At 33.7% G+C, this 230,686-nt stretch carries 176 protein-coding genes, 4 tRNA genes and 19 pseudogenes (2 of these 199 only partly in view); 106 read left to right on the plus strand and 93 right to left on the minus strand.

Annotation, left to right across the window (positions count from 1 at the left end; all coding sequences use genetic code 11):
- The 5 genes from lon to AAGD65_RS01385 all read right to left on the minus strand — a co-directional run.
- On the minus strand, positions 1-2,306 hold the 5' portion of the coding sequence (gene lon, locus AAGD65_RS01365) for an endopeptidase La (protein WP_264683052.1). It extends 151 nt beyond the left edge of the window; the window shows 2,306 of its 2,457 coding nt (coding positions 1-2,306); its start codon is at positions 2,304-2,306; the stop codon falls past the left edge of the window.
- 15 nt (positions 2,307-2,321) lie between these two features.
- Entirely contained in the window at positions 2,322-3,599 is a 1,278-nt protein-coding gene (clpX, locus tag AAGD65_RS01370; protein ID WP_264683053.1) for an ATP-dependent Clp protease ATP-binding subunit ClpX, read from the minus strand.
- Positions 3,599-4,225 (minus strand): ATP-dependent Clp endopeptidase proteolytic subunit ClpP, encoded by a 627-nt coding sequence (clpP, locus tag AAGD65_RS01375; RefSeq protein ID WP_252153872.1) that lies wholly within the window; start codon positions 4,223-4,225, stop codon positions 3,599-3,601. Before clpP ends, clpX begins: the two co-directional genes overlap by 1 nt.
- 11 nt (positions 4,226-4,236) lie before the next feature.
- The gene (gene tig / locus AAGD65_RS01380; RefSeq protein WP_139686894.1) at positions 4,237-5,580 is read right to left on the minus strand and encodes a trigger factor; all 1,344 of its coding nucleotides are present in this window, start codon (positions 5,578-5,580) and stop codon (positions 4,237-4,239) included.
- A 155-nt stretch (positions 5,581-5,735) separates the two neighbouring features.
- A tRNA-Leu gene (locus AAGD65_RS01385) sits at positions 5,736-5,817 on the minus strand.
- A 256-nt stretch (positions 5,818-6,073) separates the two neighbouring features.
- On the opposite strand from AAGD65_RS01385, the gene AAGD65_RS01390 reads away from it, so the two are divergent.
- Positions 6,074-6,673 carry a BON domain-containing protein gene (locus AAGD65_RS01390; RefSeq protein WP_264683054.1) on the plus strand — a complete coding sequence of 200 codons (600 nt, stop codon included), beginning with the start codon at positions 6,074-6,076 and terminating at the stop codon, positions 6,671-6,673.
- A 211-nt stretch (positions 6,674-6,884) separates the two neighbouring features.
- Here AAGD65_RS01390 and AAGD65_RS06950 read toward each other — a convergent pair.
- Positions 6,885-7,308, minus strand: a pseudogene (locus AAGD65_RS06950) (transposase); the annotation flags it as partial.
- 81 nt (positions 7,309-7,389) lie between these two features.
- Entirely contained in the window at positions 7,390-8,241 is an 852-nt protein-coding gene (prmC, locus tag AAGD65_RS01400; protein ID WP_264374995.1) for a peptide chain release factor N(5)-glutamine methyltransferase, read from the minus strand.
- Between the two features lie 442 nt (positions 8,242-8,683).
- On the opposite strand from prmC, the gene rpsL reads away from it, so the two are divergent.
- The 12 genes from rpsL to AAGD65_RS01460 all read left to right on the plus strand — a co-directional run bounded on the left by rpsL (position 8,684) and on the right by AAGD65_RS01460 (position 24,589).
- The gene (gene rpsL / locus AAGD65_RS01405) at positions 8,684-9,058 is read left to right on the plus strand and encodes a 30S ribosomal protein S12 (RefSeq protein ID WP_010406837.1); all 375 of its coding nucleotides are present in this window, start codon (positions 8,684-8,686) and stop codon (positions 9,056-9,058) included.
- Between the two features lie 5 nt (positions 9,059-9,063).
- Positions 9,064-9,540, plus strand: coding sequence for a 30S ribosomal protein S7 (gene rpsG, locus AAGD65_RS01410; protein WP_211908503.1), 477 nt, complete (start codon positions 9,064-9,066; stop codon positions 9,538-9,540).
- Positions 9,541-9,561: 21 nt separating this feature from the next.
- Positions 9,562-11,637 carry an elongation factor G gene (gene fusA, locus AAGD65_RS01415; RefSeq protein WP_341810960.1) on the plus strand — a complete coding sequence of 692 codons (2,076 nt, stop codon included), beginning with the start codon at positions 9,562-9,564 and terminating at the stop codon, positions 11,635-11,637.
- A gap of 12 nt (positions 11,638-11,649) precedes the next feature.
- Positions 11,650-12,822 carry an elongation factor Tu gene (tuf, locus tag AAGD65_RS01420; protein ID WP_264683056.1) on the plus strand — a complete coding sequence of 391 codons (1,173 nt, stop codon included), beginning with the start codon at positions 11,650-11,652 and terminating at the stop codon, positions 12,820-12,822.
- A 12-nt stretch (positions 12,823-12,834) separates the two neighbouring features.
- Positions 12,835-12,907: transfer RNA gene (locus tag AAGD65_RS01425), tRNA-Trp, on the plus strand.
- A gap of 19 nt (positions 12,908-12,926) precedes the next feature.
- On the plus strand, positions 12,927-13,127 hold the full coding sequence (secE, locus tag AAGD65_RS01430) for a preprotein translocase subunit SecE (RefSeq protein WP_007301991.1): 201 nt from the start codon (positions 12,927-12,929) through the stop codon (positions 13,125-13,127).
- Positions 13,117-13,953, plus strand: a complete 837-nt coding sequence (gene nusG / locus AAGD65_RS01435; RefSeq protein WP_052264680.1) for a transcription termination/antitermination protein NusG — start codon at positions 13,117-13,119, stop codon at positions 13,951-13,953. Before secE ends, nusG begins: the two co-directional genes overlap by 11 nt.
- 2 nt (positions 13,954-13,955) lie before the next feature.
- Positions 13,956-14,396: a 50S ribosomal protein L11 gene (locus AAGD65_RS01440; RefSeq protein WP_341810961.1), complete on the plus strand. Its 441-nt coding sequence runs from the start codon at positions 13,956-13,958 to the stop codon at positions 14,394-14,396.
- Between the two features lie 4 nt (positions 14,397-14,400).
- Positions 14,401-15,054 carry a 50S ribosomal protein L1 gene (rplA, locus tag AAGD65_RS01445; RefSeq protein ID WP_213864005.1) on the plus strand — a complete coding sequence of 218 codons (654 nt, stop codon included), beginning with the start codon at positions 14,401-14,403 and terminating at the stop codon, positions 15,052-15,054.
- A gap of 12 nt (positions 15,055-15,066) precedes the next feature.
- The gene (rplJ, locus tag AAGD65_RS01450) at positions 15,067-15,585 is read left to right on the plus strand and encodes a 50S ribosomal protein L10 (RefSeq protein ID WP_007301987.1); all 519 of its coding nucleotides are present in this window, start codon (positions 15,067-15,069) and stop codon (positions 15,583-15,585) included.
- A gap of 24 nt (positions 15,586-15,609) precedes the next feature.
- On the plus strand, positions 15,610-16,011 hold the full coding sequence (gene rplL / locus AAGD65_RS01455) for a 50S ribosomal protein L7/L12 (protein WP_007301986.1): 402 nt from the start codon (positions 15,610-15,612) through the stop codon (positions 16,009-16,011).
- Between the two features lie 58 nt (positions 16,012-16,069).
- Entirely contained in the window at positions 16,070-24,589 is an 8,520-nt protein-coding gene (locus tag AAGD65_RS01460; RefSeq protein ID WP_341810962.1) for a DNA-directed RNA polymerase subunit beta/beta', read from the plus strand.
- Between the two features lie 34 nt (positions 24,590-24,623).
- On the opposite strand, the gene dusB is transcribed toward AAGD65_RS01460, so the two are convergent.
- Both dusB and AAGD65_RS01470 read right to left on the minus strand, forming a co-directional pair.
- Positions 24,624-25,601 carry a tRNA dihydrouridine synthase DusB gene (gene dusB, locus AAGD65_RS01465; protein ID WP_410530295.1) on the minus strand — a complete coding sequence of 326 codons (978 nt, stop codon included), beginning with the start codon at positions 25,599-25,601 and terminating at the stop codon, positions 24,624-24,626.
- On the minus strand, positions 25,582-26,880 hold the full coding sequence (locus AAGD65_RS01470; protein ID WP_264683063.1) for an OTU domain-containing protein: 1,299 nt from the start codon (positions 26,878-26,880) through the stop codon (positions 25,582-25,584). Before AAGD65_RS01470 ends, dusB begins: the two co-directional genes overlap by 20 nt.
- A gap of 127 nt (positions 26,881-27,007) precedes the next feature.
- Between AAGD65_RS01470 and serS the strand changes: the two genes are divergently transcribed.
- Entirely contained in the window at positions 27,008-28,288 is a 1,281-nt protein-coding gene (gene serS, locus AAGD65_RS01475; protein ID WP_264683065.1) for a serine--tRNA ligase, read from the plus strand.
- A gap of 31 nt (positions 28,289-28,319) precedes the next feature.
- Entirely contained in the window at positions 28,320-29,591 is a 1,272-nt protein-coding gene (purD, locus tag AAGD65_RS01480) for a phosphoribosylamine--glycine ligase (protein ID WP_264683067.1), read from the plus strand.
- 78 nt (positions 29,592-29,669) lie between these two features.
- Here purD and AAGD65_RS01485 read toward each other — a convergent pair whose 3' ends face one another.
- Complete coding sequence (locus tag AAGD65_RS01485; RefSeq protein ID WP_341810963.1) at positions 29,670-30,161, minus strand: RDD family protein; 492 nt, start codon at positions 30,159-30,161, stop codon at positions 29,670-29,672.
- A 137-nt stretch (positions 30,162-30,298) separates the two neighbouring features.
- On the opposite strand from AAGD65_RS01485, the gene icd reads away from it, so the two are divergent.
- The 6 genes and pseudogenes from icd (at position 30,299) to rho (ending at position 36,485) form a co-directional block, all read left to right on the plus strand.
- On the plus strand, positions 30,299-31,726 hold the full coding sequence (gene icd, locus AAGD65_RS01490) for an isocitrate dehydrogenase (RefSeq protein WP_264683071.1): 1,428 nt from the start codon (positions 30,299-30,301) through the stop codon (positions 31,724-31,726).
- Between the two features lie 83 nt (positions 31,727-31,809).
- Entirely contained in the window at positions 31,810-33,111 is a 1,302-nt protein-coding gene (locus tag AAGD65_RS01495; RefSeq protein ID WP_264683072.1) for a molecular chaperone DnaJ, read from the plus strand.
- Positions 33,112-33,128: 17 nt separating this feature from the next.
- Positions 33,129-33,779, plus strand: coding sequence for an endonuclease III (gene nth, locus AAGD65_RS01500; RefSeq protein ID WP_264683073.1), 651 nt, complete (start codon positions 33,129-33,131; stop codon positions 33,777-33,779).
- 270 nt (positions 33,780-34,049) lie between these two features.
- Positions 34,050-34,164: pseudogene (locus AAGD65_RS01505) on the plus strand (IS5/IS1182 family transposase); the annotation flags it as partial.
- A 114-nt stretch (positions 34,165-34,278) separates the two neighbouring features.
- On the plus strand, positions 34,279-34,884 hold the full coding sequence (locus AAGD65_RS01510; protein ID WP_010402270.1) for a cell cycle transcriptional regulator TrcR: 606 nt from the start codon (positions 34,279-34,281) through the stop codon (positions 34,882-34,884).
- Positions 34,885-35,078: 194 nt separating this feature from the next.
- Entirely contained in the window at positions 35,079-36,485 is a 1,407-nt protein-coding gene (gene rho / locus AAGD65_RS01515; protein WP_264682641.1) for a transcription termination factor Rho, read from the plus strand.
- Between the two features lie 265 nt (positions 36,486-36,750).
- Here the strand turns inward: rho and guaB are convergent, their stop codons facing one another.
- Both guaB and rsmA read right to left on the minus strand, forming a co-directional pair.
- Positions 36,751-38,238 carry an IMP dehydrogenase gene (guaB, locus tag AAGD65_RS01520; RefSeq protein WP_264682642.1) on the minus strand — a complete coding sequence of 496 codons (1,488 nt, stop codon included), beginning with the start codon at positions 38,236-38,238 and terminating at the stop codon, positions 36,751-36,753.
- 123 nt (positions 38,239-38,361) lie between these two features.
- Positions 38,362-39,156 (minus strand): 16S rRNA (adenine(1518)-N(6)/adenine(1519)-N(6))-dimethyltransferase RsmA, encoded by a 795-nt coding sequence (gene rsmA, locus AAGD65_RS01525; protein ID WP_264682643.1) that lies wholly within the window; start codon positions 39,154-39,156, stop codon positions 38,362-38,364.
- Between the two features lie 77 nt (positions 39,157-39,233).
- On the opposite strand from rsmA, the gene AAGD65_RS01530 reads away from it, so the two are divergent.
- The 6 genes from AAGD65_RS01530 to AAGD65_RS01555 all read left to right on the plus strand — a co-directional run bounded on the left by AAGD65_RS01530 (position 39,234) and on the right by AAGD65_RS01555 (position 44,389).
- Positions 39,234-39,306: transfer RNA gene (locus AAGD65_RS01530), tRNA-Thr, on the plus strand.
- A gap of 24 nt (positions 39,307-39,330) precedes the next feature.
- Entirely contained in the window at positions 39,331-40,041 is a 711-nt protein-coding gene (locus AAGD65_RS01535; RefSeq protein ID WP_264682644.1) for a triosephosphate isomerase, read from the plus strand.
- Between the two features lie 150 nt (positions 40,042-40,191).
- Positions 40,192-41,547, plus strand: coding sequence for a UDP-N-acetylmuramoyl-L-alanine--D-glutamate ligase (gene murD / locus AAGD65_RS01540; RefSeq protein WP_264683074.1), 1,356 nt, complete (start codon positions 40,192-40,194; stop codon positions 41,545-41,547).
- Positions 41,548-41,565: 18 nt separating this feature from the next.
- On the plus strand, positions 41,566-42,156 hold the full coding sequence (locus AAGD65_RS01545) for a COQ9 family protein (protein ID WP_007301970.1): 591 nt from the start codon (positions 41,566-41,568) through the stop codon (positions 42,154-42,156).
- A gap of 302 nt (positions 42,157-42,458) precedes the next feature.
- A complete protein-coding gene (locus AAGD65_RS01550) occupies positions 42,459-42,938 on the plus strand; it encodes a helix-turn-helix domain-containing protein (protein WP_265042118.1) in 480 nt (159 codons plus the stop codon).
- Positions 42,939-43,048: 110 nt separating this feature from the next.
- Positions 43,049-44,389: an ankyrin repeat domain-containing protein gene (locus AAGD65_RS01555; RefSeq protein ID WP_264683079.1), complete on the plus strand. Its 1,341-nt coding sequence runs from the start codon at positions 43,049-43,051 to the stop codon at positions 44,387-44,389.
- A gap of 914 nt (positions 44,390-45,303) precedes the next feature.
- On the opposite strand, the gene AAGD65_RS01560 is transcribed toward AAGD65_RS01555, so the two are convergent.
- The gene (locus AAGD65_RS01560) at positions 45,304-46,332 is read right to left on the minus strand and encodes a class I SAM-dependent methyltransferase (protein ID WP_264683389.1); all 1,029 of its coding nucleotides are present in this window, start codon (positions 46,330-46,332) and stop codon (positions 45,304-45,306) included.
- Between the two features lie 82 nt (positions 46,333-46,414).
- Between AAGD65_RS01560 and AAGD65_RS01565 the strand changes: the two genes are divergently transcribed.
- Together AAGD65_RS01565 and AAGD65_RS01570 are read left to right on the plus strand one after the other, a co-directional pair.
- Positions 46,415-46,807 (plus strand): hypothetical protein, encoded by a 393-nt coding sequence (locus AAGD65_RS01565; RefSeq protein WP_264374965.1) that lies wholly within the window; start codon positions 46,415-46,417, stop codon positions 46,805-46,807.
- Positions 46,808-47,089, plus strand: coding sequence for a DUF2610 domain-containing protein (locus AAGD65_RS01570; protein WP_007302102.1), 282 nt, complete (start codon positions 46,808-46,810; stop codon positions 47,087-47,089).
- Here the strand turns inward: AAGD65_RS01570 and dapD are convergent, their stop codons facing one another.
- Positions 47,090-47,932, minus strand: coding sequence for a 2,3,4,5-tetrahydropyridine-2,6-dicarboxylate N-succinyltransferase (gene dapD / locus AAGD65_RS01575; RefSeq protein WP_064085332.1), 843 nt, complete (start codon positions 47,930-47,932; stop codon positions 47,090-47,092).
- A 38-nt stretch (positions 47,933-47,970) separates the two neighbouring features.
- Between dapD and AAGD65_RS01580 the strand changes: the two genes are divergently transcribed.
- Positions 47,971-48,381 carry a zinc-ribbon domain-containing protein gene (locus AAGD65_RS01580; RefSeq protein ID WP_007302100.1) on the plus strand — a complete coding sequence of 137 codons (411 nt, stop codon included), beginning with the start codon at positions 47,971-47,973 and terminating at the stop codon, positions 48,379-48,381.
- A 208-nt stretch (positions 48,382-48,589) separates the two neighbouring features.
- On the plus strand, positions 48,590-50,389 hold the full coding sequence (gene sdhA, locus AAGD65_RS01585; RefSeq protein WP_264683083.1) for a succinate dehydrogenase flavoprotein subunit: 1,800 nt from the start codon (positions 48,590-48,592) through the stop codon (positions 50,387-50,389).
- On the opposite strand, the gene AAGD65_RS01590 is transcribed toward sdhA, so the two are convergent.
- The 9 genes from AAGD65_RS01590 to rpmE form a co-directional block, all read right to left on the minus strand.
- On the minus strand, positions 50,361-52,697 hold the full coding sequence (locus AAGD65_RS01590; protein ID WP_264683085.1) for an ankyrin repeat domain-containing protein: 2,337 nt from the start codon (positions 52,695-52,697) through the stop codon (positions 50,361-50,363). The genes sdhA and AAGD65_RS01590 overlap by 29 nt on opposite strands.
- A gap of 243 nt (positions 52,698-52,940) precedes the next feature.
- Positions 52,941-53,549, minus strand: coding sequence for a guanylate kinase (gmk, locus tag AAGD65_RS01595; protein WP_010406904.1), 609 nt, complete (start codon positions 53,547-53,549; stop codon positions 52,941-52,943).
- A 35-nt stretch (positions 53,550-53,584) separates the two neighbouring features.
- Positions 53,585-55,351 (minus strand): pentapeptide repeat-containing protein, encoded by a 1,767-nt coding sequence (locus tag AAGD65_RS01600; RefSeq protein ID WP_264683087.1) that lies wholly within the window; start codon positions 55,349-55,351, stop codon positions 53,585-53,587.
- Entirely contained in the window at positions 55,335-56,306 is a 972-nt protein-coding gene (locus AAGD65_RS01605) for an ankyrin repeat domain-containing protein (protein WP_264683091.1), read from the minus strand. The genes AAGD65_RS01600 and AAGD65_RS01605 overlap by 17 nt, the downstream gene beginning before the upstream one ends.
- Before the next feature lie 660 nt (positions 56,307-56,966).
- Complete coding sequence (locus AAGD65_RS01610; RefSeq protein WP_341810965.1) at positions 56,967-57,854, minus strand: aspartate carbamoyltransferase catalytic subunit; 888 nt, start codon at positions 57,852-57,854, stop codon at positions 56,967-56,969.
- A gap of 80 nt (positions 57,855-57,934) precedes the next feature.
- On the minus strand, positions 57,935-58,951 hold the full coding sequence (locus tag AAGD65_RS01615; protein WP_007302093.1) for a Fe(3+) ABC transporter substrate-binding protein: 1,017 nt from the start codon (positions 58,949-58,951) through the stop codon (positions 57,935-57,937).
- A 98-nt stretch (positions 58,952-59,049) separates the two neighbouring features.
- Entirely contained in the window at positions 59,050-60,489 is a 1,440-nt protein-coding gene (locus tag AAGD65_RS01620; protein WP_264683096.1) for a hypothetical protein, read from the minus strand.
- Positions 60,490-60,572: 83 nt separating this feature from the next.
- Positions 60,573-61,358, minus strand: a complete 786-nt coding sequence (locus tag AAGD65_RS01625) for an NAD kinase (RefSeq protein ID WP_017531835.1) — start codon at positions 61,356-61,358, stop codon at positions 60,573-60,575.
- Between the two features lie 21 nt (positions 61,359-61,379).
- Entirely contained in the window at positions 61,380-61,592 is a 213-nt protein-coding gene (gene rpmE / locus AAGD65_RS01630) for a 50S ribosomal protein L31 (protein WP_006013575.1), read from the minus strand.
- A 125-nt stretch (positions 61,593-61,717) separates the two neighbouring features.
- On the opposite strand from rpmE, the gene fabD reads away from it, so the two are divergent.
- Together fabD and AAGD65_RS01640 are read left to right on the plus strand one after the other, a co-directional pair.
- Positions 61,718-62,683: an ACP S-malonyltransferase gene (gene fabD, locus AAGD65_RS01635; RefSeq protein WP_012481879.1), complete on the plus strand. Its 966-nt coding sequence runs from the start codon at positions 61,718-61,720 to the stop codon at positions 62,681-62,683.
- A 55-nt stretch (positions 62,684-62,738) separates the two neighbouring features.
- The gene (locus AAGD65_RS01640; protein WP_007302088.1) at positions 62,739-63,485 is read left to right on the plus strand and encodes a hypothetical protein; all 747 of its coding nucleotides are present in this window, start codon (positions 62,739-62,741) and stop codon (positions 63,483-63,485) included.
- On the opposite strand, the gene gpmI is transcribed toward AAGD65_RS01640, so the two are convergent.
- A complete protein-coding gene (gpmI, locus tag AAGD65_RS01645; protein WP_007302087.1) occupies positions 63,480-64,988 on the minus strand; it encodes a 2,3-bisphosphoglycerate-independent phosphoglycerate mutase in 1,509 nt (502 codons plus the stop codon). The two genes, AAGD65_RS01640 and gpmI, sit on opposite strands and share 6 nt — an antisense overlap.
- 195 nt (positions 64,989-65,183) lie before the next feature.
- On the opposite strand from gpmI, the gene AAGD65_RS01650 reads away from it, so the two are divergent.
- Positions 65,184-65,921, plus strand: coding sequence for a hypothetical protein (locus AAGD65_RS01650; protein WP_213864013.1), 738 nt, complete (start codon positions 65,184-65,186; stop codon positions 65,919-65,921).
- A gap of 87 nt (positions 65,922-66,008) precedes the next feature.
- On the opposite strand, the gene AAGD65_RS01655 is transcribed toward AAGD65_RS01650, so the two are convergent.
- From AAGD65_RS01655 to AAGD65_RS01695, 8 genes are all read right to left on the minus strand, one after another.
- A tRNA-Asn gene (locus AAGD65_RS01655) sits at positions 66,009-66,080 on the minus strand.
- Between the two features lie 476 nt (positions 66,081-66,556).
- Entirely contained in the window at positions 66,557-68,077 is a 1,521-nt protein-coding gene (gene purH / locus AAGD65_RS01660) for a bifunctional phosphoribosylaminoimidazolecarboxamide formyltransferase/IMP cyclohydrolase (protein ID WP_006013536.1), read from the minus strand.
- Between the two features lie 395 nt (positions 68,078-68,472).
- A complete protein-coding gene (fmt, locus tag AAGD65_RS01670) occupies positions 68,473-69,372 on the minus strand; it encodes a methionyl-tRNA formyltransferase (protein WP_064085375.1) in 900 nt (299 codons plus the stop codon).
- Between the two features lie 12 nt (positions 69,373-69,384).
- A complete protein-coding gene (rplT, locus tag AAGD65_RS01675; protein WP_063630562.1) occupies positions 69,385-69,741 on the minus strand; it encodes a 50S ribosomal protein L20 in 357 nt (118 codons plus the stop codon).
- A gap of 21 nt (positions 69,742-69,762) precedes the next feature.
- Complete coding sequence (gene rpmI, locus AAGD65_RS01680; RefSeq protein ID WP_010402777.1) at positions 69,763-69,969, minus strand: 50S ribosomal protein L35; 207 nt, start codon at positions 69,967-69,969, stop codon at positions 69,763-69,765.
- Positions 69,970-70,067: 98 nt separating this feature from the next.
- Entirely contained in the window at positions 70,068-70,511 is a 444-nt protein-coding gene (locus tag AAGD65_RS01685; RefSeq protein ID WP_341810966.1) for a PAS domain-containing protein, read from the minus strand.
- A 205-nt stretch (positions 70,512-70,716) separates the two neighbouring features.
- Entirely contained in the window at positions 70,717-71,478 is a 762-nt protein-coding gene (locus AAGD65_RS01690; protein WP_010402780.1) for a hypothetical protein, read from the minus strand.
- A 291-nt stretch (positions 71,479-71,769) separates the two neighbouring features.
- Entirely contained in the window at positions 71,770-72,723 is a 954-nt protein-coding gene (locus AAGD65_RS01695; protein WP_264683110.1) for a hypothetical protein, read from the minus strand.
- Between the two features lie 218 nt (positions 72,724-72,941).
- Here AAGD65_RS01695 and alaS point away from each other — a divergent pair, with 218 nt between their 5' ends.
- A complete protein-coding gene (gene alaS, locus AAGD65_RS01700; protein ID WP_264683112.1) occupies positions 72,942-75,524 on the plus strand; it encodes an alanine--tRNA ligase in 2,583 nt (860 codons plus the stop codon).
- 289 nt (positions 75,525-75,813) lie between these two features.
- Here the strand turns inward: alaS and nth (AAGD65_RS01705) are convergent, their stop codons facing one another.
- From nth (AAGD65_RS01705) to AAGD65_RS01715, 3 genes and pseudogenes are all read right to left on the minus strand, one after another.
- Positions 75,814-76,452 carry an endonuclease III gene (gene nth / locus AAGD65_RS01705; RefSeq protein ID WP_264683114.1) on the minus strand — a complete coding sequence of 213 codons (639 nt, stop codon included), beginning with the start codon at positions 76,450-76,452 and terminating at the stop codon, positions 75,814-75,816.
- A gap of 21 nt (positions 76,453-76,473) precedes the next feature.
- The gene (locus AAGD65_RS01710; RefSeq protein WP_264683116.1) at positions 76,474-76,719 is read right to left on the minus strand and encodes a hypothetical protein; all 246 of its coding nucleotides are present in this window, start codon (positions 76,717-76,719) and stop codon (positions 76,474-76,476) included.
- Positions 76,720-76,887: 168 nt separating this feature from the next.
- A pseudogene (locus tag AAGD65_RS01715) lies at positions 76,888-77,630 on the minus strand (IS5 family transposase); the annotation flags it as partial.
- Positions 77,631-77,819: 189 nt separating this feature from the next.
- On the opposite strand from AAGD65_RS01715, the pseudogene AAGD65_RS01720 reads away from it, so the two are divergent.
- The 3 genes and pseudogenes from AAGD65_RS01720 to AAGD65_RS01730 form a co-directional block, all read left to right on the plus strand.
- Positions 77,820-78,488: pseudogene (locus AAGD65_RS01720) on the plus strand (SurA N-terminal domain-containing protein); the annotation flags it as partial.
- 200 nt (positions 78,489-78,688) lie between these two features.
- Complete coding sequence (locus tag AAGD65_RS01725; protein ID WP_264336399.1) at positions 78,689-79,036, plus strand: transposase; 348 nt, start codon at positions 78,689-78,691, stop codon at positions 79,034-79,036.
- A 28-nt stretch (positions 79,037-79,064) separates the two neighbouring features.
- Complete coding sequence (locus AAGD65_RS01730; RefSeq protein ID WP_252154099.1) at positions 79,065-79,547, plus strand: IS630 family transposase; 483 nt, start codon at positions 79,065-79,067, stop codon at positions 79,545-79,547.
- Positions 79,548-79,556: 9 nt separating this feature from the next.
- Here the strand turns inward: AAGD65_RS01730 and AAGD65_RS01735 are convergent.
- A pseudogene (locus AAGD65_RS01735) lies at positions 79,557-80,750 on the minus strand (IS4-like element ISWen1 family transposase); the annotation flags it as partial.
- Positions 80,751-80,840: 90 nt separating this feature from the next.
- Here AAGD65_RS01735 and AAGD65_RS01740 point away from each other — a divergent pair.
- The 5 genes and pseudogenes from AAGD65_RS01740 to trpS form a co-directional block, all read left to right on the plus strand.
- A pseudogene (locus tag AAGD65_RS01740) lies at positions 80,841-81,983 on the plus strand (peptidylprolyl isomerase); the annotation flags it as partial.
- Between the two features lie 134 nt (positions 81,984-82,117).
- Positions 82,118-82,432 carry a 30S ribosomal protein S16 gene (gene rpsP / locus AAGD65_RS01745; protein WP_006015540.1) on the plus strand — a complete coding sequence of 105 codons (315 nt, stop codon included), beginning with the start codon at positions 82,118-82,120 and terminating at the stop codon, positions 82,430-82,432.
- A gap of 10 nt (positions 82,433-82,442) precedes the next feature.
- Positions 82,443-83,429 carry a polyprenyl synthetase family protein gene (locus tag AAGD65_RS01750; RefSeq protein ID WP_264683121.1) on the plus strand — a complete coding sequence of 329 codons (987 nt, stop codon included), beginning with the start codon at positions 82,443-82,445 and terminating at the stop codon, positions 83,427-83,429.
- A 62-nt stretch (positions 83,430-83,491) separates the two neighbouring features.
- The gene (locus AAGD65_RS01755; protein ID WP_264683123.1) at positions 83,492-84,052 is read left to right on the plus strand and encodes a nucleotide exchange factor GrpE; all 561 of its coding nucleotides are present in this window, start codon (positions 83,492-83,494) and stop codon (positions 84,050-84,052) included.
- 15 nt (positions 84,053-84,067) lie between these two features.
- Entirely contained in the window at positions 84,068-85,066 is a 999-nt protein-coding gene (gene trpS, locus AAGD65_RS01760) for a tryptophan--tRNA ligase (protein ID WP_264683125.1), read from the plus strand.
- A gap of 7 nt (positions 85,067-85,073) precedes the next feature.
- On the opposite strand, the gene AAGD65_RS01765 is transcribed toward trpS, so the two are convergent.
- Complete coding sequence (locus tag AAGD65_RS01765) at positions 85,074-86,441, minus strand: hypothetical protein (protein ID WP_264683127.1); 1,368 nt, start codon at positions 86,439-86,441, stop codon at positions 85,074-85,076.
- A 392-nt stretch (positions 86,442-86,833) separates the two neighbouring features.
- Between AAGD65_RS01765 and AAGD65_RS01770 the strand changes: the two genes are divergently transcribed.
- The 3 genes from AAGD65_RS01770 (at position 86,834) to AAGD65_RS01780 (ending at position 91,228) form a co-directional block, all read left to right on the plus strand.
- Positions 86,834-89,503, plus strand: a complete 2,670-nt coding sequence (locus AAGD65_RS01770) for a 2-oxoglutarate dehydrogenase E1 component (protein ID WP_264683129.1) — start codon at positions 86,834-86,836, stop codon at positions 89,501-89,503.
- 152 nt (positions 89,504-89,655) lie between these two features.
- Complete coding sequence (locus tag AAGD65_RS01775; protein ID WP_264375694.1) at positions 89,656-89,949, plus strand: hypothetical protein; 294 nt, start codon at positions 89,656-89,658, stop codon at positions 89,947-89,949.
- A gap of 505 nt (positions 89,950-90,454) precedes the next feature.
- Complete coding sequence (locus AAGD65_RS01780; protein ID WP_264683132.1) at positions 90,455-91,228, plus strand: hypothetical protein; 774 nt, start codon at positions 90,455-90,457, stop codon at positions 91,226-91,228.
- A gap of 73 nt (positions 91,229-91,301) precedes the next feature.
- Here AAGD65_RS01780 and AAGD65_RS01785 read toward each other — a convergent pair whose 3' ends face one another.
- The 3 genes from AAGD65_RS01785 to AAGD65_RS01795 all read right to left on the minus strand — a co-directional run bounded on the left by AAGD65_RS01785 (position 91,302) and on the right by AAGD65_RS01795 (position 94,467).
- Complete coding sequence (locus tag AAGD65_RS01785; RefSeq protein WP_019236629.1) at positions 91,302-91,895, minus strand: TIGR02217 family protein; 594 nt, start codon at positions 91,893-91,895, stop codon at positions 91,302-91,304.
- A 53-nt stretch (positions 91,896-91,948) separates the two neighbouring features.
- A complete protein-coding gene (locus AAGD65_RS01790) occupies positions 91,949-93,535 on the minus strand; it encodes a hypothetical protein (RefSeq protein WP_264683133.1) in 1,587 nt (528 codons plus the stop codon).
- A gap of 191 nt (positions 93,536-93,726) precedes the next feature.
- Positions 93,727-94,467 carry a DsbA family protein gene (locus tag AAGD65_RS01795; protein ID WP_264683134.1) on the minus strand — a complete coding sequence of 247 codons (741 nt, stop codon included), beginning with the start codon at positions 94,465-94,467 and terminating at the stop codon, positions 93,727-93,729.
- A gap of 392 nt (positions 94,468-94,859) precedes the next feature.
- Here AAGD65_RS01795 and AAGD65_RS01800 point away from each other — a divergent pair, with 392 nt between their 5' ends.
- The 4 genes from AAGD65_RS01800 (at position 94,860) to AAGD65_RS01815 (ending at position 99,473) form a co-directional block, all read left to right on the plus strand.
- Positions 94,860-96,743 (plus strand): DUF3857 domain-containing protein, encoded by a 1,884-nt coding sequence (locus tag AAGD65_RS01800; RefSeq protein WP_264683135.1) that lies wholly within the window; start codon positions 94,860-94,862, stop codon positions 96,741-96,743.
- Positions 96,744-96,790: 47 nt separating this feature from the next.
- Positions 96,791-98,278, plus strand: a complete 1,488-nt coding sequence (locus tag AAGD65_RS01805; RefSeq protein WP_052264652.1) for a UbiD family decarboxylase — start codon at positions 96,791-96,793, stop codon at positions 98,276-98,278.
- Positions 98,279-98,318: 40 nt separating this feature from the next.
- The gene (locus tag AAGD65_RS01810; RefSeq protein WP_007301949.1) at positions 98,319-98,846 is read left to right on the plus strand and encodes a phospholipase D family protein; all 528 of its coding nucleotides are present in this window, start codon (positions 98,319-98,321) and stop codon (positions 98,844-98,846) included.
- An 84-nt stretch (positions 98,847-98,930) separates the two neighbouring features.
- Positions 98,931-99,473 carry a hypothetical protein gene (locus tag AAGD65_RS01815; protein WP_264683136.1) on the plus strand — a complete coding sequence of 181 codons (543 nt, stop codon included), beginning with the start codon at positions 98,931-98,933 and terminating at the stop codon, positions 99,471-99,473.
- Positions 99,474-99,687: 214 nt separating this feature from the next.
- Here the strand turns inward: AAGD65_RS01815 and lgt are convergent, their stop codons facing one another.
- The 3 genes from lgt to AAGD65_RS01830 all read right to left on the minus strand — a co-directional run bounded on the left by lgt (position 99,688) and on the right by AAGD65_RS01830 (position 101,935).
- Positions 99,688-100,479 carry a prolipoprotein diacylglyceryl transferase gene (gene lgt / locus AAGD65_RS01820; RefSeq protein ID WP_264683137.1) on the minus strand — a complete coding sequence of 264 codons (792 nt, stop codon included), beginning with the start codon at positions 100,477-100,479 and terminating at the stop codon, positions 99,688-99,690.
- 6 nt (positions 100,480-100,485) lie between these two features.
- Positions 100,486-100,935 carry an SsrA-binding protein SmpB gene (smpB, locus tag AAGD65_RS01825; RefSeq protein ID WP_264683138.1) on the minus strand — a complete coding sequence of 150 codons (450 nt, stop codon included), beginning with the start codon at positions 100,933-100,935 and terminating at the stop codon, positions 100,486-100,488.
- 88 nt (positions 100,936-101,023) lie between these two features.
- Entirely contained in the window at positions 101,024-101,935 is a 912-nt protein-coding gene (locus tag AAGD65_RS01830) for an ankyrin repeat domain-containing protein (protein WP_341810967.1), read from the minus strand.
- A gap of 103 nt (positions 101,936-102,038) precedes the next feature.
- Between AAGD65_RS01830 and AAGD65_RS01835 the strand changes: the two genes are divergently transcribed.
- Positions 102,039-102,560 carry a Na+/H+ antiporter subunit E gene (locus AAGD65_RS01835; RefSeq protein ID WP_264683141.1) on the plus strand — a complete coding sequence of 174 codons (522 nt, stop codon included), beginning with the start codon at positions 102,039-102,041 and terminating at the stop codon, positions 102,558-102,560.
- Here the strand turns inward: AAGD65_RS01835 and AAGD65_RS01840 are convergent.
- Positions 102,553-102,969, minus strand: coding sequence for a hypothetical protein (locus AAGD65_RS01840; RefSeq protein WP_007301944.1), 417 nt, complete (start codon positions 102,967-102,969; stop codon positions 102,553-102,555). The genes AAGD65_RS01835 and AAGD65_RS01840 overlap by 8 nt on opposite strands.
- Before the next feature lie 266 nt (positions 102,970-103,235).
- Here AAGD65_RS01840 and purN point away from each other — a divergent pair, with 266 nt between their 5' ends.
- Entirely contained in the window at positions 103,236-103,802 is a 567-nt protein-coding gene (purN, locus tag AAGD65_RS01845) for a phosphoribosylglycinamide formyltransferase (RefSeq protein ID WP_264683142.1), read from the plus strand.
- Here purN and AAGD65_RS01850 read toward each other — a convergent pair.
- The 4 genes from AAGD65_RS01850 to ribF are packed head-to-tail and all read right to left on the minus strand — an operon-like array spanning position 103,796 to position 107,846.
- Positions 103,796-105,118, minus strand: a complete 1,323-nt coding sequence (locus tag AAGD65_RS01850; RefSeq protein WP_264683391.1) for a M16 family metallopeptidase — start codon at positions 105,116-105,118, stop codon at positions 103,796-103,798. The two genes, purN and AAGD65_RS01850, sit on opposite strands and share 7 nt — an antisense overlap.
- Entirely contained in the window at positions 105,105-106,436 is a 1,332-nt protein-coding gene (locus AAGD65_RS01855; protein ID WP_264375689.1) for a M16 family metallopeptidase, read from the minus strand. The genes AAGD65_RS01850 and AAGD65_RS01855 overlap by 14 nt, the downstream gene beginning before the upstream one ends.
- A gap of 4 nt (positions 106,437-106,440) precedes the next feature.
- Complete coding sequence (gene lspA / locus AAGD65_RS01860) at positions 106,441-106,917, minus strand: signal peptidase II (RefSeq protein ID WP_007301940.1); 477 nt, start codon at positions 106,915-106,917, stop codon at positions 106,441-106,443.
- Complete coding sequence (gene ribF / locus AAGD65_RS01865; RefSeq protein ID WP_019236620.1) at positions 106,914-107,846, minus strand: riboflavin biosynthesis protein RibF; 933 nt, start codon at positions 107,844-107,846, stop codon at positions 106,914-106,916. The genes lspA and ribF overlap by 4 nt, the downstream gene beginning before the upstream one ends.
- Positions 107,847-107,914: 68 nt before the next feature.
- Between ribF and AAGD65_RS01870 the strand changes: the two genes are divergently transcribed.
- Together AAGD65_RS01870 and AAGD65_RS01875 are read left to right on the plus strand one after the other, a co-directional pair.
- Complete coding sequence (locus AAGD65_RS01870) at positions 107,915-108,286, plus strand: glutaredoxin (protein WP_006015443.1); 372 nt, start codon at positions 107,915-107,917, stop codon at positions 108,284-108,286.
- A gap of 95 nt (positions 108,287-108,381) precedes the next feature.
- Positions 108,382-109,254, plus strand: a complete 873-nt coding sequence (locus tag AAGD65_RS01875; protein ID WP_007301937.1) for a hypothetical protein — start codon at positions 108,382-108,384, stop codon at positions 109,252-109,254.
- Positions 109,255-109,493: 239 nt separating this feature from the next.
- Here the strand turns inward: AAGD65_RS01875 and lepA are convergent, their stop codons facing one another.
- From lepA to AAGD65_RS01890, 3 genes are all read right to left on the minus strand, one after another.
- The gene (gene lepA, locus AAGD65_RS01880) at positions 109,494-111,290 is read right to left on the minus strand and encodes a translation elongation factor 4 (RefSeq protein ID WP_264683143.1); all 1,797 of its coding nucleotides are present in this window, start codon (positions 111,288-111,290) and stop codon (positions 109,494-109,496) included.
- Between the two features lie 81 nt (positions 111,291-111,371).
- Entirely contained in the window at positions 111,372-112,193 is an 822-nt protein-coding gene (locus AAGD65_RS01885; RefSeq protein ID WP_264683144.1) for a hypothetical protein, read from the minus strand.
- 277 nt (positions 112,194-112,470) lie between these two features.
- A complete protein-coding gene (locus tag AAGD65_RS01890) occupies positions 112,471-113,847 on the minus strand; it encodes a malonyl-CoA decarboxylase (protein ID WP_064085735.1) in 1,377 nt (458 codons plus the stop codon).
- Positions 113,848-114,129: 282 nt separating this feature from the next.
- Here AAGD65_RS01890 and AAGD65_RS01895 point away from each other — a divergent pair, with 282 nt between their 5' ends.
- Complete coding sequence (locus tag AAGD65_RS01895) at positions 114,130-114,822, plus strand: TerC family protein (RefSeq protein WP_029237607.1); 693 nt, start codon at positions 114,130-114,132, stop codon at positions 114,820-114,822.
- 232 nt (positions 114,823-115,054) lie between these two features.
- On the opposite strand, the gene AAGD65_RS01900 is transcribed toward AAGD65_RS01895, so the two are convergent.
- The 5 genes from AAGD65_RS01900 to ccmC all read right to left on the minus strand — a co-directional run bounded on the left by AAGD65_RS01900 (position 115,055) and on the right by ccmC (position 121,619).
- Positions 115,055-115,870 carry an ankyrin repeat domain-containing protein gene (locus AAGD65_RS01900; protein WP_264683145.1) on the minus strand — a complete coding sequence of 272 codons (816 nt, stop codon included), beginning with the start codon at positions 115,868-115,870 and terminating at the stop codon, positions 115,055-115,057.
- Between the two features lie 272 nt (positions 115,871-116,142).
- Positions 116,143-117,705 (minus strand): glutamine-hydrolyzing GMP synthase, encoded by a 1,563-nt coding sequence (gene guaA / locus AAGD65_RS01905; RefSeq protein ID WP_264375878.1) that lies wholly within the window; start codon positions 117,703-117,705, stop codon positions 116,143-116,145.
- 227 nt (positions 117,706-117,932) lie between these two features.
- Positions 117,933-119,393: a type II secretion system protein GspD gene (locus AAGD65_RS01910; protein ID WP_265017007.1), complete on the minus strand. Its 1,461-nt coding sequence runs from the start codon at positions 119,391-119,393 to the stop codon at positions 117,933-117,935.
- A 579-nt stretch (positions 119,394-119,972) separates the two neighbouring features.
- Positions 119,973-120,569, minus strand: coding sequence for a hypothetical protein (locus AAGD65_RS01915; RefSeq protein WP_264683146.1), 597 nt, complete (start codon positions 120,567-120,569; stop codon positions 119,973-119,975).
- A 339-nt stretch (positions 120,570-120,908) separates the two neighbouring features.
- Positions 120,909-121,619 carry a heme ABC transporter permease CcmC gene (gene ccmC / locus AAGD65_RS01920; RefSeq protein WP_264377995.1) on the minus strand — a complete coding sequence of 237 codons (711 nt, stop codon included), beginning with the start codon at positions 121,617-121,619 and terminating at the stop codon, positions 120,909-120,911.
- 142 nt (positions 121,620-121,761) lie between these two features.
- On the opposite strand from ccmC, the gene AAGD65_RS01925 reads away from it, so the two are divergent.
- Both AAGD65_RS01925 and ykgO read left to right on the plus strand, forming a co-directional pair.
- A complete protein-coding gene (locus AAGD65_RS01925; RefSeq protein WP_264375245.1) occupies positions 121,762-122,580 on the plus strand; it encodes a pyruvate, water dikinase regulatory protein in 819 nt (272 codons plus the stop codon).
- Between the two features lie 69 nt (positions 122,581-122,649).
- Positions 122,650-122,778 (plus strand): type B 50S ribosomal protein L36, encoded by a 129-nt coding sequence (gene ykgO / locus AAGD65_RS01930; protein ID WP_006015378.1) that lies wholly within the window; start codon positions 122,650-122,652, stop codon positions 122,776-122,778.
- 212 nt (positions 122,779-122,990) lie between these two features.
- On the opposite strand, the gene AAGD65_RS01935 is transcribed toward ykgO, so the two are convergent.
- Both AAGD65_RS01935 and recG read right to left on the minus strand, forming a co-directional pair.
- Positions 122,991-123,173, minus strand: coding sequence for a hypothetical protein (locus AAGD65_RS01935; RefSeq protein WP_264683147.1), 183 nt, complete (start codon positions 123,171-123,173; stop codon positions 122,991-122,993).
- A 329-nt stretch (positions 123,174-123,502) separates the two neighbouring features.
- Complete coding sequence (gene recG / locus AAGD65_RS01940) at positions 123,503-125,542, minus strand: ATP-dependent DNA helicase RecG (RefSeq protein ID WP_341810968.1); 2,040 nt, start codon at positions 125,540-125,542, stop codon at positions 123,503-123,505.
- A gap of 144 nt (positions 125,543-125,686) precedes the next feature.
- Between recG and AAGD65_RS01945 the strand changes: the two genes are divergently transcribed.
- Positions 125,687-126,703: a hypothetical protein gene (locus AAGD65_RS01945; protein ID WP_264683149.1), complete on the plus strand. Its 1,017-nt coding sequence runs from the start codon at positions 125,687-125,689 to the stop codon at positions 126,701-126,703.
- Positions 126,704-127,064: 361 nt separating this feature from the next.
- Here AAGD65_RS01945 and AAGD65_RS01950 read toward each other — a convergent pair whose 3' ends face one another.
- Positions 127,065-127,313 (minus strand): hypothetical protein, encoded by a 249-nt coding sequence (locus AAGD65_RS01950; RefSeq protein ID WP_019236609.1) that lies wholly within the window; start codon positions 127,311-127,313, stop codon positions 127,065-127,067.
- Between the two features lie 363 nt (positions 127,314-127,676).
- Here AAGD65_RS01950 and AAGD65_RS01955 point away from each other — a divergent pair, with 363 nt between their 5' ends.
- From AAGD65_RS01955 to AAGD65_RS01965, 3 genes are all read left to right on the plus strand, one after another.
- Entirely contained in the window at positions 127,677-128,231 is a 555-nt protein-coding gene (locus AAGD65_RS01955) for a hypothetical protein (RefSeq protein ID WP_007301922.1), read from the plus strand.
- 219 nt (positions 128,232-128,450) lie between these two features.
- Positions 128,451-129,677 (plus strand): tRNA (N(6)-L-threonylcarbamoyladenosine(37)-C(2))-methylthiotransferase MtaB, encoded by a 1,227-nt coding sequence (mtaB, locus tag AAGD65_RS01960; RefSeq protein WP_264683150.1) that lies wholly within the window; start codon positions 128,451-128,453, stop codon positions 129,675-129,677.
- Between the two features lie 59 nt (positions 129,678-129,736).
- Positions 129,737-130,651, plus strand: a complete 915-nt coding sequence (locus AAGD65_RS01965) for an outer membrane protein (RefSeq protein WP_264683151.1) — start codon at positions 129,737-129,739, stop codon at positions 130,649-130,651.
- 279 nt (positions 130,652-130,930) lie between these two features.
- Here the strand turns inward: AAGD65_RS01965 and secD are convergent, their stop codons facing one another.
- Entirely contained in the window at positions 130,931-132,445 is a 1,515-nt protein-coding gene (secD, locus tag AAGD65_RS01970) for a protein translocase subunit SecD (protein WP_010405309.1), read from the minus strand.
- A 72-nt stretch (positions 132,446-132,517) separates the two neighbouring features.
- On the minus strand, positions 132,518-132,892 hold the full coding sequence (locus AAGD65_RS01975; protein WP_010405308.1) for a hypothetical protein: 375 nt from the start codon (positions 132,890-132,892) through the stop codon (positions 132,518-132,520).
- A 119-nt stretch (positions 132,893-133,011) separates the two neighbouring features.
- Between AAGD65_RS01975 and hemC the strand changes: the two genes are divergently transcribed.
- Both hemC and murB read left to right on the plus strand, forming a co-directional pair.
- Positions 133,012-133,890 carry a hydroxymethylbilane synthase gene (hemC, locus tag AAGD65_RS01980; protein WP_264683152.1) on the plus strand — a complete coding sequence of 293 codons (879 nt, stop codon included), beginning with the start codon at positions 133,012-133,014 and terminating at the stop codon, positions 133,888-133,890.
- Positions 133,881-134,765 (plus strand): UDP-N-acetylmuramate dehydrogenase, encoded by an 885-nt coding sequence (gene murB / locus AAGD65_RS01985; protein WP_264683153.1) that lies wholly within the window; start codon positions 133,881-133,883, stop codon positions 134,763-134,765. The genes hemC and murB overlap by 10 nt, the downstream gene beginning before the upstream one ends.
- Here the strand turns inward: murB and AAGD65_RS01990 are convergent.
- Positions 134,754-135,290: a hypothetical protein gene (locus tag AAGD65_RS01990; protein ID WP_264683154.1), complete on the minus strand. Its 537-nt coding sequence runs from the start codon at positions 135,288-135,290 to the stop codon at positions 134,754-134,756. The two genes, murB and AAGD65_RS01990, sit on opposite strands and share 12 nt — an antisense overlap.
- Positions 135,291-135,404: 114 nt before the next feature.
- On the opposite strand from AAGD65_RS01990, the gene AAGD65_RS01995 reads away from it, so the two are divergent.
- Entirely contained in the window at positions 135,405-136,589 is a 1,185-nt protein-coding gene (locus AAGD65_RS01995) for a dicarboxylate/amino acid:cation symporter (RefSeq protein WP_264683155.1), read from the plus strand.
- Positions 136,586-137,176, plus strand: coding sequence for an orotate phosphoribosyltransferase (gene pyrE / locus AAGD65_RS02000; RefSeq protein WP_264683156.1), 591 nt, complete (start codon positions 136,586-136,588; stop codon positions 137,174-137,176). The genes AAGD65_RS01995 and pyrE overlap by 4 nt, the downstream gene beginning before the upstream one ends.
- Positions 137,177-137,572: 396 nt before the next feature.
- Here the strand turns inward: pyrE and AAGD65_RS02005 are convergent, their stop codons facing one another.
- The 4 genes from AAGD65_RS02005 to AAGD65_RS02020 form a co-directional block, all read right to left on the minus strand.
- Positions 137,573-138,007 (minus strand): transposase, encoded by a 435-nt coding sequence (locus tag AAGD65_RS02005; protein ID WP_341810922.1) that lies wholly within the window; start codon positions 138,005-138,007, stop codon positions 137,573-137,575.
- The gene (locus tag AAGD65_RS02010) at positions 137,964-138,182 is read right to left on the minus strand and encodes a hypothetical protein (protein ID WP_341810969.1); all 219 of its coding nucleotides are present in this window, start codon (positions 138,180-138,182) and stop codon (positions 137,964-137,966) included. The genes AAGD65_RS02005 and AAGD65_RS02010 overlap by 44 nt, the downstream gene beginning before the upstream one ends.
- A 31-nt stretch (positions 138,183-138,213) precedes the next feature.
- A complete protein-coding gene (locus AAGD65_RS02015; protein ID WP_264683157.1) occupies positions 138,214-138,513 on the minus strand; it encodes a transposase in 300 nt (99 codons plus the stop codon).
- A gap of 285 nt (positions 138,514-138,798) precedes the next feature.
- The gene (locus tag AAGD65_RS02020) at positions 138,799-139,527 is read right to left on the minus strand and encodes a hypothetical protein (RefSeq protein WP_264683158.1); all 729 of its coding nucleotides are present in this window, start codon (positions 139,525-139,527) and stop codon (positions 138,799-138,801) included.
- A 154-nt stretch (positions 139,528-139,681) separates the two neighbouring features.
- Here AAGD65_RS02020 and ligA point away from each other — a divergent pair, with 154 nt between their 5' ends.
- Positions 139,682-141,637 (plus strand): NAD-dependent DNA ligase LigA, encoded by a 1,956-nt coding sequence (gene ligA / locus AAGD65_RS02025; RefSeq protein ID WP_264683159.1) that lies wholly within the window; start codon positions 139,682-139,684, stop codon positions 141,635-141,637.
- A 104-nt stretch (positions 141,638-141,741) separates the two neighbouring features.
- Here the strand turns inward: ligA and AAGD65_RS02030 are convergent, their stop codons facing one another.
- Positions 141,742-142,935, minus strand: coding sequence for a hypothetical protein (locus AAGD65_RS02030; protein ID WP_264683160.1), 1,194 nt, complete (start codon positions 142,933-142,935; stop codon positions 141,742-141,744).
- Positions 142,936-143,641: 706 nt separating this feature from the next.
- On the opposite strand from AAGD65_RS02030, the gene AAGD65_RS02035 reads away from it, so the two are divergent.
- The 5 genes and pseudogenes from AAGD65_RS02035 (at position 143,642) to AAGD65_RS02050 (ending at position 148,420) form a co-directional block, all read left to right on the plus strand.
- Positions 143,642-146,410, plus strand: a complete 2,769-nt coding sequence (locus tag AAGD65_RS02035) for an ankyrin repeat domain-containing protein (protein WP_341810970.1) — start codon at positions 143,642-143,644, stop codon at positions 146,408-146,410.
- 48 nt (positions 146,411-146,458) lie between these two features.
- Positions 146,459-146,806 carry a transposase gene (locus AAGD65_RS02040; RefSeq protein ID WP_264336399.1) on the plus strand — a complete coding sequence of 116 codons (348 nt, stop codon included), beginning with the start codon at positions 146,459-146,461 and terminating at the stop codon, positions 146,804-146,806.
- A 28-nt stretch (positions 146,807-146,834) separates the two neighbouring features.
- On the plus strand, positions 146,835-147,317 hold the full coding sequence (locus AAGD65_RS02045; RefSeq protein WP_252154099.1) for an IS630 family transposase: 483 nt from the start codon (positions 146,835-146,837) through the stop codon (positions 147,315-147,317).
- A 23-nt stretch (positions 147,318-147,340) separates the two neighbouring features.
- Positions 147,341-147,592 (plus strand): annotated as a pseudogene (locus AAGD65_RS06955) (ankyrin repeat domain-containing protein); the annotation flags it as partial.
- Positions 147,593-147,601: 9 nt separating this feature from the next.
- On the plus strand, positions 147,602-148,420 hold the full coding sequence (locus AAGD65_RS02050; protein WP_341810971.1) for an ankyrin repeat domain-containing protein: 819 nt from the start codon (positions 147,602-147,604) through the stop codon (positions 148,418-148,420).
- A 133-nt stretch (positions 148,421-148,553) separates the two neighbouring features.
- Here AAGD65_RS02050 and AAGD65_RS02055 read toward each other — a convergent pair whose 3' ends face one another.
- Together AAGD65_RS02055 and AAGD65_RS02060 are read right to left on the minus strand one after the other, a co-directional pair.
- A complete protein-coding gene (locus AAGD65_RS02055; protein WP_264683162.1) occupies positions 148,554-149,312 on the minus strand; it encodes a cell division protein FtsQ/DivIB in 759 nt (252 codons plus the stop codon).
- Positions 149,293-150,246, minus strand: a complete 954-nt coding sequence (locus AAGD65_RS02060; protein WP_039833309.1) for a D-alanine--D-alanine ligase — start codon at positions 150,244-150,246, stop codon at positions 149,293-149,295. Before AAGD65_RS02060 ends, AAGD65_RS02055 begins: the two co-directional genes overlap by 20 nt.
- A 441-nt stretch (positions 150,247-150,687) precedes the next feature.
- Here AAGD65_RS02060 and AAGD65_RS02065 point away from each other — a divergent pair, with 441 nt between their 5' ends.
- Positions 150,688-150,915 (plus strand): hypothetical protein, encoded by a 228-nt coding sequence (locus AAGD65_RS02065; protein ID WP_264683163.1) that lies wholly within the window; start codon positions 150,688-150,690, stop codon positions 150,913-150,915.
- 166 nt (positions 150,916-151,081) lie between these two features.
- Positions 151,082-151,342: a hypothetical protein gene (locus AAGD65_RS02070; RefSeq protein ID WP_264707760.1), complete on the plus strand. Its 261-nt coding sequence runs from the start codon at positions 151,082-151,084 to the stop codon at positions 151,340-151,342.
- A 32-nt stretch (positions 151,343-151,374) separates the two neighbouring features.
- Here AAGD65_RS02070 and AAGD65_RS02075 read toward each other — a convergent pair whose 3' ends face one another.
- Complete coding sequence (locus AAGD65_RS02075) at positions 151,375-151,749, minus strand: ferredoxin family protein (protein WP_010405211.1); 375 nt, start codon at positions 151,747-151,749, stop codon at positions 151,375-151,377.
- A 61-nt stretch (positions 151,750-151,810) separates the two neighbouring features.
- Here AAGD65_RS02075 and dprA point away from each other — a divergent pair, with 61 nt between their 5' ends.
- The 4 genes from dprA (at position 151,811) to AAGD65_RS02090 (ending at position 154,208) form a co-directional block, all read left to right on the plus strand.
- The gene (dprA, locus tag AAGD65_RS02080; protein ID WP_341810974.1) at positions 151,811-152,887 is read left to right on the plus strand and encodes a DNA-processing protein DprA; all 1,077 of its coding nucleotides are present in this window, start codon (positions 151,811-151,813) and stop codon (positions 152,885-152,887) included.
- Between the two features lie 254 nt (positions 152,888-153,141).
- Positions 153,142-153,294 carry a DUF4423 domain-containing protein gene (locus tag AAGD65_RS02085; RefSeq protein WP_264683165.1) on the plus strand — a complete coding sequence of 51 codons (153 nt, stop codon included), beginning with the start codon at positions 153,142-153,144 and terminating at the stop codon, positions 153,292-153,294.
- A 224-nt stretch (positions 153,295-153,518) separates the two neighbouring features.
- Positions 153,519-153,632 (plus strand): hypothetical protein, encoded by a 114-nt coding sequence (locus AAGD65_RS06960; RefSeq protein ID WP_410542122.1) that lies wholly within the window; start codon positions 153,519-153,521, stop codon positions 153,630-153,632.
- 348 nt (positions 153,633-153,980) lie between these two features.
- Complete coding sequence (locus tag AAGD65_RS02090) at positions 153,981-154,208, plus strand: transposase (protein WP_264683167.1); 228 nt, start codon at positions 153,981-153,983, stop codon at positions 154,206-154,208.
- A 130-nt stretch (positions 154,209-154,338) separates the two neighbouring features.
- Here AAGD65_RS02090 and secA read toward each other — a convergent pair whose 3' ends face one another.
- Entirely contained in the window at positions 154,339-156,990 is a 2,652-nt protein-coding gene (gene secA / locus AAGD65_RS02095) for a preprotein translocase subunit SecA (protein ID WP_264683168.1), read from the minus strand.
- A 225-nt stretch (positions 156,991-157,215) separates the two neighbouring features.
- On the opposite strand from secA, the gene AAGD65_RS02100 reads away from it, so the two are divergent.
- From AAGD65_RS02100 to AAGD65_RS02115, 4 genes are all read left to right on the plus strand, one after another.
- Positions 157,216-158,238: a hypothetical protein gene (locus AAGD65_RS02100; protein ID WP_341810975.1), complete on the plus strand. Its 1,023-nt coding sequence runs from the start codon at positions 157,216-157,218 to the stop codon at positions 158,236-158,238.
- A gap of 172 nt (positions 158,239-158,410) precedes the next feature.
- Complete coding sequence (locus AAGD65_RS02105; protein ID WP_264683170.1) at positions 158,411-159,214, plus strand: hypothetical protein; 804 nt, start codon at positions 158,411-158,413, stop codon at positions 159,212-159,214.
- 84 nt (positions 159,215-159,298) lie between these two features.
- The gene (locus AAGD65_RS02110; RefSeq protein WP_264683171.1) at positions 159,299-160,459 is read left to right on the plus strand and encodes a porin; all 1,161 of its coding nucleotides are present in this window, start codon (positions 159,299-159,301) and stop codon (positions 160,457-160,459) included.
- Positions 160,460-160,732: 273 nt separating this feature from the next.
- Positions 160,733-162,073, plus strand: a complete 1,341-nt coding sequence (locus AAGD65_RS02115) for a DNA recombination protein RmuC (RefSeq protein ID WP_264374667.1) — start codon at positions 160,733-160,735, stop codon at positions 162,071-162,073.
- Positions 162,074-162,105: 32 nt separating this feature from the next.
- Here the strand turns inward: AAGD65_RS02115 and AAGD65_RS02120 are convergent, their stop codons facing one another.
- The 6 genes and pseudogenes from AAGD65_RS02120 to AAGD65_RS02145 form a co-directional block, all read right to left on the minus strand.
- Positions 162,106-163,212 carry a D-alanyl-D-alanine carboxypeptidase family protein gene (locus AAGD65_RS02120; protein WP_264683172.1) on the minus strand — a complete coding sequence of 369 codons (1,107 nt, stop codon included), beginning with the start codon at positions 163,210-163,212 and terminating at the stop codon, positions 162,106-162,108.
- 710 nt (positions 163,213-163,922) lie between these two features.
- Positions 163,923-165,200: an IS4 family transposase gene (locus AAGD65_RS02125; protein ID WP_264683173.1), complete on the minus strand. Its 1,278-nt coding sequence runs from the start codon at positions 165,198-165,200 to the stop codon at positions 163,923-163,925.
- A gap of 101 nt (positions 165,201-165,301) precedes the next feature.
- Positions 165,302-165,523: pseudogene (locus AAGD65_RS02130) on the minus strand (DUF2924 domain-containing protein); the annotation flags it as partial.
- A 19-nt stretch (positions 165,524-165,542) separates the two neighbouring features.
- A complete protein-coding gene (locus tag AAGD65_RS02135; RefSeq protein ID WP_306794344.1) occupies positions 165,543-166,043 on the minus strand; it encodes an IS630 family transposase in 501 nt (166 codons plus the stop codon).
- A gap of 10 nt (positions 166,044-166,053) precedes the next feature.
- Positions 166,054-166,401, minus strand: a complete 348-nt coding sequence (locus tag AAGD65_RS02140; protein ID WP_264336399.1) for a transposase — start codon at positions 166,399-166,401, stop codon at positions 166,054-166,056.
- A 48-nt stretch (positions 166,402-166,449) separates the two neighbouring features.
- Positions 166,450-167,307 (minus strand): annotated as a pseudogene (locus tag AAGD65_RS02145) (IS630 family transposase).
- A 47-nt stretch (positions 167,308-167,354) separates the two neighbouring features.
- Between AAGD65_RS02145 and AAGD65_RS02150 the strand changes: the two are divergent.
- Positions 167,355-167,663: pseudogene (locus AAGD65_RS02150) on the plus strand (transposase); the annotation flags it as partial.
- On the opposite strand, the gene AAGD65_RS02155 reads toward AAGD65_RS02150, so the two are convergent.
- From AAGD65_RS02155 to AAGD65_RS02170, 4 genes and pseudogenes are all read right to left on the minus strand, one after another.
- The gene (locus tag AAGD65_RS02155; RefSeq protein WP_341810976.1) at positions 167,645-175,288 is read right to left on the minus strand and encodes a tetratricopeptide repeat protein; all 7,644 of its coding nucleotides are present in this window, start codon (positions 175,286-175,288) and stop codon (positions 167,645-167,647) included. The pseudogene AAGD65_RS02150 and the gene AAGD65_RS02155 overlap by 19 nt on opposite strands.
- Before the next feature lie 585 nt (positions 175,289-175,873).
- Positions 175,874-177,634, minus strand: a complete 1,761-nt coding sequence (locus AAGD65_RS02160; protein WP_264683210.1) for a hypothetical protein — start codon at positions 177,632-177,634, stop codon at positions 175,874-175,876.
- A 20-nt stretch (positions 177,635-177,654) separates the two neighbouring features.
- A pseudogene (locus AAGD65_RS02165) lies at positions 177,655-178,703 on the minus strand (IS481 family transposase).
- A gap of 69 nt (positions 178,704-178,772) precedes the next feature.
- Positions 178,773-179,338 (minus strand): annotated as a pseudogene (locus AAGD65_RS02170) (AAA family ATPase).
- 235 nt (positions 179,339-179,573) lie between these two features.
- Here AAGD65_RS02170 and AAGD65_RS02175 point away from each other — a divergent pair.
- Complete coding sequence (locus AAGD65_RS02175; protein WP_007302673.1) at positions 179,574-180,284, plus strand: class II aldolase/adducin family protein; 711 nt, start codon at positions 179,574-179,576, stop codon at positions 180,282-180,284.
- A gap of 168 nt (positions 180,285-180,452) precedes the next feature.
- Here the strand turns inward: AAGD65_RS02175 and AAGD65_RS02180 are convergent, their stop codons facing one another.
- A complete protein-coding gene (locus AAGD65_RS02180; RefSeq protein WP_264683211.1) occupies positions 180,453-181,100 on the minus strand; it encodes a heme exporter protein CcmB in 648 nt (215 codons plus the stop codon).
- Between the two features lie 108 nt (positions 181,101-181,208).
- Between AAGD65_RS02180 and AAGD65_RS02185 the strand changes: the two genes are divergently transcribed.
- Positions 181,209-181,586: a TraR/DksA family transcriptional regulator gene (locus AAGD65_RS02185; RefSeq protein ID WP_254229723.1), complete on the plus strand. Its 378-nt coding sequence runs from the start codon at positions 181,209-181,211 to the stop codon at positions 181,584-181,586.
- Between the two features lie 38 nt (positions 181,587-181,624).
- On the opposite strand, the gene AAGD65_RS02190 is transcribed toward AAGD65_RS02185, so the two are convergent.
- Positions 181,625-182,953, minus strand: a complete 1,329-nt coding sequence (locus AAGD65_RS02190; protein ID WP_264682442.1) for an IS4 family transposase — start codon at positions 182,951-182,953, stop codon at positions 181,625-181,627.
- A 155-nt stretch (positions 182,954-183,108) separates the two neighbouring features.
- Between AAGD65_RS02190 and AAGD65_RS02195 the strand changes: the two are divergent.
- A pseudogene (locus AAGD65_RS02195) lies at positions 183,109-184,228 on the plus strand (IS256 family transposase).
- Positions 184,229-184,407: 179 nt separating this feature from the next.
- Positions 184,408-184,744: pseudogene (locus tag AAGD65_RS02200) on the plus strand (integrase core domain-containing protein); the annotation flags it as partial.
- A gap of 77 nt (positions 184,745-184,821) precedes the next feature.
- On the opposite strand, the gene AAGD65_RS02205 reads toward AAGD65_RS02200, so the two are convergent.
- From AAGD65_RS02205 to mgtE, 3 genes are all read right to left on the minus strand, one after another.
- Positions 184,822-190,182 (minus strand): ankyrin repeat domain-containing protein, encoded by a 5,361-nt coding sequence (locus AAGD65_RS02205; RefSeq protein WP_341810977.1) that lies wholly within the window; start codon positions 190,180-190,182, stop codon positions 184,822-184,824.
- 629 nt (positions 190,183-190,811) lie between these two features.
- On the minus strand, positions 190,812-194,336 hold the full coding sequence (locus AAGD65_RS02210; protein WP_264683252.1) for an ankyrin repeat domain-containing protein: 3,525 nt from the start codon (positions 194,334-194,336) through the stop codon (positions 190,812-190,814).
- A gap of 477 nt (positions 194,337-194,813) precedes the next feature.
- Positions 194,814-196,184: a magnesium transporter gene (mgtE, locus tag AAGD65_RS02215; RefSeq protein WP_064085731.1), complete on the minus strand. Its 1,371-nt coding sequence runs from the start codon at positions 196,182-196,184 to the stop codon at positions 194,814-194,816.
- Positions 196,185-196,339: 155 nt separating this feature from the next.
- On the opposite strand from mgtE, the gene prfB reads away from it, so the two are divergent.
- Positions 196,340-197,441 (plus strand): peptide chain release factor 2 gene (gene prfB, locus AAGD65_RS02220; protein WP_264683250.1). Its coding sequence is split into 2 segments (ribosomal slippage): positions 196,340-196,405 and positions 196,407-197,441, totalling 1,101 coding nucleotides; the frame shifts between segments, so codons are not numbered across the junction.
- Between the two features lie 174 nt (positions 197,442-197,615).
- On the opposite strand, the gene AAGD65_RS02225 is transcribed toward prfB, so the two are convergent.
- Positions 197,616-198,902, minus strand: a complete 1,287-nt coding sequence (locus AAGD65_RS02225; protein WP_264683249.1) for a Na+/H+ antiporter NhaC family protein — start codon at positions 198,900-198,902, stop codon at positions 197,616-197,618.
- A 173-nt stretch (positions 198,903-199,075) separates the two neighbouring features.
- Between AAGD65_RS02225 and AAGD65_RS02230 the strand changes: the two genes are divergently transcribed.
- Complete coding sequence (locus AAGD65_RS02230) at positions 199,076-201,454, plus strand: ankyrin repeat domain-containing protein (protein WP_341810978.1); 2,379 nt, start codon at positions 199,076-199,078, stop codon at positions 201,452-201,454.
- Between the two features lie 108 nt (positions 201,455-201,562).
- A complete protein-coding gene (locus tag AAGD65_RS02235) occupies positions 201,563-202,486 on the plus strand; it encodes an RluA family pseudouridine synthase (RefSeq protein WP_264683395.1) in 924 nt (307 codons plus the stop codon).
- Between the two features lie 7 nt (positions 202,487-202,493).
- Here the strand turns inward: AAGD65_RS02235 and AAGD65_RS02240 are convergent, their stop codons facing one another.
- Together AAGD65_RS02240 and aspS are read right to left on the minus strand one after the other, a co-directional pair.
- Positions 202,494-203,756: an MFS transporter gene (locus tag AAGD65_RS02240; protein ID WP_264683247.1), complete on the minus strand. Its 1,263-nt coding sequence runs from the start codon at positions 203,754-203,756 to the stop codon at positions 202,494-202,496.
- A gap of 35 nt (positions 203,757-203,791) precedes the next feature.
- On the minus strand, positions 203,792-205,594 hold the full coding sequence (aspS, locus tag AAGD65_RS02245) for an aspartate--tRNA ligase (protein ID WP_264683246.1): 1,803 nt from the start codon (positions 205,592-205,594) through the stop codon (positions 203,792-203,794).
- 133 nt (positions 205,595-205,727) lie between these two features.
- Between aspS and AAGD65_RS02250 the strand changes: the two genes are divergently transcribed.
- Positions 205,728-207,104, plus strand: a complete 1,377-nt coding sequence (locus tag AAGD65_RS02250) for an ankyrin repeat domain-containing protein (protein WP_264683245.1) — start codon at positions 205,728-205,730, stop codon at positions 207,102-207,104.
- A gap of 61 nt (positions 207,105-207,165) precedes the next feature.
- On the opposite strand, the gene mutS is transcribed toward AAGD65_RS02250, so the two are convergent.
- Positions 207,166-209,676, minus strand: a complete 2,511-nt coding sequence (mutS, locus tag AAGD65_RS02255) for a DNA mismatch repair protein MutS (protein WP_264683244.1) — start codon at positions 209,674-209,676, stop codon at positions 207,166-207,168.
- A 113-nt stretch (positions 209,677-209,789) separates the two neighbouring features.
- On the opposite strand from mutS, the gene AAGD65_RS02260 reads away from it, so the two are divergent.
- Positions 209,790-212,321 carry an ankyrin repeat domain-containing protein gene (locus tag AAGD65_RS02260; protein ID WP_264683243.1) on the plus strand — a complete coding sequence of 844 codons (2,532 nt, stop codon included), beginning with the start codon at positions 209,790-209,792 and terminating at the stop codon, positions 212,319-212,321.
- Positions 212,322-212,371: 50 nt separating this feature from the next.
- On the opposite strand, the gene AAGD65_RS02265 is transcribed toward AAGD65_RS02260, so the two are convergent.
- Entirely contained in the window at positions 212,372-214,453 is a 2,082-nt protein-coding gene (locus tag AAGD65_RS02265) for a heme lyase CcmF/NrfE family subunit (RefSeq protein WP_264683242.1), read from the minus strand.
- A gap of 146 nt (positions 214,454-214,599) precedes the next feature.
- On the opposite strand from AAGD65_RS02265, the gene AAGD65_RS02270 reads away from it, so the two are divergent.
- Complete coding sequence (locus AAGD65_RS02270) at positions 214,600-215,832, plus strand: hypothetical protein (RefSeq protein ID WP_341810979.1); 1,233 nt, start codon at positions 214,600-214,602, stop codon at positions 215,830-215,832.
- Between the two features lie 222 nt (positions 215,833-216,054).
- Here AAGD65_RS02270 and radC read toward each other — a convergent pair whose 3' ends face one another.
- Positions 216,055-216,735 carry a RadC family protein gene (radC, locus tag AAGD65_RS02275; protein WP_264683240.1) on the minus strand — a complete coding sequence of 227 codons (681 nt, stop codon included), beginning with the start codon at positions 216,733-216,735 and terminating at the stop codon, positions 216,055-216,057.
- Positions 216,736-216,962: 227 nt separating this feature from the next.
- Here radC and AAGD65_RS02280 point away from each other — a divergent pair.
- Positions 216,963-217,379: pseudogene (locus AAGD65_RS02280) on the plus strand (IS4 family transposase); the annotation flags it as partial.
- Between the two features lie 20 nt (positions 217,380-217,399).
- On the opposite strand, the gene AAGD65_RS02285 reads toward AAGD65_RS02280, so the two are convergent.
- Positions 217,400-218,416 (minus strand): virulence RhuM family protein, encoded by a 1,017-nt coding sequence (locus AAGD65_RS02285; protein ID WP_264683239.1) that lies wholly within the window; start codon positions 218,414-218,416, stop codon positions 217,400-217,402.
- A 631-nt stretch (positions 218,417-219,047) separates the two neighbouring features.
- Here AAGD65_RS02285 and AAGD65_RS02290 point away from each other — a divergent pair.
- The 13 genes and pseudogenes from AAGD65_RS02290 to AAGD65_RS02350 all read left to right on the plus strand — a co-directional run.
- Complete coding sequence (locus AAGD65_RS02290; protein WP_264683238.1) at positions 219,048-219,503, plus strand: crossover junction endodeoxyribonuclease RuvC; 456 nt, start codon at positions 219,048-219,050, stop codon at positions 219,501-219,503.
- Positions 219,504-219,612: 109 nt separating this feature from the next.
- Positions 219,613-220,833: a DNA modification methylase gene (locus AAGD65_RS02295; RefSeq protein WP_264683237.1), complete on the plus strand. Its 1,221-nt coding sequence runs from the start codon at positions 219,613-219,615 to the stop codon at positions 220,831-220,833.
- A 17-nt stretch (positions 220,834-220,850) separates the two neighbouring features.
- Positions 220,851-221,327 (plus strand): hypothetical protein, encoded by a 477-nt coding sequence (locus tag AAGD65_RS02300; RefSeq protein WP_264683236.1) that lies wholly within the window; start codon positions 220,851-220,853, stop codon positions 221,325-221,327.
- A gap of 7 nt (positions 221,328-221,334) precedes the next feature.
- Positions 221,335-222,782 (plus strand): annotated as a pseudogene (locus AAGD65_RS02305) (ankyrin repeat domain-containing protein).
- Positions 222,779-224,602, plus strand: a pseudogene (locus AAGD65_RS02310) (phage terminase large subunit family protein). Before AAGD65_RS02305 ends, AAGD65_RS02310 begins: the two co-directional pseudogenes overlap by 4 nt.
- A 3-nt stretch (positions 224,603-224,605) precedes the next feature.
- Positions 224,606-224,821, plus strand: a complete 216-nt coding sequence (gpW, locus tag AAGD65_RS02315) for a gpW family protein (RefSeq protein WP_264375738.1) — start codon at positions 224,606-224,608, stop codon at positions 224,819-224,821.
- A gap of 26 nt (positions 224,822-224,847) precedes the next feature.
- The gene (locus tag AAGD65_RS02320) at positions 224,848-225,879 is read left to right on the plus strand and encodes a YhcG family protein (protein WP_264375739.1); all 1,032 of its coding nucleotides are present in this window, start codon (positions 224,848-224,850) and stop codon (positions 225,877-225,879) included.
- Positions 225,879-227,275 (plus strand): annotated as a pseudogene (locus tag AAGD65_RS02325) (phage portal protein). The gene AAGD65_RS02320 and the pseudogene AAGD65_RS02325 overlap by 1 nt, the downstream one beginning before the upstream one ends.
- A 14-nt stretch (positions 227,276-227,289) precedes the next feature.
- Positions 227,290-228,351, plus strand: a complete 1,062-nt coding sequence (locus AAGD65_RS02330; protein WP_341810980.1) for a S49 family peptidase — start codon at positions 227,290-227,292, stop codon at positions 228,349-228,351.
- Between the two features lie 76 nt (positions 228,352-228,427).
- Positions 228,428-228,769: pseudogene (locus AAGD65_RS02335) on the plus strand (head decoration protein); the annotation flags it as partial.
- Between the two features lie 56 nt (positions 228,770-228,825).
- Positions 228,826-229,830, plus strand: a complete 1,005-nt coding sequence (locus tag AAGD65_RS02340) for a major capsid protein (RefSeq protein WP_264683235.1) — start codon at positions 228,826-228,828, stop codon at positions 229,828-229,830.
- 83 nt (positions 229,831-229,913) lie between these two features.
- Positions 229,914-230,219 (plus strand): hypothetical protein, encoded by a 306-nt coding sequence (locus tag AAGD65_RS02345; protein WP_052265018.1) that lies wholly within the window; start codon positions 229,914-229,916, stop codon positions 230,217-230,219.
- 1 nt (position 230,220) lies between these two features.
- Positions 230,221-230,686 carry the 5' portion of a phage tail protein gene (locus AAGD65_RS02350; RefSeq protein ID WP_264683234.1) on the plus strand. Its footprint extends 50 nt past the window's final position, so 466 of the gene's 516 nt are visible here — the first part of the coding sequence; it begins with the start codon at positions 230,221-230,223; its stop codon lies beyond the right edge, outside the window.

Raw genomic sequence — 230,686 nt, forward strand, 5'->3', positions numbered from 1 at the left:
TTGATCCCTTCTTTAATATTTGAGGGAATCTCCTGCATATCTTTCTCATTTTCACTTGGTATAATCACAGTTTTGATTGATCCTCTGAGCGCTGCAAGCAATTTTTCTCTCAAGCCCCCAATAGCTAAAACTCTACCACGCAATGTCACTTCGCCTGTCATAGCAACATTTTTGTTAACTGGTATATTTGTCATAAGAGAAACAATAGACGTACATACCGCGCCGCCAGCAGAAGGGCCATCTTTTGGTACAGCACCCTCAGGTACATGCAAATGTATATCATTATTTTGGAATTTTTCGGGCTTTATACCAAAAAATAAACAATTTGATCGAATATAACTATACGCAGCTTTTATAGATTCTTGCATAACCTCTCCAAGCTTTCCTGTGTATTTTATTTCTCCCTTGCCCGGAATTAGGACTGATTCTATCATCAAAATATCACCACCTGTTTCAGTATAGGCAAGCCCAGTTACTATTCCCACCAAACTCTCATTTTCTGCAATGCCAAAGGTATACTTACGTACCCCTAGGTAATCTTGTAAATTACCAACCTCTACGGATATTTTCTTATTTTTATCAGTTAATATTGCTTTAACTGCTTTTCTCATGAGCTTTGCAAGTTCCCTTTCCATGCTTCGCACGCCGCTCTCACGTGTATATAAACGTATCAACTCGTATAATGCTTCATTAGTTATTTTCCACTCCTTCTGATGCAAACCATGCTCTTTTTTTAATTTTGGAATAAGGTGATGCGTAGCAATACTGATCTTCTCATCTTCGCTATATCCAGATAATTGTATAATTTCCATCCTATCACGCAAAGGATGTGGCAAATTTAAGCTGTTTGCCGTAGCTACAAACATTACACTTGAAAGATCAAATTCAACTTCCAAGTAATGATCCGTAAAGTGTTTATTGTGCTCAGTATCCAAAACCTCAAGTAATGCAGATGCAGGATCACCACGCGAATCAGAACCCATCTTATCTATTTCATCAAGCAGAAAAAGCGGGTTGCATGAATTAGCTTTTTTCATGTGTTGAATGATTTTACCAGGCATTGAGCCAATATAAGTTTTTCTGTGTCCTCGTATTTCAGACTCATCACGTATACCACCAAGAGATATGCGAACAAAATCTCTTCCTACTGCTTTTGCCATAGACTTAGCTAAAGAAGTTTTACCAACACCAGGTGGTCCAACTAAGCAAAGTATAGGACCCTTTATCTCTTTTACTCTCTTTAATACTGCTAAAAATTCTATTATTCTATCTTTTACTTTCTCTATGCCATAATGATTTTCATCTAAGATTTTTTTAGCCGCATTTAAGTTAATTTTTGCATCTTTGTACTTTCCCCATGGCAAATCAAGCAACCAATGCAAGTAACTAGATATAACTGTTGCTTCAGGAGAAATGGGATTCATTTTCTTATATCTCTTTAAGTCAGTTATGGCTTTCTCTTTTGCTTCCTCAGAAAGCTTTGTTTCATTTATCTTTTTTTCAAATTCATTGAGTATATTCCCTTCATCTCCATTTTCAAACTCACCTAATTCTTTCTGTATAGCTTTTAATTGCTCATTAAGGTAGTAAACTTTTTGAGTACTTTCAACCTGTGATTTAATTGTCTTATACAAGCGGTTTTGTGCACTCAAAATACTTATTTCTCTCTCAATAAGAGCAAAAACTTTTTTTAAACGCTCTTTTGGGTTATAAACTTCAAGTATGTTTTGCTTATCTGATACCTTTATATTTAAGTGCGAAGCTATCATATCTACAATTTGATTAACCTCTTTAACTTGATCAATGGGGTCAATAATAATCTCGGGTCGACTTTTCTTGCTTAGTTTACACCAATTGTCGAATGCATCTATAACAGAACGCCTTAAAGCTTCTAAATCAATATTATCTTCATTTTCTCCATACTCATAATGACCATCTAACGCTACTCTGGCCTGTAACAAAGTGTGAGAGCTAATATATTCTATAACTCTTCCCCTTCTTACCCCATGAACCATGACTTTTACTGCATTGTCAGGCAGTTTTATTAATGGTTGTATAATGTTTGCTAACACGCCTACTTCATAAAGATTCTCTGGCTCTGGATTATCAATAGAACCATCTTTTTGTGCTATGAGAAAAATCTCGTTTTGGTGACTACTGCTACTTATTGCATACTCTAGTGCATGAACAGATTTTTCTCTACCTACGAATAAAGGCAACATTATATTTGGAAAAATTACTACATCTCTTAGAGGTAATACTGGTAATACAGTAGAATTAAAGTTTACAGCACGTCCAATACTCATAATATATGCCTCAAATTAATCATTAACCGTTATAACACTACCCTTATTATTATGATTAATAGTCGCTTTGCCTAATTCTACCATTTTCTTAGTAACCGTTATAGCGCTACCTTCAAAACCTCCATTGCCAGCTATATACATAACATCAAGCAAAAGTGACTCTAAGATAGCACGTAACATCCTTGCACCTGTTTTATAGCTTATAGCTTTTTTAGCAATAGCTGATATTGCTTCATCTGAAAACTCAAGGTTTACTTTACTAAATGCAAGCAATGCTTTATATTGTTTTACTAGCGCATTTCTTGGCTCTGTCAACACATGTATTAAATCCTCGTGATCCAGCTCATCTAGAACAGCAGTTATTGGAACCCGTCCTACAAATTCGGGTATCAAACCGAATTTGATTAAGTCCTCAGGTTGAACATCATGTAAAGCATTTTTTTTCTTTTGTTCTTTAGACTGACTTATGTCCGCACCAAAGCCAACTGACGTTCCCTTTTTCCTTGCTTCAATAATTTTATCGAGGCCTTCAAAAGCTCCTCCACAAATAAACAGTATGTTACTAGTATCTACTTGTATAAACTCTTGTTGCGGGTGTTTTCGCCCTCCTTGTGGAGGAACATAAGCAACCGTACCTTCCATGATTTTTAGTAGAGCTTGTTGGACCCCTTCACCTGAAACATCACGGGTTATTGAAGCGCTTTCAGATTTTCTTGTAATCTTGTCTATTTCATCGATAAACACTATACCGCACTGTGCTTTTGCAACGTCATAATTTGCAGCTTGTAATAGACGTGACAACACGCTTTCTACATCATCACCTACATAACCTGCCTCAGTCAAAGTTGTCGCATCGGCCATAGCAAATGGCACATCTGAAACTTTAGCAAGTGTTTTGGCTAGCAAAGTCTTACCAGAACCAGTAGGGCCAATAAGCATTATATTTGACTTCTCAATTTCAATATCACTTATAGAATGAAGTTGCACCATGGATTGACAATGGTTATACATAGCCACAGATAAAACGTGTTGCGCATGTTCCTGACCTACAACATGCTTACTAAGAAAAATTTTTATATCTTCAGGTTTCTTTAGTAATAGCTTCATATCAGATATATGATCTGAATTAAAAGCTCTCTCTTTCTTTTGACTTATTGCTTTATGGGATAACTCTATGCATTCATTACAAATAAACACCTTTAAACCATCTGAAGAGTTAGTAATCAATTTATCTACTTCGTTTTGTGCCTTGTTACAAAAAGAACAGTAGTGTAAATCATTATTGTTATCCATTAAACTACCTTTTGTTTAACTTTAATGTTTTCAATCTTAATATCTTTACGCTCAGCTATTACTTTATCAATCAAGCCAAGTTCCATTGCTTCTATAGGATCCAAAAATTTATCTCTTTCCATCATTCCTTCAATCTTCTTGAGTGAATGCCCAGTATGTTTTTCATAAATTTGATTTAGCTTTTTCTTAATTCGCAAAATTTCCTTAGCATGTATTTCTATATCAGTTGCTTGACCTTGATAACCACCAGATGGTTGATGTATCATAATTCTTGAATGAGGTAGAGAGTGGCGCTTACCTTTCGCACCAGCTGCAAGCAACAAAGAACCCATAGATGCAGCTTGACCTATACATAAAGTTGAAACGTCTGGCCTTATGTACTGCATTGTATCGTAGATTGATAAACCAGCAGTTACAACACCGCCTGGTGAATTAATATACATATGAATGTCTTTATCAGGATTTTCCGATTCTAAAAATAAAAGCTGTGCTACTATTACGCTGGCCATGTTGTCTTCAATAGGGCCAGTTACGAAAATTATTCTTTCTTTTACTAGCCTTGAATATATGTCATAAGCCCGCTCACCGCGACTAGTTTGTTCAACTACAATTGGTATAAGAGTCATACCTTTTCCTATCAAATATTATCAAATAATTCCTTTAATTCTTTCACAGAAACAATCTGTTCTTCTTTACTAGCTTTTTCTATCATATAATCTGTCACTTTATACTCAAGCGCTTGCCCTCTAACTAATTCCTGAAATTGTCCGTCTGATTTAAAATGTTTAAATACTCTGTCAAATGATACATCTTTACTGACATATTGATTTACAATAACATTCATAATATCACTTTGAGTTAATGATATTTCATGTTCTTTACTGAACTCCATAAATAGCATTGCAAGCTTTACACGTCTTTCAGCTTCTTTACAAGAATCATCTTTAGCATTCAACTCTCTTTCCACTCTCTGCTGTTCCTGTTTTACTACTTCTATAGGCAAATCAAAACTATAACTAGCATCCAAACAATCAAATAGCTCTTTCTTAATTAAGAGATCTCCCATTTCTTTACACTGATTATCAATTACTTCTTTTACATGATTTATTAGCGAAGAATGATCTTCAAAACCAATTCTCCTAGCTATTTCATTATCACTTTGCAAATCTTCGGCAATCTGAATATCATTAACTCGAACAGAAAAAGCAGCCTCCTGCCCCGCAAGGGAAATTACCTGGTAATCTTCAGGAAATCTCAACTTAAAGCTTTTTGTTTCCCCTTTTTTCATGCCAATTAATTGATCTTCAAAACCATTTATAAATGTTCCAGATCCTAAATTAACAGTAAAATTTTTGCCACTTCCACCTTGAAAGAGCTTATTTCTAATTCGCCCTTCAAAGTCAATTATCAGTTTATCCTCGTTTTTTGCTTGATAAGAAGCATCATCAACAGAGACAAAGTTAGGAAATTTTGTTTTTATAGAATCAATAAATTCTTTTATGTCTCCCTCTTTGATTTTTGCCTTAACTTTCTTCAAATTTATTTTATCAAGATCTATTACTGGCACTTTTGGCATCGATTCAAAAGATAATTTGTACAGAAAGTCGCCTTTTTCATCCTTTTTATCCAGGTTTGGTAATGACATAATATCAACCTTAGGATGGATGTGAGACTTAACTTCGATTTTTTTCATTAAATCACTTGAGCAATAGTCAATCGTATCTTTTATCACATATTCCAAAGCTTCGTTTTTATAATTTGTAACAACAAGATCGTAAGGCATCTTTCCGGATCTAAATCCAGGCAATTTTGCATCCTTCGCTATTTCTTGTAATCTAGAGTTTATCTTTTGTTCTATATAATCACTACTAACTGTGATTTCATACTCATACTTTAGTTTATCTACACTAAGTTCCTTATAGGTATATATATTACTTAATGTATCTGCTTCGACTGCATTTTGAGTTATATTACTAGACATTACAACCTGTTATCAATATTTTATTTATGTTTTAATAAAGCCATTTTACCAGAATTTAAGTTAAATACAATCCTTAAGAACAGGTTCTTATACAAACAAAAGTGTACTTAGTGATTATAAATTTTCTCTTAAAACCTGAGTTACATGACTTTAAGTGCGGATAGAGGGACTTGAACCCCCACGAGCAAGCTCACCAGGACCTAAACCTGGCACGTCTACCAATTTCGCCATATCCGCAAGAACCCTTCATTAACTTATAGATAACCACTTCTGTCATCTTATGCAATTTAAAGATTAGATTTTAGTACCACAGACTGAACTTATAATACTGGTTAACTCCACTATGAATCTAAGCCTGAATTACTTTAACTAACATTATTGAGATAAGTACTGTCTTAGAAATATTCAAGGCTTATTCAATTTATAGTATTTACACAATAAAAAAAGCTTATTAATATTCTTTAATTAAAGCTCTAAACTCTGGAAATTAATAATGAGATTAATAGCAAGCTTCTTACTCGCAATTTTTCTGATTACACAGAGTGGCTGTACGACTCTTGTGAGTGGTATAGTGGTAACAGCAACTGCAGCGGCTACAGCAATAACAATGCAAGATAAATCCTTGGGAAACATTATTGATGATACAACTATAGTAATAAGAATCAATAAGGGACTCTTAAAACATGGACTGTTTTCATCTATAAAAGTTAAAGTGAGTGAAGGAAGAGTATTACTCATTGGAAATGTTGATAATCATGAAAAGCAACTCACAGCAGAGAAAATAGCTTGGCAGCAAAAAGAGATTAAAGAAGTGATAAATGAAATAAGAGTCATACCAATTAAAATGGCTTCTATGCTAGATGTTACTGTAGATGGTATGATAACAGCAGAGATAAGCACGAGGCTTCTGGGAAAAAGAAATATTAAATCAATTAATTATAGCGTTAATACAGTTGATAGAGTCGTTTATTTGATGGGTATAGCTCAAAATAAGGCGGAATTAAAAGCTGTAATAGCAATTGCAAGAAAAGTAAAAGGAGTAAAGCAAGTTGTAAGCTATGTGAGATATAGACATAGCAAATTGCGTCATTGATGAAAATTTACTTGAGTGTTAGTACCATGTAGCTAAGCCATAAAACTCCTTTACAAATTTCGTCAGTTCATTCTTATGGTATGTATAACAATGTTACAAAAAATAATATCATAGAATTCAATAGAATAATTCCTAGAAAATCTCTACATACTAAAAAAAGTAAAATGCTATTTAACACTCCCAAGCTTAAGAATAAATAGCAAACATCTATATCTTGTGCGATATGGCGTTTTATTCCTGAGATTTTTTTACCAGCGTCATAGCCTTTTTCTTCATCAGTGTCTGCGTTCTTTACACTCTGAGTGTCAATTATGCAAAAGCTGATTTTTTCTTTCCAAACATTGTTTTGTCGGACCACACTAACTATTTTTTTTAACATGCACTCCAAAATACTTTTTTTTATTTCCTTTTACTTTTTCACTCCATTTTTGAAATAATCATAACAATTGCACCATTTTGGAAACTCTTTTGGTAGCATCCTCCACTGATAACCACTTTTTAGGGCGTACAACACTCCGCAAAATATATCATACAAATCAAGTTTTCTTGGTTTTGTTTTTTCCACAAGACTCCAGATCTGGTGAAATAATCTCAAACTTCTCTCGACTTATGTCACTTGGGTATACACTCCTCATATATCCTAATTTATACACTCTATTTCTTACTTTATGCCTTTCTTGAGATTATGAACAGGTTCTTAGAAAGCTAGCGTTCTACTAGTCATGTTCTTTATCTTGCTTTACAACAATGCATCTTTTCATTCCAGCCAAGTCGTATACGTATTCCTGAAAAACCAGTCCATATAAGGGTATTATTTTGTCAATATTGCTTTGATCTTCGCCTATTTCCAATATCGCAAACCCATCTTTTTTAAGGCACTTTTTCAATATTGGAAAAATACTCAGGTAACAGCTCAATCCATCGATACCACCATCAAGAGCAATTCTTGGCTCTTTTTGCACTTCAGCTTGCAGATCTTTTAACTTACTTCTTTTAATATATGGAGGATTGCTTATTATGAGATCAAATAAATCTCTGCATTCTGTCCACGAATTTGGAAATATTTTAGCTCTGTTGAGAAGATTATGTTTCTTTGTGTTCTGGCAGGTAATTTTGTATGCTTCCAGGCTTTTTTCAAAACCAACTCCAATAGCATATTCATACTCACTAAGTACGGAGATCAACAAACAGCCTGTGCCTGTGCCAAAATCTGCAATTTTTATTTTTTGCTTCTTATTTTGGTAATATTTTAACACTGTTGAAATTACTGTCTCACTATCTGGTCTTGGATCTAGAACATGTTGGTTAACTATAAAATTTTTACTCCAGAATTCACGATTACCTATTATTTGCGATATTGGATATCTTTCTGCTCTTTTTTTTGTTAATTTCCAGAATAGAAGTTCTTTGTTTCTTGGTACCTGATTGATGTGATTCATGATTGTGAATGATCTTTCTACTCCAAGTACGTACTGCATGATGATTTCACAATCCAAATGTGGTGATTCAATTCTATGTGATGATAGTAGCTTTGACCCTTCTTTAATTAAAGCGCTGATTGTTTTCATTATTCTAAAAACGTGTTCCTTGTATGCAAGAACAGCAAAATTGAGTATAGAATTTTGAACTTAGGGTAGCTGCATTAAATCTAAGTGTCAAGAGTAGGATTGTAAAAATCATCCGGCTTTACTGGTAATTCGGTTAGTTCGGTTGGTATTTTTGCATTAATGTTAGAAGCTCTTGGCTCTATTATAAGCATTATTTTCTGCATATTCTTTGATAGCCATCACAGTATATTACTTGTTCCATATCTATATTAATTCGACCACAGCAAGTGATAATTTCTTAATATTAAAACCAATATGCGCTTTAGCATATAATTATCAGTAGCTTTCAAAGCAATTAGGCTGAGATTATTAGAGTAGTAATGTTTATTTTTATATTGACTATTGAGGTTTATTATTTTATAACTAAGACTTAGTTATTTTTAGAGTTTTAAGTTTACAGTATATGCCTACGATAAATCAATTAATATGTAAAGGTAGATCAGGGTTAACTCGCAAGAAGAAGGTGCCAGCTTTGGGAAAATGCAATCCTCAAAGAAGGGGTGTTTGCACTAAGGTATATACTACAACTCCTAGAAAGCCTAATTCAGCACTACGTAAGGTAGCTAGAGTAAAGATTAGTGGATACGGTGAAGTGACGGCTTATATACCTGGCGAAGGTCATAATTTACAAGAGCATTCCGTTGTTTTAATACGTGGTGGGCGAGTTAAGGATTTGCCGGGTGTACGTTATCACATAATAAGAGGTGCTCTTGATCTACGTGGTGTGCAAAATCGAAAGAAAGCTCGTTCAAAATATGGTGTAAAGAAATCTGGTTAAAATTTATGGCACGTCGTAATAAAGCAAAAAAAAGAACAAGCCCTGACTCTCGTTATGGTAGTGTCTTGCTTATGCGTTTTATTAATATAATTATGAAATGTGGTAAAAAATCTATTGCAGAAAAGATTGCTTATAGTGCTTTGTCCTTAGCTGAAAAGAAAATAGGCAAAGATGCCTTATCAATTTTTGAAACAGCAGTAGAAAATGTTACCCCTTCTATAGAAGTACGCTCTCGGCGTATTGGTGGTGCAACTTATCAAGTCCCTGTTGAAATTCGTCAAGATAGAGCAATTTCTTTGGCATTAAGGTGGATTGCTAGAGCAACTTCTGCTGCTCGAAAAAAGAGCGGTAGAACTACTATTTATTGTTTGCAGTCTGAAATATTAGATGCTTATAATAAATGTGGTGGTGCATTTAAGATGTGTGAAGAAAAGTATAAAATGGCTGAAGCTAATAAGGCATTTTCTCATCTTCGTTTTTAATATTAGCTGATTGATTGTGGTATGGAAGTTTTAATATCTAGGTATAGAAATATAGGAATAATGGCTCATATAGATGCTGGCAAGACCACCACAACAGAGCGTATTTTATTTTATACTGGTAAACAAAATAGGATTGGTGAAGTGCACGATGGTGCAGCTTCTATGGATTGGATGGAGCAAGAGAAGGAGCGTGGCATTACAATTACCTCTGCTGCAACAACATGTTTTTGGAATGATCATAGGATTAATATAATAGATACTCCTGGTCATGTTGATTTCACTATTGAGGTTGAGAGATCTTTGAGGGTTTTGGATGGTGCAGTTGCTGTATTTGATGGAGTTGCTGGAGTTGAGCCTCAGTCTGAGACAGTTTGGCGTCAAGCTGATAAATATACCGTTCCTCGTATCTGCTTTGTTAATAAAATGGATAGAATCGGGGCAAATTTTTATCGATGTGTCGATATGATAAAAACAAAGCTTGGCGCATCACCTTTAGTTATTCAGTTGCCAATAGGAAGTGAGAAAGATTTTAAAGGCATAATCGATCTTATTTCTATGAAAGCTATTATATGGCAAGAAGAAACATTAGGCGCTAAATTTTCTTATGAAGATATTCCTTCTGATTTGCTTGATAAGGCTCAAGAGTATCGAAATCTTTTATTAGATGCTGCAGCTGAAATGGATGATGAGGCGATAAATACTTACTTTGAATCTAACGATCTGCCAATTGATTTATTGAAAAAGTGTGTGAGAAGCGGGACCATTAAAGGAAAATTTGTCCCTGTATTATGTGGGTCAGCTTTTAAAAACAAAGGCGTGCAATCACTTTTAGATGGTATGGTTGATTTTTTACCCTCTCCTATTGATGTTGATGTAATTATTGGAACTGATCCTAAAGATTCAGAAAAGAAAATTGAGATCAAACCTTCAGAAAAAGAGAAATTCGTTGCTCTTGCGTTTAAAGTGATGACGGATAAATTTGTAGGTAGCTTGACGTTTATTCGTATTTATTCCGGTAAGTTAAAATCTAAATCTGCTGTGTTAAATGCTGGAAAGAATGAGACTGAAGGAATTGGTAGAATGTTGCTTATGCATGCAAATAACAGAGAAGATATAAACGAAGCTAAAGTTGGTGATATAGTTGCCTTAGTTGGATTAAAGAAAACAATTACTGGTGATACTTTATGTTCATCTGATTTTCCTATACTATTAGAGCGTATGGAATTTCCTGATCCTGTTATTGAAATTGCTATAGAACCGAAAACCACCTCAGATCAGGAAAAATTAGGTGTTGCTTTGAATAGATTGGTTGCAGAAGATCCTTCTTTAAGGATGTCAGTAAATGCAGAGAGTGGGCAGACTATATTGAAAGGTATGGGTGAGCTGCATCTTGAGATTATTATTGATAGAATGAAGCGCGAGTTTAATGTTGAAGCTAACATTGGTGCGCCTCAAGTTGCATATCGTGAAACTATCACTAAATCTGTTGAAATTGATTACACTCATAAAAAACAATCAGGTGGTGCTGGTCAGTTTGCTAAAGTTAAAATAAAATTCGAACCTCTTGAGCCTGGTTTTGGCTTTCAGTTTGAAAGTAAAATTGTAGGCGGTGCTATTCCAAAAGAGTATATACCTGGAGTGCAAAATGGCTTAGAGTTGATAAAAGAAGGTGGTATAATTTCTGGCTTTCCATTGATTGATTTTAAGGCTACTCTTCTTGATGGTGCTTTTCATGATGTTGATTCTAGTCCTTTGGCTTTTGAACTTGCTGCTAAAGGTGCTTTTAAGGAAATGGCAAATAAAGCTGGTCCAAAAATGCTAGAACCTATAATGAAAGTGGAAATCATTACTCCTGAAGAATATATGGGTGATGTTATGGGTGATATAAATAGTAGAAGAGGCAGTGTTGTTGATATGCTGGATTTAGGTAATAATAGCAAAATAATTACTGCTTCGGTTCCTCTTGCAAATATGTTTGGTTATATAAATGTTTTGCGTTCTATATCTCAGGGAAGAGCTCAGTATAGTATGCATTTTTCTTGTTATGAACAAGTGCCACAATATGTGGTTGATGAGTTAAAGTTAAAGTATAATTAAAGGTTAGTAATTATGACAGCGATAGTAGAAGCATTTGGAAAGCCGCATGTAAACGTGGGAACGATAGGACATGTGGATCATGGGAAGACAACGTTAACAGCGGCGATAACAAAGCATTATGGTAATTTTGTAGCATATGATCAAATAGATAAAGCGCCAGAAGAAAGAAAGAGAGGTATAACAATAGCAACAGCGCATGTTGAATATCAAACAGAAAAGAGACACTATGCACACGTTGATTGCCCTGGACATGCTGATTATGTAAAGAATATGATAGTAGGTGCAGCACAGATGGATGCAGCAATATTGGTAGTGTCAGGGGTTGATGGGCCGATGCCACAAACGAGAGAGCATATATTGCTGGCAAAACAAGTGGGTGTTGGATATATCGTGGTATATATAAACAAAGCTGATGTTGCTGATGCTGATATGATAGATTTGGTGGAAATGGAAGTGAGAGAGTTGCTGAGTAAGTATGGATTTCCAGGTGATGAAGTGCCTATGATAGTTGGGTCTGCGTTAAAAGCATTAGAGGATGATGGTAGTGAGTATGGAAAGAAATCAATAGATAAATTGATGGAGAAGTTAGATGAGTATGTGGCAGTACCTCCAAGGCCTATAGATTTGCCGTTTTTGTTGCCAATAGAAGATGTATTTTCAATATCGGGCCGAGGGACGGTAGTAACAGGAAGAATAGAGAAGGGGGAGATAAAGGCAGGAGATGAGATAGAGATAATAGGTCTGAAAGCGACGCAAAAGACGATATGTACTGGTGTTGAGATGTTTAAGAAGTTGCTAGATAAGGGAAGTGCAGGACTCAATGTAGGAATACTACTAAGAGGAACAAAGAGAGAAGAAGTGGAGAGGGGGCAAGTATTGGCAAAACCAGGGACAATAACCCCGCATAGAAAGTTTAAGGCGGAGGTGTATATATTGAAGAAAGAAGAAGGAGGGAGGCATACACCATTTTTTGGAAATTATCAGCCACAGTTTTATTTAAGGACAACGGATGTAACTGGGAGCATAAAATTGCTAGATGGAAAGGAGATGGTAATGCCAGGGGACAATGTAAGTATAGAAGTGGAGTTGCAAGTACCAATAGCAATGGATAAAGGATTGCGTTTTGCGATAAGAGAAGGTGGTAGAACTGTTGGTTCTGGCGTTGTTTCGGAAATTTTAGAGTAAACTTTGAATTATAGGAGTGTAGCTCAATTGGTAGAGCGCTGGTCTCCAAAACCAGAGGTTGTAGGTTCAATTCCTATCGCTCCTGCATTAATATTATGGTAGAAATGTTAAAAAACCTGTATGTTTTTTTTTGCGATATAAAGCAAGAAATAAGGAGAATTGCTTGGATAAAAAAACAGCAGGTATTGTCATCTTTGTTTATTGTAATAACTGTTATATTATGCTTTTCGATTTTCTTTTGCTTCGTAGATTTTATGTCTCTTTACGTAATTAAGACTTTATTTGGAATTATTTATGGAATATAAGTATAAATGGTATATCATTAAAGTCGATTACGGGTATGAGAAGGATATATGCGAGTTGGCAACCAATACTGTTTACTTTAAGGAGGTGTTTATTCCTTATCAGACAGTATGTGATGTAAAATCTGATATAAAAGAGTTATGTGAAGTATATATATGTATGCATCTGTGTGATGAAAGCAAAAATATTTTGAATCAAATGACTGGGTTTTGTGGTGATGAGTCTGGTCATTTTGAGATGATTTCAGATGATGAAGTAATTTTAAAACGTAAGGAATTTAATAGGTATAAGTGGTACATTTTAAGAGTTGCCTCTAATTATGAAGAGAAAGTGCGCCAATATATATTAGAAAATTCTATGAGATTGAATATTAATAATTATTTTAATAGGGTTTTTATTCCTTGTGAAGAATTAAGTGAGATGGATTTAAAATCTAAAAAAAATGCTAAACGAAGGAAGTCCTTTCCTGGTTATGTCTTTTTATACATGAATTTATGCGATGAGGTATTAAATTTTATTAATAATATACCAAAATCTCTTAAGGTTTATGGATTTTTGAAAAATGGTAATGTTCCAAAGGTGATTGAGGATAATGAGATTCGTTCAATGTGTAGTGCGCTTTACAATGCTCAAGAAACGAAAAAGTTGAGTTATGGTTATGAGAAAGGTGAAAAAGTAAAAATTAATGATGGTCTTTTTCAAAATTTTACTGGTAAGGTAGATATGGTAAATGACGAGAAAAAAATTATTAATGTTGAAGTATCAATCTTAGGTAAGCCAACAATAATAGAGCTTGATTTGGCTCAAGTAGAGAAAATAGAGGATTAATTATGAGTAATATAGTTGCTAAGATTAACTTACTTATGGAAGCTGGGAAAGCAGTTCCAGGACCGAAAATTGCTTCAGTACTTGGCCCGCGTGGTATACCTGTTCCTAAATTTTGTGAAGCTTTTAATAAAGCTACTAGCACTGCTAACGCTAGTTATAAAGTAGGTGATTTAGTAACAGTGAGAATTTCCATAAAGGATGATCGCTCTCATGATTTTACTGTCAGCGGTCCGCCTGTGGCTTATTTGCTTAAGCAGGAAGCTAAATTAAGTAAAGGTTCTGGTAATTCTGGTAAAGAATTAGTGGCTAAATTATCTATGTCTGCTATCATTAAAGTGGCAAAGTGTAAGATGGTTGATATGAAAGTGGATAATGAAGATTCAGCAGTGAAGATGGTTATAGGCACTGCAAAATCTATGGGTATAGAAGTTGTGGAAGGTTAGGTAAATGAGTACATATAATGATAATTCTAAGCAGTGTTTGGAGAAGATTGTTGAGTCTGCTTCAGCAAAATTTAATGAATCAGTTGATATCGCAGTCAATTTAGGTGTAGATTCACGTAAATCTGAAGAGCAGGTGCGTGGTACAGTAGTTTTGCCTAAAGGTATCGGGAAGAATATTAAAGTAGCTGTTTTTGCTCAAGATAAACATTTATTAGAAGCTGAAAAAGCTGGTGCTGATATTACAGGAGGAGAAGATTTAGTTGAAGAGATAAAAAAAGGTAGAAAGTTGAATGTTGATTGGTGCATCACTACTCCTGATTTCATGGCAAAAATCACTCCTATTGCAAAAGTATTGGGTGCTAAAGGGCTGATGCCTAACCCTAAATTTGGTACTGTGACTTCTAACATTGCGGAAGCTACTAAAACCATTAAGTCTGGTCAAATAAAATTCAGGACGGATAAAAATGGGGTTATTCATGGTAAATTAGGAAGTATTAAATTTGATATTGATGATTTGCTGGAAAATTTAAAAGCCTTTCTTAAAGTAATTAGAGACAATAAACCTGCTTCTGTGAAAGGAGTTTACTTTAAAAGCGTTTTTTTAAATTCAACTATGGGTAAAGCTCATAAAATAAACAAAGTAGAAGATATAATTTAAGGGAGCGAAGTTGTGAAGCGTAAAGATAAGGATGAATTTATACAAAACATAATGAATGTGTTTGTAAATAATGATTTCTTAATATTGGTAAATTTCAAGTCTATGAATGTTAGCAATTCATTAATTCTTAGGAATAGTCTAAAATCTGTAATGGGTGGGATGTTAGTAGTTAAAAATACTCTAGCTTGCTTGGCTTTGGAAAGGACTGGTAAATTTTCTTATTTATCAGGTAAATTTTCTGGTTCTGTTGCTATTATATATTCTAGTGCTATAGTAGAAGCTGCAAAGTTAATAGTTGATTTTATTAATGCTAACAAAGAAAAAATGTCTGTGATTTGTGCGGCTCATATAAATGAATTATTAACAGTGGAAGATGTTAACAAATTGGCTAAGCTTCCCTCTCTGGATGAATTGCGTGTTAAAATTATGCGTTTAATATCTTATGATATTCCTGCTCGGTTAGCATTGTCTATTAATTCATCTTCTATGAGGCTTATGAGAGTTTTGGATTACTATAGTTCTAAAAAATAAATTTGTTGTTAAATGGTGGTAAGTATGAATAATGTAACAAGTGATTTGGTTGATAAAATATTATCTTTAAATCTATTAGAAGCTTCTGAACTTGTAAAAGTTCTAGAAGAAAAAATAGGGTTGCCTAGTGGTTCTTTTCTTGGTGGGGCTGTTGGTGCTGGGGTGCCTATTAGTGATAATGCTAATGCTCCTGTTGCTCAAGAAAAAGCTGAATATAAAGTTGTAATCAAAGAGATTGATGCAAGCAAAAAAATAGGAGTGATTAAAGCTATTAGAGAAGTTAATTCTACATTGAATTTAAAAGAAGCGAAAGAATTAGTTGAGTCTTTACCCAAAGATTTGACTGCTAATGTTTCTAAAGACGAAGCAGAAAAAATAAAGCAAAAACTTATTGAAGCAGGAGCAACTAAAGTTGAGCTTGAATAAAATGTTAGTATATTAATTTTATGTTGATATAGCTCTTTTAATTAGTGAAGGTATTTTAATGGTTGATTCTTCTTATATGTGTGCTTCTAGTGCTTTTGTTCCTAGAGTTTCTTATTCCAGGTCGATTGATTTAAAAGATTCTTTGTTGGATTTGGTTAAAGTCCAAAAGGGGTCATATAATTCCTTTACTCCTAATAATGAGAGTAATGAAAGACTTGAAGCTATCTTTCATACAATTTTTCCAATATCTGATCCTTTGCATAGGGCTATCATCGAATTTTTGAATTGTAGGGTAGATGATCTTAAGTATAGTGAATCTGAATGTATAAAACGTGGTATAACTTTTTCTGCTCAGGTTATTGCTTCTATACGTCTTGTTATTATGCAGGATGGTGTTTCTCTTGAAAAATATCAAGAGATTAAAGAAGATGATGATCATTCTAAGCTTGCAACTGTTATAAAATCTGCTGAAGAGCAGGAGGTTCGCTTTTGTGAACTGCCTATGATGACTGATAAAGGTACTTTCATCATCAATGGCGTAGAGAAAGTTATCGTTTCACAAATGCATAGATCTCCTGGAGTGTTTTTTGATAGTGATAAGGGAAAAACTTACAATTCTGGCAAATTGATCTATTCTGCTAGGGTTATTCCTTATAGAGGTTCTTGGCTTGATATTGAGTTTGATGTTAAAGATCATTTGTATTTTCGTATTGATAGAAAGAGAAAGTTGCCAATATCAGTTTTATTAAAGGCTTTGGGCTTATCAAATAATGACATACTTAATAAATTTTATGAAAAAATAGAGTATATAAAACATAAAAGTGGCTGGAGAGTACCTTTTTCCCCTGATAAATTCAAGGGAGTGAGGCTTCCTTTTGATTTAAAGAATGTTGAAGGCAATGTGTTACTTAAAGCTAATGTTCGTATTACTTCAAAATTAGCTAAAAATCTATATGATAACGGATTGAAAGAGTATCTAATTCCTTATGATTCTATATGTGGTTTATTTCTTGCAGAAGATTTAATAGATAGTGCTAGTTCTACAAAAGTCTTATCTGCTGGTGAATCTATAAAATTAGAGGATATAAAAAAGCTTGAATTATTATCTATAGATAAAATATCAGTGTTGAACATAGATAATGTTTCTGTTGGACCTTACATATTAAACACACTTTTCTTAGATGAAAACATGTCTTATGAGAACGCTCTATATGAAATATATAAGGTCTTGCGTCCTGGTGAAGTTCCTGTTTTAAAGATAGTAGAGGAGTTTTTTCGTAATCTTTTCTTCAGTTCGGAATATTATGATTTGTCTAACATTGGTAGATTAAAACTTAACTCTTGCCTTGGGTTAAATTATGAGGAAAATTTAACTACTTTAACACATGAAGACATTATTGAAATTATAAGAAAAATAGTATTGTTACGTGATGGTCAAGGATCTGTAGATGATATTGATCATTTAGCAAATAGAAGAGTCCGTTCAGTTGGAGAGTTTATAGAAAATCAATTTAGAACTGGATTATTAAAATTGGGACGGGCAGTAGTTGATTCTATGTCTACTTCTAGTTTAGATAAAGTCTCTCCATCTGATTTTATAAATCCAAAAGTGTTAACCAATGTCTTAAGAGATTTTTTCAACTCTTCCCAATTATCTCAATTTATGGATCAGACTAATCCATTATCTGAAATAACACATAAAAGAAGGTTGTCAGCGTTAGGTCCTGGTGGTTTAACAAGAGAGAGGGCGGGATTTGAAGTGCGTGATGTTCATCCAACTCATTACGGAAGAATTTGCCCTATTGAAACTCCTGAGGGGCAGAATATAGGCTTAATTAACAGCTTAGCTATATACGCTCGTATTAATAAATATGGGTTTATTGAAAGTCCTTATAGGAAAGTAGTTAATAAGGTTGTTACTGATCAAATTGAGTATCTGTCTGCTATAGATGAAGGTTTATATTATATAGCCGATACCAGCGCAAAGCTTGATGAGAACAACTGCTTTGTTGATAATATGTTATACTGTAGGTATGCTGGTACCTTTGTAATGGTAAATAGTAATCAAGTAAGTTACATTGATTTATCTCCTAAGCAGGTAATATCGGTTGCTGCTTCTTTAATTCCATTTTTAGAAAATGATGATGCTAATAGAGCGTTAATGGGTTCAAATATGCAGCGTCAGGCTGTACCTTTATTGAAGCCTACTGCTCCTTTGGTTGCTACTGGCATGGAATCTTTCGTAGCTTCTGGCTCTGGTGCTGTAGTTTTAGCAAAACGTGGTGGCATAGTTGACAGCTCAGATAGTAACTCTATAGTTATACGTGCTTTTGACAAAGGAGGAATTAACTACTTGGATGTAGATATTTATCATCTAAGAAAATTTCAGCGTTCTAACCATAATACTTGTATTAACCAGAAACCACTGGTGCATGTAGGTGATTGTGTTAAGGAAGGTGATGTGATAGCTGATGGTCCTGCTATTAATAACGGTGAATTGGCACTTGGCCAAAACTTGCTAGTCGCTTTTATGTCTTGGCAAGGTTATAATTTTGAAGACTCAATCATTATTTCTAGTGAAGTTGTTAAAAAAGATCTATTTACTTCTATTCATATAGAAGAATTTGAATGTGTTGTACATGACACTCCTTTAGGGTCGGAAAAAATAACTCGTGCCATACCCGGTGTTAATGAAGAAAATCTTTATCACTTGGATGATAGTGGTATAGTAAAGGTTGGTACAAGAGTTGGTCCAGGTTATATTTTGGTGGGGAAAGTTACACCTAAGCATTCTCTTTCATTGCCTCCTGAGACAAAATTGTTAATGACAATTTTTGGTGAAAAGTCATTTGATTGTGTGGATTCCTCTTTATATACATCTCCAGATATTGAAGGGATAGTGATTGATGTGCAGGTCTTTACACGCAGAGGGGAAGAAGAAAACGAAAGGGCGTTTCTTATTAAACAAAAAGAGGCAAACGACTTTGAGAAAGAACGAGACCATATAATCAATGTTATTAATCAATATTTCTATGATGAATTAAGAAAAATTCTTATTAGTTCTGGCTCTCAAGATCGAGAAAGTATTAATTTTATTGAACGTGAGGGATGGTGGGATATAGGATTGAAAAACCAATCTATTTCTAAGCAAGTTGAGAGCTTAAAAAAAGATTTTGATGAAAAAGTATCACATGCAATAGCAAACTTTAAGCAAAAAATAGAAAAATTGCATGAAGGTTATGATCTGCCTCAAGGTGTGTCGATGTCAGTAAAAGTTTTTATTGCTGTAAAACATAGTTTGCAGCCAGGGGATAAAATGGCTGGTAGACATGGAAATAAAGGTGTGATTTCTCGAGTTGTTCCAGTAGAAGATATGCCTTATTTAGAAGATGGTACTCCTATTGATATTATTCTTAACCCTCTTGGCGTTCCTTCACGAATGAATGTAGGGCAAATATTGGAAACGCATGTAGGTTGGGCTTGTAAAAAATTAGGAGAAAAAGTAGGCAATATTCTTGATGAGATCAATAAAATCAAACGTGCTTTTTGTGAGGCAATTAGATCTCTCAGTGATGATGATTTTGAAAAATTTGCAGCATTATATCTTGATAATAAAAAATTTGAGGATATTAATGATGATGAAATAACGGCTTCTATTTTAGATACGCCTAATAAGGATGAATTAAATAATGAATTGACTACATTAGTAGAGAATTATTTCAACTCTTGTAAAGATGCACACAGTAGTTTACGTCACTTCCTGATTGAGGTTTATAGTTGTGGCAGTAATTTATCTATTTGTAATAACATTCGCGATATTAATGATAATCACCTCATTGAATTTGCGTATAAGTTGCGTGATGGCATTCCTGTTACTGCACCTGTATTTGAAGGTCCAAAAGATGAACAAATAGTAAAGCTATTTGAACTTGCTGGATTGGATAACTCTGGGCAAGTTGTATTATATGATGGTTGCTCGGGTGAGAAGTTTGATCGCAAAGTTACAGTTGGTTACATGTACATGCTTAAGTTGCATCACTTAGTAGATGGTAAAATTCATGCGCGTTCAGTAGGACCTTATAGTTTGGTTACTCAACAACCTCTTGGAGGAAAGTCTCATTTCGGTGGTCAGCGTTTTGGTGAAATGGAATGTTGGGCATTGCAAGCCTACGGTGCTGCTTACACTTTGCAGGAAATGTTAACTGTGAAGTCTGATGACATTAATGGCAGGGTTAAGATTTATGAATCGGTAATAAAAGGTGACAGTAACTTTGAATGTGGAATTCCTGAATCCTTTAATGTCATGATAAAAGAGTTGCGTTCCTTGTGTTTTAATGTGGATTTGAAGCAAAATGACATAGTAATTGAAGATATATCTCACACTAATATCGCACAATCTTTTAATGAGGTTAGCATTTCCATTGCTAGCCCTGAAAGTATTAAACGTATGTCTTATGGAGAGATAACAGATGTTTCAACTGCAAACTACCGTACATTCAAAGTTGAGAAAGGTGGATTATTTTGTCCTAAAATTTTTGGTCCTGTCAATGATGATGAATGTTTATGTGGAAAGTACAAAAAAAGAAGACATAGGGGCCGTATATGCGAAAAATGTGGAGTAGAAGTTACATCTTCTAAAGTAAGAAGAGAAAGAATGGGTCATATAGAGCTTGCATCTCCTGTTGCTCATATATGGTTTTTGAAGTCACTTCCTTCAAGAATTGGAGCATTATTAGATATGTCTCTTAGAGATATCGAAAGTATTTTATATAGTGATAATTATGTTGTAATAGATCCTCTTGTTTCCTCTTTTGAAAAAGGTGAAATTATTAGTGAGAAAGCTTATAATGAAGCTAAAGATAGCTATGGGGTCGATAGCTTTATAGCTATGCAAGGTGTTGAAGCTATAAGAGAATTGCTAATACGCCTTGATTTACATGAAATTAGGAAGAATTTAAGACAGGAGTTAGAGTCTGTTGCTTCTGAAATGAGAAGAAAGAAAATTATAAAGAGATTACGTATTGTTGAAAATTTTATCAAGTCTGGAAACAGACCTGAGTGGATGATACTTACAGCTATACCTATTTTACCACCTGACTTGCGTCCCTTGGTATCGCTTGAAAGTGGTCGACCTGCAGTTTCTGATTTAAATCATCATTATAGAACTATTATTAATAGAAATAATAGATTGAGAAAATTGTTAAGTTTAAATCCTCCTGAGATTATGATTCGTAATGAGAAAAGAATGTTACAAGAGGCAGTTGATTCTCTTTTTGATAATAGTCGTCGTAATGCTCTGGTAAATAAAGCTGGCGCTACTGGATATAAAAAGTCTATTAGCGATATGCTGAAAGGAAAGCAAGGTCGTTTCCGTCAGAATCTTTTAGGAAAAAGGGTAGATTATTCTGGACGTTCTGTAATAGTTGTTGGTCCAACTTTAAAACTAAATCAGTGTGGATTACCGAAAAGAATGGCTCTTGAGTTATTCAAGCCTTTTGTTTACTCAAGGCTTAAAATATATGGAATGGCTCCAACTATTAAATTTGCTAGTAAGTTAATAAGAGCAGAAAAGCCAGAAGTCTGGGATATGCTTGAAGAAGTAATAAAAGAGCATCCTGTTTTGCTAAATAGAGCGCCTACGCTACATAGGCTTGGTATTCAGGCTTTTGAGCCAGTCCTTATTGAAGGTAAAGCAATACAGCTTCATCCACTTGTTTGTACAGCATTTAACGCTGACTTTGATGGTGATCAAATGGCGGTACATGTGCCAATTTCATTGGAAGCTCAACTTGAAGCTAGAGTGTTGATGATGTCAATTAATAACGTTTTAAGTCCTTCTAATGGAAGACCGATTATAGTTCCTAGTAAAGATATAGTGCTTGGTATATACTACCTAACTTTACAGCAACTTAAGGAGGATAATTTACCACTTTTCTGTTCTTTTTGTGAAGTTGAGCATTCCTTAAACAACGGTACTCTACATATTCATTCTCATATAAAGTACAAAATGGAATACATCAATAGCGATGGAAACATTCAGTATAAAACTATTTGTACAACTCCTGGACGTTTAATATTATGGCAGATTTTTCCTAAACATGAGAATCTAAGCTTCGATTTAATAAATCAGGTATTAACAGTTAAGGAAATAACTAGTATTGTTGATTTAGTATATCGTAGCTGCGGTCAAAGTGCTACAGTGGTATTTTCTGATAAATTGATGACACTTGGCTTTGAGTATGCTACATTTTCTGGTACTTCTTTTAGTCGTTGCGATATGGTCATACCTGAAACTAAAGCTACACACGTTGATTATACAAGGGGTGAAATTAAGAAATTTTCTGCACAGTATCAAGACGGACTAATCACTAAAAGTGAGAGGTATAATAAAGTTATAGATGAGTGGTCTAAGTGCACAGATATAATAGCGAATGATATGTTAAAAGCGATATCTGTGTATGATGAAAATAGTAAGTACAATTCAATATATATGATGGTTAGCTCAGGTGCAAGAGGTTCTACTTCCCAGATGAAGCAGTTAGCAGGAATGCGAGGGTTAATGACCAAACCTTCTGGTGAAATTATAGAAACACCTATAATTTCTAATTTTCGCGAAGGATTAAATGTATTTGAATACTTTAATTCTACTCACGGTGCGCGTAAAGGTTTAGCTGATACTGCACTTAAAACTGCAAACTCTGGATACTTAACTCGTCGCTTGGTTGATGTATCTCAAAATTGCATAGTTACAAAACATGACTGTAAAACGAAAAATGGCCTTATTGTAAGAGCTATAGTTGAAGGTAGTACTATAGTTGCATCTCTAGAGAGTGTTGTACTGGGTAGAACAGCTGCAAATGATATATATAACCCAGTAACCAAAGAGTTATTATTAAAAGCAGGGGAATTAATTGATGAAGATAAAGTAAAGCAAATCAACATTGCAGGTCTTGATGCTATAAAAATTAGATCGCCTTTAACTTGTGAAATAAGTCCTGGTGTGTGTTCTTTGTGTTATGGAAGAGACCTTGCAACTGGTAAAATTGTTTCAATAGGTGAAGCAGTTGGTGTTATCGCTGCTCAATCTGTTGGAGAGCCAGGTACTCAGTTAACGATGCGTACTTTCCATATAGGTGGGGTAATGACTAGAGGTATTGAATCCTCAAATATTATAGCTTCTATTAATGCTAGAATAAAACTAAACAATAGTAATATAATTATAGATAAAAACGGAAATAAAATTGTGATAAGCCGTTCCTGTGAAGTCGTTTTAATTGATAGCCTTGGTAGTGAAAAATTGAAGCACAGTGTGCCTTATGGTGCTAAACTTTATGTAAATGAGGGTGAGTTAGTAAAAATTGGTGATAAAGTTGCGGAATGGGATCCGTATACACTACCTATTATTACGGAAAAGAGTGGTACAATATCTTACCAGGATTTAAAAGATGGAATTTCAATCACTGAAGTGATGGATGAATCTACAGGAATATCAAATAGAGTAGTAAAAGATTGGAAATTGCACTCTGGTGTAGCTAATTTACGTCCTCGTATTGCACTGCTTGATGATAATGAAAAAGTAATAACACTTTCAAGTGGTGTGGAAGCATGTTACTTTATACCAGTTGGTGCAGTGCTTAATGTACAGGATGGCCAAAAGGTTCATGCAGGTGATGTTATCACAAGAACGCCGAGAGAGTCAGTTAGAACTCGTGATATTACTGGTGGCTTGCCTAAGGTTATAGAATTATTTGAAGCACGTCGTCCTAAAGAGCATGCTATCGTTAGTGAAATAGATGGCTATGTAACGTTCTCTGAAAAAGACCGTAGAGGAAAACGCAGTGTAGTAATTAAACCTGTAGATGAGCAAGCTTCTCAAGTTGAGTATTTAGTATCAAGAAGTAAGCATGTAATAGTCAATGAAGGTGATTTTGTGCGTAAAGGTGATTTATTGATGGATGGCGATCCTGATCTTCATGATATTCTACGTGTGCTTGGGTTAGAAGCGTTAGCACACTATATGATTTCTGAAATACAGCAAGTTTATAGATTGCAAGGTGTGCGCATAGATAACAAGCATTTAGAAGTGATCTTAAAGCAAATGCTACAAAAAGTAGAAATTACCGATCCTGGTGATACTATGTACTTAATTGGAGAAAATATCGATAGGCTGGAAATTGATAGAGAAAATGATGCTATGAATAACTCTGGAAAACGACCTGCTCATTATCTTCCTATTCTGCAGGGAATTACTAGAGCAAGCCTTGAAACTAATTCCTTTATTTCTGCTGCCTCTTTCCAAGAAACAACAAAAGTACTTACGGAAGCAGCATTTTGCGGAAAGAGTGATCCTTTGAGTGGGTTAAAAGAAAATGTTATAGTAGGAAGGTTAATTCCTGCTGGTACGGGTCTGATTATGAATAAGGTGAAAGCACTTTCGCTTTGTGAAAATATAGATAAATATGAAAAATATTTTGATATTGAGACTTATGACGAAAAATTGCTGAGTGATAATAGTTATCAATTACATTCTGATGAAGAAGAGAGTGTGGTGGCATCGCACTATGATCAGTCAAATTGAATATAGCTAATGAGGTAGTATGTTTAATCTGTTTTTAACTAAAAAAATCAATTATATTTTCTTTCACCTCTGTGCTGTCTATTATGTTATTTACTCTTACACGAAATTCAGATGAGTTTTGAAGCCCGCTACTGTACCATCCTATATGTTTGCGGGCCATCTTTATTCCTGTATCGCTTCCATAGTACTCAAGAATACTGTCATAATGCTTGAGTATTATGCTTAATCTCTCTGAGGCTGTTGGCTCAGAAACTTTATTTCCACTCAAAAAGTTTATTGCTTGATTAATCAGCCAAGGTTTGCCGTAAGCACCACGACCTATCATTACTCCATCTGCCCCAGATTCTTTAAGTGCACTTTGAACATCATTCAAACTCTTAATATCTCCATTTACTATAACTGGAATTTTTACCTGCTCTTTAACATTTCTAACGAATTTCCAATCTGCTTGACCATTATAAAGCTGTGCCCTTGTCCTTCCATGTACAGTAATCATCTTTGCTCCCAAATCTTCTGCAATTTTTGCCAAGCGCGGAGCATTACGATTTTCGTCATTCCATCCAGTACGCATTTTTACTGTAACTGGCACACTCACTGCCTTGACTACAGCTTCTATTATCTCAGCAGCCTTTTTTTCATCACGCATAAGTGCTGATCCTGCGTAACCGTTTACAACTTTTTTAACTGGACAACCAAAATTTATATCTATGATTTTCGCACCCATGTCCTCATTTAACTTTGCAGCTTCCGCCATAATATCAGGCTCACAACCAGCAAGTTGTACAGCGGTTAGTTCATCAACTTTTGCTTTTTGCATGCTCTGGCGAGTTTGCATGATCATAGCCCTGCTTGCAATCATTTCTGAGACTAACAAACCTGCACCAAGTTTTTTTACAATACTCCTAAACGGATAATCAGTTACTCCAGACATTGGCGCTAAAATAACTGGAGAATCAATAGCCAAATTTCCTATTTGGAGGGACACAGGCTTTCTAGTCGCTAGAAAATGCATTTTTGACACCGTTATAAGCTGACATTATAACATCTTGCATAAATGAATTTGCTTTCTCTATAAGAGAAGGCTCCGCCTCTACTACCTTAGCTCTCTCGTAATGACCAGGTTTTAAGTATATTGTTTCTTGTTTTTTATTTCCCCATAGTTCGTTGTTCCGTTGATAACCTTCATTTATCATTTCAGGATTTGGCTTAAATATACCTTGATTATGTGATATATGAGGATGAAGGTGGATTTCGATATTTGCCAACGAAGCTAAGATAGGAATTTCTTCTATGAAAATAAAGTAATTTTGACTACTAATTGCCTCTAGATAAGATCTATAAATGGATTTGCCATTCAGAAAAGAATTTGTCACACTTTCGCTACTATAATTTTTGTCATATCTTCTTGTGCTGATAAGGTTATTAACAGCAAGTTCTCTTAAGTTACTACTCACTTCATTTTCAGGTAATCCTGTACTAAGTAGTTTTTTTATCAATTTTTCAACCTTTTTTTCAACCTTTTTTATTTTCTTTTTTGTGTGCTCAGCTAACTTTTCTATTTCCTTATACTTATCTGTTAGATCTCTTGGCCTGTCTAAAAACATATTAAAAACTGTCCGTAATTCAGCTCTTAAAGCAGGTGGCATTCTTTCATCATCTAAAGAATTGAATTGACTTAAAAATTTATGCCACTCTAATCTCATTTCTTGTGCTTTTTCAGCTCTATATTTACTGGAATCACCTTTCTTCGCTCCAAACACAGCATGGAAAAAGCAGTTACCGTCCCCTACAGTATAACATCGAACAACTTTTGTTTGTTTAGGTTGCTCACTTTTTGTTGAGCTGATACTAATACCACTATCTGTAGATGGAGAATAGGAATTTCTACGTACCCTCTTATCTGAATTATCTGTTTTTCTTGATATAGTATCTAGTCCACTATCCAATGATCTACATCTTGTGAATTTTTGCTCTTTTGGACTCTTTTCTTCCTTTACAGTTCCTTTTTCATCAACATAACCTTTTACCAAGTAAAATAAAGGTTCAATAACCATCTTGTATGTCGCTGCAAGCACTATTCCCATTAAGATCCAAGCTACAGGATGAAAAATTAGCATAGCAAGTGGTAAGGTTAAGAGGAAAGACCCCACTATCAGTCCCAAACAGCCAATGGTAAATGTAGTCGCCAAATATATACAAAAAGCGTAGACAGCAAATCTTCCACTAGCCTTAAGTTTAGTGAAGTGAGTACTCTCTTTAAATTCATCGTATTTTTCTATGATGCCTAACATATTATATTTTACGTTTATTAATTCTAGCAAATTATGAAGTAAAATCAATATTAGCATTTATATGTAAAAATATTGAGCATTAAAAGCTTTTGAAGTACAGTAATAATGGTTAGTAATAGCACAATATATGCATGATATAGAATATATACGTAAGAACTTTGAAGAATTTGAGAAGGCAATGAAAAGCAGGGGAATTAGAGAATTTACTGCGGAAGAGATATTAGAAATTGATCACGAGAAAAGATCATTAACCACTAAACTGCAGGATTTAAATAGGCAGCGCAATGAAATCACAGAGGAAATAAAGAAGCTTAAAATGAGCAAGAGCCCTTGTGAAGAGCAAATAGAGTTGTCAAAAGACATCACGAATGAGATAGAGGCAATTAGCTTAAAGGAACAAGCAGAAAAGGATAAGTTAGTGAATGTTTTATCTAACTTGCCGAATATTCCTGCGCAAGATGTGCCAATAGGCGCAGATGAGAACTCTAATTTAGAGGTGAGAAGATATGGAGGAAAAAGACAGTTTGATTTTGTACCGGAATCTCATTATGAACTCGGAGAAAAATTAGGTTTAATAGACTTCGAACAAGCGGCGAAAATTTCCGGATCAAGATTTGCGATATTAAAAGGACAGTTAGCTAAGCTTGGACGAGCGCTAATAAATTTTATGCTTGAAATGCATGTTAATGAATTTGGCTATACTGAAGTGTACCACCCAGCTTTGGTGAAAAACGAAGCTATGTATAATGTTGGTCAGCTACCGAAATTTTCTGACGATTCGTATTTAACTACCGACGAATTGAGATTAATTCCCACAAGTGAAGTGTTTTTAACGAATTTGGTTGCTGATAAAATAGTAGAGGAAAAAGAACTGCCTATTCGTTTTACTGCATATTCAGAATGTTTTCGTAAAGAAGCTGGCAGTGCAGGACGAGATACAAGAGGTATGATAAGGCAACACCAATTTGGTAAAGTGGAGTTGGTAAGCATCACAACTGAAGACCAGTCAAAAGACGAGCTTGAACATATGACTAGTGTTGCTGAAGAGATATTAAAAAAACTAGAATTACCGTACAGAGTAATGCTACTTTGCAGTGGCGATATGGGTTTTGCTGCACAAAAGACTTATGACATAGAGGTATGGTTACCTGAGCAAAATAAATATAGAGAAATATCAAGCTGCTCAAATTGCGGTACGTTCCAGGCAAGAAGAATGAATACTAAATACTTCTTAGAAACTGACAGAAAAACAAAAAAATACGTTCACACTTTAAACGGCTCAGCTTTAGCCATAGGAAGAACAATTGTTGCCATAATGGAGAATTATCAAAATTCCGATGGGTCAGTTACAATACCAAACGTGTTGCAAAGATACATGAGTAATGATACTGTTATAAGCAAACAATAATTTTGACATATAGAAAAGCGAGGAAATAAAGATGAAGGTTCTGGTTATAGGTTCTGGTGGGCGTGAGCATGCTTTACTTTGGGCTTTAAAGAAGTCTCCTACCTTGACTAAGTTATATGTTACTCCTGGTCGCCCGGCCATGGAAAATTTTGGAGTTCTTGTGAATATAAATATTCAAGATTCAGTGGATGTTACACAATTTTGCAAGAAAGAAAATATAGAGCTAGTGATTATTGGTCCAGAGCAGCCGATAATTAATGGGCTTGCTGATGATTTAACTGCGGAGGGGATAAACGTTTTTGCTCCAAGTCAAGCAGCTGCAAAACTTGAGGCATCAAAGTCTTTTACGAAGGAACTATGTAAACAATATGGTATACCGACCGCCAAATATGAACGTTTTATTGATGAAAGGTTAGCTAAAAATTTTGTCCGTAGTAATAAAATAAAATTGCCGCTTGTAATTAAAGCAAATGGAATTGCAGCAGGGAAAGGTGTCATAATATGCCACACAGAAAATGAGGCTTTTTCAGCAATAGATTCAATGCTAGTGGAGAAAAATCTTGGTGAGTCAGGTGAAGAAATAATCATAGAAGAGTTTTTAATTGGAGAGGAAGTAAGTTTTTTTGCTCTTATTGATGGGTTGAAGGTAGTAACCCTTGGGTGTGCAAAAGATTACAAGAGAGTTGGTGAAAATAACGAGGGACAAAATACTGGAGGCATGGGGTCATACTCATCACCTTCGATTATAAGTAAGGAGATGGAGCAAAAAATTATCCAAAAAATAATATATCCTACAATTCAAGCACTGACTAACATGGGAACATCCTATAAAGGCGTACTCTTTGCTGGTTTAATGATTTGCAAAGATAGTCCAAAGCTTCTTGAGTATAATGTTAGGTTTGGGGATCCGGAAATACAATCTATTTTACCTAGACTTGATCCAAATTGTGATTTGTTAAAGTTGATGTTGTCAGTTGCAGAAGGCAAGTTAAATACAAAAATGGTGGAGTTTAATCACAAAACTACAGTTTGTGTAGTTGTTGCAAGTAAAGGCTATCCTGGTGATTATCAAAAAGGAGAGGTAATTAAAGGATTGGATAAAATTGAAAACATTCCTGGTGTGCTAGTTTTTCATGCTGGTACTAAGTTGGATGAAAGTGGTAATTGGATTTCCGATGGCGGAAGGGTGCTAAATATAGTAGGAGAAGGAAATACTGTGGAAGAAGCTAAAAGTAAAGTGTACTCAGCGTTAAATTTTCTAGAATGGTCAGGTGGGTTCTTCAGGTATGATATTGGTAGTTAATGTTAGCTAGCAGGTAGCTCATATAGGAAAGAAAAAAGTTACTTTGCAGGCAGTAATACAGACAATTAAAGAAAAATATCAACTAGGTTTATAGTCTATTACTACTGTTTTTGCAATTTTGTCGTGAAGAAATTGTTTACGCTGGTCAAGGATTGCAAATAATATGGTTAAGATTGATACAACTATGAATAGACTAGAAATATTGAATAGTGTGTAGCAGATTATAAAATATAATACTCCAAAAACTGCTGTTCTGCTTATTGCTTGTATTAGAGTGATTTTTTCAAGTGTATTTTTGTCTTTTATATGCATACGAAGCAATAATTGTCCCGGAGTTCCGCCGAATTCTATTATCGTAAATGCATAAAATGCTAATGCCAATATTAGCGCTGTTACATTAAGAATTGTTGCGTTGTCTGAAATTATTTTAACCGCATTGGGTGTTAAAGAACCTAAGGTACATCCAACGTTAAATCCAATAAAATACTTTATCGCCGTTAATAAAATATGATCAAACGCAAATGCAAAAATGCGTCTCGTAACTCTTGCATAGCTTATTTTAGTATCCATACAACCCCACCCGCATTACTAACTGACATAAGAACATGTTATTAAATAACTGTAAATATGTCAACTTGTACAGTACTAGCTGCTTGTGCCACTATATTATTTGAATTAACATTAAATCATTTACAGTTAAGGAAGTTATGTCAACATCAGTCACAGTTGCGTATGGTGATGGTATCGGACCAGAAATTATGGAAGCGGTGCTATCGATATTGCGTGAAGCGAAAGCAAAGATTTCAGTAGATATTATTGAAATAGGAGAGTGTGTTTATAGTAAAGAATGGTCTCACGGCATTTCTCCAAGTGGTTGGGAATCTATTGAAAGGACAAAGATATTACTAAAATCTCCGACGACAACTCCTCAAGGCAAAGGGCACAAAAGCCTAAATGTGGCGCTCAGAAAGAACCTAGGGTTATATGCAAATATCAGATCATGCATTTCATATCATCCTGTTATAGAAAATAAATTCGGTAAGTTTGATATCGTAGTAATACGCGAAAATGAAGAAGATGTTTACACCGGAATAGAGCATAGGCTCACTGGTGACTCGTACCAATGCACTAAAATTATTACTAGATCTGGCTCAGAAAAAATATGCAGGTACGCTTTTGAATATGCGAAAAAACACAACAGAAAAAAAGTAACTTGCCTGACTAAAGACAACATAATGAAAATGACTGACGGCGCTTTTCATGCAGCGTTTGATCGTATTGCAAAAGAATATCCGGATATAAAGGCGGAACATTATATAGTTGATATTGGAATGGCACGTGTTGCCACAGAACCCGAGAATTTCGATGTTATAGTAACTGAAAATCTATATGGCGACATATTATCAGATATAGTGGCACAAACCTCAGGTTCTGTAGGGCTTGCAGGAAGTAGCAATATAGGTAATGAATATGCAATGTTTGAAGCAGTGCACGGTTCTGCTCCTGATATTGCAGGAAAAAACATGGCTAATCCTTCAGGGCTTTTAAATGCTGCAGTGCATATGCTAATTTACATGGGTCAAGTAGATACTGCAAAACTAATTTACGATGCGTGGATGAAGACTTTGGAGGATGGAATACACACTGCCGATTTATATAAGAAGAAAAGGAGTAAGCAGAAAGTTGGTACCAAAGAATTTGCAAAAGCTATTATAGATAATCTAGGGAAAAAACCCACAACGTTATCTGAGCTTATAATTAGCAGTGATTCGGATAGTAAAATAAATAAAGTACAAGACAATTACGAACAAGATTACAAAGTTAAAAAGCTAGTGGGTAGTGATATAACGCTTGCCTGGGACAAATCCAACAATTTTGATCAAATAGTAAGATTATTTGAATCGAGTAATCTGAAAATGATAGCAATATACTCAAAAGGACTTGCAATTTGGCCAGGAGGCTCAAAATCTTCAAGTGACCAAATAACCTGCAGGTTTATCGCAAATAATGAAAAGCAAGCTATTACAAATAGTGATGTAAATAACCTGCTAATCAAACTCGAAGAAAATAGCTTTGACGTGGTGAGAATGGATAAGTTGTATTTATATGATGAAAAAGAAGGTTTTTTCTCTTAATGATTGCTTAACATTTTTATGATTACATAAAATATATAAATAAAATATACTAAAGATATAGCTTGTTTATTTGAGATATAGTCATGGGTCAACATTTCAAGTTAACTGGTCAGGAGTTTTGTGATAATGCTGATCTGTTCAACGTATTGGAAATAGAAGCTAAGCAAGTTGTAGACAAGAATTATGAAGAGCTTAGCGCAATTTTGAAGAAGCAGCATAAGAAGTTAATTCTTGTAAATCATCCTGACAAGGGCGGAGATAAAAATAGATTTGATCAAATTTATAAAGCTTATCAAGAGCTAAAAAAGTACATTGAACCTTTGGAGTCAGGAAATCCTTGTGTTAAAGTCAGTGTTGGTGCTGAAAGTAATGGACGTTTAACGGCAAGAGAGTTTCACTATAGGAGAAAGTTGTTTAACGAGCTAAAAATCAGTGAGGAAGAAGCTGTAGGTAAAGATTTTGATGGGTTGATTGCTATACTAAAAAGAAATGATTGTTCGTTTGGAGAAGACCTAAAAAGCTATAATGAACTTCAGGCTCAAATAGGGAGGATTTTGCTAAATCCAAATTTAGATAATTTTCAGAGGAGTGTACAAAATGCAAAGTTAATGCAAGAGTTATATCAATATATAGCAAAGCCAAGCATACAATTATTCAATTATATTACTCCTCTAAAAGAAAAGAGAAGCCTAATTGAAGAAGATAAAAAGACATTAGCATTGAAATTTATAGAGCGCAAAAATGCTCTAATGTTAGTACCAAAAATAAGTTTTCTGCCTTTAGCTCTATTAACTACAGTTACTATAGGTTGCTATTTTTCATGGTGGATCATAGCATTTAATATCATTGGTAATAAAGTCATTGGTTCATTAGTGAATTATTATATGGAAAAGTATAAAAATTCAGAAATTTCCACTGATGAATTCATAAGTAAAATGAACTATATCGCGCTAGGCAGTAAGCTTCTTATCAACTATCCTTTAACTGCTTTTTCTGTTTATTTAGTTACAATAAATTTCATTGCTAATGGATTAACTGTTGGTGGAGCTGTACTTGGTCCACTATTGTTATTGGCAGTATTAATTGAAGCATTAGCTCCTATTTTCTCAAAAAGCTGTGAAATATATGCCGAGAAGCACGCAAAAGATTTATTAGAGGAAGATCCAAGAGATAGAGTGCAAAAGGAGACTGATCTGTTAGGACGGTATGATCCACTAAGGCTATTAATACCGATAATTATGCCTCTTGTTAGAAAATGTTTTGCAGAAGTGGCAAGCGAGTTTGCTGAAAGGAATTTTGATGAGGTAAAAACTGATATGTCTGATGTTAATATTGAAGGACTATCTAATCCTCAAGCAATTGAATTTGCACAGCAAACAGTATAGTATAAGCTTTTAGCTCTATGAATGGACTCAAAAAAAGTAGATTAATATTTGAAAAATTTCAACAGTCAAATCCTGCGCCAAAAATAGAGCTAAATTATACCAATCATTTTACGTTATTAGTTGCAATAGTTCTGTCAGCGCGGACGACCGATATAAGTGTTAATAAAATTACAAAGGAGCTATTTAGTATCGCTGATACGCCAGAAAAAATGTTGAATCTTGGGCAAAGTGAGCTGAGAAAATGCATAAGCAGTATTGGTTTATATAATTCTAAAGCAAAAAATATAATCGGGCTCAGTAAAATATTGATTGAGAGGTACAATAGCAAAGTGCCTACTAATTTCGATGATTTGGTATCTTTACCAGGGGTTGGGAGAAAGAGCGCTAATGTGTTCTTAAATTCAGGGCTTGGTATTCCAACATTGGCAGTTGATACTCACGTTTTTAGAGTGAGCAATAGAGTTGGGCTTGTGAAAGAAAAAGATGTACTTAAAACAGAGCAGTCTCTTTTGAATGTAGTGCCAAAAAAATACCTACTTTATGCTCATCATTGGCTAGTTTTACACGGTAGATATGTTTGTAAAGCGCAAAAACCTTCGTGTGAAACATGCATAATTCATGATTTATGTGAGTTTGAATGCAAGAGGTTAGTATCTCTTCTTTTTTAATTCAAGTAGCTCACAGAGGTGAAAAAGATTACTTTACACATTTTCCTTATCATAAGACTGAAGGTATTTTATTATCTTCAATCTGTGCAGATTAAACGACAAAAGTATTATACAGTTGGCGTCTTATTTTTAATTTTTTGCACTATGTGCACCTTATGTCTTCACAATATTTCTAGGTTTTACCTACATAAGCTGAAACGAGCTTATAAAACGTTTAAGACAGTATAGAACGCCAATTTTCAGGATTAGAGAGTAACAACTAGCTAACGTGAGAGATCTTTTGCCTGGTTGGAAAAATGTAGGCGACTTTGGAAAAATTGCGAGCGTAAACTTAATACTAGCCTACAAATTTGCTTTTACTTCTTTCCTCCTCAAAAGATTATGAACAAGTTCTAAGAGATAAGAAATATAAACCAAAAAGCCATTGGATGACAAAGTTAATGCTTTTTTAGTTTTAATGGTTTATATTTTATTTCTATAACAGTAAAGGAATATTAAAATGGGAGATGTTTTTTCGATGTCAATGGAATCTTCTAAAGACAATAAAGATAGAAATGAACAATTTCTCATGCAAGTAGCTGCTTGGTTGGTTGATAACACTAGCTTAACTTTTGATCAAATAGCACAATGTTGCAAGTTATCCCTTGAAAAAGTACAAGACATAGCTGATGAGGAAATAGAAGTTGAAAAGTATGACCCTATTATTTCTGAAATAATTACTGAAAAAGAAATCGATAATTGCAAAAAAAATCCAAATCGTGTACCAAATTTGATTATAAAAAATATAAAAAAAAGGGCAAAGACGATTAGCTTTCTTGCCTTTGCTTCCACAGCAAGGCGTAGAGATAAACCTAATGCGATTTATTATTTGGTAAAAAAATTTCCTATCTTGAACAATAATGTGATAGCTAAGCTAGTTAGTACAACAAATTACACAGTTGAGCAGGTAAGAGATGGATCTCATCATAACATACTCAATATCAAACCTCAAGATCCTGTACTACTTGGTTTATGTAGCCAGGAAAATTTAGAAGCGGAAGTAGAAAAAGCGAAAGTAGAAGAAGAGAAGAAACAAAGATTAAAAAATATAAATAATAGCTATTGATGATTCTCAAATTCTTGTACTTTGTTAATATTAAATTGACTTGACTTGTTAGTTTTTATCAGTATAATGTAAGTAAAGTATCTAGTTTAATAATAATTAAGTCTAAATACGCACTAAAAACTAGCTCAGCCTAATTTATTGTTTTATATTCACATTTTAGGTTAGTAAGCATCAATTAAAATTTTTGGAGGATTATGACAACAATCAATGAAGATGTCTTAGCAAAAGGAGAGGTTGTAGGTCAACCTGAAAAAAGCGAACAAATTCATAATGCTGACGCAGCAAAACAAATGACCAGTGAAGGTGCTGAAAAAAACAAGAAAACATTGGACCTGAGCGAATTGAAAGAGAAAACAGCAGAAGAATTGTTAGAGCTAGCTGAAGAAAGAAAAATTTCAACTAGTGGTAAAGGCAATGGCAGGATGCTAAAACAGGAAATGATATTCAGTTTAATGAAGAAAATGAGTGAAGAAGGAGGCATAACCACAGGAAGTGGAGTAGTGGAAATATTGCCTGATGGTTTTGGTTTCTTACGTTCATCAAGTGCAAATTATGCTCCAAGTACCGATGATGTTTATATTTCCAATGGCCAAATAAAGAAGTTTAATTTACGTACAGGAGATATGGCATGTGGAGAAATAAGGCCACCTGGTGATAAGGAAAGATATTTTACTTTAACTAAGGTTCACAGTATAAACTCTACTGAAATCAGTGAATTAAGAAAGTACGTACACTTTGATAATTTGCTTCCGCTTTATCCTGAAAAAAGCCTCATCCTTGAAAACAACAGTAGCGGAGATAATAAAAAAGATATAAACATGCGTGCTGTAGATATAGTTACACCTCTTGGAAAAGGACAAAGAGCATTGATAGTTGCTCCACCTCGTACAGGAAAAACGATATTGCTTCAGCAAATGGCTCACTCTATAGCTACAAATCATCCTGAAATAGAACTAATAGTATTACTTATAGATGAAAGACCCGAAGAGGTGACAGATATGATACGCTCTGTAAAGGGTGAAGTGGTAAGCTCTACATTTGATGAACCTGCCTACCGTCATGTCCAACTTGCTGAAATAGTAATAGAAAAAGCTAAAAGAATGGTTGAACACAAAAAAGATGTAGTGATTTTGCTTGATTCTATAACTCGCCTTGCACGTGCTTATAATGCAGTCATTCCTTCGTCTGGAAAGGTTCTAACCGGTGGTGTAGATTCAAATGCGCTGCAAAGACCAAAACGCTTTTTTGGAGCAGCTCGTAATATTGAAAATGGTGGTTCTTTGACAATCATCGCTACAGCCCTTATAGAAACTGGTTCAAAAATGGATGATGTTATTTTTGAAGAGTTTAAAGGCACAGGTAATGCTGAAATTATACTAGATAGAAAACTTGCTGATAAACGTATATTCCCTGCTATTGATATTACAAAATCCGGAACAAGGAAGGAAGAGCTATTAGTTGATAAGGCCATACTAAATAAAATATGGGTATTGCGTAGGATACTTAACCCTATGGGATCTGTTGAAGCAATGGAGTTTTTACGTGACAAATTACTTTTAACAAAGAGCAATGCTGACTTTTTTAACTCCATGAATCACTAAAAGTAAGCCAATTCTGATGGAGCAAAAAAGCAAAGCTCTCTTATAGCTAAAATAATTTGGATTTATCAAAATATATTAAGCTGGCAATCTACCTTAAGTTGCTATTCCAACTTATAGCACTGATTTTGATCAAAAATTTTATGTAGTCAGTTTATTTACAATCGATTTTCCAGTGTCAGCCACTTAGATGACATCTTTTTGACTCTTAATATTAATATCAATTGTGTACCAGTGTTGAAATGACCCACTCAAAAGGGGATTGTATTTACTCTGAATCAGATGATAAATTAGATGCTTGGTAAGCGTAATTTGGAGCTTCCTGTGTAATGATTATATCATGAGCATGACTTTCTCTTAACCCTGATGAAGTAATAGTGACAAATTTGCAGTTTTTTTTCATCTCTTCTATATTACGGTTGCCAGTGTAACCCATTGCAGCTTGCAACCCACCAATTAACTGACAGATCACTCCTGAAGCTGGACCTTTAAAAGGAACTCTTGCTTCTACTCCTTGTGGGACTAAATCAAGTTTTGAATCTTGAAAATAACGGCTAGCTGACCCTCGTTTCATTGCACTAATAGATCCCATTCCTCGATATTCCTTATATGCTCTACCCTTATACATGATAATCTCACCTGGGCTTTCCTCAGTACCAGCAAAGATTGAACCTATCATCACAGTATCAGCACCAGCTGCAATAGCTTTTGCAACATCTCCCGAATATTTTATTCCACCATCAGCAATTAGTCTGACGTTTTTTGCTCTACACACCTCTGCAACATTCTTGATTGCAGAGAATTGCGGCATACCAACACCTGTAACTATTCTGGTAGTACAAATTGATCCGGGCCCTATTCCAACCTTTACTGCATCAACACCAGCATCAATTAACGCTTCAGCAGCCTCCTTTGTTGTAATATTTCCGCCGATTAATTGCGTATTCGGATACATCTTTTTTATTTCCTTAATGGTGCTGATAACGTTCTCGGAATGACCGTGAGCGGTATCTACAATAACCACATCAACTTCTTCTTCGACCAAAGCTTCACATCTTTCTATACCGTCTTTTTTACCAGTACCAATTGCAGCGGCAACTCTGAGTCGACCTTTACTGTCTTTACATGAATTTGGATATCTATTGTATTTTTCGATGTCTTTAACTGTGATTAGACCTATGCAACAAGAATTTTCATCAACAACCAAAAGCTTCTCTATTCTATTTGCATGCAACAATTTCATTGCTGAGGCGCTGTTTACTGCCTGCTCTCGAACTGTTACTAACTTATCTTTTGTCATTACCTCGGAAACTTTTATATTCATGTTCTGGTCTTCAATAAACCTCACATCTCGATTAGTTAAAATTCCCACTAACTTGCGTTGATCAACTACAGGAATGCCGGAATAATTATACTCTCTCATTAATGAAACTGCTTCTGCAACCGTTTTATCTGGGGAAATTGTAATTGGGTTATACACGATCCAGCTTTCATATTTTTTCACCCTTCTTACTTCTACAACTTGTTCATCTATTGATAAATTCTTATGTATGCAACCTATTCCACCATGTTGGGCAATAGCTATTGCAAAGCCTGATTCAGTGACAGTGTCCATTGCAGAGGATATGAGAGGGATATTTAGTTCTATATTATTTGTTAAATAAGTTTTTGTATCTGCATCACGAGGCAATACATCAGAATAGGCCGGCAAGAGAAGTACATCGTCAAACGAATAACAAGCTTCCATTTTTTTCATATGCTTTATTTAAAGCTTATACGCCAATTAATGAAATTGCAATAGAGCTTTTGCAAAATTAGCCTGGCTCCAGCTATTTTTAGATCAAAATAGGATAGAAGAGGGATGTAGCTCCTAATATATTTATCGCAAAATTACATTATTTGCTAGCAAACAGAACTGCTCAATAGTTAAGCTTTCTGGACGTTCGTCTCCACTCAGTTTAGCATTCTCAAGAATAGTTGAGACATCACTAGTTATACTTTGCAAGCTATTTCTCAGCATCTTTCTTCTTTGAGCGAACACAGCACGTGTTAGCTTTGTTAAGGTTTCTAAATTTACTGCAAATCTTGGAGTGGGTAAAGGTTTTACTGTAATTACTGAAGAATATACTTTTGGTCTTGGAAAAAATTCCTTAGGTTCAATATCAAATTCCTTTTTTATGTCGCATAGTAACTGGCTTAGCACTGATAGGGAACCATAATCTTTAGAATTAGGTTCTGCTGTAATACGCTCTGCTACCTCCTTTTGGAACATTAACGTCAAATTCGTAAAAAATTTTATATTATTTAACCACTTTAAAAATAACGCTACTGAGATATTGTAAGGCAAGTTAGCAATGACTTTGACTGGACATTCTACCAGCTCTTTTTCTACAACATTAAGTGCATCTGCTTCTATAATTCTATATTTTCCCTGATGCTCATTTAGCAATTGTTCGTGATGTTTCACTAAACTACTATCTTTTTCTATAGAAAGTAGAAACTTTGGATTATACGCCAATATTTCCCTGGTTAACGCACCATATCCAGGACCAATTTCAATAACATTAAAATCTTTCAGGCTACCAGCTAAGGCAACTATTCTTTTTGTTATCTCATTCGATAAAATAAAATTTTGCCCTAGACTCTTTTTTGGCTTCAGTAAAAATTTTCTCATATCATCTTATTATGCAGTTTTTTAAAAATTAGTTGACGAAAATTCATCAATAATTGTATATTGTCAGTGTATTTAATGCCGGCTTAGCTCAATTGGTAGAGCAACTGACTTGTAATCAGTAGGTTGTCAGTTCAAGTCCGACAGCCGGCACTCTTATCCATACAAGTAAAGTTGATGTCCTTTTTAATAGTAGCAAATTGGAAAATGAATGGAACACGTTCTTCATTTGTTGACTTTATAGGCAAACTTAACAACAAGAGCAACGAAATTACCTCTAAATTAGTAATTTGCCCTCCTTTTACATCATTTCCAAGCAGTATAGAGTTGAACAATAATATTAAAATAGGAGGACAGAATTGCCATCATAAAGAGTTTGGTTCTTACACAGGTGAAATTAGTGCAGGAATGTTGAAGGAACTAGGATGTAGTTACGTAATACTTGGACATTCTGAAAGGGCTCATGAAAAAGATAGTGAAATAAAACTTAAATCGAAAACAGCAATAGAATCAGGATTACACCCAATCATCTGTGTAGGTGAAAACTCAGAAGATTATAAAAATAAAAAAACAAAAGAAGTAATAGAATATCAATGCAAAAACCGTTTGCCAACACAAGGTGAATATACCATAGCATACGAACCGATATGGGCAATAGGAACAGGAAATGTGCCAAATAATGACGCAATTGCTGAGGTGATAGAGATAATAAAATTGTGTACTGGTAAAAAACACATTATATATGGTGGCTCAGTCAGCTCAGAAAATATAGGAAACTTGCTCAGTATTCCAAATCTATTAGGAGTTTTAATTGGTAGTGCAAGCTTAGATTTTGATCACTTTTATCAAATTATACAACAAGTCGAGAAAAAATTTTCTCTTAATTAATTCTAAAGGATAAATACTCTTATTGTAATGGTAAGGGAGTTGGCAAAATGTGTCAAGGAGTTTTCTATTGGCTAAGGTTGTGACAATAAAGTTAAGCACTGCCAAAAACTATGGAAGAAGTCATTATAATTTGTATTATATCTTTATAAAATGGTTCGCATAAGTTATCTAGAAGTGCAACTAAACAAATACAAAAATCAAAGTGTTGCGGTTTTCGGCCTTGGTAAAACTGGTTTGTCCGTTATTAATGCTCTAACAAAAAGCAGTGCAAAAATATATGCATGGGATGATAATAAAGAGCAAATAGCAAATGCAAAAAAGATATATAAAGAGTGTAACTTTACTCATCCCAATGAGTATAATTGGCATGAGATAAGCACACTAATTTTGAGCCCTGGAGTGCCAATACCAACGCATTGGGTAGTAAAACTTGCAAGAAGCTTTGACTGCAAAATAAAATCAGACATTGAGCTATTTCTTGAAACTAAAACTACAAGCCAGAAGGTTGTAGGCATCACTGGAACAAATGGCAAATCAACCACCACGTCACTAATAGGGCACATATTAAAATCCACAGGGAAAAAAGTAGCTATTGGCGGGAATTTAGGTGTGCCTATTTTGGATTTAGAAAGAGATGCAGAAATTTATGTAATTGAATTCTCCTCTTTTCAATTGGAGCTAATAAATAAAATTAATGTAGACATTTCTGTATTGCTCAACATCACACCAGACCACATAGATAGACATGGAAGTATGAATAACTACATAGCAACTAAATTAAAACTGATAAACAGTAGCAAGATTGCCGTGATAGGATGTGATAACAAAATTACCGCTGATGTATTCAATAAATTCACTGGGAACAAAATTCCAATCTCAGCTTCGATGTCACCCTCTTTGTCATCCCAGTGCCTAGGCACTGGGAAACTAGAGAATCATAGCTTATCAGTAAGCGACGTGAAAATAAACCTAGTATCCAATGTAGAAAATATAGTAGCTGCACACGCTGTGTGCAAGTTACTTGGAGTAGATAGCAGCACTATTGTCAATGAAATCAAATCCTTTCCAGGGCTAAGACACAGAAATGAATTTCTTGGCAAAATACATAATGTACTTTTTATCAACGATAGCAAAGCAACCAATGCAGAATCGACCGAAAAGTCAATTTTATCTTATAAAAACATATATTGGATTGTTGGCGGAAAAAGCAAAAAAGGCGGAATAGAATCATTAAGCAAGCATTTCACCAAGATTAGAAAAGCTTTTCTTATTGGAGAATCAACTGAAGTTTTTGCAAACATTATGGAGAACAAAATAGATTATATGAAGTGCTATAATCTAGAAAACGCATTTAAACTGGCTTTTGAAGAGGCCATAAATAGCAAAGAAGAAGTAGCGATATTACTTTCTCCTGCATGTTCTTCTTTTGATCAGTGGAAAAATTTTGAAGAGCGCGGTGAAGCATTTTGCAGAATGTTTGAAAATCTCAGGTATAATTATATGTGATGTTTAGTATAATATTGTATGGAACAAAAGTTAATAGTAGATGAGCTGATTAAGGTTATTCCATTTGAAGGAATAAGTGATGCAACCTTATTGAAAGTGTGCACGAACCTTAACCTAGCCAATAGTTTTTGTAAATTTCAAAATGGAATATATAGTGCTTTGGAGTACATAGCAGAGGACTTAAATAGCTCAATGGAAACTGAACTTTGGAATTCCAATTTAGAAGATATGAAGGTAAGAGAGCGGATAAAGTTAGCTGTCCAAATACGCCTTTCAAACTATGCTAAGTTACAAAATTACAGAGAGTTTTTAAAAAATGTTTTATCATTCTCTATATTACCCCAAAATACATATTTTTCTAGTAAACTCTTGTACAGAACTGTTAGCGCGATTTGGTATGGCATTCATGATCAATCAACAGATTTTAACTACTATACAAAAAGAGCAATATTAGCTGGAGTGTACTTAAGTACGATACTTTTTTTTATCAATGATTATTCAGAAGATTTTGCAGATACCCTGTCGTTTCTTGACAAACGTATCAACAATGTCATGACATTTCAAAAGTTTAAAACCCGTTTGAATAGAATGGTAAGAAACTTCTTATAGCCTCTTTACTTATACGAGTTACTCGTATTTATACCTAAAGCTGCCTTGATTTTTATGTTAAGATAATTGAACATCCACTAACAGTGAGCTTAACAAAGAACTTGATTGAAAGCAATACATTAGAAAGTAGTTTTGCTGGAAACTTGAAGTAGACAGAATTGATACACATAAAGCTGATCCATGTACAAAAGTATCTGTTCAAATACACGACTAATGCTGTGTGATCCATAGAGGTTATTACAATAAGAATGTAAGATCAAATAGAAATTTGGATTTGCAGTAGTTTATAGACCTTATTACAATTGCAAAGGATAAATTCTAGGGTTAAACTACGTCTGAGTTGGATAAAACTATACAAAGAGTTGGGTCATGCAGGAAAGGTATGTCAGCATTATGGTATTTCACGTTTTACCTTACGTAAATGGTACAAACGTTATGAAGAGTTAGGTGAAAAAGGATTAGTAGATCTCAGTAGTAAGCCTAAAACTTCACCTTTGCAAAAGATCAATGACTCAGATGAGCAGCTTATTCTTCATCTAAGACAAACTAGAAAGCTAGGGGCAAGGCGTATTCAAACCGAGTTAAGACGTCTATATGATTTATCCTTGTCATTGGCTACTATACACAAAATTTTCAAAAAACATGATGTAAGTCTTCTGCATGTTAAACGTCATTATCGCAAACAGGTCAAGCGTTATAACTGTAAAGTACCTGGAGAGCGTGTGCAGATGGATGTGTGCAAAATATCGTCAGGGCTTTATTCAGGAAATTGTGGACTTTAATATATCGGAATTTAGTAACTTCAATAAATTGTGATATATCTCTTACAGATTCATTCAAACTTAATTAAGTGGGAGTATTGTTAATGCGAAAAGGGTTTAATTAAAATGGTATGGCGTGTGAGGAAGACATACATCAATTGGTAGAAAGTGGATTTGATATTAACTCAAAAGATGTAAGCGGAGTCACTCTCTTGCATAAGTTTACAAAAGAAGGCGATTTAGTTGGAGTAAAATCATTATTAGAGCACGAAGCTGACTTTAATGTTGTGGACAATGAAAATAGAAATCCACTGCATTATGCTATTATGCATGGACACAAAAAAATTGCTAAACTTCTTGTTAATCAATTGACAATTAATTCTAGAGATAAAAATGGATTTACTCCACTTCACCTTGCTACACTACAAGATGACACAGAATTAATGGATTTTTTAATAACAAAAGGCGCAAAAGTTAATGAAAAAGATGCTGAGGAAGGCTATACTCCTCTTCACATAGCTTCATTATACGGTTCTAAAAAGAGCGTCCAGATTTTAATTGATAGCGGAGCAAATCTTGAATGTGAAGATAACAACTTTCGTACTCCTTTATTTTTGACCATTTATCAATGTACTACACATTATGAAAGTAGAGCAGAGATTATAGAATATCTGATAAAGAAAGGTGCAAACATAGAAGCAAAAGATGCAGAAAATAATACTACGCTTTTTCTAGCAGCATATAACAACAAAATGCAACTGGTAAAGCTTATTGTAAAGCAAGCAAAAGCTAAGTTAAAAGAGTTTATTTGCACAAAAAATAAACATGGTTTTGATGCACTGGATTGCGCTATTAAGCATAATAATAGGCAAATGGTAACATTTCTTGTTTCAAAGGGAATAGAAGCAGATGACCAAGATTGTAGCGGTAACACCAGGTTACATAAAGCTAGCTATAATGGTGATACTAAAGCAGTTAAGTTCTTATTGGAGCTTAAGGTAAACGTTAATGCCGTCACTAGATGCAACAGAACTCCTCTGCTACTTGCAGCTAAAAAAGGCCATGTAGAAATTGTAAGAATGTTGTTAGCAGTAAAAGCCAATATGAATATTTGTGATCAACAAGGTTTTTCACCTCTGCATCTTACTATTCAAAAGGATTATTTTGATATAGCTCAGCTATTAATAGAAAAAGGGGCAATTAATTGTAGTAATGATTATACTGCAATAGATATGTTTATTGACAAGGCTCATAGCAAAAAAAATATTGAAGAAAATTACAAAAAATTTTGTAGGTTTTTGATGCTTTACTTGAAAGAGCTACATAGTAAACACAAAGCCTTTTGTGTACTTTCAATCCTAGCTCTAAGCTTAACAATTATAGGTTTACCATTTATTTTCAAGCCTATTATTAAATATAGAGAAAGAAGTAAAATATATAAAAAAATTAGGGCTATGCTGATTTATATTTAAGTATAACAGGAGAACTAAGCTAATATATGACAATTATCTGCTCGATAAAAATGGAATTAAATGTATCCGTTTAGCAGAGTGGCAAAATAAAATAGACAAAACCATAAAAATAAATGGTGTCATGCAATTTGAGCTTCGGCATAGATCCCACATAAATTTTTTGGTACATATTTTTTCAACATTAATTTCGTATTCCATTCAAAGAATATTAATATTGGCATATAAGTATGAATATTATGCTAATATAATTACTTTTTAGGTATACATGGCAAATTTATGCCTGGAAACAGTTTTTCCTACACTTTCTTTATAAAAATCACAGGCGCCTGTTATTAGCTAAAGTAAAGGTCAAGTATCTGGAATTCTGGACATAAAATCCTCCTGTATAAAAAGATTAGAAAAAAATGCAGCGCACATATGACAGACCGCTGAAAAAGATACGCTACGTTTTTTATTGAAAAGTTAACTGAAAGTCTGCAGACAAAGATAGATTTTGAGCTCTTAAAATATCTCTAATTGTCATTATAATCAGATTCAAAATATGCGGAAGTAATTTTTTTTGACAATAGATTTCTTGCATAACCAAGTGTCATTCCAGCTGGGATCCAACTAAACACTTTACAACGTTTTTTGCGCGAAAAGGCTGGATGCCAGTGTCAGCTACTTGCATGACATCGTCTTGGATGAAAATCAGTACGTGATGCACCAAAAATTGTGCATCAAAAGGGTGTCATTTGAGTAACTTTTTTGTTGTCATGCCAGTGTCAGCTACTTTCATGACACCTATTTGTTCCTATGATAGTCTTATCTGTCTATCTTATTTTGCTACTCTGCTGAACAGATACGTTTTTTTTACCTTTTTTATTCTGTAAATTTTTTAGTATTTGTATGTTTAACATAAGAACTACACAAGACTAAAAATGGTGAATCAGCATTACCTTAAAGAGAGTACCCATATTTTCAGTTAACCTTAAAAATTCACTGAAGATCTTATTCTTCTGTTCATTACTTGCATTTTTCATTAAAGCTTGTGCTCTTTCCTTTATACCAAAAAGGTGTAAAAATTCTCTTTGAGTCAAAATCTCACAATTTACGTGCCTTAATGAATCTTTTAATGATTGAAAGTTCACAAGTGCAGTGATGTCACTATTACCGACGTTTTCAAGAAAATTAGTATATTTATGCTGCCTTATCGATTGCAAAGTGCTCTTATATTCAGGATATACATAACCATAATCTATAATCAGGGCAGCTCCTCCGTTATTGACTATTTTATTCTCAAGTTTCTTTAATATTTCGATTCCGGCTAGGCATACTTCCACTACTGCACCATTGAAACCCCCTGTCATTCCAGTCTGGAATCCAGTTTTTGGTCTGGTTAAGCACTGGAGTGACAATGAAAGACTGCCATCATCTTGTTTTATTACTCTATTTTCATACCACTGCCCATCACGATAAACAAACTGATCAATTGGAAGGGCGTCAAATAACTCATTTGCAAAAAAAATAGTTGGCTGATTTGGTAAGTTGTCGACATCTGTGTGCCAATTAATATCTAATCCCTTTAATTTTTCCTTTTGTATTTTCTGTAAAAGAGGACTTATTTCAACTAGGTGAATGTTCATTGAGCTAAAAAAACAGCTGTATTTTTTAGTAACTCTTATTATATCGTGAATGAGTGTTCCTTTACCTGGTCCAAGTTCAACTAGAGAAAATTTTGATGGCTTTCCTAATTTTTCCCATGTATTCATTATCCACACTGCAATTGTTTCACCAAATAGCTGACTAATTTCAGGTGCAGTAATGAAGTCACCATCTTTGCCAAGTGGTAATTTATTCATGTAATAACCGTACTCTTTATGATATAGAGCAGCACTTATGAAATCGCTGATAGATATTGATCCTTGGCTTTTATCAATTAATTCGTGTATATAAGTGAGCATATTATTAATAAACATTTAACTATAGCGTGCCATACTATAAAATAGTGGAGTATTTATATATATAATATAAGTTTAAAAACATATGAGTAGTATTGCTTTGGTTATGGACAATCAAGATACGGATTATGTTACCCTTATACCTCAAGATGATGGTATTGAATATAAATTTAAAGAAGCTATCAATTTTGTAGAAAATAAGGTTGTAAGTGCTGATGGATTAACTTTAGCGGAGGTATTTCAAGCATTGGTTCAAATGTTGAATGGTGATCTAGAGTTAGTAAAAAAAGTGTTAGCATATACTAATATTATGGTAAAGCATGGAATGAGGGTAGCAAAAGAGTCACAGCTAAGCAGAGCCGATGTTCGTCGAGCTTTAGAAGGCAAAGAAAGTGTGTTTAATAGGCAAGATTTTATCAAAAAACCACCTCTTGTATCTTCTATAAAATCGGTTAAAAAGAAAAGTAGAGGTCTTTAAATGGCTGAGTCTATAAAAAAATTTACTGTACAGTGTGATTTCAAAGGACAGAATGCACCTTTTGCAGTATATATAGGAAATCCAAAGGGTGATACTCATCCAATTCACCATCAAGATTCATGGCTTGCAAAGGAGCGTGGAGGAAACATTCCTAATAAAGTTAAAGAAAGTTTGCAAAAATTATACAAGCTGTCTCAAGAAAACGGGATCTCTTTTCCAGAATTATGCGCATATGCCATTACTATAGTTAGTAATAATGATAAAAAAAGTGACGGTAAGTAGTTAGATTCTCAATATTTCATTTATAGAAGTTTTTGATCTCGTCTTCTCGTCCACTTTTTTTACTATAACTGCGCAATAGGTTGAAATGTTGTTTTTAGGTGGAGTAGATCCTGGTACAACTACAGAGTAAGGTGGTACTTCACCATAAAATATCTTGCTTGTTTCTCTGTCAATAATTTTTGTTGATGCTCCAATAAACACCCCCATACTAAGGACTGATCCTTCTCTTATTATGACACCTTCGGCTACCTCACTGCGCGCTCCAATGAAGCAATTATCTTCTATAATGACTGGAGAAGCTTGAATAGGCTCGAGAACTCCGCCTATTCCCACTCCACCGGAAATATGGCAATTTTTTCCTATTTGTGCACAACTACCAACTGTTGACCAAGTGTCTATCATTGTACCAGAATCAATATATGCACCAACGTTGATAAAGCTTGGCATTAGAACAACATTTTTACCTATGTAAGCAGATTGGCGGACAAAACATCCAGGGACTGCTCTAATTTTTGACTGGTAAAATTTTTCCTCATTCCATTCACTAAACTTGCTACCAATTTTGTCAAACCAGCAATTGGTATTGTCTATTATTTTGCTTTCCTCAGTGAGAAAATGTAATAATATTGACTGCTTTATCCACTTATGTACTATCCATTCTCCACTTGATAGCTTTTCTGCTACTCTAATTTTACCACTGTCAAGTAACTCAATTACCTCTTTGATTATTAATCTTGCTTCGTGTTTTAGATTATAGTCGTTAAGTTTTTCTTTATCTTTCCAAATATTTTCTATCTCATCTTGTAATTTTTTAGTTGCAAATTTTTCATTTATTATATACATATTGATATCAAATTTATATTATTTTATACGTAAGCACTATGAAAATACAATGTCATAATTGTACTAAAACTTACTTAGTATCTCGTGGGCAAATAGGTGAATCTGGAAGAAAAGTGAAATGTACAAACTGCAATCACATGTGGCATGAGTATCTAAAAGAAATGTCAAGTGAATTGTGCCCTGCTGGTATACAAGAAAAAAAAGCTAACTGGAGGCAAAGTTTAACTCTAGCTTTTGCAACAGTTGCAGGGTTATGCGTTATAATTGTTGGTGGTATCTTTCCAGGAGAGGTAAGTAAGATATATAAAGCAGTTAGTTCATATAAAGATTCAATAAGCCATAAATTAGGATACAAAAAAGTGCAAACGGAAAATTCAAGTGCGAGAGAACTTGTTGTAAATGAGTTTTATCAAGATTACCTTTTTCTATCTAATTTTAGATCTAATTAAATAGGCATAAGTCATCAATGTTATGCAAGTAACTACACTTATTCCTTTATGGTAGTGTCATTCCAATGTCAGCTACTTTCATAACACCCTATGGTTGTTATTACATCGTTTACTATAGATTTGTTTCAGAAGCTTACATCCAGAAAACTTGTATAGATTTTTTCTACTTCTGTGATATTATAAGCCTGTGATGATAAAATAAGTGGATATGGATAAGTCAGCGTATGAAATCATAGAGCATGAGTATGATGTGGTGATAGTAGGTGCAGGTGGAGCAGGGCTTAGAGCAACACTTGGAATGGCTGCAACTAATTTTTCAGTTGCCTGCATTTCTAAAATTTTCCCTACACGAAGTCATACAGTTGCAGCGCAAGGAGGAATTAGTGCAGCTTTGAGTAATATTGCTGAAGATGACTGGCGCTGGCATGCATATGATACAATAAAAGGTTCAGACTGGCTTGGCGATCAAGATGCAATAGAGTATATGTGTAAAAATGCTGCCAAAGCTGTGATTGAACTTGAAAATTTTGGTGTACCCTTTTCTCGTACGGAAGATGGAAAAATATATCAGCGTGCCTTTGGTGGAATGACAACTCACTTTGGTAAAGGAAAATCGGCTCAGCGTACTTGTGCAGCAGCAGATAAAACTGGGCATGCAATTCTTCATACTCTATATCAGCAATGTCTTAAATTTAACGCTGAATTTTTTGTCGAATATTTTGTAATCGATTTGATTATGGACAAAGGGACATGCTGTGGGGTGATAGCTTGGTCGCTGTGTGATGGTACGTTGCATAGATTTCGTGCACATTCTGTGGTAATAGCAACAGGTGGTTATGGACGTGTTTATTTCTCTGCAACAAGTGCACACACTTGCACAGGTGATGGTAATGGCATGGTGGTAAGAGCTGGGTTGCCACTTGAAGATATGGAATTTGTGCAATTTCATCCAACAGGAATATATGGCTCAGGGTGCTTGATGACGGAAGGATGCCGCGGTGAAGGTGGGTACCTCGTTAATTCTCAGGGTGAGAAGTTTATGGAACGTTATGCGCCAAAGGCAAAAGATTTGGCTTCTCGTGATGTAGTAAGTCGAGCAATGACAATTGAAATTAGAGAGGGAAGGGGAGTTGGGCCAAAGAAAGATCACATGTACTTGAATATAGCTCATCTTGATCCGGAAGTAATAAAGCTCAGATTGCCAGGTATTAGTGAAACAGCAAAAACCTTTGCAGGAGTTGATGTTACTAAAGATCCGATACCTGTTATTCCAACTGTTCACTACAACATGGGCGGTATTCCAACCAACTATCATGGAGAAGTGATAACACTGAAGGAAGGTAAGGAAGAAGTAGTGGATGGATTGTTTGCAATTGGAGAAGCGGCATGTGTTTCTGTACATGGTGCAAATCGACTTGGCTCTAACTCGCTTCTTGATCTTGTGGTTTTTGGTAGAGCTGCCGCGCTTAGGGCAAAAGAAAAATTGAAACCTGATACACCACATAAAAAATTGCATTCAGACTGCACAGACTTGATAGTAGATAGATTTAATAAAATGCGATTTGCTTCTGGAGAGTTCAAAGTAGCAAAAATACGAAGTGAAATGCAGCACACTATGCAGAAATATGCATCGGTATTCCGTGTTGCTGAAGTTTTAGAGGAAGGTAAAAAAGCTATAAAAGAAGTAGCAAAAATGATGCCTAACATTGCAGTTGAAGATCGCAGTATGATATGGAATAGTGATTTGGTTGAAGCGCTGGAGCTTGCCAATATGATTCCACAAGCAGTTATTACCATGGAATGCGCAGCTAATCGCGAGGAAAGCAGAGGTGCCCATGCTCGTGAAGATTTTCCCGAGCGTGATGATAAAAATTGGATGAAACATACTATGGCATGGCTTAAAGAAGAGAAAAGCCAAGTTAGTGTAGAAATTGACTATAAAAAAGTTGCTGAAAAAACTCTGAGCGATGAGATTGATTTCATCGCCCCGGAAAAGAGAATTTATTAGTCAACCCATCTGGTTTATTTATAAATTGACGTAGTATTGATACATAGCTCATTTGAGTAGCTGGGCTTTCTGTATGCTCCGATTGATTTGACGATCTTTGTACTTCTTGCTCTGCTGAGTTGTTAGCTAAATTTTGTTGTTCAGTAATATTTTCAGGTTGTTTTGCAGCTAGGTGATCATCTTTACGGCTTTGCTTATCGTTGGTTAATTCCTTAACAGACTTCCTAATGTCGCTAAGTCCCAAAGTGAATATCAGACACACCACTCCTGTTATAGCTATGATGGGTAACGCTGCTCCAATTGCAATTTGTCCTTGGAAGCAAGAAAGTGTTACCATTGTAATAATAGTAGTTGCTACTGTGATTGCTAACAATACACTAGCTCTCCTGCCCGGATCAATGCATTTCCATGCAGCTTTTAGGCCATCTCCTGTTTTGTGTAGAATATGCTGACATTTTTTTGAAAAAGTTCTAACGTTATATTTTTTTTCAAGTTTTTTCCTTAGTTCTTTAGCTTTTACCTTTCCTTCTTGTGGAGTTTTTGAGTAATTTTCTAAATTACGTAAAGTGCAATAATATTTTTCAGTATGAAATTCTCGATCTTTTAGTTTCAGAGAACGGGAATCAGCACCTATTTCTAGCAGCTTTGCACAAAACTTTGTTGTATTGTCGTACTTTTTCCCTAGATCAAAAATTGTTTTCATTTGCGAAAGGTGGTTGCCTTTTTCTGCTTTTTTTGTTAATGATACTTGTAGCGGTGTTCTTCCTTCTTCGTTAATGGCCTTTATGGCCTTACCTAACTGATCTTCAGATATTTCTTTTTCTTTTACTAAACTGGAAATCAACTCCAAGCATGCAACCTTTTGTTCTCCTTTTAGCGAAGCAATATAGTGCAAAGCATTATTACCCTCTTTGTCTTGAGCAGTAATGTCTGCACTATTTTGGAGAAATAACTCTAAGGCTTTATATCTATTTGTTTTTTCAAATTTTTTATCTGTACATGATCGATCCTCATTTTTTTCTTTTATATGCTGGAATAAATAATAAAGAGGTGTTTGTTTTGCTGTATTTTCAGCATTTATAGCTTTTTTAAACTGTGCTTTAAGATACTCTTTTTCTTCCTCCTTACTTACATTTAATATTATATTTGAAAATTCAAACTTTCGTTTTTGCTTTAATTCTAAAACTATTAGATGTAAAGCATTATTACCATCTGTATCTTTCAGGCTAATATCTGCTCCTTTTTGCAATAACTCCTTAAAGGATTTCTCATCTTTATTTTTAATTGCTAAATGTAATTGATAATTATCATTACTATCTGGAGTATTTATGGTATGGGCTATAACTTCTTCAACTTTTGTTTTTATTTCTGGTTTTCGCTCAGCCAATTTCTCTAAAAATTTAAGATAGTATTCATTTTGCTTTTTAGATAATTTTTCTAAATCCTCTGTAGGTAAGCTTAGCTTGGCTCCATACTTTAACAATTTTGCAAGAAACTTAAGTGTGTTATCGTTATCTTGGATTGTGTGAGAATCATGTTTCCCTTTTATTATCTTGTTAATTAGTGCTACCTGAAAAGGAGTCTTTCCTTCTTGATTTTCACTATCAACAAGTTGTACTAAATTTTTCTCGTTAGCTATTTTTATCAAGGTATCTAGAAACTTAAGCTTTTGTTTCTTTTTGAGCGATGCAATAAGGTGTAAAATATTATTTCCTTTTTCATCTGTTATGCCACTGACATTTGTGCAATCTTTTAGGTATTTTCTAAATTTCCTGTTGTTTCCATTTTGGATTGCATTTAGTAATTGAACGTCATTATCAGAATCCGATATTCCGTTTATTCCATCTTCAAAATCGCTATCAGAATCTGATATTCCGTTTATTTCATCTTCAAAATCGCTACCGTAGCCACTGTCTTGTTCGCTGTACCTACTAAAACAACTTTTAGTGACTTCAGAAATTACTTGGTTTTTTGTTTCATTTGATATTCTTTTCGATCGTTCTATTACTTCACCTAGCACTGGAAGGAAACATTGGACATAATATCTGTGATATTTTTCCTGTTCTCTAAGCGATTCTTCTAATTTAGTTAATACTTCAGGACTAGCGCCTTCCTTAAATAACCTTTTACATTCCTTGAGTGTTCCATCTCGACTTCTTGGTTTTTCATGCTGATGTTTTTCTTTTTTTACCTTTCTCTCTATAATATTATACAATTTCTTGTCTTTTTTATCTTGTTTTTTATTTTTGTTTACATATTTATCTGGTTTGTTTGCATTAGTAACTGATACACTTAGATCTATACTCATATTAAAACCTCAATATTAAAAGCTATTTGGCGTTAACGAATTGTATTAAACTTTTAAATTGAGCTAGATGTTATCGAAATATAGGTGAAAAGGCAGAAAACTAGTTTCTATTAGAAAATCTATTGTCATAGTCAAATCCCCACTTTAGCACTTGTCTACTATTTTAACTATTTTATCTTAAAAAATAATAAATGTGGCTAAACTGTGAAGCATGAGTGCTCTGAAAGAGACAAATCAATGTTTTTATAGATCTTTCAAACTTGATTTTTCTTCTAATTTTTTAAGCATTCCTTTACTTAGTATTGATTTTATCTCTTCTACGCTTTTATCAAGATCATCATTAATTATTACGTAATCATATTTATTACTTTTACTTATCTCTTTTTGCGCTTCGGCTAATCTACGCTCTATTTCAATTTCATCATCACTATTACGCCTTTGTAGACGCAGTCTAAGCTCTTCCATTGAGGGAGGTAGTATAAAAACACTTACAACTTTTTCTCTTAAGATTTCAAACAAATGAAATGCTCCTTGCCAATCTATATTCAGTAAAACACTTATTCCACTGCTCAGGTTTTGTTCTATAAAATCTTTTGGTATACCGTAAAAATTCTCAAAAACTTTGGCATATTCAAGCATTTGACCAGCCTTACATAGTTCGTGAAACTTTTCTTCAGTAACGAAAAAATAGTCTTTTCCGTTTACTTCACCGGGACGAGGTTTGCGTGTAGTCATAGAAACAGACATAACTAAATCAGTTGATTGCTCAAGTAATTTTTCTGATATAGTAGTTTTTCCAGCTCCAGAAGGAGAGGATAGAATCAGTAGTATGCCCTCATTTTTTACGGTCATTTTTCTTTATTTAACAAGTACATTATAGAGCTTTTTTAAGACTTTGTATTTTTTGAATCAAAGTTTAAAAGACTAGAGCCCTCTAAATTAGAATTTGATAAATTGGCATCAATAAGAGAGGAATTATCAAAGACAGTATAACGTAAATCGGCTTTTTCAAGATTTGCCTTATTCAAATTAACGTTTACAAACTTTGCTCTACTTAATATTGAATTAGAAAAATTAGCATTTTCTAAATTCATATCCTTAAACTCAAAGTAAGAATAATTTACATCAAATTTTTTGCCCTGCGATATTTTCTCTTGCAGATCTTTAATTGAAGTTATGGCATTCTCTAGATTTGTAATTTTTGTCTGTCCTTGATTGTCAATCAAAATTGAATTATCAAATTTGCAATCTGTTAAATGAATATCAGCAATTGAACTTTTATATATGCTTGAAGAGAGGAAAGAGACATCACTCACTGTTGAATTACTCAAATTGCTAAGAAAAAAACTAGTCTTTCTAAAGGCATTATCATAAAACACGGAGGATTTGAAATCACTTTCAATAAAGTTTGAATTAGTGACTTTTGACTTAGACCAGCTCGAATTATCAGCTAATAATTTGAAGAATATTGAATTTTCTATCTCACTCGAATCCATATTATGGTGGGAAAGAGTACTATTATAAATTTGAGAGTCTTTAATTTTTGTCTTATACATTGAAGTTGTGGAAAGATCTGAATCTTCTATTTTTGCAGAGGTAAACAATGAATGGTCAAAGAACGAACCATTCATGTCAGAATTCACAACTTTAGTATTATGAAACTTTCCGTGACAAATGTTAGCATCATAGGCGTTAACTTTATACAATTCACTAAAACTAAAATCAATATTAGATAAGTCAGCATCCTGAAGGTCTGCTTCGAAAACATATGCATGTTTTATCTTGGAACCATTTAGTATAGATTTAATGAAGTTTGAATTATCCCCTTTCACATAGGAAATTTGTGAATTGCTTAAATTGGCTTTTTCGAAATTACTGTTGACTATAATGGAAGAATTAAAATAGGCGTTTGAAAGATTGCTACCTGTAAAATCCGATTTTTTTATTTCTGCACCATATATGTTAGCATTTTTTAATGAAGAAAATTGTACCTTGAGCTTATGTGCATCCACTCCAAAGAAACTTGCGTTGTCGAAATTATTTTTCTGCATAACAGTGTCGTTTATTTCACTATCACTAAAATTGATGTAGCTGGCACTTGAGTTTGATAAATTGGAGAAATTCATTTTTACATTCAAAAACTTGGTATGCAAACCAATTATATTACGCATACTTACTTTGTTGAGATTAGAATTGATAAAATCAGCATAACTGATATTAGACTGATCAAATATGATATCTGTTAAATTTGTAGAAGCAAATTTTGAAAAACTTAAATTTGTGCCTTTTATTTTAACGCCATGTAAATTAGCATTGGAAAAATTGGCACCACGTAAATCAACATCGATAAAAGACACATCTGATAAATCGGTGTTAGAAAAATCGGCACCAATTAAACTTACTCCATCAAAAATAGATTTGCTTAAATACAATTGACTAAAATTAGCACCATTTAAATTAGGACCAAAACCTTTCTTAAAATCTTGTGGTATGCTGGCTTTATTACACTGTACTAAAAATTTAGCAAAATCTTTTGTATTGTAAGATACGTATTTTACATCATGCAGAGCGCTTAAAAAATCATTGATTGCATCATCTCCATAGCATAAATGACCAACTAAAATTAATATCAAAAGTCTAATTATCTTTTGCATCACACGTGTTTTCTTTTATTTTTATAGCAAAGTTATACATCTCTGAGTTTTCTTGATTGTTTATTTCTTTATCCTCTAAAAGGTATGGCATCATTTCGGCAATTGCGTTTATTATGTTGATCTGATTCCTTTCGATTGCTATTTCAATAGGGGACTTAAAATTATTATCAACTACTCTAGGATCAGCACCTTGTAATAAGAGAAAGCGAACTGTGTCTATTTCACCTTGTTTCACTGCATAAATTAGAGGAGTATCACCCAATTTATTTCTAAATCTTAGTATTTCTTGAATTGTTAATCCAATTTTTTCTAGCTTATTTATTACTCCTCTTAGACAAATTAAGTTGCCCTTCTTGATGCAGTAAAAAAATTGCTTACTGTAATCATCAGTAAATATAGTTTTAGGAAGGTGCTCATTTAGGCTATCATATTGTCTTTTATATATAGACTTGCTTTTATGTTTTTTTATTTCTTTGTTTAGCTTTGTCCATTTTTCGCTTTCTTCATTTTCTTTTTTCACAGGTGTTATATTGTCAGGCTGTTCTTCTTTCTTTTTCTCTGTTAATTGGCTTGTTGAAAGTTCGGTGTCTTTTTTGCTAATCTCCTCTTCAGGCTGTAGGTTTGTTTGATTATTGTGACTGATTTTCTTCTCTTCAGGTTCTTCTTTTTTTTCTTCTGATAAAGGACTTGTTAGAGCTTTGGTATCTTTTATATTAGTCTCCTCTTCAGACTGTAGGTTTGTTTGATTACTTGAAGGTACTTCTTCATTGATTACATTTTGGGTTGTGCTTTCTTTGAGTTCGCTCAGAAGCGGAGAAGTTTTTTCAGCATCAGTGTTGCTTTTCGATACGTCTTCTTGATTTATACTGCTTTCATTTTTATTTTTTTCAGGCTGTTCTGCAGCAAGCAGGTTAGATATAACAATTAATAGTATGAAGAATGCTTTATATTTCATAAACATTGCAAATATAGGCTTAATTAAAATGATACTATAATCAAATGATTAATCTACAGTAAAAAGTGCTTTAGTTATTGTACAAGTATGATTATGTAAAAATTTATTTTTCTCTTTTATCTAGGTTTTATTTGAAATTGTCATTCGAGTAGCTGACATACAACTGTACGGACATTAAAGAAATCAGTATACAGCTGTATGAACATTGTGGTAATTTGCGTACTAAACGGTGTCATCTAAGTAGCTGACACTGGGATCCATTTTCCATCATCATTAGAAACGTTATATTTTAGCATAACTTTTAACTCACAAATTTAACTGGATGCCAGTGCTGGCTACTTTTATGACATCTATCATTTTATGTTTATAGTATTTTTTGCAAATAAACGTTCGTAGTTGTAAATTAAATGCAAAAAAATACTTGACACATTTGGTAAGTTGATTATTATCAGTAAAAATGAGGGTATTTTAGAGCTCGAAATCCACCTTATTCAAGTCTGCAGACTTTTCAATTAGTTTTTCAATAAAAAATATAGCACAGTCTACTTCAGTGCGTACACGTACGCTTAATTTCTGTCATAAGGTGTGTTATATTTTTCTAAATCTTTTCTTTATAGGAGGGTCATTATGTCTAAAATTCCTTAAACATTAATTTTTAACTTAAACATTTATTAAATAGTGCAGTACTGCCTTACACGTTGCTAATCCAAACTTTACTTGCTGTAAAATAACACAATCTGCTATATCATTGCTAATTTCGATACCTCTATTTATTGGTCCTGGGTGCATAACAATTGCATCTGGTTTTGCGTGCGATAGTTTTTGTGCATCAAGTCCATACAAGTGAAAATATTCTTTTTCTGAATAATTATTATTCATGCGCTCTTTTTGCAATCTTAAAAGCATAATTACGTCAGCATCCTTTATACCTTCGATTAATGAATAGTGAAGTGAATCTACTTCAGAAAAATGTTTACACATCAAAGCTGGTGGTGCAACTAAGCTTATTTTTGCTCCAAACATTTTTAGCAATCTTATATTTGATCTTGCAACTCTACTGTGCAAAATATCTCCACATATCACAATTTTGAGGTTTTTTATTTGCTTTTTATGACTGATAATTACGAGATAATCTGCAAGAGCTTTAGTTGGGTGTTCACTGCTTCCATCGCCTGCGTTGATTAGCGAGCAGTTGACATGCTTTGCCAATGTATTAATAATACCACTACTTTTATGCCTGATTATCATATAGTCAGGATTCATTGCATTTAGTGTTTTTATCATATCTTTTAGATCTTCCCCTTTGTTAATAGAAGAAGATTTTATTGGTAAAGTTATAACATTTGCTCCAAGGCTTTTTGCTGCTATTTCAAAAGATGCGAGCGTACGTGTTGAATCTTCAAAGAATAGGTTTATGACTATTTTATTTTTCAGAACATGACTATTTTCAACTTTTTCTTCAAGGTATTGGTTGGCTAATTTAGTTATATTTTCTACATCATCGATTGTGAGGTCTGAGATATTTAATAAATTCCTTCTCTTGTCCATAGCTCCTTTTTTGAGCTTATTCTACTTTCTTAATTTCAATTACACAACTGTAAAGTAAAGTAGAAGGAAGCTATAAAATTTTATTTCCACTTACATTCATCTGCTATCATAACAGCCTCAAAGAGATGCTTCTCAAGCTCACTTATAGGCAGAGTACTTTGTAGGTAATTTCCCCAAGATTTTAACACATCAGAAGTTTCAATACCTTCAACAATAGGATATTCTTGATTTTTTTTAGCATATAGCTCTTGAGCCTGTTTGCTTACAAAAAACTCCAATAAAGCTATGGCATTTTCTCTGTGTTTTGCGTTTTTTGTTACTGCTGCACCACTAATATTCACCATTACACCATCACTCGGAAAGAAAGCTCCTAACTTTTCTGTGATATTCTTTTTATTTTCTGATGAAAGGATTCTTGCAAAGTAGTAGCTATTTACTATTGCAACATTGCCTTCACCAGCGGCTACAGCATAAATTTGATCTGTGTCACCACCGCTTGGTTTTCTTGCCATGTTGCTTACAATTCCACTCACCCATTCTTTTGTTTTTTCAAAACCATTTTTTGCAATCATAAAAGCGATCAATGATCGGTTATATGGACTTGTGGAAGAGCGTACTAATATTTTCCCTTTCCATTTTTCATTCGCTAAATCTTCATAGGTACTTAATTCCTTAGGATCTACTGATTCTTTATTGTAAACCAATATTCTAGCTCTTTTTGTGAGACCAAACCAATAATCTTCATTATCTCTAAATTTTGCAGGTATGGCATTTTTTAGAGTCTCTGAATCCACTTGAGATAAGAGCCCTCTTTTTTTGGCTAAAATCAAATTCACTGCATCTGCAGTTAAAAACAAATCAGCTTCACCGCCATTTTCCATACGTGAAAGCAATTGGGAATAATCGTCAATGATATAACGTACCTTGATGCCAGTGGTTTTTGTAAAATCATCAAACAAACTATGTACTAATTCTTCTTTACGAGATGAATAAACGTTTACTACTTGTGAATCATCAATTCCGCTATTTTTATATAAAAAATTAACGACTATCAATAAAGCCGCTACTAAAGATATAAATATTAAACCTTTTTTCATAAACAAACCCCTTCCTTGTCATCATCTCAAGCTATCAAAATAGCAAGGTCTTAGCAAGTGTAAAAATTCCAATCAATGGACATTGTAGGAGATTTATTTCATTCACCTATACTATAGATAGCATCCTTATAATTGTGAGATTGAACTATAACCTGCTCAAGCGTTAAACTGATGCATTTAGCGTCTTTGTTATGATTTTCTCCAAGAACATTTGTTCTTTCTCGTTTTATTTCCTCAATGAATTTCCGATTAACATTTTTAGGATCAATCGTTTCTTCAGAATATACAAGATTAGTGCAATTAGTTTTTCTATAGTAATGCACGCCAACACACACAGCTAATAATGCAACTATACCTAAGCCTGTAAGTGGTAATAATCTTATATTATTGGTCAAAGGGTTTTGGTAAAATTTTTGTATATTATTAACACCACCTTCTGCATAAAGCAATAAAGGGAGCGCTATATTTGCAGCAACTACACCAGTTAATAATGCAGTAAATAGTGGCCTATTATTAATTACGGACTCTATTTTATTAGTTTTACTGATTACTTTTTCATCAATATTGACGAAGCCTTTTTTAGATTCCCAAGCATTAAATACAAAATCTGAATGAGTGCTATTTTTATATATCAGTCTTACAGACTTTATAACTTTATCTTCTGGCTGTTCCATCAAAACATTATCTAAAACTTTATCTGCATTTTTTACTTGAGTTTTATATTCTTTGGTATTTACAAACTGTTTTATTCCAAGAAATATTGGACTAATTGTGAGCAATGAAGCAACTGCAATAACTGGTATAATAGTATAGAGTGGGCTATTTGCAAAAAACGCAATAAATTTTGCTTTATCTTGTAAATATACTAAAGCTGTAGATGTGCCAAGCACGATAGCGGCCGCACCAAAAATTACAACGCCTTTCTGCTGCATGGCATACTGCGCTTTGGGCCAGAATCTGTTTTTTTGCGGTTTAAACACCCTATCTGTAGGCGAAGACTCTTGAGAGCTACTTCTGCTCGTATATGATGGCGGAGAAGTTGAAGGTGTATCGCTATGCTGACTGAGATTTTCAAAAGTTTTGTTTTCACTTTCATTCCTATTACAAGGTTCATCAAATTCCTTTTCTTGAGAAGGTGATCTGCTTAGAGTTGCATCTATTCCATTATCCGGACTCTCTTCTGGTATACGACCAGAATTTGCTAGCATTTGCGGCACATTAACATGAGTTGGCTCATCTTTTACTTGAGAAGAACGGGATAGTGGTATTTGAGTATCAATATTAAGTGAATTTCCATTTTGTAAAGCTCGACTTTTTGGTGGAAGAGTAGGTGGTATTTCATCAAGTTGTGAAGCTTGATTAGTTGGTAGAATAGGTGATGGCTTATTCGAGGTAGCTTCTTCTTCAAATGGATTTGTGTTTTTGCCATCTTGTTTCGGAGTGCTTGTTCTGGGAGTTGGTGTTGGTGGAGTTATTGCACCATTTTCACTCACCGATGTATAAGAAATTGATGTGACGTTTTTTTCATTCCCAGGCATATTCGCTCCAAAATTAATTACAATGTTATGTTGATTACGCTATAGTTATTAAGATATAGTGAATACTAATTTAAGAATAAATATTAGTATAAGAACTGCTGATCAAAGATCCTTTCATTCAAAGGGCAATCTTTGTCAAAAAGTAGAGTGACTGTATTTTCGTGATCTTTCTGTATTTTTACCTGCGATATGTCGTGAAATTCCTTGTAATCTGATACTACAAGTGCTGGACGATTTTTCACATCATTGATATCAATTTGCACTATTGTATCATTTGAGATTAGCGCTCCATTCCAACGCCTTGGGTAGTAGCTATTAATGGAAGTCAGTGCAAGTAAATTTGAATTAAGTGGTAAGATTGGCCCACCGGCAGAGAAGTTATATGCAGTGCTACCTGTTGGGGTAGACAATATAATTCCATCTCCTCTGAATTTTTCTACTTTTAGCTTATCATTAATGGTAATATTCATCTCCACTATTTGATTTGCATTTCTAAAGACATACACTTCATTTACTGCGATGTAATGGTGTTTTTTGCCATTTATGTCTTTGGCTTCCATTTTTAGTAAAGTTAGCTGAGTAGGAACTGCATGTTCTATATGATCAATTAGATCTTCAAAGCATTTATTCATCAAAAATCCGACGTTACCGGTATTTATTCCATACACATGTATATCTTTATTTCCTATGACGTAGTTGTGCAGAGTGCGTAGCATAAAACCATCACCGCCAACAACTATCAGCAAATCAACTTCAGGCTTACTTGCTTCTGCTATATTGATAAAATTAAGCTCCTGTAGTAGTTTAGATACTTCCTGAGACTTGGGTAGCGAAGAAGCAATATAGCCTACATTTTTATATTTATACATGTTAAATAAAGAGGGGAGGAACTAAAAAAGACTCCCGTATTTATCATTAAACTTAGCTATTTTACTATCCTTCTCCCCTGAACCGCTTGTCAAACTTCCAGTCCATGCAGGATGAGTAAGAGGATCTCTATCAAGCTTTATTCTTTGACCTTCTTTTCCATAAGTGGAATAAGTTTCAAACTCTTGACCATCTGTCATAACTATAGTAACTTTGTGATAGTCGATTTCTGCCATTGTTCTTACAAATTTCTTACCAGCTAAGATTTTAGTGAATCTGGTTCATTTGGTCAATCATTATTGTGAAATATTGACAAAAAATAAATAAAGTAGTATTATCAATGAAGAATGAAAAACTTTTTATGATTTTTGCTTTTCCTGGTCAGGGCTCCCAATTTGTAGGAATGGGAAAGAGCTTATATGATGAATTTTCAGTTGCAAGGAACGTATTTGATGAAGTAGATGACATATTGGGTAGAAAGCTGTCTCATTTGATTTTCAATGGCCCTATTGAGAAATTAACCATCACGGAAAACGCTCAGCCAGCTATAATGGCAGTGTCAATTGCAACGCTACGTGTTATGAAGCACGTATTTGGTGAATCTCTTTACAGCGTTCAGTATGTTTGTGGGCATTCAGTTGGCGAGTATACAGCGCTGTGTGCTGCAGGGGCATTGACGCTTGAGTCTGCAGTCAAGTTGCTAAAAGTTCGTAGCGAAGCAATGCATGAAGCTTCACTAAAATGCAAAGGTGGAATGTTTGCTCTACTTGGAGCAGAAATAAGTGAAGTAGAAGGTATATTAAAATCAGCTCAAATTGATTGTGAAATTGCAAACGATAATGGTGGTGGGCAGGTAGTGGTGAGTGGTACTGCAGAGGCTCTTGAGGTCTTACCTGATTTATTCAAAAACTCAAGTGTCAAGAAAATGATAAAATTACAAGTTAGTGGGCCTTTTCATTCATCTTTTATGAAACCTGCTGATGAAAAACTTCTGGAATTTTTAAAAAGCATCAACATAACTCGCCCTTCGATTCCTTTTGTATCAAACGTTACAGCTAAGGAAGAAAGTGATCCAGAGATCATAAGAGCTTTGCTCGCTAAGCAAGTTGTAAGTAGAGTAAGATGGAGAGAGATGGTTTTATATATGACAAGCCATGGCACTAATAAGTTTGTTGAAGTTGGCCCTAACAAAGTTTTATCTAATCTAGTTAAAAGAATTGACCAATCTATCAATACAAAAAGCATAGGTAGCATTAGTGATGCTGATAACTTCTTTAATGAATCATTAATGTTGACAGCAAAAAATTTAAAAATAAAAAGCTTATAACTAACATAAAGTAAAATTTGTACTATTTTTTGCTTTGATTATTGATAGCAGCGGAATGTCAAACATCGACACTAAAGAATATGATCTAGCGTTGGGTGATACCACGGTTAAGCTTTTTATTAAAAGTAGCGATACAAGTGGGATCAATTTTATTAATGTGCATCAAAATGAAGTAACTTCAAAAGGGGCTGGTGAGCATATACTCCAGCAGTTTGGTGGAAGAATGCTATACATTACTCATGGTGATGGTACTCCGCGTAATGTAGAATTTTACTTAAATGGTGAGCGGTATGAATTCGATCCCAATCGCATGTTTGATGATGTAGGTGCAGAAGCTAGCTTAAGAGAGTTTGGCAGTGTTTCAGAAGATGCTTTGAGAGCTGTTAGAAACTTTGCAGAAAGAATTTTAGATTTTTTACTTCCTGGTCAAGATCACGTTATCGCTCTGCACAATAACTACAATTCTCCCAGCTACTCATTCAAGAGCTATTTTTCTCCACCACTTTCTCATGATGTGCTAAAGATTTCTCCAGAAGTGTGTCCGGAAAGTGGAACGGGTGAGTTTTTCTATACGACAGTTGAAGATTGGTTCGATGCTTTAAAACAGAAAGAAATTTTTAATATAGTATTGCAAAATAACAAAGCAGTTGAAGATGATGGTTCTTTATCTGTATATGTAGGGAAGAATAATATTCGGTACTCTAATGTGGAAGCTGAGCATGATCATTTAGAGCAGCAAATAGATATGCTATCTTCTATACACAGTGTTTTATTTCCTCAACCCTTAACAATAGAGTTATAGCAACATGGAACGCACTAACGAACTACCTGTCATCTCGTTTGGCTTTTTAAGTCCAAGTAGCTGTAAAATAGTAGGAGCAATATCAGATAATTTTCCATCTCTCAGTTTTAAATTTTCACAAGATATAATAAATGGAACTTTATTTAGAGTGTGCGCTGTGTGAGGTGTGTTATTTTCTTCATCGAACATACATTCCACATTACCATGGTCTGCTGTAACAATGAGTGCAGTATTACCCACTTCTTTGACAACGCTGAGTACTTTTGCAAGGCAATCATCTACAGCGAGCACAGCTTGCTCGGCTGCTTTTATATTACCTGTGTGTCCCACCATATCAGGGTTAGCGTAGTTTACAACTATCAGCGCAAATTCTTGAGAATGAATTTTTTTTACAAGCTCTTCTGTGAGCTCAAAGGCTGACATTTCAGGCTGCAGGTCATAAGTTTTAACTTTTGGTGAAGGAATGAGTATTCTTTCTTCACCAGAAAAAGGTTCTTCTCTTCCACAATTAAAAAAGAAAGTCACATGCGCGTATTTCTCAGTTTCAGCAATGCGCAGTTGCCGTAATTTATTGTCTTCTATTATCTGTCCCAAAGTGTTGGCAAAAGATTCAGGAGGAAAGAGATAAGGGATTTTTAAGTCCGCTTTATATTGCATCATACTTAAAATTGAAGAAAATTTTGCTACCTTAGCGTAATCTGTTTTGCCTAGCAAAATACTTGCCAATTGTATCATTCGATCAGCACGAAAGTTAGCCAATAGCAATCCATCTTCTGGTTTTATACCTTGATAATCGCCTATTATTGCGGGCCTGATAAATTCATCGGTTATATTATTTTGATAATTTTCATCAATAAGCGATACTGCATCATCATAACGAGGCGCCTTTGCAAATGCGATGGCTTCATAAGCTTCAATTGTTCTTTCCCACCTATTATCACGGTCCATAGCATAATAACGCCCAGAGACAGTGGCGATTCTTATATCATTTTCCTTTATGCTTTCTGTAAATTCTTGAATGCATCTTTTCCCTGAATTTGGCAATGTATCTCTGCCATCTAAAAATGCGTGTATTACAACTTTAATTCCGCGCTGTGATATCTTGTTTGCTAAAGCTGAAATGTGCTTTTGATGCGAATGAACACCACCATCTGATATCAATCCCATTATATGGCATATGCCATTCTTACTTTTTAGATCATTAATAAAATTCTGTAGATTTGCATTATTTTCTATCGTTTCGATTGCTTGATTAATACGCTGAAGGCTTTGCATTACCACTCTACCGCTACCAATATTCATGTGACCAACTTCTGAATTGCCTATTTGGCCTTCTGGTAATCCAACATCAGTTCCACAGGCAGATAAACTGCACTTTGGATAATTAGAGCTAATATGTTGCCAACAAGGTGGATTTGAATTGCTAATAGCATTGTATTTACTATTTTCTATTCCATTACCCCAGCCATCTAGTATACATAAAACGACTGATTTAAAGTTCATATAAAAGTTAACATCGAAACCCTCAATGGTACCAAAAACAAATTCTTCTCACAACTTTTGTGTTAAAATAAGAGATAGAAAAAGCTGCTTGGAGGCAATGGTATATGAAGTTTTTCATAAAATATTTTATTAAAGTGATTGACAGTTGCTGAAGTGTTTACTAAAACACTTGCATAGCTTTAATAGTGAGGTCAAATGAGTTATAGCCAATATGTAAAGGATAATACTTTAGCAACATCAGGTGCTATAATTAATGTTGATAGATTAGTAAACTTTTTAAAAAGCAATACAAACATTACAAGACTTATTTTACGATGTTCAAAAATTAATTATGAGGTTATAAAAGAATTAGCTCAGCTTTCTCATCTTACTTCACTTGATCTAAGTTGCAGTTATGTTGGTACAGAAGGTGCAAAGATTTTAGCAAGCGGGAATCTTATAAATCTTACTTCGCTTGATTTAGGAGGAAACGAAATTGGTGATGAAGGTGTAGAGGCTTTAGCCAGTGGAAATCTTACAAGTCTTACTGAGCTTAAATTATATGATAATAAAATTGGCGATAGGGGGGCAAAAGCTTTAGCAAGTGGAAACCTTCAAAAGCTTATTTTACTGAGTTTAGGATGGAATGAAATCAGTAATGAAGGTGCAGAGGCTTTAGCAGCAAGTGGAAACCTTAAAAATCTTATTACACTTAAAGTATATGATAACAGCATTAATTACAGAGATGTACAGACTTTGGCGAGTGGAAATTTGGTGCGTCTTACTTCGCTCATTTACAATTATTGCAGTATTGATGAAACATTGCCAAAAAATGTCCTTCCTCAATTAAAAAGGAAATGTAATAAAAGAAAAATAGGAGAGGAGCCAGATAGCAAGCTAAGTGAAGCGCAGACATCTTTGCATTTTGACAGTAAAGGCTTTAAAACTATATAACTTCACACGTTTTGTCTGTTTAAGAGACAAAAAAAAGGTAGTGAATTTTGGGCTAAAAGTGAAATGTACAGATTGTATAAAATAGTGCTCCCCGGGCCGGATTCGAACCAGCGACCAATTGGTTAACAGCCAACTGCTCTACCACTGAGCTACCGAGGAATAAACTGCTTTCAACTTATCACATTGAACGCCGATTGTAAACGATTTTTATGTAGACTTTAGACCTAGATATCATTCCAGTGCATGGAGCTGTAATCCAGTCTTTCTTACCAACAAAAACTTAGAATAACTTTTGTTCTTAAAAAATTTCTAGATTCCAGACTCATGTTTCAATGTTAAACAAGGTACAATAGAATTGAGTAGGGTAATTTCTAGGGAATTATTATATTCTAGAAAAAGTAAAATGTCATCCAGATAGACTAATGTACAAGGTAAGCTGAATGTCTATAAGGAAAAACAGCAAGGCATTTTAGGATTTGCTATAAATCGCATCAGGAGCTCAAGAGTACAGCTTACAATTACAGATAGGTATAGTTGAGTTTAAAGTAACTACATAAATTTACTACAATTTTCATACCTATAAGCTGCTATGCAACAAAGCCCTGTGTGGGTATAATTTTGACAGGATACAAAGCTTAATGGAGAAAGTTACGAACATCAGTGAAAAACATGGCAATTTTATTCTCATTTGCAGCTGCTATCACGTCTTGATCTTTCAATGAGCCACCTGGCTGAATTATAGCTGTAATTCCATGCTTTGCACTCTCTACTATACTATCTGGAAATGGAAAAAATGCATCTGAAGCAAGCGCTGCGCCTTTACATTTTTCACCTGCTTTTTTTACTGCAATATTCACACTATCTATTCTGCTTGTTTGTCCTGCACCGATGCCAATAGCACAACCGTCTTTTGCTATCACTATTGCATTGGATTTTACATGTTTACATATTTTCCAAGCAAAAATAAGATCTTCCTTCTCTTTTTTTGTTGTAGTGCATTCTGTCACTCGGTTTATTTCTTCTACTTTTACTGTATGGTTATTATTTTCTTGCACTAAGAACCCGCCAACAACATTTTTGATTTGATATTTTGCATTTTGCTGAAGAGATTGATGAATAATCACTCTTAAATTTTTCTTTTTTTGTAAAATTTTTAATGCCTCATTGTTTACCGATGGTGCTATCACCACTTCCAAAAATATCTCGTTTAATTTCTCTGCTAGCTTTAAATCTATCTCCCGATTGAAAGCAACTATTCCACCAAAACTGCTTATTTCATCACATGATAGAGCTTTTTCATATGCTTTTAAAGCACTATCACTAACAGCAGCGCCACATGGATTATTGTGCTTTATTATCACTGCTGCAGGTTCTTGAAACTCAGAAATTATGTTAAGTGCAGACTCTATGTCGACTATATTATTATAGCTCAACTCTTTTCCATGTATTTTCTCCAGTGGATACTTGCTAAATTGATTGCTATAAAATGCAGCTTTTTGATGAGGATTTTCACCATACCTGAGTCCTTGTGCTTTACATCCATATAAAGTAAAAAACTCTGGTAACTCATTGCTTTTACCCTGTGATAAAAACCAATTGTAAATATTAGAATCATACTGTGCAGTCAGAGCAAATGCTTTAGTTGCTAGATGTTTTCTATATTCTAATGTTGTCTGATTGTTATTTTTGATCATCTCAGCTTTCAGTGTTTCGTAATCTTGAATGCTAGAAATCACTGAAGTGAAATGAAAGTTTTTTGCTGTAGCTCTAATTAATGCTACTCCACCTATATCTATTTGTTCTATGATTTGCTTCTCACTTGAGTTGCTATTAACCGTTTTCCAAAATGGATATAAGTTAGTTATAAGCAGATCTATCGGCTTAATTTCTAGATTCTGCATTTCCTTTTCGTGCCTTTTTCGATCACAGAGTATTCCTCCATGAATTTTAGGATGTAAAGTTTTCACTCTGCCATCTAGTATTTCTGGAAATTGTGTGTAATCTGAAACTTCTTGCGTTTTTATTCCTGCACCTGATAGCACTTTATAAGTATTCCCTGTTGAGAGAATTTCTATTTGTTGCTGCATCAAAAACGATGCAAGTTCAATTATATTTGTCTTATCGTATACTGATATTAAAGCTCTTTTAATTTTCATATGGAAGGTTTCTTAAGATTATATCTAAGAAAAGAAAATTTGTCTATATATAGCTACTACGTCATACCACTGCGGTATCTCGTTGTAGATTCCGCTAACAAGCAAATAGCTGTACGAACATTGTGATACAAGAGACCAAGAAAGATGTCATCCCAGTGCCCAGACACTGGGATCCAGAAAACTTCACTTTAAATGAGCACACCAGGTGGCTGTACAATAGAAACTGGATTCCAGTGTCAAGAACTGGAATGACACCATCTACTACTCAAATTACCTGCAAATTGCAATGTTCGTACACCAAAACGCGGTATCTTGTTGTAGATTCCGCTAACAAGCAGCGGAATACCAAATTGTAGAAGTTGCTTTAGCTCTCCTCACCCTCCCTTCAAAGTAGTCTATTCTATAAATTTTTTTGTTAAACTTGATTTTAAGCCACGAACAAAATCTTTAATATCGCAAGGATTTCTTCCTTCCATTTGTACAACTTTAGGAATTAAAGTACCACCTTTTAAACTTATATGCATATTATCATTAATGATCTCACCTTGTCCTGAAGTGAAGGCTTCAAATTCAGCATCAAGTATCTTGATACGTTTATTCTCTACCTTAATGAATGCTTTTGGATAAAATGCTTTAACCTTTCTATAAGCAATTTCACAGGCGTCACTTGCGTAAATTTTATAGTCTTTTACTTTGTCAGCATAACACGCATCGTTATCGCTCTGTTTTAAGGGAACTTGCTTTTCAATTTCGTTTAGTACTTTCAGCAGTAAATCACTACCTAATTCAGACAATTTATCATACAACGTCTTATAATTATCGCTTTTTTCAATAAGAAATTTTTTCTGTTTTAAAATAGGGCCAGAATCTAATCCTTCATCTAGCTGCATAATGCTAACTCCGGTTTCTTGATCTCCGGCTAAAATTGTGTGCTGTATCGGAGCTGCACCGCGCCACCTAGGCAGCAATGATGGATGAATATTAATACAACCATATTTGGGAATATTTAAAATTTCTTTTGGAAGTATCAATCCATACGCAGCAACAACTGCAACGTCTGGCTTAAAATTTCCAAACTTTTCTTGCTCTATCGAAGATTTTAAAGAGGCAGGAGTACATACCTCTATGTCACTTTTTTCAGCAACGATGTGTACTGGGGATTTTGTTAACCTCTGCCCACGTCCAGAAGGTTTTGGAGCTTTGGTATATACTGCTACTATTTCACTCTGTAATTTCAATAGTAAGTTTAACGCACCAACAGCAAACTCCGGTGACCCCATGAAAATAATTCTCATGGTGTTTTTGCTTTAAGCTAACTTACTATTTACAATTTCTATTAATTTAGCAAAATCATCCTTATGATTAACAGCCATCTCAGCAAGAATTTTCCTATTTAAATCAATTTCAGCAAGTTTAAGACCATGCATAAATCTACCGTAAGTAAGTCCATGTTCTCTTACTGCTGCATTAATACGTATTATCCACAAACCACGAAAATCACGTTTACAGGTTCTTCTGTCTCTGTAAGCATATTGGAGTGCTTTTTCAACTCTTTGTAATGCAATTCTATAACAATTTTTTGCCCGTCCTCTATAACCCTTTGCTAGTTTTAATATTTTTTTATGACGAGCATGAGTAGTGACTCCACGTTTTACTCGAGCCATTTTTATTTTACCTCCATTTTGTTAAATACCATAAGGCATATAAAGCTTAACTATACGCGAGTCAGATTTACTAAGAATCGTCGTACCACGCTGATTACGAATATTAGATTTACTTCTCTTTACCATACCATGTCTTTTACCTGATTGAGTAGAGATGACTTTACCCTTAGCTGTAAGGTGAAAGCGCTTTTTGACAGAAGATTTGGTTTTTAATTTTATTTTCGTCATATTCTAAACAAATTTACAAACACCACTATTTAATTCTTTATTAGTAATTAAGTATGAGTATAGATAATTTTATTAAAGAATCAAATTAAAATTGTATTTTAAAGCAGCTTGAATGTAATCACACCCAGTATATGTGTTATACCTTCTTCATTCCCAATTGGTAGCAATACTTGCCTCATTTTAACACTTTCACTTTCTTCCTCTTCGTTAATTGAGCATTTACTCTCTATTACAGTCTCAAGTTTATCAATAACTGCATCTATTTTATATAGCCGCAAAAATGGTGCATCAATTGCATACTTATCATCGATGTACATCTTTTTTTCAAAACCATAGAATTCAATAGCTTTTTCTCCTGCATTTTCACAAATATAACCTCGATCTTTAACTTCAATGATAAAACAATGCTGCCATGACTCCATGATTTCTGCAGTGTCTATTTCATGTCTTTCTGGCCATTCTCTATCTGATCCTTTTATATCACTCCAATATTGAGTAACTATATTCACTATTCTTCTTTCTTTGCCTGCATAATTTTCCATTCGAAATTCCACATATAAAACACAGATATGAGGTAAATTTATCGTGAATGTATTGATTTTTTCTTACTAAAGGATGTAGATTATTGAAGATTCTCATCCTGTTTACGCAACAGGTAATGATAAATTAAGTATAATAATTAGAGCATAAAAATTATTAAATGAGGAAACTGTGAAATAAAAAAATTCTATTTTTGCAATATTTTGGCTAACGAATAGAATTAGTTCCACTTTCTAAAGTTATTGCACTTAATAAATAACTAGATGGAGTTTCTTCCTTAGCACTACTATGGCTTTTATTTTTTCTATTATAAAACCAACATTTAAATGGTACAGCTGCTGCGATAGCTGCTACCAAAGCTACTGCTACTGCTAACATACCTACTGTGAACACTATATTATTTTTCTCGTTTGAAGGTGTTTCCAATAATTTAAACCCTCTCAAGTTTGTATCATGAATCATAGGATTACCCAAAATATTCGTCGTATTTTGAACACTTTCTATATTTCGCATTGTAATTCCATTGCTAGCGTTTGATTTTTTCATTTCTTCCATTACTTGTTTTAAGTTTGGTAGTTCTGTTGTTGTATTTTCAATATCACCAGCTTCCAGCTTTTGCAAGTTCTCATTACTCAAAAACTCTTTGAGATACTTTTCATAAAACTCTTTTGCATTATATCTTTTATAACTTCTTATTTTCCCACTCTTGAGATCAGAAACAATATCATCAATCATCACTTTTGGATTTTCTGCATGCACTATTTCTCCTTCAGCAACAAGAATACGATAAGATGTATCGTCAAGCATACATACATACTTAAGTTTTAAATCACCTCCTCCCAATAGAAAATATATTGTTCTGTTTTGTTCTACATCTCGCAATTCTGATTCAATACTAATCCATCTATTCCTTTTTTCTTTATTGATTGATCTTTTTTTTCCTACAGTATTTTTAAATCTTCTTGACATATATGACCCCCAAGCTGACCAATATTTCCTTATGTATAAAAGATAAATTATTTAAGTCCACATCTTTTCACTAAGATTTTTATATTTTTATTATACTAAATAATACATATATTAATATCTGAATTTCTCATTGCAATTTATTATACCTTAGTAAAAACGATATAAAATTAGAGAAAGAGTTATAAAATTTTTTGTAAGACAGGAAAATTTCTTCTCCTTTGGTTCCAGAGCATATAAGTGCTGTAAGAGCTAAGTTGATGGCACTGTTGTGCCATCAACTTTGGAATTTTACTAGATGCTAATTTGAGAAGATAGATGTGCTACTGATGTAGCATTGCTGAGCAAAGATTCTATTTCTGATGTAGATCCGGAATGCTCAAGTTGAGCTTGTTCAGGAAGGTTTTTCATCGCTTTTTCAACATCGTAGCTACCTTCCCTATTTTTTCTATGCCATACAAAGTATCCTAATCCTGCAAAAGCTACTGCTAGCACTCCACCCAATATACCACCAGCAATCCCTGCTATTCCTATATACTGTCCTCCATTTATTTCGGGTAATTTAGGCCCTTCCACATCTGTGCTATTAAATATAGAATGATCTAACACTTCTTGTGAATTACTATCAAAACGGGAAACACTACTTATATCTTCAGGAGTAATTCCATAACTAGCATTTGATTCTTCTATTTCATTTATTACGTCATTAATCTCTTTAGTAGTTACTTTGCTTGATGCAAAATCGAATTCTTGTTTTGTTAAAGAAGCTGATTCGATAGTTACATCTTCCTGCATCTGATAATCAATTTCTTCAGTAGTAGATTCTCTCAATTGGCTATTTTCATCAGTTCTTTCTTTTAGCTTTTTTGAACTATCCTTACCCAATTCATCTACAAGGTTTTTTAGATATATTTTCTTAAATTCTCTATAATTATATTCTTTACCTTTTTCTATTTCTCCACTCTTAAGACCTAAAATAATTCCATCTATTGTCGATTCACGAATTGCTTGAGGAATGTCTATTGAATTTACTATTCCTGTAACCAAGCCTATCTCAGCTGCTCTAGAAGATATAGAGAGGTCTTTTACTGTTAAATTCTCTCCTTTAATTAAAAATTCTACCCTTCTGTTTTGCTCTATACTTTCCAAGTCAGATACAATTCTAATTGTTGGACCATTCATCTCCTGCTTATTTGTTGTTTCTCTCTTTCGCATCCTATTCTTAGTGTTTTGGAATTTTTTTGGCATTTCACACTCCTTAAATTAATTAACAAAAGTATTATTTGAATTAACAAATACTTCTCTATGTTAATGGATAAAATATTTAAACCTATATCTTTTTATTAAAATTTTTATGTAAAAGTTACTTTTATTATACTAAGTAATATATATATTAATATTTAGATTGATAAATTGATTTTACTTCTGTTACAACTTATTATGCATAGATAACCTCAGTAAAAACGATGAAGCTAAACGAAATTAGAGAAAGATTTATAAAATTTTTTGTAAATAATAATCATGAGCAAGTTCCTTCTTCTCCTTTGATTCCAGAGCATGATCCAACACTCATGTTCACAAATGCTGGTATGGTACAGTTCAAAAACATCTTTACCGGCACGCAAAAAACTGAAATGAAACGTGCCGTCTCAAGTCAAAAGTGTCTCCGAGCAGGTGGTAAACACAATGATCTTGAAAATGTTGGCTATACATCTCGGCATCACACATTTTTTGAAATGCTCGGAAATTTTAGCTTTGGTGATTACTTTAAAGAAACTGCGATAGAATTTGCGTGGAAATTTATTACTGAAGAATTGTCTCTTGATAAAAACAGACTATCCATAACTGTTTACCACACTGATGATGAAGCATATGAAATTTGGCGTAAGATAAGTGGCTTTTCAGATGATAAAATCATAAGAATTACAACAGATGATAACTTTTGGAGCATGGGCAATACTGGTCCATGTGGCCCATGTTCTGAAATCTTTTACGATCATGGAAATTCCGCTTTACATGAAGACGACAGAATTGTTGAAATTTGGAACCTGGTGTTCATGGAATTTAATAAAGATGAAGAAGGTAATTTACAAAAATTACCAAAAAAATGCATCGATACCGGAATGGGCCTTGAAAGAATAGCAGCTGTTATGCAGAACGTTCATGATAACTATGATATTGACCTATTTTCTGCTCTGGTAAGTAAATCGCAAGAGTACTGTGGAAATACGGAAAATAAGGTAGCTCATAAGATTATCGCAGATCACCTTCGTGCAGCTGCATTTCTCATCGCAGAAGGAGTGCTTCCTGGAAATGAAGGAAGAAATTATGTACTACGCAGATTGATCAGGAGAGCAGTACGTTATATCCACCTACTTGGATATAATGATTCTCTATTGAACCTTGTTTTTCCTGCACTCATAGATGGCACAAGTTTGGCTTATATGGGAGATGCTTATCCAGAGCTAATCAGAGCTAAAAGCTTAATAGAAACAACGTTAAAATCAGAGGAAGAAAACTTTAAAGACACTTTAATGAAAGGCATTAATCTCTTGGACAAATTCACTGCAGATTTAAAATCAGGTGACACTCTATCTGGAGAATCAGCATTCAAACTATATGACACTTATGGATTTCCTTTGGATATCACACTTGATATTTTGAAAGAAAGGAAAATAAATTTTGACCAAAAAGGTTTTGATAATGCAATGAAAGAGCAAAAAGAAAGAGCACGTGCTAATTGGACTGGATCTGGTGAAAAATCTGTTGAACAAGTATGGTTTAATTTAATCGATCAGTTTGGCAAAACGGAATTTGTTGGTTATGAACGTGATGAAGTAAAGGATGCAACAGTACTCGCAATAATTTCCTCTAAAAATGAAGTAATTGATTCTGCAAAAGAAGGAGAAAAGATAACTATTATACTTGATAAAACACCTTTTTATGGAGAGTCAGGTGGACAGGTGGGAGATACTGGAAATTTTATAAAGTCTGATGGAAGTACGTTAACAGTGGAAAATACCAACAAGATTAACGACCTATATTTACACAGATGTATAGTTGAATCTGGTTCAGTTCGTAAAGGTGACACAGTTACAGCTAGTATTAATAAAAAAAGAAGACAAGACTTAAGAAGAAATCATTCAGCTACACATCTTCTACACTTTGCACTCAGAAAAATCTTAGGTGATCACGTTACTCAAAAAGGTTCTCTAGTCGCACCAAATAGACTAAGATTTGACTTTAGTCACAATAAGCCAGTCACTCAGGATCAGCTGTATTCAGTAGAAGATATAGTAAACTCTCTAATCAGAGAAAATCTTTCTACGTCCACAAAAGTTCAAGGTATGGATGAGGCAATAGACGAAGGAGCGATGGCCTTATTTGGTGAAAAATATGGTGATAATGTTAGGGTTGTAAAAATTGGAGATTCAAAAGAATTATGTGGTGGTACACACGTGGAGCGTACCGGAGAAATTGGTTTGTTTAAGATAGCAGCAGAATGTTCCGTTGCATCTCGAGTAAGAAGAATTGAAGCTTTAACCGGTCAAGAAGCAATTAATTATGTACGCAATAACGAAATTAGCTTAAAAAAAGTTGCAGAATGCGTAAAAGCACCAGTAAATGAAATAATAAGTCGACTCAGTATTTTAAGCCAGGAGCGCAAAGAATTTGAAGTCAAAATAAAAAATCTTTATAAAAAGCTTATCAGTGTAGAAACTGTAAAAAGTACCGAAATAAATGGAATAAATTTCGTAAGCCACACTTTCAATAACGTTCCAGGAAGTATAATAAGGGAATTTGCTCTACAGCAACAAAAACCGAAAACTGTAATAGCCTTCATGGTAACAGAAAAGGATAAAACAGTTTTGATTGTCAAAGTAAGTAAAGATTTAACTAATAAGATCAATGCAAAAGAGCTAGTATCTACTGTAACCAGAAGGGATTGCGGTGGAAATGCCGAACTTGCCCAAACAGGCTGTGATAACAATAAAATAGATGATGCCATTACAGCAATCCATAGCAAAATAACAGCTTGCAAAAACTAATACACTCTACTGCCTCGGTATCTTTTAACCATGAGCGAAGGTGTTATGCAAATCGGGGTAGAGAAGACTTAACTGTCAAATGAGCATATCAGGTAATAAGAACTGGATTACAGCTCCATGCTCTGGAATGACATCATTTTATTCATCAAAGTAGCAGCTTTATAACGGCAGTGCACAGAGGCGTCATCAAGTAGCCCTTCATTGTCATCCCAGTGTCAGCTACTCGGATGACACCATCATAGAGATCAGCTACTTGGATGATAAAAGTAAGAAATATCGAGGTGTTGTGCTAGACTTTATACCTCTTGCATTCAAACTCACATAAATCATGAATTATGCATGTTTCACACGAAGGTTTTTGTGCCTTGCAAATGTATCTACCGTGTAAAACTAGCCAATGATGAGCATAAAGTAGGTATTTTTTTGGCACTACATTCAAAAGAGACTGCTCTGTTTTAAGTACATCTTTTTCTTTCACAAGCCCAACTCTATTGCTCACTCTAAAAACGTGAGTATCAACTGCCAATGTTGGAATACCAAGCCCTGAATTTAAGAATACATTAGCGCTCTTTCTCCCAACCCCTGGTAAAGATACCAAATCATCGAAATTAGTAGGCACTTTGCTATTGTACTGCTCAATCAATATTTTACTGAGCCCGATTATATTTTTTGCTTTAGAATTATATAAACCAATACTGCTTATGCATTTTCTCAGCTCACTTTGCCCAAGATTCAACATTTTTTCTGGCGTATCAGCGATACTAAATAGCTCCTTTGTAATTTTATTAACACTTATATCGGTCGTCCGCGCTGACAGAACTATTGCAACTAATAACGTAAAATGATTGGTATAATTTAGCTCTATTTTTGGCGCAGGATTTGACTGTTGAAATTTTTCAAATATTAATTCTACTTTTTTTGAGTCCATGCATAGAGCTAAAAGCTTATACTATACTATTTGCTGTGCAAATTCAATTGCTCGAGGATGAGGTAGTCCTTCAGTATTAACATCAGACATATCAGTTTTTACCTCATCAAAATTCCTTTCAGCAAACTCGCTTGCCACTTCTGCAAAACATTTTCTAACAAGAGGCATGATAATTGGCATTAACAGTTTTCGTGGATCATACCGTCCTAACAGATCAGTTTCCTTTTGTACTCTATCTCTTGGATCTTCCTCAAGTAAATCTTTCATGTGTTTTTCAGTTTATATTTCACAACCTTTTGAAAATATAGGACTAAATATCTCAGTAGCTAGCAGTGCTAACAATGACAAAGTACCAAATATTGTCACATCAACATAAAGACTATTAGAAATAAACCCTCTATCATCAAAGAACCTGTTCATAATCTTTTGAGGAGGAAAGAAGTAAAAGCAAATTTGTAGGCTAGTATTAAGTTTACGCTCGCAATTTTTCCAAAGTCGCCTACATTTTTCCAACCAGGCAAAAGAAGATCTCTCAACAACCCATCTTTTTGGCAATACAGCAAAGGTGCTTCACCTCAACAGTTGCACCAATAGTTACTTTCATCTGTGTTGCAAAATTTTCTCCAGTGTAGCCTGCATCAACCAGTATGTTTTTAACTTCAGAGAGACTTTCTTTAGCATTTTTAACCATTGTCAAAGCACTGCTACGATCAGTTATTTCTGCCGTTGTTATATGAATTGCGTGTGTCAAACCTTGTGTATCAACTGCGATATGACGCTTTATTACTGAAATTTTCTTGCCAGCATCATAACCTTTTTCTTCAGCAGTATCGGTATTTTTTACACTTTGGGCATCAATGATGCAGAAGCTTGTTTTGGTATTCCGACCACTGTTCTCTCCAACCAATTTTTTTTAAGACAATTTCTAGAACACTTTCTCTATCTTCATTCGTTTTTTTACTCCATTTCTTGAAGTAATCGTAAAAATTTCGCCATCTTGGAAACTCTTTTGGAAGCATTCGCCATTGACAGCCACTTTTTAGTACATAAAGCACACCACAAAATAACTCATATAAATCCAGTCTTCTTGGCTTTGTTTTCTTTCGCACGCTTTCTAAAATTAGTCTAATCTTTTCGAATTTTTCATAACTTATGTCACTTGGATATGTATTCCTCATACTTTACCTCATATCAACTGTACCTCATCTTACCATATTCAGAGATCACTTACAGGCTCTTAGGTTAATATAAGCTTCCATTCAATTTAATACACTACAATATTACATATATTAGCTAATTTGTTAATAGATTTACAAATATTAAATTATTGCTATTCTAAATTTAAGTGTTAGTTAACTGAGTTTACAATGAGTATTAGAAATTTTTTTACCAAGGCAATCGTTCTCCTTTTAGTTTGCTTATTAATCTTTATGGGGATTGGCAATCTTTTATCAAATGATGATGAAAGGAAAGAATTAGCTAAAGTAGGAAAGGAAGTTATAACATCAGATGAATATAAATTACTATATCAAAATTATGAAAAGCAAATTTCTGGATCTGATGTAAGTAAAGAACAAGTAAAAAAGCTGAAATATGATTTACTTAACGCACTTATAGAGCAAAAACTATTGTTTAACCTAATTAGCGAACTTGGATTAAAAGTTGGAGAAGAATCTATCAAAAGCCATATAAAAAATACCAAGTACTTTCAGGACGATAAAGGAGAATTTGACCATAATAAATTCCATCAAACTCTAAATAGCCTGCATATAACAGAAAAGGAATATATAGAAAAACTAGAGAAAATCCTGCCTGCAATGATGTTCATGACTTCGTTATTTAAAGATAATTATCCGATAACTTTTGGTGAGAGTATTGATGAGCAGATATACAAAAATCGCTACCAAACTAGAGTAGTTGATATTGTTAAAATAACTGAGAATGCAATTACAGACGTTCCTGAACCAGATGATCAAGCCTTACTTGATTTGTATGAAAGAAATAAGTCCAATTTTTATTACCCTGAGTATCGAACCATACGCGTCAAGTTAAGGAAAAATGAACAAATTTAGTGCACTCAAAGTTGATATTCTTGTTTTTCTATATTTATCTTTTAAGGAGAATTTTGACCAGGTTGAGATGAGTTTTTTGAGGAAAATTTGAACTTTACTGACTACACAATTTATAGTATTTCCTAAAGTAAATGATAAAGGTATAATGAAGTATTTGAGTTATAATGGCATATAGTGTGGATTTAAGGGAAAAGGCAGTATTGATGATAGAAAAAGGGAAGACAAAGGTTGAGATAGCAGAGCTCATGGAGATAGGAATAGCAACTCTGTACCGCTGGTTAAAAAAGAAAGCTGCTGGTGAAAGCCTAAAGCCATCTAAAAACGGTAGCTTTATTCGAAAAATAGACCCAAAAATACTCGAAGAATATGTTACAAAGAATCCAGATCATACTCTGGCAGAGATGAAACAAAATCTTGGATTTGGAATAAATTCAATTTGGTATAGACTAAAACAGCTAAAAATTACTTTAAAAAAAAGTCACACTATATCAAGAGCGCAATCAAGAAGATAGGCAGCAATTTATTGATAAAATCTCAAAAATAGACCATTCCAGCATCTTATATATAGATGAAGCAGGAGTTGATAATAAGTTATACCGAGAATATGGACGTGCTCCAAGAGGAAAGAAAATTTATGCAGATATTCCAGGGAGAACTCGAGAGAGAATCAGTATAGTAGCCGGGTGGATTGGAATGAGATTTATTGCACCAATGACTTTCAAAGGTGGGTGTGACAAAGAGGTATTCAATATATGGTTGGAGAAGATGTTATTACCTAAATTGCCACTTGGCACAACCATAGTTATGGATAATGCTACATTTCATAAGACCACTAAAACAAAATCATTAATAGAGTCTTTTGGCTGTCATGTGCTGTATCTTCCAACATATTCACCAGATTTGAATCCCATAGAACACTGTTGGCATACCATCAAAAGCCGCCTCAGACCTCTAATGTATAAATGTACAGACTTACAACTTTTGGTTGGTAATACCATAATGGAAATTTATCATTCATTTTAGAAAATACTATAATGTTAAGAATAACTCTCTAACCCGCCTTTTTAGCTCAATAAATGCCTTTGTTAAGCTAAGTTCTGTATTCTTTTTCACTTCTGTGCAACCAACTATGCCGTGAAATATAAGAATTGCGCACAATTTAGCATATAGTTCACATAATACTCTGCATGGCTTTCCTTTTAGCTTATCAAGTCTGATATGGCTTTTATACAATTTAAATAATAACTCAATTTGCCACCTTACTCTGTAAATCGTTAATACTTGCTCAGCACTAATTTTATTTTCTGGAACATTAGTTATAAATATTGACCAGTTCAACAATTTTTGATTTCTTTTAGAGGATGTATATCCCTGCGATCTTGCTAATCTATTAGCTTTCCTTCTTCTGGCCATAGACTGTTCTTCAGTTAGTTTCTGACATATAATTCTTACTCTAATTTTTGCTTCTTTTCCTAACAATACCTCGTTTTCTAAAAATAACTTATCCTCTAAACATTCTAATAACTCCATTTTTTGATTTGTTTCTACATCATATATGTTGGTATCGGATTTATAACGACTTATGAAATAAGCTCCTATTTCATTGATTTGTTTAAAAGAACTTGACACAAAATAACCGAGATCAGATATTAGCAAATCATTGCTTAATATATTACTTAAATGTTTCCTATATCCCTGGTCTGATCTTACTCCCTCCGTTAAATTAAGTTGGTCTATTATCTGATTCATGTAGTCGAAAACTAATTGTAACTTTATTCCAGACTTAGTATTGCTTTCATAGCCACTGTAGCTAGTACCATAACCTTTATACATCTCTTCCATACTGTTAGGTAGAGTAATATAGCTACTGTCCAATAATTTAACACTATTAAATTGCTGTAAGATTTTGCAATCAACTTGCAAGATATTTTTGAAGAGAACCACAGATTCATTATACATCCTTTTCATAAATTCCACTGCTTCTTCAGTAAATCTAAAATCCAAACCTTGTTTTGTTATATCTATCGAGTCCTCGTTTAGTAATTGACACATTGTTTCTACGCTACAATTATCAACCCCTATATTACCCAAGACCATGGCTTTTACGAACGATGAACCTTTTAGCTTTCTCTTTCTTTTTATAAACCTTGTTGTAGTTGAGATTTTATCTGCTTTTTCATTAAAAAATTCTTTGAGCTTTTTTGATAAGCTAGTTATTTTATTCATTGGTTCTCTCACTAAAAGTATTTCTGGGAGAACTTATACCTTATTATTCTATCTCTTTCATACCTTTATTTCCTTAACTTGACGCGTATGGAGTATCGAACTGCGCAATACATTTCTCTGGATCAAAAATATTTTGAAGATCAAATCAGAATTTCAGATGAAGAGGTTGATAGTATAATAGAACATCAGGAACTTAAAAATCAAAGAGACATATTCAATGTGATATTTCCTACCAAAGAAAAAGCTGAAATAGCAAGAAGAGCACTTGAAGAAAGTAAAGCAAGCTTTGAACAAATAATAGAAGAGTTTAATAAAGTGAAACTCGATGAAACCAGAGTAAATAATATAACTAAGGATTTCTTACCTGAAAATATGAGAGAAAAGGTATTTGCTCTCAAAACAGGTGAAGTAAGTGAAGTTTTAACAAGCAATTTTGGATGGCACGTAATAAAGGTAGAAAGCATACATCAAATCTCTGATGAAGACTTGGTTGATTTAAAAAAAGACATAAGGTCAGTTTTAACCAATCAAAAGTCTTTTGAAAAAGTCAATGATTTCATAAATCAAGTGAATTATAAGATATACAATGGTGCAACGATTGAAGAAATCTCCAATAATTACAATTTACCTATACAAACCATTGGTCCAGTAGATGCTAGTGGGAAAGACCAAAGTGGTAATGAAGTAGGAAATTCCAGTGATTTCATTTCTTTCATTTTTTCACGTGAGAAAGATCAGAAGAGTTATTTTAAGGGTGTTGGAGATACTGTTGTTGGTGTGAAAATCAGTGATATCGTTCCTCCTAAATTACAAAATTTTGAAGAAAGTAGGGAATCAGCCATAAAGCTTTGGCGTAGTGAATTTATAAAAGAAAGAATGTTTAAAATGGGACAAGAAGTAGCAGTTCAACTAAGAGAAAAGACAGATTTGGAAGAAATGCAAGGTATAAAATTGGTTAAAGGCCAGCAAATACAACGCAATGAACAAAACTACCCTTTTTCTTTCATAGAAGAGATTTTCAATATGAAAACAACTAATTCGGTAACAGATCCTATTCAATACAATAATGAAATTATAATAGGCGTTCTAAAAGAAATGCATTCATCAAATGGTAAATTAAACATGCTTGATACCGGAAAACGTGTGATGATATCGCTAAAGGAACAGTTAATTAGCTATCTAAAATCAAAGTATAGAGTAGAAGTTAATCATGCTATGATTGATGATATATAAAAAAGTTTATTATCTTCCTTTTATGAGTGATTGGAGGGGGCTATATTGTATTTTTAGGTAAAAGAGGTACAATTAGTTTGACTTGAGCTGTTTATTGTATTTAAATTGTAATTAATATATGAATAAAGGTTGACATGGCAGTTAAAATAAGGTTAGCAAGGTTTGGGGCAAAGAAACGTCCTTTTTATAGGATAGTTGTAGCCGATTCACGAGCACCAAGAGATGGGCGCTTTATTGAGAGAATAGGACAATATGATCCAATGTTGCCAAAAGACAATAAAAATCGTGTTGTGGTAAAAGCTGATAGATTAAAACATTGGCTAAGTGTAGGAGCGCAAGCAACTGAAAGGGTAATGTGGTTCATTAAAAAAGGCATAGTAGATTTAGAAACAGAATCGAAAAAAATAGAAAAGAAAAAAGTTGAGAAAGTACAAGGGCAAGAAGCATAAGTCCTATTAAATGCTAAACACTGATTTAACAAAAAGTAGTAAATTAGATGATATTGTATCTTCTGATTTATTGGCTATGAATGACTTTATCTTCAAAAATGTCAATGATGAAGGTATTAAGCTTGCTACCGATATTACATCTCATCTTATTAATTCAGGAGGAAAAAAGATAAGGCCTAAGCTCATTTTTATTATTTGTAAAATGCTGAATTACTCTGGAGAGAGTAGGATCAACATTGCTGCATCGGTAGAATTTATACACAACGCTACTTTACTTCATGATGATGTGCTTGATGAAAGTAAGGCACGCCATGGAGTTGCAACAGCAAATAAAATTTGGGGGAATAAATCAAGCATTTTAGTTGGTGATCTATTATTGACCTTAGCATTTAGATGGCTTATAGAATGTGGGAATTTAAGTGTTCTCTCTATTTTATCTAAGGCATCTAATTTGCTTGTCAAGGGTGAGATAAAGCAGATGACAACGCGTTTTGACCCTAACACAATTAGGAAAAATTATTTTAATATCATTGGAGAAAAGACAGCATCTTTATTTTCTGCATGCTGCGAGGCTGCATCAGTAGTATCTGGAGCCACAAGTGACGAAACAGAGAGGCTAAGGAATTTCGGGTTTAATTTTGGTATGGCATTCCAAATAATTGATGACGTGCTAGATTATACTGCTAATCAAGGCACTTTAGGAAAGCAACTTGGAAAAGATTTCTTTGAAGGTAAAGTTACTTTACCTTCTATTATAGCATATGAAAAAGGCAGCCCATCAGAACAAAAATTCTGGGAGAAATCTTTTTCTTCAGCTAGACACAATTTTGACCAAGCATTACAATATATTAATCATCATAATGCCATTCATGTTTCTATGGAAGAAGCTAAACACTATATTAATATGGCGCAAAGTAATATTGATACTTTTTCTGATTCTCTTTACAAAACTACTTTGATTGACTTTTTAAATGCAAGCATAGAAAGACAAGGATAGCTAACGCTTGATATTTTTAGATTGATTGTTATATATTTATTAAGTTTGTAAGGGTGAATGATATGTCAGATAGTAATAGAGAGAAAAAAAAGAAATTTGCAGATATGGTCAGTAAACGAAAAGGGGATGATCAAGAAGATCAGCAAACAGGTGATTTAAGTGAAGAGCTTAATATATTAAAAGAACGTGCAGTTCAGCTTGAAGATCATTTACGTCGCGCTGTTGCGGATAATGAAAACGTTAAACGTATAATGCAAAAGCAAATTAGCGATGCAAGTGATTATGCAGTCACAAAATTTGCACGTGATATGATCGACTCTTGTGACAATTTAAAAAAAGCAATGGAAAACTTGAAAGATGATGATCCTATTCATGAAGGAATAAAAGTGGCGCACCAAAAGATTGTGAGTGATCTAAAAAAACATGGAATAGAAGAAATAGATCCAATAGGTAACTCTTTTGACAGCAATTTACATCAAGCTGTTGTGGAAAGAGAAGATAATGAAAAAGAGCCTGGCACTATTGTAGAAGTATTACAAACTGGTTATACAATTAAAAATAGGTTGCTTCGTCCTGCAATGGTTATTCTTTCTAAAAAATCTGCTGATTGCGAAAGTAACTAATAAAACACTCAAGGTATGGAAGAAGTTGTCTTCTCAGGTATTCAGCCAAGTGGAGTATTACACTTGGGCAATTATCTTGGTGCAATTAAGCAGTGGATAGGCTTGCAGGATAAATATAAATCTCTTTTTTGTGTTGTTGATCTGCATGCAATCACAGCAAATAAGCTTCCCGCAAATGAATTAAAAAATAATATTTTTAAAGCAGCAGCAACTTATATTGCATGTGGAATAGATCCGGAAAAGTCGATTATTTTCAATCAATCCGCAGTTAGTGGTCATGCAGAATTGGGCTGGCTGCTAGGGTGCTATACACCAATTGGTTGGCTTAATCGTATGACTCAATTTAAAGATAAGGCTGGAAGCGATAGACAAAAAGCTTCTCTTGGGTTATATAGCTACCCAGTACTTATGGCTGCGGATATATTGCTGTATCAAACTAAATATGTTCCTGTTGGCGATGATCAAAAACAGCATTTAGAACTTGCACGTGATATTGCATCAGCTTTTAACAATCATTATAAATGTAGTCATTTCATCATACCTGAAATCTTAACTTTGGATTGTACATCAAGGATAATGAGCTTAAGAGATGGAGCAAGCAAGATGAGCAAATCTGATTCTTCAGAATACTCATGCATTAACCTTGACGATACAGATGACTTGATTGTCAAGAAAATAGAAAAAGCAAAAACAGATTCAATTCTAGGCTTTGATTTTGCTACTTTAAAGTGCCGTCCAGAAGTAAACAATTTGGTAAACATTTATTCAGTGCTTAGTGATTTAAATGTAGAAAAAGTGTGTAAAAAAGTGGATAAACATGATATGAAACACTTTAAAAAAGAGTTGGCTGGCTTAATCATCAGTGTTATATCACCCATACGTGAGAAGTTGAACGGTCTTTTGAAGGATCAGCTCCATTTACATAAAATATTAAAAGAAGGTACAGAAAAAGCAGCAGAGATTGCAAATAACAATATAAAAAAGATCAAGGATATTATAGGGTTTGTTCAATAGGTTACAACTATTTCTTCCCATGGCTTTCAAATCGTGCAGCTATTTTCTTTACACTAACATGAGTGAGAAGAGGTTTTTTACTAACCGGAAGTTTAGAATCGGACTTTGCTGTTATGGGGTTCATTTTAGATCTTTTATTTCCTACCGGAAATGAGTGAGATTGGGAGGCAGTTTCTTGCGATGGTGCAGGATCTTTCTTCATACCGATATCTGCTTGTGTTGCAGGGGTGGCTTTGCTCTTAGCAACTTGATTTTGCTCAAATTTTCCTACTATTGACTTTACTCTACCGTCCTTCTTGCTATTTACTTTTTCTTTTATAATAACCGCTTTTACTTCTGATGCTGCTTTATCAGCAGATTTTTTCAGGATTGGTTTACTTTCAGCTGATTTTTGCGAAGTCACTTCTACTATTATTGGTTTCGTGCTCACTTGTTGATCAACAATATCTAGCCTTTTAGGATTTGACAGTATTTCAGATTTATCTTCTTTAGTTTCTTGCCTAATTTCTTGATTGGTAGCGTTTAGCGCTGGTGGCTCTGGAGCCTGTCTCTTTTTATATCCTCTTCTTGTTCCTGCATTTTTCTTAGGTTTCGTTTTGTGAGTTGGCTCCTTTTTAGCTAACTTTGAGTCTTCCGAATCTTTTGTTGAAGATTTACTACTTTTCTCTTGATAATTTGATATTTCCTCATGTCCAGACTCTTCACTTAATGAACTTTCATAGCCTGAATCTTCAGGAGATACATTCTCTATTTCTGGTTTAAAGTGTACCTTTTTTGAGGCAGTAGGAGGTGGCGGAGGTGCTGTTGTTGGCCGTTTTATTCTCTTCATAACTAATTTTCCTACCGGCTGTTTTCCTTCTTGCAGCTTAGGAGTATCTTCCTTCTGCTTTGATGTCGTTTTATTTTCCGTGCTTACTTCGTATGATTTATGTGCTTTATTGCCTTTTCCACTCTGTTTCGAATCTAAAATTTCTTTAAGTCCTTTCTTGAATAGATTAATTGTACTTAAAATATTTGTGTATTCGGCTGCTTTTTCTATAGTGAAACCTGATAATTCATCACCAACAAAATTTTTTATGTCATTATCATTAGTTGGAATATCTTTTCCCAAGACTCTATCTAATATCCCTTTTAATGTTCCAATAAAACCGAGTGGCTTTGTGCTCAAAGGTTCTACATAATTATTCAAGTCGCTATATATAACAAATTTGGCTACATCTTTTGCGTTGTTTGTAAAATTCTTCAGAGCTTGAGATAAATCTTTCAGTGTTTCATCATATTGTTCATTAATTTTTTTTGTATCCTTCAGCTTTATGACTCTTATCAAAGAATTGAGATTTTTATCATAATTGTCACTTTTAAATAGATCACTCATACCAATTACTGTTTATCGTTTACTTAAATATAAATTCAAAGTATTAAGACCGAGTAAATGTTATATGACTTATCCTCTGACTCATAAACGCTTGCGTTCCTTAATGTGCAAAAAAATTTCAATAATCTTCAATCAGCAATAGTATAGAAATCCAAAAAACAAGTAGCTAACACTGGAACCTAGGAATTATGATTGGGCACAAGTTGATGAGTATAGTTGTTTTATGTTGAAATACAGCATTATGGAAAGATTAGATGTCAGTCTAGAATGACACCCTTTCTGGAAAACTCGGATTACAGTGTTTGTATAACTTAATAATTAGAAACTAAAGGAGTTCTTTTTTAAAAAACTTAAGTTATACTTATAAGTATTTGATATCTTTTGTAGTGATTATGCTAAGTCTAAGCTGCCTTTATGGTGATAATGCAGAATTTGTAGAAGAAATGTATAGCCGTTATCTGCAGGGCGATAAATCAATCGGGGAGGATTGGAATAGGATTTTTTCAAGCAATTTAGAAATGAATAAAGCAGAACCCTGCAGAGCACAGAATGAAGCCAAGGTAGATGCTGATGATTTAGCAAATTTTTTCAGATCTTATGGTCACTTTTTTGCAGACTTAAATCCATTATCACCGAATGTAAATAAGGAAATAGATTATCAAAAATACTTGAATCTTTCTTCTACAAGTGACACTAGAATCTACAGAGATATTTACTGCAAGAATATCGGTTTTGAATTTATGCATATTTCCTCTTATGAGGAAAGAGTTTGGCTGCAGGAGAAAATTGAAAATCAGGTCTATACGCTAAGCCCTCAGGATAAAAAAGAAATACTAAGGCACTTGATTGAATCTGAGATGTTCGAGCAATTTCTCCATATGAAATTTCCTGGATATAAGCGTTTTTCTATCGAAGGTGGGGAGTCAGCCATTGTTGCAATTGAAAGAGTTATTAGTGATTCTGCAGCTTTTGGTATTGAAGAAATAGTTCTTGGTATGGCCCACCGAGGACGGCTTAATGTTCTAACCAAAGTGATGGGAAAAGATTATGCGGCAATGCTGTCTGAATTTCAAGGCAACCTTGCATATCCAAGTGGTCTTGAGGTGTCTGGTGATGTCAAATATCACCTTGGTTACTCTTCTGATCGAGCACTTGCTGGTGGTAAAAAAATACACTTAAGTTTATGTCCTAACCCATCTCACCTTGAGGCGGTAAATCCGGTTCTAGCTGGAAGAGTAAGAGCAAAACAAAATACGAGATCTGTGCTTGGCATATCAATTCATGGTGATGCGGCTTTTATCGGGCAGGGAGTGGTTGCTGAAACCCTGACTTTGAGCAACATTGAAGGTTATAAAGTTGGTGGTATCGTGCATATTGTCATTAATAACCAAGTTGGTTTTACTGCAAATCCTAGTTGTGCACGCTCTTCTTTTTATTGTACTGATGTAGCAAAATCAATAGAAGCTCCAATATTTCATGTTAATGGAGATAATCCAGAAGCCGTGAGTTTTGCCGCGAATTTGGGAATGGAGTATGTGCAGAAATTTAAAAAGGATGTGGTGATTGACATAATATGCTACCGCAAATATGGCCATAATGAAGGCGATGAGCCAAATTTTACTCAGCCACTTATGTATAAAGCAATATCAAAGCATAAAACTCCAGGCACGCTGTACGAAGAGAAGCTGACTGCAGAGAAAGTGCTAGGTAGCGATGAAGTAAGTAAATTACGCAGCGAATTTAGAACAAGATTGGATAAGAGCCTTACTGAGTCAACGACTTATACTCCGAAGAAAGCTGACTGGTTTGATGGAGTGTGGTTAAAACTCAGGAGAGCAAAGTTGAACGATTTGAGTGAATATTATACGGACTCTGGTGTTTCACCAGATGAGCTAAAAAAATTAGGTGTACACATAAATAGCAATATTCCAAGTAGTTTTAATCTCAATAATAAAGTCAGAAGAATACTTGATGGCAGAATAGACAGTATAAATTCCGGTAGCAACATAGACTGGGCAACTGCTGAAAGTCTTGCATTCGCGTCATTGCTTAAAGAAGGAATAGGAGTGCGCTTGTCAGGACAAGATTCTGGTCGCGGCACCTTCTCGCACCGTCATTCAAGACTTGTTGATCAAGTAACAGAAGAAACGTTTATTCCACTGAACAATATAAGTAAAGAGCAAGCTCGCTTTGAAGTTATAGATAGCGCACTATCTGAGTATGCTGTGATGGGTTTTGAATATGGATATAGCCTTGATTCTCCTTATTCACTTGTGCTCTGGGAAGGGCAGTTCGGTGATTTTGCAAATGGCGCGCAAATTATGATCGACCAATTTATCTCATCTGCAGAAACAAAGTGGTTGCGGTCAAGTGGTCTAGTTCTACTTTTGCCTCATGGTTATGAAGGGCAGGGGCCTGAGCATAGTTCTGCTCGTATAGAGAGGTTTTTGCAGCTCTGTGCAGAGGATAATATGCAGGTGGTTAATTGCTCTACTCCTGCGAATTATTTTCATGCTTTACGCCGACAAATTAATCGAGATTTTCGTAAGCCTTTAGTGGTGTTTACACCTAAATCACTATTGCGTCATAAAAGCGCAGTTTCTAACCTTTCTGGCTTTGAAGGAAAATTTCTTACGGTAATTCCAGAGTGTAGAACAGGTTTAGTTGCAAGTGATAAAATACGTAAAGTTGTAATATGTAGTGGTAAAGTTTATTACGACATAATTGAAATGCTTGAAGCACAAAAAATAAACGATATAGCAGTAGTGCGTTTAGAACAATTTTATCCATTCCCGGCCGATAAACTAAACAATGAACTCGAAAAATATAAGAACGCTGAAATTATATGGTGTCAAGAGGAACCAAAAAATATGGGAGGATGGTTCTTTGTCAACCCATTGATAGAAGAGGTATTGTCTGGCCTCAATGCTCAAGCAAAAAGACCTAAGTGCATTGCAAGACCTGCTGCTGCATCTCCTGCATGTGGTTATGCTAATGTCCATGCTCAACAACAAGCAGAAATTTTGAAGCAAGTTGTGTATGTACAATTGTGCAAACACTAAATGGCAATTGGTCAGGCTCATTAATTGTACCTAGATAACTTATAGCAATAAAAAAATTTCCATATCACAAAGAAGATTTTGGCAAGCAAAACTAGTTTACAGATTCTTAAACTTTATATTCTATAACTAGAATAAATTTTAAGGAGTATTTTATGAGTAATAATAACACTTTTCCATTACAATCCCATGCTATTACAAAAAAAGAAGAGAGACCAAATTCTCGAATAGAACTTAAGGTTGAAAATGACGAGCTTATTGATGTCAAAACAGGTGAATCTACTGGCAAAAATTATGAAGAATGCTTTAAAGTTATGCTAAAGAATAAAGATAATATTACACTTAACCAATACGATAGGCTTGAAGGAGAGTGTAATGATAGTGAATGCCAAGCTTGTATGGATGCATTTAATGCTGCTATAATAACAGTTACCTGGATTGAAACTTAAGACGTAAAGGTAGAGAGGCATTTTTAAGAATAAAATAAATGGAGTCAGAAAAATTAGCGAATATATTTTCGAATATTGTGCTTAATCTGAAACCAATAGCGTTCAGTAGAATTGAGATCAGGCGAGTAAATGGGAAAAATGAAATCTTATATTCCTCTGATTCTATTAAAACTCTCACTCTTGGCGTTTTATGAAAACATATGATTGATTTTTTTTTACTTCGGTATGGTAAGTTCCAATTTTGGAACTTCTTGCAGCTATTTCAGAAGTAGTGATGCACCAAGCAGAAATCGTAAAAGTGCAAACACCGAACGGCTTCAAGCAGGCTCATTAATTAGACGCTGGTACCTAGATAACTTACAACAATCAAACTGCTTGTATACTCATACAAATATAAAAAGACTTTACTTTTTTAATAAAAGCTTAATATTTATTAACATTTTCATTTATTTTTCTTAATATAGTTAATATAGTTAATATTAATATTAACTATATTAAGATATATATGAAGACAGAAATATTTGAGAGGCTAATAGGGCAAACTAGACTACGCAGCGATAGCAAGGCTAAAATCATACGGTTAAATAGAGACAAAAAGGCTTTTATAGATGAGGATAAAAAGTCTATCGAATTAGCTGAGGCTATTTTTGCAGAAAATAATATGTTTCGTTTTCGTAAACCAGGTCCTGCTACGGATTACATTTTGCACAAACTAATAAATGATAGAAAGCTTCTCGAGGAAATGAAAGATAGAGGTACAAGTATAATACGTCTTTTTTCTTTGCTATCAATGTATCGTGGTCTTCCTAAGTGCTATGTTGTGAGAAAAGAAGGGTGTATTACTGAGTTTGGAATACTTACTTATATTGACGAATGTTTAGAATCAGTACCTTTAGAAGACTTTATACTTATTGAGTCTTCCTCGTACCTAGAGTATATTTTGTTTGATAATGATAATATCAGAAATAGGTTAGCTGAAGATTTGACTGAAGATAAAACAAAATTAGATATTTTCGTAAATGGAATTTTAGCAATAAATAGCTCGGATTTAGTATTATCTTGTATCAACACAATCGAGGCTTTTAATGAGGAAGCTAGAAATTTTGTCAATCACATACAGAAAACCAATAGGATGGACTACCTCTTTAAGGAAAATGGTACAACACTTGTAAAGTTAGTTCTAAAAGAATTATTAAAACTTTCTATTTTACAAGAAAGAGAAAACACTACATTAGAATTTCCTCAAATTTCGAGTGTGGAACATTGTAATGGGCGATAGACTTTAAAATGTGCAAGGCTCATTTAAATATGAGCCTCAGTATCGCTTAACTTTTATGGAGCATACTTTAACTTTATTTCACTTCCACCAAGGGAATATTGTTCCAGCTATTGCTGCCATAGTTATCAATAGAAGCGTTTAGGTAATCTGTATCAAATCGTACTGGTACATCAAATTCGAAGCTTGCGGTGATTATTGTGCCTTTTGCTGGTGGTTTCATAAATGCTATTTCTCCAGTTGAATAATTCACTGAATATTTTTCTGTCTTTTCACCATCTAGGTAAATTTTTATTGTATCATGCACTGGCTTTTTAATAGTTCGTATATGCTTGTCTTTTCCACTTATGTAAGTTTTCATCAGTTGAAAGATCGTTTTTTTATCGTCTCCTATGCCAATTTCTTGATTGATAACTGTAAAGTCTGACCAATCCTTAAAACGAAATCCTATTGCTTTACCTTTTCGTGCCTGAAAAAATGTTATGAGTTCTGTTAGCTGCTCGTTTGACCTGACTCCATAAGCTATGTTATACCTGGCACGTGCACGAGACCAATTAATATTGCGCTGCTCACAACCATTATGAGTTGTTACAACGTCAGTGGAAAATTCAGGTCCTCCAGTGGAACCATAAGATATATTTTCTGGAAATCTAATTTCTGTAAATGACATATGCCCTCCTGTAAAAATAAAATTGAGTTGATATAGATGAAGTAGGAAAGATCTTAAATTTTTGAAGCTGCTTTATCAATCAGGCTATAAATTTTAAATCCCGTTTCTTCTAAAAAAGTAAAGGTGTTGTTTTCTCCTACCTTACCTTTCAGTTCGTTAATGTCTTGATGACTCTGCGTTAACTGATATACACAAACACATGCAATGGCTAAAGCAACTCCAGCAAGACATGCTAAAGGAATTGGTTGGGTAAAAATAGCAACTGTAGCAAATGCTGTGAATGCTATAGCTGTTATTACAGCAGCTATGCTATAAATAGCTTCTCTTCTGTAACAACTATTGATTAATTTCTTTTCTATTGCCTCTTGTTGTGTTTCTTGCCCTTGTTGATGAGAAATAGTAATTACTGTATCTGTATGAATTGGCTCACTAGCGCTGGTATTAATTCTCTCTTTTTGTGTTTCATGATCTTGCACAATTGCTGATTTGCTAGTTATGATATTATATTGTACTTCTTGCTTTGGTTGCTCAGAAGCAGGAACTTCTTTCACCTCACCAAAGATTTCTTCATTAGAAACTGGTTGACTTTCTGTTATATCTTCAGAAATTTCACTTAGGAGTGGCACAAAATGCCTCATGTAATTCACTACTCCTACAGTTTTTTTGCTACTATCTATCTCTAGTTGATTGAGATTTATATCTTGTATAAAAACTTCTGGATCATCATCATGTCCTGTAATTTTAGTTACCGTAACTTTTTGACTATCTTCCTCTATTGAATAAATGTAAAGTTCCACTTTGTACTTGTCGCATATCATTCTACCTTCAATCTCTGGACGACCCCATATAGCTAGAGAATTAGTTTCTGTAGACATATTTTTAATGTTGTTTAGATATTTAGAAAAAGAGTTGGAATTATCCTTAATAGTAACTTTTTCTCCTTTTTCTTTTCCATCTTCGCTTATTTCTTCTTCTTTATCTTTACTTGTTTCATATTCGTCATAGTCTTCTAGTAACAAATCATTATCTGTGCCATATCTACTTTTCAAAATCTCTAAAATCTTCCCTTCTCTATCTTCACGATATTCCTCTAGTAACCAGCTGAAAAACTCCTCTTCTGTATATTTGGTTATTATTTCTTCATCTTTACACCAGTCTGTTTGTGCAGATATGCCTTTTTCATCTTCGCTATTTCTTTCCTTCGCTATTACTTTGCTATCCAAATTTCCTTCACCTACAAAATATCCTCCTTCTTCAGCATCTCCTGTTATTTTTTTATAAACCCACGAATTTAAATCTGCATTTGCTCTAGCATAATTTTCACAATCTTCTCTTAATGATTTTGCGGTAAAACGATGACCAGGTTTTATATTTAGCTCATTCAATCCTTGAGCCAAGGAGTCAAAAAAGCAATCTCCCTCTGATATAGAAGCTCCTATTTTTGGCTTTTCAGGATAAGCTCTCTTTAGCTCACTCAATAAATTACTTCTTTTTTTTGCTTTTTCCCGAAAACGCTCAAATAGTTTTTCTAGCTTTTTAGAATTAAGAGACTCTAGACTACTAAGCACAAATTTATATAAATTTGTGCTTTTTTCGACTTGCTGAAAAAGAGCAATTGGTTTTCTGTTGAAATTTTTCATGTTATAACTCCAAAATAATAATTGTATTTTAATAGATTAACTAGCCTAGGAAGGCTAATTACTTAAGGTTGTGCTGTGTTGCAAGCAAACATCACCTACTTTTCTTGAACTAATATGTAGCCTATACATATTGTTACTTACTATATCTTAACTATACTTAAACTCTCTTGTGCTGTCAAGCAGGAAATTTATTAATCTTTTAACTCATTCACTTTTTTGCGTAATATATTCAAATCAGTTTTTCCTACAAAAAGACTATCTCCTATTATCAAAAAAGGTGTACCGCCTACTCCCAAATCCCTTACTAAAAGTTTACTGTTGTTTATCATTTGCTCAATTTTGTCTGCATTATTTTTCATAGAGTTATTAAAATCGTCCTCGTTAACCCCTATATTTTTCACTATACCTAATATAGTTTTGTCTGAAAATTCTCCTCTGTGATCTAGTGCAGCATAGTGAAAATCTAAGTACTTTTCTTTATCGATAAAATAAGTTGCTAAAGCACCTTTTGCTGCCTTTAAAGAATTGTTACCAAGTATTGGAGCATCCCTAAAGATATACTTAATTTTGCCATCATTGATCAATTGTTTTACATCGTTCTTTATAGCTTTGCAATATCCACAAGAATAGTCAAAAAAACCTACAGCTATGATATTGCTATTTTCATTTCCTGAGTAAGGATAAGTGGAGTCGAATATTTCATTTTTATGCTGAGAAATTTTATTTTTGGTTGCATTAGCATAACTATTTTTAGCTGACTCTTCCTGGAGAGCTTTTAGAACTCTATCAAAATTTTTACTGATGTAATTATCCAATCTCTCACCTATATAATCATCATTTAAGTTCTGACTGCGGTGTGAAAGCCAATTGTTTATTACTGGTAAACTTGCTACTGCAAGTATAAAAATCAATAAAAATGGTATTTTAGACATATACTTACTTAAAGAATACAAATATTAAAGAAATGCTCAATGTTAAAACATTTTTATCAAGAAATGCAAACTTTATATATGTTATATCAGAGAATCTGGTGATATTAAGTAACGAAAACGTGTGTATAATAAGGCATTTGAGATTTAAGCAATCCTTACCGCCACGTATAACAATTGTAACCGCGGCGGTAAAAAAGTTGATTATTTTATAACCGCCGCATATAATGCTGACAAACACGGCGGTAAATTATATGAGCGAACCAATAATTGGTAGAGAGGAAGAAATAGCCATTCTAGAAAATAAGCTTCTTTCTCAATCTGCTGAGTTTATTCCTGTTTACACTGTGAACAAAATTGCATGGATTTAATGGTTCAATAAGTGTAGGTACATAATGAAATTTTTAAAAACTCTCTTTAACTTAGCATTACTAGTATTTTTCATGTCTACTATAGCTGAAGCAAGGTGGAGCAAGTACGAAGATGCTTCTGTTGAGGTTAAGTTTTCTAATGTTAACATTAATGTTAATAGAGATGGTACCTACGAAACGGAAGTAGAACTTCAAGCAAAAATACTCAAAGAATCTGGACGTGATAGATTCTCTCTATATAGTCTTATTTACAATGATGATAGTGCAGATCTTACTGTTTTAGAGGCTAAAACAGCTTATAATGGAGAGGAATATATAGTTACTGAAGATATGATGGAGGATAAGCCACTGGCTAGTCCTGGTAAAGGCTTTGATCAGCTAAGGCAAGTAACCATACCATTTCCTAAAATAGAAATTGGTACAGAAGTATATTTAAGGTATAAACGAGTTAATAAAAAGGTTCCTGTTGATAATTTTTATGGCTTGAGCTTTTCTTATTATGGGGATTATTTACAAGCAGAAAATACTAAAATAAATTCTGAATTGCCTCTAGAAATTAAAGTGAATGATCCAAGAGAAGTACTAGAGATCTCTGAGAAGAAAAAGAAAGGTTTACATTCTATAAGCATTGCTTTAAAGAAAGCAGTTTATGAAAACACAACAAATGAACCACATAATGGAATATTGAACATAAAACACAACACTTGGGTATCACTTTCAAGCTTATCTGAATGGGAGGATTTAGCTAAAAAATTAGCTCCTGGATATCATAGCGTCATTAATCAGCCACTTCCTGCAACTTTTAAAGCTATAGCAGAATCTGCTATCAGTGAGAGTGCTGATGAAGATAAGATCAATGCTGTTACTTCTTTATTGAATGAAAAAGTTCAGTACATGGGAGACTGGCGTACAGTATCAGGAAAATATTTCCCGAGAGATTTAGAGAAAATTGCTGATTCTCAAGTTGGGGATTGCAAAGATTTTTCTGCTAGCACGGCTGCTATTTTACAGGAACTTGGTTACAAAGTTCAACCTGTTTTAGTTATGAGAGGAACTACTAACACTTCTAACTCTAAAGCATTACCTAATATGGGTAATTTTAATCATGTGATGCTCAGAGTAACAAATAAAGATGGAAAAATATATTGGATTGATCCCACTAATACCGTCAGTATGGCACAGGGTATTTTTCCAGACATTGCTGATAGGAACGCTCTAGTACTCAATTCTGAGGAAGCAGATTACATAAAAATTCCTGCTGTAAAAGCTGAAAATTCAAAAGTGATATCTCATAGTGAATTAACTATAGAAGATAATGTTGTAAATGAATATGGCCGGCTTACCGTACAAGGGGAAGCAGCCCTAGGTTTAACAGGGGTTGGATTGTATTATTCAAATGAGCAATTAAGGGATTCTGTTTTTCATATGATTAGTGGGGTATATCTTGATGAAGAAGAAAAGAAGTTCTTAGAATTGCCTGACCTTACTTTACGTAATGTAGAAGATCTTACAATCAAATATGAGTTTCAGCAAAAAAATAAGATTTTTAAGACAAATCTAGGACCTGCTTTGAATTTAGGAGATAATTGGCTTAATGATGTTGTCAATACAGCTTCTGACCAAGTGTCAGACCTTTTTATTGGTGTTCCTAAAACTAAGGAAAGCCATATGATAATAAAAGATATCAAAATTAAAAACTGTGAAAATTTGAATTTTGAAATAGATTCTCCTTGGTTATATGTAAATAGGTTCTGTAAATATAAAAATGATGGAACCGAATTTAGCAATTTAATAACCATAAAGAAAAGCTTTATTACCAATGAAGAATTAAAGACTGCTGAATATAAAAACTTAAAAAGCGAATTGGAGAATAATTTTTCTAGAGCCTCTATAATAATAAGTGAATGAGTTGTGCTGGGAAAAGCACTTCTTAAAAGGCTTAAAATTTTTAAAATATGTACAATAACTTACGCGACTTCATCAGAGCATTAGAAGAAAAAAAAGATCTAATTAGAATTAAAAAAGAAGTTTCAACTATTCTTGAAATGACAGAAATTCATCGTAGGGTTTTGTCAAACAAGGGACCAGCTATCATCTTTGAAAATGTTGTCACAGAAAATGGCAAAAATTCAATTCCCGTTTTAGTGAATTTATTTGGTACTATTGAGAGAATTGCATTCGGACTTGGTATAAATTCTGATGAATTAAGGGATCTGGGTAAACTTCTAGCATTTTTGCGATCACCTGAGCCGCCAAAAACCTTCAAAGATGCTGTGAAAATGTTTCCTCTACTAAAAGTTGTATTGTCGATGCGGAGCAAAGTTGTGAGCAAAGCCCCATGTCAAGAGGTGGTGCTAACTGGGGATGAGGTGGATCTTAGTTTGCTACCTATTCAGACATGCTGGCCAAACGAGCCTGCACCGCTTATCACTTGGCCACTTGTGGTAACAAAAGGACCAACAGCAGACAAGCAAGATAATTTCAATCTTGGAATATATCGTATGCAGGTTGTGAATAAAAAAACGACTCTCATGCGCTGGCTTGCACATCGTGGTGGTGCAGGTCACCATAAACGGTGGAAGGAGAGGGGACAAAATATGAAGTTTCCTGCGGCTGCTGTGATTGGTAGCGATCCTGCAACAATTATTGCTGCGGTAACTCCGGTGCCGGAGACTTTATCAGAATACCAATTTGCCGGGCTGCTGCGAAAAAAACCACTTGAGCTTGTAAATTGTAAAACTATTCCTCTTCAGGTTCCAGCTCATGCAGAAATTGTTTTGGAAGGATATGTAAGTTTGGATAATTACCAAGATGAAGGGCCATATGGAGACCATACCGGTTACTATAATGCTGTTGAACAGTTTCCTGAGTTTAACATCACTGCAATTACAATGCGCAAAGATCCAATTTATCTCAGCACTTTCACTGGCAAGCCACCAGATGAACCATCAATTCTTGGTGAAGCACTCAACGAAATTTTTGTGCCGATTCTTATCAATCAGTTTCCGGAAATAGTAGATTTTTATCTGCCCCCAGAAGGTTGTTCATATAGAATAGCGGTAGTGTCGATAAAAAAGGCTTATCCAGGGCATGCAAAAAGAATTGTTATGGGCACACTATCTTTTCTCAAACAGTTCTTATACACGAAATTTATTATAGTTGTTGATTATGATATAAATATACGTGATTGGAAAGAGGTGATGTGGGCAATGTCAACAAGAATGGACCCTGTGCGTGATACAATTACGATAGAGAATGCCCCAATTGATTATTTAGATTTTGCTTCCCCTGAAAGTGGTCTCGGAGGTAAAATAGGGTTTGATGCAACAAACAAACTTCCACCTGAAACCAAACGAGAATGGGGAAGAAAAATTGAAATGAGCGAGGAAATAATAAAGAAAGTTACAGAGAAGTGGAAGGAATATGGGTTGACAGATGATTAAACTATGATGTAGACTACCGCCGTGTATTTAGGTGTGGTTTGTGAGGCTTTTATATCTTTTATTTTTGTCGGCATGTTTTTCTCTGTATTACTATGTGGGTCCTACATTCTCGCCTTGCCCAAAAGCAACAGTTTGCTTCTCACCTGAAGAAGACTGTGCTGTACCGATAATCAGCGAGATAGACCAATCTAAAGAATCTATCTTAGTTCAAGAATATACATTTACTCTTGGAACAGTTGCAAAATCTTTGATTAACGCCAAAGAGCGTGGTGTTGATGTTAAAGTCGTCTTAGATAAATCACAACTCCATTCAAAATATAGTGTCATAAGCGAATTGTTTTCAAATGGAATACCGATTTGGATCGATAATAAGCCAAAAATTGCTCATAATAAGGTAATAATTGTTGATAATCAAAAAGTCATCACAGGATCGTTTAACCTCAGTAAGACAGCTGAAAAGGGAAACGCTGAAAATTTATTAATTATTGAAAATTATCCTGAATTAGTCCAGCAGTATGTGAAGAACTGGGAAATACGAATGTCACAATCCTATCAATATGCTCCCTAGATACTTGATATCAAAAAAAGTCTTTTTATTGATAGATTTAATTTCTTGTGATATAATAAATTAAAAGGTTTTAAGGGGTAGGTAATGGATTACATAAATGATGCTGCTGATAGTTACGCTGCCATTCATGATTTTTTTCAAAATAATGGTGTTGGAGATTACAAAGTTCAATGCAATTATGGTGGTGTACCGTATGCTACTGACAAATATGTACATTCTGGAGACAAATTTTGGAGCAATAATTTTATAGACTCACATTTTGGAAGGGAAATAAAAATGTATCCTCAAAGTGAGCTTTTAGCTAAAGAGTATGCTGGTAATACACTACCGGTTTCAATATCACTAGACAAGGATCTAATAAAAATAAAAGAATGTCAGAAAAAAACTAAATTTGTAGAACTAGAAGGGGAATCAGGTGATATAGTATATGATAAGCAAAAGCATATAAAGTGCTACACGACAAAGTTATCATATGACGATGTTTCTGTTCATAATAAAAACGAAGTTTCAATACTGAATATTAGATATGATGTGCCAAACGATCCAAGATACAGTTTAAACATAGCCTTCACAAAGGTTAATGATAATCAACCAGGGTTTTGGCAAAAATTTAAAAATATGTTTTAATAAAGTAGCTTCTCAATCAGGAATATTCTGGTGGAAAATGAATATCTACTTAGTAATGAATTTGGTCAGTAGCTACTAAGTTTTTCTTATAGCTATACAACGAAGGTTTGCTGGTCTTACATTTATTCTCTGCAAGACAAAAAATTCACATAATTGTACATAGTATGGAATAAATAAACTTCCACTATATTTTTCGATTAAACTTACCTTTTCTCTATTGAACAGATTTCGTATTAAATCTTAAGTTCAACGCACCTAAATATATAAGCATTCCCAGCAAAATCATAGGTATAGAAAGCAACTGTCCCATAGTTAAATTGAACCATAAATAGCCAATTTGATAGTCTGGCTCGCGGAAAAATTCAACCATAAAACGTGCTACTCCATACAACATAACTGCAACTCCAGTTGTTGCACCATAATACAATCTCATTTTGTTCAAGAAAAATAGTGAATTTACAACTACGAAAAGTAGCGCTCCTTCAAAAAATGCCTCATAAAGTTGGCTTGGATGGCGCAATAAATTATCACCACTTTCTGGAAATACCATACCCCACGGCATAGTTGTAACCTTGCCAAATAACTCTCCATTTATAAAATTACCTATGCGGCCTAGAAGTAAACCTATCGGAACTCCACAAGAAATTAGATCCAGTGTGTAAAATATAGGAATGTTATGTCTTCTACAGGAGATTATTACTGCAAGCAAAACTCCTATAGCACCGCCATGAAATGACATACCTCCTTCCCAGGTCTTTAGTATTTCGATAGGATTGCTTATATAGAGAACTGGATCATATATCAATACGTACCCAAGCCTACCTCCAAGGATAATGCCTATAATAACGGCTGTTAATAACGAATCGTAAAAATTCTTAGTAAATATTTTTTGATTGTCTAGCTTATGTAAATACCAATATGCAAAAACTATACCCAAAACATATGCTAAAGAGTACCAATATATAGAAACAGGACCGATGCTAAAAATAACTGGACTTAAAGACATATTTTACTACAAATTATTCTTAGACAATCTACTTTTCTCACGTTCCCACTCTCTCTGCTTTATGGTTGCTCTCTTATCGTAGAGTTTTTTTCCTTTCACAATGGCAATTTTAGTTTTTGCCAACCCTTTATCATTAAAATAGATAGAAAGTGGCACAACAGTTATTCCAGAGGTTTTGATTTGACCAATTAGCTTATTTATCTCTTTTTTATGCAAAAGCAATTTACGTTCTCTTTTTGGCTTGTGATTCTTTTGGTTTGCAGCTTTATACTCTGCGATATGCATATTGTTTAGCCATATTTCACCTTTTTTTTCAGTAATGTAAGCATCAGAAATGTTTGCTTTTCTTTCCCTTAGTGATTTCACTTCACTACTTAAGAGTATCATACCTGCTTCAAATTCTTCTAAGATAAAGTATTCAAACCTTGCTTTTCTATTTTCTGCAATAACTTCCATATCTAAAGATATCTTTAAGCTTCAATATATTACAGAACTTTTGGTTTAATTCATAACAAAACAATTATCTCAGTAAATGCAAGTTTGGTTAAAAAAGCTCCAATCTTCCTGCAAGTGTAATTTGTTCCACTCTTCCTACTGCCATTTCAGCCCTAGGACTAGCATTACCTGACAAAGAACTTATCACATCTTTGCAGCCCCATTCAATAGCAAAGTGTAAAGGAGCATATCTATTATTGTTCTGTTTACTAACATATGCCCCACTTTCAATTAAAATATCTCTTATACTTTCATGATCGCTAGCAAAATGCAAAGGAGTGCGTCCACAACTATCCCACACATTAACACATGCTCCATGTTTAATCAGAGTTCTTACTATGTTTTCATTATCACTTTCAGCAGCAAAATGCAAGGGAGTGCTTCTATAATTATCCCACGCATCGACATATGCTCCGTGTTCAATTAGAGCTATTACTATGTTCTCATAGCCACTCTTAGTAGCAAAATGTAGAGGAGTGTGTCCATCATTGTTCTGCGCGTTAACATCTGCTCCACATGCAATTAGAGCTCTTACTACACTTTCATTCCCACCTTCGGCAGCAAGATGTAAAGGTGTACATACATCATTGTCCCACGCATTAACATTTGCTCCACTTTCAATTAAAATATCTAATATGCCTTTGTGGTTCCATTCAGCAGCAAAATGTAAAGGAGTGCATCCATCGCTGTCCCATGCATCAACATATGCTCCATATTCAATTAGAGCTATTACTATGTTCTCATAGCCACTCTTAGCAGCAAAATGCAACAATGTAGTTTCTACAGGATCTAGATCACTATGTGTAGTGAATATATGATTGATATTAAATCCACTATCTTCCCACCTCCGTAAATCAATTCTTTCTAATTTTATTTTTATTCGTTCAACTATGTTGTTCTTGCTTAAACCTGAAGTATCATTTATTTCTTCAAGCATTTTTAGAAAATCATCAAGCGTCATAATCTCCACTACTTATTAAAATAACTTGGTTATTATGTTCTTTGACACAAAAATCAAGAACTTTTTATTTTCCTAAAAAATCATTTAAGTTATACTCCAAATCATGAAAGTCAGGCAAAATATTAAGTTTTTTTCTCTATCATTTGTGATTTTGTCTTCTCTATGGATTACATTGTCTGGTTATTTTGAGCCTTTTTTTATTCTCTGTGGAGTATTTTCTTCTGTGTTCACATTGATTATCTTTAAAAGGTTAATTGATTCTGAAAGTGCCCTTAGTCAAATTCTAAATGATAGTGGTAGGCTGTCACTTTATCAGCTTATAAGTTATATACCTTGGCTAATTTACCAAATTATTTTTTCAAGTATTTATGTAACAAAAAAGGTGCTACGATTCAAATCTACAGTTGAGCCAATTGTTATTGTAAGAGAATGCATAGGACATAATGATAAGACCATTGCATTATTTGCTAACTCGGTTACGATTACTCCTGGAACTTTAACTATCAATGTTGAAAAGAAGCAGAAAACATATTTATCTACCATATGTTTGATAGATAAAGATCTTGAAAGTGGCATTTCTGAAATAGAAGGTAAAGTCTTAAAAATGCTACACCTAGTTAAGTAATTGCTTTAAATAAGTTAACAGCGTCTCTGTATTCTCTTCTTAGGCTTTCAAGCATTTCTTTTGGAAGGCTATCAATAACAGTAGAACATAAATAATTGTACAAATCTTCTAGCCTTGATATGTTATTTTTCTTCTTGCTGTTGAATTTGTACGGAAAAATGCCCTCCATAATTTCAATATCAACAACCTTATTTAAAAATGCATTTTCACTTGTTATGCTTATTCTTGTAAGTATAGTATTAATTTCAGGTTCATTACTCGTATAAATATCTGATAATTCTGCCATTTTAATGACGTATAAAGTTACTACTTTTGATAAACAATTATCAGAATATTCACAATTTTTTATTACCTCCCACTGAGTAACCTGAGACTTGCTTGTTTTTGCATTGCTTGGTAATTTATTCATTGAATTTTCTCCATTTAATTCAGTGTAGTAAATTATACTAATACTTTGTTAAATAAATAATAACGCAGCCATAAAAATATGCATTTATTTACCATAAATTGTATAATATTCCTAAAATTAAATGTTAAAGTTACTTCAAACTGAATGATTTCTTTAATTCCATGTTATCCAGCAGTGTAAAATATTGCTACACAATAGTATTTACTCTAAAATAAAGCTTCCTTTCGAGCTATTTTGTTAATGTTCATTCTCACAGCTGCACTAAAATGAAAAAGGTAAAACTAGGAATACTAATTTCAGGTAGAGGATCAAACATGCAAGCTTTAATAGAAGCATGTCATGATCAGAATTTTCCTGCTGAAACTGTATGTGTTATCACAAATAACAGTGAAGCTGGAGGCCTTAAAATAGCAAAGCAAGCAGGAGTTTCAGCGTTTGTTGTTGAAGATAAGCCACTTGATACTGATAAAATTCATGAAATACTTGTTCAACATAAGGTTGATTTAATTTGCCTTGCAGGGTTTATGAGAATTATAAAGGCCAATTTCCTGAATAAATGGCATAACAAAGTTATAAATATTCATCCCTCTTTACTTCCGTCATTTAAGGGCCTAAATGCTCAGGAGCAAGCTCTGAAAGCGGGTGTAAAAATTACAGGATGTACTGTGCATTATGTTACTCCTGAAATTGATGCTGGAGCCATAATCGCTCAAGCTACTGTTCCAGTGTTACCAAATGATGATGTTCACAGTCTCTCAGAGCGCATTCTAGCTGAAGAGCATAAGTGTTATGTAAAAGCAGTAAGATCAATAGCAGAAGGTATTAACTATTGACCTTGAGCGTTTCTTCCAACTTCAACAAAAAATAAATTTTCAGGATTCAGTAAAGAACTTGCCAGCTTGTTTACTTTTTCCAATTGAACATCATTAATGATATTTGCATAATTATTTATATGGTTAATATCACGATCATCTATCTGCATACTATCCAGTAACGTTGCTGTATTCGCATTATTGGATAGAAAAGAGAAGATAAGGTTATTTACTAAACTGGTTTTTGCATCCTTGAATAATTGTTCGTCAATTCCTTCCTTTTTTATTCTGCTAAATGTATCTTTTACTGCTGAGATAGCTCTGCTAGCAGTAGAGCTATCTGTGCTCATAAACCCAAGTATAACATTTCCATGTTTATTGGTAACATTACTTGCACTAATACCATAAGTAATACCTAGATTTTGTCTCAACTCTTTCATTAGTATTGAGTTTAGACTCATGCCACCAAGCGCATTAATCAAAACACTGGCATTATAGTAATTAGGGTCTTCATATGCTATGCCTTTTTGAGCAAAAAGTATTACACTCTGTGGTATATTCATAAAAACGCTCTTACTTTCTGCAGGCCCAAATTCATTTTTTACAGATATCTTCCTAACTTTCGATCTTTTTGATGGTAACTTAGATAAATATTTATCGAGCAGCATACTAACTTCTTCTTTTGTTGCACAACCAACAACACTAAAGACGATATTATCCTTAGTAAAACTACGCTTTATGTATGTTAAAACATCGTCTCTAGTAATGCTCATTATAGTGTCTAGAGTTCCATATGGATTTCTTGAGTAAGGATGTTTTTTGAACAACAACGTATCCAACTCTTTTGCAGCAATAAAATAAGGATCTTTTTCAAAATTATTAAAGTTTACTTTGGCTTTTTCAAAAACTCTGTTCAATCCTTCTGAATCAACTTTAGGTCGCATTATAGCATCGCTCAGTAGTGAAATTGCATCCTCTAGATTCTCAGATAAAGTGTTTAATGAAACCCTAAATGCTTCTAAACCAGCAGTAAAATTTAAACTAATTCCTTTATCCTCAAGCTTTTTCGCAAAATCTTTGGCATCATTTTTTCCTGCTCCTTCTTGAATTACAAGAGAAGTAAACCAAGCAAGCCCCTGCTTTTCTGCACTTTCATACACGCAACCTGCATCTTTGAATGATATATTGAGTGAAACTTTTGGTAGATCACGGTTTTCAACAAACAAAAACTTAAGTCCTTTATTAGTGGTAACCTCCTCTATATTTAGGTGACCGCTTGCTTGCAAATTAAAGCCTAGACAGAAAAAAAATAGAAATACAAATTTACTTATTCTTATCATTATTAACTCCTTTTGGTAGTAAACGACCGACTAATTTATTAGTAGAAAAAATAGTACGAATTTTGTGATTTACATCTTCCAGATTGACATCATTAATTTTGCTATATGAAATGTCTATTTCATCAAGTGGAATACCTAGTGCTAGACGTGGTATATAAAACATTGCTATATTAGTTAAATCAGATAGATTATCAAGCTGTGCTGCTTTGTATTTAGACTTTGTACTTTGCAACTCTTCACTTGTTATTCCTTCAGAGTTAAAGTGATTAATAGAATTTTCTAACTCTCTTGCAACAGCATCCAAATTTACCCCGCTTTTTGGAGTTACCCGAATCTCAATGTAACCATTACTAAAAGCTAAGCTATTATAATAAGCAAACACTTCTACTGCTACATTCTTATCTAGAACTAAATCTTTATATAGCTTACTAGACTTGCCATTCCCCAAAACATCAACTGCCAAATCAACAGGAAAAGTTTCACTTATTTGCTCAAATAAAGGAACACTATAGCGAAAGTATAAAACTGGCTCTTTTACTTCAGTGCTTTCTAAAATTACCGATATATCTGCATTATGTATTGAATCTTGGTTCGGATAATGCTTAACTACAGGCTCAGCTTTAATTGCACCATATTTTTCCTTTGCTAATCCCGCTACTTCTTCAAATTCTACATCACCAACAACGAGCAGTATAGCATTACCTGGATGATAATAGTTATCATGAAACCTTGTTATGTCATCTTGATTGTAAGTTTTAATATCGCTCTCCCAACCAATAACAGACCTACCATAGCCATTACGATAAAATGCACTGTTCATTTCCTCCCATAGTAAAGCTTCAGGATTATTATCAAATCTCATCTTTCTTTCTTCTAATACGATATTTTTTTCTCTATCTATTTTGTCTTGAGTAACATCAAAATTGCCCATTCTATCTGCTTCAATTTCCATTGCTAGTGGTAAATCTTTTTTGAGAACTAATTCGTAGTAGCAGGTGTATTCTTTAGTGGTAAAAGCATTAAATTGGGCCCCAATGCTGCCCAAAGTGGATTCTATGTCTTTAAATTTTCCTGTAGTTTCAAACATTAAGTGTTCAAAGTAGTGAGCCAAGCCTGCTTTGCCAATTGGGTCATCCATTCCCCCAACTTTATATATTATTGCATGAAAAACAGCTGGAATTCGGTGATTAGGTACTACATAAACATCCAATCCGTTACTGAGCTTAGCATGCTTTATGATTTCAGCTTCCAAAGAAATCGGACAAATGAAAAAAAACACAGATAGTATAAAAAAACTAAAGAATTTGCGAAGCATTATTTCATTCCTCATTTTGCTTAGAGATAGACCTATCATATATATACCACTTATATAACAATGTACACATTCCACAAACTATAGATAGATCTGCTAAATTAAAGGCTGGCCAATACCAATCATTGATATGAAAATATATGAAGTCATATACAGCTCCCCAATAGATTCTATCAATTACATTTCCGATCGCTCCACCAATCATCAGAGAAAAACTAAGGTAAATTGACTTATCATTAGATTTATATATCAAGTATGCAAGTATACCAATTATTAATATTGAACATGCTGAAAAAAAGAAGCTGCCATGCGGCAGAGTACTACACATTCCAAAGCTAATTCCTGAATTCCAAACTTCAACTAATTTCATAAAACTAGTAATCTCGATTGACTCCCCCTCATCAATCAAAGAGTTTATATACAATTTACTTGTTTGATCGAATGATACTATAATCAATATAATAACTAAACATATCCTTTTCATAAATTTATCTTTAACTGGTAAGCCTTCATTATATCACGATCTATCTGTTTTGTTAACTCGTTAATACTATGGAATTTTTTTTCTGCCCTAATAAATTTTAAAAGTTGTATATCAACCTTAAAATTGTATACATTTTCGTTGAAGTCAAATATATGCATTTCTACTATAGGTTTTTTTAAGTCCTTAAATGTAGGTCTCATACCAATGTTGACTACTCCATATAGCCAACTTGAACTATTTTCAGAAAATGCAACTTTGGCGTAATATGTACCAAGCTTAGGTTTTATCATGTAATCTTCTATCGGAATGTTTATGGTTGGAAACCCTATTTCTCTACCTCTACATGCACCTTTTGTTACAATACCAGAAACTTGATAAGACCTACCAAGCAATTTATTAGCAATTTCTATTTCGCCTTTTTGTAAACACTCTCTGATTGAGGAAGAAGAGCAAATTTTTCTATCGATTATCAATGGCTCTAATTTAGTTAAAGAATATTCATACATCTGAGAATATTTTTCTAGAGTTAATATGTTACCCAATCGTTTGTGACCAAAAGTACAACTTTCTCCAACAGTTATATGTTTAGCACCATACTTCTTTACCAAAATCTTACCAATAAAGTCATCGCAGCTAACCTCAGAAAAACCTCTATTAAAATTAATAATATACAAGTAATCTATACCATAGCTGCTGATTAGTTCCTTTTTTTGTTCTTGGTCTATTAACCTAAAATTGTTCCTACTAAATAAAACAGTTGATGGGTGAGGCTCAAAAGTTAAAACTGCAGAGGGTAATCCTCTTTCTTGTGCTACCTTCTTTAGATTGGAAATTGCAAACTTATGTCCTAAATGAACGCCATCGAAATTTCCGAAAGTTAGTGCCACATTATCTTTTATCCCTTGCTCACAGTTGTAAATAATTTTCATACAATTTGATATTTTATATATATTTTTTATATATAATAGTTGTATTTTATAAACTATGGAGATAAATCATGAAAAACACTAAAGGAAAAGTTGTAATATATGTGAAGAAGTACTGCCCATTCTGCAAGAAAGCAAAAGAGTTATTGGATGAAAAAGGTGTGAAATACGAAGAAATTGATGTACTTAGAAACTCGGATTTGTTTGACGGTATAAAATCAAAATATAACGTCAGGACAGTTCCACAAATTTTTATTACTGATGAAAATGGTGATTATGTACATCATATTGCTGGATGTGACAAATTGATGGATCTTGAAAAAGAAGGAAAGTTGGATAATATGTTAAATAACAATGAAGATAGCATTAATGCAACAGCTTACACAAGCGGCAGTGATGAACACGAGGGATGTAATATAATACATAATGAAGATTTTATGTGATTTTTTTGTCTTACTGTTGCTGGCATACCCACTTTAAACAATTTTTAATGAATTAAAAATACAATTCATCTAGTGAGTTTTTTTAGTGGGAAAAAATGATAAAAAATATTATAATTGTTAGCAAAAACTTAATTAGTATTGAATTAATTAACAAACAAGATTTAGAGAGTTTCATCAAGATTTTCACAGTGCTTGATAAGCATATAGCAGCTAAAACTCTTTTTACAGAAGAAGTGACAATAGAGTATAAACAACACAATTGCATAGAAGTTGTTGAATTGATAAAAGATACAGGTTTTACATATCATGATGTTGAGAATGTGTTAAATCACCTAAGTAATCATGGAATGAAAGTACCAAGTAGCGTTATAGCAAGCACCCTTTCTTCTTCATACAATCACGCACTTGAGTCTAAGGATGTAGCATTTGCCTGTTCTAAAGGGTTGCCACAATTTTACATCAGGGTAAATAAGAATACCTTTATAATGACTCCTATAAGTGAAGAGAATCTGGAATTGAATTCGCAAAATAGCAAAATGCTTATAGAGTCATTAAAGAGCGAAAAAAGCACTTATGATTGCATAGTGGAAGAAAATATCATCAAAGTTATAGTGCATTCTGAAATACATCAGGCTATAAACTCGATTATAAAATCACTGATAAAGTCTTGCCTTTTAGCAAGAGATGAAGAAGAAAAATTCAAAGAGAAATTGAGACAACTTGCTTTTAAAGATCAAGCTTTCGTTGAGTATTCTAGCATCAAAACCATTCATAGATATCCGAATAACCATCCTCTGAGAAAGCATGAAAGTGTTATTAAAGATATAGAAAATATTTTATGTGATTTCATAATAAATGAGAACAGCGGGTTTGCTATAGAGCGGTTAAATAGACTGGGCTCAGAAGTCTCTCCAAATACTCCAAGAATCATCACTAAAACTATAGATAAGCTTGTTAAGTTTCACTAAAATGTTGTTGGAATGGTTTTAGTCAATGTCTACATATATCTGATTTTTACTGATTGAGTGGAGCAATTGAGCTGCTCTCTGTCATCCCAGTGTTAAACGCTGGGATGATTTCGTTGTATGGTATCTTGTATAGTGTTTTACAAATTCACATAGCTATTTCAAATTTACCTATATCAATGTCAGTAAATTTATTGAGAAAATATCACTTAGTTCTTTAAATTTATGTTTTTGGATATATATTAATCATTTATTTTCAAAGCCTCAATAAAAGCATTTTGTGGGATGTTTATGTTTCCCACAGAATGCAATCTTTTCTTACCTTTCTTCTGCTTTTCAAGCAGCTTCATCCTTCGTGTGACGTCTCCACCATAGAGCTTGGCTGTTACATCTTTTCTATACGGGTTAATCGTTTCTCTAGCAATAATTTTTCCGCCTACTGCCGCTTGAATCGCGATTTTATATTGCTGGCGTGGTATCAAGTCTTTCAAACGTGCACATATTTCACGGCCTCTTTTTTTTGCCCTGCTTTTATGAACAATGCAGGCTAACGCATCCACAGGTTCTCCATTAACTAAAAAACTTAATTTATCTATCTGACTTTCCTGATAATCGGATATTTCCCAATCTAAACTTGCATATCCCTTGGAAATTGATTTTAGTCTATCGTAAAAATCAAAAACAACCTCAGACAGCGGTAATTTATACTTCAGTAGTGCTGTTGTCGTATTACCAACATAAGATAAATCCTGCTGTTCTCCTCTCCTCTCTTCACACAGAGATAGAATCTCTCCTAAATATTGATCAGGTACCATTATAGTTGCAGTGATCCACGGTTCTTCCACTATTTCAATTTTTGTAGGGTCTGGCATATCGCTTGGGTTATGGATATTTAAAACTTTACCATTTTGTGTTGCAACTTTATATATAACACTCGGTGCAGTTGCTGTTAGATCTAAATCAAATTCTCTTTCGAGTCTTTCTTGAATGACTTCAAGATGTAGCATTCCTAAGAAACCGCAACGAAATCCATAACCTAGGGCATTTGACGTTTCAGCATCAAATGTAAAACTAGCATCATTTAAATGTAATTTTTCTAGTGCTTCCCTTAAATATTTAAAATCATCTGTGTTATTGGGAAAAATACTGCAAAATACTACAGGATGTACTTCTTTAAAGCCAGGTAATGCCTTGCTGCACGGCCTTTTCTCTTCAGTAATAGTGTCTCCTACTTTGCAGTCAGCTACTTCTTTCATTGAAGCAGTTATAAAACCAACTTCACCTGCTGAAAGTTCACCAGTCATAACTTTTTTAGGAGTGAAAATACCGATATTATCGACCTGATATGTAGCATTATTAGACATCATAACGATTCTCATGCCTTTTTTTAGTACTCCATTTTTAACTCGCACTAAAATTACTACTCCTAGGTAAGGATCATACCAACTATCAACTAAAATTGCTTGCAGTGGAGCATTTGTATCACCTTGAGGAGCGGGAAGTTTTGTCACTATAGCTTCAAGTACATCCTTTATCCCAAGACCAGTTTTTGCCGATATCAAAATTGACTCACTTGCATCAATACCAATTACTTCTTCAATCTGAAGCTTTATCCTTTCTGGATCTGCAGCAGGAAGGTCAACTTTATTGAGCACAACTATTATCTCATGATTATTGTCAATTGCCTTGTACACATTTGCCAGAGTCTGAGCTTCAACTCCTTGGCTGCTGTCCACCACCAAAAGTGAGCCTTCACATGCAGCTAAGCTTCGGCTGACTTCATATGAAAAGTCAACATGACCTGGTGTGTCCATGAGGTTGAGGCAATATTTATTACCATTATTTGCAGTGTAATTGAGTCTTACCGTTTGTGCTTTGATTGTGATTCCGCGTTCACGCTCTATATCCATTGAGTCAAGTACCTGATTGGTCATTTCCCTTGTCTCAAGACCGTTACATTCTTCTATCAAACGATCAGCAAGAGTTGACTTCCCATGATCTATATGTGCTATTATTGCAAAATTTCTTATATTGTTCATAGATCTACTTATTTAAGTAGATCTATTTTACATTTTAAGTATTACAAGAGCAATTACTTATCTTCCTTTTTGCTAAAAACATTAAGCTGAAGCCCTTGCCAATGGGCGGCAATGCTCATTAGCTGATGCTTGCTTCACTGTGCTACTTGGATCTTCTTGCTGTCTACACGTTTTTACTGCATCAGCAAGGCTTAGGTAATCATGACCAGCTTTAATTTTTACATCTTTATTTTTTTCTAAATCCGCATCAGTTGGTCTATCACTTATTATTCTAATACTACCATCACTGTTAGCACCTAATGTAATGCTACATTCCTTTCCGTCTACATACCAGTTAAACTTTATTCCATATTGAGCTGCATTACCCAAATTATAACATCTAACCCCCTTATCTATATCTATGTAACCACTGATAGATTTTTCTTGATCGCCATTTGAGAAAACAAAACCATCAATTTTGTTTTCTTTACAAAAATCACTATTTAAAAATTCGCTTACTTTAATATCTGTGCTTTTATTGTCTTCTTTTAGCTTAATTGTTGCATAAAGAAGATTTTTATCCCCATGCTTTGTAATTGATACCGCATCAATAGTGCCGCTTTCTATGTACTCGCTAAACTTTTCTTCAATTTTCTTTTCTAATTCTTTTTGCCTTTCTGCACTTTGTTGTTGCATTTTTTCTAGCGCTTCTTCCATTTTTTTCTGAAGTGATTCGATATCACAAATTAACGTGGATTCATCAATGCCGAGTATCACGTATGCTTGGCCCAATCCTGTCTTCAATCCTTCAATTATGATTACCATCTCTAAGATAGACCCTAAGTTTTGATAATGTATATTAATTTTTTCACTACTTAGGCTACCTCGATTGCTATCCCAGTCGATAGCAATGTTAGTAAACATAGAATTAAGGCCTTCATAAATATCTTTCAATAGACTTGATTTCTCTGAGTTTATTCCATCACGTTTAATACTACTAACATAATCATTAAATGACTTTATTTCTTCAGAATATGTAAAGACACTGTACAGTTCTTTACGTGTTACTCTATCTTGTATTTTTTGTTTTATTTTTTTTAATATCTCACTACTAATACATTTTACCTAATAAAACTATTCAATATTATATACATAAACATTAGGGAATGTTAGCACTTTCTATATGCTTGCGCACTTCCTATTATTCCTTTAACATAGCTGACACTTTTTTTGAATGAGAAATCACTTTATTAATCATATAATTCTCATGATTGTTACCTATTTTAGGCAATTCATACAAATAATTCACCATTATCCCGGCTGACTGACTAATGCCTTTTTCAGAATTATCAGCCATCCAGTTTAGTTGTTTTATTGATGCACCATTGCTTAAATGAAAGTGTGCGACCGGATCATAAGCACCACCACTACTGCTTTTAACCTTTAGCAAATAATGTGCACAAAGTTTCAGTAGGGACTGTTTTTCGCATTCAATGTTAGTTTTTATGCTTTCTAAAATTTCTGTACCTGATTGTTTTATATTAAGCTTACCTAATAAAGCTACGTCTTGATTTTTTAGCCATTTTGTAAATCCAGGAACTGGAGAAAGAGTTGCATACACTTTTACGCTTTTAAATTCTTGCGATAGTTTTTCTACGACTCTCTTTATTAAAAAGTTACCGAGGCTAATTCCAGATAAACCAGTTTGAGTGTTTGATATTGAATAGAATATAGCAGTACTTGCACTGCTTGGGTCACTTGAGGGCACTGACTCATCCAAAAGGTGTTGAATACTATCTGAAATCTCATTCATCAATGCAACCTCTACAAAAATTAGAGGTTCGTTTGGTATTTTGTAATGAAAGAAAGCAAAACAGAGACGATCAGAATCTAGCCTATTTTTTAGGTCACCCCAAGAAGAAATTTTATGTACAGCTTCATATTTTATAAGTTTTTCCAACAATGATGCAGGTGAATCCCAGGTGATTTGATGAAGATCAAGTAGATCAACATCAACCAAAGTACAGAGTATATTTTTTAATTCATTTTCTAGTGGGTTTAGATTTTCATATTGGTTCTTTAGCTTAAGCACATCAGAACGCATATCAACAATAAACTTAAGACCTTCTGGTAAGGAGATAAACTGCTTCAATATTTTAGAGCGTGGTGATTCAAGGACTTTTATTAAGTCTTGTTCAAACTTATAGCTCGACTCAGAATCTTGATTTTTCTTATATACTTTTATTTCTTCATCTATTTTCGTTTTATCCGGATTGAATTTTTCTGCCAGGGTTTGTAAAAATTTTATTTGACCTGCCTCTGATAAACTCAAGTACAAATTACCAAGAGATACGGTGTTCTTACGTGCTGAGACTTCACCCCCCTTTGGGTTTAAGCATTCGTTCATCTTCAAGACTAAACTATCGACATCGCGACTACTACTTAAATCAGGGTTAATATTGCCAACCCATGATCTTACAGCGTTTGCTACTTCACCTAGTATCTTAAAAAAGCTCTTTGGTGCTTTCTGATCTTCAACTTTCACTATATCAGTTTTTGCTAATGATTCTTTTGTCATAAATTCCTTTTACTATGTATCTATCTTAATTTAAAGAAAAATCTTAGTCTACAAAGAAGGCATATACTTTCATGGTACAACTATTTTATAATCTATTTAAAATTTTCGTAAAGAGAGTTAGATTTTTAATTTTATTATTCTTCTTATAAAAGTACTTTTATTATAAAAATGACCTTTTTTCTCTTCCTTTTTCGGGTAAGGCTGATTTTTTAATTACCTAGGCGAAGTTACTTAATTTTTACACATCTATTGTAAAGTACAAAATCTGACTTTGGAATGAAAATGCTAGCTGATGCTTGGACTTTATTGATACTTACGCTACTTGAAACTATACTTGGTATAGACAATTTAATCTTTATTTCTCTAGCAATAGATAAGGTGCCAAATCTGCTGAGAGAAAGAGCCCGCCTTATAGGTTTTGGCTTGGCGCTATTGATGCGTTTTGTAATACTATTTTTTACATCATATATATTATCAATGCAAAAGCCTATATTTCACACTGTATCTCTGGATATCTCAGTAAAGGATTTACTTATGATTGCAGGAGGGTTATTCCTTATTGTTAAAAGCTCTATGGAGTTATGGAGCGACATTTTTGTACATAAGGAGAATAAAACAAAGGCAAATGTTAAATCACAATTTTTTTTAGTTGTGCTACAAATTATATTAATAGATTTAGTTTTTTCGGTTGATTCGATATTAACTGCCATAGCATTAACTCACAATATGATAATCATTGCCATAGCATTTACATTTTCCATACTAGCGATGCTATTTTCATCAAGTTATACCGCTCAGGTAATAAAATCCAACCCAAGCTTAAAAGTAATTGCCATTCTATTTATTTTACTCGTCGGTGTATATCTAACACTTGAAGGGCTTCACATAGAACTACCAAAAGCATGTTTGTATTCTTCATTTATGTTTGCATTGCTTGTGGAAGCTATAAGCAAAATAAAGAAAATACAGCCTTGAAACTATTTTACACGAAGCAAAAATCCAATCAGTGCGTGACGTACAACTGTGCGAACATTTTCTAGCAGGAAGGTGTCATCCCAATGCTTGACACTGGGATCCATTTTTCCATCATCAAAAACATTGTATTTTTACATTACTTTTATGCTTACCAACTTAACTGGATGCCAGTGCCCAGACACTGGCATCCTACAGATAATGTTCATACAGCTGTGCGTCACGCGCTCTACTGTCAAGCAGCTCCTTGCTGTTCATTTGTTGTTAAAACGGCAGATGGTTTCTCTGCTCCATCAACTTTAGTACTAGGCTTTAGTAATGCATATGTAGCACAACCAACTACCAGTGCTGCTGCTGTAACTGCAACCACTGCTATAACGATAGGTGTCAACTGAGCTGCAATTATTCCAGTTGTAAAAAGTGCCACTGCTATAGCAGTGCCTAATAATCCAGTTACTCCACCGGCAATCTTTGCTTTATTACGCGCTTTTACAAAAGAGCCTCCTCCTGCGTCTAATAGAGCTTTTACTACGTCTTGATTCTTAGCATAATCTAAAGGAGTCTTTCCATCTTTATCTACTGCATTAACTTTTGCTCCTTTTTTGAGTAAAACCTCTACTATCTCTTTTCTATCACACAAAGCAGCATAGTGCAAAGCAGTCTTTCCATCTTTATTTACTGCATTAACTTTTGCTCCTTCTTTGAGTAAAACCTCTACTATCTTTTTGTAATCATACCAAGCAGCACAGTGCAAAGCAGTTTCCCCAATTCCACTGTTCTCATTAACATCTGCTCCTGCTCCGATTAAAAACCCTACTGTCTTTTTGTAACCATTATCAGCAGCTATAATTAATAACGTCCACTTTTCGTATAGGAAAGTATCAAATGCATGATTTACATCAAAATTACCTTTCTCCCACTTTTGATATAGATCTTGATTCTGTTCCTTTAGTTCTTCTTGTATTTTCTGAATTATATTATCTTTATTTAAATCTTCCTTAGCCTCAATCGTCTTCAGTACTGTTTCCAGTGATTTATACTTTCCTATCATGATTTTATCTTCAATATTAAAAGAATTATTTAATTATTACATAATAATGATAAAAAGTCAATTAAAACAAGCTAATAACTGGGATTGTGAATAGTAAATTAGATTCAAGTAGCCTCTGTGGTGTCATTCAACTTCGGTGTCATCCCAGTACTGGGATCCAGGAACCAGCGTCACGCGCTGGAATGACATTAAATAGTTTTCCTTAAAATTTGAGTTATGCAAGCAGCCTCTTTGGTGTGATTCGAGTAGCTGAAACTGGAATGAAATTATTGCTACTCCCACTCAATAGTTGCTGGTGGCTTGGAAGTTAAATCATACACAACTCGATTTACTCCGGAAACTTTGTTAACAATTATACTACTGACGTCTTGCAAAAACCTCCAAAATACTAACGAATGTTGATCTTTATTTTCAAATGGAAATGCATCAGCTGTCATGCCATCAGATGAAGTCACAGCCCTTAAAGCGCAAACATATCCGTATGTACGATTATCTCCCATAACTCCCACAGTTTTTACTGGTAACAGTACAGCAAAAGCCTGCCATATTTTATCATACAGATCATAATTTTTCATTGTGTTGATATATATTTCATCTACTTCTTGCAATATTCGTACCTTTTCTTCATCAACCTCACCTATGATCCTCACTGCAAGTCCAGGCCCAGGAAATGGATGTTGAAATATTATCTCATCTGAAAGCCCAATTTCTTTGCCAAGCAGCCTTACTTCATCTTTAAAGAGATAGCGTAAAGGTTCTACTAGTTTCAGATTCATTTTTTCTGGCAACCCACCAACATTGTGATGAGATTTAATTGTACTAGTGTTTCCTGAAGCGTGCCCTGATTCAACTACATCAGAGTAAATGGTGCCTTGCATTAAAAAATCCACATCACCTATTTTTTTTGCCTCTTCTTCAAATACTTCGATAAAAGTATTGCCGATAATTTTTCGCTTTTCTTCCGGATCAGTTATTCCCCTTAACCTACTTAAAAACAAGTTTGATTTATCAACGTAATTTATTGGAATTTCTTTTAACATAGCAGTGGTCTGGCTCTTACGCAATAACCCAGTATCGATAAAAATACAGTTTAATTGTTTTCCTATAGCTTTGTGTGTAAGAACTGCTGCAACACTTGAATCAACCCCCCCACTTACTGCAGCAATTACTTTTTTCTCCCCTACTAAGTTTTGAATTTTTTCCTTCTGTTTTTCAACGAATGACTTCATTGTCCAATCTCTCTCACAATTTGCAATATCTAAGAAATTAGAGAGAAGTTTACTACCATTTGTCGTAGGCTTAACTTCAGGATGGAACTGAGTACAGTAAATCTTCCGCTGTTCGTTGGCAATTATTGCGATTGTTTGATTTATTATACCTGAGGCAATAGCAGTAAATCCTTGCGGTATAGTTTCGACACTGTCTGCATGGTTCATTAGCACATCGACTTCGGAATTAACGTTCCAAGTATCCTTTATAATTGGGGATTCTTTTAGTATCTTGATTTTAGTTTTGCCAAATTCCTGATTGAATTCTTTTCTTACCTTTGCCCCGAAATAATGACAAATGAGTTGCTGTCCATAACATATTCCAAGTATAGGAGTGTTTATTGTTTCGTTAAGTTTTATAATTTTATGTGCTACTTCACTTACTTCAGAGCAATTGTCATTTACAGATTGCGGTCCTCCAGAAAAAATAAATCCATTGAATTTTGATACTGTTTCGAAATCGATATTGCTTGGAAATATTTCACAGTAAACGCCCATTTCCCTGATTTGTCTTGCAATAAGCTGTGTAAACTGTGAACCAAAATCAATAACGGCAATTGCTGACAATGTGCTCCTCCATATTATTTAAAGCAATATTTGATAATAAAGAAAACAATAAAGTAAGTAAACTAAGACCTGTTTAAAAACTTTAATATATGACTAAAGTAACTTAAATTTACTGCAACAGATTTATGATTAAGCTGTCTTAATTATCATTCTGATACTCTCTTCTTATCATAATAGCAACCCCAACATCTTTCCTTAAGTTGATGCCATTGCCTGAACGGATACGTTTAATATATATATAAATTCCTATCTTTTATATCTAATAAACCAAGTGTTGGTACGATTGTTGCTTTCAGGAAGATGACGGTTTCTACTGTCTTAGCCAGTTTTTTTGACTTTTGATGCAATAAGTTTTGGTTATCTTTTCTATGCTCTATAAGCCCACCAATTACCATAACTTCGCCGCTCTTAATTTTTAACGTAGAGTGCATTTCTCTGGTTTCAATAATTGGAATGTCACTATTTAATTTCATTTTATTCTGCTGTGCGACATATTCTATATTTGGGTCTTTAGTGTAATCGTTAATTCTTGATAAGGTTGGATGTATATCCATGAATATTTCATTAGTATCAATGTTAATGCTTGGGTGGATTATTAACACCACACCTATTGGAGTGCTATTCATCTTGGTAATTAAGGCATGATTGGAGTTTCCGGTATCTTTCTGTATATCGGAAGTAAAATAGATATGGTTTTTAGTAAATGAAATCATTGCTTGCTGATTATTTATAGCATGTACTCTAGGGCTTGAAATTACGGTTGAAGTGCCAAATTTATTTAAAATTTTTACTAAATCTCCTAAATCACTCACACTAGAGTTAATTGCTAGGTCAATAATAGAGTTACCTTGATTTGTTATAGATTTGGTTTCATTATGCAAATCATTTAAGTTGATACCAGAAAGGTATTTATCGTCTAATAAAACTTCAACTATTTTGGCCTCGATCATTACTTGAGAAGACGCCAATTTCTTAACTTTATTAATATATTCTTCAACAGCTTTGTGAATATCTTTTCTAGCATTTAGAATAATGACACCAGCTTCTCTGTTGGATGAAAGAAACTCACCATCATCTACTCCGTTAACATCCATTATTGCATTTAAGCCTTTTTCTAATGAATTCCATAAATCACTACTATATTGAGATTTCATATAGTTTCTATCACCATCACTGTCGGTAATATTGTTACCAATGATAAAACTCCTTTGCGCAGAGTGTTGAATATTGATGAAGTCTACGTAATAATTTTGTGCATATGGCAAATCTTGTTCAATTCTAATTACACCATTATTCATTGAGTAACGCAATTTGGCGCTGTTGGCTATATTCTGAATTACTTCGTTTATGTTCTTATCTTTTAGCTTTAAAATAATATTACCTGATATTTTGGGATCTATGTCTAAGTTAACGTCAGAAAGTTTTCCTATCTCAATCAGTAAATCCTTTACTGGTACTTTTTCATCAACATTAATCGAAAGAAACTGATTACTGGTTGTAAGATCGGGAAACTCTACCGGTAAAGGTATCATTTCTGGTATTGCTGGTTCGTTATTCTTCAAAGGAGTATTATATTGTTGCAACGAATAATCGTGCTTATAATTGTCTATATTAACAGAATGTTGCTTGTTAGGTAGATGTGTACAAGAAATAATGAAAAGGAGTATTAAACATTTTAAAATAGCCATGAGGGCAGCATACAAATCTATACTAATAGTTTTCTATAAAAATGTTAAAAATGTATTTAATTGTATCCGTTCAGGGGAGTGGTTTAAGAAATGATAGATAGGAGATTATGAAAAGGGTTTAGCCGCATGGAAGTGGGATGAAAAGAAGCACTGGTTTCACATGCGTCTGAACAGACACCATTTTACAGCATTTTAAATTTGTCCTGTGCAATGTTTGTACAGTTGCGATAAAAATTACTTGACAAATTTTGACAGCTTTGTTATTTTGATAGTGAAGATATTCTAGAGCTCGAAATCTATCTTCGTCTGCAGACTTTTCAACTTCATTAATTTATAATCTCTAGTTAAAGTATATTGTACTTATGTATAGATAACTTCTATCATAGCTATATACATTTTTCTGAGTTTTTTTGTATTACTTAGGAGGATCATCATGTTTAAAATCATGGATTACGCATATCATTGACATAAATGCCTTAAAAGGACAGATGGTACCTACGTCCTCTTTATATAGATTATGTATTTGTTCAGATACGACTAAATTGTGTCTAGTGTAGAAAAAATTAGACAAATTCAGCCTTATATAGAACCAAATTCAACGGAAGTAGAATTATCCTCATTTCCATAATAGTAAGGATTTGCTTCTTGCGTATTATTAACAGCAGTTTTTAATAGTACTTCCTTATCACTATTCCATGCAACTTTCTCCATAATTGGAATATAATCCTTACACTTTTGATTATCTCCACAATCCTTGATTTTACTATCATCATTTAGATAACGCTTCAATGCATCATAGTATACTTTAGTGTTATTACCCTCTTTATCTATCATTTGTCCTAAGGTATTAACAAGTATCAATGGTGCAACTTGTTTTGCTTTTACAACACTTGTTTCACTGGGCTCTCTAAAGAGATTAGGACATGCTCCTCTGGAAAAAAAGCTTTTGTTGAATTCTGGATTACTATGGTAAACGTTCGGGTAACAGAAACTCTTAATCTCTTCTTCTTGACACGCTAACTCTATTTGATCATCGACACATTTTTCACATTCTATATTACCAAGCCAGGATATTGAATTAAGATCCTCTGTAAAGGCAAATTTAAAATTTACTGCACCATAATTACCATTTGCTCCCTCTTCTATATATTTTGCAATCTTAGGATTACTGTACATCTCAGGATATAATTCCTTTAGTAAATCAGATGCACTAAAACCTTGACAACCTATCTTATTATCAACTTTATAAAAATGAGAATATGGCCCACAATTTTCATACTTGGAACAATCTGAGGTTACTTTTCGAGATGTAATTTCTCCATTTTCATTCTCTCCTTCATCAGTAACAGGTTCGCCCGTATCAATTTCACCTTCTCTATCGGTAACAGGTTTATCTATACCACTTCCTTTTTTACATTCTTCAGCTATTTTTTATACCACTTAGTCTCTGCTGATGATTGCTCTACATTTTAATTTCCGTCGCTGTTCACAACATTACACTCTGGAACTATATACCTAATATCGCATGCTGATTTCTCTCTTTATCTTCTGCAAATTAATTAAATGAAGGGCATTAAGTATCCACACTACTAAGAAAAGTGTGGTACAAAATATAAACATTGCAATGAGTGGCAGCAGTAAAGAACCTTCTATTGCTACTCCACCTTTTCTAAAAATACTTGCTGGCTGATGAAGAGTAGACCATAAATTCACAGAAAATTTTACTATGGGAATATTTATAGCACTAAAAATGGCAAATACTGCTGATGATTTCTCTGCTCTTGCTTGATTATCAAAAGCGCTCCACAATGAAAGATAACCAACATACAGAAAAAACAAAATCAGCATTGAAGTAAGCCTTGCATCCCATACCCACCAAGTACCCCATGTTCCTTTTCCCCAGACGCTACCTGTGATTAAGCATATTGCCGAAAAGACTGTCCCTGCAGGAGCAGCGGCATGTGCTAAGACACTAGCAACACTATTGTTCCATACCAACGAAATGAAACTGAGTGATGCAATGAGTCCGTATATTCCAAGAGCAAGCCATGCAGAAGGCACATGAAGATACATAATTCGTACAATTTCTCCTTGTTTATAATCTCCTGGGGAGAAGAATAATGCCAAGAACATTCCAATTAAAAAACATGCGAAACAAATAACCCCAAGCCAAGGTAGAGCTTTTTTAGCAAAAGAAGTGAAATTTGTAGGCTTTAATAAAAACATTCGTTTTGAGAATAATTGTGTTAAGAATTTATCAATTAGTTTGAGTTTTATCAACAAGATAGTTTTTCTATATTTACGTAGTATAATAAATTAGCACAATTTCAGTAGCAGATTGCTTGCTATTATTTTTAGTATAACGTTGATGACCCTTAAAAAGCTTAACCTACACTTAGTGTCAGATTCAAGTGGTGAAACTGTTATATCAGTTGCAAAATCAGCTCTGAAACACTTTCGTTCTGTAGAAACGATCGAATATGTTTGGTCTTTCGTAAAAGGAGAAGAGCAGATTGACAAAATTTTAGAGGAAATTAATAGAAAAAGTGATGAGCATAATTTTGTTATATGCACTATTACTAATGATGAGCTAAGAAAATATCTAAAAAATAATTGTATAAAGCTAAAAATTCCCTACAGAGCGATATTATCACACATTATTAGGGAAATCTCATCCTATCTTGAAATTGAAAAAGACGAAAAACTTGACTTACATGCTGAGATAAATAACGAATATTTTCAGCGCATTGAGGCAATAAACTATACCATTAATCATGATGATGGACAAAATATTCAAGATATTGATAAAGCCGATATAATTTTGGTTGGAGTTTCACGCACATCAAAATCTCCCACCAGTATGTATTTAGCTTACCGAGGCTATAAAGTTGCAAATGTTCCTTTTGTTAGCGAGATACCCTTTTACGTCGACTTAGCAAAATTAAAAAATAAACTGACTATAGGAGTAACAATAGACGTAAGAAGGCTAATAGAAATACGCAAAAATAGACTGACTTCAATTAATAATGAAGGTAATAATATATATGCTGACCCTAGAAAAGTAGAAAAGGAAATTAAAGAAGCAGAGGAGTTCTTTAAGCAAAATAACTGGCCAATTATTGATGTCACGCAAAGGTCAATCGAAGAAGTATCAGCAACAATTATACAGTATTTTAATAAAATGTGAAAAATTTATCAATTGACTAACTCTCTGTCAGTGATCATAATGTAAGGTAATTCTATTCTTACTGTAGATATGAAAGTTAAAGGGTCACTAAAATCTCATCGTAACAGAGATAAAAATTGTAAAGTTGTGAAAAGGGGTGGTAAGGTTTATATTATAAATAAGGTAAAGCCAAGATGTAAAGCGCGTCAAGGTTCTTAGCTTTTTGTTTTCCTTTTTATGTCATATGTTTTTCATATGGAAGCATGGTTAGAAAGAAACAAAAATTGTTGCATAGCACTGCCCATTTCTTCTCTTACATTATATTTTGGTATTAACATGATTACAGGCAGACGTGGCTTGTTAACATTAATTAACTTAAAAAAAAGAAATTAATTACGTGCGTCAACAAGTCCATGAATTTTAGTTCCACCCTAAGCCCTCTTGAGAATTTTTTCTATATATAGGCTGAGCATGAATGACATCTGATCATCAATTATGCAAATCTTGTTGTGCATACTTAAGTCATTTTGCCAAAATTCCCTTTTTGCATCACCTTTTAAACCTCTTGTGTATACTTCTGTAATTGTGGTAAATTTTTGATCATTGGCAGCCACTTCTCCACACTGCTTCCATACATATTCTCAACTTCTTCTCGCTTTTACTGTGTATTCCTTTTGTGCTCTTTAAAACGGTACCTTCTATATATATATTTATTGTCATTAGGCTAATTTACCGCTTTTTTTCCATTTTTATACTTCCTGCCCTTGATTAATTTGACCTGCTAACATTTTGTTTACAGGGCCTGCTATTAACTCTGCACAATTTATTCTTATGGTAAAAACTTCTTCTTCACTCTTATTTTTCCTTAACTTGACGCATATGGTTTGTTAAATACTCCCGTCTGTCAAGGAATTTCTACTCATGAAGGTTATGGCTTGGAAGATTACTGAAATTTTGAAAAATGTAGTCTACTTCTATATTCAAATATATCAAGCAGTAATTCAAAATTAGCTATTGTACCTTTTGCACTATTATATGCAAGGTTGAGCAATTCTCTGTCCTCATATAAATCAGCAAATTTAAACTCCATGCACCCTGATTGTTTTGTGCCTAGAATATCTCCGCTACCCCTCAGCATCATATCCTTTTCAGCAATATAAAATCCATCTTGTGACTCACACATAATCTTTAACTTTGAATACGAACTTTTACTGAGATTGTCATATAACAGTACACAAAAAGACGGTTTATTTCCTCGTCCTACTCTACCTCTTAACTGATGTAATTGCGATAACCCGAACTGCTCTGCATTCTCTATAATCATAATAGTTGCATCTGGTACATCTATGCCAACTTCTATCACAGTAGTTGCAACAAGCAGAGAAAATTCATTCCTCTTGAAGGAAAACATCACTTGATCTTTCTGCTCTTGAGTTAGTTTTCCGTGTATTATTCCAACTCTATCAAAAAATGTCTTTTGTAGTTCCTGAAAGCGCATTTCTGCTGCGGCAATATTGAGTTCTTCGTTTTCTTCTATATATGGACAAATCCAATATGCTTTTTCGCCTCTATTTATAGCATCTTTCAGTCTTTGAATAATATCTGATACTTTTTTAACGTTCATAATAACGGTTTTTATTGGCAATCTAGATTTTGGTTTTTCCCTTAAAATAGAACATTCAACATCACCATACATAGCTTGCTGCAAGGTTCTTGGAATGGGAGTTGCAGTAACAAAAAGTATATCGGTATTTTCTCCTTTTCCTACCAACCGATTCCTCTGTATCACTCCAAATCGCTGTTGTTCGTCTATGAATGCGAGTCCTAAATTTTTAAATGTAACGTTGGCTTGAAATAATGCATGAGTACCAATTACTATATTTAAAATACCACTTGCAAGTTCGTTCATAATAATCTTTCTTTCCTTGCGCGCAGTTTTACCGGTAAGCAAAGCAACTTTTATATCAGTACAAGATAGAGCTTCTTCGATCCAATTATAATGTTGCTCAGCCAAGATAGTAGTTGGTGCCATTAGAGCTACTTGCATGTTATTTTCTACCACATTCAGCATCGCAAAGAGTGCAACTACAGTTTTGCCACTCCCAACGTCACCTTGCAGCAGACTTACCATGCGGTATCTGGATTTTTGTCTTTCTGAGATTTCATCTATCGCTCGAATTTGATCATTTGTTAATTGGAACGGTAATTCATTTAAGACCTGCTCTTTGTATTTACTCAATATTATAAATTCTTTTCCCTCTTTTTTTACATGATTTTCCCTTGCAAGCTTTAGTGCCAACTGGTACGCAAATAGCTCATCATAAGCAAGTCTTTCTCTGCAAACTTCTGCTTCTGCGAGTGAGCTCGGTCTGTGCAATCTTATGATGCTTTCTTTCCAATTCAGCCATTTCTTTTGCTTGATTAATGTTTCATCTATCCACTCTGGCAAATCAGGCAAATCTTTTAGATTAGAACTTATTATGTTTCTAATGCTCTTGTTAGTAATACCGCGACATAATTGGTAAACTGGCTCTATGCAGGCTATTTCTTTAAATTGATTGATATCAGATAACATATAATCTGGGTGAGTAATTTGCCAATGTTCGGCAAACTTTTCAAGTTTACCACTGATTACTATATCTGTTCCAACTGGAAATAATTTATACAAATATTTAACTGAGTAATTAAAAAAAACTATAAATAAATACTGACTTTCACTTTCAACGATTATTTTATATGGCCTACCTCTAACGGTGGGGCGCTGGTGCTCATACACTTTTGCCATAAAAGTTGTAAATTCTCCCACTTGAGCATCAGGTAGTGATTTACTTCTATCCACATAGCTGAGCGGCCTATAAAACAGCAAGTCCATTACTCTGTCTCCACCGCAAAGTTTAGGCAATATTGCGGAATGAAACCTTGGTATATTCTCAATTTTACTATTTAGAAAAGTCAGCACACTTGACTGCTCATCAACATTCATACTGTGTAAAACCGTTTATTCATAATAGAGCCTTACTAAAATCCTGTCACCCTATTATGACTGTCTATGTTAAGTATATTATTGACATATTAACTATTTTTATGTATTATTATACTATCAGCAATTCATATCAAAGTATTAACAATGAACAACTCTACACAGGAAAAAAATGAAAATCCAGTAGTTACACTCAAAGCTCAGGCAGAAAAGTTTGATTTTAGCAAATTAAGAGCTTCAAGAGATAATAAAGCAGCAAATTCTGGTGAAGCTATATATAAAGATTTTGACAGAATGGACTTTGTTATTAAAGACAGAAATATAGACAAAATCTTAATTAAAGCGCTGATAAACAGAAATAAGGAAGGATTTGATAAGATTTTGGAAGAATATTGTGAAGATCCGGAAATCCCTAGTGATAAAAAAACTGATCAATATAAAGAAGAGATTAAAAGATTTTACGATTTAGGCAAAGAACACACGCATCTATTACCGAAAGAAGGAGATAAAAACAAGAGTTATCGTGCATTTGCAAAAGAAGTTTTTAAGGAAATATTTGAATATGCCAACGCTCAGGTTCCAAGTGACTCTATCTTAGAGGAATTGGTTACCAATTGTAATCAGGCAGGGTATGAAGCTGGTGTATTTATAGAATCTCAATTTGCACTTAGCCAACATTCATTGAAAATACTCTCACCTAAAAAAGTTATAAATATCTATTATGTTGACCAAAATAATGTGAGTGTTAGATCTGATATGACATTACCAATACTCTCCCAAGAGAGTGATGTTCAATTAGGTGACAAGGTATGTGATCTATCCAGCTCACTGGAATTTACACTTGAATCTCAAGATGGGAAAGATGATGTGATATATAAAGATGGCAAATTGTCACTTACTGTGCCCCGAAAATTGAGAGACTACAAAATTGATGGCAGAAGTTTATTTGATACCATTAAAGAATATTTCTACAAATTCTGCGAGAAGTTAGGATTCAAGTTTGAAGTAGAAATAGAACACAATTTTGAAGAAGAAGATTCTTTATATGAAGGTGAGGAGTATAACTTTGAGGGAGCACGTCTTGTGTTTCAAGAACAACCTCAAAACTATATAGAAGATCCAGATGTGGATCCTCTTAATAAAAAACGTGAAACTTCACCTTGATAATAATTAAAATATCTCAAAGCTTATTTGCATAGTCAGTTGTACTAGACGCAACTTAATCTGACAGAAAAACTAATATCAATCTCTATGTTTGATGCTACTAATATTTTTCTAAAAAGCAATATGCTTGCTATCAAGAAAAGTCTGCATAGCAATATTTACCTAAATGAGGCCTTGTCTCAATTCCTAAATATAGCTGTGATTTTCTGGTTTATCATAGCCCATATCAGTCAAAATGCGCGATAATAGCACCATCAAAGAAAGATATATTAAAAAGATTAGCGGCAGTAATTGCAGTTTTCTCTGTTTGCCATAGCAACTCTTGAGTAGGTATCAATAATAATGATAATCTATATATCTGCTATAAAACCTCGAGATCCGTAGAATAGGGCTGACTAAGGTTCTCATACATTCCTGTATGCTGAGAACATAAAAGCTCTTTTGATTCTATTCCTAAATCCTCAAGTATTTGCTCCTGTTCAGCTATAAGTTCTAATAGCCCTGTTCCACTTTCACTTACTTCACTTCGTTCAAGACACATAAGTTCTGTTAACTCTGCTATGTCTTCTCTAGAAAGCTGATTTTTTTCAGAAAAAGTTGTTTCACTCATATGGTCCTCTTTTTGATATAAAGAGTATCTTATACAAGAGAATAACTAAAATAATCTAAACTCTTGTGTCATATTTGTAGCTTGGTGTAGTTATATGGTACATTTCAGATAAGAGTACTGATTATCTAATTGTAGGAGAAGACCTAGTCAAAATATAAAAAAGCAGTGGAATTGGGGGTGGTAAATTCAGAAGTGTCTGAATAACTGTGTGAACTAAGTTCGGAGGAGAATAGTATCAAGAAAGGAGAAAATTATATGGTCTTACCTTTATTGATGTATTAATTGAGAAGAGTTCTTAAAAGTTAATGTTTTGTTAGTTGTTTCATACTAAAATAGGCATATATAAATAATTAGGAGAATGTTATGCGGTCTAATTCCAATTCACTTAATAAATACGGATATGTATCTGATGCAAATGGATTGTCTCACCAACAAATGGGAATGTATGATGATTTAGGAAGATATGAAGTTGCTGATGAAGATATGATGTACCAAAAAAACTATGGTATTATTGGTGATAGTTTAAAAAAAGTAACAAATCTGACTGGAGATACAGCAAAGAGTATAGCAGATTACCTTATTAAACCTGTTAGTGATCAGGTTGCAAAGCAAATCGTTGTTCCATTAGGAACAGAGATTATAAGTAAAATTGTCGTACCTATTACAAAGAAAGTTGCAGAACAAAATCAAGACATGATAAAAGAGCTAACAGATAAACTCATGGTTCGCGTGGAAGATTTTGCTCGGTTACAAATAGAAAAATTAAAAGAAGACGTAAAGCAAGAGATAACATCAATACCAGGTAAAGTTTTAGAGAAGATAAAACCTTCTTCATGGCTTCCATGGAAAGCAGAAAGTTTGGATGAAGCTTATTCTGACACTTATGTACCAAATGATATAGATGAATTTGCATGGTAGAGCTTCAAGGTTTAGCAAAATGTTTTTTGGTTTATATTCGCTTGAGGTTAACATCATTGGCCTTAAGCTTTTTTTAATGCTAAATGATCTTACTGTATATCTACAAATTCTTCCTGTGATTTTCAACTCTAGAGGTTATGCTTAAATTATAATATCTACCAAAAAAATAGTCATTTTGCTTGGATATTTGATATAATTTAGATCTATTAAAGCAAAAGCATGAATGAAGTAATAACATTTGGTTGTCGTCTAAATTTCTACGAGAGTGAGTTAATCAAAGAAGCATTAAAAAAAGCAAAGAGAGAAAATGTTGTTGTAGTGCATAGCTGTGCAGTGACAAACGAAGCAGAACGCCAAGTGAAGCAAAAAATACGTAAGATCTATAAAAACGACCCAAGTAAAGAAATTATCGTAGTTGGCTGTGCCGTTCAATTAGATCCTAAATCATATAGTGATATTCCTGGTGTAAGTAAAGTGCTAGGTAATCAAGACAAGCTAAGAGCTGAAAATTATCTACTAAATAATGATGAAATCTTAGTCAGTGATAACCAAGTAAAACCTATTCTCATTAATGGATTTGAAGATAAATCAAGGGCATTTATTGAAATTCAAAATGGTTGTAATCATAGTTGTACATTTTGCTCAATTACTGAGGCAAGAGGAAATAATCGATCTGTGCCAGTAAACAATATTATAGAGCAAATTAAGATTTTTATAGAAAATGGGTATCAAGAAGTGGTGTTTACAGGTGTTGATATTACTGATTTTGGTACAGATTTGTTTGGTAAGCAATCACTCAGTTCAATGATTAGAAGAGTTTTAAAGGATATACCACAGTTAAAGAGACTAAGACTTTCCTCTATTGATGTTGCTGAAGTTGATGATGAACTAATGGATTTAATAGCTAATGAGTCAAGACTTATGCCTCACTTACACTTGAGTCTACAGTCTGGTAATAATTTAATACTAAAGAGAATGAAACGTCGTCACAATAGAGAACAAGTGATAGAATTTTATCATAAAATGAAGAGCTTAAGACCTAATATAGCATTTGGCGCTGATATTATTGCTGGATTTCCAACAGAAACTGATGAAATGTTTCAGGATACAGTTGATTTACTGAAAAAAATAAATGTAGTTTATCTACATGCTTTTCCATATTCAGAGCGGAAAAACACACCTGCTGCACGGATGCCACAAATACCAGAGAATGTACGTAAAGAACGAGTAAAGCATCTAAGAGAAATAAATAAAGAAATGATGAGCAGTTTTTATCAATCTTTGCTCGGCACTGAGCAAAGCGTTTTGGTTGAGCAGAATAATATTGGTAGAACAGAAAATTTTGCATTAATAAAACTTACATCAAGAGTTCAAGCTAAAAGTATTGTGAAAGCTCATGTTAAAGGAATAGAAAATAATTGTTTAATTGGAAATATTATTTCTTAATTTTTGTACATTAAAGGAATATATGATATAGTAGTTATACTATAAGTGATAATTCATTTATGATAATTAGAATATCTATTGCTTTATTTTTCATCTTCATTCCGTGTGTCTATTTTTTTATTACTTATATCAATAACAATACACACATTGAGCAAGTACAACCGTTAAAATTAGAAACAGATAATAATGAAAGTGTAATACGTTCTGAAGAGGTTGCTGAAAGAGAAATACCAATAAAATATCAAGAACTTAAAAGTAGTTCACCTTCTATTTTCCAAGCAGCTGGTCAGAAAAATATGTTGCCACGTATTACAGATCAAGCTGAACCTACAAAGGCAAAATCAAAAAAACTTGATTTCTATGTTAGTGCTAACGGTGGTAAGATATATTCTGATAACTCAGAAGTATTTGTGGAGGGTATACGTGAAATAGGAAAAAGAATTCTTGCTTTAGCTGAGGGCCGTTATGGTAGTTTTCTTTTAGACCTATTCTTAGGAGATGAAATTAAAAACATAAAAAAATTTAACGGTAAAATTGATTTTCAGTGGCTTAGCAGCATATCTGTAGGTTACTATGCTGGAGAAAATGGCCGAGTTGATTTTGAGACCATGTATTCTAAAGTCAATATTGAAGATAGTAACTCTCCTCCGGTATTTGATAAATCAGCAAGTGTATCTGCATTCTTATTAAATTTTTACTATAACCCTAATGTTCAAAATACTCAATTTGCTCCGTATATTGGTCTTGGTATAGGATCAACAGTTTTTAGATTAAAAAGGATTGATAAATCATCTAAAAATTTAGTGCCACTGAATGTTCCTTGGCTTGTTTATCAAATAAAGCTTGGTGTTGATTACTCAGTAATTCCAGAAGTTAAAACCTTTCTCGGCTATCGTTACTTTAATATTCCAACACCTATTGCAGACGATATATCCACTCATAATATTGAAGTTGGTTTGATGTTTAATTTTTAGTAATAATATCTTTTCAATTCTAATATCCTGATTTCCATTCAGAAATTTGATAAATCTATCCATATCTTTAATCTTATGGCCATATCCTTTGTGATAGCCTGAAGATGGTTTCTGTTTCTTTTTTCCTTTTCCTCCACAAATATGTTGGTTTTATGCTCACTAAATTGGTGAGCATGTTACAACGTTTTTGACGACGAAAAGACTGGATAGCTACTTTCATGACAACCATTTAGTTGTCTTTTCTCGTCTATCTTATTTTGTCACTCTGCTGAACAGATACTAAAGTACTAGCTTTTGTGGGTTGATGCACAATTCTATCAGAAGTTTTGTGACTATAATTGCAGAAAACATCGAGCACAGGATTCCTATCGATAAAGTGACAGAAAACCCTCTAATTGCTCCGCTACCAATAATGAACATTATTCCTGCAGCAATCAGTGTAGTGAGGTTTGAGTCAAGAATTGTTTTTATTGCGTTTTTAAATCCTTCTTCAATGGCACGAGCTGTTCTTTTTCCTGCTCTTATTTCTTCGCGGATGCGTTCAAATATTAAAACATTTGCATCCACTGACATGCCAACAGTTAGCGCAATTCCAGCAATTCCAGGGAGAGTAAGAGTTGCTTCAAGTAAGGTAAGAATGAGTAGTATAGAGATTACATTAAAAACGAGTGCAACAGACGCTAATAAGCCTAATTTCCCGTAAGTAATGATTATAGATAAACCAACGGCTATGATAGAGATTATTGCTGCAATTTCTCCTGCTTTTATTGACTCTTCTCCAAGGCTTGGACCAATGTTTTTTTCTTCAATTATTTTAAGTGGTGCAGGTAGTGCACCTGATTTTAAAAGTATTGCAAGTTCACTCGCTTGTTTTTCAGTGAAATTACCGCTAATTTCTCCCTCTCCATTTAGAATAGGTTCACGTATTGTTGGTACAGTTAAGACTGTGTTATCTAAAACAATTGCAAAAGGCTTTCCTACATTTTCTTTAGTAATTTTTGCAAATTTTTTACTTGCTATGCTGTCGAATTTGAAATGTACTGTTGGTTTACCTAAATTGCCAAATCTAACTGATGCGTTAACTAATGAATCACCGCCTATTTCAGTTTTGCGGAATATCGGGTAGGAATTACCCAAAGAATCCTTGAGCATAATCGTAGTGTCATGATCGATATCTTGCATTTTAGCTACATTGGTGTTTGCCAAATGGAAGGCCAGCTTGGCTGTTTTGCCAAGCAGAGATTTTATCTGCTGAGTGTCTTCTACTCCAGGAACTTGGACTAATATCTTATTTTGTCCTTGTTTTTGCACACTTACTTCCTTAGTACCAAGCTTATCTAAGCGTCTTTGAACATTAACTATTGACTCTGAAACTACTTCATTGATTAATGAATTCTTATAATGCGGTTTATATGAAATGAAAATTGCAGTATTTTTTCTACTCAATTCTAAATTTGGGTTTATTTTATGTATTAACGTTGAAACTTTTTTGTAATCATCAATATTATTTAAAGTTACAACCACTTGTTTATCGTTTTTTGCGCTAAATTCAATCTTTTGTGTTAACAGACCTTCTTTTATTTCATCGGTTAGCATGCTTAGTTTCTCTTTGAAGTAAAAATCTAAGTCTACATTTAGAAGCAGAGATGATCCACCTTTCAGGTCAAGCCCTAAATTTATTCTCTTTTTTGAGGTAAAGAACTTATTATCAATAAAATTTGGCAGTATTATATATAAGGACAGCAAAAAAATTAGTAACACTGAAAGAGATTTAACTATTATCTTGTTTGGCATAAATTTAAACTATATTAGTGCATTGTAGACCGAATAGTTGCTAATCACAAGCACCTAAAAGATTAGGACCGCCTAAAGCCCTGATCTATAATTGATGGTCTGCGTTTGTTTTTCTAAAATATCATTATAAATCCATGAATGAGGTTCAGAGGTAGCTTTAAGATTCTCTATTTGTTTATTTTTTCTAATGCTATCAATCGGAAGGTAAATGCATAAACCAAGTATTGAGAAAGTAACTATGGTAGCTGGTATGTGAATAGCAAGAAATTCACTATAACTTGGATCTTTCCAACCGAGAGGACTAGATAGAGAAGGATGAGAGGAAAATCTGGGAATTGCTACTACTGCACTTAATGCTGTTAGAATAATAGCGACAGTGGCACCTACAAGAGGTAAAATATTCTTTTTATTAAATCTGCCATTAGAATCTTTTAAAATATCAAACATACATACTCGTCGATTACTAAATGTTCGTGATACTATGCACTAATTATAAAGTATTCAATAACTAAACTGGAGATAATAAAAAATGGACATAGAATATAGACATATAATATGAAGGATATATGCTAGTTAAAATAGGTACGAGAGGAAGCGACCTTGCGATCATCCAAGCTTTGGAAGCAAAACAAAGATTATTAGAGTCTTTTCCTAATCTATCCGTTGAGATCATTAAAATCAAAACTTCTGGTGATAAATATGCTAATGTAACCCTTGCTGAAATAGGAGGTAAAGGACTGTTCCTCAGGGAGATTGAGGCTGAATTACTCAAAAATAATATAGATATGGCGGTTCATTCGCTAAAAGATGTACCTGCGTTTTTCTCGAAGGACTTAACAATTCCTTGTGTTTTAGAGAGGCTAAGTCCATGTGATGTATTTATTTCTCATAAATATAAGAGCCTAAAAACTTTGCCACAGCAGGCTACAATTGCAACTTCTTCAATAAGAAGAAAAGTTCAGCTGTTAAATCTCAGGCCAGACTTAAATGTAGTGCCACTGCGTGGAAATGTGACAACTAGACTGCAAAATCAGAATTTTGATGGAATGATTTTAGCTGAAGCAGGGCTGATAAGATTAAAAAAATATCACTTAATTACAGAGGTATTGCCACCAAAAGTCATGTTAAGCGCAGTAGGGCAGGGGGCAATTTGCATTCAATGCCGAAAGAATGATATAAAAGTTATCGATCTTTTAGAGAAAATTAATAATAATATGTCTTTTATAAGGGCAAAATCAGAGCGCAGTTTCATGAAGACAGTAAATGGTTCATGCTTTACACCGCTTGCAGCTTTAGCAGAATATGTGAGTGAAAACATGCTACATCTTTATTGTATGTTAGCGGGCGAGAGAGTTATATACTTTACTGAACGCACTTCGTTTGTAGAAGATGCAGAAAAAATGGGTATGGATGCAGGATTAGAGTTAAAATCAAAATGCTTATAAGCTTACCTAAAGTATGTGGAATCTACCGTTATAATGTTTCAATGTCTAAAATGACTTGGTTAAATGTTGGTGGCCAAGCTGATGTACTATTTAAGCCACGTGACATTGAAGATCTAATGTGCTTGATAAAAGATGCGGAGTTACCAATTAGCGTTATCGGTGCAACATCCAACATAATAGTGCAAGATAGTGGCATTCGAGGAATAACGGTGAAATTAGGTAAGGAATTTGCATATATAAAATGTAAAGATAATAACTCCATTGTTGCAGGTGGTGCTGCATTGCTTAGTAACCTTGCATACTTTGCCGGAGAACAGCAAATTAGTGGGCTTGAGTTTCTTGCTGGAATTCCAGGAACAGTTGGCGGTGGGATAGAGATGAATGCAGGTGCATATGGTAGTGATATTGCGAGTGTTGTAAAGTTTATAAGGGCAGTGAATCTAGAAGATGGGAATTTATATGAATTTTCCAGTGAAGAAATGGGATATTTTTATCGTGGACATAGTCTAAAAGGCAGGTGGATTTTTATTGAAGCTGAATTTAAAGGAGTAAGTTCAGAGTATGAGCTTATATTGCAAAGATTGAAAGAAGTTATTGATAAAAAAAATAAAAGTCAACCAGTAAGAGGAAAAACTGCTGGTTGTATATTCAAAAATCCAATAGGCTGCAAGGCATGGAAACTGATTGATGAGTCTGGCTGCCGAGGATTAAGTAACGGTAGAGCTAAAATTTCTAAGAAACATTGTAATTTTCTGCTCAATTACAATAATGCAACTGCACTTGACTTAGAAAACCTTGGCAACAGAGTACAAGATGCAGTAAAAGATAAATTTAACATTGAACTTGAGTGGGAGATAAGGGTTTTAGGTAGCTAAATTTATAGTTGTATCTCTTGGCTGTTCAACGCTATCTATTTGTAAAGTGTCCTTATTGTTATCATTTGATGCAGTATGGTTGTTATTCTTTTCCTGCGAAAAAAAGGTTCCTTTTACTTTTTCAACTATAGGTGGTAGATATATCATTGCAAGCACTGTTAGGATTGGTACAGCAAGTCCTATTATTGCACCAAGGTTAGCTGCTGAGTTTATATCTAGCGTTATACCAGGAACAGCATTTATAGCTGCACTTAGACCAATTCCGATTACTACCTGAGGAAAAAATAGCTGACTAAACAATACAATAGAATCTCGCTTTGGATTTGATGATTGACCACCGAGCATAAAAGCCACCAATATAAAGGATGCAGAAGCCAATATTGCAGAGACAACAGTAGTAATGCTGCCTATAATGAGAGGAGATAAAGGTACACTCAGCGCATAACATGCAAGACCTACTGTATAACCTGTAAGTCCCCCTATTCCAGCTATTATAGATAATGCAGCATCTATTGGATATGGCATATTTTTAAAACTTAATCAATAATAAAATGTTACTCATTTTTCCTTCATCTGTAAAGTTATCTTAACCTAATTCCAAAAATTGTTGTATAGTATCAATTTGAAGTTTTGTTTTTAATGCATAAGTTCACAATACTCTTTTCTATACTGTTTGCGGTAATTGCTTACTATTTAAACAATGAAGTAATATTTGAAGTAGCAAAGCTATTTAGCGATATATTCATCAGTTTATTGAAGTTAATTAGCTTACCTTTAGTTTTTCTATCTATCGTGTCCACAATTTCAGGGCTTAAAGACTCAATTGAAATTAAAGTATTACTTAAGAAGACGCTGTTTTATACGCTGCTTACAACCATTATAGCTGCATTTGTTGCGCTATCTTTCTATTTATTTATAGATCCAGTAAGAAAAAATTTCATAAGTAACACAATAGAAAGTGTGAGTGACAGCAACCACAATTACTTTTCATACTTAAAATCACTCATTCCATCAAATTTTGTGCAAGTTTTTCTTGAAAATAACGTTATTGGCAGCATATTGATTGCTTTTTTGATGGGTGGAGCTATTATTTCGCTCTCAAAAGAAAAACAAGATATATTACACCAAATATTTTCTGCACTATTTGATACACTTCTTAGAATTGCTCAAGGGTTATTAAAGTTTATTCCTCTTGCTGTATGGTCTTTTATCACATGTTTTTTATACGAGTTAAAAGGTGGCAGCGAATTCCATAGTCTTTTTTGGTATTTTGCTTGCATAATGTCTGCAAATTTCGTGCAAGCCTTTGTGGTTTTACCACTGCTCATGTGGTATAAAGGCATATCGCCAATTCAGACAATGAAGGGAGTTATGCCAGCACTTACACTTGCATTTTTTTCTAAATCATCCAGTGCGACGCTACCTACAACTATAGACTGTGTGCAAAATAAGCTAAAGGTGCCAAAGAAATTGTCATCTTTTATTCTACCAATATGTACAACTATCAATATGAATGCATGTGCTGCATTTATTTTAATCACAGTGATGTTTGTTGCAGAGATGAATGGGCACACATTTTCCTTAAGTGAAATGTTCATATGGATTTTTTTAGCTACAGGAGCTGCAATTGGTAACGCTGGAGTGCCGATGGGGTGCTATTTTATGGCAACTAGTTATTTGGTATCAATGAATGTTCCTTTGTACATTATGGGATTGATTTTGCCTATTTATACAATCATTGATATGTTTGAAACTGCAATAAATGTGTGGTCTGATATCTGTATAACGCAGATAATTAATAAAGAATTTCAAACTCAAGAATGATATTAGATAATACAATAATAAAAGAATTTGAAGAGGCTGGTGCGATTTTGCACGGACATTTTGTACTCTCGTCAGGGCTGCACAGCAACACTTACATACAATGCGCTAAAATTTTTGAAAATCCAAGCAGAGCAATGAACGTTTGTGAGCTATTGGCGAATAAAATAAGAAAAGAGCTTATTGAACCCATAGATTTAATACTATCTCCTGCGATTGGTGGAATAATCGTGGGTTATGAGATTGGTAGACAGCTTGGAATCCGAACAATATTTTGCGAACGTGTTAATGGTAAATTTGAATTACGCCGTGGATTTGAGATTAAACAAGGTGAGAAAATCTTACTAATTGAAGATGTGATTACCACAGGTAAATCTTCACTTGAAGCAGTAAAATGTGGAGAAGAGAAGGGAGGTAAAGTTGTTGCTGAAGCTTCTTTGATAAAGAGAAATAGTGAAACAAAACTGCCCTTTCCTGTAATATCTTTGATTGAACTAAATATCAAAAACTATAGCGAGGAAGAACTGCCAAGTGAATTAAAACAATTACCTATAATGAAACCTGGGAGTAGAGGATATTTAACAAAGTAATTCTATATATGGCTAAAGTGATTCAGTAACTTTTACGTGTTATATGTTGATCTTCTTGCATCAAAGTTAGATATTACAGTTTATTTTCCTGTATTCGTTCAACAGAATGGCAAAATAAGATAGACAAATAAAGATATAAAGTAAAAACAATAATAGGTGTCATTCCGGTTCGTGACACTTGCTTTATGTAGTTTCATTGAAAACGTTTTTTTTATTATAATACCTCCTATGATTAGTTTGCTTGTGAGCACCAGTGTCTGGGCACTGGAATGAAAAGAAAAGGCTACTTGAATGACAGGAAAGGAACTACTAAAACAAATAGGTATCATTCCAGCGCGTGACGCTGGAATGGCTTTGTTGCATAGCTCTTCGGATAGTAGGTAACATACAATAAATTCATGAAGCTATCTCAAATTTAGCCATGCCGATTTCAGTAAATTTGTTAAGTAAATAACACTTGAGTAGCAGTTCTCTCTCACGATTAACCTCAGATTTGTTCCTAAAACTAAACCCAAATGTTTGCTTCAGTCGCGAGAAAAAACTTTCTATATAAGATCTCTTCCCATAATTTATCTCTTTTTTCCATTTCTTTATATCATCTTCATCATATGACTTTATGAGCTTGATTGCAGAATTTCTCTCAGCCATATAGTCTAACTTTGGATGCTCTACTGCATTATTTTTCGGAGGGATTTTCGTTTTTATGCCATATTGATTACACAGCTTATAGAGCTTTTTTCTATCATATGCACTATCTGCATATAGTGCTTTTATAGCATATTTAACATCAAATTTTTCCAGCAAATCGCAAGTGGTCGGAATAAACTCCACTACTGTATTTTGCAGCTATAACTTTTTTGCTACCTATCTCCAGCATTACATGTAGCTTTCTTGTTTGCTCATAGCGGCGATACTTTCTGTCTGTACCATTTGCTTTACTATGGTCCGGAATATTATTGTAGATGCTGATAACTGTACTATCTATGGCAATTTCAATATCCTTCATATCGTTTTTGTTAACTCTGCAGTCATTAATCTTAATATTGAGTTTTTTTTGATGCTTGTGAATAGCTGATAACTTGCAAAATTTTTCCTATTTGCTCCAGATATCCTTTTATAAACCCCACAGTTTGTCTCAAGCCAATTCTAAATATATAAGTTATTATATGAACCAAAATCACAACTTTATCGCTGTAAATATTGTTCCCACCTGCTACTTTTGGTCTATTTTCGTGCCAATTTTCAATGGCGTAGTTGATATAATGAAAAATATTTCCCCTTTCTTGAAGAAATTTGTTATATTTACCTTGGTTACTGACTCTCATTTTTTGTGACATATTTATCCTTAATCAGTTAAATCGTCATTTTATAATGAATTTTGTCAGTAATCGCTAGTTTTTTTCCTGCTATGCAACAAAGCCCACTGGAATCCAGAAAGGAACAATGGATCTCAGTGTCTGAGCACTGGGATGACAAGGTAGTAAGCACTGGGATGAAACCTTTTTGCTTCAATATTTTGCACAGTAGCCATGAAACTTAACAGATACTTTTCTCTTCATTTATCCTAAGGTTTTTATGGGTTAAAAAACCCATAAAAACCTTATATAAAACCCCTGTTGTGATTAAAAATACACTAAATCTTGGTTTTCACATGTTTCATCTTGTGCAGCAAAAGACAATAATTTTGCGCTCTCAAGGAAATTTTTTGCACTAGCTTCTAAGAGATTAGATTTTACTTCTGTAAGTTCACATTTAATCTGATCTATTTTCCCATTCAAATTTTTATGTGCATCTTCGACTAATTTATTCATTTCATCTTCTAAAAGTGTACTTACTTCTTTACTTTGTGTAGTGACAAGATCATTTATTTTGCTTGTAATTTCAGGTTTTATAAGGCTTTCAATTTTTTCTTCAGTATATTTTTTTACTGCTTCTTCTACCTGAGTTTTTATTTCTGGCTTTAGCAAATCTGCAACTTCTGGTCCTACTTTTTTCACTGCTTTTTCAGCTGCATTTTTTGCTGCTTTTTCAGCATTTGCTTCTACTGACTTTACTGTCTTATCAATTGAAGTCGATATTTTTTTTTCTATTTGATTAGCTTTTTCGGTAGCTATTTTGTTAGCTTTCTCTTCAGCTAAAGTTAGCATTTTTCCTTCTATTTTTTTTACTTCATCTTGAGCTGCTTTTCTAGCTTCTAGTTTTAAGTCATCACCCATTTTAGATATTACTTGATTCGCAGCTTCTTTTGCTGCTTTGCTTATACCAAGAATTTTATCAAACATTCCTGCACGATACACTTGAGAGCCGAAGTTTGATTCGTCAGCCAAATTTTTGTAATTGTATTCTTTCATAATGTACTCCTTAATTTAAAAACTATACTAACATTAATATACAAGTACAAAAATTATATTAATATTAGTATTGCTTTTCAGGGCAGTAGTATAAATTTATAGTACCTTTTGAAAAAATTCATGACTTGACGACAAAGAGCATTATATTGGTATCATGACTGACTTGGAAAAGATGAGAGAAAAACTGCAAAATCAAATTAATTATCATAATATCTTATATTATCAAAAAAGTAAGCCAGAGATAAGTGATGCTGAATATGATGAACTGAAAAAAAAGTTAGCTGCAATAGAGCCAGAAGCTTATGCAACACAAGATAGTGTTGGTGCTCCGCCTGATGAGAGATTTTCTAAGGTGGAACATCAAGAACCTATGCTTTCTCTTGAGAATGCTTATGATGAACAAGGTGTAGAAAAATTTTTGTCTAAAATAAAGAGATTTTTAATTGCAGATGAAATAGAGATATTATGTGAGCCAAAAATTGATGGATTGTCATTTTCTGCAATTTATGAAGATGGGAAATTTGTTAAAGCTGCAACTCGAGGTGACGGTTTTGTAGGAGAGGATGTAACTCACAATGTTGCAACAATAAAAGGCTTTCCTAAGTTTTTACAAGATGTGCAAGGAAGACTAGAAGTAAGGGGTGAAATATATATCAGTAACAGCGACTTTTTAAAGTTAAATGAAAATAATGAATTCGCTAATCCTCGAAATGCAGCTGCTGGTTCTTTAAAGCAATTGAATGCGAACATTACAGCAAAAAGGCCTCTTAGATATTTTGCTTATTCTTTAATTGGTGGAATAGAGAAAAGTCAAAGTGAAGTACTAGATAGACTTGAGGAACTTGGCTTTTGTGTAAATGAGCATCGCTTCTTAACAAGTAGTTTGAATGGAATGCTAAAGTTCTATAACGAGATCTATGATTATCGTTATAACTTGGATTATGATATCGATGGGATAGTCTATAAAGTGAATGATTTGGTGCTACAAAGTCGTCTGGGAAGTACACACAAAGCGCCACGCTCAGCGCTTGCATATAAATTTTCTGCGGTTTATGCAAAGACAAAGTTAAATAAAATATTTATACAGGTGGGTAGAACGGGGGTTTTAACTCCAGTTGCAGATTTGGTACCAGTCAATATTGGCGGAGTACTAGTTAGCAGAGCAAGTCTACATAACCAAGATGAGATAAAACGTAAAGACATAAGAGAAGGAGATGTTGTAACAATTAAAAGAGCTGGAGATGTAATTCCTCAAATTGTCAAAGTAGATGAAGGTTCTCGTCATGCAAATATGCCTGAATTTGTGTTTCCTGACATATGTCCTGAATGTGGTAGTAAAGTGCAGATTGAAGGAGTTGCAGTAAGATGTCCTAAAGAATTTAATTGCAAGGCTCAAATAGTAGAAAAACTAAAACATTTTGTGTCAAAAGATGCATTTGACATTGTTGGCCTTGGTGAAAAACAAATAAAGTTTTTTTATGACCTGGAACTAATAAGACAAATTCCAGACATTTTTATTTTAGAGGAAAGATTAAAAGAGTTTTCCTTAAAAGAGCATCATGGTTGGGGCGAGAAGTCAATAGCTAATCTATTAAGTGCTATACAAAACAGAAGAGTAATCACTCTAGATAGGTTCATATTTTCTTTGGGTATCAGATTTATCGGCCAAGTTGCAGCAGAATTGCTCGCAAATTATTATGTATCTTATGATAACTGGTATAATTCGATGTCATCAAATGATGTTGAGTTGGTAGGTATAGATGGTATAGGAGAAAAAGTAGCTGAATCTTTAAAATCGTTTTTTTCTCAGGAACGTAACATTAAAATGTTAAATGATCTTACTGCATATCTGCAAATTCTTCCCGTGAGCTCCAACTCTAGCGATTCTTTTTTGAATAACAAAATTATAGTGTTTACTGGTAAGCTACGTGCTATGAGCAGAGGGGAGGCAAAAGTAAGAGCTAAAGTTTTAGGGGCAAAGATCAGTTCAAGCCTTTCTACTAAAACTGACTATTTAATTGCAGGAGAAGATCCAGGTTCAAAATATAAAAAAGCAATGGAATTGGGTGTGGAAATTTTAGATGAAGAACAGTGGAACAAATTGTGCTAAACACAACTTAATCTGACGGGAATGAATTAACTGATAGAAGAATTGAAAACTAATATCAGACTCTTATTTAATACAATTGAACACTCCCTGCTCTTTATAAACAGTTATGCAACAAAGCCAGTTAAATAGCTAAGCACCCCTCTAATATATGATTTCTCTTTAACTTTTTCTAAATATGGACTAGGTAATTCTTCCTTATCTACAAATTCGAAATCATCTTTCTCAAGAAACAACTCATGTATTATTTGTGCTAGTATCATAAAGTCTTTCTTTTTAGGGGACTGAACAAAGCCTGGATATTGCTCATCATGTGCAGTTTTTTCATAAACAGATTGAATGAAAGTAGATATTCTTTTTTCTAATTTTCTCAAATTTTCTACCAATTGCTTTTCCCCTGGTAAAGGTATTTGAAGCTTTTTTTGCTTTAATACCTCCTTTTCTGATATGTGACCAGAATCGTTAATAAACTTACGTGTTATTTGCTCTAACCTTTCCAAGTCTATTTCTGTATTATAATAAGAAAGAGCTGGATAATTTTCATCTTGGCACAGCTTATTATGATAATCAGAATCTTCAATAAACTTATTTACTATTTCTTTTAATTCTTGTAAATCATTTAGCTTTTGATTGAAATCAAGATATTTTTTCAACTCCATCCACCACTCATATTTAGCAGATTTTTCTTGTTTTTCTATTTTATTTTCTAGCTCTTCTACTACTTTGCTATCTGCAAATGCTTTTATATATATTTCTTGAATAACAGAACAGAAATTTTTTTTAGAGAACTGTCCTGTACATATATAATTAATGGTCTGAAGACGCTCATTTTTTATCGAGTATGTTAGTATATTAACTAAACTCTTTAAAAGAACTTGCTGCCCTTCCGGATTGTTTTTTATATTCTTTTCAACTAAGTTCAACATTTTTTTTATCAGTCGTTTATTATCAATTAATGAGACTATAGCCAAAATTGTTTCGATCTGCCCTACTTTTCTACTAATGATCTGATTAAGATTTTTTTCATTGAGCTTGGCAATATCATTGCTTACAAGTATAAAGGCATTTTTATATATTTCCCGAATAATTGAGAATTGTGAATTAGGGTACTCGCGCCTATTTCTAGTAGATTTTTGTGTAAAATGTTCGTATAGGTTTGTAACAATTGAAACATCTGGTTTATTTATAGCTTCCCTTAAAGAAAGAACTAACATTTTCTTTAAGTTAGCTTGTTTATCTATATCAATTAAAAGTCTAGGATCACTTTCTACAGCTAATATCTTTTTCCACCATAAAGTCATAACTTTTTTATTAAAATAATATAGCTTAATTGTTAACTATATCTATGAGAAAATCAAGAATTATGTATTTTTTTATATTTTATATAGGATTATTAATATTCACTTTAGTTTCAGAAACATACTGCAAATTAGAATCATAAAAATCTTTAATGTTCATTTTTCCAAAAACGCAAAAAAAGTACCTACCTTTATGAAAACAAGCCTATAAAAATATGGTTGTAAAAATGGAAGCCTAAAATCATTGCAACAAAGTTAGGCAAATTGGTTCATATGTAAATTTAGTGAAAGTAAACCAATATAGCTGATTTCATGGTATAGCAAAATCACTATATTGAAAAGTTTATATGGTACACCAATTGATTCTAAAAAAAATGTTTTCACACTAACTGGTTTTGGGTGCTGGAAGTGACCAAATTACTTAAGTTGTTTAATACTGAATGAGTATAAATTTATTTTCTTCTACTAATCGTACATGGCCCAGAGTGGACAAATGGGAAGATTATACTATTAAAGATCTATAATATTAGAGCTCTGCCTAAAAAGTAAATTCATTAACTTTTATTCCACAACTTTGCAGTATTACTTATTTAATGATGAGATAAGAATTACGTATTAATAAATAATAAAGGTTAATCTAGTAATAAATATATTGACGTATTAATAATATTATTATATTCTTAATATAATTAAATAGTTAATAAAAGTTATGAGTATTGTATTTTATTGTGAAGAGTTTAATGACTGTGATTTAGACAATGGTAAAACTCCTTTAAGGAAAAAGTTCAATGAAATAATTAAAGATTTAGAGGAAAACAACAGTACAAGCCAAGGAAATATAAAGTTAATAAAAGGTGATGGGAATATTGAATATTTTCGAGCTAAATTAAGTGATAGTGACAGATTACTATTTACGAGGAGAAAACATAATGACAAAGATGCTTTTGTTATTTTAGAAGTAATTCTGAATCATGATTATCATAAGTCTAAATTTTTAACGAATAGAGAGAAAATAAGAAACATAAAAATAATAGGTGAAGAAGTTCCTGATACAGTAGAGATTGAAGATGCTCCACAAGTTAGTTATCTCGGTAAATTTATTACTTTTAGTGCAAAGCAGGAAGATATAGTTGAAAGGATTGAATTGCCTTTAGTTATCAATGGAGCTGCTGGTAGTGGAAAGACATCAGTGGCTTTGGAGAGCCTAAAAAGGATAAAAGAGAAGTTCGAGGAAGGAAAAGTTCTATATATTACCCAGTCTGAAAATCTTATAAAACAATCAAAAAAATTATTTGAATACGAATACTATGATGAAATTGCTGGTGAATTCAAGATTGGCATTCCAGAAAGAATTGAGTTCTTATCTCTTCATGAGTTTCTTGAAAAGAAAGCAGAAGATATAAAAGGAAAGAAGCCAATTGATAGAAATAAGTTTTTTTCATGGTTCGATGAAATATGCAAGAAAGATAAATTTAAGGAGTATAAAAAAGACGGAGATAAAATATTCGAAGAATTTACAGCTGTAATAGGGGGAAAAGGCTTATTAGGAGAGAACGGAAAAGACCTATATGAGAAATTAGGAAAGAGAGAATCTATGTTTCCTGAGAATGAAAGGAGTAATATTTATGATTTTTTTAAAGAGTACAGGAAGTTTATAGAAAAAGATTCAGAGTATTATGATCCTAATCTTGTTACTCATCAATGCATTACAGAAGGAATGTATGATGCGATTGTTGTAGATGAAGTTCAGGATTTAACTGAGAGCACATTAGATCTGGTGTTAAAGAGTTTAAAAGATGAGAATAAGAGTAACTTTTTACTATGTGGTGATGTTAATCAAGTAATACATCCAAGTTTTTTCTCTTTATCTAAGTTAAAATCTTTTCTTTGTCAAAATAGATATATAATGAGCCAAGGATCGGGAGTTTTTTATACCCTTGAGAGGAATTATCGTAATAGTGAGCAAGTTATTGAATTCGCCAATCGTATACTACATCTTAAGAATTATTGTTTTGCTTCAGAAGATAAAATAACAGTAGACAACGCTTTTTTCATGAAGAGTGAGACTAAGAAGAAAGGGAACGTTGGCTTTATTACTGATGATAAAAAAGAAGAAATAGCAAAACAAGTAAATGAATCTATAAATTGCGCTGTTTTAGTTCTGAATGATGAAAGTAAAAAAAGTGCACGTCAGTTATTTGATACTCCACTTGTGTTTAATATACATGAAGCCAAAGGCTTGGAATTTGAAAATGTGATTCTTTACAAGTTTACATCATGTAAAGCTTATAATGAAATATGGAAGATAGCATGTACGGATAAAAGTGACGGGGAGATAGATAATACTATTAATAGAATTCGTGATTCATACAATGAAAAGGAAGTTAACACTTCAAGAAATAAGGATAAGAAAGATAAGTCTTTGGAGAAATATAAATTTTATATGAACGCTCTGTATGTTGGAGTTACTCGTGCTGCTAGTAATGTCTACATTATAGATGATAAAAGTAATTTATTGAAAATAATAGAACCAGGGGAAGAAGATAATGTAAATATTGAGCAAGAAAAATCGAGTCCTGAGGAATGGAGAAAGAAGGCACTAGAGTTAATAGAGAAAGGAAACATAGAGCAAGCTGAACGTATAGCAACAAAATTGCAAAAGGAAGGAAAAAGAGAATATGCTGAAGAGGTTACGAATGCGTTGAAAGCTAATAGAGATCATGAAAAGGATCAGGCCTTAGATAAAAACAAGCGTGCAAATTCAGTGTTAGAGAGTGATATAAGTTCTAGGTCTTCACAAAGCTCAGAACATGAAGGAGATGATATTAGCAAACCTCAGAGTAAAGAAAGTAGACATAATAAAAACAAAAAGAAGAAAGCTAAAAAATTTCATCAAGTTCAAGAAGCGAAACCACAGCTTTCTTTAGATGAAAAAGATAGTACTAGTAAGAGTACAAAGACTCAGAATGGAAGGCATAAGCAGGATCTAAATGATAAAAAGGAATCAAAAAGATTAGAAAAGAATACAAAGGAATTATTTTTAGCTTTAAAAAATAAAAATTTGAAAAAGGCTAAAAGATTAATTGAACAAGGAGTTAATGTTTATGCTAGAGATGAAGTAAATTGTACTTCTTTACATTGGGCAGTAGAAAATGGTTATTATGAAGTAGTTAAATCTCTTCTGAGTAATGGAGCTGACGTTCATGCTGTAGCTGGTGTAAATCAGGAAAATTTGACTTCTTTACATACAGCAGCAGGAAATGGTTACGTAGATATAGTTAAACTTCTTCTGGATTATGGAGCTGATATTAATGCTCAGAGTAAGGAAGGTATTACTCCTTTATATTTTGCAGCACACAAAGTTGAGCAGAATGTAGTTGAATTTCTTCTGAAGAATGGAGCTCAGGTTAATTATGTAAATAAGAAAGGGGCTACTCTTTTACATATAGCAGCAAAAGAAGGTCTCGTTGATGTATAGTATTTCCTAAAGTAAATGATAAAGGTATAATGAAGTATTTGAGTTATAATGGCATATAGTGTGGATTTAAGGGAAAAGGCAGTATTGATGATAGAAAAAGGGAAGACAAAGGTTGAGATAGCAGAGCTCATGGAGATAGGAATAGCAACTCTGTACCGCTGGTTAAAAAAGAAAGCTGCTGGTGAAAGCCTAAAGCCATCTAAAAACGGTAGCTTTATTCGAAAAATAGACCCAAAAATACTCGAAGAATATGTTACAAAGAATCCAGATCATACTCTGGCAGAGATGAAACAAAATCTTGGATTTGGAATAAATTCAATTTGGTATAGACTAAAACAGCTAAAAATTACTTTAAAAAAAAGTCACACTATATCAAGAGCGCAATCAAGAAGATAGGCAGCAATTTATTGATAAAATCTCAAAAATAGACCATTCCAGCATCTTATATATAGATGAAGCAGGAGTTGATAATAAGTTATACCGAGAATATGGACGTGCTCCAAGAGGAAAGAAAATTTATGCAGATATTCCAGGGAGAACTCGAGAGAGAATCAGTATAGTAGCCGGGTGGATTGGAATGAGATTTATTGCACCAATGACTTTCAAAGGTGGGTGTGACAAAGAGGTATTCAATATATGGTTGGAGAAGATGTTATTACCTAAATTGCCACTTGGCACAACCATAGTTATGGATAATGCTACATTTCATAAGACCACTAAAACAAAATCATTAATAGAGTCTTTTGGCTGTCATGTGCTGTATCTTCCAACATATTCACCAGATTTGAATCCCATAGAACACTGTTGGCATACCATCAAAAGCCGCCTCAGACCTCTAATGTATAAATGTACAGACTTACAACTTTTGGTTGGTAATACCATAATGGAAATTTATCATTCATTTTAGAAAATACTATAGTTAAACTTCTTCTGGATTATAGAGCTGATGTTAATGCTAAAGATGCTTCAGGTAAGATTCCATTACATAACGCTGCTGAGAATGGTCATTTAGAGATAGTTAAATACCTAATCGAAGAAAAAAATGTTAATGTTAATGCTAACGATCGGAATGGGCTGACTCCTTTACATCTTGCAGCAGAAAAGGATTATAAGTATGTAGTTGAATTCTTTCTGAAGCATGGGGCAAATGTTGATTATAAAGCTACTGGAAACTATCAAGATTTTACTCCTTTGCATTTTGCAGCACACAGGGGTGCTAGGAATGTAGTTACACTTCTTCTGAATAACAAGGCTGACGTTTATGCTAAGACCGCTGGAAAGTACAAAGAATATACTGCTCTACATTTAGCAACAATATCTGGTTCTGTTGAAACAGTTAAACTTCTTCTGAATTATGGAGTTGATGTTAATGCTAAGTGGATACAAAATGCTACTCCTTTACATATAGCAGCAAAAAAAGGTCACGTTGATGTAGTGAAACTTCTTCTGGATTATAGAGCTGATGTTAATGCTAAGACTGATGAAGGTAACACTCCTTTGTCGTTAGCACTAGAAAATAGCTATTCCAAGATTATTGACCTTCTGCTTGCCGATCCAAATATTAATATTGGTTGTATAAAAGCTGCATCTATTAACAAGGAAAATAAAGAAGGCAAAGAAAAATTTTCTCAAAAATTGCGACAGGATTATAATTTGTTTCAAAAGGTAAAAGAAGCATCAAATGAAAAGGATAAGGGTAAGCTAGATAAATTACTCAAAGAGATAGAAGAATTATTGGAATCAAAAAACAAACATGGTTTCAAACCAAGCTTAAACTACTCTCCAGATGGTAATGATGAAAATACGACTATTGAAATTGCCATTAACGCTAGTGGAAAGATATTGCAGCTTTTATACGATTATGCTGAGAAAAATATAGGTACAGACACTAAGATATTTAAACGACTCAAGCGTGCTAAAGAAGACTCTCAATCTAAGGGAGATCTTTGTGGTGTTTCTGTCTTAAAACATTGTACTCCAGATCAAGGCTTTGTGTTTAGTAATGGTTAATGCTTCCTTCTATAATGCAAAACCCATACTCACCCAACCCAATCAATTACTTGCAATCTGGATTCCAGTTTTAAGCTACTCGGATGACAGAGAAAGGGCTACTTGCATGAAATGAAAAGGAGCACCGAGCAGATCACTTCTTCACAAAGATCTTATCAGCAACACGCATATCAATTATGCTCCAATTGCTAAAAGTAAAGTCGGTTGTATTTTGCAAGTGGCTTAAATAATCCCATGCGCTATAAGGATTATCTTCAGGCAATTTTACTGTGGCACTGTCATCGAGTATGATATTCCATCTTCTATTGCCTACATAAACACAAGAAGAAATATGATCACTTAATTGAGTTTTCCTCTCTAGTATATATTTAATGAATTTTAGGCTTGATAACGAATTTTGTCCTTTGATTATAACGAGGTTATCTATCTGGTAATCATCTACGATTACTTTACCTTCAGAGTCAATTACTGAAGTTCTGTTATCATCTTTCCAAAGAGCAAAAGGTTTGTGTTCATTTACATCAATGCGTAAGGTGTTGGGTAAAATCCTATAAATTCTTACATGTTTTATCCATTCGCTTACAGATTGTATATTATCTGTTAGTTTTGAGAGTGATACATACATGATAGGTTGTGTTCTATCTACTAAACTTAGAATGTCCTGTTCATTTGTAAATTTGTTTCCAGTAACGGTTACTTTGTCGATTGAAAATCCATTGCTAATTAATAAGCTCGATAAGCGATCGTTACACCAAGTAAAGTAGTAATTGAATCGATTTGTTATTTTATCAAGTGAACTATAAAGTACTAGTGTAAGGAAAAGTGCAGTTATAATCATGAAAGCACACTTGCGCAAAAAACTCCTTTGGCTTCTAGTAACATTGTTCAACATCGGCTTGATCTCTAATATTCTTGTGGTGTAAACTGTCTTTGACAATAATTTTAATTAATTCATTAAAATCAATTCCTTTTGTCAATTTTGCAATTTCTGGTACTAACGATAATTCAGTAAAGCCAGGATGTGTATTAATCTCAAGCATTTTTAAAGTGTTATTTTGGGGATTATAACGGAAGTCTGAGCGGGAAACAGTTTTGCATCCTAAAAATTGATGAACTTTTAGTGCGTGTTCCAAGGTCATTCTATATATGTTGTCAGGAATTTTAGCAGGAAATATATGTTCTGCAAATCCATCTGTATACTTTGCTTCATAATCATAGAATTTATTTTTTGGTCGTATTTCCATAGTGCCAATTGCTTCATTCAGCAACACAGCAGTATGTAACTCTATACCCGGTATGTATTCTTCTATGATCATCTTTTCCATTATAGTAGAACTGTTATTTTTCAGCTCTAAGTAATCCTCATGTGAGAAAATCATGTGTACTCCAATGCTTGAGCCTTCGTTAATCGGTTTTAAGACGTACGGATAATCAACTTTAATATTATTTTTTAGCACATCTTCTCGACTAATTACATAACCTCTTGGAGTGTCGATATTAAGAGAATGGAATATATGCTTTGACATCACTTTATTCATAGCAACAGCCGAAGCCATAACTTCTGAGTGTGTATATTTTATACCTAAAATCTCCAGTAAACCTTGAATACAGCCATCTTCACCGTAAGGTCCATGTAGAGCAATAAAAGCAAGAGCGGGATTAGTTTTTTTAAGCTTTTGAGCAATGTTGCTATCAACATCTATTTCTATTGCATTATATGAAAGGCTATCAAGCGCCTTCTTTACTGCTTTTCCACTCATAAGCGATATTTCTCTTTCGCAAGAAAATCCACCACTTAAAATTGCTATAGTTGGAACCATAAGCACCCTAATATTTTGCTATATATCATATATAAAAGATACTTTTATCTTCAATAGAAAAAACGCTTTGAAAAATTCCACAGCTGTACAGATATTGCAATTTGCAGGTGGCAAGTAGTTTTATGTAAACTGGTTCCTTTGTGATCAGACACCAGATTGCAAGTAATACATTGGGTTTTGCATTATAGAATAGGGTTATTGCAAAACATATTTCCTTCAAACGTAAATGGTGTCCCTATATCCTATTGTAACCTTCATGTTTTTGGTGTCTGTATAATACACATCGCCAACTCTTAGTCTTCTAAACCCTTTAAAGCTATGGTGCAAGATTCACTGAATCAACTGTAAGACGTTTCTGTATTGCTTTATTTACTCTTAATTCCATATTTAATATAGTATTAATACTTTTATACTATATTAAATATAATATTAATTAAGGAGAATATTATGGTAACAGATAATAATGAATGTCCATTAAGTAAAGATTGTATTAAATCAATCACTAAACCGTTATGGTCATCGCATTATAAATTAAATAAGACAATTACAGAAGGTTTCACGAAGCTGAGCAATGAACTTAAATCGGTGAATAAACTAAACGATATTGATAATAATATATCAGCAGATAATACATTTTCTTATGAAGTGAACGCTTATGATTTAATGTCTATTTAACCAAAAAGATGTGAGGCTTCTTTTGTACTCTCTATTTATTCTGAACTTTTCAATAAAGTAATAAACGTATCTGAAAAGTAATTATGCTAATATAAATATTACAATTTTATTAACACATAAATGCTACCGTGGAGTTAGTTTTTTAATTTAGGAGTATATTATGGTTATGTCTACACAAAACTCGAATTCATTAACGTTTCAGGCACGCAACCTATCTCATATTTGCCATAAAAACTGTGAAGAGGCGTTCAATGAAACAGACAAACCTCTGTGCAAGGCTAGATGTGATGCTTTCTTTCCAGTGCCTGAACCTCGTTCACAAATTAGTGAGAAATTAATAGACATTGCAAACAATCTCCGTTTTGAGAGTGCACAATTATCGTCTATGGCAGATGAAATAGATGCTTACAGTTCAATGTCTATTTAATCAAAAAAGTGTGAGTCCACTTTCGTACTCTATTAACCTAAATTTTCGTCAAAATAAGCTGTTTTATCCTTTTTTTCTTTATACTCTTCTGCTGTATCTAGGGGTTGCTTTTTAGCTGTGACATTTGGCCACTTTTGCGAATATTCTACATTTATGTTGTAAAATGATTTAAAGATTTTTTGTTCATTGTTCAGTAAGCCTTCATCTAGCTCTAGAATATCTTTTATGGAATCATCAGTTACAATTGCATCTACTGGACATTCAGGTATACACACTCCACAATCAATACACTCATCTGGGTTAATCACGAGCATATTTTTACCTTCATAAAAGCAGTCAACGGGACATACTTCTACACAGTCCGTATATTTACATTTTATGCATTTATCTGTAACAAAATGCGTCATAAAATACTGTATATTTGCATTATCTTGGGTACACTAAACTGATAAGAAATTCAAGCCTTTTATGAAGATAAATAAATTAAATAACGAAGAATTAGAAATATGGCTAAGCTTGGCTAGAACTGTGGGACCAGTAAAGTTTTTTAGTATACTAAGAGCATGTGGCTCACTAGATGAAGTGCTTAAGTATCTTAATGAATTGGCTAACAAGGATTATGGAATTAAAAATGTACAAGAAGAAATTAAGAATGCAGAAAAAATTGGAGCCAAAATAATACCAGCATGTGATCCAGATTACCCTGACATTTTAAGGAATATACCGAGTTGTCCTCCTGTAATAACTACACTTGGTGATATATCATTGTTAAGCCGTGAGATAATTGCAATAATCGGTGGACGTAATTCTTCAATCAATGGAAGAAATTTTGCCAATAAGTTGGCACTTGATTTAAGCGAAGTTGGTTTCATCGTAATTTCTGGACTTGCAAGAGGGATCGATACTGCAGCAAACAGTGTAATATACAAAAATCACCCAACCATTGCTGTCACAGCAAGCGGAATTGACGTAGTATACCCAAGAGAAAATTTTGATCTATACAAAAGAATCACTGAAAATGGCGGGTTAGTAATTACTGAGCTTCCATTTGCTACTAAACCAAAGCCTCAGTATTTTCCCCAAAGAAACCGAATTATATCTGGCCTTTCACTCGGTGTTGTGGTAATTGAAGCATCAAAAAAGTCTGGTTCTCTCATCACAGCAGATTTTGCTTTGAATCAAGGAAGAGAGGTGTTTGCAGTTTCTGGTTTCCCTTTAGATTCACGCTGTAGTGGTAGTAATTATTTAATTAAGAACGGCGCTAAACTTGTTGAATCCGCTGATGATATAGTAGAGAGCGTGAGATTTAGTTTACCTCTTCAGCAAAAAAATCTATTTGATGCCGTTGCTGACCAAAAACAAGAAAAATTACAACAGGCAAAATCTGTTATAGTTGATCATATTAACTCTGTACCTGTTGATATAGATGAACTTATATTAGCAAGCGGACTTTCTACCAACATAGCTCTAATGGCTCTTTTGGAACTAGAGACGGAAAATAAAATAGAGCGTTTGCCGGGGAATAAAATATCATTAATTTTCTAGATTGCTTTAGTTATAAATCCACAACCGTACAAACATTATGATTTGAGTCCACCAAGAAAGATGTCATTCCAGCGTGTGACGCTGGCTTTCCGTAATCTCAATAAAAACGTTGTATTTTTACATAACTTTTATACTTACTAACTTAATATATAATCAGAATTCCTAGATTCCAGACTCATGCATCAATAGACCTGCTGCAAAAGGTAATGATAAAATGATGGAAGAGGAATAAGCAGATAGAATAAGGTAAAAAAATGAGCTTTAGTTACTACAATATAAAGAAACACCCAAGAAATTTTCGTAATATAACAGGCTTAACTGTAGAAGAATTTGAAAAGGTGATAGAAAAAGTGGGGAACTTCAAAAAAGTGTGTCAAGCCGAAAAGAAAAGTAATAAATTGATATAAAAAATGGAGGTTTGAAATGAGTCAAGCAAATAGAACTACCGGATTAGTAGACTATAAAGAACTAGAATCAAATATTTTATCATCTATAGCTAACCCAAGAAAGGTTTAGCTATATGGCAAAATTGGTTAGAATGGTATAATAAGTAATGAGAAAGAAGAAGATGCCAAGTCCATATAGTGAGGATCTGAAAGAACGTGTTTTCAAAGGAGTCGATAAAAAAACAATGACGATAAAAAAAATCAGTCAAATATTCAAAGTGAGCATAAAACCAATATATTTGTGGAGGAAAAAAGAAACAGAAACCATCTTCAGGCTATCACAAAGGATATGGTCATAAGATTAAAGACTTAGATAGATTTGCCAAATTTCTGGATGGAAATTAAGATATTAGAATTGAAAAGATAATTGAAGAATTTGGTAATATGTGTAAAAACACAGTATATAACTACCTTAGCAAAGTAAACTATAAATATAAAAAAAACTTTTCTTTATCGAGTAAAGAGATAAAGAGAAACGCAAAGAGTTCATAAAAAAAGTAGAAGAAATAAACAAAGAAAACTTGATATACATAGATGAGTCTGGAATAGAAGATAATGAATTTTATGAATATGGGTGGTCTCAAAGAGGAAAGAGGTTATTTGCCCAGGGTTTAAAAGAAAGAGGGTAAGCATAATTGGAGCACTGAATGAAGGAAAAACCATGGATAATTGATGGCTACTGCAACAGGGAGATTTTTGATGCTTATGTAGAAAATGTACTTGTTCCTGTATTTAAACCTGGACAGACTATTGTTCTCGACAATGCGAGCTTTTATAAATCTGCAAGGACGAAAAATTTGATAGAAAATATTGGGTGTAAAATTTTGTTCTTGCCTCCATACTCGCCAGATTTAAATCCGATTGAGAAGTTCTGATCAAGCACGCCATAAGAAAGGCTCTACAAACCTTTTGGCCCAATATTAATTCGGCTATTGATTTTGTTTTTTAGTGCTCGGGCAAATCTTACTTCGGTTAGCTATAGCAGCTATAATGTGCTTGCAACAACTAATTCACTACGGCAACTGCACCGTGACAGTGTTTGTATTTTTTTCCAGAGTTACAAGGGCACTTGTCATTTCTTGAAACTTTTGGAAGTCTGCTATTTTTAGTAGAGCGTGACCTATTGCCTATTTCTTGATTGTCTAGCAACTTAAAGTGCGCTAGGCGGTGAATGGTAAGCTCCCCCCACTTTTCAAGCATCGACTCAAACATTAAGAAAGCTTCGCGTTTGAATTCATTCAGTGGGTCTTTTTGCCCCATGGCACGCAAATTTATGCTTTGTCTTAGGCTCTCTAAGACCGAAAGGTGCTCCCTCCATAAATGATCAAGTGTCATGATCATCACTTGTTTCACTATCGTATTCCACAAATCTGTAGTTTGTTGACTATTGAAATATTTTTCTTTCTCAGTAAAAAATTCTTGTATCTTGTCATTTATATAATCCAAAGCTTCTTGTTTATTCAAAAACTCTTCTAGATTAAGCGTTATCCCGTATCTTATGTGGAATTCTTTTGCAATATCTTCAACATAATCTTCGTAATAACCACTTTGTACTATACCTTCTATTATATCCTCATTTACTTCACTATATACTTCAACTAAATCATTGATTTCATTGTTTAAAATATGATTTCTCTGCTTAAAAATAACTTTACGTTGATTGTTGATTACATCATCAAACTTTAGCAAAGACTTCCGCACATCATAATTTCTAACTTCAACTTTCTTCTGTGCTTTTTCAAGTGCTTTATTAATCCATGGATGATGAATAGCCTCGTTGTTCTTTAGTCCCACTCTTTGCAAAAAATTCCTCATTCTATCAGAACCAAATATCCTCATTAAATCATCTTCAAGTGATAGAAAGAACTTAGAAAGTCCAGGGTCACCTTGACGGCCAGAACGGCCACGCAGTTGATCATCTATTCTCCTGCTTTCATGCCTTTCGGTTCCAATAACACATAAGCCACCAGCTTTTATAGCAATTTCCTTATCTTTTTTTACTCTTTCGACTATTTCTTGATATTTTTTTTCTCTTTCATCAGCATTTTTTATTTTCTCGAGCTCTATTTTTGCAATCATTTCAACATTTCCACCAAGCTGAATATCAGTTCCACGTCCTGCCATGTTTGTTGCTATAGTAATGCTGCCTGGTATTCCAGCTTGCGCTATTATATACGCTTCTTGTTCATGATAACGAGCATTCAATACTGAATGCTTAAGAGAATGGCTTTTCAAAAGATCGGAAAGTTTTTCAGAATTTTCAATACTCACAGTGCCAACAAGCACTGGTTGAAGGCGTTTGTGGCATTCTTCTATGAACTTCAATACAGCATTAAATTTTTCTTTTTCTGTGCCATAAATTTCATCATCAACATCTATTCTCTTAACAGGCACATTAGTTGGAATTTTTACTACATTTAATCTATATATATCACGAAACTCCTCTGCCTCTGTTGCTGCTGTTCCTGTCATACCAGAAAGTTTGTTGTACATACGAAAGTAGTTCTGAAATGTGACTGATGCTAAAGTTTGACTTTCATGCTGAATTTCAAGATTCTCCTTTGCCTCCAGTGCCTGGTGAAGACCATCAGAATATCTCCTACCTTCCATCATGCGCCCAGTAAACTCATCAATAATTACCACCTTACCGTTTTTCACTATATAATCTTTATCAGCAGTAAACAGCTTATGTGCACGAAGTGCTTGATCTATATAATGAGTCAGTATAATATTGCTAGTATCATAGAGCGAGGAATTTTCAGGAATGAGGTTATACGATTTTAGTAATTCCTCCACTCGTGAAATGCCATTTTCAGTGAGGAACACTGCTCTACTCTTTTCATCGACTTCATAGTCAGAATCAACTAATTTGATTACTATTTTATTGATATGCTTATATATCTGATTATTTTCCTCAAGTGGGCCAGAAATAATGAGCGGAGTACGCGCTTCATCAATCAGTATGGAGTCTACTTCGTCTACTATTGCATAATTGAAGCCTCTCTGAACCATATCTTCTTGAGAAAATTTCATATTATCTCGTAGATAATCAAAGGCAAGTTCATTATTTGTTGAGTATACTATATCTGCGCTATAAGCCTTTTTTCTCTCGTCGTCTTTCAAATTATTTGTAATAAATGCAACAGAAACTCCAAGAGAATTATATAATTTACTCATCCACTCTGTATCTCGTTTTGCAAGATAGTCGTTAACAGTTACGACGTGCACACCTTTTCCTTCTAAAGAATTTAGATATGCAGCTAAAGTTGCGACTAGTGTCTTTCCTTCTCCTGTTTTCATTTCTGATATCATGCCATTATGGAGAACCATGCCACCAATTAGCTGAACGTCGAAATGCCTCATGTTAAGGAATCTTCGTGATGCTTCTCGTACAACCGCAAATGCAGGTACGAGAAGGTCATTTAGTGTTTTTCCATTTTTCAGTTCTTGTTTTAATTCCGCAGTTTTACTAGCAAGATCCTCATCAGATAAGCTCTGCATTTCTTGCTCTAGCGCATTAATCTGCTGAGCAATTTTTCTGAAGGATTTTATTATCTTCTTGTTCGTTGATCCAAATATCCTTTTTATAAAAAAAAGTGACAACGTAAAGATGAAGAATATAAGAATAGTTGTTAAAACTAACGTAGAGTCTGGCATAAACTTAGGTAAAGTTTTATTTAATATGAGATTATATTACTAAACGTAACCTGCGGCAATTAGATTCAGAAAATCTTTATTTACAAACTAAGCAAAAGATTCTTGCAAATGAAATGTAAAAGAGTCTATTTATTTTATTAAATATTATAATTAACAATTAAACTTTCTTAATAAATTATTAAAATAGTGTTAAGCTACATGTATAAAACGGTTAGTGGAGTTACAATGTTAAGCAATATTATAAAAGTAAAATTAGAGGAAAATAGTTGTCCTTTTGAAGAATTAGAAGAATTTTTTGCTTCATTAAAATTTGGTACAAAAGGGTTTAAAGATTCTTCAATAAAATTAGTTTGCCAAGTATTGGAAGATTTCACCTTAATTCTACCAAGAGAGGCAGTACCTAATTCTTTTGCTTTGAAGCTTTTATCTTTGCTTAGTAAGGGAAATGAGCTAGCTTTACCTATTATATTAAAATACCTTTCTTGCAGAACTGTATTTAAAGATTTTGGTCAAAAACTACAGGATAAAGTGGATCAAGATATAAAAGGACAAAACGATTCTAAAATTTCTCAGGAGATTGAGTTATGCAAAAAAGACATTTTAAATCTTCTCAATGGTGGTAAATCAGTATTAGACGTTCAATTGAAGCAGCGGTATAAAAAATACTATTCGTTAATAGATAATGAGATTGAAGAGTTAAAGACTCAAATTTTAAAAGAACTAGAAGATTATATTAGCAATACTAACGTTAATAAAATGTATCGAAGCCTTAATAATAACAAGAAAAACGAAGAATCATTAAAAGAAGTAGCGTTAGGATCTTGTTCATTGGGTGGAATTTGCGTGTTAATATTTTTTTCACTTGGTTTTTTTATTTTTTTGGCAACAACCATTGACCCACCTGCTCATATGAGTATGTATAAAGTAAAGGTTTTTAGGTGTATAGGAGCTTCACCTTTAGTTTTTGTAGCATTAGCACTAACAGTAGCAGGTGTAGCTTACTTAACAAGTTGTTATCTAAATCATAGTTTTACAAAAGAAATACAAGACTATATAGAGCAACCAATAAAATGTATGGATAAGGCAACTAATAATAAAGAATTAGACAATTTTCCTTCTGACAATTATGAAAAAGTACAACCTTCAGCACCGCTTGAGGAACTACTACCTTCATACGAAGAATCGTGTTACAGTAGTTTCGGTTATATTCAACCATCTAATCCAATACAGCAAAATAAGTTGTTGTAGTGAAGGTATAAAGAGAATAAGCAAAATTATATTTGTAATTTTGATTCCTTTATCATTACTTAGAACATGCAGCAACATGACGATTTTTCTATACTTTATCAAGTATATTAATGGGTAAATGAATTTTAATACAATCTTATTATACTTATAAATACGTTATATGTGAGAAGATATGGAAGATTTTATAACTGAAAGAAGGAAAGATGATGCTGTGATATCTGTTTGTCAGGATAATGAGAAAAAGAACGTATTAATCTTGGGACTCAATCAAGCTGCAAGGAATTTATTAAAATGTGAGGGAGAGAATTTACTTAATAAGCCGTTAATCAATATTTTAAGTAAAAGAGCAGCTGAAGATATGAAAAGCTATTTGGAGTATACTGAAGATGGGCGCGATTTGCCCGATATATTGCCAAAAGTGATAGGCTTTTCTTTAATCGACGCTCAAGGAGAAGATATAAAAACAAAGGTAAAAGTTTTTCGCACAACGCAATTTACTAATAGCAAGATTAATTATGAGCTATTAATACGTGACATTAGCCTGTTTCATAAGCTAGGAATGTTTAGGGATAAATATCTGATAGGTAAAAAATATAAAAACCACAATTTGTTTAACATACCAGACAATGAGTCCACTATTTTTGAGTTATATGTTGTATTAAATTTTGCCTTTGAATATCAAATTAATGCAGTTATAGGGATAATAGGCTTCAATAGTAAATTGAATGAGACAAACGATGCATTGAGTGTAATCATAGAGCATTTTTATAAAAATTGCCGTAGTGATGATTTTCTAGGATGTATTGATGAGAATAAGGTACTTTTTATTTTGATTAACTGTGATGCAAATAACACATCTAAAATAGTTAATCGCATACATTCTGCCATTAATAAGCAGTTATTGAGACGAAATCTACCAGGCATATCAATGATTTATGGGAATGTAATTAAAAAGTGTAGCGTGAAGAGTGCTTAAACACTTTTGTGATTGTTATTTATAACTAACACAAGGATTGTTTTTTATTTCTGTTAAGCTTATATTAAGAATTTAAGCTTGCCTATGAGGTTACTGATCACACTATTTTCATTATTATTCGTGGTAGGGAGTGCTAACGCTAGGGTAATTCTAGATAAGGAGATATTTTATGCAGAACTAGATGGAAAAATAGATTTAAGATTTGGCTACGCTTTCAACAGAGATTCTTTTAGCTCTACAAAAGACAAGACCTCAAGCTATTCAGACCTGCGCTTTCTTTATTTGCAGCAAGTTTATCCAAATACACAAATGGGGTTTAATGTTAAGGTAGGAGTTTCTGGTATTGCAAACTTAAAGTCACTAGACATAGAAAAGTTAGAAATGGAGAAGTGGTATTTTATCATAAAGAACCAGGAATTTGGATCAATTGAATATGGTAAAGGAAGTTTAGTTAGTCAGAGTATGTTAATTAACACTTCAAAAATTTACACAGCTGCCGGAGGAATAAATGGTCATTGGACAAATTACTCAAATTTGCGCGGTAATGAAAAAAAAGATAATGATCCTGGGTATGATAAAGATGAGGTATTTTGGGTAAAACCCAATATTTACAGCGACTATAATGGACTAGAGCTGAAGTTAAAACAACCAACGATAAACTATATTTCTCCTGAAATCTATAACTTTCAACTTGGACTCAGTTATGTTCCAGGAAAAAATAATTTGCAATATAACAATCTAATAGCCGCTGGTCTTTCCTATAAAAATGGCTTATCAGATGAAATAAATTTTACTACTGCTTTTACTGGTGAGTTTGCAAGAGAAAATTTAACTGATTGCTCGGATGGTACTTCTGAAAATTATAAATGCCGTAATCAATTGCTACACTGGAATTTTGGCTTGAAGCTAAAACTTTTTGAACTTGATTGCATTTTTTCGTACGGTAATGGCGGTAAATCTGGTGAGAAACGTAGTCCTGAAACAAGTAATATGAATTATATAAATGCAGGTGTTGCTTATCATTCTGATTCTCGTAAAGTGAGCTTAACATATTTTAGTAGTAGCAGGGATATTGTAGGCAAAGGTACAAACGAATTAACATCACAGGCTTTCAGTCTTGAATATCCATTAGCTCTTGGCACTTCATACTACTTAGATATTGTAAAATTTAGTACCAAAGAACCTGAAATCGAAAGTAATAACTCCGGGTATGTGCTTTTGGCTGGGCTGAAGCTAAGTTTTTAATGAAATAACCGGTTTGTAAGTGTTGTAATGTGGTAAATAGTAAGCAATGAGAGTAAAATCGAGTTGTTAATATATGTGCTATTTGATATGATAAAAATAACTATTACATAAGATTTTTAATAAAAAGACATTATGTCACTAATCCAAGTGTAGGCGATTATTAATTAGTAAACCAAATCCTTCACAAAAGAGTACCTCATTTGATGCTCTTTTTTCTTTTTTATATATAGAAAAATTAGATAGTATTGTGAGTGCGGTTTTTTCTGTATTCTGATGCTTCTCAATTCTATAGTTCTCGGGTTAAATTTTCTTTTTTTACTGTTATTTCTCTTTTTCGTCGTAAAAAAGAATAGAAAGCTAAGTGAGGAGAAAGCAAATCTTGAACTTAAATTAGAGCGTGAGCTTCAAGAGGCAAAGCGAACTTTACTGAATAAGGATGAAGAGATAGTTGGGTTGAAAGTCAAAAAAGCAGAGCTTGAAGTAATTCTACAAAAAGAGCGTGAGGAAAAGAAAAAGGAAATAGAATTACTGACAAAAGCAGAGGAGAGGCTTACAAATACTTTTAAAGCGCTTTCTCTTGATGCTTTGCAGGTAAACAACAATAATTTTCTGAATTTAGCGAAGGAAGTAATCGATAGTAAACTAAAAGAAACAGAAAGTGATTTCAAAAAAAGGCAAGCAACGATCAACGAAGTTGTCACTCCAATAAAAGAAAAGTTAGAAAAATTCGATAGTGAAATACGTGACCTAGAGAAGGAGAGGGTAGGGGCCTATGAAGGTTTAAGGGAGCAAATTGGAGCATTAATGAGTCAAACTTCTAGCCTTGCTAACGCCCTGAGGAAGCCTCACATTAGGGGTAAATGGGGTGAAATGCAGCTAAAAAGAGTAGTAGAAATGGCGGGAATGATTGAATATTGCGATTTTTTGACTCAAGCCTCAGTAATTGATAAAAATGAGGACAATTTGTTGCGTCCTGATTTGATAATAAAAATGCCATCAGGAAAGCAAATAATAATAGATGCTAAAGTACCACTTGATTCTTATATGGATGCTATGTCGCAAAATGATTTGCAGATACAAAGGGAAAAATTGAAGAATCATTCTCTGGCAATAAAAAAACATATAAACGATCTAGGCAGAAAGGAATATTGGAATCAGTTTGAAAATACGCCAGAACTTGTAGTACTTTTCTTAACAGGAGAAGGAGTTTTCAGCGCAGCACTGGAGTGTGAACCAGCTTTGATAGAAATTGGAATAGAAAAAAAAGTTATTATTGCAACACCGATAACTTTAATTGCGCTGCTTAGGGCAGTAGCCTATGGATGGAAGCAAGAGGTGATAGCAGAAAATGCAAAGAAAATAAGTAAACTAGGCCATATTTTATATGAGCGAATCTGCACAATGGGCGAAAACTTTGACAATTTACGCAGGAGCTTAAAAAGCGCTGTCGACCATTACAATAAAACTGCTGGCTCGCTTGAGGCAAGAGTATTTCCCGCTGCTCGAGAATTCAATAAGCTTGGTATACATGCAAAAAATAAAGAACTCACTGCTGCAAAAGAGTTGGAATCTTTACCACGCAGTTTACATGCTGAGGGGTTGAAAGTAGATTAGTATTTCAGGTCTACTTAACTTACATTTGCTGATTAAAACAACTTTCTAAAAATTTTTTTTATATAGCTCAATTCCTGCACATCATTTGCTGCATAAACAGGTATAGTTTGTTGCTCAGTACCAGGTATTTCTATAAAAATTTTGCCCACTTCTTGACCTTTTTTAATTGGTGCGGGTAGCATATCTTTATACTCAATACGCACTTTAATTTTATCATGTAATCTGCGGTTATAAGTTATGGTAACATCGTTTGCAACTGTAACGGGCACTTTTTTATCTTTTCCATAAACAATATTTATTTCTTCAACTACGCTATCCTTAGCAAATATTTTCTTGGTATTAAAATGATTTAAGGAATATTGTATTAGTCTTTTTGCTTCCTCTATTCGCTCTTTCTCGGTGTCCAAACCATTCACGACAGCAAAAATTCTTCTATCGTTCCGTTTTGCAGATGCTATAATGCCATAACCACCAGCACTTGTATGACCTGTCTTTAGACCATCAACTCCAATATCATGGAAAAGTAAAAGATTTTTATTTTTTTGTACAATATCGTTATATGTCAAATATTGTTCAGAGAATAGATCATAGTATTCAGGAAAATCAGTAAAAATCCTTTTTGCCAGTGTTACCAAGTCTTTTGCGCTCATAAAATGGTTTTCATCTGGCCATCCGCTTGAGTTAACAAAATGACTATCATTAAGATTCAAATCTTGTGCAACTTCATTCATTTCAGCAACAAAATTCTCTTCTGATCCTGCAATACCCTCGGCTAGCGCTATGCATGCATCATTACCTGAGGCAATTGTAACTCCTTCAAGTAGTTCTTTTACCGTAACAAATTGACCTTCTTTCAAAAACATAGAAGAGCCTTTCCTTTCCCACGCTTTTCTGCTCACTCGAAATTTATCTTCCATTTTTATTATTCCAGCTTTTAGATAGTCAAAAGCTACATATAAAGTCATCAATTTGCTCATTGAAGATGGGGCCATTTTTTCCCTGGAATTGTGTTCAAAAATGAAAGAGTCTGAAGCTAAATCTAAAACAATTGCTTGCTTTGCTTTGGTTCTAAACTGATATGAGTGTGAGTAAAAGGGAAATATAAAAATTAATAGCAAAGTTACTAATTTGCTTAACATATTTATAATTTTAAATTTATAGTGTACTAATTAATAGTATGATTTTGCAGGAGTATTTCAATAGATCTCTCGCATAAAACTTCCTTGACAAACTGCGCCAGCCCCCTTATTATGACAATAAGAGTATTTATCCTTGTTTTCGATCCGCGCGGGTTCAATAACAAAAATTCAGTAAAAAACTCAGATATTTATTGGCAAATTACATAAAAATTATAGCGGCTGCATGTCTTTTTTATTTTTTCTACATTCAGCCAAAACGCGCTTATTTTAAGCGTTAGCACATTATTACAGCGCCAATTTACATTATTAAACTCGTTACATGGGGATTTTTTTGCCTTTTTTTCGCTTGGTAAATTTATTAATATTTGTAGCTAAAGCTTCAGGTCAGCACTTGATGCTGGAAATTTTTTGAGCACAAAAGTTATGCTAGGTTTTTGTTGGTAAGAAACCAGTGTCAAGCACTGGGATGACATAGAAGGAGCACTGGGATGATGTATAGAAGGGACACTGGGATCACTGCCATTAAGTTAAGGGAAAGAGAAGTTAAGATTGGACAAAAAATTTGAAGTGATTGATAATTATGGTAAATACTAGGGTGAATTTTTAAGAAAAGGGAGTCTGAAAAGTGCAAGTTATTTAAAAAAGTAATAATTGCAGGTTATTTTGCAAAGAATGTACTAATGCAATGATACTGAAAAGATATCTTGAATTTAAAACACATGTTTTCTAGCTCTTTTCTGGTAGTTGAGTGAACGAATATCAGATATCTTATGACGATCAACTCTTCTCCCTTTTCTCACCACTAAAGTGTTCATCAAAAATAACTGTGATAGTCGATACATAATGCAGTCTATGTCTGACTCTGTAGAAAAAATATCAAAGGCTAAGTTTTTAATCGCATTAAATGAGACAGATTTATTGATGCTTTTTTTTAGTTTACTATTCTGTGAGCTCAATGTCTCTTCATCATCTTCTATCATGATACTTTCTAGATTACTGATGAAGATAGTTGACCAAAAATCCTGCTTGATAGTTTCAATACTTTTTCCTGTGAAATTCTCTAAATTTAATCTTCCCTTCAGCCTAGAAAAAAATGTTTCTACTCCCCAGCGCAAGTAATATAATCTCTCAAACTCTTCAACTGTAAAACGTTTCTCATCTAACAGAGATGTTACTAACACTTCAACTTCGCCAGAAGAAAGTATTATTTTGACTAACCTGAATTTCATCTCATCAGGTAATCCTAGCTTTCGTAGCTGTCTTGCTACTTTAATAGGTGCGGTAGACACTACCACCGTACTAGATGGGCTTTCCGGCTTAAACATAGCGTTTATTTCATTGAAAGACGAACTTGAACAGCGAATTATATAATTGATTTTCCTTCCTGTAAGCTCAGCAAGAAATCGATAAGATACGTATCCTCTATCACAGATTAACAAATCGTCTGATTTTATGGATTCAAGCATACCGATTGCTAAATCAACCTCATAGCTGTCACCTCTACTTAGCACAGATTTTATTGCAATATTATTTAGCACATCGTAGCAAACTTCAAAGGTTGCACTTGTATAGTCTTCAAATCTCTGGATTCCATTCCATACTGCTCTTGAGCTAAACTCACCTATTATTTTGTCGCTCTTTGGCAGAATCAGTATTGAAGCATCAAATGCAAGTACTCTGAAGCCATGGTGGGTTTTAAATTCCTGATCTTGGTAGTATAGGGAAACTATATCATCATTTAACTCTGAAAACGCAGTATGTTTTAGCTTCTTTCTTGCTTGAGTAAATGCACTTGCCGTAATTGTATAATCTTTTCTTGTATGCAGAACAAACTCATTAAGCATCACTTGTAATGACTTTACACTCTTTCTAAAAATCAGGAGAAATACATTAACGAAGGGCAGCTTTCTTTTTCGTGAGAAGTCTTTTGAGGATGCTCTGTGTGCGTTTATAAAGTTTAAACTCATCAATTTATTTTTTATAAACATGATTATTCTTTTTTTTACTCATGTCATTACTTCTTTTAATTTGTGAATCTTACCTGATTTTATAATACAGTTCATCACTTTTCCTTAACTTAATGGCAGTGATGCGTCTCTTCCCCTCTCTCTAATATTAGCTCTGTTCCCTCTACTGGCAGTTTATCGCTACTTATTCTTTTGCCTTTCTCTAGCCGATCTGCCAGATACTCTAGTCTTTTTCTCCCCTTTCTTGACATTTCTCCATACGCTTTTTCCTGCATTCTATAAGCTAATCTTGGTATCAGATATTTCTTTGAGTATCTAGGCGCTTCTTCTCCATGTATAGCCCTTCTCATAATATAGTATTTTCTAAAATGAATGATAAATTTCCATTATGGTATTACCAACCAAAAGTTGTAAGTCTGTACATTTATACATTAGAGGTCTGAGGCGGCTTTTGATGGTATGCCAACAGTGTTCTATGGGATTCAAATCTGGTGAATATGTTGGAAGATACAGCACATGACAGCCAAAAGACTCTATTAATGATTTTGTTTTAGTGGTCTTATGAAATGTAGCATTATCCATAACTATGGTTGTGCCAAGTGGCAATTTAGGTAATAACATCTTCTCCAACCATATATTGAATACCTCTTTGTCACACCCACCTTTGAAAGTCATTGGTGCAATAAATCTCATTCCAATCCACCCGGCTACTATACTGATTCTCTCTCGAGTTCTCCCTGGAATATCTGCATAAATTTTCTTTCCTCTTGGAGCACGTCCATATTCTCGGTATAACTTATTATCAACTCCTGCTTCATCTATATATAAGATGCTGGAATGGTCTATTTTTGAGATTTTATCAATAAATTGCTGCCTATCTTCTTGATTGCGCTCTTGATATAGTGTGACTTTTTTTTAAAGTAATTTTTAGCTGTTTTAGTCTATACCAAATTGAATTTATTCCAAATCCAAGATTTTGTTTCATCTCTGCCAGAGTATGATCTGGATTCTTTGTAACATATTCTTCGAGTATTTTTGGGTCTATTTTTCGAATAAAGCTACCGTTTTTAGATGGCTTTAGGCTTTCACCAGCAGCTTTCTTTTTTAACCAGCGGTACAGAGTTGCTATTCCTATCTCCATGAGCTCTGCTATCTCAACCTTTGTCTTCCCTTTTTCTATCATCAATACTGCCTTTTCCCTTAAATCCACACTATATGCCATTATAACTCAAATACTTCATTATACCTTTATCATTTACTTTAGGAAATACTATAGTGGGAACAAATGAAGGAAAGCAGAGTCGACAGCCTGGCGAAAAGATTTAAAAAGAGGAATGTTTTTCCTGATTCTGTTTTTATAGGAAACCAATGGTGCTCAATTTTATTGAAATCTGGAGAATATGGCGGTAGATACAGAATATCTACACCAACACTTTTGGCAAATTCAACAGTCTTTTTAGACTTATGAAAAGTTGCATTATCCAAAATCACCGTTTGTCCAGGATGTAAAATTGGTGCAAGAAATTGCTCAAACCAGCCATTAAAAACCTCTGTATCACAATAGCCTTCGAAGGTCATAGGTGCAACGATTTTTCCCTTATTTAAAGCTGCAATCATGCTAACTCTCTGAGTTTTCTTACCTGATTTTAGTGCATTCTCCTTTTCTGCAATATCCATATAGGTAATCTTCTGTATTGTCTATACCGGATTCATCAATATATACCAAATTTTTATGGGACTTTGCCGATATGATTTTCAAAAATTGAGCTCGTTTTTCTTCGTTTCTTTCTTTATATCCATAACTCTTTTTTTGCGTGTAAATCCAATTTTTTTTAGAGCTCTATGAATCGTTTGACGACTTATATTTCCCCAGAGTTTGGCCACCTCTGATTGTGTTTTACCGCCGTATTTTTTTATAAATTCTGCAAATGAATTCCAATCAGTGATTTTATGATTATAGCCTCTATTCCCCAGTTTCTTCGATTCCTGTTTCTTTCCGCCTTTTCTCCCATTTGTATAATGTTACTCTACCGATTTTGAACCTCTTTGCTACTGCTGTTTTACTCTCTCCTTCATCTAACGCCTGCATGGCTTTTTTCCTTAAGTCATAACTGTATGCTGCTGGCACTTTTACCTTCTTATTACCCTAAGTCTCTATTTTATCATGTTTCTACTATTATGAGAAGGACTATAATAATTAAAAAGGCCTATGAAGAGCTGAATAGATTCAACTGGTCAGAAAAGAATTTATTGCCTATGAACAAGAGATCAAGCGTATTCGTGATGAACAGGCTGTTCTTGCTCAAAAACTCGATGATGCTACTCAAAAAGGTAGACTAGAAGGCATCCAAATCGGCCATCAACAAAAAGGTAAAATTGAAGTTACAAAATTCACTTAAGGCCGCTGTTTCTATAGATGTTATAGCTCAAATTACCGGCCTTTCGGTAGATGAAATTAAACAACTTCAGGAAGAAATGGCTTGATATGATCTTTGTAGTCGCTTGTCCACTGTTGTATTATTGAAATAGCTTCTAGGTTTATTATCAGCAATGTCGTTAGGTATTTGCATTTCATATCTACTATTAGTCATCTGCTGCTTGTCTAGCATCTTTTCAATATTGCATTTTAAAATACTCAGAAACTTTTCACTTTTCGGACAAGCTTCTTTTGCAGCTGAATATAAAATATTTGGTATTTGGGAGTAACTCTCGTTCCTTACGTGGCCTGCTATATCTAAATATACTTTAAAAAAGTTAACATCTTTTACTAGTACATCAGATTGTTTAGCTGTTTTTTCAAATATCTTTTCAAATTCTTCTACGATATTCAGTGTGTTAGCCAGAGCTTCTTCAGGAGTAACAGAACAAAACTTAGGAAGAGGATATTTTTTATCTAAGAAACTTTGTAATAAGAAGAATCCTAAGCCAATATTATTGCTGACACAAACTTCACTGCTAAATTGGCTATTACCAGCTGTATTAGAATAATTTGCTGAGGTTTCAGGCAAAGCAGCTATAAACCCACCTATAGAGCTTTTTATCCAACCAAATAAACCATTTATCCACGAAGATGGTCTTGTACCACTACTCATTGTGTACTCACTTCTACGGTTTCTAATGTGCTGCCTATGTCTATGAGGTTGGTCAGATAACATCATAACTTCTGTGAAAACATCATCGTACACTTGATCCTTATACTCTCTTTTTACAATATTTATATCTCTTGCCATACTTATTTCCTTCTCATGATCTTTTAACACTATCTCTTTATCAGCAAATTTTATTGATAACGTTTTCATCTTAGTTATTTTATAGAATTTATTAAGTGTAATACTGCAAAGATCATCTCTAGTAATAGTCGAGTCAAAAGCATTAGTTATTATTAAATCACGGAAATTGTTACGAACAAAAGTATAGTTTCCTCCTTTTCTAGGCGTTATAAGCTCAGTACCTTTCTCCACATCTTGATCAGTTACCACAATAATCTCCTTATCCTTTTCAAATATCAAAGGTTGTGGTTTTAATTCTAATTCAGAACTTATTTTCATAGGCGCACTATCTGAGATGATATGAAGATTTTCATACCAATCCAAACCGTCTTTTAATCTTATTGTTAGCACTTCTAATAAAAAACTTTGTCCCATTTCTGTTTCTAACTTAACTAGCAAATCATTTCCATCTTGAAAAATTCTTGGCAGATTAATATGTATTTTCAAATCATCTTGTATTATTTTTACCACGTTACGTAAATCTAATGTATCTATGGAACTTCCTTCATCAAAATTATAGATGTTTACTTCTGGTATAGAAGAAATACTATGTTCATATCTTTTCTTACCTGAAGCTATAGTAATTACGTATATATTCTCACCACCATTTCCAATTAAGTGACTGTTATGGATTGGGTGATTGTGAAGTGCCTCAAATTTCCCATGTCCAACAAGTATAGATTCACCACCTGATTGCACAGCGATAGTCATATTGAGTTTATTCGCTATAGCTGGATAACTTTTTATAATTTCATCAATAGTTGTATTAGTACTCTGTATTGCATACAAATTTCTTTCCTTACCCACTTTTATTTCAGCGCTGTCTTTTAATTGATAGATTATATTGTTCATTATGTTATATGAGATAGCTATACTAAAGTTTCCATTTGCAACTTTTGGAAAAAAATTGAACTTTATGCTATTTTGATCTTTAACATCAACACTCTGAATATCAGCAAGCAAGTAGTCGAATATAAACCTATGATTACTTTCAAAACTATTAAGTAATTTAACAAATGCGATACCTTTTTGAAATGGTATAATATAGCTAAAGTTACCTTTTAGTGCCAGATTATCTAGTTGAGTATAAGGCCTAACTATTACTTGTATATTATAGGCACAGTTATTACTTTCTATCTGCAAATAATCAAGTTTTTCTTTACTACCACCATTACCATCCACGAATTTAGTTTCACATACATTAAATATACGGTCTGCCTTAGCTTTTCTACCAAGCACTCTTTCTACTGAATTAATTTTTAATCCAGAATAACCACTGTGCTTATATATGATAGTACTAATGTTTGTATTTAAATACACACTAACACTTATAGCTTCTTGAGCAAACCCAGTGAGATCTAAGGTATCAATTCCATCCTCTCCGTACAAGTACCCTGCTATAAGATCTCCCTGTAAAACAAATATATCATTCTTATTTCCCCCATAGTATTCTTTAGAACCATCATTCACTACAAATATGTTCGGGCTATCCTTAAATCCTTTTGCATAATCTTCACCTTCTCCTAAATTAATTAGAGTATACCCTTCTGTTTTGTTATTAGATAAACCAATTGCATTTTCACATAAATATGAACCATAATTTGGAGCAGGCTCACCATCTCCTCTTGGTAAACAAAATAATCTTCCACCGCTTGGATCATCCGGTCTTGCTCTACTCCATTTTATATCATTTCTTTTTCTATCAAGTAGTACTGTACTGTTCAAATCTATCTCAAACTTAGTTGTGCATTCTTCAGTATGATAGCCTAATATAATTCCAATTGATGTTGGGTATGACATTTCACGACAAAAATCTACAATTGATTTACCAGTAGGAAAGACATAGCTTTGAATATCACTATGCTTCTTTAGATACTCAAATCCTTGCTTAACTAATTGGTTATAAAGTTGTTTTTCCTCCATTAATTCTTCTATATATTGTTCAGGTTGCATACCTATAAATGCATGCAATCCCTCAATAAATTTTTCCCTTCCAGTTAAGTGAATTATTTCATCAATTTTATCAACTCTCTTTATTGCCGTATAAATATCAGTACCAACAAATACTACAGCTCCCATTCCTGCTCCAATTGGTCCAGTAATAGATGATACTCCTTCTAATACTTCAAAACCTTCAGCAACTTCAATCCCAACCTCTGCAGTATCAACACCTAGGTAAATACTATCTCCTACTACGCCAACTAATGCTTCTTCCGTACCGTTTCTAAATGCTTTTATCTGATTTACTAGATCATAAACAACAAAGGCAGAAGTACCACGTGCAAGAAAAGGTGATGCTGCTCTTAAATATTTACCAAGTAATGCTTTTCCTTCTGAGAGTAAATTTAATCCTTTACGAGATGCAACTTCAGCAACTTTAGCAAATCCTTGACCACCGGCTATAAAACCAACATTAATTGCTACACCCTGATAATCTCCATTAAAAAAGTCAGCTAAAACATTTTTAACCATCATTCCATGCATGGTTATGCTAGAGATTTTCTTTACTCTACTTAAATGATTCATGACTTTCTGATTACTGGTAAGCTTATCAACCAAATTGCTAAACTTACCCTTAACTTGAACTTTACCTGCTAGCTCAATTAGCTGAGAATGCTTTTCCTCTGGTAGATCTTTAATATAATTAACGAACTTTTCACTATCTATCTTAATTTTACTAAAATCTCTTTTCTCATCTTTTTCTGTGTTAAATTTATCTACATCTTCCCAAGAAAGCTCACACTCCCCGATCTTTACTTCTCTTTTTCTTCTTCCTAAACTTGTACTCGGCAAACATTCTTCAACTTTACCTTTTCGATATATTTTATTAGCCCTTTCTAGTAACTCTGCTGCTCTTTGATGATTACCTAAAGCTTTCTCAGCAAAAGCTAAATTTTCTAAGGCTATAGCTACTTCAAAATGATCTTCTCCATAATGCTTCTCTAAAATAGGCAAAGCCCTTTCTAGCAACTCACTCTGTTGCTGATAATCATTTAAAGCTCCATAATTGATACCCAGATTTACTAATGTTTCAGCTACTTCAAAATGATCTTCTCCGTAATGTCTCTCTAAAATAGGTAAAGCCCTTTCTAGTAACTCTTTTGCTTCTTCATAATCACCTAAAACTAGACAAGACATACCTAAACTTTCTAGCATTATCCCTACTTGAAAATGCCCTGTTCCATAGTGCTTCTCTAAAATAGGCAAAGCCCTTTCTAGTAAATCTTTTGCTTCTTCATAATCACCTAAAGTTTCGTAAAAGTTACTAAGATTCGTTAGAGCTATAGCTACTTCAACATGATCTTCTCCATAATGCTTTCGTAAAATAGGCAAAGCCCTTTCTAGCAAATCTTTTGCTCTTTGAGCATCACCCAAAATCTCGTAAACAACACAAAGATTTGCTAGAACCATAGCTACGTAAAAATGATCTTCTCCATAATGTCTTTCTAAAATAGGTAAAGCCCTTTCTAGTAACTCTTTTGCTTCTTCATGATCACCTAAAGCTCCATAAGTGGTACTAAGATTTACTAGAGCCATAGCTACTTCAAAATGTTCTGCTCCATAATATTTCTCTAAAATAGATAAAGCATTTTCTAGCAGCTCTTTTGCTTTTTGATAATCACCTAAAGCTCCATAAGGGATGCTCAGGTTTACTAATGTTTTAGCTACTTCAACATGATTTCCCATATAATCTAAAATAGGTAAAGCCCTTTCTAGTAACTCTTTTGCTTCTTCATAACCACCTAAAGCCTCATAAGGGATGCTCAAGTTTATTAATGTTTTAGCAACTTCAAAGTGCTCTACTCCGTAATGCTTCTCTAAAATAGGTAAAGCCCTTTCTAGCAACTCCTTTTGTCTTTTGGGATTACCAAAGCTAAAATACCCATCACTTATCCATATTAATAAATTCTTAAGGTAATCTTCTTCTATTTTTTCTTTATCTTGAGGGTTCTTTTTTAACCAATTATCTATATGTGATAAAAATGCCTCTAAGTGTGGTAATAATTCTCGTTTCCTAAGATAGTCTTCTAATTTATCACCACCATAAGGAAAATTTGCTTCTAGTAACTTGAAAGTCTCGTCCATAACCTCCTTGCTTTTACCCTCCTCTGCTAACGCTATTCTTGTCACTTCTTGAACTAATTTATGGGTACTCAACACACTTTGCTTTTGCTCGCCACTCACCATAGAATATTTTATAAGTGAACGAATAGCTGACCTTAATTCCTCCTCGCTAATCCCTGTCAAACCTAAAAATACTTCTCTGCTAATCTTCTCAGGTGCAAGATAAGATACAATATTTAAAATCCTTAAAGCTAATTCTCCATATCCTTTGTTACCTGCTATTTCATCGGTTGTAATTTTCCAAGTGGTGAAAGTTGTTTTTGCGTAATCATTATCAATTCCTCTGAATAATGCAGAATCAAGCAGGTCTTTCGTCTTCTTTTCATATTCATTCAGATAATCATCTATATCAAATTCCCTGGTAACTCTTTGGTCCTCAATGTATGCTATTGCTTGTTTTATAGCTAAAGGAAAGTATTGCAATTTTTCTACTAAGGTTTTTATCTTTTCATTTTGAGATTCATCTTCTATACTCAAGCCCTTTTTTACAAATTCTATCGCTTCTTCTGGCTTTAATTCGTTCAGGTTAATAATTTCTATCCCTTTGTCCCACTCTAGATTACGAGAAGTAATTAAAATATAAGGTCCATTACCACCCGGTAATGAATCATGTAGTGGTAAAAATTTATTCAAATAATTACTTTCCTCAGCATCATCAAAAATAAATAAGCTTTTGCTATTACTAAAAAAATTGTAAACTTCTTCTACGGTAGATCTTATATCCTTTTCTTTTCCATTTGCATCTTTTGTATCAATTTTTAGCTTATCCTTCGCTAATCGAGTAAATGATTCAATAAGAGCTACCTCGCTTTCACCGTTGATCCATATAACGTTGTCATAATAATTTTTACTATATTCTTGAACATATTGTCTAGCTAACTCAGTTTTACCTATTCCCCCTAAACCGCTAATTAAGGTTATTTGTGATATTACTGTTACTTTTTCTGAACTACGTTGTATCTTATTATGTAGGTCAATTAACTCTTCCCTTCTTCCAGCAAACAAAATTACTGGCTTCTTTACATCAAACCAAATTGGCTCTCTTACTTGCTCTCTTGCTACGATTATACTATGTATTTCATCAAGCTTTTTATCTACTTTCTCGAAACTTTCTCTAATTTCCTTTCTTCCCTCTGCAATAGAGTGTGCTATCTTTTGACTAGCTTCCTGATGTTGCTTTATTATCTCACTAAAGACTTTCTTAACCTCGTTTTGATTACTTTCTATATAACTTGATAGCTCATTAAAGTTCTTACCTATATAACCCTCTAATTCATTGAAGTTCTTTTCAGCTTCCTGCTTAAATTCCTCTTTAAAATTGCTTAGTAACCTCTCTTCAATTAACTTCGGATCTTGCTTATTAATCTCATTCAATAATTCACCTTGCCATTTTCCCTCATATGGCTTTAAAACATACCTATACTCTTCTCTAGGAGGATTTTCTTCACTGTATTCTATTGTGAATTTTTTTATCTTCTTTTCTACTTCCCATTTAAAAAGAAGACGATAGCCATATTTGCTAGTATCACTCTTTCCATCTCTTCTCCTATAGTATTTATCAGCACTACCATCGCTCTTTATTGTTACTAATCCCGCTTTATCAAATAATTCTGCAGTATTCCATGAATTTTTACTTTCTAAAGTATGTCCTGGCTTAATATGAGGAATACCAGTAGAAGTTTGTTTATATGTTTTTGACTTTCCCAAAATAATACCCTCAGTAATTGAGAAAGCACAAAACTCTTCTTCGGTATTTTTTCTATAGTAATCAACCACTCTGCTCACAGCATCTTCTGCTAATTTTGTCATTGCTCTCTGCCAACTTCCATCTGCTTTAACTTGTACAAATTGGCTCTCAAAACTTTGAAAGATCTCAACACCAGATTTTACTAACTCTTCCCTAACTTTAACCGGATCTTTTTTAAAGATATACAATTGATCTGTCAGCTTTTTTAGCTCTTTTCTATTATGATGACTACCAATGCCAGATGTTATTATTTGAAGAACGTTGATTCCAATAAGAGGAATTACCTTTGATTCCCCTTCTCCTTGTTCTGTTCCACCTTTTCCTGTCCTCGTCAGTTTATTAATAAAATCAGCCCATTTACCTGGTTTTTCCTTTTGATTTTCTAGTCTTTCATAATATTCTGATAAAGAGCGTTCATAAATAAATACAAAATCTTCAACAAACTTTCTGAGCTTTTCATGCACTTCCTTTTCCTGTGTAGAAAGTCTTTTTACTTGACCAGAAGATTTTTTTAAATGTTCTTCTAAAGTCTCAATAATCTTTTCCTTATTTGATTGCTTAGCAATATCAAGTGGAGTTTTACCATCCTTATTTTTAATGTTTACATCTATACCAGGCACATTCAAAAGAAGTTCGACAATGTCTTGATGATTTTTGCTTACAGCAACATGTAATGGTGTATTACCACCATCATTGAGATCAATATCATTAATATTTTCTACTTGAGTAAGTAACCCTTCAATTTCACTAATCTTATTTAGCTGAGGATTATCCGTTCTATGCTCACGTATCGCAAGAAACAACTTGGCAATATTAATATCATTAGGGTTATATTGACGTCTTATTCTATTTTTAAATTGAAAAGATTTACTGTTTTGTTGCTTATTCAGCTGCTCTTTCAACCGATCAATGATTTCTGAATTAATCTCTTTTTTTAGATTACTTACTCGATGTTGTGTCCTCAGCATACACACCCCCTATATTACCTAAAGCTTTTATATAGTAATTAGATGCATCAGAAAAACAAAGGATTTTTGAATATTATGGTATTTTGTTGAAGTTTTTGAGCTGGGCTTATATTAAGAGTTTCGTTTTATCTTTAAATTTTATTTTCTCTACATTACCTCAGTTTTCCTTTGCTATTAAATAAATTACTATTGATCTAGTATCATATTTTACTAAAAGTCTAATAAAAGTAGCCATTTCCAGCAACCAAAACCAAGAAGCGTGAGAACTGTTTTTCTTGGGATGCGTTGGTCTACCAAACGATACATACGAACTTTTTTATATAATAATTTTACTATACCATAAAACCAGCTAGATTGGCTCGTTTTGCTAAATTTACATACGAACTGACTTGTTTATCTTTGTTGCAAAGATTTCACACTTTTATTTTTGTGACCATGTTTTTACTCAACGTGTTCTCACAAATATACGATCTTTTTATGTTTTTGTAAAAAGTAAATAATTCAATTTGCTGTGGCACTAATAGACTGATATTTTTATAAAATCTTTTCTATATTAGTTCAAGCTTTTCAAAAATTTTAAATCTTTTATATTCTCCAAGAAGGTCCTGCAACCGGTTCATGAGCTACACTACTAAATGCAGAGCTTGGTAGTTGCATTTGCACCGAATCTGACATTTGTAATTGTGTCACTATTTCTTCAACTGCATTTTTTTCCTCTATCAATGCTTTTCTTTCTTGCTCTGTAGCTTTTCTTGCTTGCTTTGTTTCTGCAATTACATGGAATCTTAATTCATTAATAGCCTCGTCATCAAATTCTTCTGCAGATTCATTTTCCTTATGCTCACGCTGAACAAAATTTTTGCTTAATCTATCAATTTCATCATTTAATTTTGCCAACTTACCCATAACATGCTTTTTTTCTTCCTTATCGAATACATATTTTTCTTGAAGTCTAAGCTGTTTGCTCTTTAACTCTTCTTTGAGATTTCTGTATTCATTGCAAATACCCTTAAATTTCTCTTTATAGTCTGTATTTAACACCAGGAAAGTACACTGCTGTTCTAAGCACTCTTGCACACTTTGATTTTGTATTATTGTCTCTATGGGTATTTTAAAATTACAAGCTTTACTATACATTAAATGAATAGCTTTTTTTCCTGCCTGTGCCATTTCATTTCTTACTTTTTCTTTATTCAGACTCTCTATTGCTTTTTCCAAACGTATTGCGACTTCTTTTGCTTCCTTCTTAAGAAACTTAGCCTTTCCTTTTTCGTCCTTCAGATACTCTTCAACATTAACTTTCGTCTCATTTTGTGTTTTAAATTTCCCTTTTAAGCTTTCTGCTTTTTCTTTTAATTCCTTTTCATTTTCTTTATGTCCTATGCCTACACTAACTAGAAAATTACCAAGTATTGTCCCTTCCTTCATCAATTTATCATATCCATTACATAGATCCTGGTATGCTATCATATAGTCATGTTCCGTCTCCTTCGACTTTCTCTCTTTACGTTCTTCATTGGATTTTTTGTAATCATCATAAAAACCTTTTATAAATGGTAACACAAAAACCAATGGTAATGCTATAACTGGTAACTTAACCGCCACACTACCAGTAACTATTACAGCTAAAGCACAACCTCCTATTTCCAGTTTATGGTTTCTTACTTCTTTGAGCAATATTTTGCCCTCTGTTTCCTCAACCTTAAAAAGGAAGTTTTCCATATTCTCTTCTTCTCTTTCATACATTTCCAACTTTATTTTCAGGTTTTTTATACGTTTCGTATTCTTATATTTTATAAACTTATCCTCTGATGAATTTATTGTTTTCTTACATCTTTCTATCTCTTCACTAAAGTGTTTTTTAAGGTATTTATAAGACACTCTTAATTCTTTAAGTTGTGATTTTAATTTCTCCGATAAATCTTTTTGTTTATCTTCTATATCCTTCTTTTCTTTCTTTAGTTCCTCATTTTTATCATCATTTAATAATTCATTTTGTACTTCTATTAATCTTCTAAAATTTTCTAATATTTTATCTTTAATACCTCTAGTTGATTTTTTATGTTCATTATATGCTATAAGTGTTAATTCACAACCAGATGTTAACGGTTGTTCCATTGATAACACATGCTCAGCAACACTCTTTTCTGTTATATCTTCTAACTTCCAACCTAAAAACTCCTTTAAATCACAAAATACTGCTCCGAAGTAGTACTTTTCATATATTTCTATTATTGTACTCAGTGCTTTATATATACTGTTTTCTTTTTCGAAAATCTCCCTACTTTTTTTATGACTACTCTTGTCTGTATGACTCTTTAGGAAAAACTTTTGTACTAGACACAACTTAATCTGACAGACACGAATTAACTGACAGAAGAATTGAGGTAGTTAAAACTAATATCAGTCTCTTGTTTAATGCTACTAATATTTTTCTGAAAAGCAATGTGTTTGCTATCAAGAAAAGTTTGCATAGGCATAGCAGTATTTACCTGAGTGAGGCCTGCTCTCATTGTAAGAACGCAACCAATGATCAACATCTATCTGCAGATCTTCCAAAGAATTGTAGATTTTCTTGCGAAAAATAATATTGTAACACTCATCTTGCATAGTTTTATGGAATCTCTCGCATATGCCATTAGTTTGCGGAGTTGGTTTTAGAATATTTTCAATTCCTAAATATAGCTGATAAGCGTGATTTTCTGGTTTGCCACAGTATTCCGTACCCCTATCAGTCAAAATGCGCAACAATGGTACGTTTTGCCCATCAAAGAAAGGTATATTAAGAAGATCTGCTGCAGTAATTGCAGTTTTGTCTGTATAAAGCTTTGCCATAGCAACTCTTGAATAGGTATCAATAAAAGTTTGCTGATAGATTCTTCCTATACCCTTGATATTGCCTACATAATAAGTATCTTGAGAACCTAAATAACCGGGATGTTCTGTTTCAATTTCACCATGTGCTTCCCTTTGTTCTTTAACTTTTTCTAAAGCCGCAAGTTGCTCCTCTGTTAGAATTATTCCATCTTGCATAACTTTTGCCTCAAGAGCCTTCAGTCTTTTTTTGAAGGTCTCAAGGTCATTTCTCAGCCATACAGATCTCACTCCACCTTCAGAGATTATTATGCCCCTTTTTCTAAGCTCATTTGCAGCTCTTTGTTGTCCATATGCTGGAAATTCTGTAGCTATGGCAATTACTGCCCTTTCTATATCTTCGGAAACTCTGTTTGCTAATAGAGGTTTTTTCTTACTTATTTCATGTAATGCTTCTTCTCCTCCATTTTCATATAATTCCTTGAATCGATAAAACGTATCTCTCCATTACTTTACACGCCTGTGATACATTTCCTAATTGCTTTGCAAGTTCTAGCAATCCCAACTTTGGTTTTAGTATTTTTGTTTGTATTGTACTCATTTCTAACACTCCTTTTGTTTGTTTATTATTTTATAACTTACTTTTTTAAAGTGTCAGATCAAGTGTTATTTAGTACACGTAAACACTATTAATTTGGCCAAGTTTGTACATCTGACTTACTATTTCTTCTGCTACTTCTTTTATACTCATATTTGAATTTTCTATCTCTATAGCATTTGGTGGCACAAATAAATTTTCCGCTCTAAATTTAATACTATTTATATTGGTAACCTTCCTATTTTTTCTTTGCTTTTTTAATATAGTACGCTCTTGTAATATCAATGGATTGCACCTAAGTACTATGGGAAGGATTTTTGTGCTCATTTTTTTACTAAGTTCTACTATTGAGTTATATATTGTTATGTTGTCATTATTATTTTTCATTAAGTCATCAAGAAATATATAATTTTTGAATCAATTGGATAGGCTTCTACTGCCTGAAGCATAACCTGCACAATGTTATATATTCTATTTTGAACTTCTTTGGAAGTTTGATTATATTCAAATCCACTTACAATTAGTGCATTTATCATACTAGATAATACTATTGCTGTAGAAAGTTTACCACTTCCTGGAAGACCGGTGATATATATGAAAAATTTTGTTAGCTGTTTTTTTATGTCAATATTTACCATATTACTTTTAATATTAAAATCTACACTTATAATAACATAAAAACAAGGCTTTAAAACATATGAAATATTACATAAAAAGCCGTTTTTATAGTTAAAATATTATTTAATCTAGAAATGTAAACTCTAATCACCTAAGGCAAGTAAAAGTGCTTAGTATTTTAACGTAGGTTCACCTTTTAGTTTGTAATAAACTTTTTTTTACGTATAAATCTTTAGAAAATTTTAGTCAAGAGCTATGTTATTAACAAATAGTGAGTTGAAAAGAGACCTAGTTAACGCCTATCAAATTTTATCTTATCTTAAATTAGATGATCATACGTATACTCATCTCTCTGTACGTTCTGAAGATAAAAAGTCATTTTATGTTTATCCGTTTGGTATACGTTTTTATGAAGTAGATGAAAGTTCATTGATGAAAGTATCGTTTGATGGGAATATAATTGAAGGCAAAGAATATCAATATAATAAAACTGGCTATGTAATCCATGGCTTCATTTATCAAGCAAGGAAAGATATTCAAGCAATTTTTCATCTACATACACCTTCTATTGTAGCAGTTTCTTCTCTCAAGGATGGATTACTCCCAATAAGTCAGTGGGCGCTGCACTTTTATAATAAGGTATCTTACCATGATTATAATTCCCTGGCACTTGATGATACAGAAGGAAAAAGATTAATAGCTGATTTGAAAGAAAATTTTGTGATGTTAATGCGCAATCATGGATCTATAACATGTGGTCAGACTATACAAGAAGCAATGTTTTATACGTATCACTTAGAACAAGCTTGTAAAACTCAATGCCTGATGCTAGCAATGAATAGGGAGTTGTCAATTCCAAGTGAAGAAATTTGCTCAAAAGCCGTAAAGGATCTTCTGTCTTTCGAAAGCAATCTTGGTGAGAGAGATTGGCACGCATGGGTTAGGTTGATTAAAGGTAAGTTATAAAAGTTTCTGACTCTTCGATAGATATTAGATTTCTTGCATAACCAGCCAGTCTGAAATCCAATAATGGTTTCACACGCTGTAATTCATGCAAGAAGTCTAATGTCTCCATCTCTACTTAAGTTAACACCCTTAACTAAGCAGATACAAGTAAATAACTAGTAAGTTTTTTCAATCCTGCTCCACAGCAAATTTTAATGCTATGTGAGTAGTTATAGTGCTGTTAACAATTAAAATGACAAAAACTAAGATGGTGATTAGTAGTGTATAAATATTCAAGGATAAATTTTCAAATTGAGTTAGCAATTTGAAATATACAAAAGTTGGCATTATCATTGGCAAAACAAGAATTTGCGACACTCCTGATGCTAAGTTATTTCGACCAATCATCAATGCATTTCCAGTAGCTGAAATATTAATGATTATCAGCGTATTAAATAATAAAGACACTCCAACTGCTATTGAATGTTCAATATTATTGCCTAGAATTGCAAAGCTGAACATGAAAGAAATCACTGAAATCGGTAACCCAAATAACAACCAGTGAGCGAAGATTTTATAAGCAACTATCAGCCTAGAAGAGAGTGGCTGCACAAAGATTTGCTCTAATATTCCATCATGATAATCAGATGTAAATAAATTATTTGTAGAGATCTGCAAAACAAATGTAGCACATATCCATGTTAATGTTAATATGACTTCTTGTTTACTGTTGTTTTCAAGTGTATATGAAGATAAACTTAACATTATAATAAAAATACATACTATATAAGTAAGATTATTATCATTTATTACTAATTTTTTTACCAAACTAATCATACCAGGATTTTAAATGTTTATTATAAATTATAGTGTTTACTTTGAGGGTAGTATAATTTTTTGTGTTTACAAGTTATATAAGTTTTAATATATTTTATTGATAATGCTATGGAAAAATTAATAAAAATAAAGTTACCGGAAGATTACGTTCCTTCAGAAAATGAAGAATATATGAACGTAAAACAACTGGAATACTTTAGCTTAAAGTTAAAATCAATACTCTCTGAACTGGAGAAACAAGATCTAGAAGATAGTAGTATTTATTCTGATAGTGAAAATGGAGAATTAATTAAGCGCCGAAAAGATAGAAAAGAAAAAATTAAGGAGGCGTTGGAAAAAATAAAACTAGGCATTTATGGTTACTGCGATGGAACGGGAGAAGAAATAGGAGTCGAAAGACTTAAAGCTAACCCGCTTGCTATGTATTGTATTGAAGAACAAGAGAGAATAGAAAAAGAAAAGAACGTGTATAACATTAATGATTAGAACTTGTCGGGAGTGTTAAATAAACCATACGCGTCAAGTTAAGGAAAAATGAACAAATTTAGTGCACTCAAAGTTGATATTCTTGTTTTTCTATATTTATCTTTTAAGGAGAATTTTGACCAGGTTGAGATGAGTTTTTTGAGGAAAATTTGAACTTTACTGACTACACAATTTAATGTTAAGAATAACTCTCTAACCCGCCTTTTTAGCTCAATAAATGCCTTTGTTAAGCTAAGTTCTGTATTCTTTTTCACTTCTGTGCAACCAACTATGCCGTGAAATATAAGAATTGCGCACAATTTAGCATATAGTTCACATAATACTCTGCATGGCTTTCCTTTTAGCTTATCAAGTCTGATATGGCTTTTATACAATTTAAATAATAACTCAATTTGCCACCTTACTCTGTAAATCGTTAATACTTGCTCAGCACTAATTTTATTTTCTGGAACATTAGTTATAAATATTGACCAGTTCAACAATTTTTGATTTCTTTTAGAGGATGTATATCCCTGCGATCTTGCTAATCTATTAGCTTTCCTTCTTCTGGCCATAGACTGTTCTTCAGTTAGTTTCTGACATATAATTCTTACTCTAATTTTTGCTTCTTTTCCTAACAATACCTCGTTTTCTAAAAATAACTTATCCTCTAAACATTCTAATAACTCCATTTTTTGATTTGTTTCTACATCATATATGTTGGTATCGGATTTATAACGACTTATGAAATAAGCTCCTATTTCATTGATTTGTTTAAAAGAACTTGACACAAAATAACCGAGATCAGATATTAGCAAATCATTGCTTAATATATTACTTAAATGTTTCCTATATCCCTGGTCTGATCTTACTCCCTCCGTTAAATTAAGTTGGTCTATTATCTGATTCATGTAGTCGAAAACTAATTGTAACTTTATTCCAGACTTAGTATTGCTTTCATAGCCACTGTAGCTAGTACCATAACCTTTATACATCTCTTCCATACTGTTAGGTAGAGTAATATAGCTACTGTCCAATAATTTAACACTATTAAATTGCTGTAAGATTTTGCAATCAACTTGCAAGATATTTTTGAAGAGAACCACAGATTCATTATACATCCTTTTCATAAATTCCACTGCTTCTTCAGTAAATCTAAAATCCAAACCTTGTTTTGTTATATCTATCGAGTCCTCGTTTAGTAATTGACACATTGTTTCTACGCTACAATTATCAACCCCTATATTACCCAAGACCATGGCTTTTACGAACGATGAACCTTTTAGCTTTCTCTTTCTTTTTATAAACCTTGTTGTAGTTGAGATTTTATCTGCTTTTTCATTAAAAAATTCTTTGAGCTTTTTTGATAAGCTAGTTATTTTATTCATTGGTTCTCTCACTAAAAGTATTTCTGGGAGAACTTATACCTTATTATTCTATCTCTTTCATACCTTTATTTCCTTAACTTGACGCGTATGGTTAAATAAACTGTGTTAAACCGAGAAGTAAAGTAATAAATTGATAAAAAAATGGAGGTTTGACAATGAGTCAAGCAAACAGAACTACCGGTTTGGTAGACTATAAAGAATTAGAAACAAATATCTTATCATCTATACGAGAAGGAAGACCATTGACAGGAAGAGATGGAGCATTAACACCATTTATAAAAAAACTGCTAGAGGGAAGGCGAGATAGAAAACCATTTGTCAGCTGAAAGCGAAGAAAACAACCGAAGAAATTCAAAGACTTTACGGACAAGTATTTGAACTATTGACACCAAGAGATAGAGAAGGAAGTTTCGAGCCACAAGTAGTCAGAAAAAGGCAAACAACCGAACTTGAAGCAAAGGTTTTAAGTACATATGCCAGTGGCATGGGATATAGCATCGCATGTAGAAGAAATATAAAATATCTGCAGCAGAGATATCAAGTATTACTGACAAATTGTTACCGGTAATCAACGAATGGCGCAGTCGTCCGCTGCAATCTGTATATCCAATAGTGTTCATGGTTTTTTAAGGTCAAGGAGGACGGGCATTGTGTAAGCAAATGTATGTATAACATATTAGCAAAATGGCAGAAAAGAAGTTTTGGGTTTTTATTTGGCTGAAAGTGAAGTTCTGGTTGGGAGTACTAAATGACCTAAAAGAGAGAGGAGTAGATGATATTCTGATAGCTTGCGTTAAAAAGCTTTCCTACAGCTATAAATAGCGTATTTCCTAAAGCAGAAATGTATAGTACATCAGATAAGAAATTCACTGAAATATGTATCGAGCAAAAGTTTTCATGAATGATTTGAAAAAAACATATCAAGTAGAGAAATAGCCGAGAATTATTTACTTGAACTGGAGGAAAAATGGGGAGAAAAATATACTTTAGTTTTGGGAGAATAATTGGGAAAATCTGTCTAGTTATTTTAAATATTCTGGCCCTGTAAGAAAGTTAATTTATACCACAAATCCTATTGAGGGACTACATAGACAGATCAGAAAATTTACTAAAACTAAGGGCTCATTTACTAGCACAAATGCCTTGTATAAACAGGTATATTGTGCTATAAAGAAGGCAGGAGAGAAATGGACTATGCCTATACATGATTGGGCTTTAACTATCTCTCAACTTGATATCTTTTTTCCTGGTAGGTTAAAAATCGAGTTGAACTAAAAATGCGATTTGACACAGTTTATTTAACACTCCCTCTCAAAGATGTGCTTTTAAAATGCTATTTGATTAATAACTTTACTGATATAGGTATGCCTATTTTCAAATTTGCCTCGTAAATTCCTTTCATTACTCCTCCTCATTCCTTGCCATTCAACAAAGCCTCCCAGAAGCACCATAAATACGCTTTTCAACACATATTTAATAGAGTTTGTGAAGAAAATGACACTGAACACCGTTTGACAAAAGTCTTGGACAAATGGGCAAGTTGAACGTATGAATAAAACTTTTAAAAATGCTACAGTTAAAAAATATTACCACCGCTCACATCAGCAGCTCAAAAAGCATCTTTACAATTTTATGATGGCTTACAATTATGCTAGAAGAATTAAAACTCTTAATGGTCTTACACCTTTCGAATTTATATGTTTACAGTGCTCCTCATTTATTTACACTACCATCACACTCTGGAACCATGTATCTAAACTTCTGCTGAAACCTTACTGTAATTGTCCTTAGATTATCATTAAATAATATTAAAAATTTAAGCATCTAGACCCATCTGTTGTAAGAAGATAATGTTTTGCCAGTCAATATTATAAATTGACTATAGCATCTTGCTGACGGCTAAGATTTACGTTGACATCGTTAAGATAACTCTTAATGGCTGGCTGGTTATCTATTTTTCTCCTTTTAGTTTTTGTACTCTCTGTGTCTAGAAACCTTTTGTTTTCTAGCAGTAACTCTTCACTTGATACTGAAGAAGAACTTTCGCTATTTTTTTCTACATAAAGCTCTTTTAAGATTGAGACACCCTTAGCATTCAAATCAGATTTTTCAAATTGTAAGAGCGATTCTCTTTTTTCTACCTCATTTTTTAAATATGTTGATTTATCTTCATCTCTAGTAAACAACTTTTGTATAGCATATACAGTATCTAAAGTATCAAGATGATTTATCCCTATAACCTTCTCTTGTAATTCTTGCAATCGTTGAAGTTCTTGTAATGCTTTTTCTTTATCCTCTAAGCAACTATGTAAAACAGCTATATAAAACTTCACAGATAGTACGTTAGGATGATTATCTAAAAATCCATAATTTTTTTGTAGCTTCAGCACTTTCTCAAAATATTGCAATGCTTTCTCTCTTAATTCTCTTTGAATTACTTTTCCTACCTCTATTGCAACAAAATAAGGAGCCGGTTGTAAGTACTGACTACTCTCTTGATTTATCAGAATATCTTGTAGCTGCCTAAATAAAGCTTGTATACTCAATTCACGAGGTAAATCTTCTTTATGTGGTAACGCTTCTTCATTTATAGTTACTTTTTTTCTTTCTTGACTCATAAAGAAATATGCTAAGGCATAGATATATTTTGTATCTAAATTATAAAATTCATACACCTCGGAAGGATCAAGATAAGGATCATCATCGGAGTTAAAATCACTTATTTTAAGGAAAATTTCATTTCTCAGTTGTCTTACATAGTACAAAGTTGTAAATGCATCAGTATATCTTTTTTGCATTACAAATACTTCAGCTATAATAACTGCCATATCTAGATGTTCTTCTATAAGTTCCATGATTTCTTCGTTAAATGAACTAGTAAATATAAAGTTATTGTATTTACTGTACGACAATGCTTTTTTATAATTTTTTTGTTTGAGATAAATAGAAAGTATTTTTTTATCCAAAGCAAGAGAAGGAAATACATCATTTACCTTCTCTAATTTTTTCAAATCTAGAAAGACTTTTAATGCTTTATCATACCATCCCAAACCAGCTCGCGCACAGGCAAACTCATATTTGATCAACCTTGAATATCCATCATCTACAGCAAGTAATTGATATAATTGCGACGTAAGATTGATAACTTTTTGATACTCATATAACTCATTTAAGCCACTTAAAATTAAACAAGGAAGATTCTTATTTTCTTCTATTAGATAGTCATATTTTTGACCATGATCAAACAAAGATAAGAGGTGAACTACATCTAAAAACCCTCCTTCAGTTTCAGATACCAGTTCTATGACACAACTTAATATGTGTTTTTCCTCATCTATGGTAAACTGTGAACGTATTACTTTTTTTATTAATTCATGCATAGTATAGACCTTGTATTTACCTTCCTTTTTTGGATAAATTATCGAATATTGTTCTAGCAATTTAAAAATGGAGTATAGCCTATCCTCATATCTAATCCAGGGAAGAAATAAATTGGGATCAATTGTACCATGACCAAAATAAGCCATAGCATTTAAAATTTTTAGAACTTTCTCTCCAGAACTCATCTTTTCTATTGTTTCCATCGAGATTAGTAATGTTATTTGCAGTATTCTATCGTATTCATTTTGTCTAGTGTTTCGTGGAAATTTCTGATTAAACCTTTCGTATTGTATTAAATATTCAAAAATTCCAAATGCTTCGCTCAAAGAGCTTGATCCTTTGTTTTTAATACATGCTACTGCTAGATTTATAGCTAATGGAAAACCTTCGAGTTTTCTTATTAGTGCTTTTATTTTTTCATCTTGCGACTTATCTGCTATCTCTAAAATTCTTTTTACAAGTTGTATAGCTTCTTTTTCTCCAAGACTATCTAAAGACACTTCTGCTATATCTTGATAACCTTGATCAGAAGAAGTAAATAAGCAGTCAAAACCACCTCTTTTACCTCTGATCTTTAAAATTCTCTCTAGATCTTCTTTTTTAACTCCCTGAAAAAGGAATAGGCATTTTTCCTCTACTTTATTTCTTTCTCTTTCCATACACATGCTTAGCCTATCTCGGACAAGGGAATCAAAAGAACTTTCTATGGACAATATATCTTGAGTATTTACCTCATAGACATTAAGATAAACTCCTTTGTTTTCTTCAACAAATTTTCTAGCTAGTTGAGTTTTGCCAATTCCAGATGGACCTACTATTATTACTTCTCCCCCATGTAATTTTGTATATATCTCCTCTATTTGTTTCTTTCTTCCAGTGAATTCTTCTACTGGAGCACATACATCCTTAAAATTCATTTTCCCAAGTAGAGATGATAATCTTTTTATATCTGATACTTTTATACTAGGCCAAAAACTCCTAGATCTTGCTGTATTACCATGCTCTGATTCAAGTAGGTTGCTATAGTTTTGAGAGACTGTTTCAGCATGATTTACAAATGCTTCTTTTACTTTTAGATAATAAAACGAATTTGGAATTGTTTTTAAATTTTTTTCCATCAAAGATACAACATCACTATTTTTTTCAGTTCTTCCTATTAACTCTTTGCCTCCTATTATATGTTGTTCTTTTTTTCCTTTTTCTTTAACTAAGTATTTCAAATTCATATCTAAATTTTGTTTGCGCTCTTGACAACAAAATAAGATATGCTCGTTTAAAAAGCTTACCTCTTGTTCAATATGGGATTTAATTTTTACTATAAGATCCTCAATTATCTTTTTGCTTGGCATTTGGATTTCTTTATTGACAATATAAAATACCTTCTCCACTTTAGCCTTAAATTCTTGTATATTTAAGGCATCTAAAGTATACACATAGTTTTCAAGTTCTACGTTTGTAGCTTCTACTCTAATATATCTTGTATCATATGTTCTTTTCGACTTTTCACCCATAAGGGAACGGCGATAACCATACTGACTAGATTTATCCCCACTTTTCTTTCTATAATAGACGAAAGAGCCTTCACTGCCTTCTGCAATTCCGATATTTTCATATAGGTCTCTAAGATTATAACTTATTTCTCCATACTGCGCAAACATACCTTGAAAGTATGTATTTAGAACAAGGGTTTCAGTTATCCCTATATTTCTCAAATCTCTCTTATGTTCTTTCTGAATGTAACATTCAATTATCTTATCTACAATGTCATCTGCTATTTTTGAAACATGATCAAAACCTATTTTCTCAAACTGCATTTCAAAACTTTGAAAAATATTGCATCCAGCATCCATTAATATTTTTCTAAAGCCCAGTTTATATTCATTAAACGTTCCTATTAAGTCTGATAGATTAATAAAACTTTTTGTCGCTTTTGTTACATTACCTTCTCTCAAAGATTCTTTCATACCAAACATCTCCCAATCATCATGTGTTGAACATCCAAAAATACTTTGCACAAACCTGTTAATGCTCACCCCATCCGAAAATATTCTGTTCCCCTCTCTCAGTGTACTTGCAAGTATATCATATATAATAAGCCTCGTTTCAAATGATTGAATGAAACTCAGAACAAACTTCATCAAATTTGAATACTCTACTTGATAAAATTGATAATGATTATTTTCTTTATAAGACAAGCGTATTTTGTTACAGTATTTTTTCTTTTCATTGTATATAAGATCTTTTGAATCTTTCTCAGACACTATTATCGCTGTATTTAGTAGATCAGACATTGCATTTATTTCATGCTTTCCACCCCAAGTTTGAGTCATTTCCATGCATTTCAAGTATGTATCAAATATAAATTCCTGAACTTGATCACGTTTTTTTATCTTATTAAGTTCAGTACAAATTTCCTTTATTGCACTTTCATCAAAAAAATTGGGTTGGAGTTTACTAGTGTCAATATTATACTGCTCAATTTTTTCAGCACCGAATTCATGTTCAAACTCTTTTTTAAAGGTACCTCCTGTAAAATAACTTCCACTGTGACTCTCAAAAAGATCCATAATTTCAACCTTATTTTCAAATCTTCTTTGGCTGAAACATACTTCATCAGCAACCTCACAACGAAATGTCTTCGTTACTAATTGCTTCATTACACTATCTTCATAAATATTTGCATTACTTTGCATTAGCCTTTGAATTGAATGTACATCATGGTCGCTCGCAAATAATTCTTTAAACCTTTCATGAAAGGCATAATCATCAAATTTTACGGGAGTTAAGTAAGCTAAAGCAACGGACCAAAATAAGCAACTGCCATCTCCTGGTATATCAACTTCTTTATATGAAATAAGCGGTTGCAGTATCTTAGCGATATCTTTTCTGTTATTATCTTTAGCAATATCTATAGGAGTCTTTCCCTCTCCATTTAAAACATCAACTTGCGTTCCTATCTTTAGCAAAAACCTAACAATTTTTGATTCTCCAGCACGAACAGCAATATGTATCGGTGTATCATTATATTGATTCACCTGAAAATTAACGTTTAGACTCGGATATGCTTCAAAAAAACTTTTTAGCTTTTCAAGCTTTCTATCTTCTATAAGATTAGAACCCTCTAGAATACTAGTAAATTCTTTCTGTATTTCACTTATTAATAGTGTCTCGCTCAAGATTGGCTCAAAATGAAAATCTCCTTTATTTATTATATGTATAGTATCTTTTTCATTATAATCTGTACTTACAAATTTGGATCCTAATCCATCAATAAGAGACCCTGACCATTCATATATGGGAAGATATTCAATAACATGCAGCTTAACATTATATTCATTACAAATCATGCTTCCCTCAATTTTAGGTCTGCCACATATAGGAACCTGCAACGTATTTCCATACTTTAAATCAGTTAATGATGAAGCCACTTCTTTATTGTCCTTCTGCATTCTTTCTATATCTTCATTACTGTATTCTATACCAACCAAATAAGTCTTCCATAATTCATCATCATCAATACCAGGCCCTGGAGGTATTACTGTAGAATCTTCACGGTTTCTAGCATCGGCTATAATCTTTTCTTTCATTTCTTGACTAATTAAAGCTTGCTTCCTACAAATTTCTCTCAAAGATTTCACAGTAAAGTTCATTTCAGGTTTTAATTGCTTAAGTCCTTGTGCAACTGCATCAAAGAAACAATCCCCTTTTCCAATTGCTTTCCCTATTGTAAAACCTTCCAGCTGTAATATTTGCTGACTACTAGATAGCAGTGTGTCTTCTTTTTGCATTCTTATTAACCTAGATTGATTATCTGCTACTTGTTTCCATGTATTTTCTTTACTTAACATAAAGCCCCCTATATTTTAATATTCATATTTGAATTGTTTGGTCGTAAACCTCTTTTCTGAAGATTGGTTTTGACATCTAATTCATTTGATTCTTATACAGCTGTACTAAACTGCTCTACAAATTTACTGTAGAAACCTCATGGTAATCCTAAGTAACTTTGATTGCTAAGTAACAGTGTGCCTTTCTTTTGATTTCTTACTAAACTAGATATATTCTTAAAAAAGCCAGGATTGCTTTCTGAATGATGTACATAATACAATTCATCTAACACCCCATGTATTCTTTACATTGAATTACATTATAGCTAAAAAGATCTAGCAGAGCAAGAACTTTTTAGCATTTTATTTTAGTTTGTATTTTTAAAACTAAAGCCAGTGCTTGCAAAAACACTTCTGTTTTTTTACTGCAATGTACTCTTTCTATTTCTAAATACTAACTTAACTTTACGTATCACTAAAAACTTAATAATACATCCATTTTCAGCACCCAAAACGAGCAAGCGTGAGAGCTTTTTGTTTTGGAATGGGTTGGTCTACCACTTGTTCTACGCGAATTTATATCAATTTATTACTTTATTTCTCTGTTTTTTTGAAATTCCCCTCATAAAATTAAATAGCTTACTGTAAAATTATAGTCTTAAGTCCTTGTTTGCAGGTTGTACAGAGACGCTGTTAAATGAAGATATAGGTGACCTATGAGTTAAGTTAACCGTGCTTTTATCTTCAAATTGCAATGCTTCACTTATATTTTCTAATTTTCTTTTTTTAGGTAGTGTATGTTCATCAAATGTCTCTAGGTTTCTTTTATGTGATTGTGTTTTTAAGTATGGAGCTGAGTACACAGTAGATTGAGGTTGATAGCAACAAATACTACTTGGGTAATAATTGTTAGTATAATGGTACAAATCATCGTTGAGTTCAAGTTTCACATTAGCTCCTTGTTCTAAAGAAAAAAGGGACCTAGCGCTGTCGTAGCAATGAAACTTAACATCGTAGTTCTGAGAAATATTATTACTAATATCCTCTAGATTCGTATTAACGTTATTCATTACAAGGTAGCGAACAGTGCTTGAGTGACCATATACATCAGCAAGGTACAAAGGAGTCATATGATCTTCATTCTGTAAATTTATATCAGCCCCATGCTCTACGAGGTAGCGAACAATTCCTAGGTAACCATACATAGCAGCAAAATGCAAAGGAGTCATACCATTCTTATCCTGTAGATTTATACCAGCTCCATAACCTACAAGGTAGCGAACAATTCCTAGGTAACCATACATAGCAGCAAAATGCAAAGGAGTCATACCATTCTTATCCTGTAAATCTACTGTAGCCCCGTACGCTAGAAGGTACTCAAAAATCTCCAAGGAATTATGTTCAACAGCATAGTGCAAATAACCTTTATCTTCTCCGTCCTTTAAATTTATATAAATCTTTTTTTCCTCTATAAAGTATCTAACGACCTCTAAGCAATTATTTTCAATAGCATAGTATAAAACAGTACTATCAAACTGAAAATATTCGTTATCAATAAAATACCTAACTATTTCTAGTCGATTATGGAGAGCAGCACAGTCTAAAAGGGTAAGGCTCGGGTCATCATTTACCTTAAAATCAGCCCCTTTTCCTATAAAGTATTTAACTAACGCTAAGTGACCATATATAACAGCATATTCTAAAGGAGTAGATCCATCTTTATCACCGACATTAACAATTTTACTTAATTTACTTGGATCTACATTCTCGAATATAAGCTTAATAACTTCTTCATTATCATCTATGGCCAGAAAATGTAAGATATTCATTCCGTAATAATCAGATTGAATAAATTCATTAACTAACTTTTTATATTCACTTGCATAATTCCAAATGGATATGATATGGCTTACATTTTTACAGTTATTATTCATCAATGATGTCATTATTTTTCTTAAAAATTTTTCTTCTCTTTCTTCTTTTCTTTGCCCTAACCTTATCATTTTTTGTACTTCTTGATGAATTTTTGCTATCCCTTTCTCTAATCCAATCAATGAGAACTGATTAAGTAGATCAAGTGCATCCAAAACCCTTTGTTGATTTTCTTTTGATTCCCCCTTGAAAAAAATTTCTTTTGTATTAATTTGATTAGGGTCCAGGTAAGCCATGAATACTAAAATAACATACGCTTGCTGCCCAACATTTTTTTCTTCTTTTATTTTATCAATGTTAATCTTCAAAGCTTTAAAAGATTTTTTATTAACAACTTGTGTCTCCAAAAAATCAGGTTTTGATTGCTGAGCTACTCTATATTCCTCCAGATATTCTCTAATACTAAGACCTTTTTGTTTAATGCATGATGTTGCTGCTTTCAAATCTAATGGAAAACAATTAAACTCTTCTATTAACTCTGATATAGATTTACCTTGTGATTCATCTTCCCCTAAGGTTTTTCGAGTAAATTCCTCGGCTTCTTCTTTTTTTAAATTACCCAACTTTATTTCTTCTATATCTTCTATTTCTTCTTTCCAATTCTTGTTAGGAGAAGTAATTAAAACGTAAGGTTTTTCTCTATTAGAAAAAACAGGGAAGCTGGATGGTAAAAAATTCTCAATCTCCTTATAACTACTAGCATCATCGAAAACAAACAAACTTTTTGTGTCTTGAAGATACTCATATACATCCTCGACAATAGATTTAATGTTTCTCTCTCTCCTTTGCTCACTTTTTCTAGAAATCCCTAACCTTTCAGCCAACCCATGAAATGAATTTGAAAGATTGGTACATGACGAGGCATCTATCCACATAATCCTTGCCCAAGTAGCCTTACGCCTTTCACTAAACCCATAGCCTCTAGCAAGTTCGCTTTTTCCTATTCCAGACTTCCCACTAATTAAGACTACTCGTGACATTTTTACTTCTTGACTACTACTGTGTAACCTTAGGTTCAAATTTTTTACCACCTCTTTTCTTTCAATGAAATTTTCTGGTGTCTTGCCAAAACTATAGGAAAATTGACGCCTATCTTCATCTTGCTTTCTAAGATGTTCTTTTACATCTTCTATATCTTTCCTTTTCACAGGATCTTGTTCATTAATCTCCTTTAATATAAAAAGAGCTAATTCTTCTTTTTTTTCATCATTTAAAATATACACATATCTTTCTATGGGTACTTCACTAGATACATACTTTTGTTTTACCTCCTCCCACTTTCTTAACTCCCATTCAAAGGGAAGCCGATAGCCGTATTTTTCAGCACAGTTATATTCCTCTAGATTATGTTCCTCAGAATTATATTGATAATAATTAACAGTTTCATCTTCTTCTTTTTTCTTTATTCCTACCCATTCATACAATTCTGAGGTTACTAAACTTTCACCACTTTGCTCATCTTTTACTTCATATCCAGGACGCGTAAAATATCCTTTCTTTTTTGACTTACCTAGAACAACACCTTGTGTTATAAGATCAACAGAAAAGTTTTGTTCCTCAGAAGTTAAAAGGTAATTCATTGTTCTATGTACAGCATCTATTGCTAACTTCTTAACTCTCCTATGATAAAAAGAGGGATTGATATCTACAACTTTTATGAATGGTACCTCAAACCTGTGAAAAATTTCTAAGCCAGCTTTTACTAAAATCTCTCTCATTTCAGCTTTGTAGCAAGGCGTAGTTATTGTAAAAATATTTTTCGCTCCTTTCTTATGCCGTTTTCCTGTAACACAATGATTGATACTCTCATTAACTTTAACACTAAATAATTTCAGTGGACTTGCTGGAATAGTATTATTCAAAACAGAACTAAAGCTGGCTGAAGCTTTGCTTATTTTTTGTATATTTGAGTCTGGTTCTGCCTCCTCAAAATATTTAGATAATTTTTCCTCGAATTCTTTAACAAAAGTCTTAACAAAAAAAGTTGCTTTTTTCACTATTTCATCACTTGTAATGCTTATACAGCTAAACATTTCTTCATCATCAGTCGATGTACTACTGCTGCCTATAGATGAAGATCTTGTTACTCTAGGGCTCTCTTGACTTCGTCCACGCTGAAGTTCTTCACTAGATGATCTATCTTCATGATTAAGACCTCCTTTTGCTCCTATTGTTGACTCATCATCTACATAATCCATTTGATTATCTATTACTTGTCCCTTTGTATTTTCTTTACCTAACATAAAGCCCCCTATATTTTAATATTCATATTTTGATTGTTTTGTCGTAAACCTCTTTTCTGAAGATTGGTTTCAACATTTGATTCTTATGCAGTTGTACCAAAGCAATTTACTGTAGAAACTTTATAGTAACCCTAAGTAACTTTAATTGCTGAGTAACAGTGTGTTTTTCTTTTTATTTCTTACTAAACTAGATATATGCCTAAGAAAGCTAGTATTGCTTTCCCAATGACATACATAATACAGTGCATCTAACACCATACCCCACATATTGATTACATTAAATTGTACTATAGCTAAAAAGATTTAGCAGAGCAAGGACTTTTTTGCATATTCTAGCATTTTATTTTAAAACTAAAGCAGCTCAGTTTCATGTACTTTTATTTCTTTATCGACTGTTATTTTCTTCTTCAATTCACCTGTGAGTAATGATAACGTGGCAGTTAAAGCTTGTAAAGCAATTTTTTTATATAGCAAGATTCAGCTATTTAATAAAAAGATCGTGGCTAGACCAAAAAATATAAGAGCTGAGAGAATATCAGTTGTTGCTGATGTTAAGATTGAAGACGAAACAGCAGGATCGGATCTTAAACGATGAAGCATTATAGGAATGAAAGTTCCGATGAACGTTGCAATAATTGACATCATAATCATGGAGACCACAAAAATCATCTCCACTTTGACATTGTGAAACCTTATTGCTAACACTACTAATGAAATAGTAGATAAGATCACCCCGTTTATAAGACCTATTAAAAATTCTTTCATCAGTATTCTTTTTGCATTTTGCTCAGTTAGATATTTTGTTGCGATTGCCCGGATAGTTAGTGTTACTGTTTGGGATCCTGCATTTCCGCTCATCGATGCAATGATTGGCATAATTATTGGCAGTACTATAAAACTTTGTATTACGTTATCGAAAAAGCCAACTACTATAGAACATATTGTTGCAGCTAAGAGGTTAAACAGTAACCAAGGTAGTCTTTTAATTATAGTTTTATGTATAGGGGCATTTATATCAGATTTAGAAGATACACCGCTTATTTTAAGCACATCCTCTTCTGCTTCTTGTTGAACAATTTTGATTACATCTTCAATAAGGATTACACCTATAATTTTACCATTCTTATTTACTACTGGAGCTGATAATAGAGCGTAATCTTTAAATATTCTTGCTACTTCTTCTTGGTCCATTCCAGTTTTTATTATTTTTATATCTTGACTCATTATCTCTTTTATTATTGTTTCTCCTGAGTGAGATATTACCTTATTTAAGTTGAAAATGCCTATGGGTTCTAATTTTGAGTTAATGATGAAAATTTGATAAAATGTTTCTGGTATTTTTTTATAGTTGCGTAAGAATTCCATTAGCTGATTTATCGTCCAATAATATGGAGCTATAACCATATTTTTATGTATCAACCTTCCTGCACTTTCTTCTGGGTATGATAACAATTCCTCTACTAATTTTTGAGTTGCATTGGGTAAGTAGTTAAGTATATTTTCTATAGACTTTCTATCTAAATCTTTCACTATAGCTACTATGTCTTCTATATCAAGAAGCATTAGTAACTTTGCTGTATTTTCTATTCCCAATATTTCTATGATCTCTACTTGTAAATCTGGTACTACATGTACTAAGGCATCACTTAACAAATGTTGATCGAGGATATTAACTAATTTCTCCCTGTGATCACTGATCGAAGTAGATAAAAAATAAGCTAACTGAACGCTATCTATCGTTTTTACAATATTACGAACATTCTCTAATTCTTGATTATCGAGAGACTCTATTAAATCATCAATAGCCTTTTTGTCTAAACCATAATGAGAACTTGTTTTAATATTCATTACTTTACCTTATTTTTTTAATAAATATACACACTTGATTTTATTGAACATTCAAGTATAATAAAATTATTTTGAATTAACTATTATATGGTTAAATTTCTATTTTGTTTGCTGTTATTGTTAGTGATAATAAATATATTAAAGTCTAAAGTATAATGAAAACCCATCCAGAAATCCTTGAATACTTTCAAGGCTTAAATAAAAGTATTTCTCTTATCAGGAGGTGTCTTTGACATAGAAAAATTGAAGTTGCGTCTTGAAGAGCTGGATTCTCAAGCGTTGAATGATAATCTGTGGCAAGACAATCAAAAAGCACAAGAAATTTTAAAAGAACGCTCTAAAATTAAGCATGACATAGAATCGTTTTCAAAGCTAGAAAGCAATTACAACGATGCTATCAGCTTGATGAAATCTGCTATTGATGAGAATGATGAAGAATTTTTTTCTGAAGTTAAAGGTGAGTTAGTAAAGCTAGAGAAATTAATCAAACTTAAAGAGACAGAATCCTTATTTACTGGTGAAGCAGATAACAATAACTGCTTTTTAGAAATCCACTCAGGAGCTGGTGGAACAGAGAGCAATGATTGGACTGAGATGCTCATGCGCATGTATACAAGATGGGCAGAAATTTATCACAATTTTAAAGTTGAAGTTGTAGAAAAATTAGATGGTGATGCAGTTGGTATAAAATCTACAACAATAAAGATCATCGGAGAAAAAGCTTACGGGTGGGCAAAAAGCGAAAGTGGAGTTCATAGATTGGTTAGAATATCACCATTTGATGCAAATGGTAAACGTCATACCAGTTTTGCAAGTGTAGGAGTAACTCCAGTGATTGAAGATTCAATAGATATTGTTGTGGATGAAAAGGATTTAAAGATCGACACTTACCGTGCTTCTGGAGCAGGTGGTCAGCATGTAAATAAGACTGAAAGCGCGGTACGTATTACGCATATTCCAACAGGCGTTGTAGCTCAATGCCAAAATGGTCGTTCTCAACATAAAAATAAAGATGAAGCACTTAAACTACTTAAAGGACGTTTATATCAAATTGAATTGGAAAAAAAAGAACAGAAAATGGCCGAAGAATATGGCAAGAAATGCGATATAGGTTGGGGCAGTCAGATCAGATCGTATGTTATGCATCCATATCAAATGGTAAAGGATTTAAGGACTGGACATGAAGTTGGCAATATAAATTCCGTTTTTGATGGCAATATAGATTGTTTCATAGTTAGTGTATTGGAGTTAAAATGAGATTTATTAAAAAGCTAAGTTTTATGCTCTGCTAATAAGGGGAAAAGAAAACCAAAATCTATTGAGAAAAATGGAACAATTTTGTGAATATATCTATTATCCAAGTAGCTGATGAAAATGGCAACTCGTTTCTTATGGGCACAAAAATGTAATATGAAGAGAAATCTTCGTACATTAAGTTGTAGCTGCGCAACGTCTGCCATTGATGATTATTTCACCTACTGTAACTGCTGCTAAAATAAAGCAGTAATAAACTTGTGTTAACAAAGAAATAGGTGAGACAGAAGCAATGCTACCTGCTAGCAGCAGCTGGGAACCATAAGGCAAAATGCCTTTTGTAACGCAAGCAAAAATGTCTAACAAGTATGCACTACGGTATGACGGAATATTATGCTTTTGCGCGAGCCTTTTTGCAATATCGCCACTTAATAAAATAGCAATGGTATTATTAGCAACTAAAACAGTAAACATAGATGCTATGCCCGCTATTACAAATTCAGCTTTAGTTTTTGTGATATTGCTTTCATCGATAAGTTTGTGTAATGCCTTTTGACCCTGCTTGTACATTATATGACTCAATCCGCCAATAAATAGAGCAAATATCACTATCTCGTTTACTTTTTTGAAACCGTCATATATGTCATGAGAGAGTTGAATGATAGTATAGTCAAAAAAAGTCATCCCTAATACACTAGCAACAATTATATTTATAGTTATTGTTACTAAAGTAGTAACTTCAAATAACCCCATGATTATTAAAGAAATATAAGGAATAATCTTTATTACTGATAAATAATCTAAATTTGATGTAGGAATAATTTTTGTACTATCTGCCATAATTGCCAGATAGACAAGCGTTATAATGCTGGCAACAAATGCTACTTTAGAATTCACTTTAAGTTTATCCTTTATCGTGGCCCCCTGTGAAGAAACAGATGCAATAGTAGTGTCAGATATCATTGAAAGATTATCACCAAATACGGCACCTCCAACTACAGTTGCAGTTCCTATTTCAAGACCAAAAGCCCCACTTTTTGCTAAGTTAACAGCTATTGGTACCATTAATACAACAACTCCCATAGACGTACCAATTGCAGTTGATATAAAAGCGGAAGCCAAAAATACTCCAGGCAGTAATAATCTTGCTGGAAGAAAATTGAGAATTAAATCAGCAACAGTATCTGCACTACCAATTGATTGAGTCACCACAGAAAATGCTCCAGAAAATAGAAAAATTAAACACATAGTAAGGGTGTTTTTATCGCCCATACCCTCGATGACAGTATCGATATTACGTTGAATTTTACCTGCACTACATGCAACAGCAAAAAATAGCGCCGGTAGTAGGCAAATTACCGGTGAAACTTGGCGAAGCGGATTATCAATTCCAATAAAGGAAAAATAGACACCACTTCCAAGGTATAAGATTAAAAAAATAACCAAAGGAAAAAAAGCTGTCATTTTACTGCCTTAAAACCTATGATTATAATCAATTAAGTGGTTTCAGGCAAGCTTGGTTTTCTGTAAGTTAATAACAGTCCTTTTAGACTCTCAAGTTACGCTATGGAAAATGCGTTGACTATTCTACCATAATATATAGCATCAAAAAATACTCTGTAGTATGAGGTAAAGCTATGGTAATGACATATGAACAGTGGAACATAATATTAGGTGTAATTGATCAAGAGGTAAATTTAAGTAAAGACAATGTAATTGAAAGAATAAAAGAGCTATTAAAGGAAGTAAAGATACTAGGGCAAGCAGAAACATCAAGAATGTTAGAAGAGATATCGCATGGATTAGAAGTATCAAGCAAGATTCCAAGAGTAAAAGAGACACAAGAGCCATTAAAAAAGAGACTAAAGGTGGTAAATGTACCGCAGACAAAAGAAGAAGCAAAAAAGATACTAAAGGAGTCAAGGGTATCAAATGCGCAACAGATGGTAAAAAGAATGCTAAAAAGGTTAGGTGTACAAGAGACATCAGAAGAATCAAAAGCAGTGGCGCTAGAGGATGTGCTAAATGCACGAAAGATCTCAGAAAAGGTACCAGTGATGCTAGATACACAAAAGATACTAGAAACACTAAATAGACTAAAGAAAGAAAGTGGAAATGTGTATAAAGAGTGGGAAGAAAATGAGTTTAATATAAATTATTGGTTTGAAATAGATTGTTTGCATGAACGCTTTTCATACACGTTATTATATTTAGCTATTGATTTTAAGCTGAACAATTTAATCAATTCTATGCTTAAAGTAAAAGGAATCGATATTAATGCACCAAGTCCGTTTTCCGAATGGACTGCTTTACATTGGGCTGTTGAAAATAGGAACACAGAAGTAGCACGCAAGCTAATAGAAGAAGGGGCAAATGTTAATCAGTTGGATTCATCTCAACGGACTACTTTATATCAGCCAGCTGTAAATGGCGATATAGAAATAACAAAAATCTTAGTAAAAAATAATGCAGATGTTAATGCAGAGGATCTAGCGAGATTGACTGCTTTATATGAGGCTGCCAGGAATAGCCATAAAGAAGTAGTAAAGTTCTTAATGAATAGTGGAGCAGATGTTAAGAAGAATGGGGCGCTTAAACTTACTCCTTTACATATTGCTGTTGCAAATGTTGATGAAGCAATGGTGGATTGTATAATACAAAACGATAAGAATATTGACGAAAATATTGAGACAGTGGATGTATTTGGATGGACTCCTTTATATTGGGCTGCTGCAAGGAATAATACATCAATATTAAGGAGCCTATTACAGGCCATATTACGATATAGAGCAAGTGTTGATATAGAGGATATGTTAATTGGGCGATCTCCCTTACATATTGCTGCTACGAATGATAATGTGGAAGCAGTAGAGCTCTTAATAAACTATGGAGCAGAGATTAACTATAAGGATGCATGGGGATGGACTCCTTTTAATTGTGCTGCTGCAAGAGGCAATATAGAAGTAATGAATTGTCTAATAGCCAATGGAGCAAATATTGAGACGAATGATCCACAGAAAATATTATTTTCTATTCATCCATATAATTTTCTAAAAGCAGTAAATACTATGATACAACTTGAAATATGTAAGGATGTGATAAAATTGGTGGAAACTGATTTTTTACGTTATGCTTCCAGAAATGGTAATATACTAATGGTATGTGCTTTATTAGCAGCTGGAGTAAATGTTAATGCAAGTGACGATTTAGGATCAACTGCTTTACATAAAGCTGCCAAGTATAACCATCCGAAAGTAGTAATGACCTTAATTTCATATGGAGCAAATGTTAATGCACAGAATAACTCAGGCGAATGTCCTTTAAGTTATGCTATCGAACGTAGACACTGGATAGTAGTAATGACCTTACTATTTTATTGCGCAAAAACTTCATTGCCTGATCACTGCGGTGAAACTGTAAAAGATTTAGCTGAACGTCAAGGTATAAGTAATCTTCTAATAGAAGCAGAAAAAAGAGTATCAGATATACTTACGCGGCTTAACTTAGAATTAAGTATACTCAGAAACAAAGCATTAATGACAGTGCAACACACAGATTCACATATGGTACAACACATAGCATCACATATGTTGAGAGAAATAGAATTACATCTATCTATCAGCTTTGAATTTATGATAAGAGACCAAGCTAATCAAATTGAACAATTACAGTATAACGCTAAACTTAATGAAAAAGGAGTAGTACTTATAACTGACCCCATTAAATGTATGCAGTTAGGAACTAACACTAAAGCGTGTCCAGCTGAAATGGATGGAGTAAAAGAACAAGTATTACATAGTCCTTGCAGGTGGTCATATCGCACTAAAAATGTTAATGTAGGAAGAATAACATCTTTAGCTAACGGCATTGAGTGTATGAAGTTAGGGCCTAATACTGAAGCGTGTCCAGGCCCTAGTACTAAAGAGCCTAATACTCACCTCTCTATGATCGAGAAACTATCATTGTTACCACTTTACTCAGCTGTAGGAAAATATGAAGCTGTTATAAATAGTTAAATAATCCTCTAAATTCCAGCACGTAGCACTCGATGCAAGTAGCTGAAACTGAGGAGTACATTAGCTATGTTAGATTTTAGTTTACACAATAAAATTTTTATAAGTAAGATGTCAGAAGGTATCAAAACTATATTAGTAGAAGACAATAACGTTAGGCTCGATAGGTACATCAGAAGAATTTTTCCCAATTTGAAACAATCTGCAATTGAGAAGTCTTTAAGGAAAGGATTAATCAAGGTTGATAATTGCACGGCAAAATCCAGCGATAGAGTGAATTCTGGGCAAACTATAACGATAAGATACTTAGATTATATTGAAAACACTAATTCTGATCGTAAATATAATGAAAAGTTAATGAATCTACTAAGAGAGAACATATTATATGAAGACGAATATATACTAGCTATAAACAAACCCGCAGGGGTCATCGTTCAAGGTGGCGTAAAAGTAAAGATTAGCATGAGTGATTTGCTTGACCAAATAAGAGAGGGAGAAACATTTAAAATTGTCCATAGGCTAGATAGAGATACGAGTGGAGTGATAATATTCGCACGCAACGCTAATGTTGCCAGATACCTTATGGAAGAATTTAAAGGACGTAGGGTAAAAAAAACTTACCTAGCATTAACTTCTGGTATACCGAGCAAAGATAGTGGAACAATAGACTATCCATTGGCAAAAAAATATGTTTCAGGGCAAGAAAAAGTGGTTATTGATGAAGACTCACCTCAAAATGCCACTACGCATTTTTCAATCATATCAAGGTTAAAACATAATGTTGCTTATTTAAAATTACAACCAATTACCGGTAGAACCCATCAGTTACGTGTACATTTAACTCATATAAATTGTCCTATTCTTGGTGATGGTAAATATGGTGGTAAAAAAGCTTTTATTGATGGAGTAGCAAATCAGATTCATCTTCATTCGCATTCTTTATCTTTAAAACTGCCAAATAATAAAGAAATCACTATTACTGCTCCTGTCCCTGGGCATATCGAAAAATCTATTGAAGTGCTGTCTTTCAACTGAAACGACTTCACCAATCAACTTTTCTGTCTTTGGCTTTAATTTGAAGCACAGATATTAGGCTAATTAATGCGCAGGCAGTAAGATAAATCCCTGCTGCAAGTTTTGTTTCGGTTTTTTCTATAAGCCACATGCATATCGATGGAGAAAGACCACCAAAAATACCTGCAGATATGTTATGTGCGAGGCTAAAGCCAGTGCATCTAACTTTCGTTGGAAACAATTCGCAGGCAAGAGAATTATATATTCCAAAAGATGCACCTATCGGCACACTTATTAATAGGAAAGTGAGCGTTACAATATAGTGGTTATCATGTGATAATAGCGAAAGTGCTGGCAAACTGATGCAAGCTAAAGCTACTAATGTGGGAATTATCACGTTTTTTCTTCCAACTTTATCAGACAGTATTGCAAACAGCACTGCAGACGTTCCAAATGTAATTTCAACCATAATCCTTACTACATTTTTAATATCAATATCTGAAAGAATAAGCTCTTTTACAGATATGTTGTAAAACATGATTACTGAATAAACAATTGCGTTTTGAGCAATGCCAAGTCCAATTGCTATCACAAATGCTCTTTTATAATTCTTGATTAATTCTAAAAAGGGAGAATTAGATAAGCTTTTATTTTGGTCATGAGTTTTATATGCTAGACTCTCTTCCATTATGTACCTTATTAAAAAGCCTATTACACCCATAACAGAGCAGAAATAGAAGAGCAACCTCCAGCCCCAAATTTCATAATTTTCACCTGTAAACTTTTTGCAAACAGCTATCATTACAAAGCATGTAATAGAACCAAGAGCACCACTAAAAGCTTTCATGCTACCTAAAAAGCCTAGATTTTTTTTATCGCTTGAATGCTCTATTAAAAAAGCTGAATTGATACTTGTTTCTCCACCTGCTGCCATTCCTTGTATTATTCTACAAAGCAGAAGTAATATAGGAGAAAATATTCCTATTTCTTTAAAGCCTGGTATGACCGCAATTGCGGTGGATGATATCGAAGCTAATGTTACGGAAGTCAGCAAAATTTTCCTCCTACCGTACTTATCTCCAATGTAACCAAAAATAAACGCACCAAGCGGTCTAAATCCAAATCCAATTGCAAAACTGGCAAGAAATTTGATTGTGCTTAAATAATCACTTTCTGAAGGAAAAAAAACGTTGCTTATTATATGCATTAAAACTCCAAACAGAGTTACTTCATACCATATAATCATATTGCAGATTATGCTTGATAGTATTGCTTTTTGAATATCATTCATGACTTCTGATTTACCACACTTCGCTATAAAAATTTTTATTCAATAACCTTTAAGGATAATTCACGTAAATGCTTATACTCTACTTCAGAAGGAGCACCCATTAGAACATCCTCACCTTGCTGATTCATAGGAAAACAGATTACTTCACGAATGTTTGGTTCATCGGCAAGTAGCATAACCATTCTATCAACCCCTGGTGCTATTCCACCATGAGGGGGAACACCAAATCTGAATGCACGCACGAGTGCACCAAATTTTGTATCAACTTCTTCTTTGCTGTAGCCTGCAATGGCAAAAGCTTTGTACATTATATTCAGTTTGTTATTACGAATTGCTCCACTTGAAAGCTCTATTCCATTACAAACAAGATCATATTGATAAGCAAGGATGTCTAGTGGATTATTTTCTTCTAAATCCTTCAAGCCACCATGTGGCATAGAGAATGGGTTGTGAAAGAAATCTATTTTTTTGCTCTTATCGTCATATACAAAATATGGAAAATCAATAATCCAACAGAATTTGAAGATATCGTCATCTATTAATCCCAATTCTGAACCTAAAAGAGTGCGCACTTTCCCTGCAATTGTTGCTGCTTCATTTTCCTTATCAGAAGCAAAAAATACACTATCTCCAGGCTTTACATTCGTTATTTCTTTTATGGAATTTAGCCTATTGTCATCGAGGAATTTAGCAATTGGCCCTTTTGCAATGCCATCTTTATCAAACGTTATATATCCAAGACCTTTAGCGCCAAACTCTTTTTGCGCATGTTCTATTTTTTTATCAAAAAAACTGCGTGGTTCCTCTGCTGTTTTAGGAGCAGGGATGGCTCTGACTACCATACCTCGCTCGATATTGCTTTTGAAAATATTGAACTCTGAATCACGGAAAATTTCTGTTACATCGCTAATTAATAATGGATTACGCAAATCTGGCTTATCAGAGCCATATTTGAGCATTGCATCTTTGTATGTAATGCGTGGAAAATCTTTATCGACAGACTTGCGAGAAAATTTCGCGAACACTTTATATAAAGTAGATTCAATAACCTGAAATATATCTTCTTGAGTCACAAAAGACATTTCAAGGTCGAGCTGATAAAACTCCCCAGGAGAACGGTCAGCCCTTGCGTCCTCATCACGAAAACAAGGTGCAATTTGAAAATATTTATCAAACCCTGAAACCATAAGCAACTGCTTAAAAATCTGTGGAGCTTGTGGTAATGCATAGAATTTACCAGGATTTAGTCTGCTTGGCACTAAGTAGTCACGTGCACCTTCAGGAGAAGAGGCAGTAAGTATTGGAGTTTGAATTTCCAAAAATCCTTGCTCTATCATGAGCCTCCTGAGCTCTGAAATGATCTGTGAGCGTAGAATAATGTTGTTACGGGCTTTTTCACGTCTTAAGTCAAGAAAACGATATTTAAATCTCATGTTTTCTGGGTATTCTTGCTCACCGGCGATACTTGCTAATATACTCCTTTCTTCTTTTGCTATTTCTTCATCACAGTGGAACTCAACTTCCGATTCAACTTGTAAATTACTAACTATAACTTCAATTTCTCCTGTGGAAATAGAGCTATTTACCGTGTCTTCAGTTCTAGCTTTGACTATTCCTGTGACAGTAATCACACTTTCTGATTTTAAATTTGAAATTTCATCAAAAAAGTCTTTGTCATTATTGAATACCAGTTGAGTAATTCCATAAAAATCTCTTAAATCAACAAAGATTAGGTTACCATGGTCACGTTTACGGTACAGCCACCCAGAGAGAGTAACTTCCTTTTCTACATCATTCTTCCTTAATTCATTACACGCGTGAGTTTTATAGCAGTTCATTTAATTGAAATTTCTAGAATACAGAAAGATTATAAAATAAATTAACCTTTGGGCAAGCTAATATCTAAAAATCCTTTACAAACAATTCTGATTTGGATATAATTTTTTTGATTGTGTGTGTTGAGGTATACTTATGAATTCTGAAGAATTAGAGGAAATGTTGGCTAAAAAAAAGAGGGTGGATGCTGTAATAAAAGATCTTGTTGATACTGTTACCAAAAATGATTCAGAAAAAGTAAAGTCAATTTTTGAGAAAAATAGTTCCATTATTCGAGATGTTGTTACTGACGTTAATTCCCAAAGCGGTACAAATTTATTAGGTGATGCTGTTGATGAAGAAATAGCTAAGTATTTAATAGAGCAAGGTGTAAGTTTCAGCGCTGCAGTCAAAAAGGCGATTATGAAAAGAAATTTAGGGTTAGTAAAATCAATCTGTGAGATAAATAAATCAATAGCTAAACATGAGTTACAGCAAAATCCTGAGCCACTACAATCTGCAACTTATGATCACAAATTTAATGATAAAATTGCAAGGTATTTGATTGAACAAGGTGCAAATCCTAATGCAACTGATCATCTTGGTCGTTACTTACTTCATCTGCAAATTGCAAAAAGCAATTTCAAAGGAGCTAAGGCTTTAATAGAAAACGGTGCGGATGTTAATTTAATAAATCAAGAGGTAAAAAGCTATCAGAGATTAATTATGGGTGGTAGTGAGTTGAAGGGTGAAACTGCGTTGAGTTTTGCAATTAGAAAATATTACGAATATAAAGGCATAGACGATCAAAAATCTGATAAAACCTTAAAATTTATAAGTTATTTAATAGAACAAAAAGCAAACTTAAATATCAAAAATTGTAATGAGATGGTCCCTTTAGATATTGCTATATTTCATAATTCTCCAAAGATAGTAGAATTATTGATAAAAGCTGGTGCTGATCTTAATGTTGGAAGGGAAAAAGCAGAAGGTGTTTTAAAGTATGCAATTACTGAAGGGCATATAGATATAGGGAAAGCTACAATTCGATATATTTTGGAACATGACTCACACTGGTTAACAACTTCAAATAAACCAGATCTTCTCAATGACCAACAAGAGTTATCAGTCTACTGGGACGAATATAAAGCTCAAGTTAAAGAACTTCATGATATAGTGGAAGATAGAATTGACTTGACTGGTGACGGCTCTACCCGTCCTATAATGAGAACAGTGAGTGGCTTTTTAGATCATGAAAGTAGAAAAAATCTAGTAAAATCATCATTCATATCTAGTGCTGAGGCACCAGAAAATTTTTGTCCGAGAAAGCTGGCTGTTATAAGTGTAGCTGCAATAACTTGCGCTTTAGCATTATATTTTCTTGCTCCATTAATCATTGGGTCTTCTGCTGGAATTGGTACTCAACTAGCATTAGGAGCTGTAGGTGCAGTTGTAGGTGGTGGAATTGGAATCTTGACCAATGTGGCAATAGATCAATGCTACGTTAATTCAGCTACTCAGAAAGCTGACTAAAATTAAAGCGCCATAGATTGCTAAAACTCCATAATTGTGGAGTAATATAATGTTACTTTCCTCAAGCCTTTAGCTCCTCAAATACTTCTCTTGCTCTGTTTAAAACAGAATCAGGAAAACCAGCAAGTTTTGCTACATGTATTCCATATGACTCATCTGCAATGCCTTCAATTACTTCATGTAAAAAGATGACTTCTCCTTTCCATTCTTTTATTTTCATACAAAAACATTTCACATTTTCTAAGTATTCACCTACTTTAGTCAATTCATGATAATGAGTTGCAAAAATGGCGCGGCACTTATTTACATTGTGAATATGTTCAATCACCGCCTGTGCAATAGATAATCCATCATACACTCCTGTGCCCCTACCAATTTCATCAAGTATCACCAAGGAACGGTCCGTTGCCTGATTTACTATCGTTGCTGTTTCGATCATCTCTACCATGAAGGTAGAATAACCAGCTGTTATATTATCCGTTGCGCCAACCCTGCTGAATATCTTGTCAATCACTCCAATATGCGCACTCTCTGCTGGCACAAATGACCCCATGTGAGCTAAAACTGCAATGAGAGCGTTTTGCCTCAAGAAAGTGCTTTTTCCAGCCATATTAGGACCAGTAATTAGATGTATACCAGCTAAATTGATTCTATTTGCAATGAATTTATCGTTAACTTCAACCACTGGATGTCTTCCGCTACAGATATTGAACTCTTTGCTGTCATCAATGATGGGTTTTACGTAATTATTTTGCACTGCAAGCTCTGCAAACGCGGTTCTAATATCAAGTTTTGCCAAAGCATTTGCAGCAAGAGCAATTTTTTCAGATTCTTTAGCGACTTCACTACACAGTTCACTAAAAATTTTCATTTCTAAGCCGATTGCAGCATCACGTGCCGTAAGAATTTTATTTTCTAGTTCTTTCAACTCATTAGTAGTGTAGCGCATGCTATTTGCTAAGCTTTGTCTATGAATAAATATATCCGAAGTTATTTTGTGATTTGCCGACACTTCAACGTAATAACCGAGTATGTTGTTATGTAATATTTTAAGTGCGGCAATACCAGTTAGGTCGCGATAAGATTCACGGAGTTTGGTTATTAGTTTATTACTATTATTTAATATGTAGGATAACTCAGATAATTCTGAGTTGTATTTTGAGTGAATAAATCCTCCTTCTTTCACGGAACTGAGGTTATTATCGAGTATAGCACTATTTAACAGTTCAAATAGGTCTTTATGATTGCCAAGGCTTTTATGTATTGTGCTTAGTTCACTTTCGTCACTACTTATCACCTGAGTAGTAGACACTGGTTCCTTTTCTCTGGTCAAGCACTGGAATGACATCTGAGAGTTAATTTCTGATTTTTCACTTAAACAATAATTATGCAAGGTAGACAGAAACTCAGACAACTCTAAAGTTTTTCCTAGGCCTATTTTTAATAGGTTCATATCCTTTGGTGAACCACGCCCTAGTATTAAGCGCGATAAAGACCTCTCAATATCTGGAATGTTAGATAATATCTCTCGTATTTTTCTGCGTGGCTCATGATTATTTACAAAAAATTGAGCGGTGCTGAGCCTCAAATTAATTGCCTTAGAGCAAGCAAGGGGTGAAGCGAGCATTTGTTTGAGCAGGCGTCCACCAGAGGCTGTTACTGTGTGATCAATAACTGAAATTAGTGAACCTTTCTTTTCACCAAATTGAGTTGAAAACAACTCAAGGTTTCTCCTTGCTGAAGCATCAATAAGCATGAAATTTTGTTGCTTATAGGTTTTTGGGAATTCAAGCCTTGGAATGGAGCCCCTTTGTGTTACTCTGACATATTCAAGCAGTGCACCACACGCCATGATTTCTACTTTGCTGAAATTTCCTATACTCCCAAGTTCCCTGATTTTATAAAACTCGCATAACGTTCTGTGAGATTTACTATACTCAAAAAAGCTCTGTGCGTGTTGCGTAATTGATATTTTATAATTTTTTAAAATCGATCTAATTTTTTCGTCCTCAGTGAATTTTTCAGAAATTAATAATTCTCTTGGTGATATACGCAATAAATCACTATCTAGAGCCTTCAAACTCGTTAAAGTGTGAAAAAATTTTCCCGTCGATAATTCAAGCCAACTAATAGCATATTCGTCATTTTGTTCAACTATGGACGCGAGATAATTATTGCTTTTATCCTCCAGTAGCGAATCTTCTATAATTGTACCTGGAGTTACAACTCGTACTACATCACGTTTTACTATGGATTTATAGCCCCTCTTTTTTGCTTCATCAGCAGTTTCTAATTGGTCACAGATTGCTACTTTGAATCCTAAATCTATTAACTTGTGTAGGTAAGATTCGCTACTGTGTGCTGGCACTCCACACATTGGTATTTCTTGCCCATTTGAATTGCCTTTCTTGGTTAGCACTATATTCAGCAATTTCGCAGCTTTAATAGCATCATCGAAAAATAATTCATAAAAATCGCCCAGTCTATAAAACAATAGATGATCCGTGTATTGAGCTTTCAAATTTAAATATTGCTCCATTACAGGGGTATTTTTTTCTCTTATTAAGTTCATAACATTTTTAAATATGTTAGCAGCAAACCACTTACTCTGGTGTTGGTTATTTTATTATGGATCAATAATTTTTTTTAGCTATAGTACAAAAACAAATAGTTTGAGGTAGAATTATGGAATATGAACGGTTGTTAAAAATATTAAGGACAATAAGTGACTTAAATGAGAACAATATAATCGAAAGGGTAAAAGAGGAATTGGAAAAAGAAGATCCAGACACGTATAAAAAGTGGCAAGATAATGGATTTAACATAAATTATACATTCGATGATCAAAGTACATTGTTACATATAGCTGCTAGAAATGATCTTGTAAAGATAGCAGAGCTTTTAATAAAAAAAGGGGGTAATGTTAATACAGCAGATCAAGATGGATGGAATCCTTTACACTTTGCTGCTGCAAGTGGTAGTATAGGAGTGGTAGAGATTCTCATAGCAAACGGGGCTAATGTTAATGCAGCAGATCAAGATGGGTGTACTCCTTTGCATTGTGCTGCTCACAATGGACATAAAGAGATAGTAGAACTCCTATTAGACACGGGGGCTAATGTTGATGCAGTAGATAAAGTTAAGATAACTCCTTTACACGCTGCTGTTCGCTTTGGTTATACAGAGATAATAAAAGTTCTCATAGCAAACGGGGCTAATGTTAATACAGCAGATCAAAATGGGTGTACTCCTTTGCATTGTGCTGCTCACAATGCAAATAAAGAGATAGTAGAACTCCTATTAGACACGGGAGCTAATGTTGATGCAGTAAGTCAGGCTGAGAGTACTGCATTACATCATGCTGTTTCTGCTGAAAATTGCCAAGTGGAAATAGTAAAAGCTATCATAGAAAAGGAAGCTGCTGTTGACATAGCGGATAAATACGGGCGTACTCCGTTATGCTGGGCTATTAGAAATGGCTATTCAGAAATAGCAAGAATTCTACTTGAAAACAAAGCAGATCCTTTATTGGGACATAAAAGTTTTAACACATTAAAGCTCTTGATTGAATTAATAAAAAATGATTTTAAGCACTCTAAGAAAGCAGAAGAAACACAGCAACAAGAGGATGATGAATATGAATTGATTAAATACTCACTGGTACTTCGCAATGACTGTTCTTTAACTGATATTGCTGAAAGAGGTGCATTTGGTAAGTTGATATCTACGTGGCTTGTTGACATGTCCAACTTAACAGAGAGTCAGAAGGAGTTGAATAAAAAATTCTTAAGTACTTTTAAAGACTTTCCACATGTTACTTATAAGGATTATAAGAACGATGTTGAAAAAATTAAAAAATTTTTACTGGATCATAAAAGTAATCAAGATCTAAAAACCATCCTCAACCTTAAAAGAGGAGAATCTAAACTGACAATACTGCATATTCTATCAAGTATGGAATGTAGCAATGCGGGAGAATTCATAGATTTACTGTTGAATTCAGGTGCTGATCCTAATGAAAAGGACGACACAGGAAGAACACCTTTACATTATGCTACTCGTTCTGGTCATTGTGATACAATTATCAAATTGCTTCTAAGGAAAGGAGCTAATCTTGATATAAAGGATAAAAAAGGTAAAACCCCAATAGAATTTGCAGTTAACAATCCCAACCTTAATATTAAAGAGTACTTTTTAACTGATGATGTTATTTATGAAACTTTTCGTAAAAAAACACAAGTTGACTATAATGGAAAAAAGCCTTTGTGCAAAAGTGTAAATCTATGGGGAGAGGATTTTCTACTAGATGAGCAAGATCCAGATAAATATTTTTGTAAATTAGATGAAGTTCAAGACATAAATCAGCTAGAACAGGTTGTAAATGAAGCTATAAAATTTAGGGTAAGGTTCAATCTTACTTGTGAGGGAAATATATATGAAAATACTTATGAGAGTAAGTATAATTTTACAGATTATGTAATAAGAAGAATTAGTGAATTAAAGATTTTTCAAGTTGAAAGGGACATAGAAGTTGCTAGTCGCATAGTATGTAATTTGGTAAAAAGAGGTGCAGTATTTGAAACTTTAAGTAGTATAATTGTAATTGATAAACTAGAGAAGTTTAAAGACCACAAAGCTAATCTTAAAGAAGCACGTAAAAGCTATATACATTACTCTCTAAGGTTTTTGGAAGCTGCAAAAAACGCAACTACTGGTAAGGTAAAAGAGGCAAAAATGGACAACTTCACTTTCTACTTGAAATACTCAAAGAATAGTATAGTCGAGGTTGCAAAAATCATAAATGGAACAGATGAAAGCACAGAATTTCGAAGAGACGTGATAGCAATCGGTGAAAGCGAGACAGAAATTTTAACGGAAGGTGGGGTAAGAAATTATACTGACCTTATAGGTAATATAGTACTGACTTTTCATACTGATTTGGGAAAAGTAGATGCTAGATTGTATTCTGATGTGCAAGATGAAGGAAAAATTATAGTAGAAGTGAGTAACAAGGAGGAAATATTGGAAAAGTTTAAAAATTATAAAGAAGAGTTAGGTGAGAACTGCTTGCTTGGTGGTTCTTCTGTCTACGACGCTATTAAGCAGGGATATTTTAAAAGGCCTGAGGAAGTAGATTCCATATATCATGTAAGTTCTTCATTAGAAAATATATCTTTATTTCCTATTGTACAACAGAACATAGAGAAAATTCGCTAGCAAGGTTAGTGTTGCTTAGCTTAAGTTTAAATTGCCAAAAAATGCAAACTTTATGATACTGAAGGAACTACTTTTTTGCTAGAAGGCAAAGCAGCAAGGAGCGAACCAAAAGCGATAAGAAAGGATCCTAGCCAGATTATAGACATTCCAGGTTTATAGTGCACTTTAGCTGCGATTTTGCTCTTACTCTTATCAATCTCTCCAATTACAACATAAATATCAGAAAATAAATTGTGGTAGATACTGCTTTCAACATTTTTCTGACCTTCCGCAAGGTAAAATCTATATTCAGGAGTTACTTCACCTAATATCTTATTATTCAGCAAATTCCTGATATCCATTGTACCCCTCACTGCATGGAAATTTTTTTCTTTTATTAGCTCAATATTTCGTAAAGTAACTTTAAATTTATTGACTGTTATGCTGTCTCCTATTCCCAAGTAGTTTTCTTTTTTCTCCTGCCAACCAACTGAATAAGATATACCAAGCACTAGAATTGCCACTCCAGCATGAGCAAGCATCATTGCATAGTAGGACTTAGAAACTCTTCTTGCTAATAAAATTGATTCACCAAATGCTACCTTAAATAAACAAATTCTTTTACTATATGCTTCTAAAACAAAGATTAATAATGCTATGGAGATGGTAATTGATAGCACAATCATTAGCTCCATGTGAAAGATAAACGGCAAAATAGCTGCAGCACTACAAAATGAAAATCTATATTCACGGAATATTGGCAATAGACTATTTCCCTGCCAACTGCAGTATTGCCCTATCATGGTGAGCACTAGAATAGCTAGTGCAATAGAGTTAAATAAAGAATTGTAATATGGTGCTCCAACTGAAATTAATTCACCGGTTAAATACTCAAGCACTGTAGGGTATAAAGTGCCAACGAACACGATGAAAAAGGCAGTGATGAATAATAAATTGTTCATCAGCATCATCGTAAGGCGTGAAAAGAATCTTCTACCTTCTGTCACTTGAGTAGCAGATTTCTTTTCAGATTCCAATATCGAATACTGGAAAGATGTGTGATTCTTTCTCGTAAACACTACAAATATTACTAAGCTACTGACTGTAATTACACCAAGTAGAGCTAATATATACAGTCCATATCTTGGGTCATCTGCAAACGTGTGCACTGAGGTAAGTATTCCTGAGCGGACTAGAAATGTTCCAGTCACACTCAATATAAAAGTTGTGAGCGTAAGTAAAATAGCAAAATTCCTTAAAGTATTGAAATTTCGTACAACGAGCAACAAATGTGTCAGCGCCACTGCAATTAGCCACGGCATCAAAGAAACGTTTTCCACTGGATCCCAAAACCAAAATCCACCCCAACCGAGTTCACGATATGCCCACCAGCTACCCAAGCTGATGCCCAAAGTGAGCAGCGACCAAGAAATAAGTACCCAAGGCCTGACAATTTTAGCCCAAACATTTCCTTCAGTATTTAAAATTAATCCAGCTATAGAGAGCGAAAAAGGAACGCTAAATCCAAGGTACCCCAAATATAATACCGGTGGATGAATAGCAAGGCCTATATCCTGCAATATCGGATTAAAACCCAGTCCATCTGTTTCAATGCCTGGCATTTTAGTGAAGGGGCTGGATTCAAGTAAAGTGAACAGTAAAAAACAAAAGCAAATCAAGCCTTGGGTGATAAGAGATATTTTTTTTAATTTACTACCATTAGTTCGTTCTGGTGTCATGCAAGTAGCTGACACTGGAATCCAGTTTTTATTACACTGCCATTTGATGTACTCATTTGCAATTAAATTCCAGTGTCTGGGCACTGGGATGACAGAAGGTATATAAATATCCATTAGTAATAAATACATGACAAGCACTAAGGTCCAAAGCAACATAGACCCTTCTTTATTTCCCCAAACACCACAAATCTTATAGATCAAAGGTTTTGTTGTGTGTGAGTGGTAATATACGTTTTCAAGTGAGAAATCATTTTTAATGTGGCAGTAGATCAAAATAGCCATTGATGCTGACACACAAAAAAATATGGCAGAGGAGACGAATCGGTAAGAACTAAACGGTAGAAACAAATACGTTAAAGATAACAAACAGGCTACCAATAACAATATATTCCCAAATTCAGGCATAAGATTCATATAATGATATTACTAATAATAAATTGGGAGTTAAAGTTTTAATATAGGAACAAAGTTAATCTTCAATTATATTAATAGTAAGTAAAAATTAATCATTAAGCTTTTATACTTTATATTATATAACATTAATATTGTGAGGTAATATTATGGGCACAACTAAGATTAGTGAATTTCTATTCAATATAAAAGGTAAAGTGGCAAAACAACATGCTGAACCAATAATTGAAAAAAATCTCTATACTATTTTAGGATTCAAAGATGTAGAAGATTTAGAACATAAGACAAGTAAGTCCGTTAACAAAAAAATTTGGCAGCTATTTATTGATTGCTTTACAAAGGAAATAGATTATGTAGCAACTAAGCAAGTTGTAAAAAACGTTGTTTGTAATATTGCCAAAAGTGCCCAAGGCAATGCTTTTACTGAAGCTGAAAGCTTAATCTTAAACGAAAAACAAGATAATAAAAAGAGAGAAAGAGCGATTAAAAAAGCTACTAGTATTTTAAAAAAAATCAATCCAGAAAAAGCCTTCAATGAACTTTCAGTAATAAAAAAACAAGCCGAAGATTTTTTACAAACCGATTTTTATAAGGCGCAGAGCAAACCACTGCCAGGATTTGCTACATCTGGTGCGCAGCTTTTTGCGGAAACTTTGAAATATATAGAAACACTAGAAAAATTATCAGAAGTTAAAAAGGAAGATTTAACTAAGAGTTTCCTATTAAATTATATTAGTTCACTGAACAAAAAGTATCCTAAATCACAAGGTAAAAGGGAAGATGCTATACGAATACTATCAAGCGATGAGTTGAAGAATTTTTATAATAAAGGTGTAGAGGAAGGAATACTACAACCGCTGGTATCATATAAAGAATGCAGAAATCTGTATGATAAAATGAGCCAAACAAAGAATGAATGTATAATCAAAAAAGAAGAGCATGAGAAAGCAAGTAAGTCAATAACCAGTATAATTAGTGACATAAAAAAATGTAGAGAAGCAGTCCTTAATTGCAAAAATTTTCAGAGCTCCTACATAAAGGAAAAAGCAGAACACCCATTTAGAGGCACCTCATGTCAAAAAATGATTGATATATATCAAGAGAGAATTGCTGTATATCAGGAAAAAATTCGTCAAAACCTAAACCAAATAAGAGCAATATTAAAAGATACGCCGCAAGATGTGAAGGAAATAATCAATTGTGTGAATGAAGCAGAGCAGTATGATGAAATTTTTGATTCGGCTTTAATTTGTTTATCGAACATACAGAATAAGCTAGATATTCAACCAGAAAATTCCCTAACAGAACTCAGAGCTTCACAAATTAACGTTGAAATTGAGCTAACTAGGCTCTGTGAACAAAATATTAGAGTAAGCATGTGAGTGCTTCAACAAAATTCAAAAAACCAATAAAGATCTCATAAGTCTTATCAAAACAGGAGATTTCTAATAGTGGCAAATACCATGTATTTCTTTCAATTTGCCACTATTACGCCACCTAAATCACACATTGTCTTCCAGAAGGAAAATTTTTGTTCCACTGGCAACCACCTCATGTATAGCTTTACTTCCATAATAAGAAAAATGGCAAAAGCAATTTTAGATCTACTCTAATAAAAGCCTATTTTCCTTGAAACTAAAATAGCTACTAAATGTGATAATAATATGATCTATTAATTCTATTCCTATGCTTTTGCAAGCTTCTGCAAGCTGTCTGGTGAGAAACATATCGCTACTTGAAGGCTGTATATCTCCACTTGGGTGATTGTGGGATATTACAATGGACGTTGAGCCAATCAAAAGAGCGCGTTTTATGATCTCTCTAACATAAAGAGGAGTTTGATCTACTGTACCAAAGTTTTGCAGATCTTCCGCTATTAGACGATATTTTTTATTCATATAGATAACGCGAAAATTTTCTTTATTAAGGCTTCCTATACTTGCTTTTAAATAATCAAGCAATTTTTTCCAATTATTGATTATAGGTAAGTCCTTTATTTCTTCTCGTGCAGAACGAACAAAAGCCTGTTTCACACAAAAGATAGCAGATATGGCTGCATTATTAACTCCTTTAATATTTTGCAGTGCTTCTAAATCGGCATTAAAAACCTTATTTAAATTACCAAAATTTTCTATCAAACTCTTTGCTACTGGCTTTACATCGATTCTACTATATGCTGAATATAAAATGTGTTCTAAAATCTCATAATCAAGTAATGATTGTCCGTTATCTGAAATAATTCTCTCTCTTAGGCGCTTTCTATGACCTTTTTTGTAATCTTTCATTATTCATGAATTGCTTATCTCTTATAATAAGAAATTGAATTTTTAAGTAAAATATTTAATAAAATATATGAAGCATAATTGTAAATTTTTGAAGACAGCAAATGAAAGTAGCCCCTCTCTTGTCATCACTGCCATTAAGTTAAGGAAAAGTGATGAACTGTATTATAAAATCAGGTAAGATTCACAAATTAAAAGAAGTAATGACATGAGTAAAAAAAAGAATAATCATGTTTATAAAAAATAAATTGATGAGTTTAAACTTTATAAACGCACACAGAGCATCCTCAAAAGACTTCTCACGAAAAAGAAAGCTGCCCTTCGTTAATGTATTTCTCCTGATTTTTAGAAAGAGTGTAAAGTCATTACAAGTGATGCTTAATGAGTTTGTTCTGCATACAAGAAAAGATTATACAATTACGGCAAGTGCATTTACTCAAGCAAGAAAGAAGCTAAAACATACTGCGTTTTCAGAGTTAAATGATGATATAGTTTCCCTATACTACCAAGATCAGGAATTTAAAACCCACCATGGCTTCAGAGTACTTGCATTTGATGCTTCAATACTGATTCTGCCAAAGAGCGACAAAATAATAGGTGAGTTTAGCTCAAGAGCAGTATGGAATGGAATCCGTGGTAGACAAGATGTCAAACACAGATAACTCAACTATAAGCTGGTCTTTGTTGTAGTTATTTTCTCACCTGCTTTAATTAATTCATCAAAATCAGATTCATGTAATTTGTCCTGTACAACTCTGTACTTTTCGTATTCTCCTTCAGCTAGGGCTTTTGCAACTTCAGCACTAACTTTACCAGCATCTTTAAGCACTTCATAATCATTGAACAATAGAAATGCATCCAATTTTTCAACCCAATTCTGCATTTTCATTAGCCGATTCTTTCTTGCTTGAAGTTCTGCATAATCTAGATACATCGAAACAATGTGATTTAGTTCACTTAATTCTTTTTCAGTCAAGTAGTTTTTTGCAACACTTACATCACTCTTATGAATTTTATTACCTAGACCATCTTTCCAAGTAGTTAGTCCCATATGTGGTTTTTTATGATCAACTCGAGAATATATTAGCTCTGCTGCAGTCAAGCCGTAAATCGCCCAATATAATTTATTCTGTACTTTTGCATAAAATTGTTTTGTTATTTCTGAATTTGGATTATAGTCTGCAGAGCATTCAGCATAAATGTCGGTAATCTTCTGGTAAAACCTACGTTCGGATGCTCGTATTTCCCTGATTTTTTCAAGTAATTCATTGAAGTAGTCTTTGCCAAATTTTGGGCCGTTTTTTAGCCGTTCGCTATCTAATGCAAATCCTTTGATGATGAAATCTCTCAAAATTTTTGTAGCCCATACTCTGAAAGATGTAGCCTTTTTAGAATTAACTCGATAACCAATAGCTATAATTGCATCCAAATTATAAAATTGTGTAGGGTACTGTTTACCATCTTCAGCAGTATTCCGGAAAATCCGGATAACTGAATCTTTATCTAACTCTTGACTAGCAAATATGTTCTGTAAATGCTCACTAATTGTTCTAATATTAACATCAAACAACTCCGCCATTCTTTTTTGTGTAAGCCAAATGTTTTCATCTCGATACAAAACATCAATTCTTACGTCTCCATCTGGAGTTGTATATAATAAAATTTCGTTTTCATTTATTATCATATCTACTCTACCTTACTTCAAGTAGCATATAGGTTATTTGTAAAAAAGACAAGCAACTGTAAAACTCTAAAAATAGAGAACTATCTACTTTATTCTTTAGCTGGTAAGCAGTTTTGAAATTATTTTAACTTTTTTTGAGAAAATCCCGGAAAAAGTAGTAAGAAATCCGGTATATATATATAATAGAAGGGCATTGATATAGTTTGTGGATGCGCTTCAAATACAAAAGCTTTAAGTGTCAATTCAAAACTCGGCAAACAAACATTGAGTATACTTGTATTTTTTTAGATGAGGTAAAAACTTCATTTTAAAGCTAGATGTAACTTTATAGATCAATCTCAGCACCTCATCAAAGAATGCATGTAGTACCCTTTAAAACTTAATTAAATGGTATTCTTAGTAATCTTACTGTTACAAAACGAACTTGCGAGCAACGGTTTTTATCCTTTGCAAAAAAAATTGAACAGTTTTCGTAATTTTGGTGAATATATATAATAAGAAAACAACTTTCTGCAGTAGCACATAATTCTCGTTGTTGGCCTACAAAAACCTATGAATTTCTAGTGTATTTTGCAGAAACCAGACGATATTTTGGAGTAAGTGCTACTTGTAATTTTTTAAATAATAGCAAATGTCAATCCTAACACTAGATCTCGGCAAACAAACAGGATGGTCTATTCTTCACAACGGAGTAATTGAAAGTGGAAGCAAAAGTTTTCATGGTAGCCGTTTTAGCGGAGGTGGCATGTGCTTCTTGAATTTTCGTAATTGGCTTAATTCTTTGAAAGACATTTCTGCAGTGTATTTTGAGGAAGTAAGAAGACATCTAGGAACTGATTCAGCGCATTGCTATGGCGGTTTTCTCGCAGTGCTGTCTGCTTGGTGTGAAGAGAACAATATTCCCTACCAAGGTGTTAATGTTAAAACTATAAAACGCTTTATAACAGGCAAAGGCAATGCAAGTAAGAGTGAAGTTATTGAAGCGATACGTGAAAAAAGTTTTTCACCTAGAGATGATAATGAGGCCGATGCTTTGGCATTAATGTTCTATATTAGTAAAGATATTAATAAGACGAAAAATCCATAAAAAGTGGGTCCTTTCGGCCATACTGGCGGGTTTGGTGGGTTCGACCCCAAGCCTTCTTTAGCGTCAGAGATATTTTAAATATTAACTTTTTAATTAGCACAGTAATTATATGAATTTAGCAATCCACTATTATCCTACTCAAAATCTCATCGAATATGAGCGTAATCCACGTAAAAATGACGATGTAGTAAATAGAATGTGTGCTTCTATTCGAGAATTTGGCTTTCGTATTCCAATAGTTGCAAAAAGCGATGGAACTGTGGTTGATGGTCATTTAAGACTTAAAGCAGCAAGAAAACTTGGTATGGAAAGTATTCCAGTAGTCCTCAGTGATAATTTAAATGAACCACAAACTAAAGCTTTTCGACTACTTGCTAATCAATCAGCTAACTGGGCAAAGTGGGATGATGAGCTTTTGAAAGTAGAAATTCAAGAGTTAGAAGATTTACAGTTTGATCTTAAAATGACTGGATTTGAATTAGAAAAAGTTCAACATTTCCTTGATGATTTAGATAGTGAAAAAGAAGATCTTTCTGACTTAGCTATTGATGACAAAAAAGTAACAAAACCAGGTGATCTTTGGATTTTAGGTGATCATCGAATCTATTGTGGTGATAGCTCTGTAGTTGAATCATATAAAGCGCTGTTAGATGATAAAATGGCAGATATTACTGTGTGTGATCCTCCGTATAACGTAGCATATGGTAACAGTCAAGAGAGAGAAGACAAAAAGATATTAAATGATAATCAAGGTGAAAAGTACGAACTTTTTCTCTATGATATTTGCACTCATATTTTAGCATACACCAAAGGAGCAATTTACATCTGCATATCATCATCAGAGTTTTCAACGTTGCAAAAAGTATTTGAGGAGGCAGGAGGAAAATGGTCAACTTTTATCATTTGGGCAAAGAATCACTTTACGCTAGGCAGATCAGATTATCAAAGACAATACGAAGCAATGCTCTATGGATGGAAAAGCGGCAATAAACGTGAGTGGCATGGAGGTAGAAATCAAAGTGATCTGTGGTTTTATGATAAGCCAACGCACAATACACTACATCCAACGATGAAGCCAGTAGAGCTAATGGAGAGAGCAATAGTAAACAGCAGTAGATCTGGAGACATAGTACTTGATCCATTTAGCGGTTCTGGCAGCACACTGATTGCATGTGAGAGAACAGGAAGAATTTGCAGAACAATAGAGCTAGATTCAAAGTTTGTAGATGTAACCATAAAACGTTGGCAAGTGTATACAGGCAGGGAGGCAATTCTTTCTGGTGCTGGTAAAACTTTTCAAGAGATTCAAGAAGAAAAAAAGGAGCAATAAAGAGAGGAGCAAAAAAAGTGAAATTAATAACACAAACAGAATGGGCAAGAGAACAAGGATTTTCAAAGCAATATGTCTGTTATTTAGTAAAAAAAGGAATAGTTGAGTTGGAGAATGGTTTGATCAATAGAGAACAGGCAAATGAAGCAGTGGCAGCAATAAGAGATCCAAGTCAACCATTGAGAAGAAAAAACTATTCAGAAAATGGAGAAAAACTTTCCACGATGTTGCTTAAAACTCGAATAAAAAATGAAATGGAACGAGGTAAACTGCTTGAGGCAAAGGCAAAAGCTGAGATTGGTGAACTTGTAGCAGTAGAAGAAGTAAAAAGTGAAGCATTTAACGTAGCAAGAGTTGTCCGTAATAATTTGCTTAATATTCCAAATAGAGTTTCAGCACTACTTGCATCACTGAGTGATACTGAAAAGATTCATATGGCGCTAACTGAAGAGATTACAAACTCGCTTGAAGAATTATCTAACAATAAATTTTAAATATAAAATGTCTGCTCACTTAAGTTTAGAATTAATAAAGTGCCTCATTAATCAACCTGGATTAGATGTTAATGTTAGAGGATTAAATGGAAAGACACCACTACATTGCGCTATAGAGTTTAAGCATGGTGGATCTGCTACTTACGAAGAAGAACATTAATCCTTTTGTGGAAGATAATGATGGTAAAACATCTCTTCAAAGAAGGGAAAAAAGCAGAAATATTAAAAGCGCTAATTAATAATAAATACGGGTCAGAACAAGATAACTTACTTCATTTAGCTGCAATGATAGGTGAAGTTAATGCAGTTAGATATTTGATAGGAAAAGGTGTTGACGTTAACGTACGAAATGCTCTGCATCATACGCCATTACATCTAGCAGCAGGTATAGGACATGCAGAAGTTGTAAAGATTTTGATAAGAGAAGGAAACGCTGAAATAGATGTCTTTGATGCGCGAAATCAGACACCAATGCACTATGCAGTTAATAATAAAAAGTTGGAGATAGTAAAGTTACTGCTGAAGCTTGGAGCAGATGTGAATAGTGCACGCATGGGACAAAACTCAATGAAATTGTCACCTGTTCATATAGCTGTAAGTAATACTAATTACGATGAAAGAGATTTGTGTTTGGATATCCTCAAATGCTTAATAAGGGAGCCTAATGCTCAAGTCAATTTGCAAGACTACGAAAATAAAACACCACTACATTATGCTGAAAGACTGAAAACAATAGAAGTTTTACTAACGCGAGAAGATATAGACCCTCTGGTAAAAGACGATAGTGGCAAAACACCATTTGATTACGCTAAACCTGAGATAAAGAAGGCTTTGATAAGTAATAAATACGGTTCTGAAAAGAATAGTCTACTTCACTTAGCTGCACAAAGAGGAGAAATTGAGCTTGTAGAGTCTATTTTAAAAGAAAAAATTGATATTGATATTTCAAACAATAAAGGTCTATCACCGATTTACCTTGCTGCAGAAAAAGGACATTTACATGTAGTAAAATTACTACTGAAAAAAGGAGCAAACTATACACCTGTTCTGCACTTAGCAATCAAGTCAAATAATTTAGAATTGCTAAAAACTTTATTTAAAGAAAAGAGCATCAAATTACCAGATGAGATAGGCAGATCTGTACCAATTTATTATAGGTGTATAGAGCATAGAGATGCAAAAGTAAGAAAATACAATAGTGTGATCTGTGTTTTTACCTCAGTAAGTGCAGTAGCAATGGCAGCATATATAGGTTTAACAGCAGCCACAATAAGCAGTGCGATCATTTTTGCAACAATAACAGGAGTATTTGCGCTTGTTATAGCAATAATGCTAAGTGAGATGAGCAAAAGATATATAGAAAAGGAATTTCAGAAAAAGATGTTTATGGAGGAGTGTAGTTCTACTGTTAATGATATTCAGATAGAACCAATTATGAGTAGATGCAGACAATGATATACGCCACATCTTTTTCTGAAGGTTTAAAACCAGATCCAGAGCTTAAAGTATCAGAGTGGGCAAATGAGTATCGAGTTTTAGCAGCAACTGCAGCATCAGAGCCAGGAAAATGGAGAACAGAAAGAACGCCTTATTTAAAAGAGATCATGGATTCACTATCTCCGTCCTCGCCAGTAGAAAAAGTGGTATTCATGAAAGGAGCACAAATTGGAGGAACAGAAGCAGGTAACAATTGGATAGGCTATATCATCGATCAAACACCAGGGCCAATGCTAGTAGTACAGCCAACAGTTGAAATGGGAAAGCGTTGGTCGAAGGGAAGATTTGCACCACTGATTGAAAGCACACCATGTTTAAAAAGTAAAGTAAAAGACCCAAGATCAAGAGACTCGGGCAATACTGTGCAAAGCAAGGAGTTTCCAGGTGGAATAGTAGTAATAACTGGAGCAAATAGCAGTGTAGGACTTCGCTCTATGCCAGTAAAATACCTCTTTCTTGATGAAATAGATGCCTATCCAGGAGATTCAGGAGGTGAAGGAGATCCAGTTTTACTCAGCATAGCCCGTACTAATACATTTGCACGGCGAAAGATTTTTTTAGTATCAACACCAACGATTCATGGAATAAGCAGAATTGAGAAAGAATTTGAAGCAACAGATAAGAGATACTTTTTTGTACCATGTCCGTATTGTAATTACTATCAAGTATTAAAATGGCCACAAATTAAATGGGAAAACAACGACTCAAGAACAGCACATTATGTCTGCACTGAATGTAGAGGCAAAATAGAAAATCATCAAAAGACAGAGATGCTTGAGCGTGGAGAATGGAGGCCTACTAATAGAGTAAAAGGTGAGAAAAAAGGATTTCATCTTTCAAGTCTTTATAGTCCAGTTGGCTGGTATAGTTGGCAACAAGCAGTAGAGGATTTTCTTCATGCAAAAGAAAGTGAACAATTACTGAAGGTTTGGATAAATACCACGCTAGGAGAAACTTAGGTAGACAAAGGAGAAGTACCAGACTGGAAGCAATTATTTAACAGGAGAGAATTTTTTCCCGTAGGCACAGTACCTAAGAGAGAAGTGGTACTTACTGCAGGAGTAGATGTACAAAAAGATCGGTTAGAAGTAGAAGTTGTAGCATGGGGAAAAAGCCGTGAAAGTTGGTCAATAGACTACCGAGTATTTGAAGGAGACACAGGAAGTGGAGAAGTATGGAAAAAGCTTTCAGAGCTGTTAAATCATCATTTTATCGGTGAAAATGGGCTTGAATATATGATAAGTATGATGGCAGTTGATGCAGGATATGCAACACAGGAAGTTTACAACTGGGTAAGAGGTCATCAAGGATCTGGAAGAGTAATGGCAGTCAAAGGTGTAAATAAAGCACTAGTACCACTTAGCAGCCCAAGTAGAGTAGATATAACAGTTGGTGGTCAAAAGCTAAAAAGAGGAATAAAGCTCTGGCCAGTAGGAGTATCGATTTTAAAGTCAGAACTTTTTCAATTACTTAATGTTTTAAAGGACGGTGAAGAAGCTCCAGCAGGATACTGTCATTTTCCAGAGTATGCACCTGAATATTTTAAGCAGCTAACAGCAGAGCAATTAGTCAGCAAGGTAGTAAAAGGATACACTAAACAAGAGTGGCAAAAGGTAAGAGAAAGAAATGAAGTACTGGATTGCCGAATTTATGCGAGAGCAGCATCAATAGCACTGGGAATAGACAGATGGCCAGAGAGTAAATGGAATAGTTTAAGTGAAAAACCAGAAAGTAAAAAATCAAAGAAAATAGTCAAAAGCAAATGGATCAGCAAGTAATAAATGTATAACGAAGATTATTTAATTCAAGTCGAAGAAGCGATAAAGAAGCTGCAAAACGGAGAGCGAGTAGTATCAATTGCATATGGTGATCATGTGGTAAGATATGCTGAAGTAGATATAAATGATTTACTAAACTTAAGACAACGTATTAAAGCTGAGCTAAAGATTGCTGGAAAGAGGAAAATTGTTTTTTCAACGAGTAAGGGGATCATATAATAATAAAAATCGTTGAAAGGAACCATATGACAAAAATTGTAGCAAAAGAATATACAGAATTTTTAGAGCAGCTCAAAGAACAGATTGCTACTAGTCGTTATAAAGCAGCAAGGACAGTAAATAAAGAGCTGCTACTACTCTATCATTATATTGGAACGCAGATTCTAGAAAAACAAAAGAATCAAGGTTGGGGATCCAAAGTAATTGAGCAGTTAAGTAGAGACTTAAGGGCTGAGTTTCCAGAAATGAAAGGTTTTAGCACAAGGAATCTAAAATACATGAAGCAATTTGCAAGGGAATATCAAGATATTGAATTTGTGCAACAACTTGTTGCCCAATTGCCATGGGGACATAATGTATTTCTGATGGACTTAGTTCGGGACAAAGAAGCGAGGCTATTCTACATAAAAGAAGCTATAGCACATGGCTGGTCAAGAAACATCATGTTAATGCAGATTGAACTTGGGTTACATAAACGTCAGGGAAAAGCTATCACTAATTTTAAAGAGAAGCTACCTTTGCCTCAATCAGATTTAGCGCATTACACATTAAAGGATCCATATATTTTTGATTTTTTAAGTATAGGAAAGGATGCTCATGAAAGAGAAGTAGAAAAAGGGCTTGTAGGGCACATGGAGAAGTTTTTGCTAGAGCTAGGGGAAGGATTTGCATTTGTTGGTAGGCAGTTTCACTTAGATGTTGGTGATGAAGACTTCTTTGTTGATTTATTGTTTTACCATCTGAAATTACGTTGTTTTATAGTAATTGAATTGAAAGATAATAAGTTTAAACCAGAATACGCTGGTAAAATGAATTTCTACTTATCTGCAGTAGATAATTTACTCAAGCACTCAACAGATCAACCGTCTATAGGATTAATCCTATGTAAATCGAAAAATAACGTGCTTGCTGAGTATACATTGCAAGATATGACCAAACCGATAGGCCTTGCTGAATATCGAATAACTGAAAACCTACCAGAGGAGATAAAAACAGCGCTACCAACAATAGAAGAGCTAGAGGCTGAATTATTGAAAATTTCAGATAAGGAAAAGTAATGCTATTAAAGTCATTTAAACAATTATTTGGTAAGCCAAAAATCAAAAGTTCAGCCTGGGATGCATCTGGCTCAGGAAGAAGGGTAATGTATTGGCAAGGAGAAGCAGGAAGCATAAATAATTTACTCTCTCAAAGCCTTGAGCACCTGCGTAGTCGATCACGTGATATGGTGAGAAAAAATCCATATGCAGCAAATATCATTGATACGATAGTAAGTAACTCTATTGGAACAGGAATAAAACCGCAATCAAAAGCAAGAGATGGAGAATTTCGAAAGAAAGTGCAAGAGTTATGGCTAAAATGGACAGATGAAGCAGATAGCTGTGGAATAAGTGATTTTTATGGATTACAAGCTCTAGTATGCAGAAGTATGATAGAGGGAGGAGAATGTTTTGTACGCCTCCGAAATCGTAAACACGAAGATGGATCTTCTGTACCATTACAACTGCAAGTACTAGAATCAGAGCATTTGGACAATAAAACAAATCTAACTTTAGCAAATGGTAACATAATTCGTAATGGTATTGAGTTTAACAGGCTTGGTCAAAGAGAAGCTTATTACTTATTTAAAGAACACCCTGGTGAAAATACCTTTGGAGAGTCAGTAAGAGTACCAGCAAATGATGTTTTACATATTTATAGACCATTAAGACCTGAGAGGGGAACCTTGGCTTTCTAACGTGCTTTTGAAGCTTTACGAACTTGACCAGTATGATGATGCAGAATTAGTACGAAAAAAGACTGCTGCGATGTTTGCTGGATTTATTACCAGACTTGATCCAGAAGCAAGTATTTTAGGTGAAGGTGAAGCCAATGAGCATGGTGTAGCTTTATCAGGACTCGAGCCAGGAACCATGCAGCTACTTGATCCAGGAGAAGACATAAAATTTTCAGAGCCGTCTGATGTTGGAGGAAGTTATGAAGCATTCATGAGACAGCAACTGAGGGCAATAGCGATTGGCACAGGGATAACATACGAGCAACTAACAGGAAGGCGTTAATTATTCATCCATTCGAGCGGGATTAATAGAGTTTCGTCGTCGATGTGCTATGCTGCAACACAACATTATGGTATTTCAGTTTTGCAGACCAGTATGGAATAGATGGCTAGAGTTAGCAGTGCTTTGTGGAGAACTGAGTATAGATGAAAAAGTAGTAAAAGCAGCGAAAGAAGAAGTAAAATGGATACCACAGGGATTTGATTGGGTAGATCCACTAAAAGACCAGCAAGCACAGCAAATGGCAGTAAGAAATGGATTTAAGAGTCGCTCAGAAGTTGTTTCAGAATTGGGTTATGATGTAGAAGAAATTGACCAAGAAATAGCAGAAGATCAAAAACGTGCTGATTCTTTCAACCTTCTCTTTGATTCTGATGTCAGGACACAAACAAAATAAATCTCATTTACATTATGAAAATTTTACAAACTAACTGGATGTGCAAGCCGATGATGATAGAGCAAAAAAGCTTTGACCTGTTGTCGCTATATAACGGAAAACAACCTATCTTTAAAAATATAAAACATGCAGTAAATCAGAATATAGAAAAAACAGCAGTAATAGCAATACATGGAATTTTGACCAAAAAACCAGGAGCTTTTGATGATTTTCTAGGCATGACATCGTATGAGAAAATTCAAGAAGAAGTAGTAGAAGCATTATCAAACAAAGATATAGAAACTATTCTGCTTGATATAGATAGTCCAGGCGGAGAAGTAAACGGTTTATTCGACTTGGCTGATTTTATTTACGAATCAAGAGCAAAAAAGAGAATTGTGGCAATAGCAAATGATGATGCGTACTCTGCTGCATATGCTATAGCTTCTAGCGCTGAAAAGATTTTTCTCACCCGCACTTCAGGAGTTGGGAGTATAGGAGTAATAGCAAGTCATATAGATCAAAGTAGGTTTGATGAAAAGCAAGGTATTAAGTACACCACAATCTTTGCTGGTAGTCGAAAGAATGATTTAAACCCACATGAGCCAATGACGTCTGAAAGTCTGGGAAGCTTACAAAAAGAAGTAGGCCGACTATATGAAATGTTTTTGCAGCTAATAGCAAGAAACAGAGGTCTTTCAATGGAAAAGATTCGATCAACAGAAGCAGGGCTGTATTTTGGCGAGAAAGCAGTAGAAATAGGTCTTGCAGATGGAGTTACAACATTTTTTGAATTTATCAATAATCATAAAAGTAGGAGTGTTAGTATGACAACTAATGAGTTAACTGAGGAAGGCTACGAGAACTGTCGTAGAGAAATTTTAGAGATAATAAGATTATGTAATATATCAAAGATGCCAGAAAAGATAGGAGAATTTATTGAGCAAAGCGTAAGTGTTGAGCAAGCAAGGGAGGTTTTAATGGAATTACTTGCAGAAAGAACGAAGAAGACAGAGATACTGAGTGCAATACCACAGAATTCAGGAGAAGAATTGATGATGCAGGTAGCTAAAGCTAGAGCACAATCAAGTATTTAAGTTTTTTTATAACCGCCGCGTACAATAACTACAAACATGGCGGTAAAACTAAAGGAAAAAAAGGAGAAAAGAAAATATGACATGTATAACAGAACAAAATAATCTAGGTGACTTATTAAAGTATGAGGCATCAAGTTTATATTCAAGAGACCAAATAACAGTAGCCAAGGGACAAAATCTTAAACTTGGTACAGTAGTGGCTATCGATAAAGATAGCATGGTTAAGATAATAAATCCAACTGCCACAGATGGTACACAAACAGCGATAGGTGTAATAGCAAGCGATGTAAACGCAAAGGAAAATAGTAAAGGAGTAATTATTGCTCGTGGTGCAATGCTAGCTGATCATGCAGTTGTATGGCCAGCAAATATTACTGAAGAACAGAAAGCTACAGCAATAAAGCAACTTGAAGGACGAGATCCGCAAGGGAGCTTAAAAAAACTATTAAAAATACAAAAGGGGGAAAAGAAAAAATGCAAAATCCATTTACAAATACAGCATTTAGCATGACGGCACTAACAAATGCGATGAATATATTGCCGGTAAATTATGGACGAGTTGAAAATTTAAATTTATTTCCAAGTAGGTCAGTAAGATTTAGACATATTACCATAGAAGAACATAACGGAGTTTTAAGTTTACTACCAACGCAAGTTCCAGGGGCGCCAGCAACAGTAGGAAAAAGAGGAAAAAGAAAGGTAAGAACATTTACAATTCCACATATTCCGCATGATGATGTAGTACTGCCAGAGGAAGTACAGGGAATAAGAGCATTTGGATCAGAGAGTGAACTGAAAGCGCTGGCAGATGTAATAACTGACCATTTGCAGCTAATGAGAAATAAACATGCAATAACATTAGAGCATTTGCGAATGGGAGCGCTAAAAGGAATAATTTTAGATGCTGATGGGTCAGAATTATTAAATCTGTACAACGAATTTGAAATCACACCAAAAGTAGTAAATTTTGCACTAGGAACTGCAACAACTGATGTAAAGCGTAAGTGTATGGAAGTACTCCGGCATATAGAAGATAATCTAAGTGGTGAATATATGACCGGAATTCATGCCTTGGTAAGCCCTGAGTTTTTTGATGCACTAACTTCACATAGTAAAGTGAAAGAAGCATACGAGAGATGGCAAGAAGGAGCGGCGCTAAGAAATGATATGAGGTCAGGATTTACGTTTTGTGGTATAACATTTGAGGAATATAGAGGGCAAGCAACTGACCCTGAAGGAACGGTGAGAAGATTTATTGAGAAAGATACAGGGCACTGTTTTCCAGTAGGAACAGCGAGCACATTTACAACATATTTTGCACCAGCAGATTTTAATGAAACAGTAAATACACTAGGACAGCCACTCTATGCAAAACAAGAGCCAAGAAGATTTGATAGAGGGACTGATTTGCATACGCAGTCGAACCCTCTGCCAATGTGCCACCGTCCAGCGATACTAGTCAAGATCGTTGCAACATAGGTAGAGCAAATATAAAGCGGTGTGAGGCAGAAGAATGCTTTACCTCTTCTTAGCATATAAATGTTAGTATATAGCGGAGAAACGTGCAAGAGAATATTAAGAGATTATTTAAAGATTGTTTTGCCCATTTAGGAGAAGTGGCTTTATATAAATCAAAGGATAAGTCATATATGGTACAGGTATTAAAGCAACAGCCAGATAAATTATACGAGATTGGTGAAGGACAATTTGTGGGAGAGATGCTTTTTCTTGAGGTAAGCATTTTTGATATACTGAGGCCAATTGTAGGAGATATTTTTGTTATAGGTGATTGCAAATACAAAATACACACACCACCACTTAGAGATAAATCTGGAATGGTCTGGCGAATCGAAGCGTATGGGGTGTAAAATGTCTGTGCATATAGAAGTTAATAGTAATGAGGTAATAGAAAGTATAAATGCTAAAAGAAAAAAAATAGAATTAGCAATAGTGAGAGCGTTAAACAGAACAGCACTATGGCTAAAATTGAAGACAGCAAAAGAAATTAGTGAGGAAAAGAAGATAAAATTAAGTTTGATAAGAAAGAGATTAAGAATTTTTAAGGCAAAAACTAGCAGATTAGAAGTGTTAATTAGAGCAAATCTCTATGACATTAGAGCATCAACAATTGGTAAAATACAAAAAACAAGAAGAGGATCGAAAGTAGGAAAGCATGAGTTTATAGGAGGATTTGAAGCAGTTATGCCAAAAGGAAATAGCGGTATGTTTAAACGTGAAGGAAGAGCAGCATTGCCAATAAAGGAAGTAAAACTACCGCTGGAACCAGAAGGCTCAAGAATAATAAAAGACCTTGTTAATTATGAGAGTGAGAGAG

The sequence above is a fragment of the Wolbachia endosymbiont (group B) of Chesias legatella genome, from assembly GCF_964026945.1.
Taxonomy (GTDB): domain Bacteria; phylum Pseudomonadota; class Alphaproteobacteria; order Rickettsiales; family Anaplasmataceae; genus Wolbachia.

What these genes read in the sequence shown, in the direction of transcription:
- clpX (WP_264683053.1), bottom strand. Translation starts at nt 3,599, where the DNA reads ATGGATAACAATAATGATTTACACTACTGTTCTTTTTGTAACAAGGCA.
- clpP (WP_252153872.1), bottom strand. Translation starts at nt 4,225, where the DNA reads ATGACTCTTATACCAATTGTAGTTGAACAAACTAGTCGCGGTGAGCGG.
- tig (WP_139686894.1), bottom strand. Translation starts at nt 5,580, where the DNA reads ATGTCTAGTAATATAACTCAAAATGCAGTCGAAGCAGATACATTAAGT.
- AAGD65_RS01390 (WP_264683054.1), top strand. Translation starts at nt 6,074, where the DNA reads ATGAGATTAATAGCAAGCTTCTTACTCGCAATTTTTCTGATTACACAG.
- prmC (WP_264374995.1), bottom strand. Translation starts at nt 8,241, where the DNA reads ATGAAAACAATCAGCGCTTTAATTAAAGAAGGGTCAAAGCTACTATCA.
- rpsL (WP_010406837.1), top strand. Translation starts at nt 8,684, where the DNA reads ATGCCTACGATAAATCAATTAATATGTAAAGGTAGATCAGGGTTAACT.
- rpsG (WP_211908503.1), top strand. Translation starts at nt 9,064, where the DNA reads ATGGCACGTCGTAATAAAGCAAAAAAAAGAACAAGCCCTGACTCTCGT.
- fusA (WP_341810960.1), top strand. Translation starts at nt 9,562, where the DNA reads ATGGAAGTTTTAATATCTAGGTATAGAAATATAGGAATAATGGCTCAT.
- tuf (WP_264683056.1), top strand. Translation starts at nt 11,650, where the DNA reads ATGACAGCGATAGTAGAAGCATTTGGAAAGCCGCATGTAAACGTGGGA.
- secE (WP_007301991.1), top strand. Translation starts at nt 12,927, where the DNA reads ATGTTAAAAAACCTGTATGTTTTTTTTTGCGATATAAAGCAAGAAATA.
- nusG (WP_052264680.1), top strand. Translation starts at nt 13,117, where the DNA reads ATGGAATATAAGTATAAATGGTATATCATTAAAGTCGATTACGGGTAT.
- AAGD65_RS01440 (WP_341810961.1), top strand. Translation starts at nt 13,956, where the DNA reads ATGAGTAATATAGTTGCTAAGATTAACTTACTTATGGAAGCTGGGAAA.
- rplA (WP_213864005.1), top strand. Translation starts at nt 14,401, where the DNA reads ATGAGTACATATAATGATAATTCTAAGCAGTGTTTGGAGAAGATTGTT.
- rplL (WP_007301986.1), top strand. Translation starts at nt 15,610, where the DNA reads ATGAATAATGTAACAAGTGATTTGGTTGATAAAATATTATCTTTAAAT.
- AAGD65_RS01460 (WP_341810962.1), top strand. Translation starts at nt 16,070, where the DNA reads ATGGTTGATTCTTCTTATATGTGTGCTTCTAGTGCTTTTGTTCCTAGA.
- dusB (WP_410530295.1), bottom strand. Translation starts at nt 25,601, where the DNA reads ATGCATTTTCTAGCGACTAGAAAGCCTGTGTCCCTCCAAATAGGAAAT.
- AAGD65_RS01470 (WP_264683063.1), bottom strand. Translation starts at nt 26,880, where the DNA reads ATGTTAGGCATCATAGAAAAATACGATGAATTTAAAGAGAGTACTCAC.
- serS (WP_264683065.1), top strand. Translation starts at nt 27,008, where the DNA reads ATGCATGATATAGAATATATACGTAAGAACTTTGAAGAATTTGAGAAG.
- purD (WP_264683067.1), top strand. Translation starts at nt 28,320, where the DNA reads ATGAAGGTTCTGGTTATAGGTTCTGGTGGGCGTGAGCATGCTTTACTT.
- AAGD65_RS01485 (WP_341810963.1), bottom strand. Translation starts at nt 30,161, where the DNA reads ATGGATACTAAAATAAGCTATGCAAGAGTTACGAGACGCATTTTTGCA.
- icd (WP_264683071.1), top strand. Translation starts at nt 30,299, where the DNA reads ATGTCAACATCAGTCACAGTTGCGTATGGTGATGGTATCGGACCAGAA.
- AAGD65_RS01495 (WP_264683072.1), top strand. Translation starts at nt 31,810, where the DNA reads ATGGGTCAACATTTCAAGTTAACTGGTCAGGAGTTTTGTGATAATGCT.
- nth (WP_264683073.1), top strand. Translation starts at nt 33,129, where the DNA reads ATGAATGGACTCAAAAAAAGTAGATTAATATTTGAAAAATTTCAACAG.
- AAGD65_RS01510 (WP_010402270.1), top strand. Translation starts at nt 34,279, where the DNA reads ATGGGAGATGTTTTTTCGATGTCAATGGAATCTTCTAAAGACAATAAA.
- rho (WP_264682641.1), top strand. Translation starts at nt 35,079, where the DNA reads ATGACAACAATCAATGAAGATGTCTTAGCAAAAGGAGAGGTTGTAGGT.
- guaB (WP_264682642.1), bottom strand. Translation starts at nt 38,238, where the DNA reads ATGAAAAAAATGGAAGCTTGTTATTCGTTTGACGATGTACTTCTCTTG.
- rsmA (WP_264682643.1), bottom strand. Translation starts at nt 39,156, where the DNA reads ATGAGAAAATTTTTACTGAAGCCAAAAAAGAGTCTAGGGCAAAATTTT.
- AAGD65_RS01535 (WP_264682644.1), top strand. Translation starts at nt 39,331, where the DNA reads ATGTCCTTTTTAATAGTAGCAAATTGGAAAATGAATGGAACACGTTCT.
- murD (WP_264683074.1), top strand. Translation starts at nt 40,192, where the DNA reads ATGGTTCGCATAAGTTATCTAGAAGTGCAACTAAACAAATACAAAAAT.
- AAGD65_RS01545 (WP_007301970.1), top strand. Translation starts at nt 41,566, where the DNA reads ATGGAACAAAAGTTAATAGTAGATGAGCTGATTAAGGTTATTCCATTT.
- AAGD65_RS01555 (WP_264683079.1), top strand. Translation starts at nt 43,049, where the DNA reads ATGGCGTGTGAGGAAGACATACATCAATTGGTAGAAAGTGGATTTGAT.
- AAGD65_RS01560 (WP_264683389.1), bottom strand. Translation starts at nt 46,332, where the DNA reads ATGCTCACTTATATACACGAATTAATTGATAAAAGCCAAGGATCAATA.
- AAGD65_RS01565 (WP_264374965.1), top strand. Translation starts at nt 46,415, where the DNA reads ATGAGTAGTATTGCTTTGGTTATGGACAATCAAGATACGGATTATGTT.
- AAGD65_RS01570 (WP_007302102.1), top strand. Translation starts at nt 46,808, where the DNA reads ATGGCTGAGTCTATAAAAAAATTTACTGTACAGTGTGATTTCAAAGGA.
- dapD (WP_064085332.1), bottom strand. Translation starts at nt 47,932, where the DNA reads ATGTATATAATAAATGAAAAATTTGCAACTAAAAAATTACAAGATGAG.
- AAGD65_RS01580 (WP_007302100.1), top strand. Translation starts at nt 47,971, where the DNA reads ATGAAAATACAATGTCATAATTGTACTAAAACTTACTTAGTATCTCGT.
- sdhA (WP_264683083.1), top strand. Translation starts at nt 48,590, where the DNA reads ATGGATAAGTCAGCGTATGAAATCATAGAGCATGAGTATGATGTGGTG.
- AAGD65_RS01590 (WP_264683085.1), bottom strand. Translation starts at nt 52,697, where the DNA reads ATGAGTATAGATCTAAGTGTATCAGTTACTAATGCAAACAAACCAGAT.
- gmk (WP_010406904.1), bottom strand. Translation starts at nt 53,549, where the DNA reads ATGACCGTAAAAAATGAGGGCATACTACTGATTCTATCCTCTCCTTCT.
- AAGD65_RS01600 (WP_264683087.1), bottom strand. Translation starts at nt 55,351, where the DNA reads ATGCAAAAGATAATTAGACTTTTGATATTAATTTTAGTTGGTCATTTA.
- AAGD65_RS01605 (WP_264683091.1), bottom strand. Translation starts at nt 56,306, where the DNA reads ATGAAATATAAAGCATTCTTCATACTATTAATTGTTATATCTAACCTG.
- AAGD65_RS01610 (WP_341810965.1), bottom strand. Translation starts at nt 57,854, where the DNA reads ATGGACAAGAGAAGGAATTTATTAAATATCTCAGACCTCACAATCGAT.
- AAGD65_RS01615 (WP_007302093.1), bottom strand. Translation starts at nt 58,951, where the DNA reads ATGAAAAAAGGTTTAATATTTATATCTTTAGTAGCGGCTTTATTGATA.
- AAGD65_RS01620 (WP_264683096.1), bottom strand. Translation starts at nt 60,489, where the DNA reads ATGCCTGGGAATGAAAAAAACGTCACATCAATTTCTTATACATCGGTG.
- AAGD65_RS01625 (WP_017531835.1), bottom strand. Translation starts at nt 61,358, where the DNA reads ATGTATAAATATAAAAATGTAGGCTATATTGCTTCTTCGCTACCCAAG.
- rpmE (WP_006013575.1), bottom strand. Translation starts at nt 61,592, where the DNA reads ATGGCAGAAATCGACTATCACAAAGTTACTATAGTTATGACAGATGGT.
- fabD (WP_012481879.1), top strand. Translation starts at nt 61,718, where the DNA reads ATGATTTTTGCTTTTCCTGGTCAGGGCTCCCAATTTGTAGGAATGGGA.
- AAGD65_RS01640 (WP_007302088.1), top strand. Translation starts at nt 62,739, where the DNA reads ATGTCAAACATCGACACTAAAGAATATGATCTAGCGTTGGGTGATACC.
- gpmI (WP_007302087.1), bottom strand. Translation starts at nt 64,988, where the DNA reads ATGAACTTTAAATCAGTCGTTTTATGTATACTAGATGGCTGGGGTAAT.
- AAGD65_RS01650 (WP_213864013.1), top strand. Translation starts at nt 65,184, where the DNA reads ATGAGTTATAGCCAATATGTAAAGGATAATACTTTAGCAACATCAGGT.
- purH (WP_006013536.1), bottom strand. Translation starts at nt 68,077, where the DNA reads ATGAAAATTAAAAGAGCTTTAATATCAGTATACGATAAGACAAATATA.
- fmt (WP_064085375.1), bottom strand. Translation starts at nt 69,372, where the DNA reads ATGAGAATTATTTTCATGGGGTCACCGGAGTTTGCTGTTGGTGCGTTA.
- rplT (WP_063630562.1), bottom strand. Translation starts at nt 69,741, where the DNA reads ATGGCTCGAGTAAAACGTGGAGTCACTACTCATGCTCGTCATAAAAAA.
- rpmI (WP_010402777.1), bottom strand. Translation starts at nt 69,969, where the DNA reads ATGACGAAAATAAAATTAAAAACCAAATCTTCTGTCAAAAAGCGCTTT.
- AAGD65_RS01685 (WP_341810966.1), bottom strand. Translation starts at nt 70,511, where the DNA reads ATGGAAAATTATGCAGGCAAAGAAAGAAGAATAGTGAATATAGTTACT.
- AAGD65_RS01690 (WP_010402780.1), bottom strand. Translation starts at nt 71,478, where the DNA reads ATGTCAAGAAGATTTAAAAATACTGTAGGAAAAAAAAGATCAATCAAT.
- AAGD65_RS01695 (WP_264683110.1), bottom strand. Translation starts at nt 72,723, where the DNA reads ATGCCAAAAAAATTCCAAAACACTAAGAATAGGATGCGAAAGAGAGAA.
- alaS (WP_264683112.1), top strand. Translation starts at nt 72,942, where the DNA reads ATGAAGCTAAACGAAATTAGAGAAAGATTTATAAAATTTTTTGTAAAT.
- nth (WP_264683114.1), bottom strand. Translation starts at nt 76,452, where the DNA reads ATGGACTCAAAAAAAGTAGAATTAATATTTGAAAAATTTCAACAGTCA.
- AAGD65_RS01710 (WP_264683116.1), bottom strand. Translation starts at nt 76,719, where the DNA reads ATGAAAGATTTACTTGAGGAAGATCCAAGAGATAGAGTACAAAAGGAA.
- AAGD65_RS01725 (WP_264336399.1), top strand. Translation starts at nt 78,689, where the DNA reads ATGGCATATAGTGTGGATTTAAGGGAAAAGGCAGTATTGATGATAGAA.
- rpsP (WP_006015540.1), top strand. Translation starts at nt 82,118, where the DNA reads ATGGCAGTTAAAATAAGGTTAGCAAGGTTTGGGGCAAAGAAACGTCCT.
- AAGD65_RS01750 (WP_264683121.1), top strand. Translation starts at nt 82,443, where the DNA reads ATGCTAAACACTGATTTAACAAAAAGTAGTAAATTAGATGATATTGTA.
- AAGD65_RS01755 (WP_264683123.1), top strand. Translation starts at nt 83,492, where the DNA reads ATGTCAGATAGTAATAGAGAGAAAAAAAAGAAATTTGCAGATATGGTC.
- trpS (WP_264683125.1), top strand. Translation starts at nt 84,068, where the DNA reads ATGGAAGAAGTTGTCTTCTCAGGTATTCAGCCAAGTGGAGTATTACAC.
- AAGD65_RS01765 (WP_264683127.1), bottom strand. Translation starts at nt 86,441, where the DNA reads ATGAGTGATCTATTTAAAAGTGACAATTATGATAAAAATCTCAATTCT.
- AAGD65_RS01770 (WP_264683129.1), top strand. Translation starts at nt 86,834, where the DNA reads ATGCTAAGTCTAAGCTGCCTTTATGGTGATAATGCAGAATTTGTAGAA.
- AAGD65_RS01775 (WP_264375694.1), top strand. Translation starts at nt 89,656, where the DNA reads ATGAGTAATAATAACACTTTTCCATTACAATCCCATGCTATTACAAAA.
- AAGD65_RS01780 (WP_264683132.1), top strand. Translation starts at nt 90,455, where the DNA reads ATGAAGACAGAAATATTTGAGAGGCTAATAGGGCAAACTAGACTACGC.
- AAGD65_RS01785 (WP_019236629.1), bottom strand. Translation starts at nt 91,895, where the DNA reads ATGTCATTTACAGAAATTAGATTTCCAGAAAATATATCTTATGGTTCC.
- AAGD65_RS01790 (WP_264683133.1), bottom strand. Translation starts at nt 93,535, where the DNA reads ATGAAAAATTTCAACAGAAAACCAATTGCTCTTTTTCAGCAAGTCGAA.
- AAGD65_RS01795 (WP_264683134.1), bottom strand. Translation starts at nt 94,467, where the DNA reads ATGTCTAAAATACCATTTTTATTGATTTTTATACTTGCAGTAGCAAGT.
- AAGD65_RS01800 (WP_264683135.1), top strand. Translation starts at nt 94,860, where the DNA reads ATGAAATTTTTAAAAACTCTCTTTAACTTAGCATTACTAGTATTTTTC.
- AAGD65_RS01805 (WP_052264652.1), top strand. Translation starts at nt 96,791, where the DNA reads ATGTACAATAACTTACGCGACTTCATCAGAGCATTAGAAGAAAAAAAA.
- AAGD65_RS01815 (WP_264683136.1), top strand. Translation starts at nt 98,931, where the DNA reads ATGGATTACATAAATGATGCTGCTGATAGTTACGCTGCCATTCATGAT.
- lgt (WP_264683137.1), bottom strand. Translation starts at nt 100,479, where the DNA reads ATGTCTTTAAGTCCAGTTATTTTTAGCATCGGTCCTGTTTCTATATAT.
- smpB (WP_264683138.1), bottom strand. Translation starts at nt 100,935, where the DNA reads ATGGAAGTTATTGCAGAAAATAGAAAAGCAAGGTTTGAATACTTTATC.
- AAGD65_RS01830 (WP_341810967.1), bottom strand. Translation starts at nt 101,935, where the DNA reads ATGACGCTTGATGATTTTCTAAAAATGCTTGAAGAAATAAATGATACT.
- AAGD65_RS01835 (WP_264683141.1), top strand. Translation starts at nt 102,039, where the DNA reads ATGAAAGTCAGGCAAAATATTAAGTTTTTTTCTCTATCATTTGTGATT.
- AAGD65_RS01840 (WP_007301944.1), bottom strand. Translation starts at nt 102,969, where the DNA reads ATGAATAAATTACCAAGCAATGCAAAAACAAGCAAGTCTCAGGTTACT.
- purN (WP_264683142.1), top strand. Translation starts at nt 103,236, where the DNA reads ATGAAAAAGGTAAAACTAGGAATACTAATTTCAGGTAGAGGATCAAAC.
- AAGD65_RS01855 (WP_264375689.1), bottom strand. Translation starts at nt 106,436, where the DNA reads ATGCTTCGCAAATTCTTTAGTTTTTTTATACTATCTGTGTTTTTTTTC.
- lspA (WP_007301940.1), bottom strand. Translation starts at nt 106,917, where the DNA reads ATGAAAAGGATATGTTTAGTTATTATATTGATTATAGTATCATTCGAT.
- ribF (WP_019236620.1), bottom strand. Translation starts at nt 107,846, where the DNA reads ATGAAAATTATTTACAACTGTGAGCAAGGGATAAAAGATAATGTGGCA.
- AAGD65_RS01870 (WP_006015443.1), top strand. Translation starts at nt 107,915, where the DNA reads ATGAAAAACACTAAAGGAAAAGTTGTAATATATGTGAAGAAGTACTGC.
- AAGD65_RS01875 (WP_007301937.1), top strand. Translation starts at nt 108,382, where the DNA reads ATGATAAAAAATATTATAATTGTTAGCAAAAACTTAATTAGTATTGAA.
- lepA (WP_264683143.1), bottom strand. Translation starts at nt 111,290, where the DNA reads ATGAACAATATAAGAAATTTTGCAATAATAGCACATATAGATCATGGG.
- AAGD65_RS01885 (WP_264683144.1), bottom strand. Translation starts at nt 112,193, where the DNA reads ATGTTTACTAACATTGCTATCGACTGGGATAGCAATCGAGGTAGCCTA.
- AAGD65_RS01890 (WP_064085735.1), bottom strand. Translation starts at nt 113,847, where the DNA reads ATGACAAAAGAATCATTAGCAAAAACTGATATAGTGAAAGTTGAAGAT.
- AAGD65_RS01895 (WP_029237607.1), top strand. Translation starts at nt 114,130, where the DNA reads ATGCTAGCTGATGCTTGGACTTTATTGATACTTACGCTACTTGAAACT.
- AAGD65_RS01900 (WP_264683145.1), bottom strand. Translation starts at nt 115,870, where the DNA reads ATGATAGGAAAGTATAAATCACTGGAAACAGTACTGAAGACGATTGAG.
- AAGD65_RS01910 (WP_265017007.1), bottom strand. Translation starts at nt 119,393, where the DNA reads ATGGCTATTTTAAAATGTTTAATACTCCTTTTCATTATTTCTTGTACA.
- AAGD65_RS01915 (WP_264683146.1), bottom strand. Translation starts at nt 120,569, where the DNA reads ATGTACAGTAATCCTAAGATTGCAAAATATATAGAAGAGGGAGCAAAT.
- ccmC (WP_264377995.1), bottom strand. Translation starts at nt 121,619, where the DNA reads ATGTTTTTATTAAAGCCTACAAATTTCACTTCTTTTGCTAAAAAAGCT.
- AAGD65_RS01925 (WP_264375245.1), top strand. Translation starts at nt 121,762, where the DNA reads ATGACCCTTAAAAAGCTTAACCTACACTTAGTGTCAGATTCAAGTGGT.
- ykgO (WP_006015378.1), top strand. Translation starts at nt 122,650, where the DNA reads ATGAAAGTTAAAGGGTCACTAAAATCTCATCGTAACAGAGATAAAAAT.
- recG (WP_341810968.1), bottom strand. Translation starts at nt 125,542, where the DNA reads ATGAATGTTGATGAGCAGTCAAGTGTGCTGACTTTTCTAAATAGTAAA.
- AAGD65_RS01945 (WP_264683149.1), top strand. Translation starts at nt 125,687, where the DNA reads ATGAACAACTCTACACAGGAAAAAAATGAAAATCCAGTAGTTACACTC.
- AAGD65_RS01950 (WP_019236609.1), bottom strand. Translation starts at nt 127,313, where the DNA reads ATGAGTGAAACAACTTTTTCTGAAAAAAATCAGCTTTCTAGAGAAGAC.
- AAGD65_RS01955 (WP_007301922.1), top strand. Translation starts at nt 127,677, where the DNA reads ATGCGGTCTAATTCCAATTCACTTAATAAATACGGATATGTATCTGAT.
- mtaB (WP_264683150.1), top strand. Translation starts at nt 128,451, where the DNA reads ATGAATGAAGTAATAACATTTGGTTGTCGTCTAAATTTCTACGAGAGT.
- AAGD65_RS01965 (WP_264683151.1), top strand. Translation starts at nt 129,737, where the DNA reads ATGATAATTAGAATATCTATTGCTTTATTTTTCATCTTCATTCCGTGT.
- secD (WP_010405309.1), bottom strand. Translation starts at nt 132,445, where the DNA reads ATGCCAAACAAGATAATAGTTAAATCTCTTTCAGTGTTACTAATTTTT.
- AAGD65_RS01975 (WP_010405308.1), bottom strand. Translation starts at nt 132,892, where the DNA reads ATGTTTGATATTTTAAAAGATTCTAATGGCAGATTTAATAAAAAGAAT.
- hemC (WP_264683152.1), top strand. Translation starts at nt 133,012, where the DNA reads ATGCTAGTTAAAATAGGTACGAGAGGAAGCGACCTTGCGATCATCCAA.
- murB (WP_264683153.1), top strand. Translation starts at nt 133,881, where the DNA reads ATGCTTATAAGCTTACCTAAAGTATGTGGAATCTACCGTTATAATGTT.
- AAGD65_RS01990 (WP_264683154.1), bottom strand. Translation starts at nt 135,290, where the DNA reads ATGCCATATCCAATAGATGCTGCATTATCTATAATAGCTGGAATAGGG.
- AAGD65_RS01995 (WP_264683155.1), top strand. Translation starts at nt 135,405, where the DNA reads ATGCATAAGTTCACAATACTCTTTTCTATACTGTTTGCGGTAATTGCT.
- pyrE (WP_264683156.1), top strand. Translation starts at nt 136,586, where the DNA reads ATGATATTAGATAATACAATAATAAAAGAATTTGAAGAGGCTGGTGCG.
- AAGD65_RS02010 (WP_341810969.1), bottom strand. Translation starts at nt 138,182, where the DNA reads ATGAAGGATATTGAAATTGCCATAGATAGTACAGTTATCAGCATCTAC.
- AAGD65_RS02015 (WP_264683157.1), bottom strand. Translation starts at nt 138,513, where the DNA reads ATGTCACAAAAAATGAGAGTCAGTAACCAAGGTAAATATAACAAATTT.
- AAGD65_RS02020 (WP_264683158.1), bottom strand. Translation starts at nt 139,527, where the DNA reads ATGAAAGAATACAATTACAAAAATTTGGCTGACGAATCAAACTTCGGC.
- ligA (WP_264683159.1), top strand. Translation starts at nt 139,682, where the DNA reads ATGACTGACTTGGAAAAGATGAGAGAAAAACTGCAAAATCAAATTAAT.
- AAGD65_RS02030 (WP_264683160.1), bottom strand. Translation starts at nt 142,935, where the DNA reads ATGACTTTATGGTGGAAAAAGATATTAGCTGTAGAAAGTGATCCTAGA.
- AAGD65_RS02035 (WP_341810970.1), top strand. Translation starts at nt 143,642, where the DNA reads ATGAGTATTGTATTTTATTGTGAAGAGTTTAATGACTGTGATTTAGAC.
- AAGD65_RS02040 (WP_264336399.1), top strand. Translation starts at nt 146,459, where the DNA reads ATGGCATATAGTGTGGATTTAAGGGAAAAGGCAGTATTGATGATAGAA.
- AAGD65_RS02055 (WP_264683162.1), bottom strand. Translation starts at nt 149,312, where the DNA reads ATGTTGAACAATGTTACTAGAAGCCAAAGGAGTTTTTTGCGCAAGTGT.
- AAGD65_RS02065 (WP_264683163.1), top strand. Translation starts at nt 150,688, where the DNA reads ATGGTAACAGATAATAATGAATGTCCATTAAGTAAAGATTGTATTAAA.
- AAGD65_RS02070 (WP_264707760.1), top strand. Translation starts at nt 151,082, where the DNA reads ATGTCTACACAAAACTCGAATTCATTAACGTTTCAGGCACGCAACCTA.
- AAGD65_RS02075 (WP_010405211.1), bottom strand. Translation starts at nt 151,749, where the DNA reads ATGACGCATTTTGTTACAGATAAATGCATAAAATGTAAATATACGGAC.
- dprA (WP_341810974.1), top strand. Translation starts at nt 151,811, where the DNA reads ATGAAGATAAATAAATTAAATAACGAAGAATTAGAAATATGGCTAAGC.
- AAGD65_RS02085 (WP_264683165.1), top strand. Translation starts at nt 153,142, where the DNA reads ATGAGCTTTAGTTACTACAATATAAAGAAACACCCAAGAAATTTTCGT.
- AAGD65_RS06960 (WP_410542122.1), top strand. Translation starts at nt 153,519, where the DNA reads ATGACGATAAAAAAAATCAGTCAAATATTCAAAGTGAGCATAAAACCA.
- AAGD65_RS02090 (WP_264683167.1), top strand. Translation starts at nt 153,981, where the DNA reads ATGAAGGAAAAACCATGGATAATTGATGGCTACTGCAACAGGGAGATT.
- secA (WP_264683168.1), bottom strand. Translation starts at nt 156,990, where the DNA reads ATGCCAGACTCTACGTTAGTTTTAACAACTATTCTTATATTCTTCATC.
- AAGD65_RS02100 (WP_341810975.1), top strand. Translation starts at nt 157,216, where the DNA reads ATGTTAAGCAATATTATAAAAGTAAAATTAGAGGAAAATAGTTGTCCT.
- AAGD65_RS02105 (WP_264683170.1), top strand. Translation starts at nt 158,411, where the DNA reads ATGGAAGATTTTATAACTGAAAGAAGGAAAGATGATGCTGTGATATCT.
- AAGD65_RS02110 (WP_264683171.1), top strand. Translation starts at nt 159,299, where the DNA reads ATGAGGTTACTGATCACACTATTTTCATTATTATTCGTGGTAGGGAGT.
- AAGD65_RS02115 (WP_264374667.1), top strand. Translation starts at nt 160,733, where the DNA reads ATGCTTCTCAATTCTATAGTTCTCGGGTTAAATTTTCTTTTTTTACTG.
- AAGD65_RS02120 (WP_264683172.1), bottom strand. Translation starts at nt 163,212, where the DNA reads ATGTTAAGCAAATTAGTAACTTTGCTATTAATTTTTATATTTCCCTTT.
- AAGD65_RS02125 (WP_264683173.1), bottom strand. Translation starts at nt 165,200, where the DNA reads ATGTTTATAAAAAATAAATTGATGAGTTTAAACTTTATAAACGCACAC.
- AAGD65_RS02140 (WP_264336399.1), bottom strand. Translation starts at nt 166,401, where the DNA reads ATGGCATATAGTGTGGATTTAAGGGAAAAGGCAGTATTGATGATAGAA.
- AAGD65_RS02155 (WP_341810976.1), bottom strand. Translation starts at nt 175,288, where the DNA reads ATGCTGAGGACACAACATCGAGTAAGTAATCTAAAAAAAGAGATTAAT.
- AAGD65_RS02175 (WP_007302673.1), top strand. Translation starts at nt 179,574, where the DNA reads ATGTTATTAACAAATAGTGAGTTGAAAAGAGACCTAGTTAACGCCTAT.
- AAGD65_RS02180 (WP_264683211.1), bottom strand. Translation starts at nt 181,100, where the DNA reads ATGATTAGTTTGGTAAAAAAATTAGTAATAAATGATAATAATCTTACT.
- AAGD65_RS02185 (WP_254229723.1), top strand. Translation starts at nt 181,209, where the DNA reads ATGGAAAAATTAATAAAAATAAAGTTACCGGAAGATTACGTTCCTTCA.
- AAGD65_RS02190 (WP_264682442.1), bottom strand. Translation starts at nt 182,953, where the DNA reads ATGAATAAAATAACTAGCTTATCAAAAAAGCTCAAAGAATTTTTTAAT.
- AAGD65_RS02205 (WP_341810977.1), bottom strand. Translation starts at nt 190,182, where the DNA reads ATGTTAAGTAAAGAAAATACATGGAAACAAGTAGCAGATAATCAATCT.
- AAGD65_RS02210 (WP_264683252.1), bottom strand. Translation starts at nt 194,336, where the DNA reads ATGTTAGGTAAAGAAAATACAAAGGGACAAGTAATAGATAATCAAATG.
- mgtE (WP_064085731.1), bottom strand. Translation starts at nt 196,184, where the DNA reads ATGAATATTAAAACAAGTTCTCATTATGGTTTAGACAAAAAGGCTATT.
- AAGD65_RS02225 (WP_264683249.1), bottom strand. Translation starts at nt 198,902, where the DNA reads ATGACAGCTTTTTTTCCTTTGGTTATTTTTTTAATCTTATACCTTGGA.
- AAGD65_RS02230 (WP_341810978.1), top strand. Translation starts at nt 199,076, where the DNA reads ATGGTAATGACATATGAACAGTGGAACATAATATTAGGTGTAATTGAT.
- AAGD65_RS02235 (WP_264683395.1), top strand. Translation starts at nt 201,563, where the DNA reads ATGTCAGAAGGTATCAAAACTATATTAGTAGAAGACAATAACGTTAGG.
- AAGD65_RS02240 (WP_264683247.1), bottom strand. Translation starts at nt 203,756, where the DNA reads ATGAATGATATTCAAAAAGCAATACTATCAAGCATAATCTGCAATATG.
- aspS (WP_264683246.1), bottom strand. Translation starts at nt 205,594, where the DNA reads ATGAACTGCTATAAAACTCACGCGTGTAATGAATTAAGGAAGAATGAT.
- AAGD65_RS02250 (WP_264683245.1), top strand. Translation starts at nt 205,728, where the DNA reads ATGAATTCTGAAGAATTAGAGGAAATGTTGGCTAAAAAAAAGAGGGTG.
- mutS (WP_264683244.1), bottom strand. Translation starts at nt 209,676, where the DNA reads ATGAACTTAATAAGAGAAAAAAATACCCCTGTAATGGAGCAATATTTA.
- AAGD65_RS02260 (WP_264683243.1), top strand. Translation starts at nt 209,790, where the DNA reads ATGGAATATGAACGGTTGTTAAAAATATTAAGGACAATAAGTGACTTA.
- AAGD65_RS02265 (WP_264683242.1), bottom strand. Translation starts at nt 214,453, where the DNA reads ATGAATCTTATGCCTGAATTTGGGAATATATTGTTATTGGTAGCCTGT.
- AAGD65_RS02270 (WP_341810979.1), top strand. Translation starts at nt 214,600, where the DNA reads ATGGGCACAACTAAGATTAGTGAATTTCTATTCAATATAAAAGGTAAA.
- radC (WP_264683240.1), bottom strand. Translation starts at nt 216,735, where the DNA reads ATGAAAGATTACAAAAAAGGTCATAGAAAGCGCCTAAGAGAGAGAATT.
- AAGD65_RS02285 (WP_264683239.1), bottom strand. Translation starts at nt 218,416, where the DNA reads ATGATAATAAATGAAAACGAAATTTTATTATATACAACTCCAGATGGA.
- AAGD65_RS02290 (WP_264683238.1), top strand. Translation starts at nt 219,048, where the DNA reads ATGTCAATCCTAACACTAGATCTCGGCAAACAAACAGGATGGTCTATT.
- AAGD65_RS02295 (WP_264683237.1), top strand. Translation starts at nt 219,613, where the DNA reads ATGAATTTAGCAATCCACTATTATCCTACTCAAAATCTCATCGAATAT.
- gpW (WP_264375738.1), top strand. Translation starts at nt 224,606, where the DNA reads ATGTATAACGAAGATTATTTAATTCAAGTCGAAGAAGCGATAAAGAAG.
- AAGD65_RS02320 (WP_264375739.1), top strand. Translation starts at nt 224,848, where the DNA reads ATGACAAAAATTGTAGCAAAAGAATATACAGAATTTTTAGAGCAGCTC.
- AAGD65_RS02330 (WP_341810980.1), top strand. Translation starts at nt 227,290, where the DNA reads ATGAAAATTTTACAAACTAACTGGATGTGCAAGCCGATGATGATAGAG.
- AAGD65_RS02340 (WP_264683235.1), top strand. Translation starts at nt 228,826, where the DNA reads ATGCAAAATCCATTTACAAATACAGCATTTAGCATGACGGCACTAACA.